This is a genomic window from Paractinoplanes bogorensis (assembly GCF_018829635.1).
In the GTDB taxonomy this organism is placed as follows: Bacteria; Actinomycetota; Actinomycetes; order Mycobacteriales; family Micromonosporaceae; genus Actinoplanes; species Actinoplanes bogorensis.
The window spans coordinates 57,672-288,357 of record NZ_JAHKKG010000011.1; the positions used below are offsets into that span (position 1 = coordinate 57,672).

At 69.6% G+C, this 230,686-nt stretch carries 178 protein-coding genes and 2 riboswitches (2 of these 180 only partly in view); of the genes, 104 read left to right on the forward strand and 74 right to left on the reverse strand.

Translation table 11 applies throughout. The annotated features are described in order from the left end of the window. The 3 genes in view from KOI35_RS32390 to KOI35_RS32400 are tightly spaced (at most 29 nt apart) and all read left to right on the forward strand, a layout consistent with a single transcriptional unit that may run on beyond the window. Positions 1-3,401, forward strand: partial view of a ThuA domain-containing protein gene (locus tag KOI35_RS32390; RefSeq protein WP_308121243.1) — the 3' portion only. 445 nt of this gene lie to the left of the window's left edge; 3,401 of the gene's 3,846 nt are visible here — the last part of the coding sequence; the start codon falls outside the window, past its left edge; the stop codon is at positions 3,399-3,401. A gap of 29 nt (positions 3,402-3,430) precedes the next feature. Then, a complete protein-coding gene (locus KOI35_RS32395; RefSeq protein ID WP_215792779.1) occupies positions 3,431-4,912 on the forward strand; it encodes an OmpL47-type beta-barrel domain-containing protein in 1,482 nt (493 codons plus the stop codon). Continuing rightward, on the forward strand, positions 4,909-5,889 hold the full coding sequence (locus tag KOI35_RS32400) for a hypothetical protein (protein WP_215792492.1): 981 nt from the start codon (positions 4,909-4,911) through the stop codon (positions 5,887-5,889). Before KOI35_RS32395 ends, KOI35_RS32400 begins: the two co-directional genes overlap by 4 nt. Before the next feature lie 55 nt (positions 5,890-5,944). On the opposite strand, the gene KOI35_RS32405 is transcribed toward KOI35_RS32400, so the two are convergent. Continuing rightward, positions 5,945-6,535: a TetR/AcrR family transcriptional regulator gene (locus tag KOI35_RS32405; protein ID WP_215792493.1), complete on the reverse strand. Its 591-nt coding sequence runs from the start codon at positions 6,533-6,535 to the stop codon at positions 5,945-5,947. Positions 6,536-6,588: 53 nt separating this feature from the next. On the opposite strand from KOI35_RS32405, the gene KOI35_RS32410 reads away from it, so the two are divergent. Then, on the forward strand, positions 6,589-8,313 hold the full coding sequence (locus tag KOI35_RS32410) for a CocE/NonD family hydrolase (protein WP_215792494.1): 1,725 nt from the start codon (positions 6,589-6,591) through the stop codon (positions 8,311-8,313). A 3-nt stretch (positions 8,314-8,316) separates the two neighbouring features. Here the strand turns inward: KOI35_RS32410 and KOI35_RS32415 are convergent, their stop codons facing one another. The 10 genes from KOI35_RS32415 to grpE are packed head-to-tail and all read right to left on the reverse strand — an operon-like array spanning position 8,317 to position 21,709. Continuing rightward, positions 8,317-9,135, reverse strand: coding sequence for a hypothetical protein (locus tag KOI35_RS32415; protein ID WP_215792495.1), 819 nt, complete (start codon positions 9,133-9,135; stop codon positions 8,317-8,319). Further along, a complete protein-coding gene (locus KOI35_RS32420) occupies positions 9,132-9,749 on the reverse strand; it encodes a vWA domain-containing protein (protein ID WP_215792496.1) in 618 nt (205 codons plus the stop codon). Before KOI35_RS32420 ends, KOI35_RS32415 begins: the two co-directional genes overlap by 4 nt. A 7-nt stretch (positions 9,750-9,756) precedes the next feature. Next, positions 9,757-11,406: an Hsp70 family protein gene (locus tag KOI35_RS32425; RefSeq protein ID WP_308121272.1), complete on the reverse strand. Its 1,650-nt coding sequence runs from the start codon at positions 11,404-11,406 to the stop codon at positions 9,757-9,759. Next, a complete protein-coding gene (locus tag KOI35_RS32430; RefSeq protein ID WP_215792498.1) occupies positions 11,340-11,513 on the reverse strand; it encodes a hypothetical protein in 174 nt (57 codons plus the stop codon). Before KOI35_RS32430 ends, KOI35_RS32425 begins: the two co-directional genes overlap by 67 nt. An 11-nt stretch (positions 11,514-11,524) precedes the next feature. Further along, entirely contained in the window at positions 11,525-13,144 is a 1,620-nt protein-coding gene (locus KOI35_RS32435) for a TRAFAC clade GTPase domain-containing protein (protein ID WP_215792499.1), read from the reverse strand. A gap of 1 nt (position 13,145) precedes the next feature. After that, the gene (locus KOI35_RS32440) at positions 13,146-15,548 is read right to left on the reverse strand and encodes a GTPase-associated protein 1-related protein (protein ID WP_215792500.1); all 2,403 of its coding nucleotides are present in this window, start codon (positions 15,546-15,548) and stop codon (positions 13,146-13,148) included. After that, positions 15,545-16,726 carry a zinc ribbon domain-containing protein gene (locus KOI35_RS32445; protein WP_215792501.1) on the reverse strand — a complete coding sequence of 394 codons (1,182 nt, stop codon included), beginning with the start codon at positions 16,724-16,726 and terminating at the stop codon, positions 15,545-15,547. Before KOI35_RS32445 ends, KOI35_RS32440 begins: the two co-directional genes overlap by 4 nt. After that, entirely contained in the window at positions 16,726-19,416 is a 2,691-nt protein-coding gene (locus KOI35_RS32450; protein ID WP_215792502.1) for a SaeA-related protein, read from the reverse strand. Before KOI35_RS32450 ends, KOI35_RS32445 begins: the two co-directional genes overlap by 1 nt. A 6-nt stretch (positions 19,417-19,422) precedes the next feature. Continuing rightward, positions 19,423-21,102: an Hsp70 family protein gene (locus KOI35_RS32455; RefSeq protein ID WP_215792503.1), complete on the reverse strand. Its 1,680-nt coding sequence runs from the start codon at positions 21,100-21,102 to the stop codon at positions 19,423-19,425. Next, positions 21,095-21,709 (reverse strand): nucleotide exchange factor GrpE, encoded by a 615-nt coding sequence (gene grpE, locus KOI35_RS32460; RefSeq protein ID WP_215792504.1) that lies wholly within the window; start codon positions 21,707-21,709, stop codon positions 21,095-21,097. The genes KOI35_RS32455 and grpE overlap by 8 nt, the downstream gene beginning before the upstream one ends. A 106-nt stretch (positions 21,710-21,815) precedes the next feature. Here grpE and KOI35_RS32465 point away from each other — a divergent pair, with 106 nt between their 5' ends. Then, positions 21,816-23,213, forward strand: a complete 1,398-nt coding sequence (locus KOI35_RS32465) for a hypothetical protein (protein ID WP_215792505.1) — start codon at positions 21,816-21,818, stop codon at positions 23,211-23,213. Here the strand turns inward: KOI35_RS32465 and KOI35_RS32470 are convergent, their stop codons facing one another. From KOI35_RS32470 to KOI35_RS32480, 3 genes are read right to left on the reverse strand one after another with little or no spacing between them, the layout of a single operon-like run. Next, positions 23,214-24,320, reverse strand: a complete 1,107-nt coding sequence (locus tag KOI35_RS32470) for a hypothetical protein (RefSeq protein ID WP_215792506.1) — start codon at positions 24,318-24,320, stop codon at positions 23,214-23,216. Further along, entirely contained in the window at positions 24,317-26,866 is a 2,550-nt protein-coding gene (locus KOI35_RS49095) for a CHAT domain-containing protein (protein ID WP_215792507.1), read from the reverse strand. Before KOI35_RS49095 ends, KOI35_RS32470 begins: the two co-directional genes overlap by 4 nt. After that, on the reverse strand, positions 26,863-27,795 hold the full coding sequence (locus KOI35_RS32480) for a hypothetical protein (RefSeq protein ID WP_215792508.1): 933 nt from the start codon (positions 27,793-27,795) through the stop codon (positions 26,863-26,865). Before KOI35_RS32480 ends, KOI35_RS49095 begins: the two co-directional genes overlap by 4 nt. A 122-nt stretch (positions 27,796-27,917) precedes the next feature. On the opposite strand from KOI35_RS32480, the gene KOI35_RS32485 reads away from it, so the two are divergent. Then, positions 27,918-29,402, forward strand: coding sequence for a VWA domain-containing protein (locus KOI35_RS32485; RefSeq protein WP_215792509.1), 1,485 nt, complete (start codon positions 27,918-27,920; stop codon positions 29,400-29,402). Positions 29,403-29,410: 8 nt separating this feature from the next. Here the strand turns inward: KOI35_RS32485 and KOI35_RS32490 are convergent, their stop codons facing one another. Beyond that, a complete protein-coding gene (locus KOI35_RS32490; RefSeq protein ID WP_215792510.1) occupies positions 29,411-30,496 on the reverse strand; it encodes a 5'-methylthioadenosine/S-adenosylhomocysteine nucleosidase family protein in 1,086 nt (361 codons plus the stop codon). Continuing rightward, a complete protein-coding gene (locus tag KOI35_RS32495) occupies positions 30,493-32,100 on the reverse strand; it encodes an AbeC-like domain-containing protein (RefSeq protein WP_215792511.1) in 1,608 nt (535 codons plus the stop codon). The genes KOI35_RS32490 and KOI35_RS32495 overlap by 4 nt, the downstream gene beginning before the upstream one ends. Before the next feature lie 220 nt (positions 32,101-32,320). Between KOI35_RS32495 and KOI35_RS32500 the strand changes: the two genes are divergently transcribed. After that, positions 32,321-35,281, forward strand: coding sequence for an ATP-binding protein (locus KOI35_RS32500; protein ID WP_215792512.1), 2,961 nt, complete (start codon positions 32,321-32,323; stop codon positions 35,279-35,281). Here the strand turns inward: KOI35_RS32500 and KOI35_RS32505 are convergent. Next, positions 35,222-35,716 (reverse strand): DUF6197 family protein, encoded by a 495-nt coding sequence (locus tag KOI35_RS32505; RefSeq protein ID WP_215792513.1) that lies wholly within the window; start codon positions 35,714-35,716, stop codon positions 35,222-35,224. The genes KOI35_RS32500 and KOI35_RS32505 overlap by 60 nt on opposite strands. 70 nt (positions 35,717-35,786) lie before the next feature. Here KOI35_RS32505 and KOI35_RS32510 point away from each other — a divergent pair, with 70 nt between their 5' ends. Both KOI35_RS32510 and KOI35_RS32515 read left to right on the forward strand, forming a co-directional pair. After that, positions 35,787-36,224 (forward strand): hypothetical protein, encoded by a 438-nt coding sequence (locus tag KOI35_RS32510; RefSeq protein ID WP_215792514.1) that lies wholly within the window; start codon positions 35,787-35,789, stop codon positions 36,222-36,224. A 126-nt stretch (positions 36,225-36,350) separates the two neighbouring features. Continuing rightward, a complete protein-coding gene (locus KOI35_RS32515; protein WP_215792515.1) occupies positions 36,351-40,520 on the forward strand; it encodes a HelD family protein in 4,170 nt (1,389 codons plus the stop codon). Positions 40,521-40,824: 304 nt separating this feature from the next. Here KOI35_RS32515 and KOI35_RS32520 read toward each other — a convergent pair whose 3' ends face one another. From KOI35_RS32520 to KOI35_RS32530, 3 genes are all read right to left on the reverse strand, one after another. Next, a complete protein-coding gene (locus KOI35_RS32520) occupies positions 40,825-42,837 on the reverse strand; it encodes a cellulose binding domain-containing protein (RefSeq protein WP_308121246.1) in 2,013 nt (670 codons plus the stop codon). A gap of 52 nt (positions 42,838-42,889) precedes the next feature. After that, positions 42,890-43,603 (reverse strand): hypothetical protein, encoded by a 714-nt coding sequence (locus KOI35_RS32525; RefSeq protein ID WP_215792516.1) that lies wholly within the window; start codon positions 43,601-43,603, stop codon positions 42,890-42,892. 118 nt (positions 43,604-43,721) lie between these two features. Beyond that, complete coding sequence (locus KOI35_RS32530; protein WP_215792517.1) at positions 43,722-44,696, reverse strand: aldo/keto reductase; 975 nt, start codon at positions 44,694-44,696, stop codon at positions 43,722-43,724. 85 nt (positions 44,697-44,781) lie between these two features. Here KOI35_RS32530 and KOI35_RS32535 point away from each other — a divergent pair, with 85 nt between their 5' ends. Next, entirely contained in the window at positions 44,782-45,699 is a 918-nt protein-coding gene (locus KOI35_RS32535; RefSeq protein ID WP_215792518.1) for a PrsW family intramembrane metalloprotease, read from the forward strand. A 1,819-nt stretch (positions 45,700-47,518) separates the two neighbouring features. Here the strand turns inward: KOI35_RS32535 and KOI35_RS32540 are convergent. Both KOI35_RS32540 and KOI35_RS32545 read right to left on the reverse strand, forming a co-directional pair. Continuing rightward, positions 47,519-50,389 carry a DUF6493 family protein gene (locus tag KOI35_RS32540; protein ID WP_215792519.1) on the reverse strand — a complete coding sequence of 957 codons (2,871 nt, stop codon included), beginning with the start codon at positions 50,387-50,389 and terminating at the stop codon, positions 47,519-47,521. Further along, entirely contained in the window at positions 50,386-51,705 is a 1,320-nt protein-coding gene (locus KOI35_RS32545; RefSeq protein WP_215792520.1) for a DprA-like winged helix domain-containing protein, read from the reverse strand. The genes KOI35_RS32540 and KOI35_RS32545 overlap by 4 nt, the downstream gene beginning before the upstream one ends. A gap of 53 nt (positions 51,706-51,758) precedes the next feature. Between KOI35_RS32545 and KOI35_RS32550 the strand changes: the two genes are divergently transcribed. After that, positions 51,759-52,874 carry a M50 family metallopeptidase gene (locus KOI35_RS32550; protein WP_215792521.1) on the forward strand — a complete coding sequence of 372 codons (1,116 nt, stop codon included), beginning with the start codon at positions 51,759-51,761 and terminating at the stop codon, positions 52,872-52,874. Here the strand turns inward: KOI35_RS32550 and KOI35_RS32555 are convergent. After that, positions 52,852-54,837 (reverse strand): MFS transporter, encoded by a 1,986-nt coding sequence (locus KOI35_RS32555; protein WP_215792522.1) that lies wholly within the window; start codon positions 54,835-54,837, stop codon positions 52,852-52,854. The genes KOI35_RS32550 and KOI35_RS32555 overlap by 23 nt on opposite strands. A gap of 175 nt (positions 54,838-55,012) precedes the next feature. Here KOI35_RS32555 and KOI35_RS32560 point away from each other — a divergent pair, with 175 nt between their 5' ends. The 7 genes from KOI35_RS32560 (at position 55,013) to fxsT (ending at position 66,650) form a co-directional block, all read left to right on the forward strand. Next, positions 55,013-55,444, forward strand: a complete 432-nt coding sequence (locus tag KOI35_RS32560; protein WP_215792523.1) for a universal stress protein — start codon at positions 55,013-55,015, stop codon at positions 55,442-55,444. A gap of 162 nt (positions 55,445-55,606) precedes the next feature. Further along, a riboswitch (cyclic di-AMP (ydaO/yuaA leader) is annotated at positions 55,607-55,786 on the forward strand. Next, entirely contained in the window at positions 55,787-56,320 is a 534-nt protein-coding gene (locus KOI35_RS32565; protein WP_215792524.1) for a LysM peptidoglycan-binding domain-containing protein, read from the forward strand. Positions 56,321-56,341: 21 nt separating this feature from the next. Next, entirely contained in the window at positions 56,342-56,566 is a 225-nt protein-coding gene (locus tag KOI35_RS32570; protein ID WP_215792525.1) for a hypothetical protein, read from the forward strand. A 36-nt stretch (positions 56,567-56,602) separates the two neighbouring features. Beyond that, positions 56,603-58,813 (forward strand): M4 family metallopeptidase, encoded by a 2,211-nt coding sequence (locus KOI35_RS32575; RefSeq protein ID WP_308121247.1) that lies wholly within the window; start codon positions 56,603-56,605, stop codon positions 58,811-58,813. A gap of 474 nt (positions 58,814-59,287) precedes the next feature. Then, entirely contained in the window at positions 59,288-61,366 is a 2,079-nt protein-coding gene (locus KOI35_RS32580) for a VMAP-C domain-containing protein (RefSeq protein ID WP_215792527.1), read from the forward strand. Continuing rightward, on the forward strand, positions 61,363-62,379 hold the full coding sequence (locus tag KOI35_RS32585) for an AAA family ATPase (RefSeq protein WP_215792528.1): 1,017 nt from the start codon (positions 61,363-61,365) through the stop codon (positions 62,377-62,379). The genes KOI35_RS32580 and KOI35_RS32585 overlap by 4 nt, the downstream gene beginning before the upstream one ends. A 2-nt stretch (positions 62,380-62,381) precedes the next feature. Beyond that, positions 62,382-66,650 (forward strand): FxSxx-COOH system tetratricopeptide repeat protein, encoded by a 4,269-nt coding sequence (gene fxsT, locus KOI35_RS32590; protein ID WP_215792529.1) that lies wholly within the window; start codon positions 62,382-62,384, stop codon positions 66,648-66,650. Positions 66,651-66,653: 3 nt separating this feature from the next. Here the strand turns inward: fxsT and KOI35_RS32595 are convergent, their stop codons facing one another. Further along, on the reverse strand, positions 66,654-68,483 hold the full coding sequence (locus KOI35_RS32595) for an HEXXH motif domain-containing protein (protein WP_215792530.1): 1,830 nt from the start codon (positions 68,481-68,483) through the stop codon (positions 66,654-66,656). A gap of 42 nt (positions 68,484-68,525) precedes the next feature. Continuing rightward, a complete protein-coding gene (locus tag KOI35_RS32600) occupies positions 68,526-68,786 on the reverse strand; it encodes a hypothetical protein (protein ID WP_215792531.1) in 261 nt (86 codons plus the stop codon). A gap of 284 nt (positions 68,787-69,070) precedes the next feature. Here KOI35_RS32600 and KOI35_RS32605 point away from each other — a divergent pair, with 284 nt between their 5' ends. Continuing rightward, positions 69,071-70,528, forward strand: coding sequence for a glycoside hydrolase (locus KOI35_RS32605; protein ID WP_215792532.1), 1,458 nt, complete (start codon positions 69,071-69,073; stop codon positions 70,526-70,528). 129 nt (positions 70,529-70,657) lie between these two features. Here KOI35_RS32605 and KOI35_RS32610 read toward each other — a convergent pair whose 3' ends face one another. Together KOI35_RS32610 and KOI35_RS32615 are read right to left on the reverse strand one after the other, a co-directional pair. Further along, entirely contained in the window at positions 70,658-72,079 is a 1,422-nt protein-coding gene (locus tag KOI35_RS32610; protein ID WP_215792533.1) for a WGR domain-containing protein, read from the reverse strand. Between the two features lie 68 nt (positions 72,080-72,147). After that, entirely contained in the window at positions 72,148-73,263 is a 1,116-nt protein-coding gene (locus KOI35_RS32615; RefSeq protein WP_215792534.1) for a serine hydrolase domain-containing protein, read from the reverse strand. A 135-nt stretch (positions 73,264-73,398) separates the two neighbouring features. Here KOI35_RS32615 and KOI35_RS32620 point away from each other — a divergent pair, with 135 nt between their 5' ends. The 3 genes from KOI35_RS32620 to KOI35_RS32630 are packed head-to-tail and all read left to right on the forward strand — an operon-like array spanning position 73,399 to position 76,402. Next, a complete protein-coding gene (locus tag KOI35_RS32620) occupies positions 73,399-75,006 on the forward strand; it encodes an RICIN domain-containing protein (RefSeq protein WP_215792535.1) in 1,608 nt (535 codons plus the stop codon). Next, positions 75,000-75,230, forward strand: coding sequence for a hypothetical protein (locus KOI35_RS32625; RefSeq protein WP_308121248.1), 231 nt, complete (start codon positions 75,000-75,002; stop codon positions 75,228-75,230). Before KOI35_RS32620 ends, KOI35_RS32625 begins: the two co-directional genes overlap by 7 nt. 26 nt (positions 75,231-75,256) lie before the next feature. Continuing rightward, positions 75,257-76,402, forward strand: a complete 1,146-nt coding sequence (locus KOI35_RS32630; RefSeq protein ID WP_246614180.1) for an FAD-dependent monooxygenase — start codon at positions 75,257-75,259, stop codon at positions 76,400-76,402. On the opposite strand, the gene KOI35_RS32635 is transcribed toward KOI35_RS32630, so the two are convergent. Then, positions 76,386-76,886: a hypothetical protein gene (locus KOI35_RS32635; RefSeq protein WP_215792537.1), complete on the reverse strand. Its 501-nt coding sequence runs from the start codon at positions 76,884-76,886 to the stop codon at positions 76,386-76,388. The genes KOI35_RS32630 and KOI35_RS32635 overlap by 17 nt on opposite strands. Positions 76,887-77,041: 155 nt before the next feature. Between KOI35_RS32635 and KOI35_RS32640 the strand changes: the two genes are divergently transcribed. From KOI35_RS32640 to KOI35_RS32650, 3 genes are all read left to right on the forward strand, one after another. Continuing rightward, complete coding sequence (locus KOI35_RS32640; RefSeq protein ID WP_215792538.1) at positions 77,042-78,760, forward strand: DUF4331 domain-containing protein; 1,719 nt, start codon at positions 77,042-77,044, stop codon at positions 78,758-78,760. 67 nt (positions 78,761-78,827) lie between these two features. Beyond that, on the forward strand, positions 78,828-80,123 hold the full coding sequence (locus tag KOI35_RS32645; RefSeq protein ID WP_215792539.1) for a tetratricopeptide repeat protein: 1,296 nt from the start codon (positions 78,828-78,830) through the stop codon (positions 80,121-80,123). Next, on the forward strand, positions 80,120-81,679 hold the full coding sequence (locus KOI35_RS32650) for a nickel/cobalt transporter (RefSeq protein WP_215792540.1): 1,560 nt from the start codon (positions 80,120-80,122) through the stop codon (positions 81,677-81,679). The genes KOI35_RS32645 and KOI35_RS32650 overlap by 4 nt, the downstream gene beginning before the upstream one ends. Positions 81,680-81,721: 42 nt before the next feature. Here KOI35_RS32650 and KOI35_RS32655 read toward each other — a convergent pair whose 3' ends face one another. Both KOI35_RS32655 and pepN read right to left on the reverse strand, forming a co-directional pair. After that, a complete protein-coding gene (locus tag KOI35_RS32655) occupies positions 81,722-82,585 on the reverse strand; it encodes a sulfotransferase domain-containing protein (protein ID WP_215792541.1) in 864 nt (287 codons plus the stop codon). Positions 82,586-82,996: 411 nt separating this feature from the next. Then, positions 82,997-85,501, reverse strand: coding sequence for an aminopeptidase N (gene pepN, locus KOI35_RS32660; protein WP_215792542.1), 2,505 nt, complete (start codon positions 85,499-85,501; stop codon positions 82,997-82,999). A gap of 88 nt (positions 85,502-85,589) precedes the next feature. Here pepN and KOI35_RS32665 point away from each other — a divergent pair, with 88 nt between their 5' ends. Continuing rightward, positions 85,590-86,180 carry a hypothetical protein gene (locus KOI35_RS32665; protein WP_215792543.1) on the forward strand — a complete coding sequence of 197 codons (591 nt, stop codon included), beginning with the start codon at positions 85,590-85,592 and terminating at the stop codon, positions 86,178-86,180. A gap of 592 nt (positions 86,181-86,772) precedes the next feature. On the opposite strand, the gene KOI35_RS32670 is transcribed toward KOI35_RS32665, so the two are convergent. After that, a complete protein-coding gene (locus KOI35_RS32670) occupies positions 86,773-87,246 on the reverse strand; it encodes a hypothetical protein (protein WP_215792544.1) in 474 nt (157 codons plus the stop codon). Between the two features lie 173 nt (positions 87,247-87,419). Here KOI35_RS32670 and KOI35_RS32675 point away from each other — a divergent pair, with 173 nt between their 5' ends. The 4 genes from KOI35_RS32675 to KOI35_RS32690 all read left to right on the forward strand — a co-directional run bounded on the left by KOI35_RS32675 (position 87,420) and on the right by KOI35_RS32690 (position 91,993). Then, positions 87,420-88,133, forward strand: a complete 714-nt coding sequence (locus KOI35_RS32675; RefSeq protein ID WP_215792545.1) for a FadR/GntR family transcriptional regulator — start codon at positions 87,420-87,422, stop codon at positions 88,131-88,133. Continuing rightward, the gene (locus tag KOI35_RS32680) at positions 88,130-88,960 is read left to right on the forward strand and encodes a sterol desaturase family protein (protein WP_215792546.1); all 831 of its coding nucleotides are present in this window, start codon (positions 88,130-88,132) and stop codon (positions 88,958-88,960) included. The genes KOI35_RS32675 and KOI35_RS32680 overlap by 4 nt, the downstream gene beginning before the upstream one ends. Before the next feature lie 188 nt (positions 88,961-89,148). Continuing rightward, positions 89,149-89,895, forward strand: coding sequence for a lysoplasmalogenase (locus tag KOI35_RS32685; RefSeq protein ID WP_215792547.1), 747 nt, complete (start codon positions 89,149-89,151; stop codon positions 89,893-89,895). 139 nt (positions 89,896-90,034) lie between these two features. Next, the gene (locus KOI35_RS32690; RefSeq protein WP_308121249.1) at positions 90,035-91,993 is read left to right on the forward strand and encodes a cellulase family glycosylhydrolase; all 1,959 of its coding nucleotides are present in this window, start codon (positions 90,035-90,037) and stop codon (positions 91,991-91,993) included. A gap of 109 nt (positions 91,994-92,102) precedes the next feature. Here KOI35_RS32690 and KOI35_RS32695 read toward each other — a convergent pair whose 3' ends face one another. Further along, positions 92,103-93,890, reverse strand: coding sequence for a sensor histidine kinase (locus KOI35_RS32695; RefSeq protein WP_215792549.1), 1,788 nt, complete (start codon positions 93,888-93,890; stop codon positions 92,103-92,105). 94 nt (positions 93,891-93,984) lie between these two features. Between KOI35_RS32695 and ku the strand changes: the two genes are divergently transcribed. Beyond that, a complete protein-coding gene (gene ku, locus KOI35_RS32700; RefSeq protein WP_246614145.1) occupies positions 93,985-94,662 on the forward strand; it encodes a non-homologous end joining protein Ku in 678 nt (225 codons plus the stop codon). A gap of 261 nt (positions 94,663-94,923) precedes the next feature. Further along, a complete protein-coding gene (locus KOI35_RS32705) occupies positions 94,924-96,189 on the forward strand; it encodes a hypothetical protein (protein ID WP_215792550.1) in 1,266 nt (421 codons plus the stop codon). Here KOI35_RS32705 and KOI35_RS32710 read toward each other — a convergent pair. Continuing rightward, a complete protein-coding gene (locus KOI35_RS32710) occupies positions 96,179-96,799 on the reverse strand; it encodes a hypothetical protein (protein ID WP_215792551.1) in 621 nt (206 codons plus the stop codon). The genes KOI35_RS32705 and KOI35_RS32710 overlap by 11 nt on opposite strands. A gap of 200 nt (positions 96,800-96,999) precedes the next feature. Here KOI35_RS32710 and KOI35_RS32715 point away from each other — a divergent pair, with 200 nt between their 5' ends. Both KOI35_RS32715 and KOI35_RS32720 read left to right on the forward strand, forming a co-directional pair. Next, on the forward strand, positions 97,000-99,318 hold the full coding sequence (locus KOI35_RS32715; protein ID WP_215792552.1) for an ATP-dependent Clp protease ATP-binding subunit: 2,319 nt from the start codon (positions 97,000-97,002) through the stop codon (positions 99,316-99,318). A gap of 52 nt (positions 99,319-99,370) precedes the next feature. After that, positions 99,371-100,243, forward strand: coding sequence for a patatin-like phospholipase family protein (locus tag KOI35_RS32720; RefSeq protein WP_215792553.1), 873 nt, complete (start codon positions 99,371-99,373; stop codon positions 100,241-100,243). Here KOI35_RS32720 and KOI35_RS32725 read toward each other — a convergent pair. From KOI35_RS32725 to KOI35_RS32735, 3 genes are read right to left on the reverse strand one after another with little or no spacing between them, the layout of a single operon-like run. Then, complete coding sequence (locus KOI35_RS32725; RefSeq protein ID WP_215792554.1) at positions 100,237-100,644, reverse strand: hypothetical protein; 408 nt, start codon at positions 100,642-100,644, stop codon at positions 100,237-100,239. The two genes, KOI35_RS32720 and KOI35_RS32725, sit on opposite strands and share 7 nt — an antisense overlap. A gap of 13 nt (positions 100,645-100,657) precedes the next feature. Next, entirely contained in the window at positions 100,658-101,227 is a 570-nt protein-coding gene (locus tag KOI35_RS32730) for a hypothetical protein (protein WP_215792555.1), read from the reverse strand. Continuing rightward, positions 101,224-101,874, reverse strand: coding sequence for a DUF4352 domain-containing protein (locus KOI35_RS32735; RefSeq protein ID WP_215792556.1), 651 nt, complete (start codon positions 101,872-101,874; stop codon positions 101,224-101,226). The genes KOI35_RS32730 and KOI35_RS32735 overlap by 4 nt, the downstream gene beginning before the upstream one ends. 196 nt (positions 101,875-102,070) lie before the next feature. Between KOI35_RS32735 and KOI35_RS32740 the strand changes: the two genes are divergently transcribed. The 9 genes from KOI35_RS32740 (at position 102,071) to KOI35_RS32780 (ending at position 123,896) form a co-directional block, all read left to right on the forward strand. Next, a complete protein-coding gene (locus tag KOI35_RS32740; RefSeq protein ID WP_215792557.1) occupies positions 102,071-102,496 on the forward strand; it encodes a hypothetical protein in 426 nt (141 codons plus the stop codon). A 147-nt stretch (positions 102,497-102,643) separates the two neighbouring features. Continuing rightward, complete coding sequence (locus KOI35_RS32745; RefSeq protein WP_215792558.1) at positions 102,644-104,464, forward strand: N-6 DNA methylase; 1,821 nt, start codon at positions 102,644-102,646, stop codon at positions 104,462-104,464. Between the two features lie 84 nt (positions 104,465-104,548). Continuing rightward, the gene (locus tag KOI35_RS32750) at positions 104,549-106,108 is read left to right on the forward strand and encodes a serine/threonine-protein kinase (RefSeq protein ID WP_215792559.1); all 1,560 of its coding nucleotides are present in this window, start codon (positions 104,549-104,551) and stop codon (positions 106,106-106,108) included. Positions 106,109-106,317: 209 nt separating this feature from the next. After that, positions 106,318-110,487, forward strand: coding sequence for a BREX system serine/threonine kinase PglW (pglW, locus tag KOI35_RS32755; protein WP_246614148.1), 4,170 nt, complete (start codon positions 106,318-106,320; stop codon positions 110,485-110,487). Further along, positions 110,487-113,993: a BREX-2 system adenine-specific DNA-methyltransferase PglX gene (gene pglX / locus KOI35_RS32760; RefSeq protein WP_215792560.1), complete on the forward strand. Its 3,507-nt coding sequence runs from the start codon at positions 110,487-110,489 to the stop codon at positions 113,991-113,993. Before pglW ends, pglX begins: the two co-directional genes overlap by 1 nt. A gap of 97 nt (positions 113,994-114,090) precedes the next feature. Continuing rightward, positions 114,091-117,804 carry a DUF6079 family protein gene (locus KOI35_RS32765; protein WP_215792561.1) on the forward strand — a complete coding sequence of 1,238 codons (3,714 nt, stop codon included), beginning with the start codon at positions 114,091-114,093 and terminating at the stop codon, positions 117,802-117,804. Beyond that, entirely contained in the window at positions 117,801-120,488 is a 2,688-nt protein-coding gene (pglZ, locus tag KOI35_RS32770; protein ID WP_308121250.1) for a BREX-2 system phosphatase PglZ, read from the forward strand. Before KOI35_RS32765 ends, pglZ begins: the two co-directional genes overlap by 4 nt. Beyond that, complete coding sequence (brxD, locus tag KOI35_RS32775; protein ID WP_215792562.1) at positions 120,485-121,786, forward strand: BREX system ATP-binding protein BrxD; 1,302 nt, start codon at positions 120,485-120,487, stop codon at positions 121,784-121,786. The genes pglZ and brxD overlap by 4 nt, the downstream gene beginning before the upstream one ends. Before the next feature lie 7 nt (positions 121,787-121,793). Continuing rightward, positions 121,794-123,896: a DEAD/DEAH box helicase gene (locus KOI35_RS32780; RefSeq protein ID WP_215792563.1), complete on the forward strand. Its 2,103-nt coding sequence runs from the start codon at positions 121,794-121,796 to the stop codon at positions 123,894-123,896. Between the two features lie 7 nt (positions 123,897-123,903). On the opposite strand, the gene KOI35_RS32785 is transcribed toward KOI35_RS32780, so the two are convergent. Then, positions 123,904-125,838 carry a DNA/RNA helicase domain-containing protein gene (locus KOI35_RS32785; protein WP_215792564.1) on the reverse strand — a complete coding sequence of 645 codons (1,935 nt, stop codon included), beginning with the start codon at positions 125,836-125,838 and terminating at the stop codon, positions 123,904-123,906. 306 nt (positions 125,839-126,144) lie between these two features. Here KOI35_RS32785 and KOI35_RS32790 point away from each other — a divergent pair, with 306 nt between their 5' ends. From KOI35_RS32790 to KOI35_RS32830, 9 genes are all read left to right on the forward strand, one after another. Next, positions 126,145-127,776 (forward strand): SulP family inorganic anion transporter, encoded by a 1,632-nt coding sequence (locus tag KOI35_RS32790; RefSeq protein WP_308121251.1) that lies wholly within the window; start codon positions 126,145-126,147, stop codon positions 127,774-127,776. Then, positions 127,773-129,170 (forward strand): alpha-amylase family glycosyl hydrolase, encoded by a 1,398-nt coding sequence (locus KOI35_RS32795; protein ID WP_215792566.1) that lies wholly within the window; start codon positions 127,773-127,775, stop codon positions 129,168-129,170. Before KOI35_RS32790 ends, KOI35_RS32795 begins: the two co-directional genes overlap by 4 nt. A gap of 1 nt (position 129,171) precedes the next feature. Beyond that, on the forward strand, positions 129,172-130,215 hold the full coding sequence (locus KOI35_RS32800; RefSeq protein ID WP_215792567.1) for a M24 family metallopeptidase: 1,044 nt from the start codon (positions 129,172-129,174) through the stop codon (positions 130,213-130,215). Positions 130,216-130,283: 68 nt separating this feature from the next. Next, a complete protein-coding gene (locus tag KOI35_RS32805; protein WP_215792568.1) occupies positions 130,284-130,982 on the forward strand; it encodes an alpha/beta fold hydrolase in 699 nt (232 codons plus the stop codon). 162 nt (positions 130,983-131,144) lie between these two features. Beyond that, the gene (locus KOI35_RS32810; RefSeq protein WP_215792569.1) at positions 131,145-132,266 is read left to right on the forward strand and encodes a winged helix DNA-binding domain-containing protein; all 1,122 of its coding nucleotides are present in this window, start codon (positions 131,145-131,147) and stop codon (positions 132,264-132,266) included. Positions 132,267-132,281: 15 nt separating this feature from the next. Then, positions 132,282-133,460 (forward strand): cytochrome P450 family protein, encoded by a 1,179-nt coding sequence (locus tag KOI35_RS32815; protein WP_215792570.1) that lies wholly within the window; start codon positions 132,282-132,284, stop codon positions 133,458-133,460. Positions 133,461-133,494: 34 nt separating this feature from the next. After that, the gene (locus tag KOI35_RS32820) at positions 133,495-133,842 is read left to right on the forward strand and encodes a hypothetical protein (protein WP_215792571.1); all 348 of its coding nucleotides are present in this window, start codon (positions 133,495-133,497) and stop codon (positions 133,840-133,842) included. Between the two features lie 502 nt (positions 133,843-134,344). After that, the gene (locus KOI35_RS32825; RefSeq protein WP_215792572.1) at positions 134,345-135,292 is read left to right on the forward strand and encodes a glycosyltransferase family 2 protein; all 948 of its coding nucleotides are present in this window, start codon (positions 134,345-134,347) and stop codon (positions 135,290-135,292) included. 126 nt (positions 135,293-135,418) lie between these two features. Then, positions 135,419-136,606, forward strand: a complete 1,188-nt coding sequence (locus KOI35_RS32830; RefSeq protein WP_215792573.1) for an esterase-like activity of phytase family protein — start codon at positions 135,419-135,421, stop codon at positions 136,604-136,606. Positions 136,607-137,478: 872 nt separating this feature from the next. Here the strand turns inward: KOI35_RS32830 and KOI35_RS32835 are convergent. Next, positions 137,479-137,760 carry an alcohol dehydrogenase catalytic domain-containing protein gene (locus KOI35_RS32835; protein WP_215792574.1) on the reverse strand — a complete coding sequence of 94 codons (282 nt, stop codon included), beginning with the start codon at positions 137,758-137,760 and terminating at the stop codon, positions 137,479-137,481. 751 nt (positions 137,761-138,511) lie between these two features. Here KOI35_RS32835 and KOI35_RS32840 point away from each other — a divergent pair. The 4 genes from KOI35_RS32840 to KOI35_RS32855 all read left to right on the forward strand — a co-directional run bounded on the left by KOI35_RS32840 (position 138,512) and on the right by KOI35_RS32855 (position 142,296). Further along, positions 138,512-139,054, forward strand: coding sequence for a TetR/AcrR family transcriptional regulator (locus tag KOI35_RS32840; protein WP_215792575.1), 543 nt, complete (start codon positions 138,512-138,514; stop codon positions 139,052-139,054). 652 nt (positions 139,055-139,706) lie between these two features. Next, positions 139,707-140,282 carry a hypothetical protein gene (locus KOI35_RS32845; protein ID WP_215792576.1) on the forward strand — a complete coding sequence of 192 codons (576 nt, stop codon included), beginning with the start codon at positions 139,707-139,709 and terminating at the stop codon, positions 140,280-140,282. 14 nt (positions 140,283-140,296) lie between these two features. Beyond that, positions 140,297-141,619, forward strand: coding sequence for an AMP-binding protein (locus KOI35_RS32850; protein WP_438870643.1), 1,323 nt, complete (start codon positions 140,297-140,299; stop codon positions 141,617-141,619). Beyond that, entirely contained in the window at positions 141,616-142,296 is a 681-nt protein-coding gene (locus KOI35_RS32855) for a Pr6Pr family membrane protein (protein ID WP_215792578.1), read from the forward strand. Before KOI35_RS32850 ends, KOI35_RS32855 begins: the two co-directional genes overlap by 4 nt. A 4-nt stretch (positions 142,297-142,300) precedes the next feature. On the opposite strand, the gene KOI35_RS32860 is transcribed toward KOI35_RS32855, so the two are convergent. After that, entirely contained in the window at positions 142,301-142,801 is a 501-nt protein-coding gene (locus KOI35_RS32860; protein WP_215792579.1) for a C40 family peptidase, read from the reverse strand. A gap of 19 nt (positions 142,802-142,820) precedes the next feature. Next, positions 142,821-142,972: riboswitch (cyclic di-AMP (ydaO/yuaA leader) on the reverse strand. Between the two features lie 386 nt (positions 142,973-143,358). Here KOI35_RS32860 and KOI35_RS32865 point away from each other — a divergent pair. From KOI35_RS32865 to KOI35_RS32900, 8 genes are read left to right on the forward strand one after another with little or no spacing between them, the layout of a single operon-like run. After that, the gene (locus KOI35_RS32865) at positions 143,359-144,234 is read left to right on the forward strand and encodes an FAD binding domain-containing protein (protein ID WP_215792580.1); all 876 of its coding nucleotides are present in this window, start codon (positions 143,359-143,361) and stop codon (positions 144,232-144,234) included. Positions 144,235-144,238: 4 nt separating this feature from the next. Beyond that, positions 144,239-144,697, forward strand: a complete 459-nt coding sequence (locus tag KOI35_RS32870) for a (2Fe-2S)-binding protein (RefSeq protein WP_215792581.1) — start codon at positions 144,239-144,241, stop codon at positions 144,695-144,697. Beyond that, on the forward strand, positions 144,694-147,087 hold the full coding sequence (locus KOI35_RS32875) for an aerobic carbon-monoxide dehydrogenase large subunit (RefSeq protein WP_215792582.1): 2,394 nt from the start codon (positions 144,694-144,696) through the stop codon (positions 147,085-147,087). The genes KOI35_RS32870 and KOI35_RS32875 overlap by 4 nt, the downstream gene beginning before the upstream one ends. Before the next feature lie 7 nt (positions 147,088-147,094). Further along, on the forward strand, positions 147,095-148,216 hold the full coding sequence (locus KOI35_RS32880) for an XdhC family protein (protein WP_215792583.1): 1,122 nt from the start codon (positions 147,095-147,097) through the stop codon (positions 148,214-148,216). Positions 148,217-148,219: 3 nt separating this feature from the next. Further along, complete coding sequence (locus tag KOI35_RS32885; protein ID WP_215792584.1) at positions 148,220-148,789, forward strand: nucleotidyltransferase family protein; 570 nt, start codon at positions 148,220-148,222, stop codon at positions 148,787-148,789. Next, entirely contained in the window at positions 148,786-149,646 is an 861-nt protein-coding gene (locus KOI35_RS32890) for an AAA family ATPase (RefSeq protein WP_215792585.1), read from the forward strand. Before KOI35_RS32885 ends, KOI35_RS32890 begins: the two co-directional genes overlap by 4 nt. Beyond that, positions 149,643-150,668, forward strand: a complete 1,026-nt coding sequence (locus KOI35_RS32895) for an SRPBCC family protein (protein WP_215792586.1) — start codon at positions 149,643-149,645, stop codon at positions 150,666-150,668. Before KOI35_RS32890 ends, KOI35_RS32895 begins: the two co-directional genes overlap by 4 nt. Further along, the gene (locus tag KOI35_RS32900; RefSeq protein ID WP_246614150.1) at positions 150,655-151,947 is read left to right on the forward strand and encodes a vWA domain-containing protein; all 1,293 of its coding nucleotides are present in this window, start codon (positions 150,655-150,657) and stop codon (positions 151,945-151,947) included. The genes KOI35_RS32895 and KOI35_RS32900 overlap by 14 nt, the downstream gene beginning before the upstream one ends. 324 nt (positions 151,948-152,271) lie before the next feature. Here KOI35_RS32900 and KOI35_RS32905 read toward each other — a convergent pair whose 3' ends face one another. Then, the gene (locus KOI35_RS32905; RefSeq protein WP_215792587.1) at positions 152,272-152,772 is read right to left on the reverse strand and encodes a hypothetical protein; all 501 of its coding nucleotides are present in this window, start codon (positions 152,770-152,772) and stop codon (positions 152,272-152,274) included. Positions 152,773-152,922: 150 nt separating this feature from the next. After that, positions 152,923-153,876 (reverse strand): LysR family transcriptional regulator, encoded by a 954-nt coding sequence (locus KOI35_RS32910; protein WP_215792588.1) that lies wholly within the window; start codon positions 153,874-153,876, stop codon positions 152,923-152,925. 249 nt (positions 153,877-154,125) lie between these two features. On the opposite strand from KOI35_RS32910, the gene KOI35_RS32915 reads away from it, so the two are divergent. Then, the gene (locus tag KOI35_RS32915) at positions 154,126-155,535 is read left to right on the forward strand and encodes a hypothetical protein (RefSeq protein ID WP_215792589.1); all 1,410 of its coding nucleotides are present in this window, start codon (positions 154,126-154,128) and stop codon (positions 155,533-155,535) included. A 46-nt stretch (positions 155,536-155,581) separates the two neighbouring features. Here KOI35_RS32915 and KOI35_RS32920 read toward each other — a convergent pair whose 3' ends face one another. Genes KOI35_RS32920 through KOI35_RS32940 form a run of 5 tightly spaced genes read right to left on the reverse strand, consistent with a single transcriptional unit; the run spans position 155,582 to position 158,631 of the window. Then, on the reverse strand, positions 155,582-156,154 hold the full coding sequence (locus KOI35_RS32920) for a DUF6346 domain-containing protein (protein ID WP_215792590.1): 573 nt from the start codon (positions 156,152-156,154) through the stop codon (positions 155,582-155,584). Between the two features lie 15 nt (positions 156,155-156,169). Then, on the reverse strand, positions 156,170-157,168 hold the full coding sequence (locus KOI35_RS32925; protein WP_215792591.1) for a hypothetical protein: 999 nt from the start codon (positions 157,166-157,168) through the stop codon (positions 156,170-156,172). Next, on the reverse strand, positions 157,165-157,473 hold the full coding sequence (locus KOI35_RS32930) for a type VII secretion target (protein WP_215792592.1): 309 nt from the start codon (positions 157,471-157,473) through the stop codon (positions 157,165-157,167). The genes KOI35_RS32925 and KOI35_RS32930 overlap by 4 nt, the downstream gene beginning before the upstream one ends. After that, entirely contained in the window at positions 157,470-157,859 is a 390-nt protein-coding gene (locus tag KOI35_RS32935; protein WP_215792593.1) for a YbaB/EbfC family nucleoid-associated protein, read from the reverse strand. Before KOI35_RS32935 ends, KOI35_RS32930 begins: the two co-directional genes overlap by 4 nt. A 40-nt stretch (positions 157,860-157,899) precedes the next feature. Then, positions 157,900-158,631: a DUF899 family protein gene (locus KOI35_RS32940; RefSeq protein ID WP_215792594.1), complete on the reverse strand. Its 732-nt coding sequence runs from the start codon at positions 158,629-158,631 to the stop codon at positions 157,900-157,902. 75 nt (positions 158,632-158,706) lie between these two features. Here KOI35_RS32940 and KOI35_RS32945 point away from each other — a divergent pair, with 75 nt between their 5' ends. Both KOI35_RS32945 and KOI35_RS32950 read left to right on the forward strand, forming a co-directional pair. Beyond that, entirely contained in the window at positions 158,707-159,339 is a 633-nt protein-coding gene (locus tag KOI35_RS32945) for a GntR family transcriptional regulator (protein WP_215792595.1), read from the forward strand. Continuing rightward, the gene (locus tag KOI35_RS32950) at positions 159,336-160,349 is read left to right on the forward strand and encodes a 1-aminocyclopropane-1-carboxylate deaminase (protein ID WP_215792596.1); all 1,014 of its coding nucleotides are present in this window, start codon (positions 159,336-159,338) and stop codon (positions 160,347-160,349) included. Before KOI35_RS32945 ends, KOI35_RS32950 begins: the two co-directional genes overlap by 4 nt. Here KOI35_RS32950 and KOI35_RS32955 read toward each other — a convergent pair. The 3 genes from KOI35_RS32955 to KOI35_RS32965 all read right to left on the reverse strand — a co-directional run bounded on the left by KOI35_RS32955 (position 160,338) and on the right by KOI35_RS32965 (position 163,692). Then, entirely contained in the window at positions 160,338-161,585 is a 1,248-nt protein-coding gene (locus tag KOI35_RS32955) for a GH1 family beta-glucosidase (RefSeq protein WP_215792597.1), read from the reverse strand. The two genes, KOI35_RS32950 and KOI35_RS32955, sit on opposite strands and share 12 nt — an antisense overlap. 2 nt (positions 161,586-161,587) lie before the next feature. After that, the gene (locus KOI35_RS32960) at positions 161,588-162,910 is read right to left on the reverse strand and encodes a serine hydrolase domain-containing protein (RefSeq protein WP_246614151.1); all 1,323 of its coding nucleotides are present in this window, start codon (positions 162,908-162,910) and stop codon (positions 161,588-161,590) included. Between the two features lie 62 nt (positions 162,911-162,972). Beyond that, complete coding sequence (locus tag KOI35_RS32965; protein ID WP_215792599.1) at positions 162,973-163,692, reverse strand: COG4315 family predicted lipoprotein; 720 nt, start codon at positions 163,690-163,692, stop codon at positions 162,973-162,975. Positions 163,693-163,892: 200 nt separating this feature from the next. Here KOI35_RS32965 and KOI35_RS32970 point away from each other — a divergent pair, with 200 nt between their 5' ends. Both KOI35_RS32970 and KOI35_RS32975 read left to right on the forward strand, forming a co-directional pair. Beyond that, entirely contained in the window at positions 163,893-164,426 is a 534-nt protein-coding gene (locus KOI35_RS32970) for a sigma-70 family RNA polymerase sigma factor (RefSeq protein WP_215792600.1), read from the forward strand. Beyond that, positions 164,423-165,133 carry an anti-sigma factor family protein gene (locus tag KOI35_RS32975; protein WP_215792601.1) on the forward strand — a complete coding sequence of 237 codons (711 nt, stop codon included), beginning with the start codon at positions 164,423-164,425 and terminating at the stop codon, positions 165,131-165,133. Before KOI35_RS32970 ends, KOI35_RS32975 begins: the two co-directional genes overlap by 4 nt. On the opposite strand, the gene KOI35_RS32980 is transcribed toward KOI35_RS32975, so the two are convergent. From KOI35_RS32980 to KOI35_RS32990, 3 genes are all read right to left on the reverse strand, one after another. Further along, a complete protein-coding gene (locus tag KOI35_RS32980) occupies positions 165,130-165,744 on the reverse strand; it encodes an NADPH-dependent F420 reductase (protein ID WP_215792602.1) in 615 nt (204 codons plus the stop codon). The two genes, KOI35_RS32975 and KOI35_RS32980, sit on opposite strands and share 4 nt — an antisense overlap. A 287-nt stretch (positions 165,745-166,031) precedes the next feature. After that, the gene (locus KOI35_RS32985) at positions 166,032-167,339 is read right to left on the reverse strand and encodes a pectate lyase family protein (protein ID WP_215792603.1); all 1,308 of its coding nucleotides are present in this window, start codon (positions 167,337-167,339) and stop codon (positions 166,032-166,034) included. Between the two features lie 101 nt (positions 167,340-167,440). After that, complete coding sequence (locus tag KOI35_RS32990) at positions 167,441-168,466, reverse strand: pectinesterase family protein (RefSeq protein ID WP_215792604.1); 1,026 nt, start codon at positions 168,464-168,466, stop codon at positions 167,441-167,443. A gap of 565 nt (positions 168,467-169,031) precedes the next feature. On the opposite strand from KOI35_RS32990, the gene KOI35_RS32995 reads away from it, so the two are divergent. Next, positions 169,032-169,388 (forward strand): hypothetical protein, encoded by a 357-nt coding sequence (locus KOI35_RS32995; RefSeq protein WP_215792605.1) that lies wholly within the window; start codon positions 169,032-169,034, stop codon positions 169,386-169,388. Between the two features lie 18 nt (positions 169,389-169,406). Beyond that, on the forward strand, positions 169,407-169,736 hold the full coding sequence (locus tag KOI35_RS33000) for a hypothetical protein (protein ID WP_215792606.1): 330 nt from the start codon (positions 169,407-169,409) through the stop codon (positions 169,734-169,736). A 1-nt stretch (position 169,737) separates the two neighbouring features. On the opposite strand, the gene KOI35_RS33005 is transcribed toward KOI35_RS33000, so the two are convergent. Further along, complete coding sequence (locus tag KOI35_RS33005; protein ID WP_215792607.1) at positions 169,738-170,124, reverse strand: response regulator; 387 nt, start codon at positions 170,122-170,124, stop codon at positions 169,738-169,740. A 141-nt stretch (positions 170,125-170,265) separates the two neighbouring features. Here KOI35_RS33005 and KOI35_RS33010 point away from each other — a divergent pair, with 141 nt between their 5' ends. Both KOI35_RS33010 and KOI35_RS33015 read left to right on the forward strand, forming a co-directional pair. After that, positions 170,266-170,439 carry a hypothetical protein gene (locus KOI35_RS33010; protein WP_215792608.1) on the forward strand — a complete coding sequence of 58 codons (174 nt, stop codon included), beginning with the start codon at positions 170,266-170,268 and terminating at the stop codon, positions 170,437-170,439. Continuing rightward, positions 170,430-171,026, forward strand: a complete 597-nt coding sequence (locus KOI35_RS33015; RefSeq protein WP_215792609.1) for a DUF6193 family natural product biosynthesis protein — start codon at positions 170,430-170,432, stop codon at positions 171,024-171,026. Before KOI35_RS33010 ends, KOI35_RS33015 begins: the two co-directional genes overlap by 10 nt. Here KOI35_RS33015 and KOI35_RS33020 read toward each other — a convergent pair. After that, positions 171,023-172,030 (reverse strand): LacI family DNA-binding transcriptional regulator, encoded by a 1,008-nt coding sequence (locus tag KOI35_RS33020; protein ID WP_215792610.1) that lies wholly within the window; start codon positions 172,028-172,030, stop codon positions 171,023-171,025. The genes KOI35_RS33015 and KOI35_RS33020 overlap by 4 nt on opposite strands. 123 nt (positions 172,031-172,153) lie before the next feature. Here KOI35_RS33020 and KOI35_RS33025 point away from each other — a divergent pair, with 123 nt between their 5' ends. The 4 genes from KOI35_RS33025 (at position 172,154) to KOI35_RS33040 (ending at position 175,987) form a co-directional block, all read left to right on the forward strand. Continuing rightward, the gene (locus KOI35_RS33025) at positions 172,154-173,305 is read left to right on the forward strand and encodes a Gfo/Idh/MocA family protein (RefSeq protein ID WP_215792611.1); all 1,152 of its coding nucleotides are present in this window, start codon (positions 172,154-172,156) and stop codon (positions 173,303-173,305) included. 77 nt (positions 173,306-173,382) lie between these two features. Further along, positions 173,383-174,438 (forward strand): DUF993 family protein, encoded by a 1,056-nt coding sequence (locus KOI35_RS33030; RefSeq protein ID WP_438870641.1) that lies wholly within the window; start codon positions 173,383-173,385, stop codon positions 174,436-174,438. Further along, the gene (locus KOI35_RS33035) at positions 174,408-175,238 is read left to right on the forward strand and encodes a sugar phosphate isomerase/epimerase family protein (protein ID WP_246614152.1); all 831 of its coding nucleotides are present in this window, start codon (positions 174,408-174,410) and stop codon (positions 175,236-175,238) included. Before KOI35_RS33030 ends, KOI35_RS33035 begins: the two co-directional genes overlap by 31 nt. Further along, entirely contained in the window at positions 175,235-175,987 is a 753-nt protein-coding gene (locus KOI35_RS33040) for a DUF6807 domain-containing protein (protein ID WP_215792613.1), read from the forward strand. The genes KOI35_RS33035 and KOI35_RS33040 overlap by 4 nt, the downstream gene beginning before the upstream one ends. Positions 175,988-176,040: 53 nt before the next feature. Here the strand turns inward: KOI35_RS33040 and KOI35_RS33045 are convergent, their stop codons facing one another. After that, positions 176,041-177,939, reverse strand: coding sequence for a S41 family peptidase (locus KOI35_RS33045; RefSeq protein ID WP_215792614.1), 1,899 nt, complete (start codon positions 177,937-177,939; stop codon positions 176,041-176,043). Between the two features lie 153 nt (positions 177,940-178,092). Here KOI35_RS33045 and KOI35_RS33050 point away from each other — a divergent pair, with 153 nt between their 5' ends. Continuing rightward, positions 178,093-178,581 carry a peptidoglycan-binding domain-containing protein gene (locus KOI35_RS33050; RefSeq protein WP_215792615.1) on the forward strand — a complete coding sequence of 163 codons (489 nt, stop codon included), beginning with the start codon at positions 178,093-178,095 and terminating at the stop codon, positions 178,579-178,581. A 132-nt stretch (positions 178,582-178,713) separates the two neighbouring features. Further along, a complete protein-coding gene (locus tag KOI35_RS33055) occupies positions 178,714-179,964 on the forward strand; it encodes an MFS transporter (protein ID WP_215792616.1) in 1,251 nt (416 codons plus the stop codon). A 25-nt stretch (positions 179,965-179,989) separates the two neighbouring features. On the opposite strand, the gene KOI35_RS33060 is transcribed toward KOI35_RS33055, so the two are convergent. From KOI35_RS33060 to KOI35_RS33080, 5 genes are all read right to left on the reverse strand, one after another. Beyond that, positions 179,990-181,078 (reverse strand): Gfo/Idh/MocA family protein, encoded by a 1,089-nt coding sequence (locus KOI35_RS33060; RefSeq protein ID WP_215792617.1) that lies wholly within the window; start codon positions 181,076-181,078, stop codon positions 179,990-179,992. Positions 181,079-181,148: 70 nt separating this feature from the next. After that, positions 181,149-182,603: a mannitol dehydrogenase family protein gene (locus tag KOI35_RS33065; RefSeq protein ID WP_215792618.1), complete on the reverse strand. Its 1,455-nt coding sequence runs from the start codon at positions 182,601-182,603 to the stop codon at positions 181,149-181,151. Beyond that, positions 182,594-183,871 (reverse strand): enolase C-terminal domain-like protein, encoded by a 1,278-nt coding sequence (locus tag KOI35_RS33070; protein ID WP_215792619.1) that lies wholly within the window; start codon positions 183,869-183,871, stop codon positions 182,594-182,596. Before KOI35_RS33070 ends, KOI35_RS33065 begins: the two co-directional genes overlap by 10 nt. Next, a complete protein-coding gene (gene uxaC, locus KOI35_RS33075) occupies positions 183,868-185,271 on the reverse strand; it encodes a glucuronate isomerase (protein ID WP_215792620.1) in 1,404 nt (467 codons plus the stop codon). The genes KOI35_RS33070 and uxaC overlap by 4 nt, the downstream gene beginning before the upstream one ends. A gap of 2 nt (positions 185,272-185,273) precedes the next feature. Further along, positions 185,274-186,497 carry a Gfo/Idh/MocA family protein gene (locus KOI35_RS33080; RefSeq protein WP_215792621.1) on the reverse strand — a complete coding sequence of 408 codons (1,224 nt, stop codon included), beginning with the start codon at positions 186,495-186,497 and terminating at the stop codon, positions 185,274-185,276. A 270-nt stretch (positions 186,498-186,767) separates the two neighbouring features. Between KOI35_RS33080 and KOI35_RS33085 the strand changes: the two genes are divergently transcribed. From KOI35_RS33085 to KOI35_RS33105, 5 genes are read left to right on the forward strand one after another with little or no spacing between them, the layout of a single operon-like run. Continuing rightward, complete coding sequence (locus KOI35_RS33085; RefSeq protein WP_215792622.1) at positions 186,768-187,802, forward strand: LacI family DNA-binding transcriptional regulator; 1,035 nt, start codon at positions 186,768-186,770, stop codon at positions 187,800-187,802. Between the two features lie 10 nt (positions 187,803-187,812). Then, positions 187,813-189,129 carry an ABC transporter substrate-binding protein gene (locus KOI35_RS33090; RefSeq protein ID WP_215792623.1) on the forward strand — a complete coding sequence of 439 codons (1,317 nt, stop codon included), beginning with the start codon at positions 187,813-187,815 and terminating at the stop codon, positions 189,127-189,129. A gap of 11 nt (positions 189,130-189,140) precedes the next feature. After that, positions 189,141-190,091, forward strand: coding sequence for a carbohydrate ABC transporter permease (locus KOI35_RS33095; RefSeq protein WP_215792786.1), 951 nt, complete (start codon positions 189,141-189,143; stop codon positions 190,089-190,091). Next, the gene (locus tag KOI35_RS33100; protein ID WP_215792624.1) at positions 190,091-190,921 is read left to right on the forward strand and encodes a carbohydrate ABC transporter permease; all 831 of its coding nucleotides are present in this window, start codon (positions 190,091-190,093) and stop codon (positions 190,919-190,921) included. Before KOI35_RS33095 ends, KOI35_RS33100 begins: the two co-directional genes overlap by 1 nt. After that, complete coding sequence (locus KOI35_RS33105) at positions 190,918-191,571, forward strand: hypothetical protein (RefSeq protein WP_215792625.1); 654 nt, start codon at positions 190,918-190,920, stop codon at positions 191,569-191,571. Before KOI35_RS33100 ends, KOI35_RS33105 begins: the two co-directional genes overlap by 4 nt. A gap of 10 nt (positions 191,572-191,581) precedes the next feature. Here the strand turns inward: KOI35_RS33105 and KOI35_RS33110 are convergent, their stop codons facing one another. From KOI35_RS33110 to KOI35_RS33120, 3 genes are all read right to left on the reverse strand, one after another. Continuing rightward, positions 191,582-192,028: an NUDIX hydrolase gene (locus tag KOI35_RS33110; RefSeq protein WP_215792626.1), complete on the reverse strand. Its 447-nt coding sequence runs from the start codon at positions 192,026-192,028 to the stop codon at positions 191,582-191,584. 90 nt (positions 192,029-192,118) lie between these two features. Then, entirely contained in the window at positions 192,119-192,778 is a 660-nt protein-coding gene (locus KOI35_RS33115; protein ID WP_215792627.1) for a SanA/YdcF family protein, read from the reverse strand. Positions 192,779-192,830: 52 nt separating this feature from the next. After that, positions 192,831-193,655 (reverse strand): alpha/beta fold hydrolase, encoded by an 825-nt coding sequence (locus KOI35_RS33120; RefSeq protein WP_215792628.1) that lies wholly within the window; start codon positions 193,653-193,655, stop codon positions 192,831-192,833. A 106-nt stretch (positions 193,656-193,761) separates the two neighbouring features. On the opposite strand from KOI35_RS33120, the gene KOI35_RS33125 reads away from it, so the two are divergent. Together KOI35_RS33125 and KOI35_RS33130 are read left to right on the forward strand one after the other, a co-directional pair. Continuing rightward, positions 193,762-194,736, forward strand: coding sequence for a sigma-70 family RNA polymerase sigma factor (locus KOI35_RS33125; protein WP_215792629.1), 975 nt, complete (start codon positions 193,762-193,764; stop codon positions 194,734-194,736). A gap of 42 nt (positions 194,737-194,778) precedes the next feature. Further along, positions 194,779-195,177, forward strand: a complete 399-nt coding sequence (locus KOI35_RS33130; RefSeq protein WP_246614153.1) for a DUF3052 family protein — start codon at positions 194,779-194,781, stop codon at positions 195,175-195,177. Between the two features lie 14 nt (positions 195,178-195,191). Here the strand turns inward: KOI35_RS33130 and KOI35_RS33135 are convergent, their stop codons facing one another. Next, entirely contained in the window at positions 195,192-195,578 is a 387-nt protein-coding gene (locus KOI35_RS33135) for an STAS domain-containing protein (RefSeq protein ID WP_215792631.1), read from the reverse strand. A 148-nt stretch (positions 195,579-195,726) separates the two neighbouring features. On the opposite strand from KOI35_RS33135, the gene KOI35_RS33140 reads away from it, so the two are divergent. Both KOI35_RS33140 and KOI35_RS33145 read left to right on the forward strand, forming a co-directional pair. After that, a complete protein-coding gene (locus KOI35_RS33140; RefSeq protein ID WP_215792632.1) occupies positions 195,727-196,962 on the forward strand; it encodes an FAD-binding protein in 1,236 nt (411 codons plus the stop codon). Positions 196,963-197,026: 64 nt separating this feature from the next. Then, positions 197,027-198,136: a right-handed parallel beta-helix repeat-containing protein gene (locus KOI35_RS33145; protein WP_215792633.1), complete on the forward strand. Its 1,110-nt coding sequence runs from the start codon at positions 197,027-197,029 to the stop codon at positions 198,134-198,136. A 161-nt stretch (positions 198,137-198,297) separates the two neighbouring features. On the opposite strand, the gene KOI35_RS47825 is transcribed toward KOI35_RS33145, so the two are convergent. Further along, positions 198,298-198,885, reverse strand: coding sequence for a DUF4232 domain-containing protein (locus KOI35_RS47825; RefSeq protein WP_215792634.1), 588 nt, complete (start codon positions 198,883-198,885; stop codon positions 198,298-198,300). A 46-nt stretch (positions 198,886-198,931) separates the two neighbouring features. Beyond that, positions 198,932-199,831: a LysR family transcriptional regulator gene (locus KOI35_RS33155; protein ID WP_215792635.1), complete on the reverse strand. Its 900-nt coding sequence runs from the start codon at positions 199,829-199,831 to the stop codon at positions 198,932-198,934. An 84-nt stretch (positions 199,832-199,915) separates the two neighbouring features. On the opposite strand from KOI35_RS33155, the gene KOI35_RS33160 reads away from it, so the two are divergent. The 3 genes from KOI35_RS33160 to ftsH all read left to right on the forward strand — a co-directional run bounded on the left by KOI35_RS33160 (position 199,916) and on the right by ftsH (position 204,474). After that, positions 199,916-200,797, forward strand: a complete 882-nt coding sequence (locus KOI35_RS33160) for an NAD-dependent epimerase/dehydratase family protein (RefSeq protein ID WP_215792636.1) — start codon at positions 199,916-199,918, stop codon at positions 200,795-200,797. Between the two features lie 148 nt (positions 200,798-200,945). Continuing rightward, on the forward strand, positions 200,946-202,118 hold the full coding sequence (locus tag KOI35_RS33165) for a hypothetical protein (protein ID WP_215792637.1): 1,173 nt from the start codon (positions 200,946-200,948) through the stop codon (positions 202,116-202,118). A 283-nt stretch (positions 202,119-202,401) separates the two neighbouring features. Further along, entirely contained in the window at positions 202,402-204,474 is a 2,073-nt protein-coding gene (gene ftsH, locus KOI35_RS33170; protein ID WP_246614154.1) for an ATP-dependent zinc metalloprotease FtsH, read from the forward strand. 221 nt (positions 204,475-204,695) lie between these two features. Here the strand turns inward: ftsH and KOI35_RS49100 are convergent, their stop codons facing one another. Then, positions 204,696-206,168 (reverse strand): DUF4407 domain-containing protein, encoded by a 1,473-nt coding sequence (locus KOI35_RS49100; RefSeq protein WP_215792638.1) that lies wholly within the window; start codon positions 206,166-206,168, stop codon positions 204,696-204,698. A gap of 251 nt (positions 206,169-206,419) precedes the next feature. Between KOI35_RS49100 and KOI35_RS33180 the strand changes: the two genes are divergently transcribed. Together KOI35_RS33180 and KOI35_RS33185 are read left to right on the forward strand one after the other, a co-directional pair. Continuing rightward, positions 206,420-206,569, forward strand: a complete 150-nt coding sequence (locus KOI35_RS33180) for a hypothetical protein (protein WP_215792639.1) — start codon at positions 206,420-206,422, stop codon at positions 206,567-206,569. A 114-nt stretch (positions 206,570-206,683) separates the two neighbouring features. Continuing rightward, on the forward strand, positions 206,684-207,280 hold the full coding sequence (locus KOI35_RS33185) for a dihydrofolate reductase family protein (protein WP_215792640.1): 597 nt from the start codon (positions 206,684-206,686) through the stop codon (positions 207,278-207,280). Here KOI35_RS33185 and KOI35_RS33190 read toward each other — a convergent pair. Then, positions 207,267-207,809 (reverse strand): SRPBCC domain-containing protein, encoded by a 543-nt coding sequence (locus KOI35_RS33190; RefSeq protein WP_215792641.1) that lies wholly within the window; start codon positions 207,807-207,809, stop codon positions 207,267-207,269. The two genes, KOI35_RS33185 and KOI35_RS33190, sit on opposite strands and share 14 nt — an antisense overlap. Then, positions 207,809-208,132, reverse strand: a complete 324-nt coding sequence (locus KOI35_RS33195; RefSeq protein WP_215792642.1) for an ArsR/SmtB family transcription factor — start codon at positions 208,130-208,132, stop codon at positions 207,809-207,811. The genes KOI35_RS33190 and KOI35_RS33195 overlap by 1 nt, the downstream gene beginning before the upstream one ends. Before the next feature lie 235 nt (positions 208,133-208,367). Between KOI35_RS33195 and KOI35_RS33200 the strand changes: the two genes are divergently transcribed. The 3 genes from KOI35_RS33200 to KOI35_RS33210 all read left to right on the forward strand — a co-directional run bounded on the left by KOI35_RS33200 (position 208,368) and on the right by KOI35_RS33210 (position 210,559). Then, positions 208,368-209,003, forward strand: coding sequence for a DUF4360 domain-containing protein (locus KOI35_RS33200; RefSeq protein WP_215792643.1), 636 nt, complete (start codon positions 208,368-208,370; stop codon positions 209,001-209,003). Positions 209,004-209,030: 27 nt separating this feature from the next. Beyond that, positions 209,031-209,228, forward strand: a complete 198-nt coding sequence (locus KOI35_RS47840) for a PHP domain-containing protein (protein ID WP_246614155.1) — start codon at positions 209,031-209,033, stop codon at positions 209,226-209,228. A 488-nt stretch (positions 209,229-209,716) separates the two neighbouring features. Beyond that, the gene (locus tag KOI35_RS33210; RefSeq protein WP_215792644.1) at positions 209,717-210,559 is read left to right on the forward strand and encodes a PHP domain-containing protein; all 843 of its coding nucleotides are present in this window, start codon (positions 209,717-209,719) and stop codon (positions 210,557-210,559) included. Positions 210,560-210,632: 73 nt separating this feature from the next. Here KOI35_RS33210 and KOI35_RS33215 read toward each other — a convergent pair whose 3' ends face one another. Further along, positions 210,633-212,834 (reverse strand): MMPL family transporter, encoded by a 2,202-nt coding sequence (locus tag KOI35_RS33215; protein WP_308121252.1) that lies wholly within the window; start codon positions 212,832-212,834, stop codon positions 210,633-210,635. A 299-nt stretch (positions 212,835-213,133) separates the two neighbouring features. On the opposite strand from KOI35_RS33215, the gene KOI35_RS33220 reads away from it, so the two are divergent. From KOI35_RS33220 to KOI35_RS33240, 5 genes are all read left to right on the forward strand, one after another. Beyond that, positions 213,134-213,901 carry a S1 family peptidase gene (locus KOI35_RS33220; RefSeq protein WP_215792646.1) on the forward strand — a complete coding sequence of 256 codons (768 nt, stop codon included), beginning with the start codon at positions 213,134-213,136 and terminating at the stop codon, positions 213,899-213,901. Between the two features lie 194 nt (positions 213,902-214,095). After that, a complete protein-coding gene (locus tag KOI35_RS33225) occupies positions 214,096-214,683 on the forward strand; it encodes a TetR/AcrR family transcriptional regulator (RefSeq protein WP_215792647.1) in 588 nt (195 codons plus the stop codon). Between the two features lie 61 nt (positions 214,684-214,744). Then, complete coding sequence (locus tag KOI35_RS33230) at positions 214,745-216,922, forward strand: MMPL family transporter (RefSeq protein WP_215792648.1); 2,178 nt, start codon at positions 214,745-214,747, stop codon at positions 216,920-216,922. Positions 216,923-217,085: 163 nt separating this feature from the next. Further along, positions 217,086-221,840: a PDDEXK-like endonuclease domain-containing protein gene (locus KOI35_RS33235; RefSeq protein WP_308121273.1), complete on the forward strand. Its 4,755-nt coding sequence runs from the start codon at positions 217,086-217,088 to the stop codon at positions 221,838-221,840. Positions 221,841-222,017: 177 nt separating this feature from the next. Further along, on the forward strand, positions 222,018-222,755 hold the full coding sequence (locus KOI35_RS33240) for an ATP-binding protein (RefSeq protein ID WP_215792650.1): 738 nt from the start codon (positions 222,018-222,020) through the stop codon (positions 222,753-222,755). 16 nt (positions 222,756-222,771) lie between these two features. Here KOI35_RS33240 and KOI35_RS33245 read toward each other — a convergent pair whose 3' ends face one another. Beyond that, on the reverse strand, positions 222,772-224,181 hold the full coding sequence (locus tag KOI35_RS33245; protein WP_215792651.1) for an NAD(P)/FAD-dependent oxidoreductase: 1,410 nt from the start codon (positions 224,179-224,181) through the stop codon (positions 222,772-222,774). A 480-nt stretch (positions 224,182-224,661) separates the two neighbouring features. Between KOI35_RS33245 and KOI35_RS33250 the strand changes: the two genes are divergently transcribed. The 3 genes from KOI35_RS33250 to KOI35_RS33260 are packed head-to-tail and all read left to right on the forward strand — an operon-like array spanning position 224,662 to position 227,556. Then, positions 224,662-225,711: a ParA family protein gene (locus tag KOI35_RS33250; protein WP_215792652.1), complete on the forward strand. Its 1,050-nt coding sequence runs from the start codon at positions 224,662-224,664 to the stop codon at positions 225,709-225,711. Next, entirely contained in the window at positions 225,708-226,184 is a 477-nt protein-coding gene (locus tag KOI35_RS33255) for a hypothetical protein (protein ID WP_215792653.1), read from the forward strand. Before KOI35_RS33250 ends, KOI35_RS33255 begins: the two co-directional genes overlap by 4 nt. Before the next feature lie 28 nt (positions 226,185-226,212). Next, positions 226,213-227,556 (forward strand): restriction system modified-DNA reader domain-containing protein, encoded by a 1,344-nt coding sequence (locus KOI35_RS33260; protein ID WP_215792654.1) that lies wholly within the window; start codon positions 226,213-226,215, stop codon positions 227,554-227,556. A gap of 70 nt (positions 227,557-227,626) precedes the next feature. On the opposite strand, the gene KOI35_RS33265 is transcribed toward KOI35_RS33260, so the two are convergent. The 3 genes from KOI35_RS33265 to KOI35_RS33275 all read right to left on the reverse strand — a co-directional run. Continuing rightward, positions 227,627-228,730, reverse strand: a complete 1,104-nt coding sequence (locus KOI35_RS33265) for a glycoside hydrolase family 53 protein (RefSeq protein WP_215792655.1) — start codon at positions 228,728-228,730, stop codon at positions 227,627-227,629. A gap of 92 nt (positions 228,731-228,822) precedes the next feature. Beyond that, positions 228,823-229,857, reverse strand: coding sequence for a LacI family DNA-binding transcriptional regulator (locus KOI35_RS33270; RefSeq protein WP_308121253.1), 1,035 nt, complete (start codon positions 229,855-229,857; stop codon positions 228,823-228,825). Between the two features lie 103 nt (positions 229,858-229,960). Then, positions 229,961-230,686, reverse strand: the 3' portion of a protein-coding gene (locus KOI35_RS33275; protein ID WP_215792657.1) for a carbohydrate ABC transporter permease. Its footprint extends 162 nt past the window's final position; 726 of the gene's 888 nt are visible here — the last part of the coding sequence; its start codon lies beyond the right edge, outside the window — the gene reads right to left on this strand; its stop codon occupies positions 229,961-229,963.

Genomic DNA, 230,686 nt, shown 5'->3' on the forward strand with positions numbered 1-230,686 from the left:
CCGAGACCGCGGTCAAGCTCAACGACGGCGACCCCAACACCAAGTGGCTGGTCCGTACGCCGACCGGCTGGGTCCGGTACGAGCTCGCGACGGCGGCCCGCATCACCGGCTATGCCCTCACGTCGGCCAACGACTCGTCGGGACGTGACCCGAAGAACTGGGCGTTGCAGGGTTCGGCCGACGGGTCGAGCTGGACCGATGTGGACACCCGCAGCAACCAGACTTTCCCGGAGCGCTTCCAGACGCGCCGCTTCGACGTGGCGACGCCGGGCGACTACAAGTTCTACCGGCTCAACATCACCGCCAACAGTGGCGAGCCGCTGACCCAGCTGGCCGACCTGCGGCTGTTCAGCGGAACGTCCGAGACGCCGGCCCCGCCCGCGGTGGTCCGTTCGGTGGTCGACATCCTGGACCGGCAGCACCCGGCGACCAAGGATCTGCCGCTGACCGTCACGCGGGAGGACCGCTGGTACAACTGGGAGTCGAACCCGGTCGGCCAGGTGCACACGCTCGCGCAGGTCGAGGAGCGGCACTACAACCCGGGTCTGGGCGCGAACGGCCCGTTCCACCCGATCTCGTGGTGCCGTGACTACGACGGGGGCCGGTCCTTCTACACCGGCATGGGGCACACCGACGGCTCGTACTCGGAAGACGCCTTCAAGAAGCACCTGACCGGCGCGCTCGGCTGGACCAGCGGCATCGTCCGCGGCGACTGTCAGGCCACCATCGCCTCGAACTACAAGGTGGAGCGCCTGACCGCGGTCAACCAGACCGGTCAGCTCGACCAGATCGGCGAGCCGCACGGCCTGACCATCGCCCCCGACGGCACGGTCTTCTACGTCGGCAAGGCGGCCTGCCCGAGCGGGCCCGTGGTCGCGTGGACCGACCCCAACGTGGGCCTGGGCTGCGGCACCATCCACTCGTACAACCCGGCCACCAAGCAGGTGAAGCTGCTGACCACGCTCAAGGTGATGGGTAACCGGGGCAGCGGCGACGAGCTGGTCAAGAACGAGGAGGGCCTGCTCGGCATCGTGCCCGACCCCTCTTTCGAGCAGAACGGCTTCCTGTATGTGTACTGGATGCCGCACGAGTCGATCGACCGCGACAAGCGGATCGGCCAGCGGACGGTTTCCCGATTCACGTATGACAAAGCGGCCCAGACCATCGACCAGGGCACCCGCAAGGACCTGCTGAACTGGCCGGTGCAGATCCACAGCTGCTGCCACGCCGGTGGTGGCATGGCGTTCGACGACAAGGGCAACCTGTACGTCGGTTCCGGTGACAGCAACTCGTCGCAGGGCTCGGACGGCTACTCCGGCAACAACTGGACCGCCGACTACCAGGGCCTGTCGTTCCAGGACGCGCGCCGGACGGCCGGTAACACCAACGACCTCAACGGCAAGATCATCCGGATCCACCCGGAGGCCGACGGCACCTACACGATCCCGGCCGGCAACCTGTTCCCGCCGGGCACCGGGAAGACGCGTCCCGAGATCTACGTGATGGGCGTCCGCAACATCGCCCGGCTGCAGATCGACAAGAAGAAGCAGTGGCTGACCGCGGGCTGGGTCGGACCGGACGCGTCGTCGCCGAGCCCGGAGCTGGGCCCGGCCAAGTACGAGACGGCCACGATCATCACCGAGGCCGGCAACCACGGCTGGCCCTACTGCATGGGTAACCGGCAGCCGTACCGCGACCGCAGCAACACCGACGCCAAGGTGCTGACCGGCTGGTACGACTGCGACGCGCCGAAGAACGAGTCGCCCCGCAACACCGGTCTGACCGACCTGCCGCCGATCAAGGACAACATGATCTGGTACGCCCCGGACGGCGGCGGCCCGGTCTTCCCGAAGCGGGCCGGCAGCGACATCCCGACCTACAACGCGGCCGACGCCACCTACACGCAGCCCTACCTGCGCGGCGGCGGGCAGGCCATCATGTCCGGCCCGACCTACCACCGCGACCTGGTCGACCCGGCGTCGAAGGTGGCCTGGCCGTCGTACTGGAACGACAAGTGGCTCATCGGCGACCAGTCGAACTCGGCCAACCGCGTCGCGGTCACGGTCGACCAGCCCGGCAAGCCGCCGGTCTACGGCGAGTCGCTGCGGGCCATCATCCCGGCCGGCGGTGGCGCGACCCAGCTGCAGTCGTGGATGGACGCCAAGTTCGGTCCGGACGGCGCGCTCTACATGCTCGACTACGCGGGCGGCTTCTTCAGCCTGCACCCCAACCAGAAGCTGATCCGGATCACCTACCAGGGCGGGGCGGCCACGCCGGCTCCGGCCGCGGGCGTGGTGGCGGTGCAGAACAAGCCGCTCACGTACGCGTTCAACGGTTCCCGGTCGGGCGGCCTGTCCTGGAAGTGGACGTTCGGCGACGGGGGCACCTCGACCGAGGCCAACCCCGTGCACACGTACGCGAAGGTCGGTAAGTACACCGCGACGCTCGTGGTGACCTACGCGGGCGGCACCACCTCGACCGTGACGACCCAGGTCACGGCCGGTTGTGTGGTGGCCGATCCGAACACGACGGTCAAGCTCGACGACGTCGACACCGGGGTGGCCAACCGCGTGGTCGGCGAGGGCTGCACGGTCGACGACCTGATCGACGACGAAAGCACGTGGGAGACGCACGACGCCTTCGTACGCCACGTCTCCGCCGTCACCGCCTCCATCGGCGGCATCCTCACCGACCGTGAGGCCGGCGCCCTGAAGAAGGCGGCCGCGTCCTCGAAGATCGGCACGGCCGGGCACACCGGCTACGTCTCGCTCTACAACGGCACGTCACTGGCCGGCTGGGAGCAGGCGCCGACCGGGCAGTTCACGATCCAGCCGGACGGGACACTGCGGCCCAGCGGCGGGCTCGGCATGCTCTACCACACCAAGCCGGTCAAGGACTTCTCGCTGACGCTCCAGTTCCGCGACGTCGCCCCCGGCGACGGCCGCGCCAACAGCGGCGTGTTCACCCGCTTCCCCGACCCGCGGATCCCGCTCGACCAGCGGCCCGAGGGCAGTTGCGGCACGGTCGGCTCGGCCCGCACCTCGCAGGCCTGGGTGGCCATCTACTGCGGCCACGAGATCCAGATCTACGACGGTGCGACCGGGGAGACCCAGAAGACCGGCTCGATCTACAACTTCGACCCGAACCCGCTCAGCGCGGCCGGCGCCACCGACAAGAACGTGTGGAACCGGTACGAGGTCCGGGTCGTCGGCCAGCACTACACCATCATCCGCAACGGCACGGTCATCAACGAGTTCGACAACACGCCGGGCAAGCAGTCCTCGCGTGCCGGTGACCCGCCGACCGACCTGCGGCAGTTCACAGAGGGGCTGATCGGTCTGCAGAACCACGGAGACGCCGACATCGCCGAGTTCCGCGACATCCGGGTGCGTGCCCTGTGAGGAAACTCTTCGCCCTTTTCATCGCGCTGATGATCATTGCCCCGGCCGCCCCGGCCCGCGCCGCCCAGGTGCTGACCTGGCAGGGCAACGACAGCGTGACCGCCTATAAGCAGGTGCCGACATCGGCCGTGGCCGGCGAGACCACGATCGTGTTCGAGAACAGCGCGGCCACCGGCAACACGACCGGCATGCCGCACACGCTGACCTTCGACACGTCGACCGACGGCTACAACCACGACGTCAACCTGAACATCCTGGCCAACCCGTTCGACGCCAACAACGGGCGGCACGAGGCCACGGTGACGCTGACCCCGGGCAAGTACCGGTTCTTCTGCTCCATCCCGGGGCACAGCACGATGGTCGGCGAGCTGACGGTGACCGACGGTCCCGGCCCCGATCCCGACACGACGCCGCCCACGGTGACGGCCGCCGCGGCGGGCACCCGGGACGCCGACGGCAACTACGTCGGTACGGCCACGGTCACGGTGACCGCGTCCGACACCGGGGGCTCGGGCCTGGACAAGGTCGAGTACGCGCTCGACGCCGGTTCGTTCCAGGCCTACACGGCGCCGGTCGCGGTCAGCACGGCCGGGGCGCACACGGTGAAGTACCGGGCGACCGACAAGGCGGGCAACGCCTCGACGGAAGGGTCGCTGGCCTTCACGGTCGTCGAGCCCGCCCCCGAGGAGGACACCACGCCGCCGACGGTCAACCACGCGGTGGCCGGGGAGCAGGACGGTGACGGCAACTACGTCGGTACGGCGACGGTGACGCTCACCGCCACCGACGACGACTCGGGCGTCGACACCGTGCAGTACTCGCTCGACGGGGCGGCCTTCACGGCGTACACCGCACCGGTGGCCGTCTCGACGGCCGGCGCGCACATGTTCCACTACAAGGCGACCGACAAGGCGGGCAACACCTCGGCCGAGAAGATGGCGGCCTTCACGGTGGTGGCGCCGCAGGAGCCGGACACGACCCCGCCGACGGTGACGCTAGGCGTGGAGGGCGAGCAGAACGAGGACGACGCGTACGTCGGACGGGCCACCGTCGAGGTGACCGCCGCCGACACCGAGTCCGAGATCGCGAAGATCGAGTACGCGTTGGACAGCGGGGCCTGGACGGCGTACACGCAACCGGTTGTCATCACCGGGGTCGGCGCGCACACCGTCAAGGCGCGCGCGACCGACACGGCCGGCAACACATCGGCCGACAAGTCCGTGTCCTTCACGGTGGTCGGCACCGGCGGTGGCGGCGGGGACTGCGAGGTTCCCGACACCCGGGCCACGGTGGTCATCGGCGGCGACGACACCGGCGTACCGAACAAGGACACCGGCGACGGCTGCACGATCAACGACCTGATCGACGAGTACGCCTCGTATCCCACCCACGCCGCGTTCGTGCGGCACGTCGAAACCGTCACCACCGCCCTGGTCACCAGCGGCACGCTCACGCCCCGGCAGCGCGGCACGATCGTCCGCGCGGCTGCTCGTTCCGAGATCGGCTCATGAGAGGCATCGATATGCGCAAGAAGTTGGCCGTCTTCGCCGCCGCCGGTCTGCTGGCCGGCCTGATCCCCGCCCTGCCGGCCACCGCCGCGCTGGTCACCCACTGCATCGGCACCGGTGGCGCCGTCACCGTGCCGAACGACCTGCTCGTCCCGGCCAACGAGTCCTGCTCGCTGACCGGCACCATCGTCACCGGCAACATCACCGTGCAGGCCGGGGCCAACCTGGTCGTCTCCGGCGGCAAGTTCTCGGGCGAGGTGCGGGTGGCCGGCAACGGCTATCTCGACGCCTCGACGACCACCATCGACGGCCCGGTGATCCTGGCCGCGGGCGGCTACGGTGTGTTCCTCAAGGACGCGTCGAGCGGTGCGGTGACCGTACGGGCCAAGGGCACCACGACGATCGACAGCTTCCTGTTCGTCGAGAACAGCACGATCGCCGGCAACGTCAGCGCCCAGGCCGGCGAGGTCCGGCTGGACCAGAACACCCAGGTCACCGGCAGCGTGAACAGCACTGGCTCGTACTACACCGACGTGCACGACTCGTTCGTGGACGGCACGCTCTCGGTGCTCAACAGCGCCACCGGCAGCGTGATCTGCGGCAGCTCGGTCCGCGGCAAGGCCACCTTCGCCGGCAACCTCGGCGGCGTGCAGCTCGGCCCGAACGGCCCGCTCGACAGCTGCGCGTCCGGTGGCTTCTTCGGCAAGGACGTCAGCGTCACCAGCACCACCGGCGGCGTCACGGTCGACGACAACATCATCGACGGCGCGCTGACCGCCACCGGCAACAACCCGGCGGCCCAGATCGCGTCGAACAACCGCATCCGTCGCGGCGTGGTCACCGACGGCGCGGCCGCCGCGGCCGCCCGCTCGGCGGCGGCCCGCCCGGCCGCCCCGCGCACCGACGACACCGCCAAGGCCGAGGAGCGCCGCTCCGACGCCGTGCAGGAGGCGACGGCCGCCGGCCCCGCCGACCTCTGACATCCCTTCCACCACCCGGCCCTCGGACCCGCCCCGGTCCGGGGGCCGGACTATGTCACGGGGCGAGTAGCGCCTGCAGGGCGGTCCCGGCGGTGACGGCGATGGTGTCGAGGCTCTCGTCGGCCACCGTCGGGACGCGGACGATGCCGCGGGCCACGATGATGCCGACCAGCATCGCGGCGGCTACCGCCATGCGCAGGCGGGTGTCGTGGTCGTCGGGGAGGTGGTCGACGGCGCCGCGCATCAGGCGGGCCTCGATGAAGTCGCGCAGCTGGTCGGCCGCCGCCTCGCGAGCCGCCGCGCCGCGCAGCATGGCCAGCAACGGTTCCGAGGTGCGCGGGTCGGCCTCCCAGACCTCGAGGAACGCCCGGGCCACCCGCTCGCCGATGCCCTCGGCCGGGCCGGGCCACGCGTCGGTCATCCGGTCGAGGGCGTCCGGCGGCACCGCCATCACCGCGCCGAACAGCTCGTCCTTCGACTTGAAGTACTGCATGACGAGCGCGGCGTCGACCCCGGCGTCGGTGGCGATGCGGCGGATCGTCGTGCCCGTGAAGCCGTCGGCCGCGAATCGGGCCCGGGCCGCGTCGAGCACAGCCCGGCGGGTGTCGTTCTGTCCGGGCCTGCGGCCGCGTCGGGTTTCCGGCATGCCGATCAACATAGCCCTTGCCGAAAATCTCAACGCGTGTTGATATTAGCGGCATGAAGACCTACATGCCGTCCGAGCCGCTGCGGCCGGGCGATCGCTACGGCGTCCTGAGCGGGTACGAGCCGGGCACCCGCACCCTCCCGGCGGGCTTCCAGGTCGCGCCGCCGTTCCGGCCCACCCCGGTCGACATCGTGTTCGAGCGCGACGTGCCGGTCGTCCTGCGTGACGGGGTCACGATCCACGTCGACCTGTTCCGCCCCGTAGGCACCGAACCGGTGCCGGTCATCGTCGCCTGGAGCCCGTACGGGAAAGGTCAGGGCACCTCGACCAGCGTGATGGGCATCTTCGGGCTGGTCGGGCTCAGCAACGACGTGGTGTCCGGGCTGGAGAAGTTCGAGGGGCCGGATCCCGCGTACTGGTGTGCCCAGGGTTACGCCATCTGCAACCCGGACATCCGCGGTGTCGGCGAGTCCGGGGGCGACAGCGTGCTCTGGGACCGGCAGGAGGGACGCGACTGCTACGACCTGGTCGAATGGCTGGCCGAGCGGGACTGGTGCAGCGGCAAGGTCGGCATGAGCGGCACCTCCTACCTCGCCGTCGCCCAGTGGCTCACCGCGGCCGAGCAACCCCCGCACCTGGCCGCGATCAACCCGTGGGAGGGCGTCAGCGACGTCTACCGCGACCTGGTGCTGCGCGGCGGGATGCCGGACACCGGCTTCGCCCGGCAGTTGCGCGACCACAGCTTCTGGGGCAACGCCGGCAAGGAGGACATCGTCGCCGAGGCCGAGCAGCACCCGCTGATGGACGAGCTGTGGGAAGAGAAGATCCCGGACTTCGACCGCATCACCGTGCCGGCCTACGTCGTCGCCAGCTATTCGAACACCCTGCACACCGCGGGCACGTTCCGGGCCTGGCGGCGCATGGCTTCGCCGGAGAAATGGCTGCGCATCCACAACACCCAGGAGTGGCCCGACTACTACGACGAGGCCAACCGCGAGGATCTGCGCCGCTTCTTCGACCACTATCTGCGCGAGGTGGACAACGGCTGGGAAGACACTTTTCCCGTACGGTACTCAGTGCTCGATCTCCAGGGCGGCGACCGGGTCGACGTGCCCGCCGTGTCGTTCCCGCCGCCCGAAGCGGTCGCCACGTCCTACTTCCTCGACGGGCGCACGCGCACCCTCGTACGGGAAAAGCCCCGGGAAGACACCGCCTCCTACGACATCGGCGCCAACCCGGATGTGGTGTCGTTCGTGACCCGCTTCGACGAGGAGACCACGCTCGCCGGCTATCCCAAGGCCGTCCTGCACGTGGAAGCTCAGGGCGCCGACGACATGGACCTGTTCGTGCTGGTGCAGAAGCTCGACGCCCACGGCACGCCGCTGCAGCAGTTCACCGTGCCCAATCAGGGCGCGATGATCCAGGACGTGACCGAGCGTGGCGCCTCGATCCTGCGCTACAAGGGCAGCGACGGCCGCCTGCGCGTCTCGCTGCGCCACCTGGACGAGAAGCTGTCGACCGGCGACGTGCCGGCACACACCTTCGACCGGGTCGAGAAGCTGTCACCGGGCGAGATCGTCACCGTCGAGATCGACCTGTTGCCGGTCGGGCTCGCCTTCCACCCGGGCGACCAGTTGCGCCTGGTGATCAGCGGCCGCTCGTTGCTGGGTCCGATGATGCCGCGACTGCGCGAGTACGAGCCGGCCAACAGCGGCCGCCACGTCATCCACACCGGGGGTGAGCACGCTTCCTACCTCCAGCTGCCGGTCCTGGGGTGAGGCTCACCCGCGCACCACTCCGGCGAGGTCGGGCCGGCCGATCTTGTCCAGGGCATCGGCCAGGTAGGGCAGCTCGTTCCGGCATTCGAGCCAGCGCCACAGATGCCCGGCCTCGTCGCCGGTCGTGAACCGGGCGAGATCGTAGGACGGCACGTCGACCAGGGTGGCCAGATCGCGCCACGAGTCGCCGAGTCGCCGTCGGAACGCGAGCGCGGCCTCGCCCGGGAAGACGGTCCGGGATCGGGGCAGGTCGACGAACCGGTCGACCGGCTCCCACACCGGGAACAGGTCCGAGCCGGGCGGCGGCCCGAAGGCGGCCCGCGGCCGCACGTGGACCTCGCGGACGGCGGGCGGCACGAGCAGGACCATCCACACCTCCCGATGGCCGGGGGTGACACCGCCGGCCCGCGACCAGCGCCAGGCCGGATCGGGTCCGTGCAGGCCGGACACGCGGACCGGGTCCTGGGCGGCCAGGGGGACGGATCCGTGTCCGGCGGGTACGAAATTCAGCATCGCGCTGAGCTCGTAGACGCCGGCGGGTTCGGGCTCCTCCGACGACTTCGGCACGGTGTCGAGAACCCACACGTCAGGGGTCTCGAACTCGAAGCCGGCCTCGATCCACGGCGGCCGGTCGGCCTTGTCGTCGGTGACGAGGTCGAGGCTGACCCGGATCAGGTAGGCGTCCTCGGCGTACGCGGAGGACGGGACCGGATGGATCTGCCACCCGCCGAACCGGACGGCACCGAGATCGACCCGCGGCCGGTCGGTGAAGTCGCGGGTGGTTGGCGCGGTCAGGAACGTGCGGACCAGAGCCGGTCTCATGACTTCCGCCGGCCCGAGATCAGCGACGTGGCCATCGCCGCGATGCCGCCGGCGATCTGACCCGGCCCGGCGATCTCGGCCTGGTCGATGCCCTCGGTGGCGATCTTGGCCAGCGAAGCCGCCGCGTGCCGGCCCAGCCCACGGACGATGATCCGGATGCCCTGGGCCGCCGCCTCCCGGGCGGCGGCCACGGCCGGGCCCTCGGCCCCGATGTCACCGTCACCGAAGACGGCCAGCACCCGGTCGCCCCGCAGCCCTGCGAGCATGGAGATACCGGCCTGCAGGGTCGGCGTCACGTTGGTTCCGCCGCCGGCCGAGGCCCGGCGCACGCCGTCCAGCACCGGTTCCGGCCGGGCGGACAGGCCGACCGTCGCCGCGACGCCGGTGTTCCACAGGATCAGGCCGACCCGGTAGCGGGCGGCGATCGCCTGGGCCACGAACTCGTGCGCGCCCGCGACGGCCTCCCGCAGCGGTTGCCCGGACATCGAGGAGCTGACGTCGATGCACAGGAAAACCTTTCCCAGGTACGGCTCCTGGAGCGCGGCCAGGTGCGGGCCGGCGGGCCACTGCGTGACGCCGACCGAGTCGTACGTCCGGCGGATCCAGTCGGTCATGCGATCCTCACTGTCGTACGGTCAGGGCGGCCAGACTCGCGGCCTGTTGTCCCCGCGCGGCCGAGTCGAGCACGCCGTCCACGTAGGCCTCGAGGCGCAGTTCGGTCGCGCTCCGCGGCTCGCGGGCGGTCAGGCTCAGCCGGCCGTCCAGGCCCAGGCTCAGGCGCACCTCGAGCGGCGAACCGGCCGGCAGCCCCGCGGGCAGCCCGGTGAACTCGCCGTCGAGCACCCGCTGGTTGTCGGCGAACTCGGGCGACTCGACAAAGCCGGCCTGCTCGAAGACCTCGATCCGGACGGTCGCCTGGTCGTCCAGCACGGTGGCGACGGTGATTCCGCGGTCACCCGGGAGCGGGTCGTTCTGGTGGATGACGTGCTGCACATAGCGGCGCTGCCCGTCCGGGTCGGCGCTGTCGTGGATCAGCAGGCCGAAGCTGCGGGGCACGACCGAGCTGAGAAACGGTGTCCGCGCCGGCTCGGACTCCGAGCCGGACGTGGCCGGGCCGGGGGTCGCCGCCTCGAACCCCCAGCCCGGCGTCACCCAGGCCGGCCCGGTGCGGGTCAGCGCCGCCGCCCGCAACGCCGCGCCCTTGGCCACGGCGAGTTCGGGCTCGTGCCGGCGCGGGCGCAGGCCCAGTTCGGCCTCGATGGCCTCGGCGACCATCGGCATCCGGGTCGAGCCGCCGACCAGCAGGTAGCCGGTCACGTCGCCGGGCGCGAGACCGGTCTGCGCGAGCATGCGGCGGACGCAGTCGACCGTGCTCGCGGTCAGGTCGCGGGTCATCGACTCGAACTCGGCCCGGGTGACCGTGATCCGGGCCGTACGGCCGTCGTGCCGGAGCACCACCTCGTGGGCCTGGGTGCCGGTCAGGGCCCGCTTGGTGCGCTCGGCCGTGGCGGTCAGCCCGGTCATGAAGGCGGCGTCGTCGAGCGCCTCGTCCGCGCCGGTCAGCTCCACGAACCGGTCGGCCAGGTGGGAGTGCAGCCGCGCGTCCCAGTCGGCGCCGCCCAGATCCATGTCGCCGTCCACCGCGACGATCTGCGGCCCGCCGGAGTCGGAACGCAGCACGGTGGCGTCGAACGTGCCGCCCCCGAGGTCGTACACCACCAGGGTTCCGGGGCCGGTGGCGCCGTGGTGCAGGGCCGCGGCGACCGGTTCGCCGATCAGCTCGAGCACCTCGAGCCCGGCCAGCAGGGCGGCCTGCTGGGTGGCTTCGCGCTCGCGAATGCCGAAATAGGCGGGCACCGTGACCACCACCGGCAGCCCGGTGGGCGGCCGGTCCGGGGCGACCCCGTCGACCACCGCGCGCAGGATCAGCGACGAGATCGACTCGGGGGTGTGCTCGACGCCGTGGAACTCGAACCGGCGCCCGGTGCCCATCTGCCGCTTCACCAGCGCGACGGTCAGTTCCGGGGCGATCGCGGCCAGCTGCCGGGCCTCGTCACCGACCACCGCGCCGCCCGGCGCGAACGACACCACCGAGGGCACCAGCTCGGCTCCCATCGGGTTGCGCAGCACCACCGGCCGGCCGGTGGCGTCGATCGTCGCGGCCACCGAGTTCGAGGTGCCGAGGTCGATGCCGAGGAACGGGATCAGCTCTGCCGTGCGCTCTTCAACTCCATCACCCAGGCCTCGCCGCCGTCGAGGATCCGGTCCCAGGTGCCGGAGAGCACCACGGCCGCGATGACGGCGACACTGGCCGCCACCACCACCAGCAGCAAGGTGGCGCGAAAGGCGCGGTAGTTCGGGGGAACATCGATCGGCACGGTCGGTCCTCTCAGGCCTTGGTGGTCTCGTCGGCCCGGCTCTCGCCCGGGTTCCGCTGCCCGGGCAGCGGGATCGGCTCGTCGGCCAGGAGCCAGGCGAACGGCGCCACCGGGCCGCGGCCGAGCCGGGCGTCGGTGGCCGAGACGGCGAAGTAGCGCACCTCGCGGAAGTCCCGTTCGGCCGCCTGCACCAGGTTGTCCATCTGTTCGTCGAGCAGCCAGGCCCGGATCGCGTCGCTGTCGTCGGGCAGGCCGTCCAGTCCGGGCAGGCGCCGGACCAGGTCCAGCTTGGACACCACGAAGGCCAGCCGTTGCTGCCGTTCGGTGCGCACCCCGGACTTCCGCAGCCGGGTGGCCACGTTCTGGTAGGACGGCTCGGGCAGGTCGGCCGAGGCGTTGGCCGTCCGGAAAAGCGTCTCGAACGTACGCCGGAAACGTTGCCGGACCGCCGGGATCGCGAACGGGTCGAGCACGAAGACGAGCGTGCGGGCCCCGTCCAGATAGAAGTACTCGGTGTTGCGCTCGGCGTCCGAGATCGCCTCACCGGCCGCGTCGTAGACGTGCAGCAGGGCCTCGCGCCGGCCCGACCGGAAGCGCAACGTCACCGCGATCGGCTGGTGCGCGGCGTCGGTCTTGCTGGCCGAGCCGCCGCTGTCGATCACCTGGGCGAAGTTGTCGTAGGTCCGCCGGCTGTGCTCGTCGGCCAGCGTCACCTCGGCCGGCGACGGCCCGCGCAGCAACCCGACGACGCCGGCCATGACCAGGTGGGTCTTGCCCGACGAGGGCGCGCCGAACACCGGGACGCGGACGTCGGTGGCCAGCCCGGCCCGGTCGTGCAGCGGGGCGGAACACCGCGGGCAGTAGGCCGTCATCACCCGGGCCGCCCGCACCACCATGGTGGGCAACCGCCGGCCGCATCCGCAGCGGCGCCAGAAAACGCCGAGCAGACCGGGGCGGACGTCCCGGTGCATCGCCGTGTCGCCGTGCGCCCCCGGGCACTGGTAGACCGGCCGGGCCGAGGTCTCGTAGCAGTGCGGGCAGGTGCCGGACGAACGCCGGACCAGCCGGGCCAGCCGGTCCAGGCCGCGCAGCAGCGCCACCGCCACCACCGCGAGCACCCACCCGGCCAGGGCCAGGACGGTCAGCGCGACCGCGACCAGCAGCATCGCCCCCGCCGCGCCGATCGTGCCGGCCAGCAGGAAGACCACGATCGGCAGCACCACCGGCCACAGCGCGAGGGTGAACCAGCCCGCGGCCATCCCGCCCTCGGCGGCGCCCGCCCACACTCCGGCCGTCACCCGGCTCACCCGCTCGACGGCGACCCACCAGTCCAGCCACGCCTGCACGACGAAGTAACCGGGCCAGGCGCTGTCCGGGCGGATCGCTTTCGGCGTACGGACGATCGGCAGCTTGCCCGCGACCACGTCCGCGGGCGCCCGCACCCGCTCGTCCTGGTCGCCCAGCAGCAGCATGAAGGTCACGGCCAGCGCGACCAGGACGCCGGTGGCCACCCCGGCGCCGGTGGCGAGCAACGACACCGGGAACGTGACGTAGACGAAGGCCAGCCCGCACAGCCAGAGGTAGAGGCCGAAGGCGACGACGGCGGCGACGACGACGAGGACGACCGGCATGTCAGCCCTCCTTCTTCTCGCGGCGCAGGCGGCTCCAGAACGACTTCTCGCTGTCCTCGACCAGCGCCGCCCACTCCTTCTGCCGGCGTGGAACCACCTCGTGGACCAGTCCGGTCGCGTACTTGCGCCGTTTGTCGCCGGCCTTGCGCAGCCAGTGGCGCAGTTCGTCCGGCCACAGCCGCTCGTATTCGGGACCGAGCACCCCGATGCCACCGAGCCGGAAAGCGATGACGGCCGGCACGGCCCGGTCCGCCTTGCCCAGCGAGGCCAGCAAGGCCCGCCCGTACGAGGCCCGCGTCTGCTCCGGCAACTGGGCGACCATCTCTTTCGACGCGGCCGGGTGGCGCACCGCCAGCATGGCCTCGACGATCTCGCGGAGCCAGACCCGCCGGGCCAGGGGACCGACGGCGGCCAGGACCCGGCAGTACTCCGCGAGCGCCTCCGGCTCGGCTTTCGGCAGGCTCTCGCACCACTGCCGCAGCTCGGCGTCGTCGTCGAGCAGAGTCACGAAGAGGCCGGGCAGCTGGATCAGGCCGTGCTCGTCGAGCCGGCGGAGCAGGTCGACCTCGGGGTGCCCGGCCCGCCCGCTCGCCTCGATCGACCGGAGCAGCGAGCGGAAGACCCGTTCGGTCAGCACCGTCCCGGGCGGGAGGAGCTCCGGGAGCATCGCGTACTCGGCCAAGGTCGGCGCGGTCCGTTGCCACAGGGCCTCGGCGGTCCGGCGGATCTGGCCGAGGCCCTGCGGCAGCCCGGCGACGAGCATGTCCTTGATCAGCGCCTGCCGGCCGTCCCGATCCGCCGCGTGCATCTTCGCGGCCAGCATCGTCTCGTAGAGCCGGTACTCGGGCAGCGCGCCGTTGATCAGGAAGTGGTCGCACCAGGCGTCCCCGACCTCAGGGCCGCGGCCGCGGTCGATCCGTTCGAGGAGCTTGTCGTTGAGCCGGCCGCGCAGGACCGGCCAGGCGACGCCCCACGCCTTGGCCTGATACTTCTCCTGCGGATTGTCGGCCCAGTACGTCACGAAGGCATCCACCGCCTCGGGCACCGCGTTCACGTCGTACTGGAGGTCGAACCGGGCCGCCACCCGCAGGACCGCCTCGAACGGGCGCGGCCCGCGCCACTGCGCCAGCTCGTCCGGCACCAGTTCGGCGCACCGGGCCGCGTACTGCTCGGTCCACACCCCCGGCGGCAGTGGCGGCAGCTGCATGTCCTCGGCCGTCCCGCTGCGCGAGGCCCGGTTCAGCTCGGCACTGATCAGCGCGAGCCGCACCTCGGGCGCCCACTCCTGCGCGATCTGGCCCGAGCGGGCGACCTCGTCCAGCCCGAGCAGCACGTCCTCGGGCCACTGCTTGATGTTGCCGACCAGCTTGTCGACCAGCACGTTGCGATCCTGGGCGAGCAGGGTGGCCGGGGTGTCGCGCAGCCAGTTCACGGCGACGCGGGCGATCGGCAGGCTCAGCCCCGGCCCGCGCAGCACCATGGTCACGGCCAGGTCGAGGGCCTGCCCGGGATCGGTCAGCCCGTTCGCGCCGGCCTGCTCGACCACGTCCAGCACGTCGTACGGATCCTCGTCGAGCAGCAACCGCACGCGCCGGCTCGCGTCCTCGGACACCGTCACGTCGCTGAACTCGTTGCGGGTCAGGTCGAACACGGCGTACCCGCCGTCGTTGCCCACCCGGGACGAGGTGCTGTCCCAGTCCGGATGCACGGCGACGACCGGCTGGGCGGCGTACGCCGGGTTGGTCGTGAAGACCTTGAAGCCGATGCCGACGGCCCGGCTCTGCGGCAGCAGCAGGGTGGCGGCGCTGATCCAGCGCAGCACCTCGGCCGCGTCCTCGCCGATGAACAGCACCCGCCGCCCGTCCGGGCCGAGCGCCTGCAGGGCCGAGAGCAGGCACTCGAGCAGCTCCGCGCCGCGCGGACGGCCGGCCACGAAGGTCTGCGCGGCCTCGATGTCGAAGGGCCCCGGCTCCCACGTACGGGAAAGCGGCGGACACTCCGTCCCCGCGGCCGGGCGATCGGTCCAGAACGGCGCCCCGAACATCTGGGCCGGCCGCACCAGCCCGTAACTCGCCGGATCGCCGGTGACCACCGCATGGGTCAGCTGGTTGCCCTCGCGGCCGCCGTTGGCCTCCCGTCCGAGATAGACACCGGCGGCGGTGGCGAACAGCCCGTCCCCGGTGTGCGCGAACGACGGCGGGTAGTCCGTCACCGGCCGGCGTTCGCGCATCCAGTTCGCCGGGGGCTCGTAGAGCAGCGAGTTCTGCACGAGGTTCATCGCCGTGCGGTCGGCGCCGGGCGACCGGGCCTGGAACTGCAGGCCGGCGGTGCCCTGCAGACCCTGACCGGGGACGCAGTCGGTGTAGATGAGCGTCTCGAACGCCGTACCGTCGGGGGCGCTCACGGCTGCCTCTGGCGGGGGATGACGTCGAACTTGCTGAGCAGCCAGAGCAGCGGCTCGCTGACCCGGAACGGGTGGACGCCGTTGCGGTCGACCGCACCCGAGGAGTAGTCCGGGGGCGCCCCGAGCGCGGACACCGGGAAGTACCGGTAGTTGGCGTAGTTGTAGTCGAGGTGCGTGTCGATGTCGTCCGCGCCCCACTCGTGCAGCAGCGCCTTGACCTGTTCGTGGGTGGCCTGACCGGCGGTCTCGTCGTACGGACCGGCGGCCGACGGCGCCCGCATCAGCGGATGGTCGGGGCCGAGCACGTCGAAGAAGGCATCGATCTTGGCGAAGGCCACCGCGACCGGGATCTTGATCCGCCCGCTCGAGCGGACCCCCTGCTCGCGGCGGAGCTTCTCGGTCACCCGGTCGAGCACCTGCATGGTCGGCTGCTCCGACCGCACGGCCTCCTTGGGCAACCGGATCTGGTTGCGGGCCTCGGGAATCATGAACGGGTCGAGCAGCAGGATCAACGCGTCGGCCGAGTTCAGATAGGTCAGGTCCCGGGTCCGGTCGTCGCTGTTGAGATCCTCGCCCGCGGTGTCGTAGAAGGACAGGAACGTCGTGCGATACCGGGTGAGCAGATTGCCCAGGCGGGACTGTTCCTGCCGCCATTCGAAGACGGTGGGCGGCATCCGGCCGTTGGTGGCGGCGGCGGTCTGGGCCATCAGCGCCTGATCGGCGTAGACCGAGCCGACGTAGTCGCGGATCGGTTCCTTGACCGCGCCGGTCATCCGCACGTCGGCCCCGAAGCGGCGGCGCAGGCCGTTCAGCAGCTCGTGGGCGAGCACGGTCAGATAGACGGACTTGCCGGTGCCCTTGGCGCCGACCATCGCGATCAGCGGGCTGGCGGTGGCGCCGAAGTTCGACGACAACGGGGTGTGGCAGTTCGGGCAGACCCGCACCCGGCTGGTGCCGCCGCAGTCCGGGCAGTCCGCCTTGGCCGGGCCCAGAGGCAAACGCATCGACGGAGGGAACGACGGTCGTACCGGATCTTGGTAGCCGGTCCACTGCCGGCGCGCGTCGTCCGGCTTCGGCGTGCAGCCGGTGCGGCCCGGCGCGCCCCGGCCGGTGCACTGATACCAGAGGCGGTTCCCGTCGATCCGTTTGTAGCAGTACGGGCAGGCCAGACGGCTCATCACGACACCTTCAGCTCGGCGATGGGCGGGTCGATCAAGGTCACGCCGGCCGGTTGGACGACGAAACAGCGGATCCAGTACGGCTTGGGGGTGCGCGGCACCGCGAACGGCAACGCGATCGGGACGCCCGGGACGAGCGCCAGCCCGGCGAACCGCTCGACCTCGACCTCGGGCTCGAGCCGCGACGGCATGACGCGGCCCGGGGCGACCACGACGGCCAGCTCCAGGCCGTCGCACGCGTGGTCGCTGACGATCTCGAGCTCGCGCTGGGCCCGGTTGCGCCAGCCGGGCACCGGCCGCAGCGCGTACCGGACCCGGGTGGCGCGCCCGGCCACCGTCTCGCTGACGGGCTCGGCGGTCGACTCGCCGGCCGGCCCGATGGTGATGGCCCGGACCGACACCGTGCCGCCGGCCGGGCCGACCGGCAGGACGCAGCCCGCACCGTCCACGTAGGCGGCCCGGGTCAGACGCTGCCGGGTCGTGGCCGCGTCCGGCTGAGCCCACTCGACCTCGACCAGACCGGCGTCCTCGGGCCAGACCCAGGTCACCGTCACCTGGCTGCCGGTGCGGCGCAGGTGCAGCCCGCGGATCGGCTCGGCCTGGCCGAGATGCACCGGGCGGCCCACGATCAGCCCGGACGGGCCGCTGGTGAGCGGCACGTACATCTGCGGGCCGAGCGGGATGTCGGCCTCGAGCACACAGGTGCCGCCGTACATCTCGGGCAGGCCGGGCACCTCGGTGCCGTACCGGCCGGCCACGGCGGTGCTGACCGTCGAGCCGTACTCCCAGGTGGGCGGCTCGGGGGCGTACCGGATCCGGACCGCTCCGGCCCCGGCCGGCCAGGTGAGCCGGACGACGACGTGGCCGCCCTGGCGATGGACCGGCTCCACGGCCAGACCGTCGAGCGGGCGGGCCTCGGCCGCGGTGGAGGCGGACACCACCGCGGTGCGGGACGTCACCTCCCGGCGGCGGTCGTCGTGATAGACCGCGGTCAGCCCGTAGAAATACTCGACACCCTCGTCGACCTCGCGGTCCACCAGCGTGCCGGTGCCGGCCGCGACGCTCACCCCGTCGTCCGGTCCGCGCGGCGGCCGGCCCTGGGTGCGCCGGACCCGCACCGCCACCACATCGGCCGGGACCTGCCAGGTCAGGGTGATGCGGCCGGCCCCGGCGCGCACGGCCACGTCGGCCGGCTCCGGGGTCAGCCGGATGTGCCCGGCGGCCGGCCGCGACCAGATCGTGCTGTCGGCCCGGGCCGCGAAGACCGCGTAGTGCAGGTCGCGGGCGGTGGGTGGCCGGCTGTCGGTTGCCGCCGACAGCCGGCTGCCCTCGGCCACCAGCTCGCCGTCCTGCGCCGAACCGGGTGGCTCACCCTCCCGCCGCACGATCCGGAAGCGGATGTCGTCGACCGCGGTCACCGGCGGCTGCCAGGTCAGCCGCACCTCGCGACCGGACGCCGACACCCGCAGCTCGCGCGGCGGCGCCATCGGCAGCCGGGACAGCCGGACGCGGACCTCGTCGTCATCCTCGGCGATCCGCGTCGCCTCCTGCAGCAGGCGTTCCGCCTCGTCCTCGCGCCGCCGGTCGAGGGCCCGGTCGGTGTCGGCGAGCAGGGTGGCCAGGCGGGCGGCGAGCGTGTCGATCTCGGCGACGATCTGCGGGCGTTCCGGATCGTTGGCCGGCAGGGTGCCCAGCGTGGCCTGGGCCGCCCGCAGCTGACCGGCCGCCAGCATCTCGCGGATCTGCCCTGCCACCGGTGATCCGGCCGTCGCGTCGCTGGGGAGGCTGGCCACCACCAGTTCGGCGTCCTCCTGGGTCAGACCGAGACGCGTGGCCTGCCGCACCAGCAACGCGTCGACCAGCTGGTCGGAGCGGCCGGCGACCAGCTGGTCGACGATCTGGTAAAGCGCGATCAGGCGCAGGTCGGCGCCGCCCTTGACCGCGGTGGCCAGGATCCGCAACGCGGCCCGCCGCGCCCGCAGCACCGGCGAGTCGGCCGCCCGGTCGGCGTCGGCGATCCGCGCCATGAGCGTGGCGGCATCCAGCCGGCGGGCCGGTTCCCCGCTCACCGCGAACTGCTGGACCAGCGTGAACGGCCGGCTGAGATCCGAGTGGAGCAGCTGGACGACGGTCGGCACACCGGCTTCGCCCAGCCGCTTCTGCAACTCCCGGTAGACGACCCGGTCGACGCCGCTCTCCGCCGGCAGATCGACCACCTCGACGACCTGGACCCCGGCCAGCCGGACCGCGGCGTCCACGTCGGCCTGATCGAGCGCCGGGTACTGCTTGGCCACCCCGGCCACCTGGGCCGCCGTCACCTTGCGGACCGCGCCGAACGCCTGCTGCAGATCGGTCGCCAGCTGGGCGATCATGTCCTGGGCCCGGCCCGCCCGCGCCGCGGCGATCGCCCGCCACCAGCGCGGATCGGTGAGGTCGGCGCCGGGCCGCTTCTGCAGCTCCTCATCCGCGGCGAGCAGGCGCCGGCACACCTGGGCCTTGCTGTCCGGCCCGCTCGCCGTCTGGTTCCAATAGGTACGGAGTTTGCGCAGATGTGCGGCGAGGGCCGCGGCGTCGGCCAGGGCGGGCTCGATGGCGTACCGGCGCAGCAGGTCGTCGTCGGTGAGCGGGGTGTTCCGGCCCCGCAGCGGCCGGATCACCTCACGCTCGTAGCGATCGGGCTCGAACACCATCGTCGATCAGGACCTCACCGTGATGGCGGAGACGGCCACCGCGGCCGACTTCACCTCCTCGTCGGACAGGACGCTGACCTGCACTTCGATGATCAGGTCGCGGCCGCTGCGGGGCTCGTTGGCCTCGACCCGCAGCAGCCCCTCCCGGCTGACCGTCATCAGCACCTCGATCGGCGAGTCGGCCGGCAGCCCCGCGGGCAGCCCGGTGATCAGGCCGCTGCCCCGGTCGACCGCCTTGTTGGCCGCCATCTCCCGGCTCTCCTCGCCGCCGGCCTGCTCGTAGATCTCGACCTTGACCTCACGCTGATCCGGTACGACCGTGCCGGCGGTGAAGTCCTGACTGGTCGGCAGCGACTGGTCGGCGTGCACCAGATGCTCGACGTAGCTGTGCCGGTCGATGTCGTTCTGCCACCCCGGGGCGTCGGTGTCGACGAGGCGTACGCCGAACGCCTTCGGCAGCACGGTGGTGATCTCCTTGCGGGCGAAGCCGGCCAGCTTGTCCGGGTCCAGATTGGCCGCCTGGGCGATCGCGGCCACCCGCTCCTTGCGCTCCTGCGCGGTCGGCGAGTCGTCCCCGGCCGACGACCAGTCCCAGATCGCGCTGCTCAGGGCGTAGCGGGCCGCGCCCTTGGCCACGGCCAGATCCGGGTCGTGCAGACGAGGCTTCCAGCCCGGGAACTTCTTCTCCAGCGCCGCCTTGACCGCCGGCATCCGGCTCGACCCGCCGACCAGCAGCACCTCGTCGATCAGACCGGCCGGGTCGTCGGTGGCGATCTTGCGAGAGAGCTTCTCCAGCGTACGGTCGGTGTAGCCGAGCGTCCGTTCGAGCAGGTCCGAGGTCATCTGCTCGAACATGTCCCGGGTGATCTCGACGGTCGCCTGCTGCCCGCCGAAGCGCAGCGGCACGTTCCGCGAGGTGACCATGGAGAGCTGCCGCTTGACGTCCTCGGCCTTCTCCTGCAGCTCCTGCATGAACTCGCGGTCGTCGGTCGGGTCCTCGGTCACCCCGGTCCGCGCGGTGAACTCGTCGACCAGGTGACCCACCAGCCGGTCGTCCCAGTCGACGCCGCCCAGCTCCTGGTCGCCGTCGGTGCAGAGCACGTCTATCCGGTCGGCCGACACCCGGATCACGGTGGTGTCGAAGGTCCCGCCACCCAGGTCGTACACGAGAATGATCCGCTCGGAGTCGGTCGCGGCCACCTCGTACTGCAGGGCGGCGGCGACCGGCTCGGGCACGATGCCGATCACGTTGAGCCCGGCGATCGTGCCGGCCTGCTTGGTCGCCTCCCGCTCGAGCATGCCGAAATAGGCGGGGACGGTGATGACCACGTCGTTCACCGCCCGGCCGGTCTCCTCGGCGGCGTCGGTGGCCAGCCGCTTGAGGATCAGCGCCGAGATCGACTCGGGCGAGTACACGACGTCGTCGAACTCCCAGTTGCGGGGCTGGCCCATGCTGCGCTTGACCCGCGAGACGACCTTGTCCGGATAGACCACCGACAGGTTCTTGGCCTGCTCGCCGACGACCACGTTGCCGGCCGACTCGAAGTAGACGACCGACGGCAGCGTCTCCTTGCCGGTGGCCGAGTTCCGGATCACGGCCGGCTTGCCGTACTCGTCGATGTACGAGATCACCGAATAGGTGGTGCCGAGGTCGATGCCGAAGAACGACGTGGGCTCGTCAGACATGGTTCTCCTCCTGCTGAGGCGCGGTGGCGGGTTCGGTCCACCGGTGGACGCGGACGGTGGCGGGGGTGAGCACGCGCCCCGAGGTGGTGTCGAGGTAGCCGTCGCTCAGCACGTCGGCGATGCAGCCGTCCTCGTCGGGCCGGGAAGCGGGAAGAACGGCGGCGGGCCGATGCCGGGTGCCGTCGAACCGGTCACCCGGCACGGGCCGGATGGCGCCGACACCGCCCCGCTCGAGAGTCAGCTCGACCGACTGGGCGAACGAGTCGAGCAGGCCCGCCACCTGGTCGGCGGTGACCCCGGCCGGGACGGAGGCGGCCTGCCGGATGAGGTCGTTGCGCAGCCGCTGCAGGTCGGTCAGCAGTGGCATGAGGACCATCCGGCGTTCCCCGGCCCGCAGCTTCTGGTTGTCGTCGTGCAGGCGTTCGATCATGCGGTCGCGGCCGGCCGACCGCTCGTCGGCCGCCCGCAGCTCCTGGCGCAGCGCGCCGACGGCGGCGCCGAGCTCGGTCAGGCGCCCCTCGAGATCCGGCGCCGCCTCCGGAAGAGACTCGGCCACGGCCGGTTCCTCCGGGGCGGCCGCCGCCCCCGGCGTCTCGTGAAGTGTCATGCCGAGTCCTGACGGACAGCTCTCGCCCGCCCGTTCCGCGCTCCGGTCCGTCAGTACCGCATCGACGGCGTGAGTGAGCTCGGATCGGAGGGCGATGAAGCCGGTGATGCGGGCAAGGGCGCCCGAGGCGCGCCCGGCGGAGGCCGGCTTCCGTCTGCTGTGGCCCGATGCCGCCAAGCGGGTGCTGCGTGGCGAGACAGCGCGGTTGCGCCGGCTGGCCGTCCATCTACCACCCATGGAGCCGGCCGACGTCGCTCGGTTCGACGACTTCTGCGAGGCGGCCGCGGTCCGGCGCATGCGAGAACGGCAGATCCTGCTCGTCGCCTATCTGGCGGTCGGGATCCTGGCCGCCGCGCCCAGCGTGTGGCTGGTCGCCACGACATTTCGCGCCCGCCCGGCCGCGTTTCTGGGATACGTCGTGACCGCAGTGGTGCTCACCGTGCCCGCCGCGTGGGCGTTGCGGGGCCGCCGGATCTTCTCACCGCTGCTGGTGGCGGGTTTCGCCGCTGCCGCCTACGCCGCGGTCTGGTCCTATCTGGCCGTGACACCGTGGTGGGACGCGCGCTGGATGCTCCTCGTCCCGCCCGCCGCCGGCACCGGCATAGCGCTCGGTGCCGCTCTCACGTTCGCCATGATCATCTTTGCGCTGCTCGGCCGGGCGGTGATGGCGCTGGCCACACGCGCCCGATCGGGTGACCGGCAGCTGCCGGTGCGGGCCTTCGACCATCTGCTCGAGGTGATCGAGCTGCTCAAACGCACCGATACGCGCCCGGGGGACGGCCGCCGCGAAAAGATCGACCGGAAGCTGCGGATGGCGTCGGTGACCTTGGCGATGATGGCGCACGGGGGCCGGCCGGTCGGACGGCGGGGTCGCCGTCATCGCCGCGAGCTCCAGGCTCAGCAGAAGCAGATCAACAAGATGCTGCTCGAACCCAATCCGCTGCTCGGACTGGCGTCCAACGACAGGACCCTGCTCGACCAGACCACCACCTGCCTGCTCGGGCTGTGCCGCGATCAGCTCGGCGATGTGCTGCGCGATGTGCGGGAAGAGCCGATCGTGGTGGTGTCCTCGCCACGGGCCGGACGGCGGCGCCGCCGGCTGTCGGCGGAGGCGTCCCGCCGGTGGCGCCGGGCCGCGGGGCTGGTCGGGCCGGCTCTGATCCTCATCGCCCTCAACCAGTTCGGCTTCCCGATGCCCGCTCCGGTGGTCGGGGTTCTGGGTGCTTTCTGTGCGCTGGTGCTGGTCGTCGGCATCTTCTTCAACTTCTATCCGGATCCGGACGCCTTCCTCAAGGTCGTGACCAACGCCGCGAAGGCCATCCAGGGCGGGGTCATGGGAGCCCGGTCGGCACTCGGCGCCTCCGATGCGGAGGAGCCCCCGGCCGACGAGCCCGGTGACCCAGCCGGTGAGCCCGCTGACCCGGCCGGCGAGTCCGGTGAGCCGGCCGCGGTGCCGGAGCAGCGGGACGGGGTCGACGACAAGCCGAGCGCCGACCGGGCGTAGTCAGCGCTGATCGCGGAGGATCGCGGCCAGCTCGTCGGTGATGTCCAGCGGGCCCAGCCGGGTGGTCGCGCGGTTCAGGGCGTCCGCCGCCGCCGTGAAGTCGTCCTCGGGCCAACCCCCGGATCCGCCCCGCGCCCGGTGCCGCAGCGCCACCGCGAGCAGCAGGTGGTTCGCGCCGTCGTCCGGCTCGGCCGCGGCGATCCCCGCGGTCAGGGCGACCAGATCGTCCGTACGGCTGCGTGTCACCCGATCGTGCAACAGCTCGCGGGCACTCGCGATCGGATCGTCCGGGTGCGGCAGCAACGTGCGCAGGGCCCGCCGCAGGGCAGCGACATCAGGTCCGGCGGCCTGCTTCGCCGACGGCCGGAACGAGCCACGGGCCGAGGGCACGTCGATCACCGCGACCGGACGGTCGGCCGGGGGAGTGCGGGCCAGCAGGTCGCCGCTCCAGGGCGTCAGCATGATTCCCGGTCCGGCCTGCTTCTGCAGGTCGCGCAGTCGCCGGAACGCCTCCGCGATCCCGCTCGGCCGCAGGTTCCCCCGGTCGCTCACGACAGCCCGGAGGACGCCCACCATTTCCAGCATCGTCCGGACCACCGCCTCGGCCTGGGCACCCAGCGACGGACCGGCCAGGGCATCGCGGAAACACTGCTCGGCCCGATCGAGGTCGGCCGGTGCCCCCGGGTTGCCCAGAGGGCGGGCCATCACCCGCCGCAGGTGCAACTGGCCGAGCATCATCCGGGCCGGCAGATGCAGGGCCGGCGGCAGTTGTGCGAAGGCCAGACCCTCGTTCAGCAGTTCGATGCCGCGATCCCGGTCCTCCTTGGCACTGAGGTGGCCCACGTGCCGCATCGCGTACAGCTGGCCGAGCAGGGCTGCCACCTGCCCGCGCCAGGCGTCGGCCGGATCGAAGTACCCGTACGCCTCCTCCAGGACCCGGATGTCCTCGTCCAGATAGGGCCGCGCCGCCCGTTGCCCCGGCCCGGCCCGCCAGTACGCCTCGGCGAGCGCCTGCCCCAGCCGCAGCAAAGGTCCGGTGCGGGCCGGCCCCCGGTGGTGCTGGACCTCGGCCCGAAGAGCCTGCAGCGTCTCGTCGGTGTCGCTCATCGTCCACCGTGCACAAACCCGGCCCAGCTGACGACCGCGGCCGCCTCGGGTCGTTCGGCCTGTTCGCGCAGCGGCTCGGGCATGTCGGGCCAGATCCGGCGGCGCGGATCGAGCATCCAGAGCTGGGCCCGGCGCAGCGCGTCCCACGGCGCGAGCCGGTCGACCATCACGCCCCGGTGGAACGCGTACATCAGCACCGACGTCCCGTGGTCGGGGACCTTCCACTGGGTCGACAACACGGTCCGGGCTCCGGCCGCGAGGAACGCCGTGCCCAGGCTGTACGCCTCGTCGTAGCCGGTCACCGAGCGCCCGGTGCTGCAGGCGGCCAGCACGACCAGGCCGAGCGGGCGGTCCGGCACCCGGTCGAGCGTGCCGCCCAGGCTGCTCGCGGCGAGCTTGCCGTCGGCGAGTTGCAGCCAGGACCCGCCCGGCTCGGCGATGCCGTGGCAGGCCATGTGCAGCATCGACCCCGCCCCCGGGCCGGTCGTGGCCAGCCACCGGTCGAGGTCGGCCCGGGTGCCCGAGCCGGAGTGGCCGCGGGAACCGTCCGGTCGCCGTCCGACGTACCGCGCGCCCAGGTAGAACGAGCGGTGCACGGCGTACGCCTCGGTGCGCGCCGACGGCAGGTCGGCCAGCGGGTCGCCGACGATCAGGCCGAGCGGCTGGGGCGGCACCGGCGCCAGTCCGGCGCTGTGGCAGAACAGCCGGGCCGAGGCCGCCTGGGAGATGGCGATCAGCTGCACCGCGTACGTGCCGTCGCGTCGCCGGGCCGCATGCCAGGGCACCCGGGCCAGCACCCCCATGGGCACCAGGACCACCCGCGGCGGCCGGGCCGGCGGGGTGATCCGCGCGAGGTAGCCGCGGTAGATCGGCCCGATCGCGGCCCGCCAGGCCCAGTCGCACAGCGCGTCCAGGTGGGTCGGCTCCGATGCGGCGAGGTACGCGTCGAGGTCGGGCGCCGCGTCGAGGCGCAGCTCGGGCAGGGCCGAGTAGCTCAGGCTGCCGTGGGCCGACACCATGACGGCGTACCCCGGGACCGGGCCGTCGGCCGGCAGCAGATAGATCAGGGCGTCGGCGTCCACCGCGGCCAGCGCGGCGCCGATCTCGTCCGGGCCTGGCGGCCGGGTGGTGGCCCAGCCCAGGTCCGTGTCGGAGAGCGCCTCCAGCACGTCCCGCCGCAGCGCCCGCGAGGGGCCGGTGCCACCGGCGACCGCGGCCCGCCACCGGGCCGCCAGATCGTCCTGCCCGGCCGTGTCGAGCCGCTCGGCCACCGTCCGCACCTGGGTGGCCGCGAACAGGGCCAGTCCCCGGCCCGAGTCCAGGGCCCGCGCGGCCTCGGCCGGATCGTTGGCCACCAGGCATTTCCGGGCGATGTCGGCGGCGTCCGTGGCGGCGTGCCGGGCGGCGACGGTGGCCGAGCGCAGGTCGGGCTGGGCCAGCACCTGCCAGAGGTGCGCGCCCATCGCGTCGACCGCGCCGACGTGCCCGCCGGGGGAGCGGCCGAGCCGGTAGCGGACGTCGGCCAGCATCTCGGCGATCCAGGTGGAGTGCAGGTTGCCGGGCCCGCCGGTCAGCCGGCGCGCCTCGACGAGCAGTTCCTCGGCCTCGGGCAGCCGGTCCACCCGGTTCATGACCTCGGACTGCCGGTAGAGCGCGAGGGCCAGCGCGGTCAGGTGGAACGGGCGGCGGTGGTGCGCCGGGTCGATCCCGGCCAGGGCCTCGCGCAGGGTGGCGATCGCCGCGGCGATCCGGTCCGGGTCGGTCTCCTCGGCGAGCCCGGCCGTGCCCAGCACGGTCAGGCTGAGGGCCCGGTCGGCCGCGCCGGGCGGGACCAGGTCCGGGTCGGGGCGTCCGCCGGTCTGCAGGATGTCGGCCTGTGCGAGTGCGTCCTCCATGGCCGTCCGGACCGGATCGCCGTCGGGCAGCCGTTCCGAGACCGTCCGGAGCCGGGCCATCAGCGGTTTCAGGTCGTCCCCCCGGCGCTGGGCCGTCATCAGATCCTTGAGGGCGACCATCAGGTCGGCCATCGCCCCGCCGGCCGCCGCGGCGAAGGTGGCGGCCTGCTCGAGCAGGTCCTCGGTGGCCGCCGCGTCCCCCTCGGTCACGGCCCGGCCGAACTCGAGCCCGAGCCGCACCGAGGCGAACACCGGAGCCAGGGCCGGCTCGGCGGCCGCCTCCGCGGCCAGCGCATCGATCTCGGCCAGGGCCGCCCCGAGGTCGGGCAGCTCCCCGTCGGCCGCGGACTGACCGAGGGCCAGCGCGCACGCCGCCGCCCGCAGTGGCCGCCACTGCTCCGCGGGCGGCGGATCGTGATCGGCCGCCGTCACCAGGCCCGCCAGCGCGCGGTACCGGGCCGGGACGGTCTGCGGCCGGCCCCGGACGCAGGCGTGCACCAGCGCGGCGGCCAGGGCGGACCGGCCCGGGGCCTCGGCCGCCAGCCGCTCGAAGTCGCCGATCGCGGCGTCGAGATCGCCGCCGCCACCGGCCACGGCCCAGACGATGCGGGCGATCCGGCCCTGGTCCTCCGTGGAGACAGGTGTGGTCACACAGTGATCTGACGGACGATCGCCAGCACCTCGCGCACGATCCGCCCGGCCGTGTCGTCGTCGGCCAGCCGGACCGGCAGGAACTCCTCGCCGGCCGGTACCGTCCCCGGTTCCCGGTCGATCAGTTCGGCCCCGGTGCCGCCGAGGAAGAGGGCCGAGATGACCGGCAGGACGGCTTCCCGTTCGTCCAGGCCGGCGCGCAGCCGGGCGGTGATGGCGGACAGCGCCAGCGCGGCCAGGTCCTGGGCGTGGGTGTCGTCCTGGTCGTCCGGACCGTAGGGTCGCAGCGGCCGCGGATCGGTGGCGGCGTCGCCGGCCGGCGGCGAGAGCGGGGCATCCTTGCGGCCCAGCGGACGCTCGACATGGTCGGCGTACCACTGGCCGCGCTGCCGCATGACGTTCAGCACGTGGCTCACCTCCGATTCCACCGTCCTGGGCGTGCTGTGCTCGTGGTCCCCGGTGATCAGGGCCCGGCGTTGCGACCATTCGTCCAAGGGCCACAGCGAGGATCCGGCGTCGGCCGGGATCCCCACCCAGACCAGGATCAGCCGGGCCAGCTCGAGCAGCCAGCGGTCGTGCCCGAGCCCGGTCTCGAGCGCCTTGGTGATCCGGGGACGCTGGAGCGCGCCGCGTTCGCCCCGGCGGCGGCGATGCGCGTCGACGGCCGCGCCGGGCGCCCGGCAGGCCAGCCAGGAGTCCAGATCGGTGATCGGGGTCCGGGTCGCCAGCAGACGGTCGATCAGGGCCTCGACATCGTCGGAGAAGGCGTCCAGGCAGGCCGTGGTCAGGTGCCGGAAGCCGCGCAGACAGCCGCGGTGCCCCCGGCGGAGCTCGACCTTGCGGGTGACGACGGTGAAGACGATCGGATGCACGATGGCGTGGATCGCCGCGCGCAGTCGGCGCCGGGTGGCGTCGTCCGCGGTGGACATCGTGGAGGCCAGAGATCCGGTGGCGGCAAGGAGACGAACGTTCGGGACCATCATTTCCCCTGGTGATCATGGAAGGCCGGCCGGTCCGTCAGTAAGGAGGCGAAGCGGGCGGAAGGATGCCGATGAGCAAGCTGCGGGCATGGATCGTGGTCGGGGTCGCGATCCTGGTGAGTGCGGTCGCCGCACCGGTGCGGGCCGCTCCGGCCGACGCCGACGCCGTCTACGGCGCGCTGCGGGTCAACAGCGTGCCGGCCGACTACGTGGTGATGGTGGACGTGTCCGGCTCGATGAACGGGCCGCGCTACGCCCAGGTCAGGCGCAGTCTGAGCGCCTTCCTGGCCGCCCTCGCCCCGGACGATCAGGTCACGCTCGTCCCGTTCGCCGAGAAGCCGCGATCCGCGCGGACAAGTGCCGCCGGGCGCTCGGCGACCCAGCTCATGCGGCAGCTGCCCACGGTGGCCGACGGTCAGTCGACGGACATCGGCGCGGCCCTGGAGAAGAGCGTCGACGTGCTCAGCCGCTCCGGCGCCCCGGCGGTGGCGACCGTGGTGCTGCTGACCGACGGGGAGCACCGGCCGCCGGGGGCCAGCCCGTACCCGTTCACCACCGGATATCAGTGGAACGTGCTGGCCCAGCGGGCGCGCAAACTCCGGAAGGCGTCGCTGCAGGCCTTCGCCGTCCCGCTGTCCGCCGACACCGGCGCGCCGTTGCTGGCCAAGGTCTTTCCCGGCGCCCGCACCCTGCGGATCACCGGGATCGACCGGCTCACGGCCGCGCTCGACCAGCCCAAACGTGAGGCTCGGGCGGCCAAGGCCCGGGGGCTGCTGGCCGAGGACGCCCGTCGCGGTCTCACCGTGCAATGGCCGGCCGGTCCGATCGGCCACGGTCACACTTCTTTTCCCGTACGCCTGGTGTCGGCCAACCGCTACGTGCCGTTGACCGTCGAGCGTCTCGCCGTGACGAGCGGCCATGCCGGCGTACGGGTGAGCGTGCCGGACACGGCGATCACCGTGCCCGCGGGTGGCTCGGTCACGGTGCCGATCGAGGTCGGCTGGGATGCCGGCCCACTCCACTTCGCCCCGCTGGCCACCGTCCGCGACACCGCCGCGCTCAGCCTCAGCGGCCAGGTCGGCTCGCCGTGGACCCCGGTGATCGCCGGTGAGCTCGGGCTGCCGTTCGCGCCCGGGCTGAGTCCGGCCGGGCACGACGCCGAGCTGTCGGCCCAGCGGGGGAGCGTCGTCCGCTGGGTGGTGGGCCTGGCCCTGCTGATCGCGCTGGTGCTGATCGCCCGGTGGGGACGCCGGCAACGGTTGCGGCCCGCGCTGTCCGGCCGCCTCGTGGTGCGGGCGGGCGAGCGGGAACGGGTGCTCACCCTGTCGGGCCGGGGCGTCACCCTCACCGCCGGGACGGCCGGCGTGCCCGGCGCGGGCACCGTGGTGGCCGTCCGCAGCTCGCTCGGATCGAGTGTGGACCTGCGGATCACCTACTCGCCGGACGGCAGCGAAGGCCGCCGCGAGAGCCACGACTGCGGGCCGGGCGACACGGTGGAGATCGGCGGGGTGCGTTTCACCTGGCGGGACTCGACGGCCGTGGCGGTTCACCGGTGACCTCCGCCCTAGGCCCGGCGCTCGGCGAGCAGGGCGTAGAGGACCTCGGCCGAGGCCCGCGCGGCGAACCGCTTGAAGCGGTCGTCCTTCGCCGGGTCGGCCCCGTCCATCACGCCCTTCACCACGAGCCAGTCCGGGATCCGGTGGTCGTGCGCCACCATGGCGATCGTCGCCGCCTCCATGTCGACGGCCAGCACCTTCCGTTCGCCCATGCCGGCCAGCCGGTCCCAGATGCCCGGGTCGGCGACCACCGCGCTGCCGCTGGCCATCGGGCCGGCGAGCACCGCGAACGGCAGCCGGTCGGGTCCGTCGACGTCACCGGCCATCAGGCGCTCGATCCGGAGACGACCGGCCCGGGTCAGGTTCCATCGGCGGCCGCGCAGCACGATGAGACCGTCGCCCTCGAGCCGGCTGACCATCGCGGGCCAGACGCCGGGCGGCACATAGCGCGGACGGGCCGCGTGCAGGCGCGGCTCCTGGCCGTGGTGCAGGCGTTCGAGGAACCAGTTCTCGGACTCCTCCCCGCCGACCGTTCCGTAGGTGGGCAGACCGGCCGGCTCGAACTCCTGGACGGCGCGCAGCTGCCGGGTGTCCAGCGGGTAGTGCCGGTGCTCGCCGGTGAAACCGGTGCCGGTCAGCCGGCCCTCGTCGTACTCGTACGCGGGATCGGCCACGACGACGTCACCCGGCGCGGTGCGGTCCGGGTGGCCTGCGCACACGCCGGACATGGCCAGGCACTGCGGCCGGAGCCGGAGGGCGAGCTGGGCGGCGATCGGGGCGACGCTGCGGGCGCCCATGGTGGTGGCCCGCGCGAGGGCCAGCCGGAGTCCGGCCCGCTCACCGGTCAGGTAGGGCACCGGGCCGTCGGCGTCGTGCTTGTGCCATGTCGTCCCGGCCGCGTCCCGGGCCGCCTCGAACTCCTCCAGCAGGGCCGTGACGACCAGGACGTCCACGCCGTGAGCGGGCTCGGCCCGATCCGGCTCGACCCGGTCCGGTTCCGGCCGTGCGGGCCGGTTGATCGTGCCGCCGACGTCGCCGTTGACCGTGGCGTGGCCGCCGTCGTTCCAGAGGCCGACGTTCATGTCCCCGGTCACGAGCCGGACCCGTCTTCCGGTGCCGGCGGGTTGATCGTGCCGCCGACGTCGCCGTTGACCGTGGTGTTGCCGCCGTCGTTCCAGAGGCCGATGTTCATGACGGAGGCGCTGCGGGCGCGGTACTCGGCCGTGTCCACGCCGTGCTCGTCCAGGAAGTCCAGGACGTCGGCGTGCACGCGGGTCTCGATCAGCCGGCGGAACTTGCGGTAGTCCTGGCTCTGCGGGAAGTTGCGGAGCCGGTCGCGGGTGCCGAGCTGACGGACGCTGACCAGCGCACCGCGGTCGGCCGGTCGGCGCGATCCCCGGCGGCGGAACGCCCGGCCCAGGCCGGCCACCTCGACGACGGCGGTCAGCAGTCGTTTCGGCGCGGCGGCCACGGTCCGCGGCGTCTCCCGCAGGCCGGTGGCCAGCGCCCGCAACCACGCCTTGGCGCCGTGCCCGCCCTCGAGGTCGACGATGCGGTACTGCTCGTTGCACGGCGCCATCGAGGTGGTGGTCACGGCGAGATAGAGCGACCGGCCCTGCACCGCGATGTGCACGTGGACGGTGATGACGATCTCGCCGCCCCACGAGACCACCTGGCAGACCAGGTAGTGCCGGGCGGGCCGGGTCGGGTTGCGGATGATCTCGTCGACGTCGTCCGGGTCGGTGATCAGCGAACGGACGCCGTCCTCGCGCGCGGACCGGAAGACGCGGTCGGTGACGGTGAGGTTCGGGATCCGCGTCTCGGCCTCGCCCGTGGTGAGTTGCTCCAGGTGCCGCCGGACGTACGCGATGAGCTCGCCGGCCGTGAAGGGCGGCTCGGCGAACTCCCGCTTGCGCTCACTGAGCCGGCCGCCACCGGGCCGCTCCGGCTGCTTGCGGACCAGCCGGGTGGCGAAGTCCCAGGTGATGTCGATGTCGCCGGCGCCGATGAACGGCTCGAAGTTGCTGTAGACGATGGTGTTGGCGTTGCGCTGGCCGTTGATGTCGCGCAGGCGCTGGTTGCTGCCGACCGCGGGCGCCGGTCGCTCCGCGGCGAACTCGTTGACCCGCTTCTGCCGCCAGAGCGCGAAGCCGACCGGGAGGACGAGCACGACGACCACCGCGGCGATCGCCGGTCCGGCCCCCGCGGGTGCGGGCCGGGCCACCACCACGGCCACCAGCAGCGCGGTGATCAGCCACGACGCGGCGAACCCGAACAGGACGGCCACCGAACGCCGGCTGCTGCGGGTCGGCGTGCCGCGCTGGCCGTCGCTCCACTCGTGGAAACGCTCACGTACGACGTGCCGCGCGGAGCTGGTCGTGCGGAGGGCGGCCAGCGCGGCGACGGTCGCGGCGAGGGCCCGCCAGTCGACGACCGCGGTGAGCAGCAGACAGAGGACGATCGCGGCGTCCTGTGCGATCGCCAGGCGGCGGGCGCGCAGGCAGTGCCACAACACGGTGACGAGGTCGAAGCCGTACGACGGTGCGACGAAGCGGCGCTGGTCGTGATAGACGTCGCGCAGGCACCGGCGGCGGAAGTGCGGGTCCAGATAGGCGCCGACCGAGAGGTAGCGGGTGGCGGTGGTCGGGTCGGGGTCGGGGAGTTCGGTGGAGGCCGGTTCCATGATCTGCAGTGCCATCGGTCATCCCTCACGACGGTCAACTTGCTGTCAGATGGACACGAACGAGGGTAGGCGCGGTCTATCGTTCTTGTCAATCGGACACTTAAGGCCGTGCTCGACCGGTAGATCGTCCCGGAAAGATCTACCGGTGCCCTACCGCCGCGAGGCCGGTTGTGATCACGCACCTGATTGCGTCAGAATGACAATAAGCGGGTGTCCCCGAGGATGAGGGCGGGCCATGCGGTACCGGATTCTGGGTGATCTCGAGGTCCGCGACGTCGCGGGCGAACCGATCGCGCTGCCCGGCGGCCGGGCCCGGGCCGTGCTGGCCACCCTGCTGCTGCGGCCCGGCCGCCTGGTCTCCACCACCGAGCTGCTCGAGTCGGCCTGGGGCGACCCCGACGTCGACCCGGCTCAGCTGCACAAGGCGGTGTCGGCTCTCCGCGCGGCCGGCCCTCCGATCAAGATCAAGACCCACCCCGGTTCCGGGTACGCCGTGACGACCGCCCCGGACGACCTCGACGCCTCGGTCTTCGGGCGGTTCGTCGAGCGGGCCGAGGTGGCCCACCGGCTCGCGGACACCGACGAGGAGGTCGTCTGCCTCCGGGCGGCGCTCGACCTCTGGCGGGGCGGGTCGCCGCTGGCCGACGTACCCCTGATGGCGTTCCAGGGCGACATCGAGGCCCTGCGCCGCCGTCGCCGGAGGTGCGCCGAGTCGCTGTTCCCGCTGGTCATCGCGCGCGGCGAGCTCGCCTGGGCGGCCGAGCAACTGGCCGGCTTCGTCGCCGAGTACCCGGACGACCCGCAGCTGTGCCGCCTGCTGATGCGCGCGCTCTACTGGGACGGCCACGCCGAAGAGGCGGTCGCCGTCTACGAACGGTACGAGGAGGGCACGGCCAGCCCCGATCCGGAGTTGCGGCATTTCGCGTACGCGGTGGCCCTGCGCGACGACGAGCAGGTGACGCGGACCGGCGGCGCGGGCAAGGTGACCGAGCCGATGCCCCAGCCCCGCCAGCTGCCCGCCCCGCCGCCCTACTACGTCGGCCGGTCCGATCAGCGCGCCGAGGTGACCCGCCTGCTCCGCGAGTCACGGCGGCCGGTGGTGACGATCGCCGGTCCGGGCGGGGTCGGCAAGACCGCGCTGGCCCTGCGCTCCGCCCACGACGTGCTCGAGTCCTTTCCGGACGGCCAGCTCTGGGCCGGTCTGCGGGGCATGAGCGACCGGCCCGCCGATCCGGCCGAGGTGCTCGCCGAGTTCCTGCGCGCCCTGCGGGTGCCGGCCGTGCCGGCGACCCGGCCGGAGCGGGCGGCTCTGTTCCGGTCCGTCGTCGCGAACCGCCGGATGCTCATCCTCCTCGACGACGCACGGGACGGCGCCCAGGTGCGCGACCTGCTGCCCGGCGACGGTCCCAGCGTCGTGCTGGTCACCGCCCGCCGCCGGCTGCCCGACCTGGACGCGCCGGCCCACCACGTCGCGCCGCTGACCAAACTCGACGACGAGACCGCCGAGGCGCTGTTCCGCCGGATCGTGTCGGCCGGCAGCGTCGATCTGTCCGGCGAGCGGGACGCGGTCACGGCCGTGGTCCGGATGTGCGACGGGTTGCCGCTGGCCCTGCGCACGGCCGCGTTCCTGCGGGTCGAGGGGTTCCACCGGACCACCGGCGAACTTCAGCGGCGCCTCGTCGAGCAGGGGACGGCCGGTTTTGCGTACGGGGAAGAAAGCGTGGCCCGCACGATCGGTGCCGGACTCGCCCCGCTCGACCCCCGCGGCCGCCGGTTGTTCGCCGGTCTCGGCGGACTCGCCATGACCACCTTCGCCGAATGGACGGCGGCCGCCGTGCTGGACGAGCCGGGTCCGGCCGCCGGTGACGCCCTGGCCCAGCTGGCGGCGATCGGCCTGGTCGAGCCGGCCGCGGGCCCGGGGCGTTACACCTTCCACGAGCTGACCCGGGAATACGCCCGCGGACGGGCCGACAGCACACCCGACGTCGCGGGGCGGGTCGGCCGTGCCCTGCTGACGCTGGTCCGGCACGCGCACACCGCCTTCTACGACGAGGACTTCGACGTGGCGCACAGCGGCGTGCCCGACGTCGAGGTGCCGGCGGCCGAACTGGCGGCGGCGGCCACCGACCCGTACGCCTGGTTCGAACGGGAACGCCGCACCATCCGCGCCACCATCGGTCAGTCGGCGGCGCTCGGCCACACCGAGGTGTGCTGGGACCTCGCCGTCTCGGCCCACGAGTTCTACGCCCTCGGCGGCTACTTCGACGACTGGCGGTCGACCCATGAGATCGCGCTGGCGGCCTGCCGCGCGTCCGGGGACAGACGCGGCGAGGGCGTCGTCCTGACCATGCTCGGCATGCCGCCGCTGGTCGCCAGCGGCCGGACCGGGGTGTCCGGCGTGCCCGAGCTGGAACGGGCGGTGCGGCTGCTGGCCGAGACGGGGGAGCAGCACGTGCTCGCGGTGGCCCGGCGCACCCTGGCCAACGCGCTCCGGCGCAACGGGGAGATCGCCCGCCCGCTGGCCCTGTTCGCCGAGGCCCTCGAGCACCACCGGCGCAGCGGCGACCAGGTCGGGAGCCAGCTGACCTTGCGGTTCATCGGGCACGCCCACCTCGACCGCGGCGACGCCGGGCCAGCCGTCACGGTGCTGCGCGAGGCCGTCCGGCTGGCCCGCGAGCAGGGCCAGGCCCGGGTGCTCGCGCCCGCGCTGTACTGGCTCGGTCAGGCTCGCCTGGCCGCGGGTGACCTGGCCGGCGCGGGTGCGGCGTTCGACGAGGTGCTCGGGTTGTCGCCGCCGGAGAGTGGACTCGCTCACGCGTACGCGCTGCACGGGCTGGGCGACCTGGCCCGGGCCGGATCGGACGCGGGGCCGGCCCGGAACCGGCTGGAACGGGCCGAGGCGCTCGCCCACGACGGTGCCGACGCGGGTCTCGAAGGCCGGGTGGGACTGTCGATCGCGGCACTCGAGGCGTCGCTGGGGCGGCACGGCGCGCGGATCACCGCGCTGCACCGGGCGCTGGTGCCGATCCGGTCGTACGGCTCGATCACGCTGGAGGCCCGGGTCGAAGCCGAGCTGGCCGACGCGTACGGGAAGCTCGGTGATCCGGCCTCGGCCCGGGCCGCACGCGACCGGGAGTCAGCGCTGTACGACCGGGGTGAGGTGCCGCTGGGGGACCGGCCCGCTCGTCCTCTGTGAGGTGACCCGGGCCGTGGCCAGGTCGAGCAGGCGTACGACGTCGTCCGCGGTCCGGTACGGCCGGTCGTTCCAGGTGGTCAGGTCGCGGACCCGGGCCGCCCGGACGATCGGCGGGACCGGCGGGCCGACCGGATCGGCGCCACCCGCCGTGCTCGCGTCGAACAGGGTGCGCCAGAGCGCGTCGATGGCGGGACAGGCGTACTCGGGCTTCGGGCTCACCTGCCACGCGCCCTGCATCACCCCGCCGACCAGGCACGCCGCCACCACCTGGCTGCGGTCGAGCCGGGCCGGGAAGAACCGTTGCGGAAAGCGGCGCGGGCCGGACTTCGTCTCCGTGAGGTACCAGGAGTGCTGCACCCAGCCCCTGGTGATGACGCCGCGGGTCGCGCTCAGGACGACCATCGCGTCCTCATGCCGGTTGCCGTAGGTGTCCATGTCCACCTCCTGACGTCCATTGTCGCCCTTGCCGCCGTCTTTGTCGTACCCCGGCACTAGGCTGCCCGCCGTGGGTGCCTCCGGATGGGACTACTACGTCCCCTATCAGCCTGACCTCGCCGCCGCGTTCACCAGCCTGCGGACCAAGGTCTTCGACGACGGTGACTATTTCTGGGCGGTGCACTACGACTTCGGCAAGACGGCCGCCGATTTTCCGGACCGGCCGCGCACCATGGACGAGCTCTGGTCGTCCGAGGATGTGCAGGAGTCGGGCACGCACTCGATCGTCGACATGAGCCGGCTCTCGACCACCGCTGGTCCCGGCGTGGTCACGCCGCTCACCGACGCCGAGGCTCTTTCGATCGCCGGCTCTTCCACGTTGACGCGTGCACACGTCGAGCGGCTGCAGGAGGCGGCGTACGAGCGGTGGAGCGGTCGTTGCGCCGTGCTCCACGACGCCGACGGTAAACCCGCCGAGATCTATTTCTGGGGCGCCAGCGGCGACTGATCCTGCCGGTTTTCTGTCGTACCCCTCTGCTTGGCTTACGACACGGTCAGTTGTTGATCGTGCGAATGCCCGATGGCTGGACGTTCGAGCATCACGCATGGTGTTGCGGAGCGATGGGGGGATCCGTTGTCGGAGATTCTGGCGGCCGAGCAGAAATACTTCGACCACGTGTCGGACCACCGTGAGCGGATGCGGCGCGGGCTGCTCGACGCGCCCGCCGCCGCGGCCAACGCCGGTGCCGCCGTCCGGCTGCGCAAAGACGCCGAGGCCCGGCTGGCCCGCATCGGCGAGCCCGACGACGCCGTCGCGGTCGGGCGGATGGACGACGACGAGGGCGAGACCCTCTACGTCGGCTACCAGACGATCTTCGACGACGACTCCGAGGTGCTGGTCGTCAACTGGCAGGCGCCCGCCGCCGCCCGCTATTACACGGCGACGCACGCCGACGCGGCCGGCCTCGTGATGAAGCGCAGCTTCGAGACCAACGGCAACACCATTTCCTCGTACGAGGATGTCGTGTTCCGCCAGCTCGCCGCCGCGGTGGCCGAGCTCGAGGGCCCCGACGACGCCCTGCTCGAAGACCTCAACCGCGACCGCACGGGCCAGATGCACGACATCGTCCGGACGATCCAGGCCGCGCAGTTCGACCTCATCCGCGCCCCGCTCGACGAGATGCTGATCATCCAGGGCGGCCCCGGCACCGGCAAGACGGCGGTGGCCCTGCACCGGGTGTCCTGGCTGCTCTACAACTTCCGCGACGCCCTCGCCCCGCAAGACGTGCTGATCGTCGGCCCCAACCCGACGTTCACCCGCTACACCCGCACGGTGCTGCCCAGCCTGGGCGACACCAGCGTGGCCCAGCGCGACATCGGCCAGTTCCACCCGGCCGTCCGTCGCGGCCGGCTCGAAGACGTCGAGGTCGTGCGGCTCAAGGGCGACGGGCGGATGGCCGGCCTGCTCCGCCGCGCGCTCTACGACCGGGTCGGCGTCGCGCCCGACCAGCGCCCGATCGAGGCGCAGGTCGACGGCCGCCCGGTGGTGTTCACCGCCGACGAGATCAACGAGTTCGTCGCCCGCAGCCGCCAGACCCCCGGCACGTTCGCCCAGCAGCGGCAGATCTTCCGCAGCCTGATGGTCAACACGGCCACCGAACGTGCCCGCGAGCGCCGGCTCGGCGTCCGCACCGGCCTCGACCAGCTCATCGAACGGCTGTGGCCGTCCTTCCGGGCGCCGTCGTTCCTGCGCGAGCTGTTCGGCTCGCGCGGCCGGCTGCTGGCCGCGGCCGGCGAGACGATGACCGACCGCGACATCACGCTGCTGCACCGCCGCCCCGCCGACCGCATCGCCGACGAGGTGTGGAGCGACGCCGACCTGCCCCTGCTCGACTACCTCGACACGCTGATCAACGGCCTCGACGAGCGCTACCGCCACATCGTCGTCGACGAGGCGCAAGACCTCTCGCCTATGCAGCTGCGCTCGATCGCGATGCGCTCGGCGACCGGCTCGATGACCGTGGTCGGCGACATCGCCCAGTCGACCGGCCTGTGGGCCCGCGACGACTGGGACGACGTGCTCGCGCACCTGCCGGCCCAGCTGCCGCAGCGCATCGAGGAGCTGCGCTACGGCTACCGCGTGCCCCGCCAGGTCTTCGAGATCGCGGCCCAGCTGCTGCCCTTCGCGGCGCCCGACGTCACCGCCCCGCAGGTGGTCCGCGACGGCCCGGCCGACCCGGTGTTCCGCCACCCCGACGACGACAGCCGCGCCGGCGCCGCCGTCGAGGCCGCCATGGCCCACGCCTCCCACGGCCGCTCGGTCGCCATCATCTGCCCCGCCGTCCACCGCTGGGCCGTCGAGGCCGAGCTGACCCTGCGCGACGTGGCCTGGCGGGCCGCTTCCCGCAACGAACTCGGCCAGGGCGTCAACCTGGTGAGCCCCCAGGAGGCCAAGGGCCTCGAGTTCGACGCCACCGTCGTGGTCGAGCCACGCGACATCATCGCCGAGGACGAGCGCGGCCACCGCCTGCTCTACGTGGCCCTGACCCGAACGACGCGCTACCTGCACGTGGTCGGCCCCCTGCCCACGGCCGAGCCGCCTTCTTTCGTGATCGAGCCGCTGCCCGCCATCGGCACCGCCCAGGTCCCCACCCCACGCGTCGCGCCGCTCGAACAGCTCCCACCATCAGGCAGCACCGCCGTCCCGGCCGATGGGCCCGTCACACCCCTTCCCTCAGCGGTCGAGCCCGCCGCGTCGGATCGTGAGCCGGCTTCGTCCACTCTCGACCCGGCTTCGCCGACCTCAGACTCCGCCAGGTCCGCGGGCTCACACACCGGGCCTGAGCCATCAGCTCGCGGCGTGGGGTCGTCGACTCGCGGGGCCGGTTCGTCTGCTGCCGCGCCGGCGGCTTCGTCGGCTCTCGACCCGGCTTCGTCGGCTCTCGACCCGGCTTCGCCGGCCGGGCTCGCGACGCCGGCCTCAGACCTTGTCACGTCTGCGGGCTCACACGCCGGGCCTGAGCCATCGGCTCGCGGTGTGGGGTCGTCGGTTCGCGGGGCTGGTTTGTCTGCTGCCGCGCCGTCGGCTTCGTCGGCTCTCGACCCGGCTTCGCCGGCCTCAGACTCCGTCAGGTCCGCGGGCTCACACGCCGGGCCTGAGGCATCGGCTCGCGGTGTGGGGTCGTCGGTTCGCGGGGCTGGTTTGTCTGCTGCCGCGCCGTCGGCTTCGTCCGCTCTCGACCCGGCTTCGGCGGCCGGGCTCGCGACGCCGGCCTCAGACCTTGTCACGTCTGCGGGCTCACACGCCGGGCCTGAGCCATCGACTCGCGGCGTGGGGTCGTCGGCTCGCGAGGCTGGTTCGTCTGCTGCCGCGCCGTCGGCTTCGTCGGTGGTGCCGGCGACGTCTGTTCGTGGTGGTGTTCTGTCGGCTGGGCTCGCGACGTCGGGTTCTGATGCGGGGTCGTCGGCGGAGTCGACTGTTGATTCTGGCTCGTCGTCCGGCGCGTCGGCGGTCTCATCGGTCGTGCCCCTGACGTCAGGCGGCGACGGCGGTTCGTCTATCGAGTTCGTGGTGTCGGCCTCTGAATCCGGTTCGTCTGCTGCGGTGTTCGGCAGCCCCTCGCCTGTATCCGTGGCGTCTGGTCCCGGGGTGGGGTCGTCGGCCGCGCCCCTGACGTCAGCTGCTGACTCCGTTCCGCCGGCTGGCGTCGCTGCGGCGTCATCGGATGAGCGCTCGACGTTCGCGCCCGGCCGTCGGCTGTCGGCCGGAGTCGTGATTTCGAGTCCCGTGCCGGCCGGGCTTGTTCCTCCCTCTGTCCCAGCGTCCGCCATGGTGAGCCCGGCTGCGGAGGTCGTGACTTCTGATCCCGAGCTGCCTGACCCGCTCTCGGAATCCCCGGCGTCCGCGTTCACTCCGATGCCGCCGGCCGCCGCGGCCGAGTCGTCGACTCCGGCGCCCCAGCAGTCATCTGTCGAGGTCGTGACTTCGCCTCCCGCGTCTGTCACCTCGGCTCCGGCCACCGAGCCGTCGGTTGACGCGGTGGCCGGACGGCCCACTGAGGCCGCGACGTCTGAACCCGTCTTCATCAGCTCGGTGACGACGGTCGACTCGCCGGTCGGGTCATCCGCAGCCGCCGTCGCTGATGATTTCTCGCCCGCAGACGCCGAATCATCGACGCCTGCCGCCGCTTCGGTGCCGGTGCGGCAAATGCCGTCGATTGTCGTGGTGACAGCTCCGGACGCCGTCTCGACCCCCGCAGCGATGACGGCGCTGACCAGCACGACGAGTCCCGTCGCATCACCGATCCCGACCACGCCGATGGCGCCGGCCGAGACCGAACCCTCGCCCGCGGCTCCGACCCCTACCCTGGCCCCGCCCCCGGCCATGACGGCGATTCCGCCCGCGGCCGCACCGCCCGTCCCGGCGACGCCGTCGGTCTCGGCCGCACCGCTTGTTCCGGTCACGCCGCTTGTTCCGGTCATGCCGTCTGTTCCGGCCGCACCGCTCGTCTCGGCGACGTCGTCGGTTTCGGGCGCACCGTCTGTTCCGGTCACGCCGCTTGTTCCGGTCGCGCCGTCTGCTCCGGCCGCGTCTGTTCCGGCCGCGCCTGTTGCGGTCACGCCGTCTGTTCCGGTCGCCGCTCCTGTATCGGCCGCGGCGCCCGCGACGGTTCGGGGCACGCTTTCGGCTCAGATCGTCGAGTTCGTCGCTACCGAGTTGGCCAATCAGGTGCGCGACAACCTTCAGCCGGCCCAGTGGCAAGCGGTGCTCAAGCGGGTCGGCGAGCTGCTGACCGAGGACTGAACCTGGCCGGTCGGTCGTGGGGCCGGAGCACATGGCGGCGCGCAGCGACAAGGTCGTGCAGGCCTTCGACTCACCGTATGACGAGCCCACCATCAACGCCGTCCAGCGGGTCGCCCGGAGTCGGGACGTCAGCATGGCCCCGATCGTCGGCGCGACCAAGCCCTGCCACCTGGGCGAGGCCGTCGCCGCCCGCTACATCGAACGGACCGACGACGAGGTCACCACCATGCAGGAGCCGTACGTCGAAGACGGGCCGTTTCCCTGTACGGACGAGTGGCTCACCCGTACAGGGAAACGGGGTTGGTTATTCGCTCTTGCAGACGTTGCCGTTCAGCGTGAACGCCTCGGGCAGCACGTTCGGGCCGCTGTAGTTGCCGACGAAACCGACGTTTGTTGTTGCGCCTGGGGCCAAGGGTGAGTCGCCGGTGACGCGGACGGTTCGGCCGTCGGCGGTCCAGACGGCGTTCCAACCGCTGCCCAGGCTCTGCCAGGTGGTGGGCCAGGCGAAGGTCAGCGTCCAACCCGTTATGGGCGAAGCCGTCTTGTTGGTGATGTCGATCGCGCCGACGTAGCCGTTGCCCCAGTCGTTGGTGTCGCGGAACTTCACCGTGCACGGGGCGTCGGCGGGCGTGCCGGTCACGAACGTGAGGGGGAGCGATGCGGCTGACGCGCGGCCGCTGCCGTCACGCGCTACCACGTTCACTGTGTAACGGCGGCCCGGCTCCAGGTTGCGTACGGTGAAGGAAGTTGACGTTGTCTCTCCGAGTTGTTCGGCGACACCGTTGTTCTGGCGGTAGACCTCGTACTTGAGCCCGGCCGCGCCCGCCGGCCACGAGATCGTCGCGGTGCGGTCGGTGGTGGTCGAGGTCAGGCGGCCGGGAGCAGCGGGCGCGGCCGCCGGGTTCGCCGAGTGCAGGGTGAGCAGCGAGATCGAGTAGGGCGGCAGGGTCTGCGCCGACGCCGAGCCGGTCGACGCCGAAGACACCGCGTGGGCGCCGTTCGTGAAGGTGGCGACCGTCGGCGTACCGGCCGCGGGTGTGAAGCCGTGGTAGTTCAGGGCCACTGTGCGGGCGGCGTCCGGGTCCTTGTTGATCAGCAGGACGGCCAGGTCACCGTTGGCCCGGCGGACGGCGTGCGTGCTGACCAGCGCGTTGTCGGTGCCGGTGCCGATGAAACGGTCACCCGGACGGGCGAAGTCGCCCATCATCGACAGCGCATAGTAGGGCGCGAACGGCGTGTTGAGCGGCGGTTGGCAAACAGAGGCGTTGCAGTTGCCGCTCGAGAGCAGCCCGAAGTCCTGGTAGTCGGTCTGCCCGGCCACCTCGGAGACCGTGCCGATGCCGTTGTGGACGTTCCACCAGTGCACGGTGAACACGCCCTGCGCGAGCAGCCCGCTGTAGACGTCGGCCAGGAACAGCGCGCCGGGCTGGGTGTTGCGCCCGATGTCGACGTTGGTCTCGGTCATGCTGATCGTGATGCGGCCGGCGTTCGTTCCCGCGTACGTGTCGATCTGTCGCCGCAGCAGGAAAGCCGCGTCCTGGATGTGACCGTTCTTGGTCAGCGTGTCGGCCGCCGACGAGCCGCCCGGATACCAGTGCACGTCGACGAAGTCGATCACCGAGCCGGCCCGGGTCAGCACCTCCTGGTTCCAGCTGCCCTGGTCACCGGTGCCCACAATGCCGTCCGGCCAGTTGCCGGGCATGGTCAGCACGGCACCGATCTTGATCGTCGGATCAACGGCTTTCATGGCTTGCGCGTACGCCGTGACCGTGGCCGCATATTCCTTCGGGCTCTTGTCGGCGTGCTCGTCGGCCTCCCACGCCGATCCGTAGTGCCCGTTTCCGTAGTTCTCGTTGCCGATGGTCCAGTACTTGGCGCCGTACCCCTTGGTGACGTTGGCGTAGCGGACCCAGTCGGCCGCCTCCTGGGCCGTCCCGGTGCCGTAGTTGGCGATGATCATCGGCTGCGCGCCGGTGCGGCGGGCCCCGGCCATGAACGTGTCGAAGTCGGTGTCGGGCGCGACGTAGCCGCCGGGCGCGGTGTGGTCGCGCCAGTGGTAGATGTCGGCGTACGAGCCGCCCGGATAGCGGACCATCGAGACGCCGGCGTCCTTGAGCAGGCCGGACACTTCCGGGGTGCCGAGCTGGGAGTCCCAGATGGCGTGGTTGACACCGAGCGCGACGTCGCCGACGGTGGCGAGCCCGGCGCGGGTGTCCACGTCGACGCGCACGTCGGCGGGGGCGGCTATGGCGGGGGTGGGGGCGGCGGCGACGGCCGCGAGCAGGACGGTGCTCGCGAGCAGGCGGGCGATCTTCACTGGACTCTCCGCAGAGTTCGATCGATTGGGAGCGCTCCCATCGTCGGTCCAGCTAGTGATGTGTGTCAATGAGACGGATGCGCATGATGCCGACCGCCCGGCGCAGCGGCTGGTGGCACCGGGGATCCCAGTCCCACAGCCAGTCGATCATGTCGTCGGCCGTGGTCACGCCGCGCCGGTCGCCGAAGTCCCGGCCGAACCGGTCGGCCGCCCCCTGGTCGCCGATCGTGGTGAAGAATGTCCGCGCGTGCGCGGCGATCATCTCGGCGGCGGCCCGCGCGACCGCGATGACCAGGCGCGACTCGACCGGCCGGCCCGAGGTGCGGAGGATCTCCTCGTACAGGTCGGGCATCAGGACCGGGATGTTGCGCCGCACCACCCGCGAGTTGACCATCGCCAGGTCGATCGTCTGCACGAAGAGATCGGCCTCGTCGAGCGTGGCGAAGGCCACCCGCAGCTCCGGCCCCGCGATGATCGCCACGAACCCACCCCGGGGCAGCTGACCGAGCTTGGCCTCGCGTATCCGGTTGCGCTCGATGCGTCTGTCGAGCTTTCCCCGCCGTACGGTGAAAAGCCTCTCGTTGGTCACCACGATCACCCCGGTGTCGCGGTCCACGGCGATGACCAGCAGCAACTCCTCGTCGCGAAGCTCGCGCAGGATCGGCAGCTGCGCGCGGGCGAGCTCCCTGCGGGAACGCTCATCGGTGTTGACGAGCTTCGCCCCGACCACATCCTCGAGCGCGGGCCCGGAATCGAACAGTCCCACGGGCGGAACCCCCTTCAGGCGGCGTCTCCTAGGTGAAACGGCCGATCATCGATGAGGTCACCGGTGAATGCCGCCCCGTCCGGACACTTCATGCCTGACGGACGGGGCGAGCACCCGGCTATTTGTAACCGGACGGCTGACGCGCGGTGTAGTTCTCCTCGAGCGCGGTCACCTCGTCGTCGGTGAGCTCGAGGTCGACCGCCGCCACCGCGTCGGCCAGGTGATGCGACTTGGTCGGCCCGACGATCGGCGCGTCGACCTCCGGGTTGTGCAGCACCCAGGCCAGCGCGACCTGCGCCATCGGAACGCCCCGGGCCTCGGCCACCCGGCGCACCGCGTCGACGATCGGCCGGTTCTCCTCGCCCTCGTAGCGGGCGGTCAGCGGGTCGGACTTGGCGCGCTGCGTGGCCGCCGCGTCCCACGGCCGGGCCAGCCAGCCCTTGGCCAGCGGACTCCACGGCAGCGACCCGACCCCCTGATCGGCGAGCAGGCCGAACATCTCCCGCTCCTCCTCCCGCTGCAACAGGCTGTACTGGTTCTGCATCGACACGAACCGGGTCCAGCCCCCGAGGTCGGCGGCGTGCTGCAGCTTGGCGAACTGCCAGGCCCACATCGAGGACGCCCCGAGATAACGGACCTTTCCCGCCCGTACGAGGTCATGCAGCGCCTCCATCGTCTCCTCAACCGGCGTTTCCGGGTCGAACCGGTGAATCTGATAGAGGTCGACATAGTCGGTCCCGAGCCGCGCCAGCGAGTTGTCGACCTGCTCGAGAATCGCCCGGCGCGACAGTCCACGGCCGCCCGGACCGTCCCCCATCGGGAAGAACACCTTGGTCGCGAGCACGATCGAGTCGCGATCGGTGTACTTGCGGATGGCCCGCCCGACCACCTCCTCCGAGGTGCCGTCGCTGTAGGTGTTGGCCGTGTCCCAGAAGGTGATCCCCGACTCCACGGCCTGCCGGAAGACCGGCTCGGCAGCCGCGTCGTCGAGCGTCCACTGATTGCTGCCGCGTTCCGCTTCCCCGAAACTCATGCACCCCAGAGCAACGCGGCTGACCTTGAGGCCCGAACTCCCCAGTCGTGTGTATTCCATGACGCCAACCTATGCCCGTGACCCGGAACCGTCCGGCGTTGTAAGTTCTCGCGTCGTCGGCTGTCGATTTCCCGGGAGGGCGCACATGGTCACCACCCAGCAAGCACCGTCACGCGGCCGGCCGTGGTTGCGGCTGTTTCTGACCGGGCTCGGGCTGTGGATCCTCACGGTCGTGGTCACGTTCGTCACCGGCAACCCCAACCTGATCCCGACCCTGGTGCTGCTCGGCAGTTTCCTGGTGCCGGTGTCGTTCGTGGTGTGGGCGTTCGGCCACCGGCACAGCGGCGAGGTGACCGCGGAACTGCTGTTCACCACGTTCATCACCGGTGGCGTGCTCGGGGTGCTGGCCGCGTCGCTGCTCGAGACCTACCTGCTGCACCCGTCGCCCGGCCTGTTCGTCGGCGTCGGCCTGATCGAGGAGGCGGCCAAGCTGGCCGTGCTGGCCTTCCTGACCCGGCGGCTGCAACACAAGTACGCCTTCGACGGCCTGATCCTCGGCGCCTCGGTCGGGTTCGGGTTCGCCGCGTTCGAGTCGGCCGGGTATGCGTTCACCGCCCTCTTCACCGAACAGGGCCTCTCCCTGATGCAGCTGGTGCAGACCGAACTGCTGCGCGGCCTGCTCGCCCCCGTAGGCCACGGCCTGTGGACCGCAATCCTGGGCGGCGTCCTGTTCTCGGCCAGCGGCCGCCACCATTTCGCCGTCACCTGGCGTCTGCTGTGGGCCTACCTGGGCGTGGCGCTGCTGCACGCATTGTGGGACAGTTGGCACAGTATCGCCCTGGTGCTGACCTTGGTGCTGACCGGCACCCGCTACCAGTTCTCCCTGCTCCAGCGCGGCTACGAGCCCGAGCCCACCGACGCCCAGACACACCTGTTCACCGCCCTCTCCTGGGGCGGCCTGATCCTGGTCTCGATCGTCGGCATCATGTGGCTTCTTTCCGTACGCCGCAAAGCCGATCGCGAGGCCCGAACAGTCCTGTGGCACATCCCGGCCGGCCGCTGACCCCACACACGAAGCCAGGCCAACAGCAGCAATAAACGGCGTGTCGGCATGGGCCGCCGCACGTTCGACCGCCGGATCGCCTGTTCAGCTGTAGGCGGTGGGTCTGCATGGGCCCTCGCGCGCTCGACCGCCGGATCGTCTCTTCGGCAGTAAGCGGTGAGTCCGTATGGGCCGCCGCGCGCTTGACCGCCGGATCGCCTCTTGGGCAGTAGACGGTGAGTCCGCTCGGCCCCCGCACGCTCGACCGCCGGATCGCCTCTTCGGCAGTAGACGGTGAGTCCGCACGGACCCCCGCACGGTGGCTACGGAACGCACCCACTGCGGACACCCCACAGTGCCAGCCCTTGACCTGACCCCAGCCATTCCACGACCCGAAAGCGGACGCCTGCCCTTCCCACGACGAGCATCACCTCCGCCTCCGGTGATAGCTCTTGACGTAAACCGCACGCAGTAAAAGTCCGGGAGGGGGCCGATCTCCCACCACCGAGACGGACAGCGTCCCCTGGTTGATGTTTTGATCTAGCTGGTCCTCGGCGGACGCTGCGGTGACGGCGCCCGCACCAGCCGATCGCAGCGCGGCGTCCTCCAAGGCGGTCACCGCTCGAGTTAGGTCGCGTCCCGGGAAGACCGCGGAGGACGACGCCGGACCCGGCGGCCGAGAGTCGGCTACCGTCAGTCGCGGTCCAACGGAGGCGCTGCGGTAGGTCATACCCCGTCCCCAGTCGGCGTCGGCGGATCCGGTAGAGACACATGGCCGCACACGACGCCCCCGTCCTCTCGGGCTCGTGCATATTCGCGTGGGCGTGGCCTTGGTTGTGTCGAATTCGCGGTCATGGAATGGGCGTGGCGGTCCGTCGTGTCAGGTCCAGCTGGACGGAGCGGGCCGGTTCGCTCGAGCTGGACCGCAGCTGCAGGAATGAGACGCGGCCGCACACCCCAGCCGGAACCGCACGCGGGCGCATGCCGCACGTGGCGGGTCGGGGCGTGCCGGGGGTGGTCCAGCTGGTGTCGCACGAGGGTCCGTGCCGCGGGTGGCGGGGTCGGGGTGTGGGCGGGCTTGTCCAGCCGGGATCGCACGCGGGCGTGTCCCGCATCTGGCCGGGTCGGGGCGCGGCGGGCTTGTCCAGCTGGAGTCGTACGCCGGCCGGTGCCGCGCGTGGCCGGATCAGGGCGCGGCGGGCTTGTCCAGCTGGAGTCGCACGCTGGCCCGTGCCGCGCGTGGCCGGATCAGGGCGCGGCGGGCTTGTCCAGCTGGAGTCGCACGCTGGTCCGTGCCGCGCGCGGCGGGATCAGGGCGCGGCGGGCTTGTCCAGCTGGAATCGCACGCGGGCCCGTGCCGTGCGTGGCGGGGTCGGGGTGTGGGCGGGCGTGTCCAGCCGGGATTGCACGCGGACGTGTCTCGCAGTTGGCCGGGTCGGGCGCGGTGGGCTGTCCAGTTGGAATCGCACGCGGGCCCGTGCCGCGCGTGGCGGGATCGGGTGTGGGCGGGCGTGTCCAGCCGGGGTCGCACGCGGGCGTGTCCCGCATTTGGCCGCGTCGGGGCGCGGCGGGCTGTCCAGCCGGAATCGCACGCCGGCCCGTGCCGCGCGTCGCGGGATCAGGGCGCAGCGTGCTTGTCCAGCTGGAACCGCATGCCGGCCCAGGACGGCGCCCTTGGCCAGGCCCTCGACCGGGTGCCGCGCGTGGCGGGATCGGGGCGTGGGCGGGCTTGTCCAGCCGGAACCGCGCCCGGGCGCGTCCCGCACATGGCAGGGTCGGGGCGTGGCGGGGCTGTCCAACTGGGACCGCACGCTGGCGCGCCTGACGGGATCGCGGTGGGCTACCCGGCCAGAACCGTACGCAGTCGGCGGGCCTCCTTCAGCAGACGGCTGTTTCCCTTTCGCTCGGCCACCTCGGCCAGCCCCGGGAGCTCGCCGCGCGTGCCCGTCGCCGCCGCCACCAGGCAGGCCAGCTCGAGCAGGTCGGGCAGTCCGCGTGGCGCCGTCGGCAACAGCGACGGTAGCGCTGTGGACAGGACGTCCCATACCGCCGCTGAGGCTCCGGCCCGATGAGCGTCGCCGAGCGACAACGCGACCCGGTTCAGCTTGACCATGCCGGCCGCGCCCAGTTCACCCAGGTCACGCCCGATCGAGGCGCCGAACGACTCGCGTGATTCGTGAGACGCGGGCGCATCGGACGCTGATGGCTGAGCGGTCGTAGCGAGGGCCGTGAGCGATGTGCCGGCGGCTTCTGTCGTTGACTGCTCGACGGGTGTCGGCGCCGATGTCGCGAGCGAGTCGTGGGTGGCGGTGACGGTAGCGGGCCGGACAGCTGGCGTGAGCGATGCGCTGGTCGCGGCCGCTGATGCGGGGCGGGCGGCCAGGGTGAGGAACGCATCGACGGCCGTGACCCGGTCGGGCTCGTGGCGGGCGGCCGACACGTAGGCCAGGGCCAGTGACATCGCCGGACCGAACGGGCCCTCGTTCTCGGCCAGCGTCGGCAGCAGCGTGCCGTGGCCGCGTTCGTCCTGGTCGGCCAGGGCCGCCAGCTCGGGGAGGGCCCACGCCGCGATCACCTCGCGATGGTGGGGGAGCGTCGCCGCGAGCACGTCGGGGTAGATCGCGACCGGTTCGCCGTAGGAGGTCACCGACACCCTGTTTCTGCGGGTGACCAGGTCGTCTTCGACGGACAGCAGGCCGGGGGTGGCCGGGGCGACGTTGACCACGACGCGGGCGACCGCCGGTGGCCCTCCGGAGTAGTAGGCGCGGGACTGGCCCGCCAGCTGCTTGAACCGGCTGCTAACGGGATCGGGCAGGCCGCCCCGGGTGAGCCACTCGGCGAACCGGCGGCCCGCCGGTGAACTCAGCCCCTCGGCCACCGCTGGGCTGGTGCCGCGGGGCAGGCGGAGCAGCGCCTGCTCGAGGTCGAGCGGCCACGGCTGCCACCCCTCGGCTTCGGCCTGCCGCAGCCGGTCGGCCAGCACGGCCGCATCGAGGTTGCCGTTGACGTGGGTCGGGGTCGCCATCAGCGTGGTCACCGGCACCGTTCGCGACAATGTCGAGAGTTCGACGACGCGCAGCGTCAGCAGGGTCTCGGGGGAGCCGAGCGGCGGCCGGTGGGTGGTGTCGTCACCGCGCAGCCGGGCCCGGACGGTGTCGACGAGCCGCTGCCAGGGGCTGTTGCCCTGCTCGCCGGGGACGGGATCGCCGAGGATGGTCCGCAGGGCCGATCCGAGCGCGTGGAGCCGGGGTCGCCAGCGCTGATCGGCGAACGAGTCGGTGTAGCGGTCGACCACGTGCCGCACCGGTGACAGGTCGCCGGTCGAGCGCAGCGACACGACCCCGGCCAGCACCCGCTCCCATCGCAACGACGTCTCTTGGTGCAGCAGCGCGACGACCTCTTCGGCCAGCTCGGACGCGCTGCCGATCGCCGCGGGCAGAGCCGCGACCGGAGGCGGCGCGGACAGAGCGGCCAAGGGCGGCGAAGGCAACGGCGATGCCGGCAAAGGGCCCGGGGCGGGCGTGGACAAAGATGAAGAGCCAGACGACCCGGCGAGTTGCCGAGCGCGTCCCGGCAGATCGCCGCCGAGATTCGCGGCCGTGTCGGTCAGCCATGACAGGTCAGACCCGGCGCCCCGCTTCGCGATGAGCGTCAGCGCCCGCTCCTGGATCTCCAGCACCGGATGGTCGAACGCCGCCGCCACGGTCTCGAGCACCTCGCGGGACGGATCGCGCCGCGCCACCCGGTCGAGCCAGGACAGCTGAGCCTTGACGAGCGTCTTCTCCTTGCGCACCAACGTCGGCCGGCTGGCCGTGAGCAGAGTGTCGAGCTCGAGCCGCCCCGCGGCATCGACCTCGCGGAGCGACCGCTGGGCGATCCCCGCGATGGCCGACGGCGCGTCGGGCAGCAGCTGCGCGTAGTCCAGGGTGTGCGCGGCCATCTCGTCGACGGTCGGTGCCAGTTCGTCGTGCAGCAGGGCGAACGGCCGCAGCCAGGCCGGCCGGTCGCCGCGGACCAGCCGGTCGATCGTGGCGTCGAGGATCGTCTTGCGTTCCAGGCGGCCCTCGGCCACGAGCTGGGCCACCGCGGCGGGGAAAGCGGGCGTCTCGGTCCACTGGCCGGCCACCTGGTCCCACATCGTCGTGGCCAGGTGCGCACCGATCCCGTCGATCTCGAACACCGCGGGCAGCAACGTGTCGAGATAGGGGCTTTCGCGCAGGCGGTCGGCGAACGGACGTCGATTCTGTTGCTGCAGGTCGACGAGCCAGCCGACGACGACGCCCTCGGTCGGCGAAACGGTCGCGCCCGACTCGGTGAGCAGCGCCGCCACGAACGACCAGCCGCCCTGCCACGCCTCGTCGGGCCGGAGCCTGGTCGCGAGCCGCCCGGCGAGATCGCCCAGCCACGGCACCGACCGGGCACGCACCACCCGCAGCGCGAGCGGGAGCGGCATCCGCCCCCACTTCTCGCGCAGATCACGCCGGCTCAGCAGGGCCGCCGCCCGGGCCGCGGACGGCATGCTGCCGAGCGCCGCCAGGGCCAGCGCCGAGCTCGGATCGGTCTTGGGACGCCACCAGTCTTCGGGCTTCATCGCCTTGAGCCGGGCCTCGATCTCGCGGCCGAAGGCGAGCCGTTCCTCTTCGGTCGCCGACTCGAGCAGGACGGTCACGGCCGACGCGCCGGAATCGACCGCGGCGAGAATGCGGCTCACGCGCCGACCGCCTGATTCGAGGACGGCGAGGAACCGGCGGCCACCAGACGGACGGCCAGCGCGTGCTTGCACGGCCCGCGTTCGCCGCGATGTTTGGCCCACCACGGGCAGGTGCAGGATTCGCCGTCGCGCACGTGATAGACCTCTCCACCACTGCGGACCACACCGTCGGCGCCGACCGCGCCCGCCTCGGCCAGGGCCCGGGCGGCCACGAGTCGCGGGTTCATCTTGGCCACGCCGTCGACCGTGTAGGGCAGGGTGCGGTGGAAGTAGCCCGCCTCGGCCACGTCGAAGCCGACCCGCCCGGCCGTGCTGAGTTGCGTCAGAGCGTCACGGACGCGGGCCGCCTCCAGTCCCGATTGCAGTGCCAGCGTGTCGATGTCGATCGACGGGTCCCAGGAGAGGAGCGCGCTGATCAGCTCGGCGTCGTCGGCCGCCTCGTCGGCGGCGAGAGCCTCGAGCACCGCGCCCTCACCCGAGAATCCGCGGTAGGGCTCCGGCGACAGGGTCAGCGACAGCCGCATGGCGGGACTGCTCAGCTCCCAGGTGCTGGACACCGGTGCGGAGCCGGCCGTGATCGGTGGGCCGTAGACGCGCAGGGTGGATGCGTACCGGAGAAAGGGTTTGAATGCCGTCAGACGGCCCGCGCCGGGCAGGCAGATCGCGCCGGGGACGGGACGGGAGGTCAACCGCAGGGTGCGGCCGGCCGGCACCGCCCACAGCACCGAACGGTCGCCGGAATTCATCCGCTGCAGCAACGCCCGCGCCTCGGCCACGCCGAGCTCGGCCCGCGGGTCGAACCGCGAGGTCAGCACCTGAGCCTCGGCGAAACCGCGCAGCCATCGGCTGGGCAGCGGCACCTTGCGCTCGACGACCGGCCCGTCGAACGTCGTGACGGCCAGCTCGTCGGGGCCGACCGCGAGATGCATCGGGTCGGACGGGCCGACGCGCGAGAGAGCGCGTTGCAGCGGGACGTTGACGTCGACATTGGTGGTGCCGTGGGCGACGATCTCGCCGTCGATGCCGGTGGGCAGCACGTCGAGACGGGCGTAGACGCCGCAGCAACCCGAGAACGACTCGAACCGCAGCCGGTCGGACCCAGCTGTCACCACCGGGTCGAGGCTGGCCGGATCGAGCGGGCGGAAATAGCGGCTGCGCGCCACCTCGGCCACCGCGAGCAGCCCCGACGCGGTGGCGGCCGGGCTGGTCAGGAACCCGGTGAAGAAGCGCGGATGAGCGGCCGGACCGCCCGACGTCTGCAGCGTGAGGTCGCCCGGCGCGAGGGCCGACGATCCGAGATATGCGTAGCTGACCATGCCGGAGAAGATAGGGCACCCGTACGACACTTTTTCGCGCGTACGATCGGCCCGTGCTCGCCGGTGCGTTCCTCTTCCTCATCGCGATCTGCCTGTCCCTCGCGCTCCACGAGGCGGGCCACATGATCGCGGCCCGGGCCTTCGGCATGAAGGTGCGGCGCTTCTTCGTGGGCCGCGGCCCGACGCTGTTCTCGTTCCGGCGCGGCGAGACCGAGTACGGTCTGAAGGCCCTCCCGATCGGCGGCTTCTGCGACATCGCCGGCCTGACCGCCCTCGACGAGTTGAGCCGCGACGAGGAACCCCGGGCGATGTGGCGCTACCCGACCTGGAAGCGCACTACGGTGATGCTCGCCGGTCCGATCACCCACGTGTTCCTGGCCGTGGCGATCCTTTATGCGATGGCGGTCAGCTTCGGTCTGCCCAACCTGCACCCGGTCACCGAGCCGGTGGTCGCGGCGACCCCCTGCGTGGGCGCGGTCTGCCCCGCCGCCGACGCCGGAATCCAGCCAGGCGACCGCATCGAGAGCATCGGCGGCACCCCCACCCCGCGCTGGGTGGATGTGCTGACCGCGGTCCGGGCGTCGAACGGGCCGACCACGATGGTGATCAAGCGAGCCGAGACGAGACAGACGATCACCGTGAATGTCGTCTCCGGCCGCATCGGCGCCGCACCGCAGCCCGCGCCCGCCTACCTGCAGTACGGCCCGGTCGAGGCGGCCGGAGCCACCATGACATTCACCGGCGAGCTCCTGGGCGGCACGGTCAGCCAGCTCAGACAGTTCCCCGAAAAGATCCCCGCGGTCATCCACGCGATCCGCGGGGAGCGTGACCCCGAGACCCCGATCAGCGTCGTGGGCGCGAGCCGTCTCGGGGGAGAGGCGGTCGAGCGCGGTCTCTGGGGCACGTTCCTGTTGCTGCTGGTGAGCCTCAACCTGTTCATGGCCGTGTTCAACACGCTGCCACTACTGCCGCTCGACGGCGGTCACATCGCGGTCGTCTGGTACGAGCGCGTCCGCGACGTGATCCGGCGCCTGCGTGGCCGTCCGGCCGGCGGCCCGGTCGACTTCACCAGGCTTGTCCCGGCCACGCTCGTCCTGATCGCGATCGGCGGGGCGGTGATGGCGCTGACCATCACCGCCGACATCATCAATCCGATTCGCCTGTCCTAGGAAAAGGAGCCGAGGAGCCAGGAGCCGAGGAGCCAGGAGCCGGAGGCCCAGCAGCGGGAGGCCCAGCAGCAGGCTCAGCTGCAGGAGAAATGGGCGAGGACGACGGTTCCGAGGCGCGGAACAATCGCTCTTCGTCGAGGGCCGACGTCTGCACGACAAGAACGTCACAGACCGCATTCCGTACGACCCCAGCCGGCACCGACCCCAGCAACTGCCCTTCGCCGGCGCCCAACCCCCGGTTACCCACGACGATCAGGTTCGCCGGGTTGTTGCCGACCGTGTCCAGCAACGCCTGAGCCGGATCCCCGCGCACCAGGATCTGCTCGATATAGCGAGCCCGCTCCCGGGTAAGCCCCGTGACCGATTTATCCAAAGCCTCCCGCGCGACATCCACTCCGAAAAGATCACGGTGAGCGCCCTCAGCAAGAGGAGCCGAAGCCGAGCCGTCGCGATAGGCGGTAACGACCACCAGACGCGCCTGGGCGGCCTGGGCCACTTCGGCGGCGCGGTCCACGGCGTACAGGGAAGTCGATGTTCCGTCCGAACCCACGACCACCCGGTCGTACACCGTGATGCTCCGCCGTCCCCCGAGCGGCACGATCGGCGACTCGTCGGCCTCGTCCGGCGGGTTGACCCACAGCATGGCCACCGCGCCGATGCCCAGCAGCACACCGGCCAGGATCATCGCGTTGCTGCCCTTGCCGCCCAGCCAGTGCTCGTAGATCCAACCGAACGTGACCGTCTGCACCAGCATCGGCACCACGATCATCATGTTGAGAATGCCCATGTAGACGCCGGTGCGCTTGGCCGGCACCATGCTCGCCACCATCAGGTAGGGCACGCCGACCGCGCTCGCCCAGAAGATGCCGACACCGATCATCGGCACCAGCGCGAGGTACTGGTTGTCGATGTGCGCCAGCCAGACCAGGGCCAGCGCGGCCAGTCCGAGGGCGATGGCGTGCACCCGTTTGGCGCCGATCCGCTGGGCGAAACCGACCAGGAACAGCGCCGAGACCATCGTCACGAAGTTGTAGGCGCCGTTCTCCAGGCCGCTCCACGCGATCGCGTTGTCCCAGGCCGGGCCGCCCTGCTCGGGGTTGGCGCCGAAGACCGTCTCGCCCAGGCTGACCGCCAGGAACTGCCAGTAGATGAACATCGCATACCACTGGAAGGCGAAGACGAACCCGATCTTGTGCATGGCCACCGGCATCGAACGAACGGCATCAGCGATTTCCCGTACGGCCGGACCGATACCTCGCGGTGCGTTGGCCATCTCCTCGAGCTCTTCGTCCGACGGCTTGAGCTCTTTCGTCCGGGCCATGGCGGTGAGCACGGTCAGCAGGATGCAGAACGTGCCGATCATGAAGCAGACGAACATCCAGTACGGGACCCCGTTGCCCGCCTCGGTCTGCAGCGCGTCCACTTTCTGCAGCGCGAACAGGGACACGTTGGCCAGCACGGCGCCCGCACCGGTGAACATGCTCTGGGTCAGGAAGCCGCGCGCCAGCTGGGATTTGGGCAGCCGGTCCGAGATGAAGGCCCGGTACGGCTCCATCGAGGTGTTGTTGCCCGCGTCGAGCAGCCAGAAGCAGATCACGCCGAGCCACAGCACCCCGACGAACGGGAACGCGAACAGGATGACGGCGCAGAGCAGCGCACCGACCGTGATGAACGGTCGTCGTCGTCCCCAGCGTGAGTGCCACGTGCGGTCGCTGATCGCCCCGATCAGGGGCTGGATGAGCAGGCCGGTCACCGGGCCGGCCAGGTTCAGGATCGGCAACTGTTCGGGACTGGCGCCGATCAGCAGGAACAGCGGGTTCACCGCGGACTGGGTCAGGCCGAAGCTGAACTGCACCCCGAAGAAGCCGAGGTTCATCATCAGCAGCGCCGAGCCCGTCATCAACGGTTTGCGTTCGGCTGCCCCGGAGTCCGTCGAGACGGTGTCCGACGTCGTAGTGGTCATGGGCGATGCCCCCTCCGACCGTGGGCTATTACCGTGCGTGATATGGATCACACACTCCGTTTCGACGCTAAACCTGCCCCGGGACGCTCGCAACCAGAGATGTCGATCCGTGCATCTGACTGCCGAATCCCGGCGCGCTCGTTGCCCGTACGGGGAGACGGTCCTCTAATGAGGTATGAGCACATGGACGACGATCGTGGTCGGTGTGGACGGTTCTCCCGGCAGTCGTAAGGCCCTGACCTGGGCCGCGGCCGAGGCGGCGGACCATGGAGCCGACCTGTTGGTGCTGAACGTGTGGGAGCACACGGTGCTGCCACCGTCGGGGGCGCCCAGCGTCTCGGAACGCGAGGTGGTCGATGCGAGTCAGACGACCAGCGAGGAACTGCTCCAGGTGATCAAGGAGGAGCTCGGCGAGGACCCGCCGGTTCCGGTCCGGGCTCAGGTGCGCCAGGGCCGTCCGGCCAAGATCCTGATCGACGAGTCGGCCGGCAAGGACCTGCTGGTGGTCGGGCATCGTGGGCACGGCGGGTTCGCCGGGCTGGTGCTCGGGTCGGTCAGCCAGCACGTCGCCGCGTACGCGAAATGCCCGGTCACCGTCGTGCGATGAGCGCGCCTGGGCCCGTACGGGAAAAGGGGTTTTGGGGTTTCTTGAGGCTTTAACCATCGGTGAGAACAAGCTCACCTTCCGCCCTTGGAAGTTGGCCGTACGGGTCGTCGCGTGGTTACCGTCGGCCAGTCCCGCAGTCGCGGGCACCCCGGGCGGAACGCCGAATCCTTGCCGCCGCCTGTGAGGGAAACGAACCCAAGGCATGGAGCGGGGGACCCACATGTTCCTCGGCGCGTTGCTGCCCGGAAACGGAGCGCGCGTCTCGGGGTGAAGCCGCATCGCGCGGCCGGGCAGCCCAGCCCGAACCCGACAGCTCACCTCGCAGGCGTGGAGGTAGCTTTCATGGCACGGATCGGAACGAAGACTCGAGTAGTGCTCGGCCTGACCGCGGCCGGTGTCACCGGTGCGATCGGCCTGCTCGGCCCGGCCTCCCCGGCACAGGCGGCCGGCACGAACTGGGACGCCATCGCGAAGTGCGAGTCCGGTGGCAACTGGAGCATCAACACCGGCAACGGCTACTACGGGGGACTGCAGTTCAGCCGGAGCACCTGGAAGGCGTACGGGGGAACGAAGTATGCCTCCACCGCCAACAAGGCGACGAAGGCCGAGCAGATCGCCATCGCCGAGAAGGTGTTGAAGGGGCAGGGCATCGGCGCCTGGCCCGTGTGCGGCAAGAAGGCCGGGGTGGCTCCGGCCAAGAAGACGGCCACCAAAAAAGCCACCAAGGGCACCTATGTCGTCCGCTCCGGCGACACCCTGGCCAAGATCGCGGCCAAGCACCACGTCAAGGGCGGCTGGAAGAAGCTCTACCAGCTCAACAAGTCGGTTCTGGACAGCCCGAGCCGCATCTTCCCCGGTCAGCGCATCGTCCTCTGACCGCGTGCCAGGCATGAACGCGTGGACAGCGCACTCGTTCTCGGCGCCGGCGGCATCACCGGCATCGCCTGGCATCTCGGAGTGATCATCGGCCCGCGGTCGGAGGTCGTCGACCTGACGACCGCGGGCCTGATCGTCGGCAGCCGTCTGGCATGGCTAGACATCGACCGAACTAGATGGAAACTTAATCTTTACGAGTGTTTTCGCCCCATAGTCTCGACGGGAATGCGAGGATCCCTCACATAGACAGGCATGGATGCCTGGATCGTGGGGAGGAAGCACGTGAGATTTGCTGTCGCGCTGGCCGGCGCCATCGCCCTGGCCAGTGGGGGCCTGGTGGTCACGGCCACATCCGCGTCCGCGGCGCCGGTCACCCCCGGCTCGTCGCTGCTCGACCAGGCCGGACCGGCGATCAAGAAGTCGGCCCAGGACCGCTACTCGATCTACAGCCAGAAGGACGGCGTCGTCCGCTACACCCGCACGTACGGCGGTTTGCGCGTGGCCGGCGGCGACCTGGTCATCCGTACGAAGGCCGGGAAATACGCCGGTGCCTCGGCCGGCCTGACCAAGCCGCTCAGCCTGGGCGTCAAGCCGACGGTCACCGCCGCTTCGGCCACCGCCACGGCCAAGGGCCAGTTCAAGGGCACTCTCACGGCGACCGGTAAGCCGGAGCTGTTCGTCGACGCCACCAGCGGCGCGGGCAAGCTCGCCTACGAGACGGTGCTCACCGGCTGGCAGCCCGACGGGCAGACGCCGTCGAAGTTCCACGTCATCTCGGACGCGCTGACCGGCACGGTGATCGGCTCCTACGACGAGATCGAGAACATCGCCGGTACCGGCAACAGCGTCTACTCGGGCCAGGTCGCCATCGAGTCGACGCAGGCCGGGGAGTCGTACAACCTGGTCGACCCGACCCGCGGCAACGGCACCACGTGCGACATGAACAACCGCACGTCGGGCACCTGCACCACGTTCACCGACGACGACAACACGTGGGGCACCGGCGCCCCGAGCGACCGGCAGTCGGCCGCCGTGGACGCGCACTTCGGCGCCGCGGTCACGTTCGACTACTTCAAAGAGGTGCACGGCCGGAACGGCATCTTCGGCGACGGCCGGGGCGTTCCGTCGCGGGTGCACTACGGCAGCGCGTACGTGAACGCCTTCTGGGACGGCGCCCAGATGACCTACGGCGACGGCACCGGCAACGCCAAGCCGCTGGTCGCGCTGGACGTGGCCGGGCACGAGATGTCGCACGGCGTCACCGAGAACGTGGTGCCGGGCGGGCTGACCTACTCCGGCGAGTCGGGCGGCCTGAACGAGGCCACCAGCGACATCTTCGGCAGCATGGTCGAGTTCTACGCGAACAGCACGGCCGACGCCGGTGACTACGATATCGGCGAGAAGATCGACATCAACGGCAACGGCACGCCGCTGCGCTACATGTACAACCCGACCCTGGACGGCCGCTCGCACGGCTGCTGGGCCACCAACACCCGCAGCGTCGACGTGCACTACTCGTCCGGCGTGGCCAACCACTTCTTCTTCAACCTGGCCGAGGGTTCGGGTGCGACGCCGTACGGGACCTCGCCGGTCTGCGGCAACGCCGAGTCGGTGGCCGGCATCGGCAAGGAGAAGGCCGAGAAGATCTGGTTCCGGGCGCTCGACAACTACTTCGTGTCGAACACCAGCTACGTCAACACCACCACGCCGGCCAACACCGCCCGCGCCTACAGCCTCGCGGCGGCGACCGACCTCTACGGCCTGTGCGGCACCGAGTACAAGGCCGTGCAGTCCGCCTGGACCTCGGTCAACGTGGCCGGCAACGACGAGGAATGCGTCGACGGCAACAACTTCTCGCTCACCCTGTCCGCGGCCGGCGCCTCGGTCGGCCCCGGCGAGTCGACCACCGTCACCGTGACGACCGCCCTGGTCAACGGTGAGGCCGAGGAGATCGCCCTGACCGCGGGCGCCGCCCCGGCCGGTGTCACCGTCTCGTTCGAGCCGGCCACCGTCACCGCAGGCGGGTCGTCCACGGTCACGATCAGTGCGGCCGCCGACGCGGGCCGGGCCAGCGCGCCGGTCACCATCACCGCCACCGCGCCGTCGATCACCCGGTCCAAGGCGCTGACCGTCACCGTCGGCAGCGTCGCGGCTTGCACCGCCACCAGCACCACGGCCGTGCCGATCCCCGACCTGACCACCGTCACCAGCACGGTTTCGCTGACCGAGTGCGCGGCCACCCCGTCCGCGGCGAGCACGGTCGAGGTGCACATCCAGCACACGTACATCGGTGACCTGGTGGTGAGCCTGATCGCCCCCGACGGCACCGCATACGTGCTGCACAACCGGGCCGGCGGCAGCACCGACAACATCGACCAGACGTACCCGGTCAACCTCTCGAGCGAGACCGCCAACGGCACGTGGACCCTGAGCGTGCAGGACACGGCCCGCATCGACACCGGCACCCTGACCGGTTGGACGCTCAGCGTCTGACCACGGTCGTTCAGGGTCTGACCACGATCGTTCAGGGTCTGACCATCGTCCGGAAGAAGTGCTCGTCTCTCGTGGAGGGCGGGCACTTCTTCCGTTTTTCTACCGGCGATCTGCCGTTACATATTGATGTTGAACTTAGTGAATCAAGATCTTGAATTATCCTGCGGCCGGCCGTATAGAAATTGGCGAAGCGCATTGCGGGTATTGGGGCCGACCTCGTCGTCGTGGTCTGCGTCCTGCCATTTGTGATCGTTGTGCGAGGTGCGCGACTCTGTAACACTGGGTTGGCCAGTGGGTGGCGTACACAATTCGATCCGAGGCGGAACGGGGTCGTGAGTTGACGTGGAAACGATCCATTTCGCCTGCCGAATCGTGTAGTGAGGCCGGTCGTCGCTGGTTCCGGGTGTCGTGAAAATGGAACAGGATGATCTCAGTCCCCGGTCGATATCGGGGGGAGACAACCAGTGGTCCGATGTGACGATCGGAATCATCGCTGCCCTGGCCATCGAAGGGGCGGCGATGCGGACGCTGATAGCGAGGCTGCAGCCGGTTCACGTGTCCCGCGACTCGCACGTCTACCGGGTGGGCTATCTGGACAGTGCGAATCCGGGCCGGCCGCATCGGGCCGTACTGGCGACCCTCCCGGACGACAACACCCGCAATGCCGCGGCGACCTGTGCCGACATGATCCGCAGTTTCGACCACCTCCGGTGCGTCATCATGGTGGGCATCGCGGGCGGCGTGCCGGCTCCCCGGCGTCCGCAGCAGCACGTCCGGCTCGGTGACCTGATCATCGCGAGCGGCGGCATTTTCGACTACGGGCACATCCGGCAGGGCCCGAACTCCGCCGAACAGCGCCGGCCGGTCGGTGGCATGTCACCCGACCTGCGCACCGCGGCACAGCAGATCGAGGAGGATCAGCTCGTCGGGACGACCCTCGACTGGGCGCGGCTGCTGACGCCGCCCGATGAGGTTCCGGTTGCTGTCTTCTCGCGGCCGGCCGAGACCACCGATCGGCTCCACCGGGGCCAGCGGGTGATCCCACACCCGGACCGTGATGTCTCCGGTCATCCCGAGGGTTTCCCGAAAGTGCATTTCGGCACCGTTGCTTCCGGCGACGTCCTGATGCGGAGCGCGCAGCAGCGTGACCAGTTGGTCGACCGCCTGGACGTGCTCGCCTTCGAGATGGAGACAGCGGGCGTCGCGGCGGCTGCGGCGGCCCGGGGGATCGGATGGTTCGTCGTCCGCGGGATCGCGGACTACAGCGACGAGCACAAGAACGACGTATGGCATTCGTACGGCTCGTTCGTCGCGGCCGGTGGCGTGCGGGGGTTGCTCGAACGCTGTCAGCCGTTCCTCGTTCCGTCCCGGCAGAAGCCGGGCGGGGCGCAGGCGTTGCTGCCGGATCAGGAGATGGATCGCCTGGGGGACTATCTCACCCAGGCGCAGGACGTCGACGGTGAGGCCGCGTGGTCGGCCGCGGTGGGCGATCTGCTCTCCCCGCCTGACGGACGGATCTCGTTGTCCGGCATGGCGGAGCAGCTCTCCGGCCAGAACGCCGGACCGGACCGCATCCCGCCTCTGCTCGCGTTCGTCGAGCAGGTCGCCGGTCGGTGCGGCTCCCGGCTGGCCGGCCAGTTGCGCGCGTGGTCCGACCGGGTCGCCCGGCAGGCCCTGGACCTCGACGATCGGATCCTCACCTATCGGCAGTCGGTCGAGCTCTCGCTCCGTCGCGACACACTCGACCGGCCACCGATCCGGCCGTGCCTGCTGATCCAGATCGAGCGGGACGGTATCGAAAGCGACAGTTGCGAGGTCCGCTACTGGATCCAGCGCCGGGCCAGCTCGTGGTCGCCGGAGCCGAGCGATCCGCAGCAGACGACGTTCCGCGAGTTGGAACGGGTGCTGGAAACCATGATTCGGGAGGCCGCGACCACCTGGCGCGACCTCGACGGCCCGGCCGAGATCGAGTTCATCCTGCCGCTGAGTCTGCTCAACCGTGCGGTCGAATGGTGGCACACCGAGCTGGACGCGGCCGCGCCCATTCCGCTCTGTCTCGACTATCGGGTCGTGGTCCGCAGCCTGGAACGGATGCAGCAGGCGCACCGGAGACCGTTCTGGAACCACCGATGGCGTTCCCTCTGGGCGCCACCGGCCGGGCACCGGGTGCACTGGGGCCGATCGGCCCAGGACGACCATCACCTCGGTCCATGGGCCCATCGGCTGCGTGCCGATCAGGAGATCACCTCCGTCGTCCTGGGCGGGTCGCCGGAGGGCGGCTCCGGTCGCGACGAACTGCTCACGGCGCTCGACGCGGGCATCCCGGTGATCCTGTGGGACCACCGGCCCGGGGCGACTGCTCCCGAGATGCTCGACCTGTTGCACGGCATCACGGACGGAACGCCTCAGGAACTGGTCGACCGGATCCACGACCTGCGCAAGAACGCGGGACTGCTCGAACCGGGCGATCAGGAGCGACATCTCGGCCGGCACCTCGCCCTCCTCTGGGACGACCCGGACCGCAACGTCTACGACATGGGAGCACAACCATGACGACGGTCGAGCAGCCACCAGCCTGGTGGCTCTATCGGGGCGACGGCATCCCGGCCGAGGGCGACCAACGGCTGAGTCTGCCCGAACCGCCGGCTTGGCGTTCCTTCGACGGCGCACCGATCCAGCCACCCCCGCCGGAGGAGGACACCGACATCACCCGGAAGCTGGGTCGATTCGACGTGAGCCCGGTACGTCACGCCGATCGCAAGGAGGGCGACATGATCAATGCCGCGCTCTGGTTGCGCCGTCCGCTCCTGGTCACCGGCAGCCCCGGCAGCGGCAAGTCCGCCATCGCGTTCCGGATCGCCCGGGAACTCCGGCTGGGCCGGGTCCTGGAATGGTCGATCACCAGCCGGACGACCCTGCGGTCCGGCCTCTACGACTACGACGCGATCGGCCGGGCCCAGGATCGGCAGACGGACTCCGGTACGTCGGCGACCATCGGGGACTTCGTCCGTCTGGGCCCCCTCGGAACCGCCCTGCTCGCCTATGAGCGACCTCGCGTCCTGTTGATCGATGAACTCGACAAGAGCGACATCGATCTGCCGAACGACCTGTTGCACATCCTCGAGAACGGCAACTACGACGTGCCGGAACTGGTGCGGGCGAGCAGTCGCGAACCGGAGAACTCGGTGTTCACCGACGATCCGGACCGGCGGGCGGTGATCCGGGAGGGACGGGTACGGTGCCGGGCGTTCCCGATCGTGGTGATCACCAGCAACGGGGAGCGGGACTTCCCGCCGGCGTTCCTGCGCCGGTGCCTGTTGCTGAGCCTTCCGCTGCCGGGCGCCGAAGATCTCGCCGCGATGGTCAAAGCGCAGCTGCCGTTCCTGGAGGACGGTCAGCGCCAGCTGATCGACGATTTCCTGGCCCGCCCGGTCGATGACGCCCTGGCCCGGGATCAGCTGCTCAACGCGGTCCACCTGACCGCGTCGGGCGCCTATGCCGAGGACCGGGAGGCTTGGCAACGTCTCGTGACCAGCATCTGGCATTCCCTGTCGCTGGACCGGTAGCGATGGACGGCATCGACCCGGCCCGGACACATCCCGACGCCTACCAGGTCGCGGATGCGGTGTGGCTCGCCGCGATGATCAGGGAAGGCGGCTATGAGCCGGAATCCGTTCCCTGGCCGCGTCCCGGCCCGGCCGCGGTCGAACCGGGGATCGGCAGCGACCGGGACACGAAATCCGGGCCGGGGGACGCCCAGCCGAGACCTTTACCCGTAACCGAGGAGGTGCCCGCCGAGACCGTCGGCCGGCTGATCCATCATCCCGCCGAGATCCCGGGACTCGCCGAGAGCACCCTGCTGAGCGCGCTGCCCACCGGCCGCCGGCTGGCCCGGGCGCTCAACCCGTTCAAACGGCGGATCCGCTCGAGCACAGGCACCGAGCTCGACGAGGACGTCACCGCCGAGTGGGCCGCCGAGACGGGAGTGTGGCTCCCGCGTTTCCGGCCGGCGCAGGAACGCTGGCTGGGCCTCACGGTGATCATCGACGGGAGTGCGTCGATGAGCGTCTGGCGCCCGGCCCTGACCTCTCTCCGGCTTCTGCTGGAAAGGCACAGTGCTTTCCGCGCCGTACGCACGTTCCACCTCTCGGTGGACGACACCGGAGATCCGCGCGTGCAGACGCCGAACGGTGGCATACGCAGTCCGGGTGAACTGCTCGATCCCACCGGCCGGCAGATCTTCCTGGTGATCACTGATGGACTGGGCGCGGTCTGGCGGCAGGAGCCGATCGGCCGACTGCTGCGGCTGTGGGGCAGTTGCGGCCCGCTGGTCCTGGTCAACCCGTTTCCGCAGCGATACTGGCGGCTGGGCAACCTGATTCCGCGTCCGTGCCGGATCCGGGTGCCGAGACCGGCCGCCGCAACCGGTGAGCTCCGGGTGCGTTACCCGGCCGATCTGAGCAACCTTTTCGACCCGCCGACGTCGGCCGGAGCCCTGGCGGTGCCCCTGGTCGAGCTCAGCCCGCGCTGGCTGAGCTGGTGGGCGCGGCTGCTCACCGGGCCTCCGGGGTGGACCGACGCGGTGGTGCACGTCGTCGACCCGGGCCTGCCGCCGGAACTGAACGACTCCGGCGACGACCCCGAGCCCGAGGCGGCCGTACTCGGCTTCCGGCGTACGGCCTCGCCCCGCGCCTTCCGGTTGGCCACCTTGCTGGCCGCCGCGCCGCTGGAACTGCCGTTGCTGCACCGTCTCCAGCGGATTCTGCTGCCCGAGTCGGAGACGGTTCATCTGGCCGAGGTGCTGGCCGGCCCGCTCGTGCGCCGGGTGGATGCGGCCGGCACCAGGTTCGACTTCCCCGCCGGAGTGCGGGAGGCGCTGCTCGCTCGAGCCAGTCGCGACGACGCGGCGCGGGTGCTGCGGACCATAGCGGCCCATCGGCCGGGCCGGGACGGGGCGGGGTCTCACCTGGCCCACGTCATCGACGCACCCCAGAGCGTGCCCGATCCGGTGGTCACCGAGGCCACCGTCGCGATGGACCGCATCGAGCTCATCGTTCTCCTCGCACTGTCCGGGCCGTATGCGACACGTGCCCGCCGGCTCCGTGAAGCCATCGACGCTTACGACAGGCGTACCGGAACGCCTGCCGATCCCTCGACGACCGAGGACCGTGCCGACCCCAGCACGGTCCCGGCGGAAGGCGGTGAATCCGTGTCCGCACAACCGCAACCGGAACGCCCCGGCGGCCCGGCCGAAGAAGCCACGTTCCCCATCAACGAGGACTTCGGGCTGTCCAGTGGCTTCCTGCCCGACGAGGCGCCGTTGTCGCTCGATGAGATCGTGCGCGGCCAGAGCCCTGACCAGGGCCCGAAGGTCTGGGGCAATGTCCCGCCCAGGAACCCGGTCTTCACCGGTCGCCGTGCCCTGCTCGAACAGCTCGAGCGCCGGCTGCGCACGCAGAACGTGGCGGCGGTGCTTCCCCAGGCGCTGCACGGCGAGGGCGGTGTCGGTAAGTCACAGATCGCCATCGAGTACGCCTACCGGCACCGCGACGAATACGACGTGATCTGGTGGGTGCCCTCGGAACGGCCGGCCCAGGTGCTCGCATCCCTGATCGAGCTCGGCGACCAGCTCGGCCTGGACGTGGGCAACGAGGTCATTTCCGCGGTACCCAAGGTTCGTGACGCGTTGCGCGCGGGGACGCCGTACGGGAACTGGCTTCTGGTTTTCGACAACGCCGAGAACCCGGACACGGTGCGCGACTACTTCCCGGAGGAGGGCACCGGCAAGGTTCTGATCACCTCCCGCAATCAGGACTGGAGCCAGATCGCGGAGTCGCTCGAGGTGGACGTCTTCGCCCGGGGCGAGAGCGTTCGCCTGCTGCTACGCCGCAACCCCGGGTTGCCCGAGGCCGACGCCGACCGACTGGCCGAGGTGCTGGGCGACCTGCCCCTGGCGATCGAACACGCCTCCGCCTGGCTGCACACGACCGGTGTGGCGGCCGGGGACTACCTGCGGCTGATCCGGGAGAAGCAGGACCAGCTCGACCTCACGCCGGGGTACGACCTGCCGGTCATCGCCGCGGCCAACGTGGCGCTCGACCGGCTGGCGGTGGAGAACCCGGCCGCCGTCCAGCTCCTTCAGGTCTGCTCGTTCTTCGCCCCCGAACCGATCAGCCGGGACCTGTTCGAAGGGGTCCGGGGGCCGATGGGAGCCGCCGAACTCGACGAGACCCTGAAGAACCCGAGCCGGCTCAGCGACACGATCCGCGACATCCAGAAGTACGTGCTGGCCCGGATCGACCACCGGGGCAACAGCCTGCAACTCCACCGGCTGGTGCAGAAGGTCCTGCAGGACAGCATCCCGCCCGATCGGCGTTCGCTCCTCGAGCACGGGGCCCACATCCTGCTGACCGGAGTCCGGCTCGGCGATCCGGCTGATCCGAGGCAGTGGCTGGGATACCAGGCGCTCGCGTCGCACCTGACCAACTCCCGCGCGTGGACGTGCGAGGACGACTGGGCGCGCGGTGTCATGGTCGACCTGGTGAGGTTCTACTTCTACTGGGGTGGCTACGACACCGGTCAGGACCTGGCTCAGCAGGTTCTCGACGACTGGCGGGGCCGGCTGGGCGCCGAGCATCGGCAGACTCTCAGCGCGGCCAAGTGGCTCGGCTACTACCTGTGGGTCCGAGGCGACTTCCCCCGTGCCGCCGTCATCCAGCAGGAGACCCTGCAGCTCTACCTCGACACCGCCGGCCCGAACGACCAGGAGACCATCGATGCCATGGGCATGGTCGCCTCGACCCTGCGAAGCTCCGGGCAGTTCACGGCCGCCCGTGACTTCGATCTCCGGGCGTTCCGCACGGCTCGCCGCAGCATCGGCGAGAATGAGCCGTACACCCTCATCGCGGCGCACAACCTGGGCGTCAGCCTCCGGCTCACCGGTGAGTTCGGGGTGGCCCGCCAGCTCGACGCCGATACGTACCGGCGGCGGATCGCGGTGCTCGGTCACGACCATCCGGAAACGCTGCGGACGCTGAACAACCTGACCATCGACGAGCGGGAGTGCGGGGAGTACATCCGTTCCCGGCAGATGGTGGAGGACAACTACGACCGGTACGCGCGGCTGTTCGGCGTCGGCCATCAGGAGACGATCCGCATCGCCCGGAATCTGGCCGTTGCCCGCCGCCGGGCCGGGGATCATTCCGGCGCCTTCAAATTGGCCGAGGACACCATGAACCGGTTCCGTGACCGGTTCGGCCCGACCCAGCCCGACACGATCGCGGCCGCCCTGAACTTCGCGGTCGACCTCCGTGAGTCCGACGATCTGCCCCGGGCGCGGGAACTGGCGGAGCAGACGGCGGCCGACTACCGGGAGACGTTGGGCGCCGAACATCCGTACACGCTGTACGCGCGCACCAATCTCGGCATCGTGCTCCGGCTGCTCGGGCAGGTCGAGGACTCCGAGTCACACAATCGAGCCGCCTGGGACAGTCTCCGGCGTCAGCTCGGCAGCCAGCACATCCTCACGCTCACGTGCGGCATCAACCTGGCCAGCGACCTGGCCGCGCAGCAACGGCACGAGGAGGCGTACGCACTGGACACGGAGATCCTCGACCTGTGCCGGCATCACATCGGGGAGGACCACCCGTCCACCCTGGCCTGTTCACTCAACCTGTCGTTCGACCTGACCGCCCTCGGCCGCACCGCCGAGGCCGACGCACGATTCGACGCGACGATGACGGCCTATCGACGAGTTCTCGGGCCGGACCACCCGGCGATCAAGGCCGCGACCGAGCGGGTGCGAGCCAACTGCGACGTCGACCCGATGCAGTTCTGACCCCTACTTCGCCCGGGCCAGCACCGGGGCCAGCCGGCGCGCCAGCTCGACCGGCCCGGTGGTGCGCCGGACGCCGGGGTCGGCGAAGACCGCGCGGACGAGGTCGGGCCGCTCGTTGAGCACGGCCGCGGCATCCCGGTCGCCCTCGGCGTCGAGACTCATGGCGAGACCGACCCAGGCCCTGGCCTCGTCGTCCGAGACGTGCGGGGCGCCGTCCGCATCCAGGCCGCTCAGCGTTCCGGTGAACGCCTCCCGGGCCGACCCGGGATCCTGGGCCAGCAAGGCGTTCTCGGCGACCGTCACCGGATCCGTGCCGCCCGGACGAACAACGTCGGCCGCGACCGCCAGCCGGCGTGCTGCGGCCGGAATACGCTGACGCCAGCGCAGGTCCGGATGCGGATCGATCACGGCAGCACCCAGGGCTGTCTCGCCGAGCCGTCCGACGTGGCCGGCAAGTTCAGCGACCTCTTCGTCCCGTGGCCGGAAGTGCCGGAGGCGCCAGCCGATCCGGTGGCTGTCGGCGGTCAGGCGCGCGAGTCGTTCGACCGCGGGCCCGACGGCCTCCATCGGCTTGGCCTGCCACTCCTCGACCTGCTGCCGCAGTCCGGTGAGGAGGATCCGGCCGGTCTCGGTCAGCGTCGTCGCGTCGAGTCCGATGCGGACGGACTCGGCGGTCTGCTGCAGGGCGTAGGCGTACTCGAACGCGGTGATCTCCCGCTCGGCACCGTCCACCTTCTGCAACCGGGTGCGCCAGAAGCGTGCAATGCCGAAGAAGGCATAGATTCCCTGGATCAGCCCGCCCAGCGGGCGCGGGTCGTCGCGCCAGGGCGCGTAGTACAACCGGCCGTCGTCCGGCTCCGTCAGCTGGAGGAGGTGGAGCAGTGCCCCGAGCTTGATGTGCTGATACTCGTGGATCAGCGAGACGGCCATGATGGTCGCGTCCGGTGGCTCGGAGACCATCACGCTGCCGAACGCCTCACCGCTGGACGCGCTGCGGGTCTCCCAACCCGGCAGGTGCTTGAGCGGCACGATCGCGGTGATCCCGCCGGCCATGGCGTCGGCATCGGCGGGATAGTCCCGGCACAGCGATTCCCAGGCGTCCGCGATCAGCCGCTGCCACCGGCCGAAGGCGTCGTCGTCCAGACGCACCGGCGGAACCGGGTCGCCGAGGTCACGAAGCGGGTCGAGATCGTCCAGCCAGACCGAGAGACGAAGGCTGTCGCCGGTCTCGACGCGGCGCAGGGACCACCATCCCGGCCGGCCGGGCTCGGGTTCCACGTCGGTGGCGTCGGCCGGGACCAGCAGGTCGTCGCCGATCCGGATCCGGCCGGCCTCGGTGCTCGCCTCGACGGTGTCGCCGGGCGTGCTGCCGGGGAAGCGGGCCAGGCCGTACGTGTGGATCATCGCGTTGCCGTCGCGCAGCGGTAGGCGAGCCGACCAGGTGAGGCCGGCCCGGGCCGCGACCGCGAGGGCAAACGCGTGGACGACACCGAGGTCGACGAACAGCGGTGCCGAGCTGGTGGCGCCGCCGTGCAGACGACGGAGAGCATAGGCGCACCCGCTGCCGACTCCGGGCTCCATGAGGACGGAACGGAACGTTTCCGGGTCGGATGCCTGGGCCTCGGTGAGGATCGCCAGGACGGCGTCGACCGGAGCCAACGGGCCGAGAGTGTCCGGCCGGCTCGCGATCTCATTGAGCAGAGTGCTCAGCAGGAGGATTCGACGGCTCTCCTCGGTGACCCAGAATTCCCGGGTTATCTCAGCTGAACCGTCGCCCCGGGCCAGGACTGCGAATGATTCCGAGGACAAGCGGTGCCGGCTGACCGGGTGCATCGGGTGAGGTTCCTCCAGAGCGGCGAACGGGTGGGTCGGTGGTCAGTCGGCCCGGCCCGGCGGCCCCGTTCCGATGTTCACCCGAGGTCGATCCACCTGGTTGATCAGCATGCGGCGGAACGGCTCCAGGGCGTCCTGGGGCGCTTGCCGGCACAACTGATCGAGGGTTGCCCCGCTGAGGTCGGCGAGATCAGTCTCGATCGCCGTGGTCTTGTCCAAGGCATCCCTACCGGTTATGTGCGCTATGACGGTCACTTCGGTGTACTTCAGCCGTTTTTCTGCCGCATTGGGCCCGAGGCCCAAGGACAGAGGACGCGAAAGTACCGTCCGCGATCCGTCAACGGATAACGTCCGGGATTCTTTTTAGTTGCGGGTAAGGCTCGTACCTTTCCTCCGCGCCCGTTGTCGTGCATCGACCGCCCGTCACATTGCGGGTAAAGGGCGTTGACTTTCCCAGGGTAGTCGCTTGCCCAGCCTGGCGGAGCGACTTCCCCTGAAAGGGTGAACGGGTCCAGGCGGGCGAGGCGGATAGTGATGACGGTCAATGTATGTTAACGTAAACATCCCGTGGGTCGAGGGAGGTTGTCATGGTCACGCGCAGGACAGTTCTCGGGGCCGCAAGTGCCGGCGTGGTAGGCGGCGCGCTGCTCGGCGACGCGGCGCGGGCGGACGCCACGATCACCGTCGACCCGGCCGCCGCGTACGGGAGCTGGCAAGGTTGGGGAACCTCGCTGGCCTGGTGGGCCAACGTCTTCGGCGATCGCGACGACTTCGCCGATCTGTTCTTCACGACTAAGTCGGTCACCTACAACGGCGCTGCCCGTCCCGGCCTGGGCCTGACCATCGCGCGTTACAACCTCGGCGCCAGCAGCTGGAACGACGTGGCCGGCGAGCGCATGGTCGCCTCACCCAACATCCCCCGGTTCAAGCAGATCGAGGGCTTCTGGCAGGACTGGCGCAACCCCGACCCGGCCTCGACCGCCTGGAACTGGAACGCCGACGCCAAACAGCGCACCGCCCTGGTCAAGGCGACCCAGCGGGGCGCGATCAGTGAGCTGTTCGCCAACTCCCCGATGTGGTGGATGTGCCTCAACCACAACCCGTCCGGCGCGGCCGACGGCGGGCTCAACCTGCAGTCGTGGAACCACACCCAGCACGCCGCCCACCTGGCCGCCGTCGCCCGGCGGGCCCGCGACAGCTGGGGCGTGACGTTCCGGACGGTGGACCCGTTCAACGAGCCCTCCTCCAACTGGTGGCGCGCCGACGGCACCCAGGAAGGCTGTTACATCGGCGCGTCCACCCAGGGCAGCGTGCTGGCCCAGCTGCGGGCCGAACTCAACCGGCAGGGCCTCACCGGCGTCACGATCTCCGCCTCGGACGAGACCAACTACGACGTCGCCCGCAGCACCTTCGCGAGCTTCGACGCCACCACCCGCGGGCTGATCGGTCAGGTCAACGCGCACGGCTACGGCGGTTCGGGCGGGCGGCGTGACCTGCTCTTCAACGACGTACGGGCGGCAGGCAAGGTGCTCTGGAACTCGGAGACCGGCGACGGCGACGGCACCGGCCTCACCCTGGCCGCGAACCTGTGCCTGGACTGGCGCTGGCTGCACCCCACGGCCTGGGTCTACTGGCAGGTCATGGACCCGACCGCCGGCTGGGGCACGATCCGCTACGACGCGGGCAGCCTGACGGCCGGGGCGGTCGAGACCAAGTTCTATGTGCTGGCCCAGTTCACCCGGCACATCCGCCCCGGCATGCGGATCATCGACACCGGAGCCGGCAACGCGGCCGCCGCCTATGACCCGTCGGCCCGCCGCCTGGCCGTGGTGGCGGTCAACACCGGCGCCGCTCAGACCCTGACGTTCGACCTGTCCCGCTTCGCCCAGGCACCGGACGGGACCGTCACCCGATGGTCCACGGTCCCGTCCGGCACCGATCGCTACACCGGCCGGACCGACCTGCAAATGACCGGCAAGTCCGTACGGGTCCCGTTCCCCGCAGCCTCGGTCCAGACCGTCCAGATCGACGGCGTGACGATCTGATCACGCCTCGGCTTCATCGACGCGTCTCAGAGAACGAGCCCGACGCGCCGGCGACCGCGTAGTCGTCCTCCCGCGTGCCGATTCCGATGCCGAGGGTGAACCGTCCCCCGGCGAGGACGTTCGGACGGCTCAGAGCAGGCGCCGGATGTCGCCGTACGCCCGGTAGAAGCCCCCGCGAGCCGCCTCGCGCACGCCACCCACGACGTAGCGCGAACCCCGCTCGCGGATCCCCTTGGGGAACTGCACCTGCCAGTCGCGGTGATATCCGCTGCTGACCACGCGGATCCGCAGTCGTCCGCTCTCTTCGACGCACTCGACCACCACGCCACCCTCGACGTCGTGGATGACCTCGACCGTGGTCGACGGCACGACCGCGGGCATGCGCGGCGGCGCCTTGACGTCGACCACCTCGGGAATCGTGCCGCTGACGGCCGACTGGATCGCCGCCTCACTGGCGTCGATGCAGGCCAGCGCCCCACTGGTGGTGACGATGTAGAGCCGCTCGTCGCGGTACTGCATCGAGTAGGCCGACCCGCAGCCCGTGCCCAGCTTCCACAGCCGGGTGCCGTTCATGTCGAAGCAGTAGATCGACGAGCTGCTGTCACCCGCGAACACGTAGCGCCCGTCCTTCGACGTCGCGCACGAGTAGACCGCCGCGTCGCACCGGTAGGTCTGCCGGTGCGAGCCGTCCTTGCCCAGCTCGACCACCTGACGGGTCGCCGTGCCGGCGTAGAGGGTGTCGCGCTCCTGCCACCCGAAGAGCACCGCGCCGGTGGGGGAGTTCCACAGTTCTTTCCCCGCACGCCAGTCATAGCTGGTCACCCCGCTCGAGTGCCCGTGGTGCACCGCCTCGGCGTCACAGCGCACCATCCAGGCCGAACTGCCCCGCCCCGGCCGCCGCCAGAGGAACTCGTCTTCGTGGTCGATCGTCGCGATCCCGCCGCCCGAGTCGCTCACGCCGAGCACGCCGTCGTGGATGTCGAGCCAGTAGATGTCGATCGACGGGTCGATCCGGTAGGCCAGGCGCGGCACCTTGCCCGACAGGTCGTAGACGTTGCCGTCGTCGCAGCCCGCGTAGATCCAGCCGTCGTCGGCCACGATGCACTTCACGCCGTCGGGCAGGCGGAACTGCTGCAGCACCTCGGCGCCGTGGCTGAGCGTGGTGATGACGCCATTTTCGTTGCCGACCATGCACACGTCGCCGTCGACGAAGATGCCGAAGGCCGGGCTGCCCGAGTCGTAACGCCACAGCACCGGCGCCCGGTTGGCCGTCGACCGGGTGCTGACGATCTGACGGCGCGAGATCGAGCGCGGGGCCCGGCCGCCCGGCACCGCCGGGGCGTACCCCTTGCGAACCTTCTCCCCGATCTTCTTCGACGCCTCCGCCTTGGCCTTGTCGCCGGTGGTGAACGACGACTGCTTGACCTGGCCGCGGTCGCCGATGCGTCCATAGCGGATGGTCACGTCGGGGCCGTCGACCGTCACCTCATAGAACTTGTGCGCGCTCCCGGAGTCTTCGGAGAGCTCGAGGTACGTCGTCTCGGCCGGCATGCGGGGCCACCTTTCGCGAGGGGTGCGATTCGATGGCCCCGAAGCTAGCGCCCGGGTACGACAAAAACTCAGGCGGGTCCGCACAGGACGTCGTCGATGGCGCGAGAGATCCGGTCGGTGACCGCGGTCGATGAGGAGGCCAGCTGCGTGGTCAGCGACAGCACGACTACCCGCTTGCCGTTGGTGGTCACCCCGTTGGCCGTGTGCACGCCGAGGACGTCACCGCCGTGCGCCCAGTACCCGCCGCAGCGGTTCGGATAGAACTCGATACCCAGCCCGTACCGTACGCCCGGCGAGTAGTCCTGCCACGTCGTCGCGAGCACGGTCTTGTGCATCTCGGCCATCTCCGGCGCCCGCAGAAGACGACCCTGCTGCAACGCCGCCCAGAAACGCACCAGGTCGGACGGCGTGCTGACGAGCGCTCCCGCCGCCCCGGCCGCCGTCGGGTTGAACAGGGTGGTGTCGGTCAGCGGACCGTCCGGCGCCCATTGCTGATACTCCTTGGCGTGCGGGCGGGGCAGCGACGCCCGGTCGCCCGGATCCGACGTGTGCGTCAGGCCGAGCGGCCGCAGGATCCGGTCGCGCACCTCGCTCGCCCACGGCCGCCCGGTGATCCGCTCGACGATCATCCCGGCCAGGATGTAATTGGTGTTGGAATAGTCCCACGACGTGCCCGGCGTGAAGTTCGGCGGATTCTTCATCGCCAATGCGACCAGATCCCGCGGCTCGTAGTGGTCGAACCGGTGGGCCAGATAGCCGTCATAGGAGGCGACCGTTTCCAGCGAGCGCGTGTAGTCGTAGATGCCGCTGGTGTGCTGCAGCAGTTGCCGCACGGTGATTCGCCGGCCGTCGTTGCCGTTTCCGGTCACCACTCCCGGCAGCCGCTTTTCCACGGTGTCGTCGAGCGAGAGCCGTCCCTCGCCGACCAGTTGCAGCAGCACGACCGAGGTGAAGGTCTTGGTGTTGCTGCCCATCCGGAAATAGCCGTCCCACGGCACCGGGGTCTTTCTCCCGAGGTCACCGAATCCGGCCCGCGCCCGGGTGGTCCGCCCTTCGAGCAAAGCGTTTCCCTGTACGCCGGAGATGCCGATCGCGTGCAGATCGGTCACCGCCGTCCGCATCGGAGTGGCCGGAGTCCCCGGTGCGACGAGGGTGGCCGCCAGTAGCGCCGCTACTGCGAACATGTCGAGCCTCCTGAATGTGGTGGAGATCCGACCGTACGAAGACCGCCCGGCCGTTCCGAGCCGGTTGACCCCCATCTTCGGGGTGGGGTTACCACCACCCTTGACACGGTTTGGGAGCGTGCCCAGACTGCATAGATGTCTATCTATGTGAACGATAACAGGCATTGGCGGGCCGCCCTGACCGGCCTCCTTGTCGCCGTGCTGGCCATCACGGGTGTCGTCTTCGGGTTGCCCACCGCCCAGGCGGCCACGGTGAACACGTCGGCCTGGTACGTCTTCGTGAACCGCAACAGCGGTAAGGCGATGGATGTCTACAACCTGGCCACCAATGCCGGTGCGGGCATCGCGCAGTTCACTCGCAACGACGGAAACTGGCAGCAATGGCAGTTCGTCGACGCAGGCAGCGGCTATTACAAGATCTGGAGCCGGCACAGCGGCCTGGTTCTCGAACTGCCCAATGCCAACGACGGCACGCAGCTCATTCAGAACACCGACAACGGCACCACGCGGCAGCAGTTCACGCTGAAGGATTCCGCCGGCGGATACGTGCGCCTGCTCAACCGGCACAGCGGCAAGGCGGTCGAGACGTGGGAATGGTCCACCGCCGACGGCGCGGTCGTCGCGCAGTACGGTGATCTCGACGGCGCCAACCAGCAGTGGCAGATGGTGGCGGTCAATGCGGGCAGCGGCTGCGGATCCGGCACCTTCCAGTCCGAGGTCACGGTCAGCGGCAGCGCCTGGACCGCCCGCAATGCCTCGGGCGCGAGCGTCTATTCCGGCACCGATTTCCGGGCGGCGGTTCAGGCCGGAATCGGCAGCCTCACCGCGGGCCGCACCTCGATGCAACGAGTCGTGGTGCGCGGCAACGGTTCCATGTCCGCGGGAACACGCATCTCCCTCGCCTCCTACACGTCCCTCTCGGTGTGCGGCACCATCACCGTGACCGGCTCGGGAAGCGGCGACTACGCCCCGATCTATGCGCGTGGGGTCAGCAACATCGAGGTGCCCTATCTGAACCTGGCCGGCTCCCCGATCTACGGCATCTTCCTGCGCAACGTGACCAATGTCTGGCTCGGTCAGCTCGATATGCGCCTCAGTGCCGGTCTGGGCGTGCGCATCGACAATCGTGGCGACACCAGCCAGTGGACCAGAAACGTCAAAGTCGATTCCGTGTACGTGTCCGGAGCGTCCTCACACGCCATGGAGACCTATGGCGTCGACGGCATCACGATCGGCACCGTCACCGCCCGAAACGTCGGCGAGTCGGGCCTGCTGCTCAATCAGACCATCAACGCGACGGTCGGCACCGTCGACGCCGAGAACGCCGGAGCCGGTACGGGCTACGCCGCGTTCCGGATGGCCAACCGCAACGGCCGGATCGGCGACGCGTACCCGAACAACATCAAGGTCGGATCGGTGAAGGCGCGCGGCGGCGGCCGGGGCGTGTTCTGCGTTTCGGAGAGCGGCGGCGTGACCATCGACCGGGTCGACATCGCCGGCACCGGCAACAATTCGGTGCTCGTCGAGAACTGCTACAACGTCGTTATCGCCGGTGCCTCGGGCACGATCAGCGGGGGCGGCGAGGTCCGCATCGCGGCCCGCACCGAGTTCGCCCCGTCGTCGGGCATCCGGTTCCAAAACCTGACCGTCGCCAACACCAACGTCACCTGGAGCCCGTGCACCGGCAGCAACAACACGATCAGCAATGTGACCCGCACGAATTCGACGCTCACCTGGTGTTGACCCGCCCCCGCGCGGGCATGAGCCGGGCACTCGGGCAGGCGGCCCTCGGCGGTGTGCTTCTCACCGCCGGGGCCGGCCACCTGACCACTCAACGGCAGGAATTCCTGGAACGCAAGGACGGCTTCGGCCTCGACACCGACAACAAACGCGCCCTGCGTCTGCTCGGCCGGCCCGTCCTGGTCGCCTGGGCCCTGGCCGCCACCCGCGACCGGCCTTCCGCCTGACCCTTCGAGTGGTGTCTGATGTGGACATGGTGCACATCGCAGTGGTCGGATCCGGCGTCGGAGGCCTGTCGGCGGCGATCGCGTTGCAACGCCGGGGCTTTGACGTCGATGTATACGACCAGGCGCGCACGCTGAGCGAGATCGGGGCCGGTGTCTCCCTGGGCGGCAACGGCATGCGGGTGCTCGACGCCCTCGGGATCGGTAAAGAGGTGCGCGACGTCTCGGCCCACCTGCGCCGCATCCAGTTCCACCATTGGCGGACCGGAGAGATCTTCTACGAGCACCCGATGGGGGACTGGTACGAGCAGCGGTTCGGCGGACCCTTCCTGGGCATTCATCGCGCCGATTTTCACCGGTTACTGCTTTCCGCGTACGAGGGAAGCCCGCTCCTCGGTCGTCGCTGTGTCACCGTTTCCGAATCGCCGGACGGGGTCGACCTGGCCTTCGCCGACGGGTCCACCGCACACGCCGATATCGTGGTCGGCGCGGACGGGCTGCGTTCGGTGGTGCGCGGCCCCGACGAGCCCGTCTTCTCGGCGATGAGCTGTTACCGCGGGCTGACGCCGGTCGACCGGGTCCCCGGTGGCGACACGTTCGGCCTCACGTTCTTTCTGGGGCCGAACCGTCACCTGGTGGCCTATCCGGTGCGCGGCGGCGAGTTCATCAATTTCGTCGCCTACGTGCCCGACCCGGAATGGACCCTCGAATCGTGGTCGGCCCGCAGCGAGCCGGCCGAGGCCGTGGCCGCATTCGACGGCTGGACCGACACCGTGACCGAAATGCTGGCCCACGCCGGGGAGGTCGGGCGGTGGGCCCTCTATGACCGGGAACCACTGCGGAAATGGAGCACCGACCGCGTCACGCTGCTCGGCGACGCCGCCCATCCGATGCTTCCGCACGCCGGCCAGGGCACCAATCAGGCCCTGGAGGACGCGGCCGCCCTCGCCCATTGCCTGAACGGTTCCGACGGCGACGCGCTGCGGCGTTACGAACAGATACGCAAGGCGCGAACCCGCCAGATCCAGTTGGGTGCCCGGGCCAATGCGGCCTGTTTCCAGCTGCCCGACGGCCCGCCCGCCGAGGCCCGCAACGCGCGCCTGCAATCGTTGCCGGAAACGGTCGCGTGGATTCACGAATACGACATTCACGCCGAACTCAATCGAGCGGGCTGAACGACCGTCCGTCGAGCGTGTTGATGAGTTCGTCGTCGCGGGTGACCTCGAATCCGCGCTCGCGTAACGCCGCCACGAGCTCGGCCTCGGCGCTCACCGGAACCTCCAGCAGGTCGCCGTTCATCGCGGTGAATTCCGAGTTCCCGAACTGTTCCTGCAGCTCGGTCGGCAGCAGATCGAACGCGCGGCTGGTCACCATCGGCGGCCAGTCACCCTCGATGACGCTGGTCAGCTCGTTGATGTCGAACGGCTCGTCGTCGGCGTGGTCACCGTCGACGTGGTCCTCGCCGAGCCCGGGAACGACATCCCGGACGTACTGCGGCCGTACCGCCCGGGCCTCGCCATAGGTTTTGGCCGAGGCGATGGCCACGATTTCCTGCGCTTCCGCCGCGGCGGTCTCCCCGTCGGCAAAGGCGAGGCAGTCGTGCAACTGGGCGTGCCCGTAGATGAGCTTCCGCGAATCCTTCGACGCCGTGTTGATCATGGTCGGGGATTCTTCCCAAGTGACGACGATCGTTCGATACGGGGGTGGCTCGCGCGGAACACGCGGTCAGCGCCCGGATGTGCCACATCCGGGCCGCCACCCAGCCGAATCGATGACGGGCGCGAAGTCCTTCCGACCTTTGGGGAGGGGCAACAATGACCAATCGATATGCCGGCCGACGGCGGCTCGTGGCCGCCGGGGCCGCGGCCATTGTGGTATCGCTGGCCGCGCTCGGCCCGTCATCCGTGGTGGCGTCGAGCCATCGGGAAGCGCCACTCATCGCCAGTGATCCGGCCGCCGACAACACCGATCTCTACGCTTTCGTCAGCCCGGAACGGCCCGGGTACATGACGATGATCGCCAACTGGATCCCGTTCGAGGAACCGGACGGCGGTCCCAACTTCTATCCGTTCGCCACCGACGCCGCGTACCGCATCAACGTCGACAGCGACGGCGACGCCAAACCCGACGCGGTCTTCCGGTGGACGTTCACCAACGTCGACAAGCGCGGCACCTCGACATTCCTCTACAACAACGGCCCGGTCACGTCGCTCGACGACGAGAATCTGCTGTTCCGCCAGACCTACACGCTCGAGACGTCATTCGACGGCGGACCGTTCCGGACCCGGATCAAGGACGCCCCCGTGGCGCCCTCCCGCATCGGGGCGGCATCGATGCCCGACTATCAGAAGTTGCGTGATCAGGCCACGATCCAGCTCGACGGCGGCTGGAAGTTGTTCGCCGGTCAGGCCGACGACCCGTTCTTCCTCGACCTGCGCGTCTTCGATCTGCTCTACGGCGGCGACCTGAGCGAGACCGGGCAGGACACGCTGGCCGGATACAACGTGAACAGCATCGCCATCCAGGTGCCGTTCAAAGACGTCGCCCTGAACGGAAACGCGCAACGCAACCCGGTCGTCGGGATCTGGAGCACCACCGAACGCAGCCGTTCGCGCATCGCCGACGGCCCGTCGCCGGGCGACCGCGTGCAGGTGTCGCGACTGGGCAACCCGCTCGTCAACGAGGTCGTCGTGCCCGCCGGGCTCAAGGACGCATTCAACTCGATCTCGCCCGACAAGGACGCCGGTATTCCGGCCGTCGTCAAGCGGGTCACCGATCCGGAACTTCCACAGGTCATCGAAAAGGTCTACGGGGTGAAGGCGCCGGCGACACCGCGCAACGACCTGGTCGAGATCTTCCTGACCGGCATCACGACCAAGGCCGGCGGTCCGATCAAGGCGGACCTGAACTCGCAGCTGAACAACCAGGACGTCCGGGCGGCCCGGTTCCGGCCGTCGGAGATGCTGCGGCTGAACCTCTCGGTGCCCGTCGCCGGCAAACCTGAGCGCCTCGGTGTCCTCGCGGGCGATCTGCAGGGCTTCCCGAACGGCCGCCGCCTCACCGACGACGCCGTGGACATCGCCGTGCAGGCCGTCGAGGGCGCCGCGCAGAGCGGCAAGCTGGTCGACGCACTCGCGACCGGCGACAAGGTGGACAGCAACGACAACGCCTTCGGCGAGGTTTTCCCGTACGTGGCTCTGCCGAACCAGGGTGCAGTCAACGCCGGCAATCGCGGGTCGTCCGCGCGCTCTGCTCCCAGCACCGACCCGTCGGTCGGCTCGGGTTCGCTCGGTTCGGGTTCGGTCGGCTCGGGTTCGCTCGGCTCGGGTTCGGTGGGCGCGGGCTCCGACGGCTCGAACCCCGAAGCCGCGCCCGATCTGGCCCCGGCATCCGATTCCTCGATGCTGCCCAACGGATCCGCCGTCATCTTCGGTGTGGGCGGCGTCGGCGCCCTGCTCATCGCGCTGACCGTCTGGTGGCTGATGAAGCGCCGCAAGCGCGCCTACGACGACGACCCCACTGTCCGGTTCTGACCTCAGGTTCCACCGAGACCGGCGGGCGCGCCGGCACGGGCGCGCCCGCCACCTGAAGGAGCCCACCATGACATCGTTCGCAGGGCGCACCGTCGCCATCCTGACCGTTGCGCTCACTCTGCTGACCGTCGGCGCGGTGTTCGGACTGCGCGAACCGGCCGATCCGATGAGCGAATCCACGCCCGTGCGCATCGACCGCCTCGCTCAAACAATCAATCTCGCTCAACAACGACTGCGCGCGCTCCCCGGCGACCACCGCACGTGGGCCGAGCTCGGCCTGGCCTACGTCGAGCGGGCCCGGGTCACCGCCGACCCCGCCCTGTACCCGCGGGCCGAGGCAGCCCTGCGGCGTTCGCTGAAGGTCCGCGACAACTCGGACGCGCTCACCGGGCTCGGCGCCCTGGCCAACGCGCGGCACGACTTCGCCGGAGCGCGCAACTTCGCGCAACGAGCACTGCGCACGAACCCGTACGACGCGAACGCGTACGGCGTGCTCGCCGACGCCGAAACCCAGCTCGGCCACGGCACCGCGGCCACCACCGCGATCCAGCACATGCTCGACCTGCGGCCGGGCCTGGCCGCGTACGCGCGCGGCTCCTACGACCTGGAACAACGCGGACGCCTGCCCGAGGCCGAGTACCTGATGCGCCGCGCCCTCGACGCCGCCGTCGACCCGGCCGACATCGCTTTCTGCCGCGGCCAGCTGGGCGACCTCGCCTGGTTCCGGGGCGACCTCGGCACGGCCGCCGCCGAATACGATGCCGGTCTGGTCGCCGACCCGTCCTTCGCCCCGTTGCTGCGCGGGCGGGCCCGGGTGGCCGCGTCCACCGGCCGGACCGCGCAAGCCGTCGCCGACACCGCCACTGTCGCCGCGCGCACTCCGACGCCCGAGACGCTCATGGCGTACGCGGAAATGCTCCACCTGGCGGACCGCCCGGCCGACGCCGCACGGCAGCTGACCCTGGCCGACGCCGCGCACCGCATCTTCGTGGCCAACGGCGGCCGCGACGACCTGACCACCGCCCAGCTTGCCCTGGCCCGAGGTGACGTCACCACGGCCGTGACCGCCGCCCAGGCCGAGTGGCGCCGCCGCCCGTTCGCCGAGGTGGCCGACGTCCTGGCTCAGTCCCTGCACGCCGCCGGCCGTGACGACGAGTCGCGCACCTACGCGCAGACGGCCGTCACGCTGAACCCCGGTAACGCCGCGTTCGCCTTCCACCTGGCGCAGGCGCAGCTGTCCCTCGGCGACCACGCCGCCGCCCGCACCTCGCTCACCCGTGTCCGAGCACTCAACCCGTACTTCTCACCGGTCGCCGGCCCGGTCGCCGCGCGCGTGCTGTCCGACCTGGAGGCGCAGTCGTGAAACGTCTGCTTGTCGTGGCGCCGCTCGCCGTCATCGGGGTCGTCGCGCTGCCGGCCGCCCCGGCCGCCGCCCATCCGCTGGGCAACTTCTCGGTCAACCGCTACGCCGGGCTGACCGTGCACCCGGACCGCATCGACGCGCTGGCCGTAGCGGACATCGCCGAGCTGCCGACACTGCAGGAACCGCCGGCATCGTGCACCGAAGCCGCCCAAGCGCTCACCGTTTCCGTCAACGGCGACCCAGTTTCCTGGACGATCATGCGCGCCGCGCTCACCTACGCGACCGGAGCCGGCGGCCTCCGCACCAGCCGCCTCGAGTGCCGTTTGTCCGCACCGACATCCGTCGACGCCCCCGCCCACATCGACGTGTCGAACCAGTTCCGCCCCGACCGCATCGGCTGGCGCGAACTGACGGCCACCGGCGCGGGCGTGCATCTGAGCAACTCACCGTTGCCCGCCGTGAGTCTCACCCAGGAACTACGGCACTACCCGACCGACCCCCTGGCCTCTCCGTCCGACGTCCGTGCAGCATCCTTCACCGCCGAGCCCGGATCCTCGCCGGTCGGCGCCGGTGCACCCGGCGTGCCCGGCGTGCCCGGCGTTCCCGGCAGCACGGCCGCGCTTGATGCCGTGAGTCGCCCGAGCGGCCTTCTGGCCGGAGCCGAGCGACGGTTGGAAGACCTCGTCGGTGGAACCCGGCTGACGCCGATCGTCGGCCTGCTGGCCGTGCTCCTGTCGCTTCTGCTGGGCGCGGCCCACGCGGCCCTGCCCGGTCACGGCAAGACGGTGATGGCCGCGTACCTGGCCGGAAGCCGAGGTCGCCCCCGCGACGCCGTCCTGGTCGGAGCAACCGTCACCTTCACCCACACCGCGGGCGTCATCGCGCTCGGCCTCCTGTTGACCGCGGTCTCCGGCCTCGCCGGCGAGACAGTGCTCAGCTGGCTGGGCCTGACCAGCGGCCTCCTGGTAGCCGCCGTCGGAGCAGGCGCCCTCATCTCCGCCCTGCGCCGGCGCCGCACAACGGCGCACCACCACAGCAACGCGCACTCGCACACGCACGCCGACGGCAACGCGCATTCTCATGCGCACGGCGGCGGCAACGCGCATTCTCATGCGCACGGCGGCGGCAACGCGCATTCTCATGCGCACGGCGGCGGCAACGCGCATTCTCATGCGCACGGCGGCGGCAACGCGCACTCTCATGCGCACGGCGGCGGTCACGCGCACTCGCACGATCACGGGCCGGGCAAATGGGGCATCGCCGGAATCGGCATCGCCGGCGGTCTCGTCCCGAGCCCGTCCGCGCTGATCGTCCTGCTGGGCGCGGCGGCTCTAGGCCGGACAGTCTTCGGAGTCCTTCTGGTACTCGCCTATGGACTGGGCATGGCCGCGACCCTCACCGCGGCCGGCCTGCTGCTCGTCCGGCTGCGGCACCGCCTCGAGGGCCGCTGGCGTCTGGCCGCTCGCTGGCGTTCCGTCTCACCACCGGCCACCGCAGCGCTGATCATCGTCGTCGGACTGGGCCTGGCCGGACGAGCCCTGGCCGGGGTCGCCTGACCCGCCCAGCCGGTCCTTACTTCTGCTGACGCCGGCCGGTCCTTACTTCTGCTGATAAGACGGGTATCCGAGACGCTCCACCAGGTCACCGGTCACCTTGTCGAAGGCCGCGTAGATGTCATCGTCGAAGTGGTTGGCCCAGTCGCCGGCCTGCCCCTTGCGATAGTGCGAGACCGTCGCCGTCCCGGACCGCTCGTTCATCTTCGCGAAGCTGTATTTCTCCAGCACCTTGGCCAGCGCATCCGGCGGCAGGTTGATGCCGCAGTGCCGCAGCAGCGACTCCATCTCGGCCGCCTGATCCTCACCGGTCAGGTCTTCGTATTTGACCAGCCGCACCTCTTCCGACGCGGGCGCCTCGACCCACGAGCGGATGGCGCCGAACCGGTTCTTCTTCGCCATGTCGCCGATCAGCCAGAGCATGCCCTCCTTGCGCGGCTTCTCGAGCAGCACCTTGCGCTGCTCGAGCACGTCGCCCATCGGGCCGTGCGAGTTGCGCGTGGAGAAGTAGCTCGAGACGACCATGTCGCGCGGGTCACGCATCACGAAAAACGCGCGGTATCGCTCAGGTTTGGGCATCTTGTCGAACCGCGGGCGCGGGAAGAACAGCGACAGCCCGATCCGGTTCGGCGGCACCACCCGCGGGTGTTTCCAGTCATAGAACCGGGGGTCGTAGGTCAGCATCCCGGAGTGGCGGTAGACGAGCGGGTCGCTGAAGACCGCCTTGATCCACTGGCTGGCGGTCTTGCGCACCGCGCAGTGGTAGACGTTCTCGAACTCGCTCCGGGTCGCCACCGGCACGGTGAGCCGAAGCCGGCCGTTGTACGCCTCGGCCTGCGCGCGGCGCGCAGCAACGCGCACCGGCTCCGGCAGTCGCTGCTTGGCGAACATGACAGCACTGTTGAACATCGTCTGAGCCCGTGTCCTTTACTTGCGAAATCGCGGGAGACGCTTCACGACAGGGGGGTTCGCCTGGTCAGAGTCGCGCGGGGGTCAAGATGATCTTGCGTGACCTGGCGTTCAGGGACTTTACAACAAAATCGATCAAAATAGTGAGTGCGGGCGCTGGGAGCTTCCTGAAACGTGAAACCCGACCCCTCCCCGTAATCGGATGTTTCGACTATGTCCGAAATAGCCACTCAGGACAACGACGCACTCCGCCGCTTGTCACCGCCGGTTCGCGCATCTTCGCGCAAGGTCAGGCCCGTTTCCTCCCGTACGCATCCACAGGCCGGACAAATCACCAAGCGCGCCGGTCCACGTAGGGGGCCAGCGCCGCCTCCTCGGATCGGCCGGCGGGCGGATCACGACCTTTCCCGTTCAGCCCCGGGCGCGGAGCATGCGGCTCAGTTCGTCGGCGTATCCGAGCACGGTCTGCCGGACCACCGGCGCCGCCCCGGCCACGGCTCGCTGCGCGCGCCCGGGGAAGTCGGCGGTGACGCCGAAGCGGGGGAGCAGGCGGGACGAATAGACCATCGCCGGGATCATGCCGCCACGGTCCAGGCTGGGCAGCAGGCTCAGGTAACGCTCGCCGTAGCCGGCCAGGATCGCCTCCTGACCCGGTCGCCAGAACGCCCGCATGACGGCACCGATCATGGTGACCGGCACGCTCCGGTCCACGGCCACGGCCTGCCAGACCGCCGCCTTCTCGTCCGCGTCGGGCCGGGCCGCCCGCACCGCGAGGGCCCGGAACGAGGCATCGGGATCCGAATCGCGCGCGAGTAGATCCCGTACCGGAAAATCGGTCTGATCTCCCAGCTCGGCCCGGCGTTCCAAGACTCGCCAAGCCAGGTCGGCGTCACTGGTCAGCTCCGGGGCCAGCCGGTCGAGCGTGTCGAGCGTGGTCGCCGACCGGACGAGACCGCGCAACGCCACCTGACGGCGACCGGGCTGCTCGGCGAGTTGAGCGCAGACTGCGCGCAGAGTGTCCATGAGTGCGCGCCGGTGCGCGTCTCCGGCCCAGAACTCGGCGGCGTCGCCGGCCCGGCGCAGATACTGCTCGATCACCCCGTCGGACGTCTCGGTCGCGAGCACGGAGGCCAGGCAGCGCACGGCTTCCGCGGGCGTCGCCTCGCCGTTCGTGAGCATGTCCCACACCGTGGCCACGGCCACCCCGCGCGACACCGCGGTCGGCAGTGACCCGGCCGCGCCGACCAGAATCGCGCGGTCGCCCGGCGACGGACGCGCGGTGATGAAGCTCAGATCCTCATCGTTGATCAGGTGCAGGTCGGCGCCGCCGGGCAGGTCCACCGGAGTGCGCGGTCCCCGCACGTCCACGGTGGTGAGCGCAACACGCACCAGACTGTCCGGGGCGTGCGCAAGAGTTTCCGCCGCGCTCGTCAGGTTGTTCGTGGCGTGCGCAATAGTGTCCGCGGCGCGCGTCTGGGTGTCCGCGGCGAACACATACGAACCGATGGCGAGCACCTGCGGCCGCGGGGGTCCGGCCGGTCCGCGACCCGACAGCGTCCCCTCCGACAGCACGAACCGATCGACCCCGGCCATGTCCAGCCAGCCGGCCCGCCAGGCGTCGAGGTCGCGGCCGGACACGGTGGCCAGGGCGTCGATCAGGTCCTGCAAGGTGGTGCTGCCCCAGGCGTGCCGGGCGAAATAGGTCTTCATACCGGCGACGAAGTTGTCCTCACCGACGTACGTCATCAGCTGACGCAGCACGGCCGCACCCTTGGGATAGGTGATCTCGTCGAAGATGCCCGCGGCCTCGGCGACATCGCGCACCGGCTGGCGGATCGGGTGCGACAGCGGGCCCTGATCGGACTGATAGGCGACCAGCTTTCCGCCCGCCAGCAGTCCGACCCACGCGTCGGTGTGCCGGGTGGCGTGCGCGGCCGCCCAGAAGCACGCGAACTCGGCGAACGCCTCGTTCAGCCACAGGTCGTCCCACCAGCGCATCGTCACCAGGTTGCCGAACCACATGTGCGACATCTCGTGCAGCATCACGACGGCGAAGAACTCCTGCTCGGCCGGGGTCGGCGCGCTCCTCCGCAGGAACGTGTCCTCCCAGGTCACGCAGCCCCAGTTCTCCATCGCCCCGCCGAACTCGGGCACGAACACCTGGTCGTACCGGCGTTGCGGGAACGGCCGTCCGAAGACGTCGCCGAAGAACTCGAGGCCCTGCGCGGTCACGGTGAAGATCTCGTCGGCGTCGCGGTCGAGCATCGGCGCCAGCGAACGCCGGCAGAACAACCCCAGGTCGTACCCGCCCACACTCCGCCGCACCTGGTGAAACGGGCCGGCGTTGACCACGCAGTTGTAGGTCGAGAGCGTCGGAGTATCGGGAAACGTCCATTCCCGTACGCCGTCACGCGCCTCGACAACCGCATCACCGCTGTTGGAGGTGACCGTCCAAGCCTCGGGCGCGGTGACCACGAAAGCGTGCGGTGCCTTCAGGTCGGGCTGATCGAAACAGGCGAACAGGTAGCGCGCTTCGTCGGGCGCGAACGTCGTCCACACGTACACCTCACCGTCGCCCGGGTCGACCGCCTTGTGCACGCCGGGGCCGTCGGTGGTGTCGGACTGCACGCTTTCGACGCGCAGAATGTTGCGTTCGCGCAGTCCGGTGAGCGCCAGCCGGCCGTCCACCGGCGGCGGAAGTTGCTCGCCGTTGAGCGTTGCGGACACCACCGGCGCCACGCAGTCGGCGAAGGTCTGCGCGCCGGGTGAGCGGCACATGAACGTCACGGTCGACACGCAGGCCACGGCCGGGCCGGTGGGCAGGTCGGTGAGGTCGACCGCGATGTCGTACCGCTCGACGGCGATCAGGGCCGCGCGTTCCACGGCCTCGGACTGCGTCAGGCTCCGGGGACTCATGCGCCCGATCGTAGATATGTGTTTCGCCCGGCGCGCCCCGGTTAAACCGGACGCAGTGATCATCGTCAACGGATGCGAGGGATGACCAGTGGTCGTACTTCTGTCGATCTTCCTGCTCGGCGGGGCGCTGCTGGCCCCGCTGGGAATGCTCGCCCGGCGCCAGCACGACCGGGCCGGGGAAACGGCGCCGGTGCTGGCCGAACCGATCGAGGACCTCGCGGCCGAGGCCGAGGCGGTCGGTACGGCGGCGCAGCGGGCCCAGCAGGAAGCGGACGAGGTGCGGCACCGTGCGGACGTCGCGGAGTGGACCCGCGACCAGGCCGAATATCGCTATCGCGAGGCCCAGTACGGCCCGCGCCCCGACGGCCAGGAGCCGTCGCGCCTGGTCGAGCGGGCGGCGTTGGACGCGTACGGGCGCGGAGAACTCTCGGCGTCCCAGCTGGACGCCATCTGGCAGCAGGTCCCCGGCGCGGACATCGACGTGCGCGACGACGCCGTCCGCAACGCCCGGCAACTGTACGAACGCGCAGTCGCCGACGCCGCCAACGCACGCCAGCAGGCCTACGTAGCCGGTGTGGCCGCCGAGGTGCTGGCCGAGGAACAGCGCGCCGCGGCCGGCGAGCTGTCCGCCGCCCGCCAGTCCGCCGGCGCCGGCCTGCCCAGCTTGTTCGCCCCGTAGCAGCTGACGCCACCGCGGTCCTTGTCCGCCACGGACCAAACGAGCACCGTTCGCTCATCCGCAATGACCGGCTGATCGCCAGCCCCGTCGGTTGTCCACAACAGTCAAGAGGCGCCGCCCGGTCGTCCGCGGCGGGGTGTTGCGCGCTCGGTCAACTGTTCGCGGCGCGCAGTTGGGAGCGCCCGGCGATTGTCCGTGACGGCCGGTGGCGAGCGTGCAGCGGTTGTCCGCGGCGTGGTGTTCGTGCGCTCGGTCAACTGTTCGCGGCGGGGCAGTTGTGAGCGCTTGGCGGTTGTCCGTGACGGACGATGATGTGCGCCAAGCGGTTGTCTACTGCGGACGTTTCTAGCGCTTCGCCGGTTGCCCGCGACGGGCAGTTGTCCGCGACGGGCAGTTGTCCGCGACGGACAGTTGTCCGCGACGGGCAGTTGTCCGCGACGGGCAGTTGTCCGCGACGGGCAGTTGTCCGCGACGGGCAGTTGTGAGCGTCGGCGGTTTGGCCGCAACGGTCAGCTGTGAATGTCCCGGCGTTGCACGCGGCGGATGGTGCGTGCCGGGCGGTTGTCCGTGGTGGACGTTGTGGCGTTGGGCTTTATGAGCAGTGGCGGGAGACGGGGGAGAGCCATTCGGTCAAGGTGGGGCCGAGGGCCTTGTCGACGTCCTTGCTTGTCTTGATGGTGGCGAAGAACTTGGCGTCGGTTGACTTCTTGTGCATCGCTTCGGCGGCCTGTTTGCCGTCGGCCTTGAGCTGGGCGTCGGCGCTTGACGCGGTTGCCTCCTGCACGGCGGTGGCGAACGAGGCGAGCGTCTGCTGAGCGGTGGCGATCGTCTTGCGGTCGGCCACGAACTTGGTCAGGGCCTCGGCGAAAGGGGCCATGTTCTTCCCGTACGCCTGCCCGAGCGCCTCGCACGTCGTCCGGATCGCGGCCGGCGCGGTCGACGCCGCCGGGGCGGCCGCCGCGCCCGGGGTGCCCGCCGCCGTGCTCGCCGGCCCCTTCGCGGTGCCGCAGGCCGCGGCGGTGAACAGCAGGCCGCCGGCCAGCAGGACGGGAACAGTGCGGCGCATCGAGCACCCCCAGGATCGGAAGAGAACGGAACGACGGAGCTGGGAGCGCTCCCATCGATCCAGCACGATACGACGCGGAAACATAAATGTCGATAACGGTGCCCCGAGAGGCCTCGGAGCCAACTGGTCCAACCAGTTGACGGGTTGATGTGAGGGCGGGCACACTGCGGGGCATGACGTTCGATCCGATCGCTCGGCATTCCGTCTCCGACCAGGTGTTCGGGCGGCTGCGCGACGCCGTGGTCAGTGGCCGCTACACCGCGGAGGAGCCGCTGCCGAGCGAGCGCGAGCTCGCCACGCTGTTCGGGGTCAACCGGCACGCCGTCCGCGAGGCGCTGCGCCGGCTTCAGCAACTCGGACTGGTCCGGGTCAGCCAGGGCGGCGCGACCAAGGTGCTCGACTGGCGCTCGACCGCCGGCCTCGACCTGGCCATGACGCTGGCCGGCGCGCAGGACGTGCTGCCGGTGGCCACGCTCGGCCGCGATGTGCTCGAAATGCGCGCGTGTATCGGGGCGGATGCTGCACGTTTGTGCGCGCTACGGGCAGAACCCGCCGCGCGCGAGGCGATCGCTGCGGCGGTGGAGGCGTACGGGAAAGCCGCTCCTGATCTTGATCGTATGGGCGCGGCCGACCGGGATCTGTGGCGGCGCATCGTCGAGGGCTCGGGCAACATCGCCTACCTGTTGGCCTTCAACAGCCTCACGGCGGGCACGCTGGCGATCGGTTCGGTGCCGGCCCACCGGCGTACGGCGGAACTGCTGGACGTGACCGCCCACCGCAACCTCTCGGAACTGATCGCCGCGGGCGACGCTCCCGGAGCCGAGGCCGCCGCACGCGCGCTGCTCGCCGTCCCCGTCCTGGATGAAGTGAGGAGCCCCCGCCGATGATTCCCGCCGTTCTCTATGCCGTGCCGGCGTTTCTGCTGCTCATTGTCATGGAGGTGCTGTCCTACCGGTTCCTGCCGGATGACGAGGAACGCGGGTATGAGGCTCGCGATACCGCCACCAGCCTGTCCATGGGTCTGGGCAGTCAGGTGATCGGTGTGCCGTGGAAACTGTTCACCGCGGTCGCTTTCGCCGGCCTGTACGTGCTCAGCCCGCTCAAACTCGACCCGCACGACTGGTGGGTGTGGGTGTTGTTGTTCTTCGCGGACGACTTCGCCTACTACTGGTTCCACCGGCTGCACCACGAAGTGCGCGTTTTGTGGGCGGGTCACGTCGTGCACCATTCGAGTCAGTTCTTCAACCTGTCGACCGCCCTGCGGCAGAGTTGGACGCCGATGACCGCGCTGCCGTTCTGGCTCGGGCTGGCGCTGCTCGGCATGCCGCCGTGGATGATCTTCCTGCAGCAGTCGATCAGCCTGGCCTACCAGTTCTTCCTGCACACCGAGCGGGTCGACCGGCTGCCGCGGCCGTTGGAGTGGTTTCTGAACACCCCGTCGCACCACCGTGTGCACCACGGCTCGAACGATCCTTATCTCGACCGCAACTACGGCGGCATCCTGATCGTCTGGGACCGGATGTTCCGCACGTTCGAGCCCGAGGGCGAAAAGGTGAACTACGGGCTGACCACCAACCTGACCACGTTCAATCCGCTCAAGGTGGCGACGCACGAGTACGCGGCGATCTGGCGCGACCTGCGCACCGCGTCGACGTGGCGCGCGCGGGCGGGTTATGTCTTCGGGCGTCCGGGGTGGAAGCCGGCCGGCGCGTGACTCCGGAGATTCCCGCCGTACGCCCGGACTCCGAGACGGCCGACGACGGTCCACGAGTTGACCCGGCTGCGGCGCGGGCGGGTGGCGACGGTCCGCAGGCTGACGTGGGTGCGGCGCGGGCGGGTGGCGACGGTTTACGGGTTGATTCGGCTGCGGCGGGGGGCGACCGTCCGCGCGCCGGTTCCGGAATGCTTGGCGCCGGTCTGCCGCTGTTGTTGTTCGCGGTGGCCGCCGTCGCCGAGGTGATCGCGGTGGCCGCGGACTGGACCGCCGTGCAGTGGGTGGCCAAGCCGCTGCTGGCTCCGCTGCTGATCTGGCACCTGCTGAGCCGGTCTCGCCCGGGCCAGGCGGTGATCGTGGCACTGGGCTTTGCCATGGCCGGTGACATCGCCCTGCTCGTGCCGGGTCAGGCGGCGTTCCTGGTCGGGATGCACTTCTTCCTCGGCACCCAGATCAGCTTGATCTTTGCCTTCGTGGGGTGGCGCCGGAGTCGACCCGCCCGCCCGGGGTCGGCCCGACCTTACGCGACCCGCAGCAGCCAAGAAGAGTTGTCCACAGGCGCGGCATCGTCCACAGGCGGCCTTGACGAGCGCCCCGGATTCGGTTTGCCGCGTGCGGGCGCGGCGTGGGTGGCGCCGATCGGCTACGGCGTGCTCTGGGTGGTGGCGAACGCCCTGCTCTGGGGCCAACTCGGAGCGCTCCGCCTCCCCGTGCTCGTCTACAGCCTCGCCCTGGTCACGATGGCGGCGGCCGCGGCGGGTGTCTCGCGCCGAGTGGGGATCGGGGGCGCGTTGTTCCTCGTGTCCGACCTGCTGATCGGTATCGGCGCGGCCGGGCTGCGGGTGCCGGGGCATGACGTGGTGGTGATGACGACGTACGCGGGAGCTCTGGTCTTGATCGTCACGGGGTGGAACCGGCGCGCGGCCGACGTCTGAGCGGATGGAATCGGCAAGGAGTTTCGAAACTCTTGTCCAAGATGACGAACGCATTAAATACTGTCGATGGGAGCGCTCCCACCTCCTTGCGCGACGTTGCGCTTCGTTCCCGATCCCCGTCCTCGATCCGGGAGTTCATGTGCTACTCAAGAAAGCCACTGCGTGCCTGGCCGCCGCCATCGGCCTGACACTGGCTCTACCAGCGGTAACGGCCGGCGCCGCCCCAGCGCCGGTCGACGTGAAAGCCGCCGCCGCAGCAGCGGCCGGCAGCGACTGGCTGCACACCGAGGGAAACCAGATCGTCGACGCCGCGGGCAACCCGGTCTGGCTCACCGGCGTCAACTGGTTCGGATTCAACGCGTCCGAGCGCACCTTCCACGGCCTCTGGTCGGCCAACATCACCGAGGTCACCAAGGCGATGGCCGACCGTGGCATCAACATCGTCCGGGTGCCGATCTCGACCCAGCTGCTGCTGGAGTGGAAGAACGGCCAGGCCACCGCGCCCAACGTCAACACCTACGCCAACCCGGAGCTGGTGGGCATGAACAGCCTGCAGATCTTCGAGTTCTGGCTGGGGCTGTGCGAGCGGTTCGGCCTCAAGGTCATGCTCGACGTGCACTCGGCCGAGGCCGACAATTCGGGGCACGTCTATCCGGTCTGGTACAAGGGCGCGATCACGCCGGAGCTGTACTACCAGGCGTGGGAGTGGGCCGCTACCCGCTGGAAGAGCAACGACACGATGGTCGCGTTCGACCTCAAGAACGAGCCGCACGGTACGCCCAACGACACCACCCGCGCCAAGTGGGACAACTCGACCGACATCGACAACTGGAAGAACACGGCCGAGACCGCCGCCCGCCGCATCCTGGCGATCAACCCGAACGTGCTGATCCTGGTCGAGGGGCAGGAGGTCTACCCGCGTGAGGGCAAGACCTGGAGCTCGCCGAACACCAACCCCGACCTGTCGCCGAACTACTACTACAACTGGTGGGGCGGCAACCTGCGCGGCGTCAAGGACAACCCGATCAACCTGGGCGCCAATCAGGACCAGTTGGTCTACTCGCCGCACGACTACGGGCCGCTGGTCTACAACCAGCCGTGGTTCGACAAGCCGTTCGACAAGACCACGCTGACCAACGACGTGTGGCGCCCGAACTGGCTCTACATCCACGAGAACGGCACCGCGCCGCTGCTGATCGGCGAGTGGGGTGGCCGGCTCGGTCAGGACGCTCGCCAGGACAAGTGGATGACCGCCCTGCGTGACCTGATCGTCGAGAACAAGCTGCACCAGACGTTCTGGGTGCTCAACCCGAACTCGGGCGACACCGGCGGCCTGCTCCTGGACGACTGGAAGACCTGGGACGAGCAGAAGTACGCCCTGCTCAAGCCCGCGCTGTGGCAGTACGGCAACAAGTTTGTGAGCCTCGACCACGAGGTTCCCCTGGGCGGCACCGGCAGCACGACCGGCATCAGCCTGGGCCAGCGTTACAGCACCGGTGGTGGAGGCGGCGACACGACGGCGCCGTCGGTTCCGGGTCAGCCCGCCGCCGGCGGCATTTCCGGTACGGGCGTCACCCTCACCTGGGCGGCGTCGACCGACAACGTAGGAGTTACCTCGTACGACGTCCTCCGCGGCAGCACGGTCATCGCCACGGTTTCCGGCACCACGTACGCGGTCACGGGCCTGACCCCGTCGACGGCGTACACGTTCAGTGTCCGCGCCCGCGATGCGGCCGGTAACGTCTCGGCGGCGTCGGCCGCACGCTCGGTCACCACCACGGCCGGCGGCGGGGGCGGCACCGATCAGGGTTGCTCGGCCACCTACAAGACGACAAGTTCGTGGTCGGGCGGTTTCCAGGGCGAGGTTTCCGTACGCAACACGGGCACCACGGCCGGCCGAGGCTGGACCGTGAACTGGACGTACCCGAGCGGCACCACGGTCGCCTCCCTGTGGAACGGCGTGCTCACCACGCCCGCCGTCACGGTCCGCAACGCCGACCACAACGGCGCCCTGGCCGCGGGCGCAAGCACATCGTTCGGCTTCATCGGCAGCGGCCCGGCCGCCACCCCGGCCACGGTGAGCTGCACGCTGAGCTGAGCGAAGTTGAGCGAATGAGCAGTTGAGCGAAGATGCGCGGATCGGGTACGCCCCGGTCCGCGCACTCTTGCTCGAAGGTGCGCGCTTACCCGCGTACGGGGAAATGGTGTCAATGCGAAGCCGGAACCCGGGCGTCCTCGGGGACCGTGAACCAGAACGTGCTGCCGCCGGACGGGTTGGGGTCCACGCCTACGCGGCCGTGGTGGCGCTCGATGATGCGGTGGACGATGGCCAGCCCCAGGCCGGTACCGGGGAAATTCTCGCTTCCGCCGACCCGCGTGAACGCGTCGAACACTGCTGCGCGGTCCTTCTCGGAGATGCCGATTCCGTTGTCGCTCACCTCGCAGCGCCATCGGCCCGCGGCCACCGGGTAGCAGTCGACGCGTACGCACGGCTCGCGGTCGGCCGGGGTGTATTTGATGGCGTTGCCGATCAGGTTGTCGAGCACCTGGCGCAGCAGCGTCGGATCGCCGTAGACCGTGGGCAGCTCACCCACCGTCACCTCGGCCGGGCGGTCGCCGGAGCGTTCGCGGGCGATCTCGGACGCCAGCCGGTGCAGGTCGACCGGCACGGTGGACATCGCGCGGTTCTCGGCGGTCGCGTAGTCGAGCAGGTCGTCGATCAGCACCCGCATGTGGTCGGCGCCCGTGCGCAGCCGGGCCAGGAAGTCGCGCTGCATGTCGTCGAGCCGTTCGTACGCCTCCTCCTGCAGGAAGTCCGCGTACCCCATGATCCGGGCGAGCGGGCTCCGCAGGTCGTGCGCGACCACCCCGGCGAAGCCGACCAGCTCCGTTTCGCGCTGCCGCAGCCGCCGTTCCACCTCCTCGCGCCGTTCGATGTCGTCGCGCAGGGCCGCGGTCGCCTCGTCGACCCGCCGCAGCGCCCGGTTTCGCGAGGTCACCACGGTCGCGGTCAGCGCCAGCAGCAGCGCGGTCAGCACGGCCCCGACCAGCCAGGCCACCTTGTCGAGGCCCTGGTCGGTGCCGGCGAGAAGCCGCTGAGTGGCTTCCACCCGCAGGGTCCAGGCACGCTGTGCGACTGTCACTTCGGTTTCCCGTACGCCCGCAGACGGGTCCAACGCCACCTCGGGTCGCCAGTCGGCCATCGGCAGCGGGTCGCCCGTGCTGCCGTCGAGCAGCGTGACCGCCACCCGGTCGCCCGCCGAATCGGCCACCACCTCGCTGAGGAAGTCCCCGCCGCGCACACCCAGCACCAGCCAGCCCCGGAACCGTCCGCTGTCCGGCGCACCCGGCGACGTCGCGTAGACCGGGGCGACGAAGACGAACGACAGCTGGCGGCGTTCCGGGGCGAGATCAGAATCCTTGAGCAGCCGGTACGTACGACTGACGGTCACCCGGTGCCCCGCCTCGGCGGCGTTCATCGCCTCGACCGCCTGCGTCGAGCGGGACAGGTCGAGTCCGGCCGACGAGCCGGTGTCGTCGAGTGACTTGTCCAGGACGGCGAACCGGTGCGGGCCGCTCCCGGTCGGGCGCAGCGTCAATTCCGTGGCACCGCGTTGCCGCCACCGCTGCTGCAGCGCGGCCACCTGAGCGTCGGGTGCCTGGATGACCAGCGAGAGCCCGGTCGCCCCAGGCAGCCGCCGCCGGTCCACTCCCGCCGTGATCGCGGTGAACTCGGCCGACTCGAGCTCGGCCTGCGCCCCGACCGCGGCGGCCAGGTCGGTGAGCGAGTTCGCGTAGCGGCTCACCTCGGCCGAGATGGCCTGCGAGATGATCGTCGTACGCTGTCCGAGCGCCCGGGTCAGCCGGTCCCGCTCGGCGTTGTGCAGCGCTATCGCGGCCATCGCGGTGCCGGCCAGCCCGACCAGGGCGACGAGCACGAGCGCGACCGCCGACCGGCGTACCCCGGCCGCACGGGCAGGCTTTCCGGGGGTCACATTTGTGACGGTACGCCCGATGGCGCCCCGATCAGGCCGGTTCCCGACCCTGTTCAGCCGTTTCTCAGGACCTACACCGGGTAGTGAAACGCTCATGGCGCGACCGATCTGGACAGGTGCGATCACTTTCGGTCTGGTCTCGGTGCCGGTGGCGATGTATTCGGCCACCCGCGAGCACGAGGTCAGCTTCCACCAGTTCGAGAAGGGCACGGACGACCGCATCCGCTACCGGCGCGTGAACGAGCGCACCGGCAAGGAGGTCGACTACGACGACATCGTCAAGGGCGTCGACGGCGTCTACCTCGACCAGGACGAGCTCGACTCGGTGGCGCCGGGCCGGTCACGCAGCCTCGACATCCACCGGTTCGTCGAGCTGGCCGACATCGACCCGCTGTACTACCAGAAGACGTACTGGCTGGGCCCCGGCCAGGGAGAGACCGCCAAGGTCTACGGCCTGCTGCGCGACGCGATGGCCGACTCGGGCCGGGCCGCCGTGGGCACCCTGGTCATGCGCGGCAAGGAATACCTGACCACCATCCGCGCCGACGGCAAGATGCTGGTCCTGCAGACCATGTACTTCGCCGACGAGGTACGCGACCCGGCCGACCAGATCGACGACCTGCCCCGCCGCAACCAGGCCAAGCCGGCCGAGCTGAAGATGGCCCAGCAGCTGATCGACTCGATGGCGGGCCCGTGGAAGCCGGCCGATTTCCGCGACACCTACCAGGACCGCGTCCAAAAGCTGATCAAGGCCAAGTCGAAGGGCAAGTAGGTCAAGACGGCGGAGCCGGCCCCGGACCCGACCGCGGCGTCCGACCTGTTCGACATCCTGCGCAAGAGTGTGGAGGCCGCCTCCAAGCGTCGCACCACCGCCGCGCCGGCGAGGAAGACCGCTCCGGCGAAGAAGACGACGAAGAAGGCGGCGCCGGCGAGGAAGGCGGCGACGAAAACAGCCAAGCCGAAGCGCAAAGCTGCCTGACCCACCCGGGTGACGCCGCGGATCTGTCGCGCTCGACGTGGCTACGCTTCGCCGGTGCCCGTATCGCGGAAACGCAAGTCGAAGAAGACCGCCAACCAGCACCAGCTCCTGGCCAGGAAGGCGCGCCAGGACAGGCAGGTGCAGAACGTTCTCGCGGAGGCGGAACGTGGGCGGGTGCGTCGAGCGGCGTTGGCCGGCCCCTCGGCCGGCGCGCTGATCGCCGAACTGACCGCGTACGGCCGGGAGAGCGGCGGCCCCGCTCTGGAGGACGAGTTCTGCGCGCGGCTCGGACCACTGCTGCGTGAGTGGGATCAGCGACCGCGGAACGAGTATGCCGGGCCGGGCGACTTCGCCTTGGCCCTGGTCCGCGCGGCCCGCGCCGGCGTCGAGCGGTCACTCCGGAGCGGCGAGGATCCGTTGGCGGTATGGCGCGTATTGGACATGATTATCGAGATCTTGCCCGCCGCCTCCCTTGAAGAGGTCAGTGAGCTGCTTCCCGACCTCAACGAGTGGCCCGGCGACGTCGAGCCGCCGGAGTTGCCCGTCCCGGCGTCGCTGATCGGCAGGGTGTCATGGGCCCGGGACCGCTACGGCAGTCGCTTCGCGGTCACCGCCGGCTTCGCTGCGTCTGGCGGCCCGGTTCGCTGGTATCTGTGGGACATCGACGCCTGCACCATGAGTCCCCTGACGGTCCGCAGCGGCTATTACGACTCACCCGAGCAGGCATTGGCGGCCTGGCAGTCCGGTGCCGGCCTGACGTCCACCGGCGATGCCCGGTGGACCGAGGTCGACGACCGGTCGCTGCTGGAGGACCTGATGCCCGGGGCGGACAACCTGTCGATTCTGGGCGGTGAGAGTGCCGACCAGTTCGCCGAGTTCTATCGCAGCCGCCGGCTCGCCGAGGTGGTGCTCGACGTGGGTATGAAGTCGAAGCCTCGTCCCTCCCGTTCCGCGCAGCCCGGCCCGGCGGAGTTCGCCCAGTGGCACCGCGAGCGCGCGACCGGGCCTGTGCCGGAAGACCTCGACGAGGTGGCCGACGCGCTGGCTGACGTCTGGGGCTGTGAGGTTCCCGCCCTCTACCAGTGCTGCTCACCGCACCGAGTGGCCTTCGTGGCGACCACGGCCGGGGCCGAGTTCGGGGCCGACTATGCCCCGCGGGTGATCGAGCTCCTGCCGAGCTGGGTGGCCTGGCTGGCCGACCGCTCGGGTCTGGCCGAGGACCTGACCGCCCGTGCTCTGGTCTATGCCTCCGGCCGGCCCCACCCCGCTCTTGGCACAGACGAGCGAACCCTCGACTACCAGGCGATCGTCATCGAGTAGCCTGCCCGGCAACGCTGAGATCATTTTGCGGGCCCAGCAGCGCGTCCAGCATCTGCCTCGTGCCGGCCAGCGAACCGCGCAGGCTCACCGTCCGTAGTTCGCGGCCCAGGGTGATCGACACGTCCCGTACGCGTCGGTCGTCGCCCGCCTCACCGGCTGTGAGGGCGGCCTCGATGCGAGTCCACAGCTGCCAAGGCTGTTGGTCGAGCAGGGCCCGGGCCGCGCGGTCGAGCGCCGCGCACGTGATGTCGACGGCGGCGTCCTCGCCGAGTTCGGCCACCCATGCCAATTCGTCGGGCTCGGGGCGCAGGGACGGCGACTCGTGCAGAACCGTGGCGTAAAGCATCGCCAGAACCGTTTGCCGATGCTCCTCGCCGCCACGGAAACGTGCCACGACGCGCGCCGCACGGCCCAAGGGCAGATCGACCGCCTCGCGGGTGTCGCGGACCCGGGCGTGGAAAGGACGTTGTTCGCGTTGAGCGAACGACCTCTCGTTCGCCAATAGGCGGGCGGCGACCGAATAGGCCACTCCCAGCTGGGCGGCGAGCGCTCGAACGGCCCGCCGGCGGGCGCGGTCGGGGACGGGGTGGCGGTGCTTCGTTCCGGTCATCGCGGTCCTCCCTTCGCGCCATCGTAGGACGGCCGTTGTATGTTGAGGGGGCAGCCGCGCCTGCACGAGCGAGGCGAGGCCCCCCACGCGGGCCCCGCGTTTTCGCCAAGAGGCTCAGACTCAGCGCTCTTCACCCATTCGCGATGACACGCGTCTATCGGGTGGGGTGCGTGGGGCCTCGCCGCGAGGACGTGAGTGTCGTGTTCGAACGATTCACCGACCGTGCCCGCCGGGTCGTCGTGCTGGCCCAGGAGGAAGCCCGCACGCTCAACCACGACTACATCGGCACCGAACATCTCCTGCTCGGCCTGATCCGCGAGGGTGACGGCATCGCCGGACAGGTTCTGCACAATCTCGGCGTGACTCTCGAGAGTGTCCGCGCGCACCTGGAAAGCGGCGACATCGCGCCGGGCGGGCACATCCCGTTCACCCCGGCCGCCAAGAAGGTGCTGGAATTGGCGCTGCGCGAGTCGCTCGCTCTCGGCCACCACTACATCGGCACCGAGCACATTCTGCTGGCACTGGTCCGCGAGGGCGAAAAGACATTAGACCCTTCCCGCGTACGCAGTGAGGTGCTCGCCCTGCTGCAAAGTCCCGAGGAGCCGGTGACCCGCCCGAGTGAGCTTCTCGACCAGTACGGCGTCAACCTCACTCAGCGCGCCCGCGACGGCAAACTCGACCCGGTCATCGGCCGTGACCGTGAGATCGAACGGGTCATGGTCGTCCTCTGTTGCCGCACCAAGAACAACCCGGTGCTGCTCGGCGACCCGGGCGTCGGCAAAACCGCGATCGTCGACGGCGTGTGCCACCAGATCGTCCGCGGAACCGCTCCGGATGCGCTCACCGGCAAGCAGATCTACACGCTCGATCTGAGCCTGCTGGTGGCCGGTTCCCGCTATCGCGGCGATTTCGAGGAACGCCTCAAGAAGGTCGTCAAGGAATGCCGCACCCGGGGCGACATCATCCTGTTCGTCGACGAGATCCACACCCTGGTGGGTGCGGGTGCGGCCGAGGGGGCGATCGACGCCGCGAGCATCCTCAAGCCGATGCTGGCCCGGGGCGAGTTGCAGACGATCGGCGCCACCACCACGGCCGAGTACCGGAAGTATTTCGAGAAGGACGCGGCGCTGGCCCGGCGCTTCCAGCCGGTGCGGATCGACGAACCCACGTACGCGCAGGCGATCGACATTCTGAAAGGGCTGCGCGACCGGTACGAGGCCCATCACCGCGTCACCTTCACCGATGCCGCTCTGACGGCCGCGGTGACTCTGGCCGATCGGTACATCGCCGACCGTTTCCTGCCCGACAAGGCCATCGACCTGATCGACGAGGCCGGCGCAAAGGCCCGTATCGAGCAGTTGACCGCGCCCGAGCGCAATGTCGCCCTGACGCGGCTGCGACGGGAGAAGGAGGCGGCGATCGACGCTCAGGACTTCGAACGGGCCGCCCGGATCCGCGACGACGAGAAAAGGGCCGTGGCCGAGCGGCGGGTCGAGGTCGGCTCGGAACAGATCGCCGAGGTGCTGGCCCAGTCGACCGGCATTCCCGTCTATCAGTTGACCGAGGAGGAGACCGCCCGGCTGCTGAGAATGGAGGACGAACTGCACCGCCGGGTCATCGGACAGGGCGAGGCCGTCCGTGCGGTCGCGAAGGCGATCCGGCGTACGCGGGCGGGGTTGAAAGATCCTCGTCGGCCATCCGGATCGTTCATCTTCGCCGGCCCTTCCGGCGTCGGAAAGACGTCGCTGGCCCGGGCGCTGGCCGAATTCCTGTTCGGCTCGGAGGACGCGCTGATTCAGCTCGACATGTCGGAGTTCCACGACCACTCGACGGTGTCGCGGCTCGTCGGGGCGCCTCCCGGCTATGTCGGCCACGACGAGGGCGGGCAGCTGACCGAGAAGGTGCGCCGCAAGCCGTTCTCGGTGGTGCTGTTCGACGAGATCGAGAAGGCCCATCCCGACGTGTTCGGCGCGCTGCTGCAGATTCTCGAGGACGGCCGTCTCACCGACGGGCGGGGCCGGATCGTCGATTTCAAGAACACGGTCATCATCCTGACGACCAACCTGGGCACGCGATCGTTCTCCGGTGTCCCGCTCGGATTCAACTCGTCGGAGGGGATCCCCGGCCGGCAGGTCAGGGAGGCGCTGAAACAGCATTTCCGCCCCGAATTCCTCAACCGGATCGACGACACGATCGTGTTCCCGCCGCTCGACATCACCCAGGTCGTCGAGATCGTCGACGTCATGATGGCCCGCATCGAGACCCAGTTGCGCAACAAGGACATCGACATCGAGCTGACCGACGCCGCCCGCGAATATCTGGCCCGCAAAGGATTCGACCCGGCGATGGGCGCCCGCCCGCTGCGCCGGGTGATCCAGCGCGAGATCGAGGACGCCCTGGCCGAGAAGATCCTCTTCCACGAGGTGCGCCCGGGGCAACGCATCGTGATCGACCGTGGTGACGATGGGTTGACCTTCGGCTCGTCACCGACGCCGGCGCCGGTGACCCAGCCGGTGTGACCCAGGCCGCTGACGGGGCCGGGCGTCCACCCGGCTCCGTTAGCATCGGCGCATGTCGCAGCGAGTCGCGCTCGCGCTGGGGTCGGGTGGCGCCCGGGGTTACGCGCACATCGGCGTCCTCCAGGTGCTGGAGGAACGCGGCTTCGACGTCTGCGCGGTCGCCGGCTCGTCGATGGGCGCCCTGGTCGGCGGCGTCCACGCCGCCGGCCGGCTGAAGGCGTTCACCGACTGGGCGGTCGCCCTCAAACGCCCCGACGTGCTGCGGCTGATGGATCCGAAATGGTCCGGGGCGGGCGCGATCGGCGCCGACCGCCTGATCAACCATCTCAACGACTTCCTGACCGACGTCGAGATCGAAAACCTGCCGATCCCGTACACCGCCGTCGCCACCGACCTGGCCGCCCGCCGCGAGGTGTGGTTCCAGCGGGGCTCGCTCCGCTCGGCCATCCGCGCCTCGATCGCCATCCCCGGCGTGATCACCCCAGTGACCGTTAACGGTCGCGTCCTGGCCGACGGCGGCCTGCTCAACCCGGTGCCGATCGAGCCCACGGCCGCCTCGGGCGCCGACCTGACCGTGGCGGTCTCGTTGCAGGCACCGCGGCCGGCGCAGGAGCCCGCCAGCCCCGTACGCGCGGCCGCGGCACCCTCTTGGGCGCGGCTACGGCAGGTCTTCACCAGCCGGAGCGCCCAGGCCACGGGGGTCACGTCCGCTCCCGAAGACCTCCGCATCGGCGACGTCCTCGGCCTCTCCCTGGATGCCATGCAAGACCTGATCGCCCGCTACCGCATGGCCGGTCTGCCACCCGACATCCACATCGCCGTCCCGGTCAGCGCCAGCGGGATCATGGACTTCCACCGGGCCGCCGACCTGATCGAACTCGGTCGCACGCTGACCGAAAAGGCCCTCGACGACGCCGGCTACTGAGCGAGCCGCTCGCGCGCCACCCGCAGACAAGCCACAAGCGTTTCCTCCGGTACGCGCATGGCCCGCGCAAGAACCTGCTCGGAGTTGTCCACACCGCGAGCCGCCAGATCGTCGCGAATGTCCAACAGCCCCCGGTGAAACGCCGTCCCATCAGCCGGGAGCGTCGCGACCTGGTCCTCGGTGTACCGCGCGATCATCACTTGCCGCGCCCCCACGGCCAGCACCGGCCCCGCGTACTCAACCGCCATGTCCCCGAGGTGCCGAGCCACTCGCCGCAGCGTCTCGCGGGTGACCCGCGGCGCTTCCACGACCAGCCGCTTGGGCGCGTCCTCGTCCCCACTGAACTCGGCAAAAACGTGCAGTCCCGGCTCGTGCCGCTCCAACTGCGTGGTCTCACTCATTCGCTTCCCCGTTTCACAGAACCTGGACCGAAACAACGTGCAACTGCGGCACCGTCGTGCTGCCGCCGATCTGGGTCTCGTAGTCGTACGAACCGAGAACCGTCACCTTGGCCGTGAACCGGTCGTCCTCGACCAGGTCGGCCAGCACCGACGACTCGCCGACGAACATCGTGTTGGTGTCGTAGTCGTACTCACTCGCGCGCCGCACGCCGTCCACATCCGCGCGGAAACTGTCCGATCCGGTCGCCGCGTCGAACTGGGTCACCACGCCGTAGACCACGTAGTGGTCACCGAGATAGTCGTCCGGCGACTTGGCGACTTTCTTCCATTCGCGCGCGGTCAGCTTCTCGAACGTGATGGGCGCCGCCTTGGCCGCTTTCGTTGTCGGCGGGGCCATCGGTGCGCTCGTTGTGGCCGCGGGCGTGATCGGTTCGAACGACGGAACGGGTGTCGCTTCCACGAACGCGGCCGGCGTCGTCGCGGGCTTGTTCGATGAGTAGACGACCGCCCCCGTGATCATCGCGGCCGACAGCAGAACCGCGCCGGCCAGCCCGTACAGGAGGAACCTGATGGTCCTGGTCATTTGAGCGCCACCTTGACGCCACTCGAGAAGAACGAGGAGTCGTGCAGCTCGATCGTCGTGAGCTTGGTGCCCTTGGCGACATCGAAAACAAGCTTTCCCCGTACGGTGTTGCCGGGGTTGATCTCCTGGAAGAAGACCTGCTGATCCTCGTTGGCGTAAATGCCCGCGGTCGAATCCGTTGAGAACTCCGTACCCGCCGCGTCAAAGGCCTTCTGCGCCGAGTCGATGAGCGTCTGCGCCTCCTTACCGACGTTCTTCACCTGAACGCTGATCAGGCAGAACTGCCCCTGCGCCTTCTGGCTGAGGTACTGACCGCCGACCTTGGCCACGCCGCACTTCATGCCGGTGACCGTGAACTGGAAATCGCCGTCCTTGACCGCCGTGCCGAAACCCGCGGCCTTCGGCTGGGGCTTTTCCGCGGCCTTCGAAACCGCTTTCTTGGGCGCGGCCGTCGTCTCGTCGGCCGCCACCGAGGCCGCAGCCGGCTCCTCGCTGTCGCCGCTGCCCTTGAACGTGGCGATCGCCCCGCCGCAGCACAGAAGCAGCGTGAGCACGCCCGCACCCCCGGCGATCCAGGGCCACTTGCGGCGCTTGGCCGGCACGGCGGGCGGAGGCGGGCCGAAGGAGGGCTGCTGGGGGTAAGTCATGGCGGAAACTCCAGGGGCTTGTGAACACTAACGTGACGCCGTTCATAAAAGCAGCGTCCGACAACTATGTCAACAAGCTTGCGCAAGGACGGGTGTGTACACCGGCACGACTGGATCATGTACGCGAGGGTGGCCGCCACCTTCGAGGGGTGCGGTAACCGGCCGGGGCGGGCGGCCGACGACTAAAATCATCTCTGTGATTGACCAGCAGGCGGTTGTACGACTTCCCTACACGGCCAACAAGCCCATACGAGTGGGGACGGTGATCTCCCAGGACGGGAGCCTCTTCGTCATCAAGTGGGACGACGGCGCCGAGGAGGAGAGCTATCTGGGCGACTTCGAGAAGGTCTGCTCCCGCGGGTCGCTGCAGTTCCAGGCCCTCGTCGAGCCCGACGCGCTGCGGGCCGGCTTCGAGGCGGACCCGCTCGCCATCCTCGTGCAGGCCTGCCAGGAGGCGGACGGCCCGATGACCGGGAAGGAGCTCAAGGTGGCTGTCACCGGTTACGGGGTCGACGAAGCAATTTACAAGCGCGCCTGGCTGACGGTTCGCAAACAGCTCGCGAGCGATGCGCGAGTGATCGTCAGTGGCGCAGGAGCCTCGACGACGTTCGCCGCAGCCTGACCCAGAAGTTCTTGTTCGGATGAACCGGGATCGTCGCAGGCGACAGCGTGGCCTGCGGCGATCCTCTCTTGTGTCGCCGCTCTAGGCCCGGCGGACGACAACTCTGTCAACAGCGCTCGAGCTTGACGCATGTGTACACTGCCATTCGTGCAGCAGAAAGCGAGAGTGACCGCCGCCGACATCGCCCGCCTGGCCGGCGTGGGGCGGGCCGCCGTCAGCAACTGGCGCAAGCGGTACGACACTTTCCCCGCCCCGGTGGGTGGCACAGCCGCGAGCCCGCAGTTCGACCTCGACCAGATCGAGCAGTGGCTGGCTGCGCAGGGCAAACTGCCCGCCGTCGCCGACGAGGACCGCCTCTGGCGCAGCCTGCTGGCCGCCGCCGGCGATCCGGCCGAGGTCCTGGCCACCGCGGGCGATCACTTGCTCGGGCGCGTCCCGTTGCCCTATGAGGATCTCCGCGCGCCTCTGGACGCTCTTGCGTCAACCCCTCGGGCCGCACTGGAATCCCTGTGGGACCGGTTCGCCGACCTGCCCGGTCAACGCGCTGTGACCACCCCTGATGCGCTGGCTGATGTGATGGTCGAGCTGGCCCGCGTACGGGAAGGAAAGGTCCTGGACCCGGCCTGCGGAACCGGCCGGCTGTTGCGGGCGGCCGCGCGGGCCGGGGCAACGACGCTGTACGGACAGGATGTCGACGGGGCGGCGACGCGCTTGGCGGCCCTATGGCTGGCCGCGCACGACCTGGACGGCGAGATCCGCACGGACGACTCCCTGAGGCGTGACGCGTTCCCTTCACTGGTGGTCGATGCGGTTGTGGCCAATCTGCCGTTCGGGCTGACCAACTGGGGTCACGAGGAGCTCGGCTACGACCGGCGCTGGGAGTTCGGGGTGCCGCCGCGCACGGAGCCCGAGCTGGCGTGGGTACAGCACGCACTGGCCCACCTCGCACCGGGCGGCCGGGCCGTCCTGCTCATGCCCCCGTCGGCGGCGAGTCGCCGGGCCGGTCGTCGCATCCGAGCTGAGCTGCTGCGGCGGGGAGCTCTGCGGGCGATCGTCGCGCTCCCGCTGGGGGCGGCCGCGCCACACGGCGTCAACCTGCATCTCTGGGTGCTGGAGAAGTCGACATCGGCGGTTTCCGAGGTGCGGCTGCTCGACACGACAAGCGACCCGATCGAGCGGGCCTACGAACGGATCCGCGACCTGGAGGCAGGTGGGTACGCGATTCCGGTGATCGACCTGCTGGACGACGAGGTCGACCTGACCCCGGGCCGGTACGGTGCGACCGTCGGCAGCGACGAGATCTCGGTTTTCGGAGTCAGAGAGAGCAGAGATGACCTCGTAAGGGTGCTGAAATCTCTGCCCGGACTCCTGCCGGTGCTGGCCCAGGCCGCTGAGAGCTCGAGTCACCCGCCGTCGGTAACGCTCGCTGAGCTCATTCGCGCGGGGGCCCTGCAGTTGCTGGGCCCGGTACGGGTCGGCGGCGCCGAGGCCAGTTCCTTGCCCGTGCTGACCAGCGACGACGTCCTCGAAGGGCGGCACGCCACTGGCCGCGCCGATACGCGGCCGACCCCGCAAATCACGGTGAAGCCGGGCGACGTGGTCGTGCCGATCGCCGCCGACCATCTTCTGGCGTGGGTTGTTTCAGAGGGCGAGGCACTGCTGGGACGTAACCTGCACCTGCTGCGCTGCGACGCGTCGGCGCTCGACCCCTGGTTCCTGGCTGGATACCTGCGGACGTCGGCCAACAAACGCCAGGCCGGCGCCTCATCGGCGTCGCAGCGTTACGACGTCCGCAAGGCCCAGGTGCCGCGAATCCCGATCGACGAGCAACGCCGGCACGGAGAGGTATTCCGGAACCTGCAGGAGTTCGACGCTGCCCTCCGGGCCGCCACATTGCTCGGCGGGCAACTAGCTCGCCGTACTGCGGACGGACTGGCCGGTGGGCTGCTGTCCGTCACAGTTGACTGAACGGCTATGGAATCGATCATTTCGTATGCGCAAGGATGATCGTCGTCGGCCGACGAGCCGGCCGAGTTAGGCGGGGTGAGACAGGTGCCGGGGCGAACGCTCGGCGACGGGCGGTACGAGTTGCAGAGTCCGCTCGCTCGAGGCGGAATGGGTGAGGTCTGGCTCGGCCACGACACCCGGCTGGACCGGGAGATCGCGGTCAAGTTCATCCGCGTCAGATCCGGCGAGACAGAGCAAGAAGACCTGCGACGCTTCCTGCGCGAGGCGAAGATCACGGCGCGGTTGGAGCACCCTGGCGTACCTGCCGTCTATGACGCGGGCACCGACGAACAGGGCCGGCCTTTCTTGGTCATGCAGCGGGTGCATGGCCTCAGCATCGCCGATTTCATTGCCGAGCAGGGACCGCTCCCGATCGGCTGGGCGAGTGCTATCGCCGCGCAGACATGTTCTGTGCTGGCTGCCGCACATGCTGCTTCGTTGGTGCACCGCGACTTGAAGCCGGGCAACCTGATGCTCGAACCGAGCGGCTGCGTCAAGGTGCTCGACTTCGGACTCGCCGTCGCACCGACCCTGGCCGATTTTTCCCGCATCACCATGACCGGGCAGCCGATCGGTACCCCTGCCTACATGGCCCCCGAACAGGTCGAGGCGAACCTCAGCGAGCCGGCGACCGACCTGTACGCGCTCGGCTGCACTCTTCACGAGATGCTGAGTGGCGACCACGTATTCACTGGCCCGACGACTTACTCGGTCATGACCCAGCAAGTGAAGGACAGGCCGCCACGACTGCGGTCGATGCGCCCAGACATCCCCGCGGAGGTCGAACGACTCGTTCTCGACCTTCTCCAGAAGCGGCCGGAGGACCGGCCGGCGAGTGCCCTCGACGTGTACGACCGACTGGCGCCATTCGCGGCCGACCTGGGCCCGCTTCCCGGCGTTCTCGCTGCGCCCGGCCAGCCCAGCCCCGTCCGGATGTATGCCGAGCTGGTCAGCCGGGTGTCCCGGTCACCGACGGCAAACTGTGTGTCTTCGCCCGAGCCGGTTACCGTCGCCGAACCGGCGCGGGAGGCCGCAGCAGTCACACGACACGACCTCGCCCAGGCGCGTAACGATGCCCGGCAACTGGCCCAGGAGTCTCGCTTCAGCCAGGCCGCGGAACTGCTCAGTGACACGGAGCTGGCTGCCCGGCAGGTCTTCGGCAACGTCGACAAGGACGTAGTCCGGATCAGGTACGAGCTGGCGACGGCGCTCTTCGAAGGCGGGGACTACCACCGCGCGGCCCCAGTTTTCGAGGCGCTTGCCGAGGATCTCGACGCCGGCGCAGTCATCTCGCCCGACCTTCTTTTCGACTGCCGGGTCAAGCAGGCGATCTGCCATGCCATGACTGGGCGAGGGGGACAGGCGCTCGGCGAACTCGACGCCCTGCTCGCGGATCGGCGCGCTGCCCACGGGGCGGAGGATCCGCGGACACTCGACCTCCGCAAGCAGATTGCTCTGCTGCAACTGCAGTCCGGGCACCACCAGCAGGCACGCCGGACGCTGTCAGGGCTACTCAGTGACGTACGGCGGCTTCCCGGCGGCACCAAGCCAAGCCCGGCCGAGGTAGCTGACCTCCTCGCATCCATCCGTTCGGAGGACAGATAGGTAGGTGATTCGGTAGGCCTCAGAAATGATGGAGTCCGCAGACGCGGCGGGCCGCCGTCATGATCAATCCGACGATTGGCTGGGAAGGTCTGAACAATCGTCCGTACCTGATGAGCACGGCGTGGCCCGCGCGTCACGTGAATAAGACGCCGGTTACGGTTACCACCCACCGCGGACTGAACGGAAGCTAGCGTCTTCTGTGGTGTGAAATGCGCGATCTCGTGGCGGCAAGACGGATGGGGGCAGTGGTGCGGCAGGACTCACCGCGCTGGGAAGAGATCAATCCCAGCAGCTTCGAGTGGGAGAAGGACGGCCTGCGTGAGCTGGCCTCATACCTGCCTGACCAGGACCCGTTCCACGTATGGGCGAATGTCGAGTTCCTCGGCACCGACGGCTCACTCAACGAAGTCGATGCGCTGGTCCTGACCCGAAGCGGTCTCTATGTCGTCGAGTTGAAGCACTGGCAGGGCGAGATCGCCGGCGGCGGCGTTCAGTGGGTCCGCCGCATGCCTAATCAAAGGCTTCAGCCATACGACAATCCGCTGATCCTGGCTAACCGGAAAGCGAAACGCCTGGCCAGCCTGATCCGCTATTACGCAAAGCAGCACGGCAAGGACAAGCTGGTTCCGTTCGTCGGTGCCGCGGTCTTCCTGCACGCCCGCAACATGCGTTCACAGCTCGATGCGATCGGCGCCCAGCACATCTACGGGCTCGACAATCATCCGGAATCGAACCTCCCGAGCCTCAAGCTCTTCATGCTCGACCGCCCGAAGCACGGCCCCGCCATTGATCCCGCGCGCGGCCAGCAGATCGTCGAACTCGTGCGTGGCGCCAATATCCGCCCGTCCGTGGCCGACCGCAAAATCAATCAACTGCTGCTACACGGCAAGCCGTTCGCCGAGGGCGTGGGCTGGCAGGACTTCATCGCCAAGCACATCATCGACCAGCAGATCACCCGGCGCGTGCGGTTCTACCTGACCAGCAAGGCCGCCACCGAAGACATACCGATCATCAAACGAGCCGCGGAGCGCGAGTTCCGCCTGCTCCAAGGCATCCAGCACCCCGGCGTGTCCCAGGCGCTCGACCTGACCGAGCACTCCTTCGGCCCGGCGGTCATCTTCAACCACGACCCCAATTCCGTACGCCTTGACCAGTGGCTCCTGCAGCACGAGGACAAGATGACCCTCGCGCAGCGGTTGCAGGTCATCGACGACATCGCCGAGATCATCGCGTACGCCCACAGCCGCCGCCTGGCCCACCGAGCGCTGAACCCGCAGGCCATCTACGTACGGCACCCCGAGAGCACTCGTCCGCAGTACCAGGTCACGGAGTGGCAGGCCGGCGGCCGCCTCGCCGATGCCACCCGGATGACCCGAGTGACCTCCACCGACGGTGCTGGCCTAGAGCTGTTCTTCGACGACGACGTACGCCGCTATCAAGCACCCGAGGCTGCGCATCGAATCGACGTGCCCGGTATTCCGCTCGACGTCTTCTCGCTCGGCGCCATCGCCTATCGGATCTTCACCGGCAACACCCCAGCTGAGTCTCCCGAAGAACTCGTCGCCGCGGTCAGCGACGGCGGCCTGAACCTGTCGGCTTCGGCCGACGGCATCCCGGGCACCCTGGCCACCCTTGTCTACGACGCGACGTTCGGGGACCCCGGCAAACGGCTCGCCAGCGTCGCGAAGTTCCGCGAGCGGATCGAGCAGGTCTGGGACGAACTGACCGCTCCCGAACCCGAGCCGATCGTCGACCCGCTGGAAGCGCACAAGGGCGACATCCTCGAAGGAGGATGGACGGTCGTCAGCCGCCTGGGCAGCGGTGCCACCGCGACGGCGCTCCTCGTGTCGCAGGAAACAGGGGACGGCAAACGCGAGGTCGTACTCAAGGTGGCCCGCGACGAGCAGTTCGCAGAGCGGCTCAACAGCGAGGCCGGGGTGCTGCGCAAGATGCACCACCACTGGCAGGTAGCCGCCCTGATCGGGGAGCCCGTGACGATCGGCGGCCGGACGGCCCTGGTCCTGGAGATCGCCGGTGAGCGCACCCTCGCCGAGGACCTCGAGGGTGGCCGCCGCCTCGCCCTCGACCTGCTCGAACGCTACGGCCGGGACCTGCTCGACATCCTGACGTTCTTCGAGGGCGAAGGCGTCATGCATCGCGACATCAAGCCGGCCAACCTCGCGGCCCGGCCCCGGCCCAGCGACCGGCAGCCCCACCTCTGCATCTTCGACTTCTCTCTGGCCGCCGCCGCACCCGAGCAGATCACCGCCGGCACTCCGCCCTATCTGGACCCGTTCCTCGGCCCGCCCCGGCGCCTGCGCTACGACACCGCCGCCGACCGGTTCTCGGCCGCGGTCACGCTCTTCGAGATGGCGACCGGGACACTCCCGCGCTGGGGCAGCGACGCCAACCCCGCCACGGTGAAGGACGAGGTGACGCTCGACCCCGCGAAGTTTGAGCCCGCCATCGCCGATCGGCTCGTACCCTTCTTCGCCAAGGCCCTCGCCCGCGAGGTGAAGGACCGTTTCCCCACCGCTGAGCAGATGGCCGACGCCTGGCGGATGATCTTCTATCAGATCCCGGAACCGGCCGAGGTCGGGCCGGGCGAGGCGCCCCCTCTGCCCGAGGCACTCTCCCGCGCCTCGGCCCTCGATGCAGTCGGACTCACCCCGCGTGCACTGTCCGCCCTCAACCGGCTCGGCGTCGCCTCCGTCGGCGAGCTGCTCGACTACGAGCCTTCCGCGCTGACCCGGGCCCAGGGCGTTCCCGACGCCACCCGCAAGGAGATCCTCGCCCGGGTCCGCGCGCTGCGCGTGGAACTCAGCGGCACACCCGAACCCGAACCGGTGGCCGAGGGCGCGGTGCCCTTCGGAATCGAAGCCGTGGCCGCCATCCTGCTGCCCGGTGCGCGCGCCACGGACTACAACACGGTCGCGATGCTGCTCGGGCAGGCGCCGACCGCTGGCGGCCGCTATCTGCGCTGGCTGTCCCAGTCCGAGGCAGCGACGGCGATGGGCCAGACCCAGCCGCAGATCTCCAGCCTGATCCGCAAACACGTCAAGAGGTGGCGCGACAACCCGGCCATCGCGTCAATCCGCGACGAGATCATCGCCATGCTCGACACCCGGGGCCTCGTGATGTCCTCCGAGGAGATCGCCGAGGCATTGATCCTCTCTCGGGGCTCCTACTCCGGCGAGCCCCGCCGCACAGCCCAGGCTGTCGGGCTGGTGCGGGTCGCCGTCGAAGTCGAGCTGCTGCGCGGCGGCGAGTCACGGGTCGCGCACAACCGCTTCCACGGCTCCGGCACAGTGCTGGTCGGCCGTGAGCCGGATGACCCCCAGGCCGAAACCACGGCGAACGACTTCCTTGCGTACGCCGTGCAACTCGGCAAGACCGCCACGGCCATCGCCGGGCATGAACTGCCCCTGACCCGGCAGCGGGCCATCGAACGTCTGCGTGCCGTTCCCCAACCAGAGGGGATGCCCGCCCTCAGCGAGGCCCGGCTACTGCAGTTGGCCGCCGCCGCCACGCACGGTCTGGCCGATGTGAACGCCCAGGGCCAGTTCTATCCCGTCGGCATGCCGGCCGAGCGAGCCCTGCGCCTCGCCGTCGGCGCCTTGGTCGGGCAGAAGCTGGCCGTTGATCAGCTGCGTGATCGCGTGCGGGCCCGGTTCCCCCTCGCCGAGCCTTTGCCCAACCGGCCGCACCTCACGAACTTGCTCGAGTCGCTGGACGTGCCGCTCTCCTGGGACGAGACCGAGCAAGCATACGTGCCTCCGGCCCGGACTATCGGCTTCAGTAGTACGCGGATGGCCAGCACCATGGCTCCGCTGGCCGGCCCGTCCGACGTCTCCGAGTCTGACGCCAAACTGGCGACTGCTCTCGAACGGAATGCCTACCTCGCCGTCCTAGCCGACCGGCGCTTCTACGGCAAGGCCCGCCGCGCTCTACTCGACCGGTTACCACTCACCGAGCTGGACGTGACCGCCCTCCTGATCGACAAGCTGCGCGGTACGAGGTTCGCCTGGGAGACGATCGTCGCTGCTGACAGTGGGGATGCAGCCGATCAGAACTTCCGCGCCTTGACCGTCATGGTGCAGAAGCATGTCATCCCGGCAGTCGAAGAGCTACTAGCAGGGGACGGGCCTCTGCTGATCACCGAGGCTGCGCCGCTCGCTCGCTATGGGCAGATGCAGCTCCTGCAACGTTTGGCCGACCCGACCCACCCTCGGGCGGCGGCTCGCTTGTTGCTGGTACCGGCGCGACGGCCCGAGCCGGTCGTGCTGGATGCCGAGCAGATTCCTTTGACTTCTCCGGTCAGCCAGTCCTTATGGCTGCCGGACCCCTGGATCAACCGCGTCGGCGAGAGGACTGCCTGATGATCGAGCTCAAGGCGTTGCAAGGCCAGGTAAGGCTTCTGGTCGACGATTTACGAGACCAGGTGGCCGCAATCGCGGAGTTGCACTCGTCGCTGACGGCCGAATATAGGTCCGCGATTAAGGCTCAGCGAACCGCTGCGACTTTCGAGACTTGGTTGGAAGACGTACTTGATCAGGCTGCTGTGGCTTGGGTGCTCAGCTGTGTTTTCGTCCGGTTCTGCGAGGATAACGATCTGGTTAGGCGTTGCTGGATCGGGGGCCCAGCGCATGCGGCGCCGGCGGAGCGCGCTTTGCAGGAACGGCAAGGCTATCTGATTTCCCATCCCTTGCATAATGACAGGCATTGGTTACGCGAGTCTTTCACCTACTTGGCCTCGTTGCGCGCTACCGGTAAGATATTTGACGCACATAATCCAGTATGGCGCTTCGATATTACCGGTCAGGCAGCCGAACGGCTGTCGGATTTCTTTCGGCAAGGCGAGGGTAGTCAGTCGCTGGAATCACCGCAGCTGAATACTCGGTTCTTGGGTGACCTATATCAACATCTTTCTGTTCATGCGCGCGAAACATATGCCCTATTGCAGACGCCGGAGTTCGTCGAGAAGTTCATCCTTGACCGCACGTTCGAACCGGCCTACCGGGAGTTTGGCCTAGCCGAGATAAATGTCATCGATCCAACCTGTGGTTCAGGGCACTTCATACTCGGTGCGTTCGATCGTTTGGTGGCTCGATGGAAGCAGCGGGAGCCGGGAACCGACGTCCGGGTTCATGTCCAGAAAGCTCTTTCGCAAGTAACGGGCGTCGATATCAACCCGTTCGCGGTCGCGATTGCCAGGTTTCGTCTGATGATTGCGGCACTGAACGAGTGTGGCCTCAACGATCTGGAAACTGCGCCGGCTTTTGAGCTTCGGCTGGCGACTGGCGATGCACTGCTGGGATGGGGTCGTACGTCGACCCATCAAGGTGAACTTGTTTACGACGAATCGAATGACTCGAAAGCTTTTGCCTTCAATTCCGAGGATTTCGATGAGCTAGCAGATTACCTGAGCTTGGGGAGATATTCGGTAGTCGTCGGCAACCCTCCCTATATCGCCGTTAAGGACAGTGCGCTTCGATCGCTGTACCGGAAGCGATTCTCGGCTTGCTCCGGGAGGTACGTCCTGACGGTTCCCTTTGCGCAACTGTTCTTCAGGCTCGCTAAGCGTGGAGCGGCCGACGGCAGCGGGGCGGGATATGTTGGGCAGATCACCTCTAATTCCTTCATGAAGCGAGAGTTCGGCAAAAAGCTCATCAACGAGTACTTTGCTGGAGAGGTCGAGCTGAGTGAAGTCATTGACGCTTCGGGCGCATCTATTCCTAACCACGGAACTCCGACCGTTATTCTCGTCGGTAGAAATCGTATTGTCAGTCTCCGGTACAGCGGACTCATCAGAGCGATCCTAGGCGTTCGTGGCGAAACCTCGACACCCAGCATGCCGGAGAATGCCCCGGTATGGAGTGCGATTGTTCGGCAGATTGATGCCCCAGGATCAAATTCTGAGTGGATCAACTGTGTCGATCTCGACCGGCAGCGACTTGCGCGGCATCCTTGGAGCCTGTCCGGCGGTGCTGCTCCGGACGTAATGGATCATCTTGAGTCTAACTCTCGGCGCAATCTGGGGGAGATTGCGCAGGAGATCGGCATTACGGCTGTTACCGGAGAAGACGACCTCTATCTCTTGGCAAGCGCAGACGCGGCTCGGCGCCTCGGTGTGACCAAAGTAGTGCCTCTGGTCGAGGGTGATGCGGTTCGAGACTTTCGAGTGATTTCGACAGATACTGCCCTGTGGCCGTATTCAGATAATTTCGAAGTGCTGGATATCTCTGTCTTGGGTGAGCTTGGAAAGCTTTTCGAGACCTACCGCGAAGCAATTAACCGGAGAAAGCGTTTCGGTACGCCGATGGTGGAGCGCGGGCTTACCTGGTGGGAGTGGCAAGAGCTGTATCGAGAAAAGCTTAGGTCGCCTCTTTCTATCGTGTATGCCGAGGTTGCTACACATAATCATTTCGTTTTCGACCGGGGTGGAAAAGTATTTAACCGGACGGCACCCGTCGTAAAGCTTGGGCCGGATGCCGCCGAAGTGGAATATCTGAAGGTGCTCGGGGTGCTGGCCAGTTCGGCCGGATGTTTCTGGCTGAAGCAGGTTAGCCATAACAAAGGCGGGCCGGGTGGCGGCAGTTCCAAGGGTGAGAAATGGCGTGACTTCTATCAATTCAACTCCACCAAACTGAAATCCTTTCCCTTGCCAGACGCTTTCCCGCAGCGGCAGATCGAAATTCTGGATTCCTTGGCTAGCCGCCTTGCTTCCGTCATGCCTGAGAATGTCATCAACCAGGACGTTCCGACTCGAGCGGGCCTCGAGGCTGCTCGAAACGAGTATGAATCACTTCAGCGACAGATGGTCGCCCACCAGGAAGAGCTGGATTGGGAGACTTACCGCTGCTACGGCCTGACCGACGGGGACTTCACCACGCCGGCGCCTCCGGAGATCACTCTCGGGCAGCGCGCTTTTGAGATTGTTTTTGCTCGTGAGGTGGCTGACGGTCGGGCGCAGACTCGATGGTTCTCCGACTTCGGTGGAATGCCGACCACGGAGCTACCTGACACTTGGAGTGCCGAATACCGGGCAGTTGTGCAACGGCGACTAGATGCTATTTCGTCGGATACGCGAATCTCGTTGCTCGAACGACCAGATTTCAAACGGCCTTGGGACTGGCCGACTTGGGGCTCGTTGGAGAAGGCGGCGCTGCGCGACTGGCTATTGGGTCGGCTGGAAGCGGACGAGATCTGGGCGGGCGCCCCCATGCCGAAGTCCGTAGCGCAGCTGGCTGATCACGTACGTCACGATGACGTATTTCGGTCGGTTATGGACTTATGGGTGGGATCTGACCAATATGATTTGGTCAAGACTATCGGAAAATTGATAACTGACGATCATGTGCCGTACCTTCCGTCGCTTCGGTATAAAGAAAGCGGTCTGCGGAAGCGCGTGCAGTGGGAAAATACATGGGATCTTCAACGACGGAAAGTCAGAGGCGAGGATCTTGAAATTCCTTTACCGCCCAAGTACGCCACCGGCGACTTCGCTAAAGCAAGTTATTGGCGTAACAGGGGCAAGCTTGACGTGCCGGCCGAGCGTTTCATCTCTTACCCGAATGTCGGTCGTGAAGGTGATCCCACATTGCTGGTGGGCTGGGCAGGTTGGGACAAACTATCCCAAGCGCAGGCGTTGGCCACGATCTATCTTGATCGAAAGAACGTGGCCGGCTGGCAGCGAGAGGGCCTGCTCCCATTGCTGGCGGGTCTGACAGAGCTCGAGCCATGGCTGAAGCAATGGTTCGACGAGGAGCGTGCGGGCTTCCCGGGAGGCACTCCAGCGAAGTTCTTCACCAATTTCGTCAATGCCGAGCTGGCGACGTTGGGCGCCGATCGGAATGACCTTGTCAAGATCCGCGGGCTGATGTGATCAGGTGAGCAGGAGTCCATGGCTGGCGGCAATTAGCACGGCATAAGATTGATCAGTGCTAGAACGAAAAACTCTGAGTCCTGTTAAGGAGTAGACGTTGACATTGTTGCGCGACCTCATCGACATCCCGAACTCGGTCGGGGACTCCGACTTTGTGGTCAGGGCGTCCGAGGGCGCTGACCTCAAAAAGTACGTCGTGACCGATGACCTGCGGCGGAACTTTGATGACGCGCTCGGGATGGTGGCGCACGCCGTGCGGAGTGGGAAGTCGCAGGCGAAGTTCCTGCACGGCTCGTTCGGCTCGGGTAAGTCGCACTTTATGGCGGTGTTGCGGGAGATCCTGCGACACAACGAGTTGGCCAAAGACGTTCGGGGGTTGGCCGAGCCGATCGACAAGGCGGAGCCGTTTCTGAAAGGCCGGAAGTTCCTGACGCTGAGCTTCCACATGCTCGATGCGCGTTCGGTCGAGCAGGCTGTCCTTGAGGGCTATCTGCGCCAGATCAAGCAGCTTCACCCGGATGCGCCTGTGCCGGCCGTGCACCGATCCGATGCGCTGCTTGCGAATGCTCAGCGGCTTCGCGGACAGATGGGTGACGACAAGTTCTTCGAGGTTCTCGGTGGTGGCGGCTCGTCCGAAGGGACCAGCGGTTCGCTCTCGGCCGACATGGCCCGGGAGGGTGACTGGTCACCGGAGACCTACGCGGCCGCGGCCGCCGAACCGCCGGGTACGCCACTGCGGGACACCCTGGTGAGCGCGCTCACCAGTGTCTACTTCGCGGGGGCAGTACAGAGCGCCGAGTATCTCGATCTCGACACCGGCCTCGCCGTCATCACGCGACACGCCAAGAACCTCGGCTACGACGCCATGGTGTTCTTCCTTGACGAGCTGATCCTCTGGCTCTCGACCAAGATTGCCGACCACACCTTTGTACAGACAGAAGGTGCCAAGCTCAACAAGCTTGTGGAGTCGGCCGATTCCTCGCGGCCATTGCCGATCGTCTCGTTCGTAGCCCGGCAACGCAACCTGGAGGACTTCCTCGGACCGCAGGTCGGCGGCACCGAGCGGGCCGCTCTTGCCGACGTGATGCGCAGCGTGCAGGGCCGGCTCGGTCAAGACATCGTGCTGGCCGACACCAACCTCCCCGAGATCACCGAGAAGCGACTGCTCAAGCCGCTGACCGAGGACGCGCGCAAGACGATCGACAACGCCTTCAACACGGTCAAGAACCGGCGCGATGTCTGGGACACGCTCCTTCTCGGCGCTCAGTTCGGCGACGCTGGCATCGGCTCCGACGCCAGCGCGTTTCGACGTCTCTACCCGTTCTCGCCTGCCTTGGTTGCCACGCTTGTTGCGCTGTCGCAAGCGCTTCAGCGCGAGCGGACAGCACTCAAGGTAATGACTGAGCTGCTCGTCGACCGACGTGACACCCTTCAGGTCAATGATCTGATCGGAGTCGCCGCTCTCTTCGAGCCGCTTGTGCTCCGGGGCGAACTGCCGGACCGGCCCCTGCTCAAGCAGAAGTTCCAGAACGCGCGCGAGAGCTACCGCAGCCGCTTCCGCCCGTTCCTACTCGGCCTCCACAACATCACCGAGGCCGAAGCCGCCAATCACGCGGATTTCCAGGTCGACGACAAACTGATCAAGACGCTGATCCTTGGGTACCTGGTTCCCGAGGTGCCGGCGCTGCACAACCTGACCGCGGCCAAACTGCACGCGCTCAACTTCGGCTCGATCGCCTCGCCGCTGCCAAACTACGAGAGCCAGATCGTTCTCGATCGGCTCCGGCGCCTCAACGCCGACGTCGGGGACCTCTACATCTCCGACGGCCCGGACCCGGTCATTCAGGTCCGCATTGCGGCCGAGGACTACGACCGTCTCCTCGATCTGGTGCCGGCCAACGAGACTGCCACCAACCAGGTGCAACACCTGGTCCGCGGTATGATCTGCGACGAGCTCGGCATCGAGAGCAAGTCCGGCGGCTTCGGCGAGTTCGTCTATCAGCGTGAGTGGCGCGGCCGGAAGCACCTCATCAACGTGCGATTCGGCAACGTTCGCGACCGCGACAACATGCCGGACAACGCACTGATGGCCGACGGTGACGCCTGGCGGGTGGTCATCGACTATCCGTTCGACGCCCCAGGCCACCTGCGCAACGAGGACTTCGCCCGCATCGAGACCCTCCCGAAGGGCTCGTCCACCGTCTTCTGGATGCCGCTCTTCCTCAGCGACGAGTCCTTCGGCCGGGTCGCGACTCTGTCCAAGGTGAACTACCTGCTTGAAGGGCCTAGCGGCAACCGGATTGACAGCATCGCGGCCGACCAGTCCAAGGCGTGGCGCGAGGGAGCGAAGGCCTACTTCCAGCAGCGTCAGCAACAGCTGCGCTCCGCACTGACGGGTGCCTTCAAACAGGCGTACGGCGCCGCCGCTCCCGACCCGGGCGTGGTCGAGCCGGACACGGTCGGAATCCTTTACACGCTCGCCGACGGCCTCCGCATCGGAGACCCGGTCGGTGGCATCCTGCGCGACGCGTTCAGCAACCTGACCGGGCAGTTGCTCGCCTGGTCCTACCCGGGCACCCCGGCTTTGCCGGAGGATGAGAAGACTCCGACCAAGGCCGAGCTGGCCAAGATTCTTCGGTACGCCCGCGAGGCGGTTGCCGATCCCACCAAGGGCATAGCGGTCGACCAGGCCGACCAGAAGACCATCAAACGAATCTGCAACCCGTTGCGGCTGGGTGCGCTGTCCGAGCACCGATACGTGCTTACCGGCAGCACTTGCTGGTGGAGTGGTCACCTGACGCAGGGGGCGGCTCGGGAGGGCTACACCGACCATTTCCCCGTACATGTTCTGCGCAGCCAGCTCGACCTCGACAAGCCGCGCGGTTTCGACCACGACCTGCAGAACCTGATCCTGGCGGTCTTTGCTGAGGAGCAGCAGCTCGGTTGGTATCAGCACGGAACGCCGGTTCAGGTCACGACACTGCAGACGATCACCGACCAGTTGGAACTGCGGCACATCGACCTTCCGGCCGAAGAAGTCTGGGCGACTGCCTCCAAGCGAGCCTCAGGCATCCTCGGCATCGTGACGCCGGGCTGGCGTGCTGCTTCGACGGTTACGACGCTCACTCAGTCGATTCGTGCCGAGGCGCAGCGGTACAAGGATGAGGTCATCGAACTAGCCAGGTCACTGAGGGCGAGGGCCAACACCCTTCAGCTCGACACGGCTGCCTCAGATGGACGTCTCTTCCACGCGGAACAAGTCGGCAAACTACTGACTGACATCGCGAACGAGCGGAACGACGTTGTCCTTCTCACTCTGATCGCCGAGGCGGGCATCAATCTCGACGACGTAGCCATCGGCCGGGTCCTCAAGAGCGCGGGCTCCCTCCGGCGGGCACTCGACACCACGCAGTGGGGCCTCTTGGAGGCGGTGACCGAGCGGGCCCAGTCATCACACGAACCGACGGCCAGACAGATCGTCGACAGCCTCGGTGCCAGTGCTCGGCACGACGCCCACGTGTCGGATCTCGAGTCCGCGCTCCGTGTCGCTGTGGACGATGCGACGAGGCTCCTCATCACGCCAACCGGTGGCGGTGGAACCGGCGGCGGTTCCGGTGGTCAGACTGGTGGGGGCACCGGTGACGGAGGCCAGACCGGCGGCGGGTCGGGAACCGGCCCAACGGATGGCGGGACGGTTGCGCCAAAGAGCAGAACCGTTTGCACCACGACGGAACTCGACGAAGTCATTGCCACGATTCGCGCCGACCTGGCCGGCGGGCGTTCGATCTCCATCAGCTGGGAGGTGCAGTGAGCGTGGCTCAGCCGGCCGCGATCAGGCGCAGGATCGAGTCGTGGCTTGCCGACGGCAAGGACGACACGCCTGCCCTGGCTCTGCGGTCCGAGCCCGTCTGGACCGGCGACGATGCGCTGACTGTCAACGGCACGACCGTGCGGGTCGTTCCGTGCAAGACGCCGCTCGCAGCCCGGGCCGCCCTCCACGACCGGGCCGAGGGTGAACGACTCGTCCTGCTGACCAGCCTCTCAGACGAGGAATTGGGTGAGGGCCTGCTCGCTCATGTCAGTACCCATCACGTCCGTACGGTGCAGCCCTGGGACGTCGTCATGCAGATGTTCAACGTGGGGTCGGTCGACCGCACGCTGAGCGAACTGGGCCGCTGGGTGGCGGACGCCCTGATCGACCAGGAACCTGTCGGCGGCTGGTCGCCGGTCCAGGGCACGGTCCTCACCCGCGATCACGCCTTACGCGGACTTGCGGCTGAGCTACTCGGTCTCGAACGCGATGAGATCGACAGCGCCGGCCTCATGGAGTGGAGCGCCGACGCGACCCGCGTGCTCCGGCTGATGAAGCACACCAAGCCCCTGCTCGATGGCCTGAGTGGCTACTTGATCGAGGCGGCCGGCCCCGCGACCGTTCCCATCATGGCCGCGGCCCGAGCTGGGCATGGCGTGGACGCCGTACCTCTCGGTCTGCTTGTCGGTGTTCTCTGGCCGGAACACCCTGGCAGCAAGACCACGGAGATCGCCGTTGCCCGGGCCCGGCTGGAGCCGTGGTTCGGCGGCATCCGACTCACCGACCAGCAGGCGTCGGCGTTCAGCTCGGCCGCGGAGGTCTGGGTCGACCGGGTTGTCGGCTTGGAAGGCGGTGCCGGCGAGGCGAATCGGATGCTGGCCCGGGCCGAGGCCATCGCTAAGGAGATCGACGCCACGCAGCTGCTCGGTGGCAGCAATCTGCTTCCCGCTGGCTTCCTCCAGCGTATGCGCGACGCGGCGGCGGCCGTCCGGCTGGCCGTGCCTGCCGCTGGTATTGCCGACGCCAGACGGATCGCTGCCGCTCAGGAAGCGCTGGCTCGGCTGGCAGCGCATCGCGGCGGAGACTCCGAGCGACTCAAGACGATGCAGATGGCCGTGCGCCTGCTGCGCTGGCTGGCCACCTCAGACGCAGGCGCACCGTCCACGCTGTACGACGCGCTGCACCGCGAGGTCCGTGAGGATGGCTGGGTCGATCGCGCGCGCCTGGACATCTTCGCGGGCGATACCGACTCCGCCGTAGCTGAAGCTTTGCACCTGCTGCACCGCGCCGTCGATGCTCGGCGGGCAAGGCACGACCAGCAGTTCGCCGAGTCGCTGGCAGAGGCCACCCGGGCCGAGGCCCAGCCCGGCAAGCTGTGCCGTGTAGAGGACGTGCTGGACCGCATCGTTCAGCCGATCCTCGACAACGGCCGTCGCGTGCTGCTGCTGGTCATGGATGGCATGAGCGTGGCCGCTGCCACCGAGCTGGCCGAGTCGCTCACCCGGGTCGGCGTCTGGACCGAGCTCACGCCGGACGGCGGCCCCCGCACCGGCGTACTGGCTGCCCTGCCGACCATCACCGAGGTCAGCCGCTGCAGCCTGTTCAGCGGCCGGATCGCGGTCGGTCAGCAGGCAGTCGAGCAAAAAGCCTTTCAAGAGCGGTTCCCGTACGGCCGGATCCTCCACAAAAGCAAGTTGCGCGGTCACGCGGGAGCGGCCATCGCACCGGACGTGTCCGATGCTCTGCTCGATCCTCAAGTTGCACTCGTGGCGGCGGTTGTCAACACCATCGACGACGCGCTCGACCGCAGCGAGCCCGGCACGACGGTCTGGGGGAGTGAGACGATTCCCAGCATCCGTGACCTGCTCGCGCTGGCTGACGGCCGGACCGTGGTGATCGTCTCGGATCACGGACATGTCGTGGATCGGGGCCCCGATGGCGTCTACCGGGCCAGCCCGAGCGCCGAGAACCGCTGGCGTCCTGCCGACCCGCGGGCCGGCGAGGGTGAGTTGCTGTTCCAGGGGTCCCGGGTCGCGAAGGGCGACGGCCGTGTGGTTCTCCCATGGCGCGAGGAGTTGCGGTATGGCCCGCGGAAGGCCGGATACCACGGTGGTGCCTCCGCCGCCGAGGCAGTGATCCCGTTGCTTGTGCTGACCGAGGGGGATGAGGCCGCTCTGCCCGGCTGGAGCCCGGCTCCGGTGGCGAGTCCGTCGTGGTGGCGGGAGTCGCTCACCGTCGACAAGACCGAAGCGGCGACCGTGGCGCCACCGGCCAAACGAACCAACGGGAAGAAGGCGCAGGCCCAGTCGGAGAGCCTGTTCGACTCGATGGAGCCGGAGCCAAAGGTCGCTGCGCCGAAGCCGGCGCAGGCCCAGCCCGACCTGGTCGCCAAGCTTCTGGCCAGCGACATCTACCGGGGACGGCGTGACACGCGTGCGCCCCTGGCGGACGAGCGAGCAGGGGCATTGTTGCGGGTCCTCATTGCCGGCGGTGACCGGGCGACGATGGACACGCTTGCGGCCCGGGCAAACATCCCAGCCGGTCGGATTCACGGCGCGATCACGGCCCTGCGCAAGCAGCTGCAAGTCGAGGGGTACGCGGTCCTGTCGATCGACCCGGACAACGTGACGGTCAAGCTCGATCGCGCGCTGCTCATCGAGCAGTTCCACTTGGACGCATCGTGAGTGGGGAGATCTCGGCGCGGCGTCGCAAGGACATCATCGACGCCCTGCGCCGTGGTGTCGTACCGTTGAATGGTCTGGATGCGCTGGCGGTGGGCCTCGACCGCTTCGAGACCGCCCTCGACGCCGACATCGATCGGGTGGCCGGCGGCGGAAGCGTCTTCAAAGCCATCCGTGGTGAGTACGGTGCGGGCAAGACGTTCTTTACCCGCTGGCTGGCCGAACGCGCCAAACAGCGGGGATTCGCCGCCGCTGAGGTGCAGATCTCTGAGCTGGAGACGCCCCTGCACCGGATGGAGACAGTGTACCGCCGCCTCGTCGAACATCTGAGCACCGAGCAGTTCCCGCCGAGCGCGCTCCGTCCGATCCTGGATGGCTGGATCTTCGCGCTCGAGGAGGACGTGCTCGCCGACGGTTCCGTGTCCGAGGATGACACCTCTGGCCTTGACGCTGCCGTGGGCAAGCTGCTCGAGGCGCGGCTGGCCGAGATCTCCCGGAGCACCCCGGGCTTTGCGGCGGCCCTGCGCGGGTATCGCGCCGCCACCGCAGCCGGCGAGTACGCGAATGCCGACGGGCTGGCGGCCTGGCTCGGCGGCCAACCACATGTGGCCGCCTCGGCCAGGCGGGCCGCCGGGGTCAAGGGTGACCTCGACCATTTTGCTGCGATGAGTTTCCTGCAGGGTCTGCTGACGGTCCTGCGCGACAGCGGTCACCCGGGCCTTCTGCTCGTTCTCGACGAGGTGGAGACCCTTCAGCGCGTACGCTCCGACGCGCGCGACAAGGCGCTCAACGCTCTCCGGCAGCTCATCGACGAGATCTACTCCGGACGTTTTCCCGGCCTGTTCCTCGTGATTACCGGTACGCCGGCCTTCTACGACGGCACGCAGGGTGTGCAGCGTCTCGCTCCGCTGGCCCAGCGACTGGCTACCGACTTCGGTGCCGACCCGCGCTGGGACAACCCGCGGGCCACCCAGCTGCGGCTGTCCGGTTTCTCGCCCGACGCCCTGGTGGAGCTTGGCGCACGCGTACGCGACATCTACGGCAGCCCGGCCGTCAGCGCCCGGGTCGACGACGACTACCTGCGACAGCTCGCCGGTGCTGTGACGGGCAAGCTCGGCGGTCAAGTCGGAGTGGCACCCCGCGTCTACCTCAAGAAACTGGTCGCCGACGTGCTGGACCGGGTTGACCAGTTCGCCGACTTCGATCCGCGTGAGCATTACGCCCTGACGTTGCGCTCCGATGAACTGACCGACGTGGAACGCAATGCGGCCGGCGCCGACGACATCAAGCTGGACCTGTAGGACTGCCATGCGCTCCGATCTGGATCCGGTCGTCGTCCACCACATCGTCAACACACTGGGGTGGCCCGACCTTCGTCCGCTGCAGCGCGCCGCCGTCGAGCCGTTGCTCGCGGGCAATGACGCTCTGCTGCTCGCGCCCACGGCGGGCGGCAAGACTGAAGCCGCGTCGTTCCCGATCCTGTCCCGCATGTCGGGTGAGCGCTGGACCGGAACCTCGGTACTCTACCTCTGCCCGCTCAAGGCGCTGCTGAACAACCTCGAGCCCCGCCTCGAGCGCTACGCCGGTTGGCTCGGGCGGAGCGTTGCGCTGTGGCACGGTGACGTCGGGCAGTCGAAGCGGCAGGCAATCCTGGCGAGCCGGCCCGACATCCTCCTCACGACGCCCGAGTCGCTGGAGTCGATGCTCGTCAGCACGAGGGTCGACCATCGAGCCTTCTTCTCAGGTCTTCGCACTGTCATCGTCGACGAGGTGCACGCCTTCGCGGGCGACGATCGCGGCTGGCATCTGCTGGCCGTGCTGGAAAGGCTGACCCGCCTGATAGGGCGTCCGCTGCAGCGGATCGGCCTCTCCGCCACGGTGGGCAACCCCGATCAGCTGTTGACGTGGCTGCAAGGCGCGGGCGCCGAAGGGCGTACCGGTCAGGTCATTGCCCCAGACGTTCCGCGGAGCACCGGGACGGTTCCGCCGGGCGAGATCGAACTCGACTACGTGGGCTCGTTGCCGAACGCGGCCAAAGTGATCGCGGGTCTCCACGCAGGCGAGAAGCGGCTGGTCTTCTGCGAGGCTCGGCAGACCGTTGAGGAGCTCGGCGCCATGCTGCGAGGGCATGGCATCACCACGTTCCTGTCCCATGCTTCGCTCTCGACCGGCGAACGCCGGCGATCCGAGGAAGCTTTTGCCGACGCTCGTGACTGCGTGATCGTCTCGACCAGCACACTGGAACTCGGCATTGACGTGGGCGACCTGGACCGAGTCATCCAGATCGACGCACCTTCGACAGTGGCGAGCTTCCTGCAGCGACTCGGTCGCACCGGCCGCCGCTCCGACACCGTACGAAATTGTCTCTTCCTGGCTTTGAAAGGCGAGTCCCTGGTCGAGGCAGCTGCGCTCCTCAACCTGTGGGGGAGTGGCTGGGTCGAGCCGGTGACGCCGACGCCGGAGCCCCGGCACATCGTCGCGCAGCAGATGATGGCACTGTGCCTGCAGGAGCATCAGGTCGGTGACCAGCTCTGGCCGGAATGGTGGAACGGTCTGGCGCCGTTCGACCGCGGAGCCGAGCCCATCGTGCGGCACCTCGCCCGTGAGGGCTACCTCGACAGCGACGGCGGTATGTACTACATCGGGCCGGAGGCGGAGAAGCGCTTCGGCCGGCGGCACTTCATGGGCATGACCGCCGTCTTCCTCGGCGCTCCGGAGTTCACCGTGCTGGCCGGGCGGGACGAGATCGGCAAAGTCGACCCCTACTTGCTCGTCGAGGAGATTCCGGGGCCGCGGCGCCTCCTGCTGGCTGGCCGCAGCTGGCAGGTCACCTACATCGACTGGAAGCGGCGACGGTGCTTCGTGGAGCCGGTCGAGTCCGGCGGTCGTGCGCGGTGGACAAACTGGGGTTTGTCCGGCAGCGGCTACGAGCTCACCCGGGCCATGCGGGACGTGCTGCTCGGGGCTGACCCTCCGGTAAAGCTCACGCGCCGAGCGGTCGACCAGCTCACGGAGCAGCGGGACAGGTATTCGTCGCTGGTGCATCCGGGCGGCAACGTCATCATGCGAGCGGATGACGGGGATCTGCGATGGTGGACGTGGGCTGGTTTCCGAGCCAACGCCACGCTCACCGCGACCCTCAGCGAGGTCACCGATGTGACTCAGCGCTTCAATGATCAATACATCCGGCTGCGGGAGGACCTGACACCGGCAGCGTGGCATGAACTGGTTGCTGACGCCGGGACTCGACTCTGCCTGCCAGAGGTGAACAAGAAGGCACTCGAGGGGCTCAAGTTCAGCGAGGCCCTGCCGGAGCGCCTGGCCGTGGCAACCTTGGCCGCTCGCCTCGCGGACCTTGCCGGGGCTGAACGAGTTCTCCGCGAATCGACACGATTCGTATCCGTGGTCTGAGGCCGGCTCAGTCCTCGGCCGGATTGACGATGCTGCTCAGCATCTCTCTCGTGTCCGGATCGGTCGAGTAGAGGACCACACCCTGCATTGCGCGGGTTAGTAGCACCCGGTACTGATTGCGCACACGGTCCGTCGCCGACGGATCACTTCGATGCAGGGTAACCAGCTTCTTGTATTGAGATGCCGCCATGTTTACAGCCATCCGTCCGGCTTCCGCGCTCCACACGAGGTCGGGGCCGATGATGACGCCACAGCGATCGAACTCGAAGCCCTGAGCGGTGAAGATCGAGCCGACCTGCTCGGCGCCACGCGGATTGTGAGCCCAGGAAGTGTCTCTCGGGAAGCCGTCGACGGGCTGGCGCAGATTCCACCTCTTGTGCCATCCGTCGATCGAGATGTCGTTCGGAACTTCCTCGATCGTGACCGGCGAGCGCGGGGTGCTCCACTCCCAGCAGAAGCCGGCCAGGAGACGGGCCGAGTCACCTCCGCCATCGACCGTCAGCCGTTCGAGCTCGTGAGGTGAGCCGGCAACGCGGACCGTGAAATTGTCTTCGTCGTGCCACACAGTCGGTGTTCCATCGACGAGGGCGTCGACCCAGGCCTCGTACGCCTCGGACCCACCGCTGCGATGTTGCTCGCTCAGTTCGAAGATCTCGAAGGCGGCGCCCGTGCGATCGGCGACGCGTTCGGCCTCGTCGATGGTGACGTGATCCTTGTAGGTGGCGGCCTGGTCTTCATCGATGAACAGGACGAGCACCTTGGCCGATTTCTTAAGTTCGAAGATCTGGGTTATCTGCTGTGCCTCCAGCCGCGCCTGCAGCTCCCGTGGGTTGTTCTGAGCCCGGCGTACGGTGTATTGCTCCAGCCGTTGCGCCTCGTCCACGATGAGCAGGTCGAGCGGGTGATGCCAGCGATCGCTGTCCCAGTATGTGCGCGCTGAGGTGATCAGCTCATTGGCCAGCCGTCCGTCGAAGGTCGAACGGAAGTCCGCCGATTTCTGCAGAGCGCTGCGCAGCGACCCCGAGTTCGTCGCGTAGGTGACCTGCCGGTGAGCGTGCGCATTGGCACCCAACAGGTGCATGGCGATCCAGGTCTTACCGGTGCCTGGGCCACCCTTGACGACGATCACGGCTTGGTTCCGGTCGGCGCTGACGCTCATCGCGTCCGACACCGCGCTCTGGATGTGAGCAAAGATTTGATGCTGCTCGTCGGTCAGCGGATAGCGGTCGGGATCGCTGAAGATCCTCGCCGCCGCTTCCAGCAATGCCGGGCCCTGCTGGTAATGCGCCTCCATCAGCCGGTCCTTGGCCGCGAGGCCGTCCTGAGCCGGATCGTAATGCGCGAGCAGCCTCTCGTGAAATCGCCGCCGCCCGTTGCTGTCGCCGCTGAACGTACCCGCACTTCGGTGATGGCCAGCCGTGCGAAGGGTCTCGATGGAGGCCTCGGTCGCATTGTGCAGAAACGCTGCGGCGGCGATCGTCACCTGGTCTTCGTCGTGCATTTCCGATGTGTAGTTGCGGATGAACTGGGCGTAGGCGAACGCCTGATCGTAAGGGTGCCGCGGAGTGTCGTATCCGGCCCCGGTTCCGGTGATCTGCTCATGCTCAACGTCCCAGGATGCCTGAGCCCATTGCTTGAGTTCGATAACGAGGTAACACGGGCGGCCGTCCGGGCTCACGCCCATCAGCACAGCGTCGGCCCGCCGGCGTCCCGCCTGGTAGGGGCTGTATTCCAGGGCGATCCAGGAAGAATCAAGACCGGCGGCGTGCAATTCGTCGGCGAGCGCGGGCAGGCTCGCCGCCCAGGATGCCGGCTCGCCGTGATATGACAGCTCCGGCGGCGGTGTATTCCCTCGCAGCAGGCTGACGAGGGCGCCGATGGTTTGAGGGCGCGTCGAATCATAGAAACCCTGAACCGTTCCTACGTACGCTGCCCGCCGCATTTTGCCCTCGCGTTCCGTGAATGCATACGAGGGTCAGGATGGGACTCCCTCGCCGATTACGGTAAGAAATGAGGCGATAGGCAATCGGCTACTAGGCTGCAAGCTAGTGTACGAATGACTAGTCCTGGGTGAGTGACGGCTGCGTCGCGATTCTTGGATCAGATCGAGCTCCGCCTTCGGGGTTGCCGGCAGTCTCGAATCGTTCGGGATGGCGTTATCGTCACTCAACCGCCTTGCGGGTAAGTCAGCTGTCACGGTGGTGAGGGGAGCGGGATGCGCGTCTCGGAGTGGGTCCCGGGGATACAGGTGGTCACCACCTACGAGAAGAAGTGGCTGCCGCGCGATCTGATCGCCGGCATCGTGCTCACTACGCTGCTCGTGCCGCAAGGTATGGCCTACGCCGAACTGGCCGGGCTGCCGCCGATCACCGGGCTCTACACGTCGATCCTCTGTCTTCTTGCGTATTTTGTCTTCGGGCCCTCGAAGGTGCTCGTGCTCGGGCCCGACTCTTCGTTGGGGCCGATGATCGCGGCTGTGGTCGTGCCGATGGTGATGGCCGGTGGCGATCAGGAGAAGGCGGTTGCTCTCGCGTCTGTTCTGGCGTTGCTCGTCGGGATCTTCATGACCGTGGCGGCCGTGGCCAAGCTGGGCTTTGTCGCCGACCTGCTGTCGCATCCGACTCAGCTGGGGTATGTGAACGGGCTCGCCGTCACCATTCTCATCGGGCAGCTGCCCAAGCTCTTCGGCTTCTCGACCGAAGGGGACGGGCTGTTCGACGACGTCAAAGGCTTCGTGACCGGGCTGGGGGATACCGTCCCGGCCGCGCTTGCGATCGGTGCTGGTGGGCTGGCCGTCATTCTGGTGCTGCAGAAGTTTCTGCCCAAGGTGCCGGCCATTCTGGTTGCGGTCGTGGGGGCCATCGCCGCCGTCACCATCTGGGATCTGGACGTTGCCGTGGTCGGGCCGCTTCCGCAGGGGTTTCCGCCGCTTACCATTCCGCTCGTGTCGCTCGACGAGTTCGGGATTCTGGCCGCTGCGGCGGTCGGTATCACGCTCGTTTCGGTCACCGATACGATCTCGACCGCCTCGACCTTCGCGGAGCGCAACGGGCAGGAAGTGCGCGGCAATCAGGAAATGGCCGGCATCGGGGCGGCCAATCTCGCCGCCGGGCTCTTTCAGGGCTTTCCGGTCAGCACGAGCGGTTCCCGTACGGCCGTAGCCTTCGCCGCCGGTGCCAAGACCCAGGTGACGGGGCTGGTCGGCGCGGCCGCGATCACTCTGATGCTGCTCTTCGTGCCGGGGCTGCTCAAGGACATGCCGCAGCCCATGCTGGCCGCCGTCGTCATCGCGGCCAGCTTCGGACTGGCCGACATCAAGGGCATGGTGCGGCTATGGCGTCAGCGCCGCATGGAGTTCATGCTTGCGCTGGCCGCGTTTGTCGGCGTGGCCGTGGTCGGCGTTTTGCCGGGCATCGCGGTCGCGGTTGCGCTCTCCGTGCTCAACGTGTTCCGGCGGGTCTGGTGGCCCTATCGCGCCGTGCTGGGCAAGCCGGCCGGCGTGGACGGCTACCACGATCTGCAGCAATATCCGGATGGCGCCCAACTCCCGGGGCTCGTGATGTTCCGGTTCGACGCGCCGCTCATCTTCGCCAACGCGCGCACCTTCCGCGAGGAGATCCGGCACCTCGCCCAGGACGGGACCCGCTGGATCCTGGTCGCGGCCGAACCGATCACCGACGTCGACACCACCGCAGCCGACATGCTGGAGGAACTGGACGAGGAGCTCAACGCGAAAGGCATTTCCCTCGTGTTCGCGGAGATGAAGAACCCGGTGAAGCAGAAAATCGACCGGTACGGGCTGACCCGCACGATTGACCCGGCGCACTTCTATCCGACGCTGGATGATGCAGTAGCGGCCTACGAGAGGAGCCACGGATGACGACCGTCTACGAGATCGACACCTGGCCCTGGCTGACCGGCCTGAGCCGCCGATACGGGCGCACGGTGACGCTCGGGAATGTGCCCGGCGAGGTCTGGGACGAGTTGAGCGGCTTCGACGCGGTCTGGCTTATGGGCGTCTGGGAGCGCAGCCTGGCCGGCTTGGCCATTGCCGGCGCCAACGAGGGCCTCGTGAAGGAATTTCATGCGGCTCTTCCCGGCCTGAAAGATGGAGACATCGTCGGAAGCCCTTACTGTGTACGCCGCTACGAAGTAGACGAGCGCATAGGCGGTGCCGAGGGCCTCGGAGAAGCCCGAGCGGCACTCACCCAGAGAAGCCTGAAGCTGATTCTCGACTACGTTCCCAACCACGTGGCTCCTGATCACCCGGCGATCACTGAGCACCCGGAATGGTTCATCACCGGCACGCCCGAGGAGCTGGCGAACAACCCCGGCGACTGGTTCGAGGCGGCCGGCCACATCATCGCCCACGGCCGTGACCCGTATTTCCCGCCGTGGCCCGACGTGGCCCAGCTCAACGCGTTCGCGCCCGGCCTGCGCCAGGCCACGACCGAGACGCTCAAGGCCATCGCCGAGCAGTGCGACGGGGTCCGGGTCGACATGGCGATGCTGATGTTCAACGACATTTTCGCCCGCACGTGGGGTGACCGCGCCGGGCCGAAACCGGCGCGCGAGTTCTGGCCAGAAATCATTCGCGCGCTCCCGGACGATTTCCTGTTCATCGCCGAGGCCTATTGGGACACCGAGTGGACGCTGCAGCAGCAGGGCTTCGACCTCTGCTACGACAAGCGCCTGTACGACCGGCTCGCCCACGAGGACGCGGGTGCCGTCCGCGCTCATCTGCGGGCCGATCGTGGCTATCAGGACAGGCTGATCCGTTTCACCGAGAACCACGACGAGCCGCGGGCCGCCGCCGCATTCGGACCTCGGAATCGGGCGGCCGCCGTCGTGATCGCCACGCTGCCCGGCGCGACGATGTGGCATGACGGCCAGTTCGAGGGACGTCGGGTGAAGCTGCCGGTCTTTCTCGGCCGCTATCCCGACGAACCCGTCGACGACGATCTGAAGTCCTTCCATATGAAGCTGGCCGCGAGAAAGATCAACGCGGGGGAGTGGGAGCTGCTCGAGAACGACGACGTGCTCGCCTGGACGTGGCAGAACGGGGACGAGCGCCACCTGATCGTCGTGAACTTCGCGGACCGGACGGCCTACACCCGCGTACGGGGGAAATGGTGGTCGGAAGGCCGAGCCCAGTGGCGGCTGACCGATCTGCTCGACGGGCGGGTCTTCGATCGGGACGGCGGGGAACTGGCCGCCGACGGGCTCTTCGTGGAATTGCCCGCGTGGGGATTTCACGTGCTGGAGGTGCAGTGAGATGCGCATCGCGAAGGCGCTGGAAGAGGCCGCGGCACAAAGACTCGACGGGCTGCTGATCACACCCGGCCCCGATCTCGCCTATTTCACCGGGCTGCGACCGCCGATCACCGAACGGCTCACGCTGCTCGTGCTGCGGGTCGGCCACGATCCGTATCTGATTGTCCCGGAGCTCGAGAAGCCGCACGACCTCGCCATGGAAGTGCGGACATGGCAGGACGGCGACGATCCCTATCAACTAACCCAGGGGCGATTCGCCATTTCGGACTCGGCCTGGGCCCTGCAGGTGCTGAACCTGCAGCGGAAGAACCCGGGTCTCGAGCTGATTCCGATGACCGATGTGCTGCCGATGCTGCGGGCGGTCAAGGACGCCGGAGAAATCGCGCTGCTGGCCGCGGCCGGGGCCGCCGCCGACGCCGCGTTCGAGCAGATCCGCACCGTGCGCTTCGCCGGCCGCACCGAACGGGAAGTGGCCCGCGATCTGGCCCGGTTCCTGGTCGACAACGGCCATTCCCAGGTCGACTTCACCATCGTCGGGTCCGGGCCCAACGGCGCTGATCCGCACCACGAGATCGGCGACCGGATCATCCGGGACGGCGACATGGTCGTGCTCGATTTCGGCGGCCTCAAGGACGGCTACGGTTCCGACATGACGAGAACCGTCCACGTCGGCGCGCCCACGAGCGAGGAACAGGAAGTGCACGACATCGTGCGCGCCGCTCAGCAGGTCGGCTTCGACGCCGTACGGGAAGGGGTCGAGTGTCAGGAGATCGACCGGGTGGCCCGGCAAATCATCGAGGACGCGGGATTCGGCGAGTTCTTCATCCACCGGACCGGGCACGGCATCGGCCTCGAGGTGCACGAACCGCCCTATCTCGTACGCGGGGAGACCAGCCCCCTCGTGCCGGGCATGTGCTTCTCGATCGAGCCGGGGATCTATCTGCCCGGCCGGTTCGGTGTGCGCATCGAAGACATCGTGACCGTGACCGCGGACGGTGGACGGCGGCTGAACAACAGCGATCGAAGTCTGCGGACCGTCGTTTGACGGATGGCGCCCGGGCGGAACCGGTGAAGACTCGGGGGTGACCTGAACCGCGAGACCTGGGGGAGTCCATGAAACCGACCATCGTGCTCGTGCACGGCGCGTTCGCCGAATCGGCCAGCTGGGACGGGGTGATCAAGCTGTTGCTGGCGGACGAATACCCGGTGATCGCGGCGGCCAATCCGCTGCGCGGCGTCAAGTACGACTCCGACCAGCTGCGGGCCACGCTCGCCTCGGTCGAGGGCGCCGTCGTGCTCGTCGGCCACTCGTACGGCGGAATGCTCATCACGAACGCCGCGACCGGGAACCCGGCCGTGAAGTCGCTTGTGTACGTCGGCGCGTTCGCTCCCGACACGGGGGAGAGCGCGGCCGCGCTGTCCGGACAGTTCCCGGGCAGCACCCTGGGCGCCGCGCTCAGTCCGGTGAAGCTGCCCGACGGCGGCACCGACCTGTACATCCGTCAGGACGTGTACCACCACCAGTTCGCCGCCGACTCGACTCCTGAGGCGGCCGCGGTGCTGGCCGTGACGCAGCGTCCGATCACCGAGGCGGCGCTCAACGAGGGGTCGGGCGAGCCGGCCTGGAAGTCGATTCCGTCCTGGTTCCTGTTCGGCAGCGACGACCTCAACATTCCGGCCGCCGCGCTGCGGTTCATGGCCGAGCGGGCGGGCTCGCGCCGCACGGTCGAACTGGCCGGCGGCTCCCACACGGTCGCCATCCCGGAGGCTGCCGCCCTGGTCGACCTGATCCGCGAGGCAGCCGCCGGCTGACCTGGCGTCGCGGGGCTGCGGTCGGTGGAGTGAGTGTCCGTCGGCGACTGCCGGTGAGAGTGTGCGTTTGCTGGTGGGCGCTGGTTGGAGTGTGCGTTTGCCGGCGGGCGCCGGCCGGAATGAGTGTCCGCGGGCGGCAGCCGGTTCAACTACCGTCAGCACATGACGGTGCTGGACAACCGCGCGCTCAACCGTGCACTTATGGCTCGCCAGATGCTCGATCGGCGGCACACCCTGTCCGTGGTGGACACGATCGAGCATCTGGTCGGGTTGCAGGCGCAGGAACCGCTCGAGCCGTACGTCGGGTTGTGGAGCCGGCTCGAGGGGTTCCGGCCGGAAGACCTGGTCGAGCCGTTGGAGAGCCGGCAGGTGGTGCGCACTCTGCTCATGCGCCGGACGATCCACCTGGTCACCGCGGCCGACTGTCTCGGACTGCGCGCTCTGCACCAGCCGATGCTCGATGCGCGCATGCGGGCGGTCTGGCGGCGTGACCTCGAGGGCGTCGACCTGGCCGAGCTGGCGGCGGACGGGCTCGATCACTTCCAGAAGCCGAGCACATTGCCCGAAGCGGGCCGCGCGGTGGGCGGCAAGTGGCCGTCCGTGCCCGCCCGGGTGCTCGGGGACGCGCTCAGCGTGCTCGTGCCGCTCGTGCAGGTGACCCCGCGCGGTGTCTGGGGACAGAAGGCGCCCGCCCGCAACGTGACGATCGCGTCCTGGCTCGGCGCCGAGCCCGCCCCCGCCTGCGACGCCGACGAGCTGGTCCTGCGGTATCTGCGGGCGTTCGGGCCGGCCGCTTCGGCGGACATCCGGGCCTGGTCGGGACTGAGCGGATTGCGCGCGTCGATCGACCGGCTGCGGCCACAATTGCGCACCTTCCGCGACGTACGGGGAAGGGAACTGCTCGACGTGCCCGACGCGCCGTTGCCGGACGGGGACACGCCGGTGCCGCCGCGGTTTCTGCCCGCGTTCGACAACGTGGTGCTCGGGTTCGACGACCGCAGCCGCATCATCGACGACGAGCACCGCCGGCACAGCGTCGAAGGTGCTCGTTTCGTGCTCCTGGACGGGCGGGTCGCCGGACTGTGGAAGCTGGACGGAACCGACCTGCGCGTTTCATTGTTCGCCGCGCGCACCAACGACCAATCCACGCGCACCGGCGATCTGTCCGCGGCGCTCAACAACGCTCAGTCCGCGCGCGACGTCGAACAGTTGGAGGCCGAGGGCGACCGCCTCCTGGCGTGGCACGGCCTCGACGGGCGTACGGTGGTAGAAATCCATCGATAACGGGGAGCCACGTCGATGCCGGACAATCTCGCCGATCCCGCTTTCCATGCCGACCCCTTTCCCGCGTACGCGTCCTGGCGCCGGGAGGGCCCGGTCCGTGAGGTGCAACTGGGCAGTGGCGGTATCGCCTGGCTCGTGACCCGGTATGAGGACGCCCGGCAGGCCCTGACCGACCCGCGGTTGGCCAAGAACCCGCGTGGCGGCAACCTCCCCTCGGATCCCATCCAGCGGGCCCTCTCCAGTCACATGCTGGCCGTCGACCCGCCCGACCACACCCGCCTGCGCCGGCTGGTCTCGACCGCCTTCACCGCCCGCCGTATCGAGGCCCTGCGCCCGCGCATCACCGAGATCACCACTTCGCTGCTCGACGCCTTCCCCATAAACCAGCCGTTCGACCTCATCGACGCGTTCGCGTTCCCGCTGCCCATCCAGGTGATCTGCGAGCTGCTGGGCATCCCGTCGGACGACCGGGACGCGTTCCGGGCCTGGTCCAACGTCATCGTCGGCGGCGTGGCCTACCAGGACGAGTTCCCGGGGGCCGCCACCGCGATGGTCGCCTACATCCACGAGCTGCTGGCCGCGCGCCGCCGCGCTCCCGGCGACGACCTGCTGTCCGGTCTGATCGCGGTGCGCGACAGCGAAGACCGGCTGACCGAGGACGAACTCGTCTCGATGGTGTTCCTGCTGCTCATCGCCGGCCACGAGACCACGGTCAACCTGATCGGCAACGGCATGTATCTGCTGCTCTCCGAGCGTGAGCGGTGGAAGGCCCTGTGCGCCGACGCCTCGCTGATCCCGACCGCGACCGAGGAGTTCCTCCGGTACGAGTCCCCGGTCGAGACGGCCACCTTCCGGATCACGACCGAGCCGGTCACGATCGGCGGCACCACGATCCCGGCCCACGCCCCGGTGCTGGTCGGGCTGTTGTCGGCCAACCGCGACGACGCCCGGTTCCCCGACGCCGGCGAGGTCGTGCTCGACCGTCCGCAGAACCCGCACCTGGCCTTCGGGCACGGCATCCACTACTGCCTGGGCGCGCCGCTGGCCCGGCTCGAGGCGCACATCGCGTTCGCCGGGCTGACCCGGCGCCATTCGGGCCTGCGGCTGGCCGACCCCGCCGCCACCCTCGCCTGGCGCCCCGGCCTCCTGCTGCGAGGCCTGTTCACGCTGCCCGTAACCGTGACCCCCGGCTGACCGGTCCGGGCCGCTCCCTGGCAAGCTTCCCGGCGTGGAAGCAATCCGGTTGATCCTGCTCTTCGTTCACCTGGTCGGCTTCGCGCTGCTGCTCGGCGGCGCGATCGCTCAGTTCCTGACCGGCAAGTTCCGGATCAACCCGGCCGTGCTGTGGGGCTCGATCATCCAGCTGGTGTCCGGCATCGGGCTGGCGGCGCCGCTGCGCGGGGGCGGGGACGCCGAACCCGACCCGATCAAGCTGGGCGTCAAGCTCGTGATCGCCGTCCTGATCTTCATCATGGTGTTCATCCCGCGTAAGCGCGAGGCCGTCGCCAAGGGCCACTTCATCGGGATCATCGCGATGACCCTGGCCAACGCCGCGGTCGCCGTCTTCTGGCGCTGACCCCGCCGCTCGTCACTCTTAGTGCCCACCGTGTCTCACGGTGGGCACTGCCGTTTCCGGCCGCCGGCGATGTGATTCGCGCGACCTCAAACCCTTTTCCCGTACGCTTTCCACCTGCCCTTTATCCGCCGAACGGCTGAGCTCCCACGCGCCGAAAGAATGGCTCGCGGCAAGGTTCTTCTTTACGGGATTGTTTCCCGGCGATGACTACGTTTGCCCGTTTAGATGGTCATCAAGGCATGCTCCGGGCGCGTGTACGCACGGCGATGAGCTGCGGGAACGTCCAACAAACGGCGAATGCCAGCAAACCGACTTCATTCGCTAAGGCGGCAAATGGTACATGGGCGAAACGCCGTAATCGTTTGCCGGCCGGAAACAAATCGAAAATGGTCGTCGGTCAACCTCTTATGCAATTCATAGATTCGATGTGTAGGGTCCTGCCCGCGGGTTGATCAACTGGCCCGATGCAAGCCCCTTCGGACCCCTCACGGAGCGACCCGCCATGACACAGAGCATCGATGTCAGCGTCGTGATCCCCACTCATACCGAGCGTCGCTGGGCGTCGTTGCAGCGTACGGTCGCCTCCGCCCTCGACCAGAAGGTCACCCCGGCCGAGGTCGTCGTCGTGGTCGACCACAACCCGGCGTTGTTCGAGCGGGCCAAGGCCGAGTTCGACGGCGTCACCGTGCTCGAGAACGTCTCCGAGCGGGGCGCCTCGGGCAACCGCAACACCGGCGCGTTCCACTGCCGCTCCGAGCTGATCGCCTTCCTCGACGACGACACCGTCGCCCACTCCACCTGGCTCGGCAACCTGGCCGCCCCGTTCGACGACCCGCGGGTGGTCGGCGCCGGCGGCAGCATCGTCCCGGCCTGGGAGCGGACCCGGCCGAGCTGGCTGCCGGACGAGTTGCTGTGGACCGTCGGGGTTTCGTACGCGGGAATGCCGACCTCGGTCGCCGAGATCCGCAACGTGTGGTCGGCCAGCATGATGGTGCGGCGCGACGCGTTCGAAAAAGTGAACGGTTTCCGGGTCGGCTTCGGCAAGCTGGGTGACCAGAACCGCCCCGAAGACACCGAACTCTGCCTGCGGATCAGCGCCGAGACCGGCGGCCACTGGATGTACGTGCCCGACTCGGTGATCGAGCACGACGTGCCCCTGGATCGTTCCACCTTCCGGTTCTTCCTGCGGCGCTGCTATGCCGAGGGACGCGGCAAGGTGCAGATGGCGAGCCTGCTCCCGCGCGACCAGAAGCTCGGCGCCGAGCAGGACTACCTCAAGCGCACCCTGCCCCGCGCCGTGGCCAGCAACATCAAGGCGGCCACGCTGGGGCGGGGCGGCTACCACGCCCTGCGCGCGGCCACGGTGATCGCGGCGGTGGCGGCGGCCGGCTTCGGCGGGGGAGTCGAGACCCTGGCCGCACTGAGCGAGTCGGAGTCGGCTTCCCGTTGACGGCCTGACCGCGTACGGGAAAAGGACCTGGTGACGGCCTGACCGCGTACGGGAAAACGGATTTGCCGGTTGGAAGCCACCGATTGGTAGCGCTCGATTAACCCTCGGTGCCTAGCGTCCGGGCTCATGCGAAAGATCGTCCGTAACCTCGTCGCCGGCACCGGTGTGCTCGCGCTCACCCTGTCGGCCGGAACCGCCTCCTACGCCGGCGGCTACCACGTCACCAAGCCCACGCTGACCGGTTGGGCGTCGCTGCCCGCCGGCACCTTCGTCGCGGGCAGCGAGCCCTCCGGCGCGCTCGTCACCGGCAACCTCAACGGTTTCACGGCGCCGTTCGCCGACCAGCCGATCCAGGGCTTCTCCGGCATCGCCGACAACGGTGACGGCACCTTCGACGTGCTGTCCGACAACGGCTACGGCAACCAGGCCAACTCGGGCGACTTCCTGCTGCGCGTCCAGCGGCTGGCGCCCGTCTTCCGCAGCAACACGGTCGACGTGCTCGGCGGCATCAACCTGACCGATCCGAACAACAAAGTGTCGTGGAAGCTGACCCGTTCGGACCGTGTGCTCACCGGCGCCGACTTCGACCCCGAATCGATCGTTCGCGCATCGGACGGTTCGTATTGGATCGGCGAGGAGTTCGGCCCGTACCTGCTCCACTTCGACCGTTCCGGCCGTTTGCTCGAGGCCCCGCACGCGCTCGACGGTGTGATCGCCCCCGAGACTGCCGCCCGGCTCGGCGTCACCGCAACCGCCCGCAGCAGCAAGGGTTTCGAGGGCATGGCCCAGTCGCCCGACGGCCGCTACCTCTACCCGCTGCTCGAGGGCACGGTCACCGGCGACCCGGCCGGTTCGCTGCGGCTCAACCAGTTCGACCTGCGCACCAAGCAGTACACCGGCAAGCGCTGGACCTACCAGCTCGACAACCCCGACTTCGCCATCGGTGACGCCATCGCCGTCTCGCCGGACCGTTTCCTGGTCATCGAGCGCGACAACGGCCAGGGCGCCACGGCCGTCGTCAAGAAGATCTACGAGGCCACCGCCCAGCGCGACGGCACTCTGCGCAAAAAACTGATCGTCGACCTGATGAACATCTCGAACCCGCGCAAGCTGGGCGGCTTCGGCACCACCTTCACGTTCCCGTTCCAGACCATCGAAGACGTGGTAATCCTCGACGACCGCACGATCGCCGTCCTGAACGACAACAACTTCCCGTTCTCCACCGGCCGCAGCGCCACCGCCGCCGACAACAACGAGTGGATCACCATCGCCCTGCCGTCTTCGCTGCGCGTCGATCGCCGCGTCTTGCGTTGAGTTGCGCTTTCGGCGGCCTGTTGCGCTTCCTTTCCCGTACGGGCGTAGAACGCGCCCGAGGCGCACAGGCCGCTGATCGCGACTCTGGTGTCGGACGTTCGTCCAGTGGCTGCTACGCGCTCGGCTGGAGCCGCGGCCGGCGCTCGGCGGGCCTGGCGCTTCGTTCCGCTCAGCCCTCGGTCCAGCTCCCGTATGGGTCGATCTCGTCTCCGGTCCCCGAGCGGCCAGATCGCGGCGGCCCTCAGATGATCAGCGTGGTGGAGTGAGCGTGCGCCGGCCGGAAACGGGCCGGACGCGCGCCGACGACATCGCTACTGGGACGCCGTGGCCGCTCTGAACACGCCGACCGATGCGTGCAGCCACCACGCCGCATCCTGGCGGGACGATTCCCCGGGCCGCCATCGCACAGCTCTGAACAACACGGCTTGGTTTCCCACTTCTGCGCCAAAGTTCGGGCAGCGCCGGGCAGAACTCGCGCTGACCGTTCGGGGCGCTCACTGTCCTGCGTGCTCAGTGTTCTGCGCGCTGGCCGTTCTGGGCGCTGACCGTTCTGGGCGCGGACCGTTCTGCGCGCTCAGTGTTTTGCGAGCTGACCGTCCTGTGTGCGGCCGTGGTGACTGTTTGCTGCTTGGACGACTTGGTGAGCGCGGCCGCCCTTGATCGATGCGCTCTCAAGCGTTCGATCGCGGCCTGACCTTCTCAACCTAGCCTCCTAGGATGCTCAGAGAGTGAGTTGGGGCGGACTTGTTCAGCACCGTGGCTGTCTTTCCTCGAGTCGTCGACTGTTACGGGCGGCTCGTTCTCTGCTCGACGGTCCCACCGGCTTGCCGTCGATGTCGAGCTTGGAGTGGCTGTTCGCGCCGCGGCGATGGTTACGGCGACCGGTGCGGCGGGTGCGCGCCGGCGCAGATCCCGGCGATGTGCGGAGGCTGCGGGCCGTCCGCGAACACCCCGGTGGCCTGCTGGATGTCGACGGAGTTGACCCCGGCCGCGGTCACCCGGATCACGACCTCGCCCGGACCGGCGACCGGCTCCGGCGAGCCGGTGACCAACCGCCATGCCTCGTTCCCGGCGTCGTCGAGCAGCGGTACCGACATCGTCCGGCGGCGGATCGGCCCGGCGATCGCGTCCTGGTGCGGGTCCCAGACCGACACGTCGGCCGGCCTGCGCCGCTTGAGCGCCAGCGCAAGCGAGGTAGTGCCGACCGTGAGTTGGCGTTCGGTGGTCGTTGACGCCGCCCTGTTGCAGAGCGATCACGGCTGCGCGTCGGTGGTGGCAGCGCGGGCTGCTGTTGTGGTGCGGCGATCACGGATGCGCTCCGGTGGCGGTGTTTGCCGGCCTGCCGAGGCAGCTGCACGTGGCGACCCGGGCCGTCGGCCGCGACGGCCAGCAGGATCACGGTGCAGGAGCGCGGGCTGCTGTTGTGGTGCGGCGATCACGGATGTGCGTCGGCGGTGGCGGTGTTGCCGGCGCCAGGAACGCCAGCGGCCATTCCCGCGAACGTATGCCGCAACGCGTGCAACTGGGCACTGCCGAGGCAGCTGCACGTGGCGACCCGGACCGCCGGCCGTGACGGCCAGCAGGATCACGGTGCTGGAGCGCGGGCTGCGGCGATCGAACGCGATGGTGGCGGTGTGTGTGGGCTGTGGATGGCGGGTCGGGGGCGGCTGAACGATCTCACTGGGTGGGCTGGATGTGGAGTGGGGTGTCCGGCTCTTCGGCTCGTGGCGAAATTTGTGATCGTTTCGCATGGGGGTTTGTTGATCCTTCCGCAGGTAGTGGAAACGGGGTCTCCCTTTCTGGCTCCATTGTCTAAAGTGGAGTGATAACTCCGTTACAAAGGGGACGCTAGGCTGATGAACGGTCAGTCGGCTGTCAAAGCGACATAAGGGGCGGAGGCTACACATGACCGCGCGGGCGCCGCGTGCTGATGCTCTGCGGAATCGATCACGGGTTCTGGCCGCGGCCGAGCAGGTGTTCGTGGCGCGGGGCACCTCGGTGTCCACCGAGGAGGTCGCCCGGGCGGCGGGAGTGGGGATCGGGACGGTCTTCCGGCATTTCCCGACGAAGGCGACGCTGATCGAGGCGGTCTTCCGGGAGAGGCTGCGGCGGTTCGCCGAGGAGGCCGATCGGCTCGTCGAGTCGGATGATCCGGGTTCGGCGATCTGGACGTTCCTCAGTCGCGTGGCCGAGGTGGCGGCGGGCAAGCAGGCGTGGGCCGACGCGTTCACCGCGGCCGATCTGCACGAGGCGCTCACGCCGGCCCGCGAGCAGCTGCCGCGGGCGCTGGGCTCCCTGCTGGTCCGGGCCCAGGCAGCGGGCGCGATCCGGCTCGATGTCACCGTGGCCGAGCTGGTCGCCCTCATGCTGGCCGTCGCCCGCGTCCCCGACGATCTGCGCCCTCGCCTGCTGGCCATCGTCTTCGACGGACTCCGCCCACAGCCCTGACGGCGCCGGCGAGACGTCCGGACGGCCGCGAGCGACAAAGCACGCCGCCACCCGCGGCCCGATATCGCGGCGGACGCGGGCGGCAACGCACGCCGGCCATTCCGCGGACCGGACATCGCGACGCGCGCGGGCGACAAACGCACGCCGCCCACCCGCGGGCCGGGCATCGCGGCGCGCGCGGGCGACGACACAGGCGGCCATCCACCGGCCGGACATCGCGACGCTTGCGGGCGACGACACGGGGTCACCCACGGGCCGGACATCCCGACGCGCGTGGGCCGGACATCGCGACGCGCGCGCGGGCGACGACACACGCCGCCCACCCGCGGGCCGGACATCGCGACGCGCGCGGGCGACAACGCACGCCGCCCTCCCTGCGGGCCAGACATCGCGGCGCGCGCGGGCGACGACACACGCGGCCATCCACGGGCCGGACATCCCGACGCGTGCGGGCCGGACATCGCGACGCGCGCGGGCGACAAACGCACGCCGTCCACCCGCGGGCCGGACATCGCGGCGGGCGCGGGCGCCAACGCACGCCAGCCACCCACGGGCCGGACCACGCGACCACGCGCGGGTGACGACACACGCGGTCATCCACGTGCATGACGTCCCGGCGGGTGGGGGCGAGGGCGGGGGATAGAGTCGCGGCGTGGCCTTGCTCGATGTTGCCTGGGTTGACCAGCACTATGACCGGGAGAACGCGGGCCTCGGCCGCAGCCGTTTTGCCGAGCATGTGTGGGTGCACGCCAAAGAGTTCGACGACTGCTGGGGTGACATCTCGCCGGTCGGGTTTGCTTGTGTTGCTTGGCGGCTGGCTACCGCGCCGCATCTCGACCCGGGCTACGTGCGGTTGCATCGGCGCGTGCTGACGGCGGGGCTGGAGCGCAACAGCTGGGACGGCTCGCTCACCGCCGCCGTCAATCTTGTCGCGCCCTGGCCGGTGGCGCTCGAGGCGAACAAGGCCTGGACCCAGGACCGTGGCTGGCGGGGCTGGCCCGAGACGTTCGGTCAGTTTCTGGCGGCCTCGCCGGAGGAGCTCAGCCGGACTCCGCACGCACGCTCGTCCCTGCTCGTGGAGGCGCCGCTGCCGCTGGCCGATCTGCCGCCGATCCCGGACAGCGCCGGCCCCGAACTGCCCGACCTGGCCGAGCGCACGGTCACCGTCCTCGTCCGCGAGCTGAACGCCCTGCTCGCCCCGATGCTCACCCAGCTGGAGGAGCGATGACTGCTACGAGACTTCTGGGGGCGCTGCACGGGGGTGAGGACCAGGCTTCCGCCGTACGGGGAAACGGGGTTGATCTTTCTCGTCATGAGCTGCTCGGGCGGGCGTCGGCGCTGGCGAGCGAAATCAGCGGCCGCAGCATCGTGGCTGTCGAGGCGCGGCCGGACCTGGACACGATCGTGGCGATCACCGCAGGGCTGCTGGCCGGTGTGCCTGTTGTGCCGGTGCCGCCGGATGCGGGTGAGCTGGAGCGTGCGCACATCCTCCGGAACTCCGGCGCCGAGCTGATCGAAAACGGCACCGGACGCGGGCACGGAGACGTCCCGCCCGAGCCCGACTCGTCGAAACCCGCACTCGTTCTCTACACGAGTGGCACGACCGGGCCGCCCAAAGGTGTGGTGATCTCGCGGGCCGCCCTCGCCGCCGATCTGGACGCGCTCGCGACGGTCTGGCAGTGGACGCCGGAGGACACGCTCGTGCACGGGCTGCCGCTGTTCCATGTGCACGGTCTGGTGCTGGGGGTGCTCGGTCCGCTGCGGATCGGTTCGCGGCTGGTGCACACCGGCAAGCCCACCCCGCTCGCGTACGCCGCCGCGCCCGGAACGATGTATTTCGGCGTCCCCACTGTGTGGTCGCGCATCGCCGCCGCCCCGGCCGAGGCCGGCGCGCTCAGCAACGCGCGTCTGCTGGTCTCGGGCAGCGCGCCACTACCGGTGCCGGTGTTCGAGCAGATCGAGGCGTTGACCGGGCAGGCGCCGGTCGAGCGGTACGGCATGACCGAAACCCTGATCACGGTGAGCGCCCGCGCCGACGGCGAGCGCCGCCCGGGCCAGGTCGGCCTGCCGGTGCCCGGGGTCGAGACGCGGCTGGTCGACGACGCCGGCGAGCTGATCGAGCCTGGGGGCGAGATCGGGCATCTGCAGGTGCGCGGGGCGACGCTGTTCGACGAGTACCTGGGCCTGGGCCGGCCGCTGACCGCCGACGGCTGGTATGCCACCGGTGACGTGGCGACGATCGGCCCGGACGGCTGGCACCGGATCGTCGGGCGGGCGTCGACCGATCTGATCAAGACCGGCGGCTACCGGGTCGGCGCGGGTGAGGTGGAGGACGCGTTGTTGCAGCATCCGGCCGTACGGGAAGCCGCCGTGGTCGGCACCCCGCATCCTGATCTCGGCGAGCAGATCACCGCGTACGTGGTCGCCGAAGGCACGACGGAACGCGAGCTGATCGACTACGTCGCGACCGGGCTGAGTGTGCACAAGCGGCCGCGCGCGGTCCATCTGGTCGACAGCCTGCCCCGCAACGCCATGGGCAAGGTGCAGAAGGCGGCCCTGCGATGATCGCCGCCCTCGCCCTGCGGATCGTGATCGTCGTGTCCGGGCTGATCGGGTTGCTGATCGGCGAGCACCGCATCGCGTACTACACCTGCCAGAGCAACCTCATCACGCTCGGCTACTTCGGCGGTGTCATCTATTGGATGCTGCGCCGCCGTACGGCCGAACCCGCCGCGCCCCGGCTGCGCGGCGCGGTGACCCTGTGGATCGTCATCACGGGGCTGATCTCGCACTTCCTGCTGCAGAACGGCGAGAACCCGCTGCCCGGCCTGGCCGTCGCCGACCCGGGTCTGCGGGTGACGAACTGGTCGCTGTTCCTGGTCCACTACGTCGTGCCGGTGCTGGTGTTCACCGACTGGGTGGCGTTCGGGCCGCGCCGCGTGTCGCCGTGGCGTGACCTGTGGTTGTGGATCCTGTTCCCGCTCGCCTACGGCGTGACCTCGGTGGTGCGGGCGATCCTGATCCCGACGTATCCCGACCGCTACCCCTATTTCTTCCTCGACCCCACTTCCCATGGGTACGGGTGGGTGGCCGGCCAGTTCGGGCAGCTCGCCGTGATTTTCGGGGTGCTCGGGGCCGCGCTGCTGGGCATCGACCGGCTCGCCGCCCGCATCACGGATCGGCGCGACCGGCCGCAGCCCGCCGAGGACCGCGAAGACGCTCCCAGTGCAGTAGTCCGGTGATGCCTCAGACCCGGCCGAAGCGGACCTGCTTCCAGTTCCAGATCTTGGCCAGCTTGACCCGGTCGCCGGGCTTGGGGGCGTGCCACACCTGGCCCGCGCCGGCGTAGACGGCCACGTGGTAGGCGTGGTTGCCGGACACCCAGAAGACCAGGTCGCCGGGGCGGGCCGCGGCTGCGGTGATCTTGCGGGCGCGGCGGTACTGAGCCTGGGCGGTGCGCGGGAGGCGGACGCCGGCTTTCGCGTACGCGTAACCGGCGAGACCGGAGCAGTCGAATGCGCTCGGGCCGCGAGCCCCGTAGCGGTAGGGCTTGCCGCGCTGGTTGCGGGCAGCGGCGACGATCTTGGTGCCGCGGGCGGCGAGGGCCGCCGCGGCGGCCTGTGCGGCTGAGACGGGCCCGGCGGTGGCGGCCGCGCGGGGTGCCGCCGAAGCGGCCGAGGGGGCTACGAACAGGCTGGTGGCGATGACAGCCGCCGCGAGAAGGAGCACGGCACGGCGCAGCGTCATGGGGAAAGACAAGGCGATCCTCGGGTCCTTCAACCGCCTGCGAGGTTAGCTGTCGGATTAGGCCTGAAGGCGGCCCGTCGCGGATGCGACCTCACCCCAAGCCGGCGCGTGATCCGCCGGCGCTCTGGTTCCCCCGTTCCCGCCCACTGAAGTTTCCGTCGGTGTCAGGTCGGGCCGTCCCGTGGTGGGCGGGACTCGGCGTCCCCGGGGCGGCCTGGCGTGCCTCCGTCGCCGGGGCACGAGATGACGATCGGCCGGGCCTCGCGATCCGCCACCTTTTCGCAGACGCCTCACCCACCTCGGCCGTCCCGAACCGGAGTCCGGGTGGCACAGCACTCCGGACATTCGGGCCGGGGCGCGCAACCGGGCGGAAACGGCAGCGCGGATCCGGTGTCTCTCGTCACGGAAAAAGCTCGGCCTGGCATCTGCGGGGCAAGATCCCGCTCCCGGCTCGCACCCGCGACGATCACCCGCCGCAACTTAAGTCATCTCTTAGGTCGCTGTTGACTTTGGACGGAGGCGGGGAGAGATTGCGGTCACATCGAGGGAGGTGCAGCGTGCAGGTGCCGGCTCCGTTCGAGTACGAGCGTGCCACCAGTGTGGATCAGGCGATCGGCCTGCTGGAACGGCTGGGCAGCTCGGCCCGGCTGGTCGCGGGCGGCCACAGTCTGCTGCCGATGATGAAGCTGCGACTGGCCAACTTCGAATATCTGATCGACATCAACCCGCTGCACGACGAGCTGGGTTACATCCGGTCGCAGGCGAACGAGCTTCGCATCGGGGCGATGACCCGGCACCGGGAGCTTCTGGAGTCGGACGAGCTGGCCGCCGCGTTCCCGATCTTCCGGGACGCCGAGCGGGTGATCGCCGACCCGGTGGTGCGTAACCGGGGGACGCTGGGTGGTTCGCTGTGCCAGGCCGACCCGTCCGAGGATCTGTCCGCCGTGTGCACCACGCTCGACGCGAGCTGTGTCATCCGTGGCCCGGGCGGGGCCGAGCGGGTGGTGTCGATGGAGGAGTTCCACGTCGGTCCCTACGAGACGGCCGTGGGCGACGGCGAGATGCTGATTGAAGTGCGTTTTCCCGTACGAGCCAACGGCGGCAGCGCGTACCAGAAGGTGGAGCGCCGCGCCGGTGACTGGGCGGTGGTCTCGGCCGGGGCCGCGGTGTGGCTGGCCGCCGACGGCACGATCGCCGACGCGCGGGTCGGGCTGGCCGCCGTCGGTCCGAACACGACCGGCATACCGGAGATCTCCGAGGCGTTGCGCGGACACGAACCGGCCGAGGAACTGTACGAGCGGGCCGGGGCGATCGCCGCCCGCGTCTGCGACCCGGTCACCGACCAGCGGGGCAGCGAGGACTACAAGCGCCACCTCGCCGACGAGCTCACCCGGCGCACGTTACGCACGGCCGTCGAGCGGGCGAGGAGCTGAACTGATGCAGGTCACCATGACCGTCAACGACGTCGAGGTCACGCGCGAGATCGAGGGCCGGCTGCTGCTGGTGCACTTCCTGCGCGACGTGCTGAGCCTGACCGGCACGCACTGGGGCTGCGACACCAGCAACTGCGGCACCTGTGTGGTGCTGCTGGACGGCGAGCCGGTGAAGTCGTGCACCGTGCTGGCCGCGATGGCCGGGGGCCACGAGGTCCGTACGGTGGAAGGCCTGGCCGACGGAGCGGAGCTCGACCCGATCCAAGAGGGCTTCATGCAGTGTCACGGCCTGCAGTGCGGCTTCTGCACGCCCGGCATGATGATGACCTGCCGGGCCCTGCTCGACAACAATCCCGACCCGACCGACGCCGAGATCCGCGAGGCGATCTCCGGCCAGATCTGCCGATGCACCGGTTATGCGACCATCGTGCGTTCGGTGAGATGGGCATCGGTGCACTCATGACCACTGTGCATGAATCCAGGACCAGCAGTTTCGACGACAACGACCAGAAGCCGGTCGGCTTCGGGCGGATGCTGCGCAAGGAGGACCCGCGTCTGATCCGCGGGCGAGGGCGGTTCACCGACGATGTGCAGCTGCCCGGCATGCTGCACCTGGCCATCCTGCGCTCACCGTTCGCCCACGCCCGCGTCGTCAGTGTCGACACCAGTGCGGCTGAGGCGTCGCCCGGCGTACGGGCTGTCGTCACGGGGGAGACCCTCAAAGGGTTGGGCCTGGCCTGGATGCCGACCCTGTCCAACGACGTGCAGGCCGTGCTGGCCACCGACAAGGTGCGCTTCCAGGGCCAGGAGGTCGCGTTCGTCGTGGCCGACGACCGGTACGCGGCCCGCGACGCGCTCGAACTGATCGACGTCGAGTACGACGTGCTCGACCCGGTCATCGACGTGCGGCAGGCCCTCGCCCCGGACGCGCCGCTGATCCGGGACGACCTCGAGGGCAAGACGAACAACCACTGCTTCGACTGGGAGACCGGCGACGCCGACGAGACCGAGGCCGTGTTCGCCCGGGCCGACGTGGTCGTCGCGCAGGACATCGTCTACCCCCGCGTGCACCCGGCGCCGATGGAGACGTGCGGCGCGGTGGCCGACTTCGACGCGGTCGAGGGCAAGCTCAAGCTGTGGTCGACCACCCAGGCCCCGCACGCGCACCGCACCCTCTACGCGATCGTGGCCGGCCTGCCCGAACACAAGATCCAGGTGATCGCGCCGGACATCGGTGGCGGCTTCGGCAACAAGGTGCCGATCTACCCCGGCTACGTCTGCGCGATCGTCGGTTCCATCGTCACCGGCAAACCGGTGAAGTGGATGGAGGACCGCTCGGAAAACCTGATCAGCACCGGCTTCGCCCGCGACTACATCATGCGCGGCGAGATCGCGGCCACCCGCGACGGCAAGATCCTGGGCATCCGCACGAACGTGCTGGCCGACCACGGCGCGTTCAACGGCACGGCGGCGCCGGTCAAATACCCGGCCGGCTTCTTCGGCGTCTTCACGGGCAGCTATGACCTCGAGGCCGCGTACTGCAAAATGACCGCGGTTTATACGAACAAGGCGCCCGGCGGGGTTGCGTACGCGTGCAGCTTCCGCATCACCGAGGCCGTCTATCTCGTCGAGCGCATCGTCGACTGCCTGGCCGCCGAACTCGACATGGACCCGGCCGAGCTGCGCCTGAAGAACTTCATCCAGCCCGACCAGTTCCCGTACACGACCAAGACCGGCTGGGTCTACGACTCCGGCAACTACGAGCCGACGATGCGCCAGGCCATGGACATCGCCGGCTACGCCGAACTGCGCGCCGAACAGGCCGAGAAGCGGGCCCGGGGCGAGCTGATGGGCATCGGGATCTCGTTCTTCACCGAGGCGGTCGGGGCCGGTCCGCGCAAGAACATGGACATCCTCGGTCTCGGCATGGCCGACGGCTGCGAGCTGCGCGTGCACCCGACCGGCAAGGCGGTCGTCCGGCTGTCGGTCAAGACCCAGGGTCAGGGCCACGAGACGACGTTCGCCCAGATCGTGGCCGAGGAGATCGGCATCCCGCCGGCCGACATCGAAGTCGTGCACGGCGACACTGATCAGACGCCGTTCGGCCTGGGCACGTACGGAAGCCGCTCGACGCCCGTCTCCGGAGCCGCCGCCGCCCTGGTCGCGCGTAAGGTCCGCGACAAAGCGCAGCTGATCGCCTCGGCCATGCTCGAAGTGACCGTGGCCGACCTGGAATGGGTGAAGGGTTCGTTCCAGGTCAAGGGCGACCCGGCCAAGGCGGTCACGATCCAGCAGATCGCCATGCGCGCGCACGGTGCCGGTGACCTGCCCGACGGCGTGGAAGGCGGGCTCGAGGCGCAGATCTGCTACAACCCGTCCAACCTGACCTACCCGCACGGCGCGTACATCTGCGTCGTCGATGTTGATCCGGGCACCGCGCAGGTCAAGGTGCGGCGCTTCATCGCCGTCGACGACTGCGGCACCCGGATCAACCCGATGATCATCGAGGGTCAGGTGCACGGCGGCCTCACCGACGGCGTCGGCATGGCCCTGATGGAGATGATCTCGTTCGACGAGGACGGCAACTGCCTCGGCGCCTCCCTGATGGACTACCTGATCCCGACCGCGCTCGAAGTGCCCGACTGGGAGACCGGCTACACGGTCACCCCGTCGCCGCACCACCCGATCGGGGCCAAGGGCGTGGGGGAGTCGGCCACCGTCGGATCGCCGCCGGCCATCGTCAATGCGGTCGTCGACGCGCTCAAGCCGTACGGGGTCCGCCACGCCGACATGCCCCTCACCCCCTCGCGCGTCTGGGACGCCATGCGGGGCCGCGCGACACCGCCGATCTGAGGTGCTCATGAGTCGTCTGGAAGAACTCACCCGGGCCCGCCGCCCGTTCGTGCACGCCACGGTGGTGCGCGCCCAGGAACCGACCTCGGCCCGAGCCGGCGACGACGCGGTGATCCTCGACGACGGGTCGATCGAAGGCTTCGTGGGCGGGGTGTGCGCCGAGTCGTCCGTACGGGCGGCCGCGCTGGACGCGTTGTCGTCCGGCGCCACGCTGCTGCTGCGGGTGCTGCCGGACGACGGGGTAGCTTTTCCCGAGACGCCGGGCGCGCTCAACGTGGTCAACCCGTGTCACTCCGGCGGGGCGCTCGAGATCTTCCTACGCCCGGTGCTGCCCAAGCCCCTGCTCGGCGTGGTCGGCGAGACACCGATCGCGCGCGCCGTGGCTTCGCTCGCCGAGTTCCTCGATTTCGAGATCAACAGCGTTCCCTCGTACGCGGGCACAGCCGCCGTTGTCGTCGCCGGCTTGGGGCGCAACGAGGAGACGGCGTTGCGGGCCGCACTGGACGCCTCGGTTCCCTACATCGCGTTGGTGGCTAGCCACAAGCGGGGCGCGGCGGTGCTGGACGGGATGGGGCTGACGGACGGGGAGCGCTCGCGGATCAGGGCGCACGCGGGGCTCGATATTCGCGCTCGGACGCACAAGGAGATCGCGCTGTCGATCCTGGCCGAGATCGTGAGAGAACGCCGAGCAGCCGAAACCGGTCCGGCGCCGTGCCCGCGCGAGGAGACGGACGCAGATTCGGCTGCGGTCGCCGCGTTGTCCGAGGTGGCAGGCGTTTCCCGCGGCGCCGACTTATCCACAAAGACAAGTCGTCCACAGGCCCCCGACACGATCTTGTCCACTTCCCCCACAATGACCAGCGGGGGAACCCCCTGGGAGGGCGGGGTCGGATCGGAAGTTGATCACGCGACGCGGCTCGACCACGAGACGCCGACCGACCACGCGGGCTCGCCCCGGCCCGCTGAGACCGTCACGATCTCCTCTTCCCCGCCCCGGCGAGCGATCGACCCCGTCTGCGGCATGACCGTCTTCATCGACGACGACACGCCCCACGCCGTGGTCGACGGCCAGGAGCACTGGTTCTGCCGGACGGCCTGCCGCGACACCTACGTAACAGCGGCGGCCTGACCGATGGGGGTCACCGGCCTGGTGCTGGCGGCGGGCGGATCGCTGCGGCTGGGGGAGGCGAAGCAGCTTCTGCCCTTCCGTGGGCGCACCCTCCTCGACGCCACCCTCGACGTCGCTCGCGCGTGCGGGTTCGATCAACTTCTGGTCACCCTCGGCGGGTCGGCGGCGCGGGTGCGTGAACGGGTCGACCTCACCGGCTGCACGGTGATCGAGAACCCGGCCTACTCGTCCGGCTGCGGCTCGTCGATCAGCACCGCGGTCGCGGCCGTGAACCAGTCCGCGCTCGTGCTGCTTCTCGGGGATCAGCCCGGCGTCGACGCTTCGAGCGTACGGAAACTGCTGTCCGCGGAAACGCCCCTCGCCGTCTGCCGGTACGACGACGGGCTCGGTCACCCGTTCCTGTTCCGGTCTTCCGCCTTCAACGACCTTTCGGAGCTGCACGGCGACAAGGCCGTCTGGAAGCTGCTGCACTCGGGCACCTACGCGGTCACCGAGGTGCCGGTGGCCGGGCCGGTGCCGATCGACGTGGACACACGGGACGACTACGAGCGTCTGCTGAGCGAGGCGCGGTGAACGACCCGGACCACGTCAAGAGCAAGCTCGACGCCGTCGGCTACCTGGTCGACGACGGGCTGGCCATGGCGATGTTCCTGGCCATGCGGCTCGGCAAACCCCTGCTGCTCGAGGGCGAGCCCGGCGTCGGCAAGACCGCGGCCGCCCGAGCCCTGTCGATGGCGCTGGAGACGCCGCTGATCCGGCTGCAGTGCTACGAGGGGCTGACCGCCGGCGAGGCGCTCTACGAGTGGAACTACCAGCGGCAACTCCTGGCCATCCGGCTCGCCGAGTCGCGGCACGAGACGCTGACCGACGCCGACCTGTTCACGGCCGAGTTTCTTCAAGATCGACCAATCCTTCGCGCCGTACGCCACCAGGGGCCCACGCCGCCCGTCCTGCTCATCGACGAGATCGACCGGGCCGACGACGAATTCGAGGCGCTGCTGTTCGAGTTCCTCGGTGAGGCCGCGATCACCGTGCCCGAGCTGGGCACGTTCACGGCGTTGCGGCCCCCGGTCGTGGTGCTCACCTCGAACCGCAGCCGCGACCTGCACGACGCCCTGCGCCGGCGGTGCCTCTACCACTGGATCGAGTATCCGGCGCCGGTGCGGGCGGCCGAGATCGTCCGCCGCTCGGTGCCGGGAGCGGCCGAGCCGCTGATCCGCAGTGCCACCGAGTTCGTGGGCCGGGTCCGCGGGCTCGAACTCGACAAGGCCCCCGGACTCGCCGAAACCATCGACTGGGTGTCGGCCCTGTCCGCCCTCGGCGTCGCCGACCTCACCGACGCCGCCGTCACCGGCACGCTCGGCACGATCGCCAAGACCCCGGACGACCGGGTCGCCGTCGCTTCCGCCGTCCCTCAGGAGAACCCATGAAGATCACCAACGAGTTCACGGTGCACACCCCGATCGACCGTGCCTGGCAGGTGCTGACCGACCTCGAGGGGATCGCCCCGTGCATGCCCGGGGCCCAGCTGACCGGGGTGGACGGTGACGTCTACAAGGGCAAGGTGAAGGTCAAGGTGGGACCGGTGATCTCCGACTTCGCGGGGACGGCCCAGTTCACCGAGAAGGACGACGACGCCTACCGGGCCGTGATCGACGCCAAGGGCCGGGACGCCCGTGCCGGAGGCAACGCGACGGCCCTGGTCACCGCGAGTTTGAAACCCGAGGGCGCCAGTACGCTGGTGAGCGTCGACACCGACCTCAAGATCAGTGGGAAGCTGGCCCAGTTCGGCAGCGGCATGATCAAGGAGATCTCCGGCAAGCTGCTGGCCCAGTTCGTCACCAACCTCGAGGCGAAGCTCGCCACCGACACCCCACCCGCCGATGCCGCTGCTGAGCCCGCGGCAGCTACCCCGGCTGCCACCACGCCCGAACCCGCTGCGCCCGCCACTGCCGCCGCCGCTGCGTCCACGGGACCGTCGACCGCGGCGACTGCGACCGCGCCGGAAGTGGCCGCGGTGCAGGCCCCGGGAACGCCGGCCGAGACTCCCAGCCCTGACTCGCCGAGCCCCGCGAATCTGACCGCCAACCTGATTCCGGCCGACCCGGGCGCCGCCGAACCCGCCACCCCGGCCGTGGCGGGCAGCGAGCCCCTGGCCGCCTCCATCGTCGATGACAAAGCCGACGCGATCACCGCACCCCCGGCGACCACTACACCGCCCGCACCCACCACCACTTCCCAGGCCGCCGCCGCAGTGCCGACCGCCCGCGCCACCTCACCCGCCGTCGCCGAGAAGCCTGCCGTCACCGAGAAGCCTGCTGTCACCGAGGAACCCGAGCCACTGGATCTGCTCGCCGTGGCCGGCAGTTCGGTCTACAAGCGCGCCATCCCGATCGCCGTGGGCGCGGTGGTGGTCGTCGGCGTGATCGTGTGGTTCGTTGCCCGGAACTGACTTCCCGCCCGGCGCGGCCTCCCGGATTCCCGGCCCGGGCGACCCGCCGCCGGCCCGGCCGGTGCTGTTGCGTGGCACCGACCGGGCCGCGCTCGCCGTGGCCTTCGTCGATCGGCTGCGCCACGCGGGCGTCCCGACCGGCCTGACCGAGACCGGCGATTTCGTGCACGCGCTCGAGGCCGGCCCGATGCTCACGCTCGACACGCTCTATTGGACAGCCAGAATTTCCCTCGTACGCCGGCAGCCCGATCTCGCCCCTTTCGACAAAGTGTTCGCCGCTGTCTTCGCCGATGCCCCGCCGTTGCCGTTCATCCGCGAGGCGATCGCGCCCGCCGCGCGCCGTGACGACGACGTTCAGGTGCCCGTGCCGGCCGACACGGACGAGGTCACCGACGGCGGCGGCCTGCCCTGGGCAACTCTGCCCCCGGCCGTGGAGGCCTCCGAGACCAACGACGGCTTGGCCATCCCCGACCGACGTCCGAGTGCCCTGGCCGTCCTGGCCGAGCTTCCGTTCGACGATCTCGACCCGACCCAGACCGAACTGCTCGGCGAAGCTCTACGGGCCACGCTGACCCACTGGCCGACCCGACGCACCCGCCGCCATGCCGCGAACCCGTCCGGCCGCCGGATCGCGCTACGCCCCACCCTCGCCCGCGCGCGCCGGACGGGGTGGGAGCCGGTTGAGCTCGTACGGGAAAAGGCCCTTGATCGCCCGCGCCGGGCCGTGCTGCTCTGCGACGTCAGCGAATCGATGCGCGCTCAGGCCACCGCGTATCTGCATCTGATGCGCGCGTTCACGCTGGTCGCCGACGCCGAGGTGTTCGCGTTCGCCACCACGCTGACCCGGCTGACCCCGGCGTTGCGGCACGCCTCCGCGGCCCAGGCCGTGGCCCGCGCGGGCGAACTGGTCACCGACCGTTTCGGCGGCACGCGCATCGCCACCAACGTGGCCGCCCTGCTCGCCTCACACCACGGCAACGCGCTGCGTGGCGCGCTGGTGATCGTCGCCTCGGACGGCTGGGACAGCGACCCACCCGACCGGATGGCCGCCGCCATGGCCCGCCTGCGCCGCCGCGCCCACCGCGTCCTCTGGCTCAACCCGCGTGCCGGCGCCCCCGGCTACGCCCCGCGCGTCGCCGGAATGGCCGCCGCCCTCCCGTTCTGCGACCGGCTGTTGCCCGCCGCCACCTTCGCCGACCTGACCCGGGCCGCCCACCTGCTGCAGGCCCTGTCCACGCGGCAGGTTGCGCGTTCGAGGGAGGCGCGAAGCGGCTCCTGACCCGGGTCGCCCACTTGCTGCAGGCCCTGTCCACGCGGCCGGTTGCGCGTTCGAGGGAGGCGCGAAGCGGCTCCTGACCCGGGTCGCCCACTTGCTGCAGGCGCTGTCCGCGCGGCAGGTTGCGCGTTCGAGGGAGGCGCGAAGCGGCTCCTGACCCGGGTCGCCCACTTGCTGCAGGCGCTGTCCGCGCGGCCGGTTGCGCGTTCGAGGGAGGCGCGAAGCGGCTCCTGACCCGGGTCGCCCACTTGCTGCAGGCGCTGTCCGCGCGGCCGGTTGAGCGTTCGAGGGAGGCCCGCAGTGGCTCCTGGCCCGGGCCCGCCCAGCTCAGCGGCCGATGGGCGCCCGCACCAGCTTCGGCCCGCGCAGATAGGCCTCGGCCCGGTCGGTCCAGTCACCCATGGCCGCCGCGAGCTCGTCGGCGCACTGCTGGAACCCGGGTTGGCCGATCAGTTCGCGCAGCTCGGAGTGCTTCTCGTTGAGCTCGCCGATCTGCTGATGCAGCGCGGGCGGCAACAGGAACCGCACCCGCGCCTCGGCCTCGCCGTACTGGTCGAGGATGAGCGCGTACCGCTTCAGCGCGTCGGCAATGTCCTCGGGCGGCGGGTCGAGCCGGAAGATGTCCTTCCCGGCCAGCGAGTCCCGCCGCGCCATCGAGCTGAGCACGCCGAGCTGCCGGCGCCGTTTGCTCGACGCGGCCAGGAAGGCGATCGCCCCGCTGAGCGCCTCGTCGTCGAGCCGCCGCCGCCGAGCCCGCCGACCTTCGGTGAGATAGCCGATGCCGAAGATGAGTACCGAAACGGCGGCAGCGATGATCGCCCCGGCCATGCGAGCCTCCCGGATGCGTCGATGAGCCGGGCCACTCTACTAAGTCCTGATCAGCTCCTGAGCGACCGAGGCTGTTGGCCTCCACAGCGAACGAGGCCGGTCAGCTCCAGAGCGGTCGAGGCCGGTCAGCTCCAGAGGGACCGAGGCTGGTCAGCTCCAGAGCGTGACGTGGACCGACGGGCGGAAGTGGCCGACCTTGGCGCCGGCGCCGCGCATCATGGCCTGGATCGCTCGCGGCGTGGAGGCGAAACGGGCCAGCTCGGCCGCCGCCGACGGGGAAGCGTCGGCCAGGGTGAGGGCGTGCCAGCTCGCCTCGAGCATCGCGTGGGGGCCGGGCAGTTGCACCAGCAGGCCGTTGCGGACGTCGGGGGCCACGGCGAACGACAAGGCCGGTGTCAGGCCGCGGCCGCGTTTGGCCTCCTCCAGTGCGGCGGCGTTGCTCTGGTAGATCTGCTGGTTCGCCTCGGGGACGCCCAGGCGGCGCATCAGCTCGGGCACCGCGCCCACCTTGGCCGCCGCCGACGGGCCGAGCAACCACGTCTGGTCGCGCAGCTGGCCGGCCGACGGGCGCAGGTGGACGATCGGGTGTTCGGGGCCGGCCACCACCACGATGCGGTAGTTCATGATCGGGCGGCCCGCGAAGGCCGACGGCAGCACCGGCGGGGGCGGGCCGATCGCGATGTCGATCGTGCGGCCGACCAGCAGGCTCTCGAAAGCGCCGGGGTCGCGCACGCTCAGCTCGAGGTCGAGGTCGTCGGCGCGGGCCGCGAACAGCTCGATCAGGCCGGGCGCGGCGTGCTCGGCGAACAGACTGGACGCGCCGACCCGCAGCAGCCGGCGGCCCTTGCCGGCCGCGCTGACCTCGAGCACGGTGATGTCCTGCAGGCCGAGCAGTTCGGTGGCGCGGCTGGCCAGGCGCAGTCCGCCGGGGGTGAAGGCCAGGCCCGCGGCCGTACGCGAGAACAGCTGGTCACCGAGCTCACGGCGCAACTGACCGATGTGCAGGGAGACCGCCGCCTCGGACACCTCCAGATGCGCGGCCGCCTGCTTCACCGACCCCAGCCGGACCACGGTGGAGTAGGCGCGCAGCTGAGTCGGGGTCATCACCGGCGCTCACCCATGAATCGCCCTCCACGCCGATCCGAGTTGTTCTCGCAATCTATCTCGGCTCCCTGGACGTCAGCTGTCCCGGTGTCCCCGTACGCCGCCGATCGTTGATGACGATAAGACGCGTCTTGTGTAATTTGCCGGAATGCACTCATGAAGGAAACAGACGTAAGCGTCCGTACCCCTCGGAAACGTGATCGCGATGGTCAGGCCGGACACCGTCGTCGACCGGTTTGCGAGGCTTTCATGCCCTTCACTGCTTCACGGACGCATCCTGCATTCTCGGGTGCGGCGGCCGCCGCCGTCGCCGCTCTGACCGTCGTGGCGATCCCGGCCGAGGCGCACGGGGCGACCGGTGACTGCGACGGTCCGCGCTTCACGGCGACCGCCCAGGCCGACCTCGCGAAGATCAGTGTGCTGGACGCCGGCGTGCTGCGCCCCGACCTGCCCGCGCTGGCCGACGTGCGGCTGGCCTCGGCCCACGGCAGCGCCGACAGTGGACGCCGGCCCGACCGGACGATCGCGACCGGCCGGTACGCCGACGCCAAGCTGCTCGGGTTGCGGGTGCCGGGCGTCCCGCTCGCGGGCACGGTGGCGGAGAGCCGGGCGCCGTCCGGGAAGGACACTGCCGTCGAGGCGCGAAACACGGTGGCCGGCCTCGACGCGGGTGGCCTGGCGACGATCCGACTGGGGAAGTCGACGGCCGACTCGAGCTGGGACGACGCGTACGGGTGCGGGAAAGCCGGTCCGCTCACGCGCAGTGCCACCATGCTGGCCGGGGCGCAGTTCCTGGGCGGTGGCGGAACGATCCCGGCGCTCCTGGCCCGGGGCCCGGCCGGTGCGGCCCAGCCGACCAGCCTGCTGCGGATCGGGCCCACCGGGTCCACGCAGAGCGCGACTGACCTCGTACGGGAAAAGGGTCGTCGGGCTGTGCGATCGGCGGCGGGGGTGGCGCTGTCGGAGGTGACATTGTTCGCCGGGACGCCGCAGGAGGTCTCGGTCAAGGTCGTCACCCAGCCGACGCTGACCGTCACGGCGACCGGTTCCCGCGCGGGGGCCAAGGTCGACTACCGGCCGGCCGTGCTGAAGGTGACCGCGGCCGGGAAGCCCGTCGCGACGCTGGACACCGGGGACGACAGCGTCGGGGTCGATCTGTTCGGGGGAGTGGGGACGGCGTCGCTGCTGTCGGCCCGGATCTCGCTCGGCGGTCCACGTCAGACGATCACCGATTATTCCGTACGGGCGGAGGCCGCGGCCGTACGTGTCGAGGTGATGCTGGGGAAGGCGCACCTGCTGGATGTCGCGCTGGGCTATCTGTATGCGCAGGCGTCGACGCCGCCACTGAACGACGCGACCCGAGCGCCGTCTGCCGTGGCCACGACGGAGCCGGCCGTGGACGTGACGGAGCCTGCCGTGGACGAGACCGAGCCAGCCGTGGACGAGACCGAGCCGGCCGTGGAGGTGACCGAGCCGGCCGTGGAGGTGACGCCGCAGCCGCCCGTGGAAGCGATCAAACCGGTCGCTGAAGCCGAGCCGAGGGACGAGAGCGCCCTTGCCCTGACCGGCGCGAACATCGCCGCCGCGGCCACCGGCGGACTGCTGCTGATCGCGCTGGGTGTTGCGGCCGTCGCCATGACACGTCGGCGCCGGCACTGAGCCGGAGTCGCCGCCGGCACTGAGCCGGAGCTGCCGCCGCCGGAGGTCAGCGCCGGCGGCGGACCGACCCGGCCAGCACGACCCCGAGGAAGATCAGCGGAAGGACGCCGATCACCAGCACCGGATAACCGATCCAGCGCAGCCACGGCCGGGCCTCGACATCGGCGCGGGCCAGCTTCTGGCTCTGCCGATGGCGCCCGACGTCACCGACCTCGATCGTCTTGCCGACGTCGGCCGACGTGAACACCGCACCCACCGTCACCCGTACGTCCTGCCCGTCGTCCCACTTGATCGACGTCGCGCAGCTGTCCCAGTAGCCGAAGCCGCGGGTGGTGACCGGCCCCTGCTCGTGGCACGACGACACGGTGGCCTGTCCGGTGCGGGTCGCGTCGTCCATGCTCTGGCCGGCCAGCCGCGACATGGTCACCGCCGCCCCGGTCAGGCCCAGCCCGACCAGCAGCAGCACGACCACGAAGACCACCGACCGCATCCGGCTGCCCTGGCGCTCCTCGATCACCTCGGGGGTCGCCGCAGCCGCCGCGGCCTCATCGTCGAGGGCCTTCTCCTGCGCGCGGATCTCGGCCAGGCGCCTGGCGATCCGGTCGTCCTGCGGCTCCACGGCTGCTCCTGTCGATCAGAGCGGAAGATCGATGGGCGTCGGTGACGGGTTGTCGCCCCTGAGCGTATCGGCCGTCGCCCCGGTGTTCTGCGAGCCGTTCGTCTTGGGGGCCGCCTTGGACGTCTCGATCACCACGTTCTTGGCCGCGCCGTAGACGGCTTCGTGCCCCTGGCCGATCAGGTCGTACGCCGTCTTGAAGCCCTTGAAGCCGGTACCCGCGGTGCCGGCCGCCTCCATCCGGAACGCCTGCAGCCGCAGCACGTTGCGGTTGGCCTGGCCGATCTGCTCGAGGACGCTGCCCATCTGCTTGGTGAGCACGCCGACCCGCTTGACCGCCGCGAACAGCCGCTTGAGCAGGTTGAGGATCTTGGTGCTGCACTCGCCGACCAGGATCGCGACCTCGGCCGCCACCTTGGGGATGAGCACCACGGTCAGGGCCTGGATCGCCTTGGAGATGCAGGCACCGACCACCTCGGACACGATGTCGCGGATGGTGTTGCGCACGACGCCGACCATCGCGCCGACGATCGTGGTCGCCTTGCTCATGAAGTCGGCGACCTTGCCCATCGCCTGGATCGCCTCGGCGTGCCCGCGGGCCATCGCCCGGTAGGCCTCGGCCGACCTGGCCGCCCAGGCGTCGGTGCTCTTTTTGACCTCGTCGACGAAGAAGTCGGTGGCCTCGTAGATGCGGGCCTCGATGTTGTACCAGGTCTGGGCGTGCGCCTCGATCGCCTTGGGGTCGCCGCACAGTTTGTCGAGCGGTTCGCGCAGGAAGCTGACGTGTTCCATCAGCCAGCCGACACCGGCCGCGAAGACCGCCTGCAGCGGGTCCATCACCGCGCCGAGCAGACCCAGGCCGGTGGCCAGACCGTTGCCGGCGACGCCGAACCAGTCGCCGCTGTTCCAGTTGTCGACCACGCCGGCCGCCGACTCGAAGATGCCCGCACCCTCGTAGCCCTTGGTCTCGCCCTCCGCGGCGATCAGGCTGCCCCGGGTCAACGTCTCGCCACTCAAGAGCCGCTCTCCTTGATCATGCGGGCCGCGTTGCCGTCGGTCGTGTCGGCGTCGGCCGCGACGGCCCGCAGCAGTTCGGCCACGTGGGCGGTGGCGTCGGCGCCGTTCTTGAGCTCGCTGATCGCCCAGTCCTGCAACGGCTGCACCAGCGGGAGCACGAGCGGGCTGCAGAGGATGCCGTACACCTCGTCGTGCAGATCGATGTACTGCGCACCGGCCGTGGCCTCGTCACACATCCGCCCGGCCTCGTCGACCATCGAGGCATGCCGGCGCACGCCCTCGGAGTCGATGTAGACGTCGCTCATCGACGGTCACTCTCCTCATCGTCTTCGGGCGGCCGCGGGAACTGCTCGGCGTAGGTGCCGCCGATGAAGTTCGCGGTCTCCGACCCTTCGCCGTAGAGCCCGGTCACCAGGTCGTTCATCCGCTCGGCGAGCCGGGACTGGGCGCGGCGGCTGGTCTCGAGGATCGTCGCCGCCAGCTCGGCCGGGGGCAGGCGCATCGCCCGCTCGCTGAGATCGAGCCCGGCCAGCCCGCCCGAGTGGTCGACCGTGACCACAGCCTCGCCACCGTGCGACTCGGCGGTCGCCCGCACCTCTTGCATGCGGTGGCTGAGCTCGGTCGTCTTGGCGGTCTGCTGCTCGACTTTGCGTTCCCAGTCGACCAGAAAATCCTCGGGATCCTGCGGCACCGCCGAATCCTAGCGAACGTCGATCCCCGGCGACGTCCCGTCAGTGGTGGTGGCCGGTGCGGCCCAGGGTGTGCGCGGGGGTCGCGCCGGGGCGGGTCCACTGTGGGGCCGGGCGGCTCTCCGGGCCCCAGCTCGGCGTCCCGTCGGCCGTGGTGCGCCAGTACCAGCACGGCTCGTGGCCGTCCGGCACGTCCTGCCAGGATTCCTTCCGCCCGTACGGGGTCAGGTCGAGCAGGGCGAACGTGCCGCTCGGCGGTTCCGTGCCGCGGCCGGTGGTGCTGTAGGTGAGGAAGGTGCGGTCGCCGTCGCGGCGGTAGCAGGCGAACCCGCCCATGCCGTCGCCGATGAGCGCGGGCGCGTCGCGCACCGAGTACCAGGGCTGCTCGTAACCCATGAACGAGGTGAACGCGGCCACCTCGTCCCACTGTCCGGTGGTCACGATCGCCAGCGAGACCCCGCGCACGTTCAGGTAGGTCTGGTCGCGCAGGTGCCAGGCCGCAAACGTGCAGCCCTCGCACTGGCCCTGGTGCGGAGCGCCGTCGTACCACATGTGCTTGTACAGGATCAGCTCGTCGCGGCCGGCGAACACGTCGGTGAACGGCACCGGCCCGTCCGGCCCCACGACCGGGGTAGTTCCGTCGATCTCCACCATCGGTAGGCGACGGCGCTCGGCGGCGAGCGCGTCCCCGGCCCGGGTGTGGGCTTTCTCCCGTACGAGAAGAGCGTCTCGCGCCGCCTGCCACGTGGCCATGTCGACAATCGGGTTCGTCATGCGGGTAGGACCGGCGAACCGGACGAAACTCATCGGCCCTGGCGTTCCGTGGCGCTGACATCTAACATTTCAGTTGTGGAACGGGTGGAGAGGCGTCTGCTGCGCGAGACGGCGTACGAGTCGATCCGTGATGCCGTCGTGCGCGGTGACCTGGCCCCGGGGGCGGTGGTGAACAGTGCCGAGCTGGCCGACCGGCTCGGCCTGTCCCGGGCCCCGGTGCGCGACGCCCTGGCCCGGCTCGCCGGTGAGGGCCTGGTCGAGATGAAGCCGCAGAGCTACACCCGGGTCACCCCGGTGCTGCCGCGCGAGGTCAGCGACGCCGCCGCCGTCGTGCGGGCCATGCACGAGCTGGCGGCGAGCGCGACCGTCGGCCACCTCACCGCCGAACAGATCGACGAGATGCGCGCGGCCAACCGCCGTTTCGAAGAAGCCACGCGAAGCGGTCAGATCGATGCGGCCATGGCGGCCGACGACGAGCTGCACGGCGTCCTCGTGCGGGCCAGCGGCAACCGCGCCCTGGCCGCCACCATCGAGCGCTACACCCCGCTGATCCGCCGGCTCGAGCGCCTCCGGTTCGCGCACAGCCACGCCCGCCGCTCGGTCGAGCGGCACGACGACCTGATCGCCGCCTGCGCCGCCGGCGATGCCCCCGAGGCGACCCGCCTCACCGCACTGATCTGGCAATCGTTGGAGGACAGAACCGCATGATCGACTTCGAGCGTTACCCGCTGCTCTTCGGCCCCTCCCCGGTGCACCGGCTCGACCGGCTCACCGAGCACCTCGGCGGGGCGGCCGTCTGGGCCAAGCGGGAGGACTGCAACAGCGGGATCGCGTACGGGGGAAACAAGACCCGCAAGCTGGAATATCTCGTCGCCGACGCCCTCGCACAGGGCTGTGACACGCTCGTGTCGATCGGCGGCGTGCAGTCGAACCACACCCGTCAGGTCGCCGCCGTCGCCGCCCGGGCCGGCCTCAAGTGCGTGCTCGTGCAGGAGAGCTGGGTCGAATGGCCCGACCCGGTCTACGACAAGGTCGGCAACATCCTGATCAGCCGGCTCGCCGGGGCCGAGGTACGCCTCGTACGGTCGGAGTTCGGCATCGGCTTCAAGGAGAGCTGGGAGCAGGCCCTGCGCGACATCGAGGCCTCCGGCGGCAAGCCGTACGCTATCCCGGCCGGCGCGTCCGACCACAAGCTCGGCGGACTCGGCTTCGCCAACTGGGCGTACGAGGTCGCGCAACAGGAACAGGAGCTCGGCGTCTTCTTCGACACCGTGATCGTCTGCTCGGTCACCGGCAGCACCCAGGCCGGCATGATCGCCGGGTTCGCCGCGATCGAGGACGCGGGCGGCCGTCCACGCCAGGTGCTCGGCATCGACGCGAGCGCCAAGCCGGCCGAGACCCACGCCCAGGTCGCCCGGATCGCCCGCAACACGGCGTCGCTGATCGGGCTGGGCCGCGATCTGAAGGACGACGAGATCCGGCTCGACGAGCGCTATCACGCCGGCGTCTACGGCATCCCCGACGAGACCACTCTCGAGGCGATGCGCGTGGCCGCCCGTACGGAGGGAATGGTCACCGACCCGGTTTACGAGGGCAAGTCGATGGCCGCTCTCATCGACCTGGTCTCCCGGGGCGAGATCGGCAAGGACTCCACCGTGCTGTACGCCCACCTCGGCGGCCAGCCGGCCCTGAACGGGTACAGCGCGCTATTCAGCTAGGGCGTCCCGGAGCCACGCGAACGAGCGACGAGGCGTACGGGAAAGGGTCTGGAAATCGACGTGGACGAGGCCGAACCGCTGGGAATAGCCTTCGGCCCACTCGAAATTGTCGAGCAGGGACCAGACGAAATATCCGCGTACGTCGACTCCCGCGCTGATCGCGTCGTGGAGTGCCCGCAGGTGGGAGTCGAGGTAGTCGATGCGGAACTGGTCGTCGACGCCCTCGTCGGTCGAGCAGCCGTTCTCGGTGATGTAGATCGGGGGGAGATTTTTCCCGTACGTTTCGCGCAGGCTGGTGAGCAGTTCGGTGAGTCCTTCGGGCACCACCGGCCAGCCGAACGCGGTCGTCGGCACGCCCTCGATCGGCAGCATTTCGAACGGCAGCGGCGAATCGGCGGTGGGCGCCCCGATCAGCGTGGGGTTGTAGTAGTTGATGCCCAGCGCGTCGATCGGCGTACTGATGATGTCGAGGTCGCCCGGCCTGATCACCGGCTCCAGAGCGGAAGCGAGGAAATCGGGATACGAGCCCAGCAGTACGGGGTCGTTGAAAAGCCGATTGTGGAAGGCGTCGTACACCGCGGCGGCCGGGGAGTCGTCGGCCGCGCGTACGGGAGTGCAGTTGTTCGTCAGCATGACCTCGGTGGCACCGGTCGCCCGCAGCGCCTGCACGGCGAGACCATGGCCGAGCAACTGGTGGTGCGCGACCGGCAGGGCCTGCAGCATCAGTTCGCGGCCGGGGGCGTGCGTCCCGTACGCGTAACCCTGCGCCATGTGCACGATCGGCTCGTTCAGCGTGATCCAGCGCGTGACCCGGTCGCCCAGGCGCCCCGCCACCAGCGTCGCGAAGTCGGCGAACTTCGACGCGGTGTCGCGCGACAGCCAGCCGCCGTGGTCCTCGATCGACTGCGGCAGGTCCCAGTGGAACAGCGTCGGCAGCGGCACGATGCCCTTCTCGAGCAGCGCGTCGACCAGCCGGTCGTAGAAGCCGAGGTCAGCCGCCCGCGGCCACGCGATCGAGAAGCGGTAGGCGCCCACCCCGAGCTCACTCAGCAGCGCGACGTCTTCGGAGTAGCGGTGATAGTGGTCGCACGCCACATCGCCGGTGTCGCCGCCCTTGGCATGGGAGAACGTGTCCCAGATGGAGGGCACGCGCCCGTCCTCGTCGACGGCACCCTCGATCTGATAGGAGGCCGTGGAGCAACCGAACAGAAACCCGTCAGGAAAGCGCGGCACCATGGTCAGGACCCTACGCGTTTCGCGACGCGGCCGCCGTAGACGTATCGGCCGCCGTCGAGGAACGTGAACGTCGAGTGGACGCCCTCGTCGAGCTCGGTCGTGATGAAGCTGGTGCCGCCCAGGGCCACGTAGTGCATCGTCGTGACCGGGAGGCCCATCTCGGCCAGCAGCCCCAGCGGGGTGGCGGTGACCTCGAGGCCGGTCGGGTCGGGCCGGATGTCGTAGGTGTACATCGGATATTCGTAGCGGCCCGCGAACTCGGCCGGACCGGGCGTGAACGGGCCGCTCGGCGGGACCGCCCGCGGGGGCACGACGACACCGGTGCGGTCGGCGACGATCGCGTCGAGCACCTCGTCGAAGAACGGCGTGGAGTGGCCGCCGTTGACGTTGATCGCGATCACCAGCGAGTGCTCCGGGACGACCCGCCACTGCGTCGACTGCCCGATCGTGCCGCCGTCGTGGCCGTACGCCTTCGTTCCCGACCAGTCGAACACCTCGAGCCCGAGCCCTCTTCTCGAGTCGCCCCGCCCGGAATAGGGCGGCAGGGTCAGCACCGGCGTCGTCATCGCCTCGATCGCGGCCGCCGACAGCAGACCCTCGCCCCCGGCCAGGAACATGTGCCCGAACCGGACGAGTTCGCGCGGCGCTGCACACGGCGTCGCCCCGGCCGGGCCGTTCGATCGGGGCATGCCCCACGGACGTGCCACCCGGCCGTCGTCGAGATGGCCGGCCGCGGCCCGGAAGACGATCGCCTCTTCGGGCAGCAGAGCCATCTGCTGCACGCCCAGCGGCTCGATCAGCCGCTCACGCAGCACCGACTCCCACGTGCCGCCGCGCAGCCGGGCGACCAGCGCGCCGAGAACGACAAAGCCCGAATTGCAGTACGAGAACAGCTCGCCGGCCGGGGCGATCTGATGCGCATGCCCGGCCAGATGCACGAGATAGCGGTCGACCGCGTCGTCACCGCGGCCGGTGTCTTCGAACAGGTCGCCGTCGAACCCGCCCATGTGCAGCAGCAGATGCCGGACCGTCACCGCCTCGGTCGCGGCCGGATCGACCACGGCGAACTCGGGCAGATAGCGCCGGACGGGCTGATCCAGGTCGACCCGGCCCTCGTCGACCAGTTGCATCACCAGCGCGGTGGTCCAGATCTTGGTGACCGAGCCGATCTGGAAGACGCTGTCGGGCGTGGTCTCGACGCCGGTCTCGCGGTTGAGCACCCCGTACGCGCCCTCGTGAAGCTCGTCGCCCTGGCCCACCGCGACCGCCGCACCGGGAACGCCGTGCCGGGCCGCCGCCTGCTCGAGAAGATCGTTGAGATTCATCGAAGCCGACCATACGCCGCGCCCGGCGATCATTTCGATCGCCGGGCGCGCCCCCGATGGTGCTATTTGGTGCCGCTGGAAGACAGTGGGCCGGGCAGGGGCTTCGTCTTGCCGCCGTCCGGCTTGATGGCGAACCACTTGCCGTTCAGGCCCTGGCCGTTGATGTCGCCGGGCTTGGCGTCGGCGACGAAGTAGTAGACCGGCCAGCCGTTGATGGTGACCTGGCAGTGGCCGTCGGCCCGCTCGACATAGCCGATGATCTTGGGGTCGATGCCGTCCGGGAAGATCTTGCCCGGGCTCTTGATCAGCAGGGGCGGCCAGGCCGTGGCGCAGTCGCCGTTGCAGTTCGACTTGGGCGGCTTGTTGGTGTCGTTGTCGAAGCGGTAGAGCGTCCGGCCGGCGCCGTCGGTCACGTAGGTGCCGATCTGCGCGTTCTCCGCGGTGTTGAGCTCGACCGTCTTGCTGCCGCTGGTGCGGGACTTCGGCGGGGTGATGTCCTGGTCGGACGGACCGCTGAAGATCTTCACCCATTTCTGGGTCTTGGCGACGACGGGCGCCTTGTCCCCTTTCTTATCCGCGATCGGGGCGGTCGCCGGGGCTGTCGGCGTCGCGCTCGGGTTCTCCGCGACTCCCGCCAACTCCGGCAATTCGCCCGGTCCCAGCGGATTGGGCGCCGCCGTGGCCGCCACCGGAATCTGCTCCTGCGGGGCTGCCTGGCTTCCACAGGCCGCCGCCATGCTCGCCACACCGGCCAGCATCACCGCGACGTAGATCTTCCTCATGGCCGTCTCCCGTCTCAGATCTGCAGGCCTGCCTCCCACACGACGCCGTCCCCCGATCGGTTCACGCCGGTGTGCCACTTTCGGAAAATCTTGATCCGGGTACGCCGTACGGGACGTACAGGTAGTAGCCGCGGCGCAGTACTTTCATCGATGTCGTTTTCCGATGAAGCGCGACAGTGCCACGGGAAGAGAAGAGACGGATGCCGGCGAGCAGACACAGACCGCACCGGGAGGTGGCCGATGAAGCGCTGGTCAGATCGTTGTTCCAGGAACACGGCCGGGCCATGCTCGCGTACGCCACGCAGCTGACCCGGGATCGCGCCGCCGCCGAGGACGTCGTCCAGGAGGCGCTGGTGCGAGCCTGGCGCCACCCCGAGAGCCTGAACAACGGCAAGGGTTCCGTACGGGGGTGGCTGCTCACGGTCTGCCGCAACATCGTGCTGGACCAGATCCGGGCCCGGAACCGGCGTCCGCCCGAGGTCGCCGAGAGCCCACCCGACGCCGCCGTCGAGCAGGACCACTCCGACCGCGTGGTGACGTCGATGGTGGTGGTCGACGCGCTCAGCCGGCTCTCGGCCGAGCACCGCGAAGTGCTCGAACAGGTCTACCTCAAGGGCAACACCGTCGCCGAGGCCGCGGAGGCGCTCGGCATCCCGCCCGGGACGGTCAAATCCCGATCCTTCTACGCGTTGCGGGCCTTGCGCGAGGCCGGCACGGAACGGTTGGCCACATGAGCACCCCCGACAGCGCGAACAAGCACGTCGACATCGCCGGCTACCTGTTGGAGATGCTCTCCGAGCAGGAGAAGGCCCAGGCCGACGAGCACCTTGCCGGCTGCGCCGAGTGCCGCGCCGAGCGTGACTCGCTGCAGCAGTGGTCCGACCAGCTCGGCGGCGTGCCCGAAGAGATGCTGCTCGACGGCCCGCCCGAAGACGGCGACCTGCTGCTGCAGCGCACCCTGCGCCAGGTGCGGCGCGAGTCGTCCGGCCGCCGCTACAAGCGGGTCGCCGCGGTGACCTCGATCGCCGCGGCTGTCGTCGCGATCGCCGTCGCCGGGGGAGTGCTGGTCGGCCGGGGAACGGCACCCGCGGGCGAAGCGGTTGCCCAGCCCACGGCCACCCTGTCGGTGCCGGCGGGCGCGCGGGTCGCCTCGGGCACGGACGCCGCCACCGGCGCGCGCATGCAGGTCGCAGTGAGTCCGGCCGCGGGCTGGGTGCGTGTCTCGGCCACGGTCGGCGGCATTCCCGCCGGTGAGAAGTGCGTGCTCGAGGTGGTCGGCCGCGACGGTTCGACCGCGGTCGCCGGCAGCTGGCTCGTGTCACCCAACGGCGAGGCGGGCGGAACGACGCTGAACGGCAGCGCGCTGATGGATCCGTCGACGGTCGAAGCCGTACGCGTCGTCACGACCACCGGAAAGCAGTACGTGACGGTCGAGGTTTAACGCATCGTGGTCAAGGCGTCGGCCAGCGCATCCTGCGCGTGGAAGACGTCGACCTCATGCTTCTGCAGCGGCCCGCCGGGTTCGGTGAGCCGCGCCGTCTCGGAGCCGCCCGCGTAGAACGGAGCGAACCCCATCTCGCGGATCAGCTGCGACGCGGCCAGCCGGGCGTCACGGTGGTCGCTGCACACGAACTCGGCCAGCAACGGATCATGCCCGCGCCGCCGGTCGAGCACCTCGGTCGGCAGCGTGTTGAGCGCCTTGGCCCAATGCGCCTCGGGCGCCCACAACTGCAACTGCTCGAACCCGCTCATCTCCCCGGCCGCCGGCGACGTCGGATTGGTCGCGTCGATGACGATCTTGCCGTCGAGCGTGGTCCCGGCCAGCTCGATCGCCTCGTACGCCGACTCCCAGTTGGGCGCGAACAGCACCACGTCGGCAAACGTCACCGTCTGCGCAACCGGCAGCGCCGCCCCATGCCCGAACAGGTGGTCGACCACACTTCCCAGCCGCTCCGGATGCCGCGACGACACCGCGACGTCGTGGCCGCTCTCCGCACACCACTCGGCCAGCTGCGCCCCGTGCTGCCCTGCTCCGATCACGCCGACATGCATGCACCCAGCGTGCCCGCCCGAGCCCTCGTCCGAGTGGTTTTCCCCATTTTCCCGTACGCCGTGCCACGCGCCACTTCACCGAGGCCGAGCTCCCGCAACCTCGCCTCCGGATGCCACCGAAGCTCCCCGGCCGACAGAATTGGCCGATCGTGCCTGTGGACGACACCAGCACTGGCACCCCACAGGCACTACTCTCACCCGCGTCCCTGGGTGGGCGGGGGAGGCGGCGGCTGCTCCGTAATAGCGTCTGATCGGAACAGCCACTCGTGTGTGCCTGGCGGCTTGGGTCAGAGGATGCGCCGGATTCCTACGCCCTTGCTGAGCAGGGCCGGGACGGCCGCCGTGGGATCGAGGCGGGTGCGCAGGGTGGGGGTCCAGCCGGCGTCCGGAGTGAGGTCGGGGTCGTGGGCGGCGTTGTAGGCGGCGACCAGGTCGACCGGCTGGGCGGGGCGGTGCGACGTCTGGAGGAGTGAGCCGATCGCGGTGATGCGAATGCCCTTCCAGTAGGCGATCACGTCGGAGGCGGGCACGTCGGCGCTCAGGCGGAAGTAGTTGTTCTCGGCGTACAGGCTCGACTCGACGCCGACCCCGAGTGAATAGACGTACGTGTCCTCGTCCGTACCGAAGTACTGGTTGTTGAAGACGTCGACCTGGCCGAAGCGTACGCGGGGAGCCCGTTGCCCGACGTTGCCGAAACGGTTGTGGTGCACGGTGACGCGCAGCTTGCCGACGTCGACGCCCGGGGTGTCGGTCGAGCCGATCAGCATGGTCTTGTCGTGGTCGTAGTAGTCGTTCCACGAGACCGTGACCAGGTCGGAACCGCGGATGATGTCCGTCGCGCCGTCGTGCCCCTGGTAGGGGCGGCCGAAGCGTACGGGCTGATCGCGGTCGTGGTTGTTGCCGTCGCTGAACGTGTTGTGGTCGATCCACACGTTGGTCGCGCCGCTCAGCGAGATCAGGTCGTAGAGCGAGTTCCAGTTGCCGGCCGTGCCGTCGGTCGGGTCCCAGGCCGGGAAGCAGTCGGCCGCGTCGGTGACCTCCAGATTGCGGACGATCACGTTGCTCACGTTGGTCAGCATCAGGCTGCCGTGCTCGAGCCGGCCGCCGTTGATGCCGAGGACCGTGGTGTTGCTGCCGACGGTCATCCGGATGTGGTCGGACTGCCGCTTGGCCGAGCGGACCCGGGCGTCCTCGAGCGGGCCGGACGGCTTGGCCGCGCGCCCCCAGACCGCCGGATCGTAGGCGGCCAGGAAGCCGTCCACCGTGTACTCCGGATCGGTGAAGTCGTTGCAGGACAGGCCGTCCATCAGGTCGATGCGACCACTCACGAACACGATCTTCGGGGTGTCGCCCGCGATGGCCGCGACGAGTTCCGCGCGGGTGCGGACCACGGACACGTTCGCCGCCTCGGCCGCCGATCCGCCTGTCGTTCCCGCGCCCGCGGACGCCCAGCCATCGTCCGGCGCGAGGCTTTCGCGCGCGACCCGGGCCGCGGCGGCCGAGATGCGGACGGCGTCCGGCGATGCCGCGGGGATCGTCGTGGGCGCGAGGAGCAACGCGGCGACGAGTCCCGCCAAGGGAGCGGCGACGGGCATAGCGGGGCCTTTCTGAAGTGCGGGAAAGCGCTTGCCGCATCACATTCACACGCGACTCGACCGTCGTCAATGGATCGGGTGACGCAGGAAATTTGCAGCGGTCAGAGTGAGCGATCCGGCGCCCAGTTGTCCGTACCGCGCAGAAACGCGGGCACGGTCTGCAGCGCGGCGTCGGCCGGCGTCAACTTCGGACGGTCCGGTGAGGGTGCGGCGCCCGGCCCGACGTTCCGGTACTCGGCGAATCGCGCCTCGCGCCAGGACCACGTACCGAAATCGCTCCATGCGGTTGATCCGATATGCGCGTCGATGCGCGACTCGCGGATGATCGTCTGCCCGATGGCGTTCGGGTCCTGGCTGGGGTGCCACGGCCGGCCGAGGAAGACGGTTCCGGCCGGCGCATCGGACGTGAACGCGCATCGAGCGAACAGAAAGCCGTGCGCATTGCTCGTATCGGTGCTCGGCGCGGTCACGTACCCGTTCGGGCTGGACCCGCGATTGAGCGAATGAACACGACACCGATCGAACACCGCCGTCGCCCGGCCGAAGATGAAGTCGACGTCGCCCTCGACGTAGCAGTCCCGGAAGTACGCGCGAGCCACCGTCGTCGCCGCGCTGCTGTTCGCATACAACGTGTCCTGGTTGCCGAGGAACCGTACGCGCGTGAAACTGACCCGGTCGGCCCGCGTCAGCACCGCCACCGCCTGCCGGTTGGTGATCTCCGGGTGCGCCGCTTCATCGAACAGGTTCGCGAACGTCAGGTTGTGCGCCCGGAATCCCGCCCCGTCGACGGTCACCGACGCGCTGCCCGTCGTCCCCCACGTGCCACCGGCCGGATTCGGCGTCCCGTTGGCCCGATCGTCCGCGATCACCACATCCTCGGGCCGCCGTCCGAGCCCCACGATGCTGACACCCGGCCGGTCCGAGGGGATGACAACCTTTCCCCTGTACGTCCCGGGAAGCACCCCGATCACCGCACCGCCCGCGTCGACGGCTTCCTGGACCGTGGCGAAGTCCCGGCCCACCACCACGCGGGGCCGCCGGGCCGTCGCCGACACGGGCCGCCCACCGATGAGGGAGGCGGCCGTGATCGCCCCCGTCGAGACGCCGAGGAATGTCCGTCTGCGCATGCCGCTCCGCTCCTGATGTCCTGAGGTAAGGCCTTTCCTGGCGGACGCTAGGCGGCTCGGTGGGCTCAGTTCAAGAGAAGCGGGCAATCCTGCAAACGCCTGCGGGCAGAACCCCTGCTAGCGAGCCTGAACCTGCAAACAGCTCGGGAACGCCCACGCCGCTTCGGTTGCGGGCCGGCCTTCAGTCGCGGGCCGGCTTCAGTCGCTGGCCGACGTTCAGCCGCCGCTGGCCTTTAGTCGCTGGCCGGTTGTCGGTCGCTGGCCGGCGTTCAGCCGCCGCTGGCCTTTAGTCGCTGGCCGGTTGTCGGTCGCTGGCCGGCGTTCAGCCGCTGCTGGTTTTCAGTCGCTGGTCGGCTGTCGGTCGCGGGCCGGCCTTCGGTTGCTGGCCGGTGTTCAGCCGCCGCTGGCCTTTAGTCGCTGGCCGGTTGTCGGTCGCGGGCCGGCCCCCTCGGTCGCCGGTCGGCGAGAAGCGGGCGCGCACGCGATCTCGGAGCCGTTGCTGCGATTCGAAGACAGTTACCGCCGGCGGCTTGGCCCGGTTGGCCGAGCGGTGCACGATGCCGATGTGGACGGTGCGGTGGGTCGCGGTGAGATGGTGCTTCGCGGTGTCGTGGGTGTGCTCGTGGCCTGGGTCGTCGGGCCCCTGCTCCTGTTCGACCTCTACATGTTGCTCTACTCGCTGCCCGCCGTCGTCGGGGCCGGTGAGCGGATCTGTGAGCCCGGGCTCCTCGGATGGGGGACCTGCTGGCGGCCGGAACCGCGGCTCTGGTGGATCGTGTCGGCCGGGATCGTTCTGCCGGGGGTGATCTGCGTCGTCATGGCGGTGCGGGGATTCCGCCGGCCGGGGCTCTGGTGGCCCTGGCTCATGGGTTCCATGGGGCTTCTGGTCGCGGGGGCCTTCGCGACCTCTCACATCTTGTAAGCGGGCAGGATGTCGGCCGTGGAAAGCTGGAGTGTGCCCCGGGGCATCGTGGCCGCGATCGATGTCCCGCTGCTTCTGATCAATGCCTACCTGCTGCTCTACTGGCTGCCCGCCATCCAGGGGCCCGGCGACGAGCCGTGCGACCCGGTCGTCGACGGGTGGGGCGCCTGCTGGCGGCCGGACCAACGGGTCTGGTGGATCGTGGCCGCCGCGCTGACCCTGGCCGGGCTGGTCTGCACGCTCATGTCCCTGCGCCGGTATCGCCGGGCGGTGATCTGGTCGTGGTGGTTCCTCGGTTCGATGACCTTTCTCCTCGCCGGCCTCTGGGCGGGCGGGAACATCTCCTGAGTCAGATCAGGGCGTTGGCCGGGGCCACATCCCGGATCGCCCGCAGCATCGTCGGGGCGTTGACGCCCTTCTGCAGGAAGCCGCTCACCCCGGCCGGCAGTCCCTCCGCGACCAGGTCGTCGGTGAGGAACGCGGTGTGGATCAGCACCCGGACCCCTGGCAGGTGCGGGTCGCTGGTGATCCGGCGGGCGGCGGCCACGCCGCTCTGGCCGGGCATGTGGTTGTCCATCAGCACCACGTCGACCGCGAAGGCCCGGCACAGGGTCACGGCCTCCACACCGGTGGCAGCCTCGGCGACCACGGTCATGTCGGGAGCGGCGTCGATCATGTGGCGCAGCGCCTGGCGCACAATGGGCTGGTCGTCGGCCAGGAGCACTCGGACGGTCATCGGACTTCCCTTCGCTGGTGTTGGATCAAGCGTGGCCGGGAAACGCCCGATCAAAATCGTCCGCACGCAGGCTCCGGGCTACTGCATGCGCAGTACTCGAAGTCGGAAATGCCAGATATAAACCGTGTCGGAGGCCAGGCTGTGACGTCATCGATCAGGGGCGAGCTCGGGATCGCCGACCAGCGGCAGTTCCACCTGATCGACTATCGGCACGGGCACACTCAGGCGCTGCTGCGCGGCGTGCCGGAGCCCGACGAGGACGAGTTCCGGCGTGAGCCGAGTGTCCTGCCGGAAGGAGCGGCGTCGTGCTGTTGATTGATGAAATGCTGGAGATCGCTGCGGCGTCAGGGGCCGCACTGAAGGGAATCGCCCGCGGCAAAAATCGATTCGGGCGTGCTGATGCTGTTCTGCCGACCGGCGACGATTACGCGACTGTGCACCTGTGCCACGACGGTGAATATGAACTGGCTGTATGGGTGGGCGACGAGATAGTTGCCGCCGGGCGGACCCGTGATCTGGTTGCGCTGGTGGACACGATGATCGGGCTGCAGGCAGGCACGCCGGTCGGGAAACTCGAGCATCTCGGAGCCACCGATTCCGAGAGTGGCACTGAGGCGTTGTGGCACGTGGTGATCGCGCACGGCGACGAAGGCATCCGCGTGGTCGCCGCAGCCGTGGGCGCCGACCCGGTGTTGCGACGGCTGCGGCCATGGGTCAGTCACGGCACCTTGCATCTGATTCATCCCCGCGACCGGGTCGGCTCGGTGCGGTACGGCATGGCGTTCCATCCGTTCACCGAAGGAACGTTCCGGCTGAATGTCTACGGCGAGTCGATCGGGCCGGCCGAGTCACTGGAAACAGCGGTTCCCCGGGCTGTCGCCGCGGTTGAGGCCTGGATCTAACGCCGCTGGGCGACGGGCCACGTGCTGTCGCGGCGGATCAGCTCGGCCGGCACCGTCTCGACCCGTGGGGGAGTGTTGGGTGGGGGCGGGTTGAGGGCCAACTCCATGGCCCGTTCGCCCAATGAGGTCAGCGGCAGCCGGATCGACGTGAGCGACGGGGTCACGTCCCGGGCTATCGGCATGTCGTCGAAGCCGATCACCGACAGGAAACGGCCCGCCGCGCGCATCGCGGCCAGCGCCCCTACGGCCATCGAGTCGTTCAGGGCGGCGATCGCGGTGACCGACGGGTCGGACGCCAGCAACGACGCGGTGGCCGCCTCGCCGCCGTCGCGGGTGAAGTCGGAATGGACCACCTGCAGGGAATGGCCGTACGCGGAAGCCGAGCGCTGCAGGCCGGCCAGGCGGTCGGCTGTCGTGGTCAAGGCGGCCGGCCCGGCGATCACCCCGACCGAGGTGTGGCCCAGTTCGAAGAGGTGTGACCCGGCCAGATAGCCGCCCTCTTCGTTGGCCGGCAGGACGGCGTCGGACGCGTGGTGGTGCCGGCCGATCACCGCGATCCGCCCGCCCGTCGCCTCGAAGGCCAGCATCCGCTCGTCGAGTTCGGTCTCGGCGTCGGACGACAGGTAGCCCGAACCCGCCACCACGATCGCGGCCACCTGGTGGGCGTGCAGCAGGTCGATGTATTCGAGCTCGCGCTCAGGTTCGCGGAACGTGTTGCAGATGATGGTCAGCCGCCCGCTCGCCGTGGCCACGCGTTGCAGGCCCCGGGTGATCTCGGCGAAGTACGGGTCGGAGACGTCGTGGACCAGCACGCCGACCGCGTTGCGATTGTTGCGGGCCAGCATCTGGGCGTGTGCGTTGGGCACGTAGCGCAGCTCGGCCACGGCCGCCAGCACCCGCGCCCGCAACTCGTCGGTCACCGGTTTCGAGCTGCCGTTGATGATCCGCGAGGCGGTGGCGGTCGAAACCCCGGCACGGCGTGCGACGTCCGCCAGCGTTGCCACGCCACACCCCCACGTAAGTCCGGAAGACCGGAGGATACCGCCGCCGGTCTTGCCCGCCCGCCACCACGCCCGTACGGTATCAGGAAAGCGCTTACCTCAGGCAAATCCAGGAGGCAGCAGAGCATGGACCGAACCCCCCTCGGCATCGTCCTCAACGGCGTCACGGGCCGGATGGGCCTGCGCCAGCACCTGATCCGCTCGATCCTGGCGATCCGGGCCGACGGCGGACTCCCGCTCCGCGACGGGCGTGTCCTGTGGCCCGAGCCGGTGCTGGTCGGCCGCAGCGAGGCCAAGTTGCGCGCGATCGCCGACGAGCACGGCCTGACCGACTGGACCACCGATCTCGAGGGTGCGCTGGCCCGGCCCGATGTGCAGGTTTATTTCGACGCGCAGGTGACGTCGGCCCGGGTCAAGGCGCTGCGCACCGCGATCGAGGCGGGCAAGCACATCTACACCGAGAAGCCGGTGGCCGAGAGCCTCAGCGAAGCGATCGACCTGGCGCGCACCGCGGACGAGGCCGGTATCAAGCACGGCGTGGTGCAGGACAAGCTCTATCTGCCGGGACTGCAGAAACTGCTACGGCTGGTGCGCGGTGGATTCTTCGGGCGCATTCTCTCCGTACGCGGGGAATTCGGTTACTGGGTTTTCGAAGGCGATTGGCAAGCGGCGCAACGCCCCTCGTGGAACTACCGCGCGGCCGACGGCGGTGGCATCACGCTCGACATGTTTCCGCACTGGCATTACGTGTTGGAGCAGATCTTTGCTCCCGTACGGGCGGTGACGGCGCGCTCGGTCACCCATGTCGACCGCAGGTGGGACGAGTCCGGCGAGCCCTACGCCGCGACCGCGGACGATGCCGTCTACGGCCTGTTCGAGCTCGACGGCGGGATCGTGGCGCAGATCAACAGCTCCTGGGCCGTACGGGTGAACCGCGACGAACTGGTGGAGTTCCAGGTCGACGGCACCGAGGGCAGCGCGGTCGCCGGCCTGCACCACTGCCGCATCCAGCCGCGCGCCGCCACGCCGAAGCCGGTCTGGGACCCCGACGTGCCGACCGGGCAGCGGTTCCGCGACCAGTGGCAGCAGGTGCCGGACAACGAGGTGTTCGTCAACGGGTTCCGGGCGCAGTGGGAGCAATTCCTGCGGTACGTGGCCGAGGACGCGCCGTACACCGGTGACCTGTGGGCGGGGGCGCGTGGCGTGCAGGTGGCCGAGCTCGGTCTGCAGTCGTCGAACGAGGGCCGGCGCCTGGAGATCCCGGAGCTGCCCCGATGATCGAGTTCAGCGGTCGTGGAACCAAGTACCGGTTGGGACCCGCGCACCAAGTGGAACCCGCGCACCAAGTGGGACCCGTGTTCCAGAGTCGCGTCGCGTACGCGGCGGCACCCGTGACCGCCGATCCGCAAGCGGAGAACATCCCGGGCGCCCCGGCCGCGCTCGACTGGGACACGACGTTGCGTTTCCGGCACCACCTCTGGTCGTACGGGTTCGGCGTCGCCGAGGCCATGGACACCGCCCAGCGCGGCGCGGGCCTCGACTATCCGGCCACCCGTGAGCTGATCCGCCGCAGTGCCGTCGAGGCCCGCTCGGTCGGTGGCGCCATCGTGGCCGGCGTCGGCACCGACCAGTTGCCCCCGGGCCCGGCCACGGTCGACGAGATCACCAAGGCCTATCTGGAGCAGTTGGCGGACGTACGGGACGCCGGCGCCACCCCGGTCCTCATGTGCAGCCGCCACCTGGCCGCGGCTGCGCGCCACGCCGACGACTACAAACATGTCTACGGCGAGTTGCTGTCCCAGACCGACAAGCCGGTGTTGCTGCACTGGCTGGGCGAGGCGTTCGATCCGGCGCTGGCCGGCTACTGGGGCAGCCCCGGCACGGTCGAGGAGATCATCGCCGAGCACCGGGACCGGATCGCCGGCATCAAGATCTCGCTGCTCGACGCGGACTACGAGATCGCGATGCGCCGGCGGCTCCCGCCCGGAGTGGCGATGTACACCGGCGACGACTTCAACTACCCGGCACTGATCCTGGGCGACGAGCACGGGCATTCGGAGGCGCTGCTCGGTGTGCTGGCGGTCATCGCGCCCCCGGCAGCAAGGGCTTTCCGCGCACTCGACGCCGGCGACGTCGCCACCTACAACACGATCATGGCGCCGACCCTCCCGCTCGCCCGCCACCTGTTCGCCACGCCCACGTACCACTACAAGACCGGGATCGTGTTCCTCAACTGGCTGGCCGGCCACCAGGACCACTTCACCATGGTGAACGGTGCCCAGTCCGGCCGATCGCCACGCCACCTGCTGGAACTCATGCGACTCGCCGACCAGGCAGGCCTGCTGCCCGACGCTGACATGGCTACGCGACGTGCGAACGCATGGCTGACCACCATAGGACTGAACCGGTGAAGGGCTTCTCGCTGAACCAGGCGACCACCAAGTACTGGTCGCTCGACGAACTGGTGTCCGGCTGCGTGTCCGTCGGCGTGTCGGCCGTGGGCCTGTGGCGCGAGGAGGTCACCGCCTTCGGCACGGAGAAAGCCGCTTCCCTCGTACGGGACCAGGGGTTGACGGTCTCCTCGTTGTGCCGGGGCGGCTTCTTCCACGACGAGAACTGGTACGACGAGAACCGGCGCGCCATCGAGCAGGCCGCGAACCTCGGCACAGACACGCTGGTCCTGGTCAGCGGCGGTCTGCCCGGCTCGAGCCGCGACCTCGACAGCGCCCGCCGGCACGTGGGCGACGCGATCGGGGCCCTGGTTCCGGACGCGCTGGCCGCCGGTGTGCGGCTGGCGATCGAGCCGCTGCACCCGATGTTCTGCTCCGACCGTTGTGTCGTGTCCACCCTCGACCAGGCGCTGCACCTGGCGTCGCCCTACCCGGCGTCCGCGGTCGGCGTGGTGATCGACACCTATCACCTGTGGTGGGACGACACGGTGTGGGACGGCATCGCCCGGGCCGGCGCGGAGGGGCGGATCGCCGCGTTCCAACTGGCCGACTGGATCACGCCGCTGCCGTCGGGCGTGTTGCTGGGCCGCGGTCTGCCGGGCACCGGGGCGATCGACATGAAACGGTTCGCTTCCGCCGTACGGGAAACGGGTTTTGATGGTTTTGTCGAGGTAGAGGTGTTCCACGAGGAAGTGTGGTCACGGCCGGGCGCTTCCGTTCTGGCGGAGGCCATTGCCGGCTACGAAGCGGCGGTGGCATGAGCGTCCTGCGCGTCGGCGACGTCGAGGTGGCGACCTACGTGCTCGACCCGCCGCTCGACATCCGCCTGGCACCGAGGCCCTACTTGCATCCGGTGCGAACTCTCGGCGGCACGGTGGTGACCGACGAGCTGTGTTTCGACCACCCGTGGCACCTCGGCGCCTCGGTCACCATCGCCGACGTGAACGGCTGGAACTTCTGGGGCGGCCGTACCTATGTACGCGACCAGGGTTACACATGGCTGGACGACCACGGCACGATCCGCCACGACGGCTGGGAGGGTAGCGGGCTGGTCGAGCGGCTGCGCTGGAACGACGGCGACGGCCGCACACAACTCACCGAGCGCCGCGAGATCAGCGCCGCGGCCGCCGCGGGTGGGTGGGAGCTCACCATGACCTATTCGTTGACTTCGATTCGGGATACCGCTCTCGGCAGCCCGGCCACCAACGGCCGCGACGGGGGAGCGGGCTACGGCGGCTTTTTCTGGCGCTGCCCACCCGGCCGCGCGGTCGCGAGCGAACCGCACGGCAGCGCCGCCGAATCGGTGACGCTGACCGTGGACGACCGCTATTCGCTGACATTCCGGGGCTTGTCCGGCGACGACCGCTGGTTCATTCGAACCGACGACTACATCGGCGTGGGCGCCGCCCTGGCCTGGGAGAGGCCCCTGCTCATCCCGGCCGGCGAAACCCTGACCCGGACCATGAGCGTGCTGATCAGGGACGATTTCCCGGAGCCTCAGCCGGAGTGAGACGCTTCGCTCAGGTCGGCGTGGAGGGCGCTGAGCCGAACAAGCTCCGGCTTTCAGTCCTCCAGCGTCCCGAGGGGCTGCAGGCTACCGCCCCGGCGTACGAAGGTCCGCAACGCCACGACCTCGCCCTTGTCGAAGCCGCGCACCCGCACCACCTGACCCCCGGCGGAGCCGGTAACCGCGATCGGCCCCGGATTGCCGCCCAGGTCGGCGCTGCAGCGTGGCCGGCCGTCGACCTCGATGTCGGCCCGGTCGATGCCCAGCACTCCGAAGGTCGCCGTCAGGTCGGCGTCGGCCTCGGAGAGCGTGACGTCGAAGCGCCGCGCACCCGCCTTGTCGAGCCGGGCGACTGCCGCCGCCATCAGGTCGGCGTCGTCCTCCACGATGTCGCGGCGGGTGGTGACGTGGCGGTCGTCCGGCACCACGCCGTAGTCCTCCAGGGGCGTGCCCGCGTTCGGGCCGACCCGCAGCACCCGGCGCATCACCAGCGACACGCTCGCGCCCAGGGGCAGCGCCCGGTACGGCACGTCGGTCTGTCCGTCGAACGCACCGATCAGGTCGGCCAGTTTCCAGACGTTGCCGCCGCCCGCGCCGGTGGTGCCGTCGGTGCCGAGGATCGCGCCGATGCCGTTGTCCTGGAAGCCGGCCGAGAAGATGTCGGTGGCCGAATAGCAGCGGGCGTCGGTGAGCAGCACGATCGGCCCGAAGTAGGACTGCGGCACCGCGTCGAACCACTCCCGCTCGGTGAACGGGACGCCCGCCGAATAGAGTGCGCCGGTCTCGAGGGCCTGGTCCATCGACTTGCGCCACGGCTCGAGGCTGTCGCTCGACCGGCACAGCCGCAGGTTGAGCGTGGTCGCCGCGAACTGGGCCGGCTCCGGTTCGACCGGGCGCCCGGTCAGCGTCTGCAGGCAGAGTTCGGCCGCGACGACGTTGCCGCCGCCGTTGCCGCGTACGTCGAGCACCAGGCCGTCCGGGGGCAGCACACTCAGCAGGCGCGCGAACTCGCGTACGAAAGGAATGATCCCGCCGGCCGTCGGCATGAACGTGCGGATCCGCAGATGCCCGACCGTTCGCCCGCCGGCCGTCACCCGGCGGGCCTCGAAAACGGTGGCCAGGTCGGGGCTGACCGGCACGCTGTCGGGTCCGGCGTTCTGGGTGCGGCGCCCGCTCGCCTCGGCCACCAGCGCCTCCGGGGCGAACAGCTCCGCGCGCAGCCGCGACAATTGAACGCCCTCGACGTCGACGCCCAGGTTGTGCGGGCCCTCCGAATCGGCCGCGCTCTCCGCCGTCGCGATCGGCGTCGCGTTCCACGTCAGCCGGGTCTCTCGCGGCTGATTCGCGGCGTCGAGGAAACCGACGACGATCCATTCCTCGTCCGGCGGCGGCGCGAAGGCCAGCGACCGTACGGTGAACATCTGCAACGCCCGGGCGTGCCGCGCGTCGGGGTTGGCGCCGGGCAGCCGGTCACCGAACCGCTCGATCGCCCGCCCGATCGGCACCCCGTTCCAGTGGGTCACCTCGACGCCGAAGTGGAACGCGTCGCCGTCGAGTTCGGGCTGGTCGGCCTGCCGTTTGCTGACCAGGTATCGGCGCCGCCCGTCCTCGGTGAACTCCTTGAGCAGGAACGGCAGGAACACCCCGACCCCGTTGAACGGCTCCGGCAGGGTGTAGCGCGTGTGCAGGTCACGCAGCGAGTTGAAGATGTCGATCAGCTCGGCGTGCATCCGGAACTCGAGTTCCGGGTCGCCGTCACGGCCGAGACGCTGGGCGAGCAGCCGCAGCCGTTGCACCGGATTGATGCCGTAACGGGCGACTTTGAACGGCAACAGCGCGTAATTCTGCTCCAGCAGCAGTAGAGCCTGCTCGACGATCAACTTTCGCTGATCGGGGGTGAGCCGGCCGATCTCGGTGCCGTTGAGGAAATCGGTGAGTGACGTCGCCGCGGTCATGCCGATCAGCGTAGATCCGCCCGACCCGGACGCCGCTGTCCGATCTTGGACCGATGTATTCGTTTCGATGGATCACGCATTGATTTCCCATTGACTCCGGTCGAATTGCGGTTCTAGATTCCGCTCGACAGTGTCCAACGGGGAAGGAACGAAATGATGATCCACATCAGGAAACGGATCGCGGCGGTCGCCGTGACCATGCTGGCGATCGTGACGGTGAGTCTCTCGACCGCCGGTCCCGCCAACGCCGACATTCCGGCCGGTGGCCTGGCCGCTTCCGTCTCGTGCACGCGGGCCGCGCAATTCACCTCCGGCGGCTATCTCGCCAACTACGTGCCCGTCACCTCGAGCAAGAGCACCAACTGCATCCTGGCCAAGGGCAACAACAGCGGCGCCGTGACGGGTCTGCAGAGCAACTTGAACATCTGCTACAAGCGCAACCTCGCCATCGACGGCGATTTCGGCCAGAACACCAAAGACGCGCTCATCTACGCGCAGGGCGTGATGAAGACCGACAAGGACGGCGTCTATGGCCCGGATACGCGCAAGAAGATGAAGATGTACTTCACTCTCGACGGCACCACTGCGCTCTGCACGGTCTGGGGCGAGCGCACCTGGACGTTCGACCACTTCCAATACTGATTTTCCCGTACGCCTCCGGTCCGGCACCAAACGCACCACACCGAACCCGAGGTTTCGCCGGCCTGAGCGCGGGCGAACGGCCGTAGCGCCCGACCGGGATGTCCCCGATGGCCGGGCTTCAAGGTTCTCGGCATGGGGGATTTACGGGGATCGCTGGATAAAGTGCTGCCGCCGCCCGGGTTGCCCCGGCGCCTCGCCGCTCAGTCGGCGTTGCTCGGGATCGGCGGCGGCACGTTCCTGACCGGTAGCGTGGTCTTCTTCACGCTCTATGCCGGGCTGTCACCGATCCAGGTCGGCATCGGTTTCTCGGTGGCCGGACTGGTCGGTCTCGTCGGCTCGCTTCCGCTCGGGCACCTGGCCGACCGGATCGGCGGGCGCCGGTCCTGGGTGCTGGGGGCACTGGGCGGGGCTGCCGTCTTCGCCCTCTATCCGGTCACCGGCGGGTTCTGGACGTTCCTCGCGCTGATCACCGCGGAGGCGGCGACCGACACCCTGGCCAACGCGGGCCGCATGGTCTACATGGGCGCCGCCCTGGCCCGCGAGGACCGGGTGCGGACCATGGCGTTCGCCCGGGCCTACCTGAACGTCGGGTTCACGATCGGCTCCGGCCTGGGCGCGGCCGCGCTGGCCCTGGACTCCCGGAGCGGCCTGCTGATCCTCGTGCTGGCCAACGCGGCCGGCCTGGCGCTCAACGCGCTCTTCGTGGCCCGGATGCCGGCCGTGCACGCCGCCGCCGGGCCCACCGAGGCCAGGCCGAGTCCGTGGGGCGTCCTGCGCGACCACCCGTACACGGCGCTGGCCTCGCTCTTCGGCGTGCTCTGGCTGAACGCGACCCTGTTCGGCGAGGTCGTCCCGCTCTGGGCGATCACCATGACCGACGCCCCGAAGCCGCTGCTGGGCGTCCTGTTCGCCATCAACACGATCATGGCCGTGGCCCTGCAGGTGCGAGCGACCCGGGGCGCCGACAGCCTCGCCGGCTCGACCCGGCTGCTGCGGTGGGCCGCGCTGGCCACAGTGGCCGCGTGCCCGGTGGTCGCCCTGAGCGGCGCGACCCACGGCTGGGCGACGATCGCCCTGCTGGCCCTCACGATCGTGCTGCTGACCGCGACCGAGCTGTGGATGTCGGGCGCCCAGTGGTACCTGCAGACCGAGATCCCGCCACCCGCCCAGCGCGGCGCCTACATGGGCGCGAGCAAGTCGGTCGGCGGCGTGACCAAGATGCTCGGCCCGGCGTCGCTGACGTTCCTGGCCATTCACACCGGTGGCTGGGGCTGGTGGGTGATCGCCGCCATCTTCGTGGCCGCGTGGGCCGCCGCGACCCCGATCGTCGCCTGGGTCGAGCGCACACCTCGCAACGGAGTCCCCGCCGCCCTGGTCCGCTGAGCTGCCCTGAGGCACACGAGACCCGTTACAGGATCGGCAACCGCCACCGATCGGGTCTCGTCGCCCACGTGATGCCCAGCTCGGACGGCAGCGACAGGGTGTCGGCGGCCCGGCGGAGCAGGGCGTTGATGCCGGGGATCGTGTGGCCGGGGACGTCGAGCCGGTGGGGGAGCGGGTTGCCGGGGAGCGTCAGCGCCTCGAGCACGCTCGTGAAATCGGCCGTCGACTCCAGTGGGACCAGCAGCGGCGTGCCGTCGGCCCGGTGGGCCAGCAGGTTCGTGAGAAGGTCGGCGCGGCCAGGCACCTCGGACAAGGTCGCGTCCGAGCCCATGGCCAGCCGGTCGGTCGGGTATTCGAGCAGGGCCCGGCCGTCCGGTGAGCGGGCCGAGATCTCGCCGGGGATGAAGTCCTCGCCGGCCAGGGTGACGGCGATCAGTAACGGCAGGCCGCTCTCGAAGGTGATGCGGGCGAACGCCGTGTCCTCCACCTCGATCGGGCGCACGCGGTAGCGCTCGACCTCCAGCAGGCGCGGCCGGCCCGCTCCGGTCGCGGCGCCCGCGGCCAGCGCCTGCATCACGGCGTGTGCGAGCGGGTTGACCAGGGCGCCGTCGACCACCGGGCGGCCGTCGACGACGCGCCGGCCGGCCCAGGGGGAGCGGGCGTAGTAGGCGTCGTCGCGTTTCCACGAGGCCACGGCGGTCAGGGCCGTCACCGAAGGGTCGAGCGCCGACCGGAACCGGGCCCAGGCCAGCGAGCCCAGCGACTGGAAGCCGACCTGGCATGCCCGGCCCGCCCGCGTGGTCGCTGAAACCAGCGTGCGGTGCGCGGCGACAGAGGTGACCGGTGGCTTCTCCAGCAGCAGATCGCAGCCGGCGTCCAGCGCGTCGAGGGCGATCGGCAGATGGGTGTGCGGCGGCGTGCAGATCACCACCACGTCCGGCTTGGTCTCGGCCAGCAGCATCCGGTGGTCGCTGAAGACCGGCGCGTCGGCGGGCGGGTCGATCGGCTGCACGTCGGCCAGCCCCACCAGTTCGACGTCCGGCAGCGACGCGATCAACCGCCGATGCCACCGCCCGTGCCCGTTCGCGCCGATCAGCGCCACGCGCGCGCTCACGGAAGAGCGCCGATCAACGCCGCCGGCGGGCTCACGGAAGAAGCGGCCAGCGAGCCCCTGGAGGAAGCGGTCATGGAAGAGCACCGGCCAGAGTCGCCTTGACGCCGTGCTTGTCGATGGCGGTCAGCCACTCGATCAGCGCCGCCCGCCACCGAGCGTCCTCGGCCAGCGCCGGCGTGAACACCGTGTCCAGCCCCAGCAGGGCGTCCACCACGCCCGACGGAGTGGCCGGCGCCGCGGCCAGCCGGGCCCGGATCCGGTCGGCCAGGGGATCGTTCAGCGGCAAGGGCGTCCCGTCGTCGGCCACGCCCTGCACGAACCGCATCCACGCCGCCACGACCAGCGCCCCCCAGTGTGGCACCGAACCCGCGGCCAGCCGGTCGGCGATCGTCTGCAGCACCCGCTGCGGCAGCTTCTGCGAACCGTCCATGGCCACCTGCACGGTCTGGTACTCGATGGCCGGGTTCTCGAACCGGATCAAAACCTCTTCCCCGTACGCGAGAGTGTCCACCCCCGACGGCGGCTCGAAGCTGGGCGCCACGTCGGAAGCGATGAACTCACGAACAACCGAATGCATCCCCGGCAGAGCCAGGGCCGACGCGATCGTCGTGCACCCAGCCACCGCGCCGAGGTAGGCGATCGCCGAGTGCACCCCGTTGAGCGTGCGCAACTTCAGCCGCTCCCACGGCCGGGCGTCGGTTGTCAGCACCGCCCCGGCCAGCTCCCAGGCGGGCCGCCCGGCCGGGAAGTCGTCCTCGATCACCCACGCCGAGTACGGTTCGCCGTTCACCGCGGCCCGATCCCGTACGCCCAGGGCCGTCGACGCCCCCGCGAGCGTCGCCGCCGTGGTGGCGGGCACGATCCGGTCGACCATCGAGCCGGGGAAACTGACCGACGAAGCGACCCAGTCGGCGATCGCGGTGGCCGCCGCCAGCCCGGTGATCAGACCGCGCAGCCGGTGCCCGTTGGCCGGCAGGTTGTCGCAGCTGGCCAGCGCGATCGGCCCGGCGTCGGCCCGGCGCCGCGCGCACAGTCCGCGGATCAGCAGGCCGGGCACGGTCTGCGGCGGCCGCCCGGTCTCGAGGTCGGCCCGCAGGTCGTCGTCGAGCAGCAGCCGCCCGGTGGCCGCGTCGAGCTTGTAGCCCTTCTCGGTCACGGTCAGCGTCACGATCTTGATGGTCGGGTCGGCCAGCAGGGCCACCACCGCTCCGGGGTCGGCGGCGGCCCGCATCTGCCCGGCCGACGAACCGATCACCCGCGTGCTGTTGCCGCCCGGGTCGAGCGTCGTGACGCTGAACAGCCCGTCCTGCGCCCGCATCGCGTCGACCACGTCGGCCGAGCGCGGTGCGACCCCGACGATGCCCCAGTCGCCACCGCCCGCGGCCATCGCGTCCTCGGTGAAGACGGCCTGATGGGCCCGATGGAACGCGCCCAGCCCGAGATGAACGATGCCGGCCGGAGGAGCCACGACGCGCGGCCGGCAGTCCCGAGGCACATGGGCCAGCGAAGAGGTACTCAGTTCCATTCGGGACCGCCCGGGAAGGAGAAGCGGTCGATCGAGGCCGGCACCATGTCGGAGCTGTATCCGGGGCGAGAAGGCAGGAGATAACGGCCTTCCCGCGTACGCACCGGGTCCGTGAAGTGCTCGTGCAGATGATCGACGTATTCGACCATCCGGCCGTCGAGCGACGTCCCCACGCGCAGGTAGTCGAAGATCGCGATGTGCTGCACGAGCTCGCACAGCCCGACCCCACCCGCGTGCGGGCACACCGGGACGCCGAACTTGGCCGCCAGCAGCAACTCGGCCAGCACCTCGGGCACGCCCGCGACCCGGCACGCGTCGACTTGCATCACCCGGATGGCGTCGGCTTGCAGCAACTGCTTGAAGATGACGCGGTTGGCCGCCACTTCACCGGTCGCGACGCGTACGGGGGAAACCGCTTCTTGAATTTTCGCGTGGCCGAGGATGTCGTCGGGGTGGGTGGGTTCCTCGATCCAGTAGGGATCGAATTCGGCCAGCCGGGCCATGTTGGCGATGGCCTCGTCGACGCCCCAGATCTGGTTGGCGTCCATCATCAGCAGCGCGTCGGGGCCGATCTCGGAGCGGATGATCGCGGCCCGGCGCACGTCGTCCTCGATCGGGCCGCCGACCTTCATCTTCATCGCGCGCCAGCCGTCGGCGTAGGCCTGCTTGGTCAGCGCCCGCACCTTGTCGTCGGGGTAGCCGAGCCACCCGACGCTGGTGGTGTATGACGGAAATCCTTCGTCCCGCAGCCGGGCGAGCCGATCATCGAGGCCGACCAGACCGCGATCAAGAATGGCAGCGGCCTCGGACGGAGTCAGCGCGTCCGAGATGTGCCGGAAGTCCACACAGGCCAGCAGGTCGGACGTCGACATGGAGGCCAGGTACTCCCACATCGGCCGGCCGGCCAGCTTGGCCCGCGCGTCCCACACGGCGTTGACGACCGCACCGGTCGCCATGTGCAGCGCACCCTTCTCGGGCCCGATCCAGCGCAGCTGCGGATGCGCGGTGAGCGACCGCAGAAACGCCAGCGGGTCGGCCGACAGAGACACGCCGACCAACGAGGGCGCCAGGGCCCGTACGGCCGCGCAGGTGATCTCGTTCCCCTGGCCGTTGGTGAAGGTGAACCCGGTGCCGGTCACGCCCGCGTCGGTCGTCAGCTCGACATAGGTGGCCGAATAGTCGCCGCGGTTGATCGAGTCGGACCCGTCGCCCGCCGCGGCCGTCGGGAACCGCACGTCGTGCACGTCGACGCCCGTGATGGTGGTCATGCGTTCTCCAACCGGAAGATGCGTTTGGGCAGGTGGTAGGCCAGATCGGCGATGGTCTCGGCCGCTTCGGCGAACGGCAGGCGGTCCTGCACGACGAGGGACGCCAGGTAGGCCGCGTCGACCCGTCGAGCCACGTCGTGGCGTACGGGAATGGAACAGAAGGCCCGGGTGTCGTCGACGAAGCCGGCCGTGTTGTAGAAGCCGGCCGAGTCGGTCACCGCCTCGCGGAACCGGCGCATCGCGTCGGGCGTGTCGAGGAACCACCACGGCGCGCCCAGGAACAGGGCCGGGTAGCCGCCCGCGAGCGGGGCCAGTTCGCGGCTGAACGCCGTCTCGTCGAGGGTGTAGAGCACGATCCGGAGGCGAGGTTCCATCCCGTACGCGTCCAGCAGCGGCGCCAGCGCATGGACATAATCGGTCGCCTGCGGGATGTCGCCGCCCACGTCCCGGCCGTGCGCGGCGAACAGCGCCCGGTTGTGGTCGCGCGACGCCCCCGGATGCAACTGCATGACCAGGCCGTCATCGATCGACATCCGCGCGAACTCGAGGATCATGTGCCCGCGGAACGTCTCGGCGTCGGCCGCGGACGCCTCGCCCCGGAGCCCTCGCTCGAAGATCCGGGCGGCATCGGCGGGTTCCAGCGCGACCGTACGGGCGGTGGGGTGACCGTGGTCCGACGAGGTCGTGCCGGCCTCGATGAAGGCCTCGCGCCGGCGTCGCAACGCGGAGAGGTAGCCGCCGTAGGAGGAACAGTCCTCGCCGGCCAGTTCGCCCATCCGCGCCACGTTGCCGGCCCAGTCGTCGCGATCGAGATCGACCACGTCGTCCGGCCGGAACGTGGAGATGACCCGGCCGCCCCACCCGTCGGCGGCCAGCTTGGCGTGGTGGGGCAATTCGTCGGTGGGGGACTCGGTGGTGGCCAGCACCTCGATGCGGAAGCGCTCGAACAGGGCCCGCGGGCGGAAATCCGGCTCGGCCAGGCGGGCGGCGATCGCGTCGTACACCTCGTCGGCCGTGTCTTTCGAGAACGGCGTGTCGACACCGAAGACCGTGCGGAACGTCTGCTCGAGCCACAGCCGCGACGGCGTACCGCGGAAGAGATGCCAGTTCGCGGCGAGCAGGCGCCAGATCGTCCGGGGATCGGTCTCGACCGGGCCGCCGTCGCGCCGGGGCACGCCCAGCCGGTCGGGCGGGATGCCCTGGCTCAGCAGCATCCGGGTCACGTAGTGGTCGGGGACGATCAGCAGCCGGGCCGGGTCGGGAAACGGCTCGTCGTCGGCCAGCAGTGCCGGGTCGACGTGGCCGTGCGGGCTGATCAGGGGCAGGTCGCGGACCACGGCGTACAGGTCGCGGGCCAGACCGGCGTGCCGCGGGTCGGTGACGAAGATCGGGTCGGGCATTCTCACTCCTTGATCAGCGTGTCGACCCGCACCGGCGCCGCGTCCCGCAGGCTCTGGTTGGCGGCGAGGCCGGTGAGCAGGGCCAGGGCGCCGTCGCGGGCGGTCGCCGAGCGGTTCATCGGGTCGGTCTGCCCGCCCAGCAGCACGCCGGTCATCCGCTTGTCGGCGCCGCCGTGGCCCTCGCGGTCGACCGGTTGCAGTTCCACCGCGTACGGGGGTGTCCAGTAGGGCCGGATGGTCAGGGTGACCGACCCCGACTCGGGGGACGCGCCGTGCTTGACCATGGCCGACGCGTCCGGGCTGACGTGGTCGCTCTCGATCACCTCGAGCTCGAGCCGGCCTCGGCTGCCGTTGACCATGAGCCGATAGCCCTCCCACGGCGCGTACGCGGTGAGGTGATAGGTCATGGTGGCGCCCGTGTCGTAGCGGACCAGAACGGCCAGGTCGTCCTCGATGGTCACACCGGGGGCGAAGACGTCCTGGTCGCGGCGGTAGCCGTCCACTGCTGACGGGCGTTCGTAGAGCGCCTCGAGACGGGGATCGGCCGTCAGGTCGAGCGCGAATCGATCTTGCGGCAGAGCGCGCCCGCGCCCCTGATCGCCGTAGAAGAACAGCCGCCCCGACGCGAAGACTTCGACCGGTGCCGCGCCCAGCCACCAGTTGACCAGGTCGAAGTGGTGACCCGACTTGTGCACGAGCAGCCCGCCCGAGGTGGCCTTGTCGCGGTGCCAGCGGCGGAAGTAGTCGGCGCCGTGCCGCACGTCGAGCAGCCACTCGAAGTGCACCGAGCCGATCTCGCCGATCTCGCCGCGGGCCAGCAGCGTGCGCACCACCTCGTGCACCGGGTTGAACCGGTAGTTGAAGGCGACCTGAACGCGCCGGCCGGTGCGTTCGACGGCGTCGAGGATGCGTTCGCAGCTGGGCGCGTCCACCGTCATCGGCTTCTCGGTGATGACGTCGCAGCCGGCCTCGAGCGCGGTCACGATGTGGTCCGCGTGGGTGCTGTCCACGCTGGTCACGATGAGTTCGTCGACCTTCTCGGCGGCCAGCATCCGGCGCAGGTCGGCGGCCTGATAGGTCGGCACCGGTTCCGGCAGCCAGCCGTTGTGCACGTCCATCCGGGCCTGGTTGACGTCGGCCAGGGCGACCAGCTGGCCGTTCTCCGTGGCCGCCTTGATGAACATCTCGGCCCGCGAGCCGGTGCCGATCAGAGCGATGCGGCGCATGGGACCTCCCGGAAGACGGCAAAGGTTTGCAGGGAAGTTAGGACGGTCGATCCGTTGTCGTCAATGATGCTGAGGCATAAATCCCGTTTAGCCCGAGTGGGAGCGTGTGCCAAGCGTCCGTTTGCAACATCTATGCAATAGATGCCCATTGACTTGTGTGCAACCGCTTGCATTAATGGCTCTCGACACGTGACCCGTGACACAGCGATCACCGGTTACAAGGCGATCGCCGCTGAGCGGAGCGAAGCCATAAGTACAGGAGGTGTAAGCATGGCCGTCACCATCCGCGACGTGGCCAGGGCGTCGGGCGTGCACATCTCCACCGTGTCGCGGACGTTCTCGGCCCCGCACCTGGTCAACCCGAACACCCGCAGCCGGGTGCTGGCCTGCGCCGAGCAGCTCGGCTACCGCCCCAACCGGGCCGCCCGCGCGCTCATCACCGGCCGCACGTTCAACATCGGCCTGATCGTGGCCGACATCGCCAACCCGTTCTTCCCGCCGCTGATCAAGGCGGCCGAGAGTCAGGCCCGCAAGCACGACCACCACATCTTCGTGGCCGACACCAACGAGGACGCGGCGGTCGAGGAAGAGGTCGTCCGCGCGCTGGCCAAGCAGGTCGACGGCGTGCTGCTGGTCAGCCCCCGGATGAGCAACGCGCTGATCGAGCAGCTCAGCCGGGAGGTGCCGCTGGTCGTGGTGAACCGCCAGATCGCCGGCATCCCGGCCGTGGTGATGGACGTCGCCCGCGGAGCCCGGATCGCGGTGGAGCACCTCACCAACCTCGGCCACCGCTCGGTCGCGCTGCTCAGCGGTCCCCGCGGGTCGTGGACCAGCCGCGAGATCCGGCGTTCGGCCACCGCCACCGCCAAGGCGGCCGGGGCCGAGCTCACCATCATCGGCCCCAACCCGCCGACCGAGGTCGGTGGGCTCACGGTCGCCGAGGAGGTGTTGCGGGCCGGCGCCACCGCCGTGCTGGCCTACAACGACCTCATGGCGATCGGTCTCATCGAGGGTCTGCTGGCCGCCGGGGCGCGCGTACCCCAGGACGTCAGCGTCGTCGGCATCGACGACATCATGCTCAGCCGGCTCACCCGCCCGAAGCTGACCACGGTGGCGACCCCCACCGCCGCCGCTGGTCGGGCGGCCGTCGACATGCTCCTCGCGCATGGCGACGACCGCCGCACCACCGCACAGATTCATCTGCAGACCGAACTGGTCATCCGCGACTCGACGGGGCGGGGCCCGGGTCCGCACAGCCCTGCGGACCCGGGCGACGTGATCGCCCACGGAGGTGTCGCTTCCTAGAAGGAGCGTCATGGAGCCCATCACGCGGGATCACACGCCCGCTCAACGTACTACTCGACGGCGCTTACTGGCCGCCGCCCTTACTGTTCCACTCCTGCTCGGTGCCGCGGCCTGTGGTGGCGACGACTCTTCCAGCGATGGAAAGACCGAGCTGTCGGTCTTCTGGTGGGGCGCCGAGAAGCGCGCCGAGCTGACCGACCAGGCCCTCAAGCTCTACACGGCCAAGCACCCCGACGTCACGTTCAAGACGACCTGGCAGGGAAACCAGGGCTACTTCGACAAGCTGGCCACGCTGACCGCGGGCGGCAACGCTCCGGACATCTTCCAGATCGACGACAACTACATCTCCGAGTACGCCGGCCGCGGGGTGACGCTCGACCTGACCCCGTACGCGCAAAATGGGAAACTCGACGTCAGCAAGTTCCCCGAGAGCCTGCGCAAATACGGTGAGGTCGACGGCAAGCTGTCCGGCGTCGCGATGGGTGAGAACACTCAGGGCCTGGTCTACAACAAGACGCTGCTCGAGAAGTTCAAGCTGCCCGAGCCCAAGACCGGCATGAGCTGGGACGAGTTCATCGACTGGGCGGCCAACGTCACCAAGGTCTCCAAGCTTCCCGGTACGCAGGACGCGTCCGCGGTCTACCAGGCGCTCTGGGTGTTCCTGCGGCAGAACGGCAAGGACCTGTACGCGGGCAAGCAGCTCGGTTTCGACGAGGCCGACATGACCAAGTGGTTCACGCTCTGGAAGGACGCCCGCGCCAAGGGGGCCACCCCGACGCCCGACGTCATCCACGAGGGCAACGCCAGCGACGTCAGCAAGCAGCTGATCGTCACCGGCAAGGCCGGCACCTCGTGGGTCTGGACCAACCAGATGCCCGAGCTGAAGAAGAACACCGACGACGAGCTGGGCCTGATGGCCTACCCGGGTGACAACAGCGTGCAGTGGGCGCGGGCGTCGCTCTACTTCTCGGCGTTCCGCGGCGGCAAGCACAAGGACACCGCCGTCGACGTGATCAACTTCCTGGCCAACGACCCCGAGGCCGCCAAGATCCTCGGCACCGACCGTGGCCTGCCGCCCAACACCGACCTCCGCAAGCAGGTCGCGGCGACGGTGACCGACCCCAACATGAAGCAGACGATCGCCGTCCAGGACGAACTGGGCGCGAAGTTCGGTCCCAACCCGCCCGGCGTGCCGCCGCAGGGGCACAGCAAGGTCCGTTCCGAGCTGATCCGGGTGGCCGAGGAGGTCGTCTACGGACGGCAGACCCCGGAACAGGGCGCAGCGGCCTACGTCGCCGCGGCCAAGGCGGCGATCGGCGCCTCGTGACCGCCTCCACCATGATCCGCGAACCCGCCGTCCCGGCTCCCACGAAGCCGGGGCGGCGGGTCCGCCGGCGCCGCGAGAACCTCGCCGGCTACGTGTTCCTGTCGCCGTGGCTGCTCGGCCTGCTCGGCATCACGGCGATCCCGATGCTGATCTCGCTCTACCTGAGCTTCACCGACTACAGCCCGCTCATCTCGCTCGGTGACGCCGAGTGGGTCGGGCTGGACAACTACCGCCGGATGTTCACCGCCGACCAGTCGTACTGGCACGCGGTCACCGTGACCATCACGTTCGCGCTGGTGGCCGTGCCGCTCAAGCTGGCCTCCGCGCTCGGCGTCGCGCTGCTGCTCAACCGGACGATGCGCGGCATCTCGCTGTTCCGCGGGCTGTTCTATCTGCCGTCGCTGCTCGGCGGCAGCGTCGCGCTGGCCATCGTGTGGGTCAGCATGTTCAACCGGGACGGCGCCTTCAACTCGTTCCTCGCCCTGTTCGGCATCGAGGGCCTGCCCTGGGTCAACGACCCCGACTGGGCGCTCTACACGCTGATCCTGCTGGCCGTCTGGCAGTTCGGCGCGCCCATGGTGATCTTCCTGGCCGGGCTCAAGCAGGTGCCGGTCGAGCTCTACGAGGCCTCGGCGGTCGACGGGGCCGGCCCGTGGCGCAAGTTCTTCCACATCACGCTGCCGATGCTGTCGCCGGTCATCTTCTTCAACCTGGTGCTCGAGACGATCAACGGCTTCCAGGGCTTCACGTCGGCTTTCGTGCTCTCCAACGGCACCGGCGGCCCGGTCGACTCCACGCTGATGTACACGCTGAACCTCTACATCAAGGGGTTCGTCGAACTCGACATGGGCTACGCGTCGGCCATGGCCTGGGTGTTCCTGCTCGTGATCGGGGCGATCACCGTGGTGCTCTTCACGACCGGGCGGTTCTGGGTCCACTACTCGGACAACGAGGAGCGGTGATGCGTACGTACGGAAGGCTCCTCGCCCTGATCTTGATTTTGGCGGTCGTGCTGTATCCGCTGGTGTGGATGGTCGGCACCTCGGTCAAGTCGCCGTCCGAGATCGTCAACAACATCGGGCTGATCCCGCGCGACTTCACGCCGGGCAACTTCACCAGCGGCTGGACCAAGTTCGACGTCAGTTTCGGGCGCTTCTTCCTGAACAGCGCGATGGTCTCCCTGTTCACCGTGGCCGGCAACACGATCTCGTGCCTTCTGGCCGCGTACGCGCTGGGCCGTCTGCGGTTCCGTCTGCGCGGCGTGTGGTTCGCCGTCATGATCGGCACCCTGCTGCTGCCCGGCCACGTGCTGATCATCCCGCAGTACATCCTGTTCCGGACCCTGGGCTGGGTCGGCGGCGACTGGCCCTACCTGCCCCTGCTGGTGCCGGCGTTCCTGGCCACCGAGGCGTTCTTCGTGTTCCTGATCGTCCAGTTCATGCGTGGCATTCCCCGCGAGCTCGACGAGGCGGCGGTCATTGACGGAGCTTCCCCGTACGGGATCTTCCGGCACGTGATTCTGCCGCTGTCCCGCCCGGCGCTGGTGACGACGGCGATCTTCTCGTTCATCTGGACCTGGAACGACTTCTTCCGCCAGCTGGTCTTCCTGTCCGAACTCCGCGACTACACGGCGCCGGTCGCGCTGACCCTGTTCATCGACTCCACCAGCGAGAGCGCGGTCGGGCCGATGTTCGCGATGTCGCTGCTGTCGCTGATCCCGGTGTTCCTGTTCTTCGTGGCGTTCCAGCGCCTGCTGGTCGAGGGCATCAACACGAGCGGCCTCAAGGGATGATCCGCGATTCGTGGCGGACGGCCGCCGACCTGGCCCTGCTGGGCATCCTGGTGTCGCTCGGCTGCCTGCCCGTCGTGACCGCCGGCGCTGCGGTCGGTGCGGGTAGTTCGGCGATCGCCCGGCTGGTCACGCTCGGTCGCTGGCCTTCGGCCGCGGAGTGCTGGTCGTCGTTCCGTTCGCGTCTTGTGCCCGGTCTGTGGGCCGGGCCGGCGGTGCTGGCCGTGGGATGGCTGATCGCGGTGGACATCGCGGCCCTGCGTCGAGGGGCGGTGCCGGGCGGCGGCCCGCTCATCATCGCGCTGCTGGTCGTCGCGGCGCTGGGGGCCGGGTTCGTCGCCGTCGTGGCCGGGGTCTCGGGCCGTCGCGAACCTCGGCCGCGCGAACCTCGGCCGCGCGAACCGGTGGGCCTGCCCGCCACCGGCGGTTCGTTGCGCCGGGCCCGCGCTCTGGTGGCGGCCCGGCCCGGTGCGCTGGCGGCCGTGACCGCTGTGGTGCTGATCGCGGCGCTGCTGGCGGCATTCATCCACCCGGCGCTCGTGCCGGTGCTGGCGGGGTATGTGCTGTTCGCCGTTCACGCGGTGTTGCGGCGCGTCACCCCACCGACTCCCGAGCCGAGCCTCGCGGCCGCCACGCCCGTCGCCGCGCGGTGACGGCGGCCGGTCAGTCGAAGAGTCGCCCCAGCAGGGCTGACTGGCCGGCGGCGAGCACGTGGCCCTGAGCGGGCGGCAGCCAGTAGCACTCGAAGCGGATCGGCGGGTGGCCGCCGTCGCCCCGCTCCTCGGCGATCCAGCGCGCTTCCACGTCCGGCGCTTCCACGTCCGGCGCTTCCACCGACAGGTGATAGAAGTGCCGGACGTGCGTGGCGTCGGCGTACGGCCGCATGTCGAACTCGCTCGCCCCGAGGTAGCGCTCCACCCGCAGCGTTTCCAAGCCGGTCTCCTCGGCCGCCTCCCGGAGCACCGCCGCCTCGGGCAGCTCGCCCGCTCGCACCGTGCCGGCCGGTACCTGCAGTCCGGACTGGTCGAAATCGGCGTCGTCGGCGTGGCGGAACACGAGGAGCCGGCCGTCGCGGACGATGTAGGCGACTACCTTCTGGGGCCTCAGCACCGGCGCAGCCTAAGGCACGATCCGTGCGTGACCGAGGTCGACGGGGTTCTGCAACAGCTGGGCCGGGCTGCACTTCGCCGGCCGAGGTGGTCAGGTCGTGGCCAGCGCCGCCTGAATCGCCGAGCTGGGTGGTGAAGTGACCGCCGGCGGCCGCTGCCGGACGGCGTCCCAGGCCGCCTTGCCGCTGGCGAAGTAGTCGCGTACCGACTTCTCGGCCAGCAGCGCCCGCCCGCAGCCGTCGCATCGCGCCCGGACACCGTCCACGTCGAGGCCCAGGCTGCGGCAGAGCGTCACCGCGCGCGACAGGTGATAGGCCTGCGTGACGACCAGGGCCCGCCGTACGCCGAAGACGTCACGGGCCCGCAGACAGGAGTCATAGGTGTCGAGCCCGGCCGGGTCGGCCACGACCCGGGCCGGGTCCACCCCGAGCGTCCCGGTCAGGTAGGCCGTCATCGAGGCGGGCTCGTCCCCGGAGTCACCGCCACCGTCACCGGAGACGAGGACCACCCGGGCCCGCCCCGCCGCGACCAGCTCGGCCGCGGTCCGGAGGCGCCCGGCCAGCCGGGCTTCCGGCTGCCCGTCGGAGCCGACCGTCGTCCCGAGCACGATCACCACGTCGGCGCCGGGCGCGTCACCCACATCATGAACGTGCCCGGTGGCGGCCGCGTTCGTCCAGATCCAGGGCGCGCTGACCACCAGAACCAGCACCACCCCGAGAACCACCAGCCGCCGGACCGCCCTCGAACTCACCGGCGCAGCGTAGGCGTACGGGCCAAGCACGGCGGCTGTTCGATGCTGGTGGTCACTCCGCCTTGTCGATGAAGTCGAGCGAGGCGGTGGCGAACAGCGGGGACATGAACAGGCTGTAGTGGGTCACACCGGGCAGGATGGCCAGCGCATGACCGCCCTTGGGCCGGCCCTCACCCATCCAGCCGCCGTCCCGCTGACCGCCGTCGAGCAGGGCGAACACCTCGACGAAGTGCGAGGGCGGGCACATGTCGGCGTCGGCCGCCATGATCAGGGTGGGCACCTGGAGGTTGCGGACCTCTTCGGTGTAGTCGTAGTCCTTCGACATCGACTCGCCCATCTTGCCCAGCAGGCGGCCGAAGTCTTCCGGACGAGGGGCGACCCGCGCGTACAGCTCGTACATCGGGGTCTCTTTCATGAACTCGGCCGCCTCGGGGCCGACCTGGGCCTGCTGCGCGAGGATCTCGGGGTAGGTCGCGTTGCGCCGGATGCCGGCCGAGGCCGAGACCAGACGGCCGACCTTTTCGGGGTGACGGATCGCGAGCAGCAGGGCGACCCCGCCGCCGAGCGAGTAGCCGACCACGTCCGGCTTCTGGAGTCCGAGGTGGTCGATCAGCGCGGCGACGTCGTCGGCCATGAACTTGATGTCGATCGGGCGGTCGATGTCGGCCGTACGGCCGTGGCCCTGCAGGTCGACCAGGATGACCTGGTGACCGTCGGCGAACTGGCCGATGATCGGGCCGAACATCTCGCCCGAGCCCAGCCCGCCGTGCAGCAGGATCAGCGGACGGCCCTCGCCGTGCGTCTCGTAGTAGAGGTTGATCCCGTTGACCTCGGCGTACTCGCCCTTGCCGTGGCTCTCGGCGGTCCAGGTGTTCATGTCCGGCTCCTTCATCGTCAGTTGCCAGTAGGACCGGGCCGGTTCCGGCAACTCATCGGTGTCCCGGGAGTTTTTTCTGTCGTACCCCTGGGCTAGTTTTCTTCTCGTGAGCGACGTTGCCACCCCGATCGAGACGCAGCTCGAGGGCTTCCGGTCCGAGCTGACCGCCTATTGCTACCGCATGCTCGGCTCCGCGTTCGAGGCCGAAGACGCGGTGCAGGACACGATGGTCCGCGCGTGGAAGAGCTACGAGGGGTTCGAGGGCCGCTCGGCCCTGCGCTCCTGGCTCTACCGCATCGCCACCAACGTCTGCCTGACCATGCTGGGCAGCGCCCAGCGCCGGGCCCGGCCGATGGATCTGGCGCCGGCCGGTTCCGGCCAGGCCACCCATCCGGGCGAACCGCGGCCCGACGAGATCTGGGTCGGCCCGGTGCCCGACGGCCGGGTGCTGGCCGCGGTCGCCGATCCCGCCCAGGTGGTGGCCGACCGCGAGTCGATCCGGCTCGCCTTCGTCGCCGCGCTGCAGCACCTGCCGCCCAAGCAGCGGGCCGTGCTCATCCTGCGCGAAGTGCTGGCCTGGTCGGCGCAAGAGGTGGCCGACCTGCTCGAGCTGTCGGTGCCGAGCGTCAACAGCGCCCTGCAGCGGGCTCGCGCCACGATCGCCGCCACCGACAAGGGTGCCCAGGTCGTGGAGCCCGACGACGAGGAGCAGAAGAAGCTGCTCGCGCGTTATGTGCAGGCCTTCGAGGCGTACGACCTGACGGCGCTCACCGCGTTGCTGCACGAGGACGCGACGCTCTCGATGCCGCCGCTTCCGCTGTGGCTGCGCGGCACGGACGACATCGTCGCCTGGATGACCGGCACCGGCGCCGGCTGCGAGGGTTCCCGTCTGGTCCCGACCGTGGCCAACGGCATGCCGGCGTTCGCTCAATACCGCCCGGCCACCGACGGCGACGGCCACACGCCGTGGGCACTGATAGTCCTCGAGATCACCGACGGCCGGATATCCGGAATCAACAACTTCCTCGACACCGAGCGTCTGTTCCCCCTGTTCGGTCTGCCCGCCCGACTGCCCGCCTGACAGGCGGCGGGGGCTGGCATGGCGGGTTACTCGGGTACACCGTTGTATCGCAAGCTCGGCATCAAACCGGGGCATCGAGTCGTGCTGCTCAACGCGCCGGCCGGCTTCGCGGCCACCCTTGACGGCCTTCCGGACGAGGTTGTCATGGGGCCCGGCCCGGCCGTCGACGCACCGAGCGATGTGATCGTGCTGTTCGTGACCGAACGCCAGGAGTTGCAGGTCCGGCTGGACGAGGTCAGAGCCGGCATGGCCCAGGACGGTGGCTTCTGGGTCGCCTGGCCGAAGCGCGCCTCGAAGGTACCCACGGATGTCACCGAGGACGTCGTACGCGAGATCGCCCTGCCGACCGGGCTGGTCGACAACAAGGTCTGTGCGATCGACGAGGTCTGGTCGGGCCTCCGGCTGGTCATCCGCCGCGAGAACCGCAGACCACCCGGCTGACGACCGCAGGCCTCCTATGCGGCGGGCGACGGGCGGCCGGACAGCGGTGACTGTGTGTCGGACGGCGGCCCGGGCCGGGCCGCGTCTGGTGGGGGAGCGGATGGACCGTCGGCGGCGTGCTGGGCCGCGGCGAAGAAGCCGCCCAGGCCCATCAGCGAGAACAGCGCCAGCAGCTCGGAGGAGGCGCCCCGCACGACGAAGCGGTGGCCGTGCCGCCCGGCGGTCAGGCGCAGGCGGGCCAGTGTCTCGACCGTGACCACGTCGGGGCAGGCCACGGCCGACACGTCGCACACTACTTCGCCCGGGGCGGGGCGGGCTCGCACCAGGTCGGCCAGGGCCGCGCACAGGCACGGGATGTCCGCGCGGGTGGTCGCCGCGCCGACGGCGAAGTGGACCGTCATACCCGTATGACTCCGCGGGACGGCGAGACTCATCGGTGGGCCGGAGGTCGCCCGGTTTGTGATGTCTCACCTCTGGGGTCCGATTCGCGAGCACCGACAGTGGCGAACGGCCTGATCGGCGTACGGGAAAGGGATTTAGGGTGGTCTGATGAGCGAGCGAGTGACCAACTGGGCCGGCAACATCGTCTTCAGCGCGCGCAGCGTGCGCCGGCCCTCATCGGTGCCCGAGGTGCAGGAGATCGTGGCCGCAGGCGGGCCGATCCGCGTGCTGGGCAGTGGTCACTCCTTCAACCGGATGGCCGACACCGACGGCACCCTCGTCTCGCTCGCCGAGTTGCCCCGCGTCACCGAGATCAGTGCCGACCGCAAGTCGGTCCGGGTCGACGGCGGCATCCGGTACGGCGAGCTGGCCGCCTACCTCTATGCGAACGGCCTGGCCCTGCACAACACGGCCTCGCTGCCGCACATCTCGGTGGCCGGCGCGATCACCACGGCCACCCACGGTTCCGGCGTGACCCACGGCAACCTGGCCACCGCCGTCTCGTCGATCGAGCTGGTCGACGGCTCGGGCAAGCTGGTCACGGTGGCTCGCGGGGATGCCGACTTCGAGGGTGTGGTCGTGGGCCTCGGTGCGCTCGGCGTGATCACCGCGCTCACCCTCGACGTGGTGCCGGCGTTCGAGGTGCGGCAGTACGTGTACGACCACGTGCCGCGCGCCTCGCTCGACGAGCACCTGTTCGACATGCTGGCCGACGGGTACAGCGTCAGCCTGTTCACGAACTGGACCAGCCGCGACATCAGCCACGCCTGGCTCAAGCGTCTCGAGCCGGCCGGCGACGAGTGGTACGGCGGGCGGCTGGCCGACGGGCCGCGCCACCCGGTGCCCGGCATGCCCGCGATGAACAGCACCGAGCAGGGCGGCGTGCCCGGCCCGTGGCATCAGCGGCTGCCGCACTTCCGGATGGAGTTCACCCCGTCCAGCGGTGAGGAACTGCAGTCGGAATATCACGTGGCCCGCGAGAACGGTCTGGCCGCGATCGACGCGGTGGCCGCGATCCGGGAACGGGTCGCGCCGGTGCTGCAGGTGTGCGAGGTCCGCACGATCAAGGCCGACGAGCTGTGGCTGAGCCCGAACTACCGGCGTGACAGCATCGCGCTGCACTTCACCTGGATCGCCGACGCCGGCGCGGTGCTGCCGGTCGTGGGCGCGATCGAGGAGCAGCTCGCCCCGCTGTCGCCGCGCCCGCACTGGGGCAAGGTGTTCACGATGGCGCCGGAGACGATCCGGGCCGAGTGGGAGCGGTTCGGCGATTTCCAGGAGCTGGTTTCCCGGTACGACCCGGCCGGTACCTTCCGCAACGAGTGGTTGAACTCTTTGGTGTGAATTGTCGGTAAGTCGCCGCCGATCGCCACCGTTCCGTGGTGGGTGGCGACCTACCGTCACGCCCATGAAGTCGAGTGCACTTGTCGTCGCCGTTCTGGCGGTGTCGGCCTTCGGTGGCGGAGCGGCTCACGCCTCGCCCGGACGCAACGCCGTCTGCAACGTCCCGTCGACCACCTATCCGACCATCCAGTCGGCCGTGAACGCCACGGCGTGCCGGACGGTCCGGGTCGCGCCGGGCACCTATGCGGAAAACGTGTCGATCACCCGGCCCGTCGAGGTCGACGGCGCCCAGGCCGGGCAGGACGCCCGCAGCCGCCGCGGGCGGGAGTCGACGCTGACCGGCAACTTCACGATCAGCGCGAACGACGTGACGATCGACGGCTTCACGATCAACGGTCCGGCCGGTGGCGGCACGGCCGCGCTGATCATGCAGAACAGCAACAGCGGCGAGACGATCCAGAACAACGTCATCAACAACCCGGGCCGGGCCGCGTCGATCACCGCGAGCCGGTCGACCTTCCGCCGGAACCTGGTCAAGAACACGCCGACCGCCGAGGACGGCTTCCAGACCAACAGCGCGCCGGTCCGCGACGTCACCATCGCCGACAACGTCTTCACCGGCCCGGTGCCGGCCTCGTACAACGCGGACATCACGTTCATCGAGGGCAACGCGAACCTGACCGTCGCCGGCAACCGGAGCACCGCGGGCGGCACGCTGGTCGCGATCTTCAAGACGACCGGGGCCCGGATCACCGGCAACACGGTGGTGGGCGACGGCTCGTCGTCGGCGGTCTACATCGGCGGCGGCAACAACCGGATCAGCGTCACCGGCAACACGATCAGCTCGTCCGGCACCGGCGTGAAGGTGGCCAACGACTTCGGCATCGGCCTGAACGCGGGCGTGACGATCACCAGCAACACGCTGCGCAACAACAAGAACGGCGTGAACGTCACCGCGGCGTCCGACACCGTGCAGGTCAACCGGAACAGCCTGACCGGCAACACGGCGTACGGGGTCGTCACCACCGGCTCGCCCGTCAATGCGACCTGCAACTGGTGGGGCGCGATCAACGGTCCGGGCGCGGTGGCCTCGGGTCGCGGCGACAAGGTCAGCGCCAACGTCACCTACCAGCCGTGGTTGCGCCTGCCCGGCCTGACGGTGCTCTGCCGCTGACCCCATCCGCATCGATCGGGAGTGGCGTCTCGTACGCCACCCCGATCGGGCCTGGACCCACGGGTTTCCCGTACGCCGTGAGTGCCGCTGGATCGTCGCCTCGTACTCCTTCTTCACGTTTTGCAGCTGCGCCGCCGTGTCACCCGCCCGGTTTCGAGCAGTCAGAACCAGGCGCTCGCCTCGAGTCGTCCGGTGTTGCCGAGGTCGAGTTTCGACGGCAGCGTGACGAGCTGGGGCGTCCCGTCGGGCGACGTGGCCACCGTCAACGAGGCCCCGGTCTCGGACCAGCCGCTCGTGTTGGTGACGGTGTTGCGCCACGACAGGACGGCCGTCGCCGCTGTGCCCGGCTTGAGCACGAGACGTTTCGGCGCCACGGTGTAGTGCCGGCTGGCCACGACGGCGATCTTCATCGGCGCGCCGTCCTCGTCGAGCACGGTGATCTGCGGGCGCCCGTCCAGTTCGTACGGGCTGGTGCCGCAGTTTCGCACGGTCAGCGCCATCTCTCGATAGCCCGCGGCCGATTCGCCGCGTTCCGCGGTGATGAGCGCGCCGATGAGCCCGCAGGCCGAGACCGGCTCGACTGCGTTCCGGGCGGCATCGGCGCCGGGAGCACTGGGAGCGGCTGAGGAAGGCTCGACGCCGGGGCCGGCCGTCGGCATGAGTCCTTGGTCGGCCTGCCAGGTGTCCGTGCACGAGGCCACGAGCGGAACGATCAGCAACAGCAGCACAATCCGGCGGAGCCCTGGCACGCCGCCGATCATGCCCTACCCCGCCAACCGCCCCTCTCATTCAAGATCAATAGCGGTCCCTCCGTACGACGTGAGCGTCGACCAGATCGAGGAAAGCCTGCGCCGCCCGGGTCGGAGCCGTCGTCGTGCTCCGGGCCACCGCGAGCGTCCACGTGGCCGGCGCCGGATCGAGTTCGACCGCCACCACCCGCGCCCCCGCCTCGGCCACCAGCGGCGGCACCAGCGCCACCCCGATGCCCGACTCGACGTAGCCCGGGATCGTGCTCAGATCGCCCGTCTCGATCGCTATCCGGCGGATGATGCCGGCCAGCCGGAAGTCGTTGTCGGTGCGGACCCGGTTGCAGAACCCGGCCGGCAGGTCGATGAACGGCTCGTCGGCCACCGCGGACGGGTGCACGCACTCCTCGGCGGCCAGCGGATGGCCGGCCGGCACCAGCAGCCGCGGGCGGAAGGTGGCGATCGGGTCGACCCACAGTCCCGGGATCGTGATCGACTGCACCCCGACGAAGGCCACGTCGAGCGCATGCGACCGCAGGTCGGCCAGCAGCCCCTCGGTGCCCGCGGCCGAGACGCCCAGGCTGAGCTGCACCAGCGGGTGCCGTTCGCGGAAGTCGCTGACCAGCCCGGGCAGGTCGACCACGGTGAGCCCGGAGAGCGTGCCGATGCGCAGGCTGCCGGTCAGCCCCTTCCGCACCCCGTCGACCGCCGAGCGGGCCTGGTCGAGCGAGTCGAGCGCACGCCGGGCCTCGGGCAGCAGGGCCGAGCCGGCGTCGGTGAGCGAGACCTGGGTCGTGGTGCGTTCGAACAGCGGCGCGCCCAGATCCCGCTCCAGCGCCCGGATGCTGGCCGACACGGTCGACTGCACCGCGTGCGTGCGCCGCGCGGCCCGGGTGAAGCTGAGCTCCTCGGCCACGGCCACGAAGAACTGAAGCTGCCGTTGTTCCACGCCCCCAGCTTATCGCCGTGACCTATGGGTGACATCAGAACTATTCGTTGGCGGCGCATACCGGCGCGCGCAATCCTGACTCACATGAACATCTTCCTGACCGGCGCGACCGGTTACATCGGTTCCCGGGTGCTCGTCGCGCTGATCGATTCCGGCCACAGCGTCACGGCGCTGGTGCGAGACGATCACAAGGCTTCCCGCGTACGCGATCAGGGCGCCACCGCCGTGATCGGTGACATGCGAGACCGCGCCGCCGTAGGCGATCTCGCCGCCGCGGCCGACGCCGTGATCGCGACCGCCACCCCCGGCGACGCGACCAGCGCCGACGCCGACCGCGACTTCGTCGGCGCGGTGCTGGCCGGGCTGCGTCCGGGGGCCACGCTCCTCCGCACGGGCGGAATCTGGGTGCACGGCCCCGGGGCCGACCTCACCGAGCAGACGCCACTCGCCCCGCCGCCGCTGGTGGCCTGGCGCGAAGAGATCGACAACCGGGCGCTCGCCGCTCCCGGCATCCGTTCGCTGCTGATCGAGCCCGGCATCGTCTACGGCTACGGGCAGGGCATCCCGGCCCTCGTCTTCGGCGGCGCGCAGGTCGGCGATCCGGCCGCGCTGCAACTGGTCGGGCCCGGACCGCAGCACTGGGCCACCGTGCACGTCGACGACCTGGCCGAGCTCTACGTCGCCGCGCTGACCACGGGTGATGGCGGCGAGCGGTTCCTGGCCGTGGGCGGGGACAGCCCGTCGGTGGCCGAGCTCGGCGAACTGGCCAGCCGGCGGCTCGGCCTCGAGGGGCGGGTCGTGGCCGAGGCTCCGGCCGACACGGTGGCGCGGCTGGGCGGCTTCGGCGAGGCGCTGCTGATGGACCAGCAGGCGTCCGGGGAGAAGGCTCGCCGCGAACTCGGATGGAAGCCGTCGCGTCCGACGCTGCTGGAGACCTTCGCGGCCGGCGAATACGACCCGGCCTGATCCGTTGCAGGTGCTCTGAGCTGGGGATACGTCGTCAGCTCAGAGAGATCACCTTAAGAAATGCTTAAGCGCTGATCGTCCGTGGGAGCGCTCCCGTATGGATGGCCGTAGCCGTTTTTCGGTCCCCGTCGCGGAAGGCGCACCCCCAATGTACAGAGCCAAGTTCAACAAGTCCCGCACCAGCAATGTGCGTCGCTGGCAGATCGGCGCGGTCGCGGGGGTCGCGGTGGCCATGGTCGGCGTCGGCCTGGGCGTGGCGTCGGCCGCCGAGTCCGTCCCCACGGTCAACTGCGCCCAGCTGACCAACCTGCCCGCTGTGCCGGCTCAGGCCCAGGCCGAGGTGAAGCGCAACCTCGAGCTGCTCAACACGCAGATCTCCGAGGCCAACAACCGCCTGCGGACCTCGGCCGGTGAGGGCGGCCCGAACTTCATCCAGAACGCGATCCTCGGCCCGCTGGCGAGCAAGCGGCTGGCCACGATCAACCGGATCGAGACGGCGATCGGCCGCAACGCCGCCAAGCCCAACCTGAACGCCGAGGGCCTGTCCAAGTGCTCGCTGAACCAGGACGGCGGCACGTCGGCGGCCCAGCCGGTCGAGGTCCCGGCCGCCGGTGGTGGCGCCGACGCTGGTGGTGGCGGCAACAACGCCGCGCTTCCCACCATCAACTGCCCGCAGCTGACCAACCTGCCCGCCGTGCCGGCGCAGGCCCAGGCCGAGGTGCAGCGCAACCTCGAGCTGCTGAACAAGCAGATCGCCGAGGCCAACGCCCGCATCGCGTCCAGCGTCGGTCAGGGCGGTCCGGCGTTCATCCAGAACGCGATCCTCGGCCCGCTGCAGAGCAAGCGTTTCGCCACGATCAACCGGATCGAGACGGCGATCGGCCGCAACGCCGCCAAGCCCAACCTGAACGCCGAGGGCCTGTCGGTGTGCTCGCTGAACCAGGGTGGCGGCGCGTCGGCCCAGCAGCCGACCGACGTCCCGGCCGCCGGCAGCGGTGCCAACGCCGGTGGTGGCGCCAACGCGGCTCTGCCCACGGTCAACTGTCCCGCGCTGAACAACCTGCCGTCGATCCCGGCCCAGGCCGCGGCCGAGGTGCAGAGCAACCTGGAACTGCTGAACAAGCAGATCGCCGAGGCCAACGCCCGCATCGCGTCCAGCGTCGGTCAGGGCGGTCCGGCGTTCATCCAGAACGCGATCCTCGGCCCGCTGGAGGACAAGCGTTTCGCCACGATCAACCGCATCGAGACGGCGATCGGCCGCACCGCCACCAAGCCGAACCTGAACGCCGAGGGCCTCGCGCCCTGCTCGCTGAACCAGTGATCTGACAGCACCTCCGCGGACAGGCGCGCGCCCGGACCCCCACCCGGGCGCGCGTCTTCGCGTGGGGCGTAAGTCGGTACGGCGAACGCATCTGACCGACGTACGGCGCGGGGCGCACATCAGACAGGTACGGCGCGGGGCACACATCAGCACGTACGGCGATCGCGTCTTTGTGCGGCCGGGCGCACGTCAGCGCGTACGGGGAAACGGGTTTGATTTTGGTATGAGTCGCGCGCGTCACGCGGGGGCATTTCTGTCGTACGGCCGGAGTAGCTTTCCCGACATGGCCGAAGCGCCGAACTCGCAGTCGCCGGAGCGTCCCCACCCGTGGAAGGTGGAGGGTGCGCCACCCGGCGCGACTCCCGGTGGCCCGAAGCGGCCGCGTTCGTCCTGGCTGCGCTTCGGCGGCATGCTGGTCGTGCTGCTCGCGCTCAACTGGATCATCTCGTCGTTCTTCCTGGCGCCGCCCGAGCGCACGTCGGTGTCCTACACGTTCTTCCTGAGTCAGGTGCAGGCGAACAACGTCGCCGAGATCACCTCGACCGCCGACACCATCGAGGGCTCGTTCAAGGCCGAGGCGGCCTACACGCCGACCGGCGAGACGAAGTCCGAGCAGGTGCAGCGGTTCACCACGCAGCGGCCGTCGTTCGCCGAAGACAACCTGTTCGCCTCGTTGCAGTCCAACGACGTGCCGGTGAACGCGAACTCGCCCGACGCGCCCCGGCCGATCTGGCAGCAGCTGCTGATCGGGTTCGGGCCGACGATCCTGCTGGTCGCGCTGTTCATCTGGATCAGCCGGCGGATGGCGGGCGGGGCCGGCGGTGCGCTCGGTTCGTTCGGGCGGTCGCGGGCCAAGCTCTATCAGCCCGAGGCCGGCCCACGGACGACGTTCGCCGATGTCGCGGGCATCGAGACCGTGGAGCAGGAGGTCACCGAGATCGTCGACTTCCTGCGTGAGCCGGGCAAATATCGCAAGCTCGGCGCCCAGATCCCGCACGGCGTGCTGCTCTCCGGCCCGCCCGGCACGGGCAAGACGCTGCTGGCCCGGGCGGTGGCCGGCGAGGCGCGGGTGCCGTTCTTCTCGATCTCGGCGTCCGAGTTCATCGAGGCCATCGTGGGGGTCGGCGCGAGCCGGGTGCGTGACCTGTTCGACCAGGCGAAAAAGGTGGCGCCGTCGATCATCTTCATCGACGAGCTGGATGCCATCGGCCGGTCCCGGGGCAGCGCCCAGTCGCTCGGCGGCAACGACGAGCGCGAGCAGACGCTGAATCAGATCTTGACCGAGATGGACGGTTTCACCGGGGCCGAGGGCGTGGTCGTGCTGGCCGCGACCAACCGGGCCGAGATCCTCGACGCCGCCCTGCTGCGGCCGGGCCGCTTCGACCGGCGTGTCGTGGTGAGCCCGCCCGACCGGGCCGGCCGCCGCGCGATCCTGGCCGTGCACACGCGCGGCGTCCCGGTGGCCGGGGGCGTCGACCTCGACGGGCTCGCCGCGTCCACCGCCGGCATGGTCGGCGCCGACCTGAAAAACCTGGTGAACGAGGCCGCGCTGCTGGCCGCTCGCCGCGGGCACGACACGGTGCAGAATCCGGACTTCACCGACGCCCTGGAAAAGATCGTGCTGGGCACCGTACGCGGCATCATGCTGACCGCCGACGAGAAGGAGCGAACGGCGTTCCACGAGTCGGGGCACGCCCTGCTCGGCATGCTCACCCCCGGCGCCGACCCGGTCCGCAAGATCTCGATCATCCCGCGTGGTCAGGCCCTGGGCGTCACGTTCCAGAGCCCGTCGACCGACCGTTACGGCTACTCGGCGAAGTATCTGCGCGGCCGCATCATCGGCGCGCTGGGTGGGCGCGCGGCCGAAGAGGTCGTCTACGGCGACATGACCACCGGCGCCGAGAGCGACCTCGACCAGGTGAGCAACATCGCCCGCCAGATGGTCGGCCGCTGGGGCATGTCCGACGCGATCGGCCCGGTCACCGTGCTGCCGCCGCCCGGCCAGGAGTCCCCGCTCGGCCTCGACGGCGTGGCCCCCGCGACCAAGGAACTGATCGACGCCGAGGTCCGCAAGATCGTCGAGGCCTGCTACGCCGAGGCGCTGTCGCTGTTGCGCTCGCACCGGCCCCAGCTCGACAGCCTGGCCCACCGCCTGCTCGAGACGGAGACCCTCGACGAGGCGGACGCCTACGCCGCCGCGGGCATCGACCCGTCCGAGGCGCCGGGCGCTGTAGCCCGCGGCGAGGCCCCGGGCAGCCAGCCGGCCCCGGGCCTCCCACACCCAGCCGCGGCGACCGTCGACTCGGCCCCAGCGGCCTCAGCCCCGGCGGACTCGGCGCCGGCGGCCTCCGGCTGACGGTCCGGCTTTCGTGGCCGCCGCTGAGCTCCGGCACCGTGCACTGTGGCCTCACCGGGGAGCACGCTTGCCGTGGCGGCGACCGGAACGTCAGGCCGTGGATGTGCGGGGGCGGGACAGCATCGACTCGGCGTCGTCCTGGTCCGCCCGCGCGACCAGGCGGTCGTAGAGGGTGGGCGGGCCGAACGGGGAGCACGCCTGCCGTGGCGGCGACCGGAACGTCAGGCCGTGGAAGCGCGGGGGCGGGACAGCATCGACTCGGCGTCGTCCTGGTCGGCCCGCGCGACCAAGCGGTCGTAGAGGGTGGGCGGGCCGATGTTCATCAAGAACTTGACCAGCACCGGCAGCACGTCGATGAGGGTCAGCAGGATCGTCAGCACGTAGTACGCGGAGGCGAGCGCCGGGTTGGACGACGTCAGCTGGTTGAGGGCGTTGATCCGGGCCAGAATGCCGGCGTCGGCCGCGGATGCCTTGGCATAGGCGGCCTCCTGCTGCCTCAACTGCGCGCGCAGCAGGGCCAGCGTCTGATTGGCCTGGTCGAGCTGAGTCTTCGCGGCCATCTTCCGGCTGACGGCGTCCTGGGTGGTCGCGGGTCCGTAGGCGACCTTTTGCAGGTCGTTCACCTGCTTCTCCAGCTGGGGGATCTGCCGGTACCGGCCGTCTTCCTGGCGGAGTTGGTTGACGAAGGACGTCTGTTTCTCGGCCTGCGTCCAGACGAGCTGCGACTCGATCTCGCTGTTGAAGAACCAGAGCACGAGCGGCGTCGAGATCGTCACTCCCAGCAGCACGGAGATGACCAGGCGAGGAAGGACCGTGGCCAGGTTCTGCCACAGCCGATCCCGGCGGTGGGAGATGACGACCATCCAGCGGTCGGTATTCATGATCACGAGACCCCAGCCGAGCCCGATGGCCAGAGCCAGCCAGATCGACGTTCCGAGGGCGACCGAGGCCGTGAACACCACCGACACGGCGGCCAGGGCCGCGGTCGTCAGGACGGTTCCGCCCAGGCCGACGAATCGTGGCCGGTCCCGAGGGCAGGCGGCCAGGATCCGGGGATCGGCCCCCGACAACCACTGCATGAGGCGGCTGATGTCACGTACGCCGGGCGGTCCGGCGGTGGCGACCTCGCGGGCCGGGCCGGGCGGTCCAGGCGGTCCGGCGGTGGCGACCTCGCGGGCCGAGCCGGACGGTGCCGCGACGACGCTGCCATGAACGGTGACGACCTCGCGGGTTGCGGCCGAGGGTTCCGCCGTCTCGGGTTCGCGGGCGGCCGCGGTCGGGCCGGCCTGCGAAGGTACGGCCGGCGCCGGGGCGGTGGAGCCGGACTCGGTGGCGGCCGGGACAGCCGCGACCGCCGGGTCCTTCCGGCGGCTGCGCTGAACGTCGTCGGCGACTCGAGCCCACGCATTTGTCCAGCGCGCGTACTCCTCCGGGGCGACCTCGCAGGCCTCGATGAACGTGCGGACGAACTCCCTGGTCGGCAGCCGCTTGCCGGTCAGTGCCTCGGAGACGCTGCTCCGGGTGAGCCGCAGATCGTCGCGTCCGGCCGCCCGCTGCGTGGCGACCCAGCGCTCCAGATCCCGATAGGACCGTTTGCCCGAGTAGACGTGCAGCGTCGTCAGACACTTCGCGAGGTCATCGCGAGTGCGTACGGCGTCCGGGTCGGGACCGGCCGGTTGGTGCTGCGTCGTCACTGTCCCCGCTCGCTGTCCGAGATTGTCCGAGAGGCGTCCGGGAGCCTAACGACACAGCTCAGCGGGGGTGTCTGACGACTGTCCGAACTGTCCGAACGGCCCACCAGGCTTGTCTGTCCGACGTGGGCATGGTGTCCGATCATGGCGTCGTTCCGGCTGGGTTCGGCCGGGCCTGGCCGGAGTGCTGGAAGACACCGATCGAGACAGGCCTGATGAGGGGCACCCGCAGGAACCTTCCTCAGGAGGACGACATGGCTACCTGGATCCCGGTGCTGATGGACTGGCTCGGCTACCTGACTTCCGTGCTCAAGCTGCTGACCGCCCTGCTCTCGTTCGCCGTCGCGGCGGTCGTGGCACGGCGGCGCTTCCGGCGCCGGCGCACGGCCGGTCGCAAGAGATAGCCGCAGGTGGTGGCCCGCCGCGAAACAGCGGCGGGCCACTCCGCCGACCAGGAATCATCGAACAAAGCGCGGTAGCGTTGGGCTCGCAGCCGACGGGACGAGGAGCGTGTGCAGATGGCCAGAGTTGTCATGCAGGCTGTGGTTTCGGTGGACGGCTACATCGCCTACGCCGACGACTCGGTCGGGCCGCTGTTCGACTGGTACGGCAACGGTGACGTCACCGTCCATGCCAACGCGAACTGGTCGTTCACCGTCAGCCGGGCCTCGGCCGACTATCTGAAGCCGTTCTGGGACGCGATCAAGGTCACCGTGATCGGCCGGCAGCTGTTCGACACCACCGACGGCTGGTCGGGCATCCCGGCCGCCGGCGAGGAACTCGTCGTCGTCACCCACCGGCCGCTGCCCGCGGACTGGCTGGCCCGGTTTCCCGACGCCCCGTTCCACACCGCCGACTCGGTCGAGGCGGGCATCGCGCTGGCCAAGAAGATCGCCGGTGACGGCCTGGTCTGCGTGACTGCGGGCGACGTCGGCGGACAGGCGTTCTCGGCCGGGCTGGTCGACGAAGTGGCCATGGACGTGGCCCCGGTGGTCATGGGCGAGGGAAAGCGGTTCTTCGGCCACCACGCCGGCACGGTCCTGCTGGGCGATCCGGACCTCGTGGTGCAGGGCGACCGGGTGCTCCACGTGCACTACACGGTCAACCGCGTCTGAAAATCCGGGACGCGATTTCCTCGTACGGGGGAAGCAGTTCCGCCCATCGCTTCTCCGCACCGCTGTGGTTGTCGTGGCCGGTCACGTAGGTGGCGAGGTTTTCCGCGTGCATCTGCCACCCGGCCCCGTACCCGGCGATCTTGGACAGGGGCAGGCCGGTGACCTCGATGACCAGGATGGTGTGGTCGCCGTCGGGGGTCAGGGTGACGTCGATGACCGAGTCGAACGGCGGGGGAGCACCCGGCGCGCTGCCGGCCCAGCTCTCGTCCGTCTCGCGGCTGCTCACCCGCAGGTGGCGCGGCGGCTCGCAGATCTCGACCCGGCCCGTGCTGGTCAGCTGGGCCGACTCGACGAACAGGGTGATCCCGCCACCCGGGCGCAGATCGCCGTCGACCTTGCCCCACCAGCGGGCCAGCCGATCCGGGTCGGTGACCGCCGACCACAGGTCGCCGGCGTCGGTGTCATAGCGATCCTCGATCCGGACGACGCCGCTGTCGCCGGTTGATCGCAGCGTTCCCAGGATGGTCATCAGGTGCTCCTTCGCTCGCGCTTGCCTCGGGCGATCTCGGTGTGCAGGGCGTCCAGCTGGTGCTGCCACAGCGCGCGGTAGCCGGCCAGCCAGTCGTCGATCTCGGCCAGCGGCTCGGGTCGCAGGCTGTAGACCCGGCGCTGGGCGTCCCGCCGGACCTCGACGAGTCCGGCCTCGCGCAGCACCCGCAGGTGCCGGGACACGCCGGGGCGGGCGATCGGCAGCATCGCGTCGAGCTCGCCGGCCGGGGCCGGGCCCCGGGCCAGCCGCTCCACGATGGCTCGCCGGTGCGGATCGGCCAGCGCGTGCATGGCTGCTTCCATGCTTCGAACGTACCGACCCTGTTACATAAGCGTCAAGGTATTAAAGGCGTCCTCGACGGCGGTCGGCCGGTTCGCCGGTGGGGCTGTCCGATCGGCCGGTGGGTCCTCCGCCGCTCGGGCCTAAACGAGGCTCGACGGAGTCGCATTCTCGGTAATGAACCGTCGGTGATTTGGGCGATATATACGTTATGCGAGTCAATCCGCACCACATTTATCAGCACAGATGGGGCTCACCATGTTCAAGGCTTTCGCCGTCGGCGCCAGCGCTTTCGCGGCTCTGCTCACCTCGTCGCCCGCGCACGCGGCCCCGGCCCCGGGTCCGAGTGACGACATGGTCATCGACGTGGTTACTGCCAACGGTTCCGGCTGTCCGTGGGGCACCGCCGACGTGAGCGTGTCGCCGGACAGCAAGGCTTTCACCGTCACCTACAGCGCGTTCACGGCGCAGGTCGGCGTGGGCGCGACACCGCTCGACTTCCGGAAGAACTGCCAGCTCGGGCTGAACGTGCACGTGCCGCAGGGCTTCACCTACGCCATTGCCAGCACCGACTACCGCGGATTCGCCCGTCTGGAGCGGGGCGCGTCGGCGACCCAGACGTCGTTCTACTACTTCCAGGGCGACCGGCAGACCGCCAAGAGCAAGCACAACTTCTCCGGCCCGCTCGACAGCGACTGGCAGCGCACCGACACCATCGGCATCGGCTCGCTGGCCTTCCTGCCCTGCGGCGAACAGCGCAACCTCAACGTCAACACCGAGCTGCGGGTCAACGCCGGCTGGTCGAACACCAGGAAGACCACCAGCATGCTGACCATGGACTCGACCGACGGCAACCTCGACACCGTCTACCACGTCGCCTGGAAGAAGTGCTGACCCGTACGACGCCGTTACGGTGAGGGCGTGGGACTGCCCGTCGACAGTCATGTGCACAGCGAATGGTCGTGGGACGCGGCTTTCGGGGACATGGCGGGCACCTGCGCCCGTGCGGTGGCGGTCGGGCTGCCGGCGGTGGCGTTCACCGAGCATCTCGACCACGTCGTCTGGACCGCCGATCGGACGACGCTCGAGGAGAGTCCGCGACGCCCGGGGGGCGCGTGACGGCGCCGGCCTTCGATGCCGCGGGCTGTCTGGCGGCGATCGAGCGGTGCCGGAAAAGCTTTCCCGGGGTACGGATCCTCAGTGGTCTCGAGATCGGGGAGCCGCACCTGCATCCCGCCGAGATCGCGGAGGTTCTGGGCGCGGGGCGGTTCGATCGGGTGCTCGGGTCGCAGCACGGGCTGTGTGCCGCTGCACCCCGAGACCGTGCGCTGATGGCGGGAGGAAGGGGGTGAGGCGGTCTGGCCGACGGCTTCCGGGAGGCGGCCGCCATGGTCGAATCGCACGGCTTCCGCGCCGGCCGCGAGCCCCCCGACTTCTGGACCCGATGACGAAAGCGCGCTGGTGGTGGCGACCACAGCGCGGCGGCCGGGTGGCGTGAAACGATCATGTGACCGGTGCTGTGGGGGCACTGTTCGCCTGCTTGTCGGGTGTCTGTCTCCGGGTGGGCATGTCGCGCTGGCTAGCGTGGCGCCGACGAGAGGGTGGACATGCTGGAGACATTGCCGGGCGACAGCCACGTGCACAGCGAGTGGTCATGGGACACGTCGGCCGGAGACATGGTGGGCACGTGCGCCCGGGCGGTCGAGATCGGGCTGCCGGCGGTGGCGTTCACCGAGCACCTCGACTTCAACCACTGGATCACCACCCCGGCGTCGTTGGTCACCAGCCCGCACCAGGCCCCGTACACCGGGGACGACCTGGTGGTGCGGCCGCCGCGATTCGACGCCGCGGGCTACCTGGCGGCGATCGAGGAGTGCCGCGGGCGGTTCCCGGGGTTGCGCATTCTGAGCGGGCTCGAGATCGGGGAGCCGCACCTCAACCCGGATGCCGTCGCCGAACTGCTGAAGGCGGGACCGTTCGACCGTCTGCTCGGGTCACTGCACTGCCTGCCGGTGGACGACGGGCACACCGGGCCGCCCGTACTGCTCGAGACCGGCAAACCGGACGAGGTGGTCCGGCAATATCTGGCCGAGGTGCCGGTGGTGGTGGCCGCGAGCGACGCGTTCGAGGTGTTCGCGCACATCGACTATCCGATCCGGTTCTGGCCGGCCGACGCCGCGCCGTTCGAGCCGGGCGACTTCGAGCCGGAGTTCCGGCACGCGCTGCGCTGCCTGGCCGACGGCGGGCGCACGCTGGAGGTCAACACCCGCCTGCCGTTGCACCCGCAGATCGTGGCCTGGTGGCGCGAGGAGGGCGGTCGCACGGTGTCCTTCGGCAGCGACGCCCACCTGCCGGCGGCGGTGGGCGGGGGCTTCCGCGAGGCCGCCCACATGGTCGAGGCGCACGGCTTCCGCCCCGGCCGCGAGGCCCACGACTTCTGGACCCGCTGACCCCGCACTCCGCGCAGCACGCGAAAGGCCGGAGCGAGCGAGGCCCCCGGCGACATCGCCGGGGGCCTCCTCGTCAGCGACGGCCGGCGAGCTCCGGTGACGGCGAGGGCGCCGGGGGAGTGACGACCGCGGTGGCGGCGTGGCGGCCGCGCGGGCGCATGAAGCGCGGCGCCCACCAGTTGGCCCGGCCCAGCAACGTCATCGCCGACGGCAGCACCACCGCTCGGATGATGGTGGCGTCCAGCAGGATCGCCGCCGCCAGGCCGATGCCGAGCTGCTTCATGTCGATGGTGGACAGCGTGGCGAAGATGGAGAACACCGCCACCATCACCAGGGCCGCGCTGCTCACCGTGCCGGCCGAACCGGTGATGCCCTCGGCGACGGCCTCGCGGGTCGGCATGCCGCGTTGCACCGCCTCGCGGATCCGGGACACCACGAAGACGTGGTAGTCCATCGACAGGCCGAACAACACCACGAACAGGAACAGCGGCAGCCAGCTGACGATGGCGTCCATCGAGGTGAAGTTGAGCAGATCGGGCGCCCAGCTGCCCTGGAAGACCAGCACGAGCAGGCCGTACGCGGCGCTGACCGAGAGCAGGTTGAGCAGGATCGAGGTCAGGGCCACGACGACCGAGCGGAACGTCCGCGCCATCATCAGGAACGTCAGCAGCAGCACGACACCGGCCACGATGGGGAGCGTCCGCCAGATGTGCTTGGCGTAGTCCTCGTTGTTGGCCACGTCGCCGCCCACCGCGTACGACACCCCGGCCACCCCGCCGAGCGCGGCCGGCACCAGGTCACTGCGTAGCCGGTGCAGCGAGTCGGTGGCCGAGTCACTCCGCGAGGAGAATGGCGTCGCCACGTGCAGCACCGAGACGGTCTTGTCGGGGGAGACCTCGATGTCCGGCCCGTCCTGCTCGAGCGGTGCGAACAGCGGGTCGCCCTCGGTGCTCCGGGCGAGCTTCTCCAGCGCGGTGTGCACCGACGAGGCAGCGGAGGCGGGTGCTGTCACGGCGACGAGATGGTTGGTCCCGTTGCTGGGGTACGAGGCGGTCAACCGGTCGTACGCCTGCATGGCCGGAGTGGTGCGCGGCAGATCCTCCGTACCGGGGAACTTGAGGTTCATGCCCAGGGCCGGAGCGGCCAGCGCCAGCAGCGCGAGCACCGAGACCACCAGCGTGGCGGCGGGCCAGCGCAGCGCCGGGTGCAGGACGCGCCGCCAGAACGAGCCGCCCGAGGAGCGGGCGGACAGCCGCCAGAGGAACGGCACGCGCGGCCGGTCGACCCAGCGGCCCAGCTTGGCCAGCAGAGCGGGCAGCACGGTCAGCGAGCCGAGCACGGCCACCGCGACGACCAGGATCGAGCCGACGGCGAGCGACGAGAACGTGGAGTCGCCGGCCAGGAACAGGCCGGCCATGGCGATGACGACGGCGGTGCCGCTGACCACGACGGCGTGCCCGGAGGTCTCGGCCGCGATCTCGACCGCGTCGACGTGACCGCGGCCCTTGGCTCTCTCCTCGCGTTCCCGGCGCACATAGAACAGCGAGTAGTCGACACCCACCGCCATGCCGATGAGCAGGATGACACTGGCGGTCACGTCGGTCGACGGCACCAGGTGTGAGGCCAATGTGGAGAGACCCATGGCCGCGGTCACCGACGACAGCGCCAGCAGCAGCGGCACGCCGGCCGCGATGAGCGCCCCGAAGACCAGGATCAGGATCGCGAGGGTGACCGGCAGGCTGAGGATCTCGGCTCGGGTGAAGTCGTCGCCCAGCGTGTCGTCGAGGGCCTTGCCGATCGACGGACCGCCGACCTGCTCGATCCGCAGATCGGGGTGGGCCTGCTGCACCGACGCGGTGGCCGCGCGCAACGGCTCGACGCGGTCGGAGGCGGTGTCCGGGTCGCCGCTCATGGTGATCGGCACGAGCAGCGCCGATCCGTCGTTGGCCGGGATCGGCTGGCCCACCTCGGCCACGCCGGTGACCGAGCGCAGTTTCGCGGTGGCGTCGGCGGCCGCTTTCTCACCGGCGGCAACATCAAGTTTTCCCGTACGGGCGGTGATCAGCACATTGTCGACGGCCGGCTCGTCGGCGAACCCGCCGTTGTCGATCATCACGTAGGCCCGGCCGGCCTCGCCGATCGCGTCGTCCTGGGCGGTCGCCTCCTTGAGCCCGGCCGCGTTGCCGCCCACGAAGCACACCGCCACGAACACCACCCAGAGCGCGATCGCGCGCCATGGATGCTCGGCGCTCCACCGCGCCATCCGAACCGTCACCGGCCGCCTGCCCATCTGCGAATCCCCCCGACCTGTTCCACCGCGTAGCCGGACGACCGACGTGCGGTGTGCCTTTGCGAACCTGTGTCGAAGCTGAACCTAGGCAGGTACGAAGCGGGGAACATCCGGGCGGAACCCCGGTCCGACCCCGACCGGGCGACGGGTCCGGGGGAGTCGGAAAGGCGACGTCCCGCACCTGCCAAAGCCGCGAAAGCAGCAAATCCGGCCGCGACTCTCAGGGATTCCCCCGGGTCTTCCCCGATTCGCGACCCTTGATCTCTCTCGCTAAGTTGCTCCCCATGAGACAGAGAAAGAGATCGATTCTCGCCGCGATCGGCGCCGCGGCGGTCGTGCTCCTCGGGTCCGCGGGCCCGGCGAACGCGATCGCCAACGGTGAACAGGTCAAGCCGGGCCGATACGCCTTCTCGGTCAAGCTGACCATGACAGGTATCCCGACGGCCGACGGCGGCAAGCGCAACAGCGCGTGTTCGGGGGCGCTGGTGGCGCCGCAGTGGGTGATCACGGCCGGTCACTGCTTCCGGGACGCCAACGGCGTACGGGTGGAACGTCCGGTCGCCGACTCGACGATCGCCACCATCGGCCGCACCGATCTGACCGACACCAGCAAGGGGCACGAGCTCGAGATCGTGGCGGTCCGCCAGTCCGCCACGGCCGACGTGTCGCTGGCCAAGCTGGCCGAGCCGGTGCGCGACGTCCGCCCGATCCGGGTCGCCCGCACCGCCCCCGAAGCCGGCGACATCGTCCGGCTCACCGGTTACGGGTCGACCACCAGCGTGAACCCGGCGCCGGTGACCTGGCTGCGGACCGGGAAGATGGAGGTCGTCGGGCTCACCGACACGGTCACCCAGATGCGGGGCAACTCGCCGCAGGCCGACACCACCCCCTGCCCGTACGACTCGGGTGGCCCCTTCTTCGTCGAGCGGAAGAAGAAGGCGCCGGCCCTGGTCGCGGTCGTGAGCAACGGCCCGTCCTGCCCGCACGAGAGCATCGAGAGCGCGGCCCGGGTCGACAACCTCGCGTCCTGGGTCACCGAGGTCACGCGCTGAGAACTGAGCTAACGCTGACAACAGCAGTCTCCCAAGTCACACGCTGACGAGGAGCAGAGCGGCCGGTTGCGGGGAAACCCGTAACCGGCCGTTTTGCATGCGGTGAACTGGGGAGATGCGCCCCAGAAGAACTGTGAGGACCGCCACGGTCGGTAACGGACCACCTTGGTCCCTATCCGACTAAGGTGGTCCGCATGCCGCGCCCGACGAAGCAACAGATCGACGACGACATCCTGGAGACCGCGGCCACGCTGTTCGCGCGGCACGGCTTCAAGGAGACGTCGATCCAGCGCATCGCGGACGCCGTCGGCTATTCCAAGACCGGGCTGCTGCACCGCTATCCGACCAAGGAGGCCCTGCAGCAGGCGGTGGTCGACAAGGCTCTGCGTGACATCCGCGTGGTCGCCGACGCGGTGCGTGATCTGGCCCCCGGCCCGGAGCGTGACCACGCGGCCGTCACCGGCATCGCCCGCCTGGCCATGGAGGGCCGCGGCACGGTGTCGCTGCTGCTCAGCGGCCTGGCCAGCGAGCAGGAGAGCGATCTCGGATGCTCGCTCGAGGCGATCGGCGAGGTGATCTTCGAATGCTTCGCGGCCGACCCCGAGACCGATCCTGTACGCGCGGTGCGGGTGATCGGCGCCCTGGGTGCGCTGGCGGTCGTCGGGGTCACGCTGCGCGAGAAGCCACTCGCTGTGACCGTCGACGACCTCATCGACGTCAGCTACGACGCGCTCGGCCACGGACGCCGAAACGCGGCTGCACCGGCAGGCCACACCGAGTAAAGGCAGGACAAGCAAGGCACGACAGGTAAGGCACGGCCCCTCCAAGCAAGGGAACACGCACATGGCCACGTTGTTGCATCGCCTAGGACTGGGCGCCGTACGCCATAAGGCCATCGTCATGGTCGCCTGGCTGGTGGCCCTGATCGCGCTCGGCGCCGGCGCCGCCACGCTGTCCGGCACCATGGTCAACACCTTCTCGATTCCGGGGCAGGAGTCGACCACCGCGCTCGACCTGATGGAGAAGCGCTTCGGTGGCACGTCGACCGGCGCCACGGCCCAGGTCGTGATGGAGGCGCCGAACGGCAAGATCACCGACCAGGCCGCCGCCGGGCAGGTCGCCCAGGTCGTGGCCAAGCTGCAGAAGCTGCCCGGCGTGGTCGCGGCCTCCGACCCGTTCGACGCGCAGGCCCCGACCGTGTCGCAGGACCAGACTGCCGCGTACAGCACGGTCACCTACGGCGTCACGGCCGAGCAGATCACCGCCGAGGAACGTGACGCTCTCACCGCCGTCGTCGACCAGTCGCGAAACCAGGACCTGACCGTCGAGGCGCGCGGCGAGGCGACCCAGGAGTCGGGCGCCGACATCGGTGGTGCCGGCGAGATCATCGGTGTCGTGGTGGCGCTGGTCGTGCTCGCGGTGACCTACGGCGGGCTCGTCCTGGCCGGCATGAACCTGCTGACCGCCCTGATCGGCGTGGCCATCGGCGCGCTCGGCATCACCACGCTCAGCGGCTTCACCGAGTTGCAGGCGACCACCCCGATCCTCGCGATCATGCTGGGCCTGGCCGTCGGCATCGACTACGCGCTGTTCATTGTCACCCGGTTCCGCCAGGAACTGCGTCGCGGCCTGCCGGTGCCCGAGGCGGTCGCGCTCTCGGTCGGCACGGCCGGCTCCGCCGTCGTGACGGCCGGCCTGACCGTCGTGATCGCGCTGGCCGGGCTGTCCGTGGCCGGCATCCCGTTCCTGACCGAGATGGGCCTGGCCGCCGCGGCCACCATCGTCGTCGCCGTGCTGGTCGCGATCACGCTCGTGCCCGCTTTCCTGGGCGCCATCGGCAAGCGGGCGCTCCCCAAGGCCGCACGGCAAGATCCAACGGCTTTCCCCGTACGGGATAAAGGCTTCTATCGCGGGTGGGCGCACCTCGTGACCCACCAGCGGGTGCTCAGCCTCGTTGTCGCGGTAGCCGCGCTGGCCGTGATCGCCATCCCGTTCTTCTCGATGCAGACCACGCTGATCCAGCGGGCGGCCGAGGGCAGCAGCGCCGACCGGGCCGACCGGATCATCTCCGAGCGGTTCGGACCCGGGTTCGCCGGTCCGCTGCTGGTGCTGGTCGACGGGTCGGGTGCGGGTCAGTATGCGACGTCCGTACGGGAAAAGATCTCGTCTCTGCCGGACGTCGCCTATGTGGCCGAGCCGCAGCCGAGCCCGGCCGGGGACGCCGCCCTGATCACGATCATCCCGAAGTCGGGGCCGGAGGACACCGCGACGATCGACCTCGTGCACTCGATCCGCGACGACGTCGCCGACGGGCCGAACGCCCGGGTCTACGTGACCGGGCAGACCGCGGTCAGCATCGACGTGTCGCAGAAGCTGGACGACGCGCTGCCGGTCTATCTGATCCTGGTCGTCGGGCTGGCCTTCGTGCTGCTCGTGCTGGTGTTCCGCTCGCTGCTGGTGCCGGTCGTCGGCGTGCTCGGCTTCCTGCTCACGATCGGTGCCGCGCTCGGGGCCACCACCGCCGTCTTCCAGTGGGGCTGGCTGGCGAGCGTGGTCAACGCCCAGACGACCGGACCGCTGCTCAGCCTGGCGCCGATCATCATCGTCGGCATCCTGTTCGGGCTGGCCATGGACTACCAGGTGTTCCTCGTCTCGCGGATGCACGAGGCGTACGCCCACGGTGCCTCGCCGCGCGACGCCGTGGTCACCGGTTTCCGGCAGGCGGCCCCGGTGGTCGTGGCGGCGGCGACGATCATGTTCGCGGTGTTCGCCGGCTTCGTGCCGGAGGGCAACGACACGATCAAGCCGATCGCGTTCGCGCTGGCCATCGGCATCCTGTTCGACGCGCTGGTGATCCGGATGGTCGCCGTGCCGGCCGCGATCGCGCTGCTCGGCCGCTCGGCCTGGTGGCTGCCGCGCTGGCTGGGCTGGCTGCCGGCCGTCGACGTGGAGGGCGCGGCCCTCGAGCGGCACGTCCCGGACGACGCCCGCGACATCGAGGAGCACGCGCACGCCGCCTGAGCACCTCGACGGCGGTCCCGGGAGGCTCCGGGGCCGTCGTCTAAGCGCCTGGGAACGCCTTTTGCCGTAAATATCCGCTAGCAGGTCGGCGAATCCCCCACGTAACGGGCGTCCGGCTTGCTGAAATTGGAGGATGTGGCCGGAACATGAAGCGGATTTGAGTGTGCTGCCAGGCGCCGACGTCAGGTCGGCCCTGGAGACGTGGCGTTCCGGCCTGGTCGACCTGACCGGCACCAACCCCCTGCTCAACTTCGCCCGGGTGCCCTCGGGCTCGGTCGAGATCACCGGTCCGTCGCCCAAGCTCATCGTGAAGGTGCTGCAGGAGGGCGGCGGCTACGCCTTCCACACCGACGACCCCGAGGCCGGCGGGCACGTGCTGCGCACCGAGCTGGCCGAGGAGCAGCTGGGCGCCCTGCTGCACCACTTCTGGCGGCGCTCCCGGCAGGAGATGCTCGACCGGGGCGTCTCGCCGCTCTACCTCGGCCTGGGCATGCTGCACTGGTCGGACGACGACGGTTCCCCGTACGAAAGCCCGATCCTGCTGATCCCGGTCGAGATCGACCCGGCCGGTCCGCGCCTGATCGCCCGCCCCGAGGACCCGATCGTCAACCCCGCCCTGGTCGTCCGGATGGGCGAGCTCGACATCGACATCCCCGAGATCAACTCGCTGGCCGAGCTGGACGTCACCGTGCTCTGGGCCAAGGTCGACGTGGCCATCGGTGAGCGGCGCGGCTGGTACGCCGACGAGACGGTCACCCTGAGCTGCCTCAGCGTGCACCGCGAGGCGATGTACTACGACCTGTTCGAGAACGAGCCGCACATCGTCGAGCACCCGGTCGTCCGCGCGCTGGCCACCCACGACGCCGACCGGGCGTTCGCGTTCGAGCCCACCCCGGTCGAGCGGATCGACGTGGTCGCGCCGCCCGAGGACGTGCCGCTGATCCTGGACGCCGACGCGACCCAGCGGGTGGCCGTGGCCGCCGCCGTGGCCGGGCGCAGCTTCGTGCTCGACGGGGCGCCCGGCACCGGCAAGTCCCAGACGATCGCCAACATCGTCGGCGGGCTGCTGCACGCGGGCAAGCGGGTGCTGGTGGTCTCGGAGAAGGCGGCCGCGCTCGACACCGTGCAGCGCCGGCTCACCGATGCCGGGCTCGGCAACTACCTGCTCGCCCTGCACAGCGATCTGACCGGGCGGCGCGAGGTGGCCGGTGTGCTGGCCGCCGCGCTCGAGACCGACGCGGCGGCGCTGGCGACGATGGACCCGATCGACCGGCGCGCGGTGCGGGAACGGCGGGAGCGGCTCACCTCGTACGCGGAAAGCCTCAATCGCCTCCGTCAGCCGCTCGGCCGCAGCCTGTTCGAAGTGCTGGGCATCTGCGCCCGCCTGCTCGACGTGCCGGCCGCCCCGGTCGCGAGCGTGCAGCCGCACGACCTGACCGGCGAGTCGATCTATCGGATCCGGGACGCGGTGGCCCGGCTCGGGCGGGTGCGCAGCGAGACCTACCTGTGGCGCGACGCGATCGACCGCGAACCGCTGGACGCCCGCCTGCGCACCGCCATGACCGCGCTCGGCAAGCTGGCCGAGACCGTGATCGCCAACTCGCCCGTGGCCGACGCGTTCGACCTGCACGAACCCTCCGGCGCGGCCCGGCTGGCCGCCCTCTCGGCCCACGCCGGCAAGCGCCCGGTCAAGGTCGAGGAGGACTGGCTCACGGTCGACAGCATCCAGCCGGTGCAGAAGGCGGCCACCGACCTCACCCGCTCGCTGGCCGCGCTGCGCTACGGGGGCATCCCGTGGACCGAACTGCCGTCGGCCGACGAACTGGCGAACGTGCCCGACCTGTCGCACCTGATTCCCGAGGCGATCGACCTCAAGCCGCTCAACGCGGCCCAGGCCGACCACCTGGCCAACAAGTTCGCCGAGGAGGCCGACCGCCTGGAGAGCCGGCAGGAGAGCCTGGACCGGGTCACCGCCCGGCTCGGCCTGCCCAACGTGGTGACGTTCCCCGACTCGGCGCGCGTCATCACGATTGCCGACCTGATCAACCGGGAGCACAAGCCCGAGCCCGCCTGGTTCGAGACCGGCGGGATGGCCGCCGCGCACGTCGCGGTCCGGGCGCTGCGGCTCGCGATCGAACGCGTACGGGAAACCGAATCTCAGGCTCGTCAGCACTTCGACGAGGGCGTGCTGGAGGAGCCGATCACCGAGGTGGCCGACCGGCTGACCCGGAACCGGGGCCCGCGCAAGCTGCTGCGGCCCTATCGGCGCGACAAGAAGCTGGCCGCCGAGTCGGCCCTGCCCGACGTGAAGCCGGCCGAGGCCGTGGCCAACGTCGAGGACGCCGCCGCCTGGAAGAACGCGCTCGAGGAACTGGACGAGGCCGCGACCGAGCACGCCGAACTGCTGGGCCGGCACTGGAAGGGCATGAACACCGACTTCCACGCCGTGCAGGAGGCCCTGCACACGGCGGACGAGGTGATCCGCGAGGTGCCGGCCGACGCGCTGCCCGCGGTGACCGTGCACGTCTGCGCGCCCCGGCCCAACAGCGCGCTGCTGCGGATCGTCGGCGAGGCCCGCGACGAGTTCACCCGATTCCGCACCACGCTGCGCTCGGCACCCGCCCGCGCGCCGCGACCCGAACTGGGTGAGGGCGCGATCGCCGACGCGGTGACCTGGCTGCGCGCGCACATGACCCCGCTGCACGCGGCGGCCGAGATGATCCGGTCGTACAGCGTGCCCACCGGCCGCGACCTCACCCTGGCCGAGGCCATGGAGATCGCCGAGCAGCGGCAGGCGGCGACCGACGCCGAGGCGGCCATCTGGGCCGAGGCGGCCGCGCACTCGGCGGTGCTGGGCACGGTCTACCGCGGTACCAAGACCGACGACGAGGCGATGAACGAGGTCGTGGCGTGGACGGTGGCGGCCCGGCGGCTGATGACCGGCGAGGACGCCGCGATGACCCGCGAACAGGCCCACGCGCTGATGGAGGCACACCCGACCGACGGGCTGCCGGCCGCGGTGGCGGGCTGGGAGACGGCCCGTACGCAGGTGCTGGCCGCGTTCTCGGCCGACCGCCACGACGAACTGAACAAGCGGCTGGGCGACTACGACAACGCCCGCGACCTGCTGGTCGAGCTGCTGCACGACCCCGAGGGTCAGCACGAGTGGTTCCGGCACGAGGATGCCCGCCGGGTGCTGGTCGAACACGGGCTGGCCGAGGCGCTGGACTTCTGCGCCGAGGAGGAGACGGCCATCGACCAGGTGTGGCCGGTGCTGGAACGCGCCCTGTTCCGGGGCTGGGCCGACGCGGTGATCGAGGAGGACCCGGGCCTGCAGCCGGTGTCGGCCGAGGACCGTACCCACCTGGTCGAGGTCTACCGCCTGCTCGACCACGAGCTGACCTCGGCCGCGCTGGCCGACATCGTCTACGCCGTCGAGGCCCGGCGCCCGTCGGCCTCGGCCGCCGGCGAACCCGGCGTGATCCGGCGCGAGGGCAACAAGCAGTCCGGTCACCTGCCGGTGCAGGAACTGCTGGCCCAGGCCCGGCACGCCGTCCAGGGCCTCAAGCCGTGCCTGCTGATGAGCCCGCTCGCGGTGAGCCGCTACCTGCCGCCCGAGATGGAATTCGACATGGTCATCATCGACGAGGCGTCCCAGGTGACCACGGCCGACGCGATCAACTGCATCTACCGCGGCGACGCCCTGGTGGTCGCGGGCGACGACCGCCAGCTGCCCCCGACCAGCTACTACGACCGGGTCGAGGACGACGTCACCGACCACCCGTCCATCCTCGACCTGGCCCGCGAGACGTTCCCCGTGCTGCACCTGGGCTGGCACCACCGCAGCCGGCACGAGGCACTGTTCGCCTTCGCCAACCTGGCCTACTACCACGGGCGGCTGGTCGGGCTGACCCGCTGCTATCCGCAGGAACCCGGCCACGGCGTCGAGATGTTCCTGGTCGACGGCGTCTACCGGCGGCAGACGACCTCGGACAACCCGATCGAGGCGGACGCGGTGGCCGAGCGGGTGCTGCACCACTACGCCACCCGCCCCGGCAAGAGCCTCGGCGTGGTGACGCTCTCGGTGGCCCAGGCCGACGCGGTCGACGACGCGGTCCGGCACGCCCTCGCCGAGCGGCCCGACCTCGAGCACTTCCTGGACGACAACGACCGGCTCACCGGCTTCTTCTGCAAGAGCCTGGAGGCGGTGCAGGGCGACGTCCGCGACGTGATCATCATGTCGGTCGGCTACGGCTACGACGAGAACGACAAGATCAGCACGAACTTCGGCGCGATGAACCGGCCCGGCGGGTGGCGCCGGCTCAACGTGGCGATCACCCGGGCCCGGGAACGGGTCGAGGTGGTCTCGTCGATCCGCAGCGGGGATGTGCCCGACATGGGCAACGAGAGCGTGCGGCATCTCAAGGCGTTCCTCGAGTACGCCGAGCGTGCGGCCGCCACGCTGGGCCGTGACGCCTCCGATCGGGAGGACGCGTCGCCGTTCGAGGATGCTGTGCTGTCGTCGTTGCTGTCGTGGGGTTATCGCGTGCGGCGGCGGGTCGGGGCGGCCGGGCACTGGATCGATCTCGGCGTGCTGCACCCGGACTCTTCCTCGTCGGCGGACGTCTTCGCCATCGGTATCGAGTTCGACGGGCCCGACTACCAGGCGATCCCGTCCGCCCGCGACCGTGACCGGCTGCGCGACGAGGAGTTGAGCGCTCTGGGCTGGCACATGCATCGCATCTGGTCGGTGGCCTGGTATCAGAACCCGGCCGAGGAGCAGAACCGGCTGCGGGCCGCGATCGACCGGGCGCTGGCCGATCCGGTCGGGGTGGACCAGCTCACCACGCCGGAGTGGCCGCCCTACCGGGCCATCTCGGGCGAACTACTGCCACCGGAGACCAGCGACCTCCCTTAGCGTCTCTTTGCGCCGCTTCTCTTTTCTTTGCTGCCACTTTCGAGTTAAAAGCCGGTATTCGCGCATGGTGATCTCTTCCGTGGGTAGGCGTCGCCCTTCATGGAGACCTCTCGTTGGCCAGGCATGCGCGGACGCCATGCGATCGGCCGTACCCCTGCCCGCAGCGGCAGCGTGGCCGTGACAGCGGACATCGAAACCGCCGTCACCGTCGTCACCGTCCGCGGAATGTGGAGCCGCCCCCTGCGCGGCGACGCGTTCATAGCCGTCAAGAAGGCACTCGGCGAACACCCCACGGCCCTGATCGTCGACCTCTGCGAAGTGATCGACCCGCAGGCCACCAGTGCGTCGACCTGGCTGACCGTGTCCCGGGTCGGCTCCTCGATGGAACCGGCGGTCGGTGTCGCCGCCTGCCTGCCCCGCGGCGCCGCGCTGGCCGAACGACTCCGGCGGCTCGGCGCGAGGTACTTCCTGCCGATCTACGACGACCTGGCCCACGCCCGCTCGGTGGTGGCCGTCGGCGGCCCGCGCCCCGATCGCATGCGGATCGACCTGCAACCCCACCCGGACAGCCCCGCCCTGGCCCGCAACCTCGTCACCGAAGCCTGCGGAGCCTGGGGCATGCCGGCCGACGTGCTTTACCCGGCCCGGCTGGTCATGAGCGAACTGGCCGCCAACGCCATGGAACACGCGGCCACACCGTTCTCGGCCATGGTCGTGCGCCGCGGCGACGGCCTCCACCTGGTCGTCAGCGACTGTGAACCGCGCCTGCCCCAGCTCGTCGACCAGAGCGCCGGCGAGTTTCTTTACGTACGCGGGCAGGGGCTGCGCACCGTACAGGCGGCCTCGTCAGCCTGGGGCTCACTACCGACCCGGGACGGCAAGATGGTCTGGGCCACCGTCCGTCCCGGGTTCTAGTTCTTATTTTGAGCCGTCAGTTGCTGACGCTGACCTTTTCCGGCTGCGTCTCGTTCGACGCCGCCGCCGTGGCCGCGTCCGCCTCTTCGGCCTCGCGCACCCGCCGGAACGGGTCGCCGTAATCCTTCATGGCCCGCCGTGCAAATGCCTGCTGCTCGGTCGCCACCCGCTCGGACCGGCCCCGGCCGAGGAAACTGACCGCCCAGTGCAGCACCGTCGTGAACCTGTTCTTGAACCCGACCAGGTAGACCACGTGCACCGCCAGCCACATCACCCAGGCGAAGAACCCCGAAAGCCGCAGCTTGCCGACGCTGGCCACCGCAGAGAACCGCGAAATCGTGGCCATGCTGCCCTTGTCGAAATACTTGAACGGCTCCGGCGCCTCCTTGTGGCGCAGCCGGCGCTTGATCACATCGGCCGCGTACCGGCCGCCCTGGATGGCGACCTGCGCGACCCCCGGCAACGGATTACCGTCCGCACCCTTCAGGTGCATCATGTCGCCCAGCACGAAGATCTCGGGGTGACCCGGCACAGTCAGGTCCGGCTGCACCAGCACCCGGCCCGCGCGGTCGGTCTCGGCCCCCGCCGACTCGGCGATCTGCTTCGACAACGGCGGCGCCTGCACGCCCGCCGCCCACACCTTGGTCATCGACGGGATGCGCTGGTGACCACGCTCCGACTCGACCTCGATGCCGGTCAGGTCGACGTCGACCACCTTGGTGTTCAACTCGACCTCGACACCCATCAGGTGCAGCTGGCGCAACGCCCGGGTCGACAAGTGGTCGCCGAACGTGTTCAGCACCGCGCCCACGGCGTCGATCAGGATGATGCGGGCCTTGCTCGGGTCGATGTGCTTGTACTGCCCCACCAGGTTGCGGTGCGCCAGCTCGGCGATCTGACCGGCCATCTCGACCCCGGTCGGCCCGGCCCCGACCACCACGAAGGTCAGCCAGCGCTCCTGCGCCTCCGGATCGGTCTGCAGGTCGGCGATCTCGAACGCACCGAAGATCTTGGCCCGCAACTCGAGCGCGTCGTCGATGCTCTTCATGCCCGGCGCATAGTCGTTGAAGTGGTCATTCCCGAAATACGACTGCGACGCCCCCGCGGCGACGATCAGCGAGTCGTACTCAACGGTGTAGTCGATGCCCGGCCCGGCGACGTCGACAATCTTGCGCTCGGTGTCGACGCTGCGAGCCCAGCCCAGCTTGACGTCGACGTTGTCCTGGCCCTTGAGAACCTCACGGATGGGCGGGGCGATCTCGCCCTCGGACAGGACGCCGGTCGCCACCTGGTAGAGAAGGGGCTGGAACAGGTGGTAAGCCGTGCCGTTGATGAGCGTGATGTCGACGTTGGCGTTGCGGAGCGCCCGGATCGCGAACAGACCCCCGAAGCCGGCGCCGATGACTGCCACCCGATGCCGCTGCATTACCACTCCCTCGGTGCTCGGTGTCTCACTAAGTAGAGCACCCTGACCAGGCCGATTATGCCGTGAGTACCAACACTGTGGAGGCACCCCGAGGTGCCTCCAGGAGATCCTTTTTGCCCGGCCCGGCCGGGGGAAAACCCGGATTCCGTCATCATGCCCGAACCGTCGGCGCTACCGTGAGGGTTTGGGCAGGTAGACCGCCTCACATCTGCGCGCCCGCGCCCGGCTCGGCCGAGGACTCACGGCGGTGCTCGCCTCCATGGCGGGTCGATCCGGCTCCCGGCGGGTACCGGGATCCCGGTACCCGGAATCAACGCGCCGAAGATACCGAAATCATTGGCCGGACGTCCGGGATGGACCCGTACCGCATTTCGTGAAATGGTGCGAGGTCGGGTCTCTTGCAGGAAGAGATCGCACGTCCGTTCGAATTTCCTGATCAACGATGATGCCGGTGATCGAGCCCGGCGCCGATGATCTCGTGTGACGCTCGAGAAATCGCACGAAGGGTTGATGTCTCGTACGCGACAGCAATTTCAGGTCCCTGTTTCGACGGTTATCGTCACCGTGTCCGGCGTCGGCCACGAAGGGATCAGCATGAAGGTCATCGCTGTCATGAATTACAAGGGCGGCGTGGGTAAGACGACGCTGACGGCCAACCTCGGTGCCGAGATCGCCAATCGCGGGCACAAGGTTCTGCTCATCGACCTCGACCCGCAGGCGAATCTGACGTTCTCGTTCTACAGCGTGGCGCAGTGGCGTGAGGAGTTGCGCAAGGACACGACCATCATGCGCTGGTACGAAGGTGACTCGCCCGGCCGTGACGTCGGGCTGCACGAGCTGATCGTCTCGCCGCCGATCGTCAACGAGCAGTTGGACGGGACCGGCGGCAAGCTGGACCTGATCTCCTCGCACCTCAAGCTCATCGACATGGATCTCCGGCTCGCGGCTCGGCTGGGCGGCGGAACCACGCTCGGCGAGTCCAAGCGTAAGTTCCTGGAGCTGCACGGTTGCCTCGCCCGTGCGCTTCGGCACGAGTCCTTCCAGGAATACGATCTGGTCCTGATCGACTGCGCACCCAATTTCGGTCTCATCACCAAGACCGCAATCGTTGCGAGCGACCACGTCCTGGTCCCGGCCAAAGCTGACTACCTCTCCACCCTCGGCATCAGCTATCTGGACGGAAATTGTCATGATCTGGTGGCCGAGTACAACGACTATGTAACTCACGGTCAGCGCGACAACGTGAACGAGACGATCGAGACGCGTTTCCTGGGCGTGGTGTTCACTATGGTCAAGATTTACGCCGGGAAGCCTATTGCTACGCAGCAGTACTACATGGAGGACGTCCGCGTGAATGCCAATATGGATGTCCTGGGCGGCACCATGCGGGACAGTCCGAAATACTTCGGCGACGCCGGTGAAAGTGGGGTTCCAGCGGTCCTGCGCGCTCCGGTCACCGATGACGTCGTCGTCGAGTTCCGAAAGCTGGCGACGGAGATCCTCGACGGCATCGGCGGGAAGGCGCGATGAAGGATCTGCTTCTCCTCATCCGTATCCAGGCGCGAATCGCCACGTTCCTCGCCGACCTGACTCTCGACCGGCTCGTGGCACTCGCCGAGGGACGGGCTGCCCTGGTGGTTGCCGACGTCGCGGAAAACGGCCGGACTCCGGCTGCGCCCGTCGTGCCGCTACAGGAAGAGCCGCCGAACATCGCCCCGCCTGCGTCGCGGCGAACGCCGGTGGCCCGGCGGCCGACGGCCGATCGACTCTCGGCGGACACGTCATTCGATGCCGAGGCGGTGGCTGCGCGGCTCCGCGGATGCGAGACCTTGGATCAGGGCACCGCGCTGTTGAGCGAGCTGCACCTCAAGCTTGTCGACGTCAAAGCACTCGCCAAATACCTCAAGGTCCCGCAGACCGGCCGCAAGGACGACATCGTCAAGAAAATACTGACCATCGTTTTCGGCAGCCGCAGCAAACACGCTGCCCTGCAACAGGGGTAGGGATCGCATGGCGGACGAAGGTCGCTCCATGTACCTGCTCGGCGGGCGCCGGGTGCAGATTCGCGACCTGCTCGAGGCAGGGCTGCTGAAACCGGGCGCGAAGCTCCGGTTCCGGCGTCAGCGGGTCGGTACGACTCACCACGCCGAGATCACGGCGACCGGCCGGGTCCGGCTTCTGCCCGATGGTCAGGAGTTCCCCGCACCGTCGCGGGCCGCGGCGGTAGCGGCCGGGATGCGTGCGGTGGACGGCTGGCTCGCCTGGACCGTTGTCGAGATCGGGCGTCCGCTCGACGTGCTGCGGCAGGAACTGCTGGACCGGGCGGCGGCCAGCGCCACGACCAGCCAGGACGAGAGACTCGATCTCCGTGTGCACGAGCGCCTCCGAGAGGCTCGCAAGCGTGCGGAGGAGCATCACCCCGAGGAGTTCTCCGTGCGGGAACTGTTGTCCTTGTGGGGCGCCAAGGACCGTGGTGACCAGATCAGCCGGATCGAGGCCGACCTGGCCAACCACGGCCTGGTGACGTCACCCAGCTTTCGGAAGGTCACGCTGGACGCGACGGTGCGCCTGATCGTGTCGGTCGCCGACGCCCCGGAGACGCCGGCCGAACCCTCCGGTGCGGGCTCCGCGGCGGGCGAAGAAGGCGACGCCGATGCGGATCCCGTGGGTCTGACTGTCGGCAACCTCGCCTCGGCGCTCAGCGGTCTGAAGTTCGTAACCCCGAACGCCTCGTTCGACGAAGCACTCACCAAGATGCTGCTCAACGACTTCTCGCAGCTGGCGGTCCTGAACGGTCCACGAAATCTGCGGGGAGCGGTGACGTGGCGCTCGATCGCCCACGCACGGCATGCGAACGCGGACGCCACGCTGTCCGATGCCATCGAGCCGGACGTCGTCGCCGTTCGCTATGACAAAGAGCTGATCGATGTTCTTCCCGAGCTGCAGCGCACCGGCTTCGTGTTCGTCCGGGACCAGGAGAACGTCGTGGCCGGGATCGTGACGACGACCGACGTCGTGCAGGCGTACGGCGAGATGGCCATGCCGTTCTTCCAGATCGGTGAGCTCGACCGGAGCCTGCGGAAGGTGATAGCCCGCAACCTGGGACTGGACCAGGTTGCCGCCTTGTGCGGTCACCCGGTCCGGTCGTTCACGCAACTATCCATGGGCGACTACCAGCGGGTGCTCGACGACCCGGCCACCTGGTCGACGTTCGGCTGGCCGCTCGACCGGCCGGCGTTCATCGAGCGGCTGAACGAGATCCGGCAGATACGCAATGACGTCATGCACTTCAAGCCGGATCCGCCGCCACCGGACACGATCGACAAGCTTCGTAAGATCAACAGCCTGCTGCGCCACTACGGTGACTTGAGCTGACCTCGCCGCCGGACCTGCTCTACGGCCTGGTGGACACGGCCGTCGAGCAGGTCCTCAGAGGGGCAGCCGGTCAGGGCGTCCAGCGGATGTTCGGGTTGACGCGGCCGTTCCAGTCGAAGATGGCCATGTTGTCCCAGCCGTCGCCGGTGCCGTTGATGTTGGCCGGGTCCCAGCCGTTGCCCTTGATGGCGTACCAGGTGGGCTCCCAGTAGAAGACGCCTACCGCGCCCGCGTTGCGTGCCGTGTTCTGCACCCACGTGAACTGCTGGGCCTGGCCCGCGAACGTGGCCGGGATGTTGTCGCACAGCACGGTGCCGGGGATTGAGTTCTTCTCGCTGTCGGCGTCGGCTGTTGTGAACTGGTAGGCCGTCTCGGCGATGACCACCGGCTTGCCGTAGCGCGTACGGGCGTCGGCTATGACGTTGTAGAGGTTGGCCAGCGTGCCGTGCCACATGCAGTAGTAGGACAGCGCCGTCACGTCCCAGGGCACGCCCTGTGACTTGATTCCGTCGTAGAACCAGCGCATGTTGGCCATGCTGTCGGCGTCGGCCACGTGGACCCAGACCTGCGTGGCGCTGTTGCATGCCTTCACCGCGTTGTAGCCCTGCTTCAGCAGTGTGGCCAGGGGTGCGAAGTTGTTGCTCACCACCTGGCCCTTGGGCCACAGCATGCCTACGTTGATCTCGTTGCCGACCTGGATGCTGTCGGGTGTGGTGCCCTGTGACTTGAGGGCGGTGCAGACGTCGTACGTGTAGTTGTAGACGTCGGTGCCGAGCTGGCTGATCGAGTGGTTGGCCCAGGCCGCGGGGGTGTACTGCTTGCCGGGGTCGGCCCACGTGTCGGAGTAGTGGAAGTCGATCAGGAGTTTCAGGCCCTTGGCTTTGATCGCCTTGGCCTGCTGGAGCACTTTGGCCTTGTTGTTGTAGCCGCTGGCCGGGTTGTTCCAGATGCGCAGGCGGGCGTAGTTGACGCCGGCTGATTTGAGGATGTCGTACGGGTTGGCGGCGGCGCCGGAGGCGTTGTAGTACTTGCCTCCCAGGTCGAGGGTGCGCTGCAGCGAGGACACGTCGGCGCCGAGCATGGTCAGGGTGCCGGCGGCGTGTGCGGGGGTCGCGGCCGCTGCGAAAGCCAGGACGGTGGCGATCACGGCGGCGGCGAAGCGGGACGGTTTCATGGCGCTCCTTCGCGAACACGACAAGGGGGACCGGCGCCGGTGGGACGCCGGATTGGAGCCGTGGAGCGTGGTGCGATGCCCGAGGGGGAAGCTCAGGCCGGGGAGGACGCGCGCACGACCAGCGTCGTGGGCACGGTGATGGAGAGCGGGGTCCGGCCGGCGATCACGTCGGTGAGCAGGCGGACCATTTCCTCGCTGACCCGGTCGAGGGGATGGCGAACCGTGGTCAGCGGGGGTTCGGTGGTGGCGGCCAGGCCGGAGTCGTCGAAGCCGACCACCCGTACGTCGGTGGGGACCTCGCGGCCGGCGTCGCGCAGGACGCGGAGCGCGCCGGCCGCCATCGCGTCCGAGGCGGCGAACACGGCGTCCAGGTCGGGGGACTGTTCGAGCAGCGTGTGCATGGCGGCCGCGCCGGATTCGCGGCTCCAGTCGCCGTGGACGATCCGGGCCGGTTCGATGGTGAAACCGTGCGCGATCAGGGCGTCGTGGTAGCCCTGCAGGCGGTCGACGCCGCCGGCGGTGTCCTGCGGGCCGGTGATCGTGGCGATGCGGGTGCGGCCGGCCGCGATCAGGTGGTCGACGGCGGAGCGGCCGCCGTTGCGGTCGTCGGCCATCACCGAGCTGATGATCTGTTCGTAGCCGAGGACCCGGCCGCACGCGACGATCGGCACCTCGGCCCGGACGAGCTGGCTGAGCAGGGGATCGCCGGAGTGCGGGGAGACCAGCAGGACGCCGTCGACGTGGCCGCCGGAGAGATAGGCGACCGTGCGGCTGCGTTCCTCGGGGGTCGACGCGATCATCAGGATCAGGGTGAGCTCACGGTCGGACAGGGCCTGGGCCACGCCGCGGAGCAGGACCGAGAAGTTGGGGTCCTCGAAGAGCAGATGCTGGGGCTCGGTGAGCAGGAAGGCGATCGAGCCGGATCTGCCGGTGGCCAGGGAGCGGGCGTGGGGGTTGGCGGTGTATCCCGTACGCGTGATCGCGTCACGGACCGCAACGAGGGCCTCGGGGCTGACCCAGTCGCGGCCGTTGAGCACGCGGGAGACGGTGGCGTAGGAGACCCCGGCCTCGCGCGCGACGTCGCGGATGGTGGGCCGCTTACGCCCAGGTCCGGACGGGGTTGGCACGGTGGGGACTATAGACGTCATGCCGGGCCCCCGACGGCACGCGCCCCGAAAAGACGACACGCGGTCACGCCGGACCCCCGGCGGCGCACCCCGAGAAGAAGAGTCATGCCTTCACCGCGCCGGCACCGAGGTCGACCCGCCAATAGCGTTGCAGGGTCAGGAACAGCACGACCAGCGGGATGATCGACAGGAAGGCGCCGGTGACCACCGACGTGTACATGGCGGGCTGGGTGGCGCCCTGGTTGAGCAGGCCGCTCAGACCCACGGTGACCGGGAACAGTTTGTCGTCGCCGAGCATGATGAACGGCAGCATGTAGTTGTTCCAGATGGCCACGAACTGGAACAGGAACACCGTGACCAGCCCGGAGCGCATCATCGGCAGGGCCACCCGGGCGAAGGCCCGCCAGTCGGTCGCGCCGTCCATCCGGGCCGCTTCGAGCACCTCGTCGGGCACCGTCGCGGCGGCGAAGATCCGGCACAGATATATCCCGTACGGGGAAATGAAGCTCGGCAGAAGCACGGCCCAGTAGGTGTTGGTCATGCCCACCTTGGCCAGCAGCAGGTATTGCGGCACGGCCAGGATCACCGCGGGCATGAGCACGCCACCCAGCACCATGTTGAAGACCACCGACTTGCCGCGGAAGTCGTACTTGGCCAGGGCGAAGCCGGCCATCGCGCTGACCAGGGTCGACGCCGCCGCGCCGCCGCCCGCGAAGAGCGCCGAGTTGACCATCCAGCGCCAGTAGAGGCCGCCGCGGTATTCGGTCAGGTAGGCGATGTTGTCGAACAGGTGGGTGCTGGGCAGGAACGTGAACGTGTTGAACAGTTC

Bases quoted from the DNA above. Each gene is read 5' to 3' on its own strand.
- KOI35_RS32395 (WP_215792779.1), top strand. From the start codon at position 3,431: ATGATCATTGCCCCGGCCGCCCCGGCCCGCGCCGCCCAGGTGCTGACC.
- KOI35_RS32400 (WP_215792492.1), top strand. From the start codon at position 4,909: ATGAGAGGCATCGATATGCGCAAGAAGTTGGCCGTCTTCGCCGCCGCC.
- KOI35_RS32405 (WP_215792493.1), bottom strand. From the start codon at position 6,535: ATGCCGGAAACCCGACGCGGCCGCAGGCCCGGACAGAACGACACCCGC.
- KOI35_RS32410 (WP_215792494.1), top strand. From the start codon at position 6,589: ATGAAGACCTACATGCCGTCCGAGCCGCTGCGGCCGGGCGATCGCTAC.
- KOI35_RS32415 (WP_215792495.1), bottom strand. From the start codon at position 9,135: ATGAGACCGGCTCTGGTCCGCACGTTCCTGACCGCGCCAACCACCCGC.
- KOI35_RS32420 (WP_215792496.1), bottom strand. From the start codon at position 9,749: ATGACCGACTGGATCCGCCGGACGTACGACTCGGTCGGCGTCACGCAG.
- KOI35_RS32435 (WP_215792499.1), bottom strand. From the start codon at position 13,144: ATGCCGGTCGTCCTCGTCGTCGTCGCCGCCGTCGTCGCCTTCGGCCTC.
- KOI35_RS32445 (WP_215792501.1), bottom strand. From the start codon at position 16,726: ATGAGCCGTCTGGCCTGCCCGTACTGCTACAAACGGATCGACGGGAAC.
- KOI35_RS32450 (WP_215792502.1), bottom strand. From the start codon at position 19,416: ATGGTGTTCGAGCCCGATCGCTACGAGCGTGAGGTGATCCGGCCGCTG.
- KOI35_RS32455 (WP_215792503.1), bottom strand. From the start codon at position 21,102: ATGTCTGACGAGCCCACGTCGTTCTTCGGCATCGACCTCGGCACCACC.
- grpE (WP_215792504.1), bottom strand. From the start codon at position 21,709: ATGACACTTCACGAGACGCCGGGGGCGGCGGCCGCCCCGGAGGAACCG.
- KOI35_RS32465 (WP_215792505.1), top strand. From the start codon at position 21,816: ATGCGGGCAAGGGCGCCCGAGGCGCGCCCGGCGGAGGCCGGCTTCCGT.
- KOI35_RS32470 (WP_215792506.1), bottom strand. From the start codon at position 24,320: ATGAGCGACACCGACGAGACGCTGCAGGCTCTTCGGGCCGAGGTCCAG.
- KOI35_RS32480 (WP_215792508.1), bottom strand. From the start codon at position 27,795: ATGTCCACCGCGGACGACGCCACCCGGCGCCGACTGCGCGCGGCGATC.
- KOI35_RS32485 (WP_215792509.1), top strand. From the start codon at position 27,918: ATGAGCAAGCTGCGGGCATGGATCGTGGTCGGGGTCGCGATCCTGGTG.
- KOI35_RS32495 (WP_215792511.1), bottom strand. From the start codon at position 32,100: ATGGCACTGCAGATCATGGAACCGGCCTCCACCGAACTCCCCGACCCC.
- KOI35_RS32500 (WP_215792512.1), top strand. From the start codon at position 32,321: ATGCGGTACCGGATTCTGGGTGATCTCGAGGTCCGCGACGTCGCGGGC.
- KOI35_RS32505 (WP_215792513.1), bottom strand. From the start codon at position 35,716: ATGGACACCTACGGCAACCGGCATGAGGACGCGATGGTCGTCCTGAGC.
- KOI35_RS32530 (WP_215792517.1), bottom strand. From the start codon at position 44,696: ATGGAATACACACGACTGGGGAGTTCGGGCCTCAAGGTCAGCCGCGTT.
- KOI35_RS32535 (WP_215792518.1), top strand. From the start codon at position 44,782: ATGGTCACCACCCAGCAAGCACCGTCACGCGGCCGGCCGTGGTTGCGG.
- KOI35_RS32545 (WP_215792520.1), bottom strand. From the start codon at position 51,705: ATGGTCAGCTACGCATATCTCGGATCGTCGGCCCTCGCGCCGGGCGAC.
- KOI35_RS32555 (WP_215792522.1), bottom strand. From the start codon at position 54,837: ATGACCACTACGACGTCGGACACCGTCTCGACGGACTCCGGGGCAGCC.
- KOI35_RS32560 (WP_215792523.1), top strand. From the start codon at position 55,013: ATGAGCACATGGACGACGATCGTGGTCGGTGTGGACGGTTCTCCCGGC.
- KOI35_RS32565 (WP_215792524.1), top strand. From the start codon at position 55,787: ATGGCACGGATCGGAACGAAGACTCGAGTAGTGCTCGGCCTGACCGCG.
- KOI35_RS32585 (WP_215792528.1), top strand. From the start codon at position 61,363: ATGACGACGGTCGAGCAGCCACCAGCCTGGTGGCTCTATCGGGGCGAC.
- fxsT (WP_215792529.1), top strand. From the start codon at position 62,382: ATGGACGGCATCGACCCGGCCCGGACACATCCCGACGCCTACCAGGTC.
- KOI35_RS32595 (WP_215792530.1), bottom strand. From the start codon at position 68,483: ATGCACCCGGTCAGCCGGCACCGCTTGTCCTCGGAATCATTCGCAGTC.
- KOI35_RS32605 (WP_215792532.1), top strand. From the start codon at position 69,071: ATGGTCACGCGCAGGACAGTTCTCGGGGCCGCAAGTGCCGGCGTGGTA.
- KOI35_RS32610 (WP_215792533.1), bottom strand. From the start codon at position 72,079: ATGCCGGCCGAGACGACGTACCTCGAGCTCTCCGAAGACTCCGGGAGC.
- KOI35_RS32615 (WP_215792534.1), bottom strand. From the start codon at position 73,263: ATGTTCGCAGTAGCGGCGCTACTGGCGGCCACCCTCGTCGCACCGGGG.
- KOI35_RS32620 (WP_215792535.1), top strand. From the start codon at position 73,399: ATGTCTATCTATGTGAACGATAACAGGCATTGGCGGGCCGCCCTGACC.
- KOI35_RS32630 (WP_246614180.1), top strand. From the start codon at position 75,257: ATGGTGCACATCGCAGTGGTCGGATCCGGCGTCGGAGGCCTGTCGGCG.
- KOI35_RS32635 (WP_215792537.1), bottom strand. From the start codon at position 76,886: ATGATCAACACGGCGTCGAAGGATTCGCGGAAGCTCATCTACGGGCAC.
- KOI35_RS32640 (WP_215792538.1), top strand. From the start codon at position 77,042: ATGACCAATCGATATGCCGGCCGACGGCGGCTCGTGGCCGCCGGGGCC.
- KOI35_RS32645 (WP_215792539.1), top strand. From the start codon at position 78,828: ATGACATCGTTCGCAGGGCGCACCGTCGCCATCCTGACCGTTGCGCTC.
- KOI35_RS32655 (WP_215792541.1), bottom strand. From the start codon at position 82,585: ATGTTCAACAGTGCTGTCATGTTCGCCAAGCAGCGACTGCCGGAGCCG.
- pepN (WP_215792542.1), bottom strand. From the start codon at position 85,501: ATGAGTCCCCGGAGCCTGACGCAGTCCGAGGCCGTGGAACGCGCGGCC.
- KOI35_RS32670 (WP_215792544.1), bottom strand. From the start codon at position 87,246: ATGCGCCGCACTGTTCCCGTCCTGCTGGCCGGCGGCCTGCTGTTCACC.
- KOI35_RS32675 (WP_215792545.1), top strand. From the start codon at position 87,420: ATGACGTTCGATCCGATCGCTCGGCATTCCGTCTCCGACCAGGTGTTC.
- KOI35_RS32680 (WP_215792546.1), top strand. From the start codon at position 88,130: ATGATTCCCGCCGTTCTCTATGCCGTGCCGGCGTTTCTGCTGCTCATT.
- KOI35_RS32685 (WP_215792547.1), top strand. From the start codon at position 89,149: ATGCTTGGCGCCGGTCTGCCGCTGTTGTTGTTCGCGGTGGCCGCCGTC.
- ku (WP_246614145.1), top strand. From the start codon at position 93,985: ATGGCGCGACCGATCTGGACAGGTGCGATCACTTTCGGTCTGGTCTCG.
- KOI35_RS32710 (WP_215792551.1), bottom strand. From the start codon at position 96,799: ATGACCGGAACGAAGCACCGCCACCCCGTCCCCGACCGCGCCCGCCGG.
- KOI35_RS32720 (WP_215792553.1), top strand. From the start codon at position 99,371: ATGTCGCAGCGAGTCGCGCTCGCGCTGGGGTCGGGTGGCGCCCGGGGT.
- KOI35_RS32725 (WP_215792554.1), bottom strand. From the start codon at position 100,644: ATGAGTGAGACCACGCAGTTGGAGCGGCACGAGCCGGGACTGCACGTT.
- KOI35_RS32730 (WP_215792555.1), bottom strand. From the start codon at position 101,227: ATGACCAGGACCATCAGGTTCCTCCTGTACGGGCTGGCCGGCGCGGTT.
- KOI35_RS32735 (WP_215792556.1), bottom strand. From the start codon at position 101,874: ATGACTTACCCCCAGCAGCCCTCCTTCGGCCCGCCTCCGCCCGCCGTG.
- pglW (WP_246614148.1), top strand. From the start codon at position 106,318: ATGCGCGATCTCGTGGCGGCAAGACGGATGGGGGCAGTGGTGCGGCAG.
- pglX (WP_215792560.1), top strand. From the start codon at position 110,487: ATGATCGAGCTCAAGGCGTTGCAAGGCCAGGTAAGGCTTCTGGTCGAC.
- KOI35_RS32780 (WP_215792563.1), top strand. From the start codon at position 121,794: ATGCGCTCCGATCTGGATCCGGTCGTCGTCCACCACATCGTCAACACA.
- KOI35_RS32785 (WP_215792564.1), bottom strand. From the start codon at position 125,838: ATGCGGCGGGCAGCGTACGTAGGAACGGTTCAGGGTTTCTATGATTCG.
- KOI35_RS32795 (WP_215792566.1), top strand. From the start codon at position 127,773: ATGACGACCGTCTACGAGATCGACACCTGGCCCTGGCTGACCGGCCTG.
- KOI35_RS32800 (WP_215792567.1), top strand. From the start codon at position 129,172: ATGCGCATCGCGAAGGCGCTGGAAGAGGCCGCGGCACAAAGACTCGAC.
- KOI35_RS32805 (WP_215792568.1), top strand. From the start codon at position 130,284: ATGAAACCGACCATCGTGCTCGTGCACGGCGCGTTCGCCGAATCGGCC.
- KOI35_RS32810 (WP_215792569.1), top strand. From the start codon at position 131,145: ATGACGGTGCTGGACAACCGCGCGCTCAACCGTGCACTTATGGCTCGC.
- KOI35_RS32815 (WP_215792570.1), top strand. From the start codon at position 132,282: ATGCCGGACAATCTCGCCGATCCCGCTTTCCATGCCGACCCCTTTCCC.
- KOI35_RS32825 (WP_215792572.1), top strand. From the start codon at position 134,345: ATGACACAGAGCATCGATGTCAGCGTCGTGATCCCCACTCATACCGAG.
- KOI35_RS32830 (WP_215792573.1), top strand. From the start codon at position 135,419: ATGCGAAAGATCGTCCGTAACCTCGTCGCCGGCACCGGTGTGCTCGCG.
- KOI35_RS32840 (WP_215792575.1), top strand. From the start codon at position 138,512: ATGACCGCGCGGGCGCCGCGTGCTGATGCTCTGCGGAATCGATCACGG.
- KOI35_RS32855 (WP_215792578.1), top strand. From the start codon at position 141,616: ATGATCGCCGCCCTCGCCCTGCGGATCGTGATCGTCGTGTCCGGGCTG.
- KOI35_RS32860 (WP_215792579.1), bottom strand. From the start codon at position 142,801: ATGACGCTGCGCCGTGCCGTGCTCCTTCTCGCGGCGGCTGTCATCGCC.
- KOI35_RS32870 (WP_215792581.1), top strand. From the start codon at position 144,239: ATGCAGGTCACCATGACCGTCAACGACGTCGAGGTCACGCGCGAGATC.
- KOI35_RS32875 (WP_215792582.1), top strand. From the start codon at position 144,694: ATGACCACTGTGCATGAATCCAGGACCAGCAGTTTCGACGACAACGAC.
- KOI35_RS32880 (WP_215792583.1), top strand. From the start codon at position 147,095: ATGAGTCGTCTGGAAGAACTCACCCGGGCCCGCCGCCCGTTCGTGCAC.
- KOI35_RS32885 (WP_215792584.1), top strand. From the start codon at position 148,220: ATGGGGGTCACCGGCCTGGTGCTGGCGGCGGGCGGATCGCTGCGGCTG.
- KOI35_RS32895 (WP_215792586.1), top strand. From the start codon at position 149,643: ATGAAGATCACCAACGAGTTCACGGTGCACACCCCGATCGACCGTGCC.
- KOI35_RS32905 (WP_215792587.1), bottom strand. From the start codon at position 152,772: ATGGCCGGGGCGATCATCGCTGCCGCCGTTTCGGTACTCATCTTCGGC.
- KOI35_RS32910 (WP_215792588.1), bottom strand. From the start codon at position 153,876: ATGACCCCGACTCAGCTGCGCGCCTACTCCACCGTGGTCCGGCTGGGG.
- KOI35_RS32915 (WP_215792589.1), top strand. From the start codon at position 154,126: ATGCCCTTCACTGCTTCACGGACGCATCCTGCATTCTCGGGTGCGGCG.
- KOI35_RS32930 (WP_215792592.1), bottom strand. From the start codon at position 157,473: ATGAGCGACGTCTACATCGACTCCGAGGGCGTGCGCCGGCATGCCTCG.
- KOI35_RS32940 (WP_215792594.1), bottom strand. From the start codon at position 158,631: ATGACGAACCCGATTGTCGACATGGCCACGTGGCAGGCGGCGCGAGAC.
- KOI35_RS32950 (WP_215792596.1), top strand. From the start codon at position 159,336: ATGATCGACTTCGAGCGTTACCCGCTGCTCTTCGGCCCCTCCCCGGTG.
- KOI35_RS32955 (WP_215792597.1), bottom strand. From the start codon at position 161,585: ATGGTGCCGCGCTTTCCTGACGGGTTTCTGTTCGGTTGCTCCACGGCC.
- KOI35_RS32960 (WP_246614151.1), bottom strand. From the start codon at position 162,910: ATGAATCTCAACGATCTTCTCGAGCAGGCGGCGGCCCGGCACGGCGTT.
- KOI35_RS32965 (WP_215792599.1), bottom strand. From the start codon at position 163,692: ATGAGGAAGATCTACGTCGCGGTGATGCTGGCCGGTGTGGCGAGCATG.
- KOI35_RS32970 (WP_215792600.1), top strand. From the start codon at position 163,893: ATGCCGGCGAGCAGACACAGACCGCACCGGGAGGTGGCCGATGAAGCG.
- KOI35_RS32975 (WP_215792601.1), top strand. From the start codon at position 164,423: ATGAGCACCCCCGACAGCGCGAACAAGCACGTCGACATCGCCGGCTAC.
- KOI35_RS32980 (WP_215792602.1), bottom strand. From the start codon at position 165,744: ATGCATGTCGGCGTGATCGGAGCAGGGCAGCACGGGGCGCAGCTGGCC.
- KOI35_RS32985 (WP_215792603.1), bottom strand. From the start codon at position 167,339: ATGCCCGTCGCCGCTCCCTTGGCGGGACTCGTCGCCGCGTTGCTCCTC.
- KOI35_RS32990 (WP_215792604.1), bottom strand. From the start codon at position 168,466: ATGCGCAGACGGACATTCCTCGGCGTCTCGACGGGGGCGATCACGGCC.
- KOI35_RS33005 (WP_215792607.1), bottom strand. From the start codon at position 170,124: ATGACCGTCCGAGTGCTCCTGGCCGACGACCAGCCCATTGTGCGCCAG.
- KOI35_RS33025 (WP_215792611.1), top strand. From the start codon at position 172,154: ATGGACCGAACCCCCCTCGGCATCGTCCTCAACGGCGTCACGGGCCGG.
- KOI35_RS33035 (WP_246614152.1), top strand. From the start codon at position 174,408: ATGGCTGACCACCATAGGACTGAACCGGTGAAGGGCTTCTCGCTGAAC.
- KOI35_RS33040 (WP_215792613.1), top strand. From the start codon at position 175,235: ATGAGCGTCCTGCGCGTCGGCGACGTCGAGGTGGCGACCTACGTGCTC.
- KOI35_RS33045 (WP_215792614.1), bottom strand. From the start codon at position 177,939: ATGACCGCGGCGACGTCACTCACCGATTTCCTCAACGGCACCGAGATC.
- KOI35_RS33050 (WP_215792615.1), top strand. From the start codon at position 178,093: ATGATGATCCACATCAGGAAACGGATCGCGGCGGTCGCCGTGACCATG.
- KOI35_RS33055 (WP_215792616.1), top strand. From the start codon at position 178,714: ATGGGGGATTTACGGGGATCGCTGGATAAAGTGCTGCCGCCGCCCGGG.
- KOI35_RS33065 (WP_215792618.1), bottom strand. From the start codon at position 182,603: ATGGAACTGAGTACCTCTTCGCTGGCCCATGTGCCTCGGGACTGCCGG.
- KOI35_RS33070 (WP_215792619.1), bottom strand. From the start codon at position 183,871: ATGACCACCATCACGGGCGTCGACGTGCACGACGTGCGGTTCCCGACG.
- uxaC (WP_215792620.1), bottom strand. From the start codon at position 185,271: ATGCCCGACCCGATCTTCGTCACCGACCCGCGGCACGCCGGTCTGGCC.
- KOI35_RS33080 (WP_215792621.1), bottom strand. From the start codon at position 186,497: ATGCGCCGCATCGCTCTGATCGGCACCGGCTCGCGGGCCGAGATGTTC.
- KOI35_RS33085 (WP_215792622.1), top strand. From the start codon at position 186,768: ATGGCCGTCACCATCCGCGACGTGGCCAGGGCGTCGGGCGTGCACATC.
- KOI35_RS33090 (WP_215792623.1), top strand. From the start codon at position 187,813: ATGGAGCCCATCACGCGGGATCACACGCCCGCTCAACGTACTACTCGA.
- KOI35_RS33095 (WP_215792786.1), top strand. From the start codon at position 189,141: ATGATCCGCGAACCCGCCGTCCCGGCTCCCACGAAGCCGGGGCGGCGG.
- KOI35_RS33100 (WP_215792624.1), top strand. From the start codon at position 190,091: ATGCGTACGTACGGAAGGCTCCTCGCCCTGATCTTGATTTTGGCGGTC.
- KOI35_RS33105 (WP_215792625.1), top strand. From the start codon at position 190,918: ATGATCCGCGATTCGTGGCGGACGGCCGCCGACCTGGCCCTGCTGGGC.
- KOI35_RS33120 (WP_215792628.1), bottom strand. From the start codon at position 193,655: ATGAACACCTGGACCGCCGAGAGCCACGGCAAGGGCGAGTACGCCGAG.
- KOI35_RS33135 (WP_215792631.1), bottom strand. From the start codon at position 195,578: ATGACGGTCCACTTCGCCGTCGGCGCGGCGACCACCCGCGCGGACATC.
- KOI35_RS33140 (WP_215792632.1), top strand. From the start codon at position 195,727: ATGAGCGAGCGAGTGACCAACTGGGCCGGCAACATCGTCTTCAGCGCG.
- KOI35_RS33145 (WP_215792633.1), top strand. From the start codon at position 197,027: ATGAAGTCGAGTGCACTTGTCGTCGCCGTTCTGGCGGTGTCGGCCTTC.
- KOI35_RS33160 (WP_215792636.1), top strand. From the start codon at position 199,916: ATGAACATCTTCCTGACCGGCGCGACCGGTTACATCGGTTCCCGGGTG.
- KOI35_RS33165 (WP_215792637.1), top strand. From the start codon at position 200,946: ATGTACAGAGCCAAGTTCAACAAGTCCCGCACCAGCAATGTGCGTCGC.
- ftsH (WP_246614154.1), top strand. From the start codon at position 202,402: ATGGCCGAAGCGCCGAACTCGCAGTCGCCGGAGCGTCCCCACCCGTGG.
- KOI35_RS33180 (WP_215792639.1), top strand. From the start codon at position 206,420: ATGGCTACCTGGATCCCGGTGCTGATGGACTGGCTCGGCTACCTGACT.
- KOI35_RS33185 (WP_215792640.1), top strand. From the start codon at position 206,684: ATGGCCAGAGTTGTCATGCAGGCTGTGGTTTCGGTGGACGGCTACATC.
- KOI35_RS33190 (WP_215792641.1), bottom strand. From the start codon at position 207,809: ATGACCATCCTGGGAACGCTGCGATCAACCGGCGACAGCGGCGTCGTC.
- KOI35_RS33195 (WP_215792642.1), bottom strand. From the start codon at position 208,132: ATGGAAGCAGCCATGCACGCGCTGGCCGATCCGCACCGGCGAGCCATC.
- KOI35_RS33200 (WP_215792643.1), top strand. From the start codon at position 208,368: ATGTTCAAGGCTTTCGCCGTCGGCGCCAGCGCTTTCGCGGCTCTGCTC.
- KOI35_RS33210 (WP_215792644.1), top strand. From the start codon at position 209,717: ATGCTGGAGACATTGCCGGGCGACAGCCACGTGCACAGCGAGTGGTCA.
- KOI35_RS33220 (WP_215792646.1), top strand. From the start codon at position 213,134: ATGAGACAGAGAAAGAGATCGATTCTCGCCGCGATCGGCGCCGCGGCG.
- KOI35_RS33225 (WP_215792647.1), top strand. From the start codon at position 214,096: ATGCCGCGCCCGACGAAGCAACAGATCGACGACGACATCCTGGAGACC.
- KOI35_RS33230 (WP_215792648.1), top strand. From the start codon at position 214,745: ATGGCCACGTTGTTGCATCGCCTAGGACTGGGCGCCGTACGCCATAAG.
- KOI35_RS33245 (WP_215792651.1), bottom strand. From the start codon at position 224,181: ATGCAGCGGCATCGGGTGGCAGTCATCGGCGCCGGCTTCGGGGGTCTG.
- KOI35_RS33255 (WP_215792653.1), top strand. From the start codon at position 225,708: ATGAAGGATCTGCTTCTCCTCATCCGTATCCAGGCGCGAATCGCCACG.
- KOI35_RS33260 (WP_215792654.1), top strand. From the start codon at position 226,213: ATGTACCTGCTCGGCGGGCGCCGGGTGCAGATTCGCGACCTGCTCGAG.
- KOI35_RS33265 (WP_215792655.1), bottom strand. From the start codon at position 228,730: ATGAAACCGTCCCGCTTCGCCGCCGCCGTGATCGCCACCGTCCTGGCT.